Source organism: Serratia sp. YC16, from assembly GCF_009707615.1.
GTDB lineage: Bacteria > Pseudomonadota > Gammaproteobacteria > Enterobacterales > Enterobacteriaceae > Serratia > Serratia surfactantfaciens.
This window is the reverse complement of the sequence record NZ_WLYN01000005.1, coordinates 113,861-282,215: the sequence shown is the minus strand read 5'-3', so window position 1 is coordinate 282,215 and position 168,355 is coordinate 113,861. Positions and strand designations below refer to the sequence as shown.

At 60.7% G+C, this 168,355-nt stretch carries 147 protein-coding genes, 2 tRNA genes and 1 other RNA gene (1 of these 150 only partly in view); 97 read left to right on the top strand and 53 right to left on the bottom strand.

Annotated features, from left to right (window positions below; genetic code table 11):
- Positions 1-352 precede the first annotated feature (352 nt).
- Together GKN89_RS17200 and mdtD are read left to right on the top strand one after the other, a co-directional pair.
- Positions 353-1,042, top strand: a complete 690-nt coding sequence (locus GKN89_RS17200) for a FadR/GntR family transcriptional regulator (protein WP_019455463.1) — start codon at positions 353-355, stop codon at positions 1,040-1,042.
- Between the two features lie 67 nt (positions 1,043-1,109).
- Positions 1,110-2,525 (top strand): multidrug transporter subunit MdtD, encoded by a 1,416-nt coding sequence (gene mdtD, locus GKN89_RS17195; protein ID WP_154747416.1) that lies wholly within the window; start codon positions 1,110-1,112, stop codon positions 2,523-2,525.
- On the opposite strand, the gene rbsR is transcribed toward mdtD, so the two are convergent.
- The 7 genes from rbsR to kup all read right to left on the bottom strand — a co-directional run bounded on the left by rbsR (position 2,522) and on the right by kup (position 10,377).
- A complete protein-coding gene (gene rbsR / locus GKN89_RS17190) occupies positions 2,522-3,523 on the bottom strand; it encodes a ribose operon transcriptional repressor RbsR (protein WP_063918286.1) in 1,002 nt (333 codons plus the stop codon). The genes mdtD and rbsR overlap by 4 nt on opposite strands.
- A 4-nt stretch (positions 3,524-3,527) precedes the next feature.
- Entirely contained in the window at positions 3,528-4,454 is a 927-nt protein-coding gene (gene rbsK / locus GKN89_RS17185) for a ribokinase (protein ID WP_063918285.1), read from the bottom strand.
- A 61-nt stretch (positions 4,455-4,515) separates the two neighbouring features.
- Complete coding sequence (rbsB, locus tag GKN89_RS17180; protein ID WP_025160300.1) at positions 4,516-5,403, bottom strand: ribose ABC transporter substrate-binding protein RbsB; 888 nt, start codon at positions 5,401-5,403, stop codon at positions 4,516-4,518.
- A gap of 24 nt (positions 5,404-5,427) precedes the next feature.
- Positions 5,428-6,396 carry a ribose ABC transporter permease gene (rbsC, locus tag GKN89_RS17175; RefSeq protein ID WP_019455467.1) on the bottom strand — a complete coding sequence of 323 codons (969 nt, stop codon included), beginning with the start codon at positions 6,394-6,396 and terminating at the stop codon, positions 5,428-5,430.
- A gap of 6 nt (positions 6,397-6,402) precedes the next feature.
- Positions 6,403-7,908, bottom strand: coding sequence for a ribose ABC transporter ATP-binding protein RbsA (rbsA, locus tag GKN89_RS17170; protein WP_154747415.1), 1,506 nt, complete (start codon positions 7,906-7,908; stop codon positions 6,403-6,405).
- A gap of 7 nt (positions 7,909-7,915) precedes the next feature.
- Positions 7,916-8,335: a D-ribose pyranase gene (gene rbsD, locus GKN89_RS17165; RefSeq protein WP_019455469.1), complete on the bottom strand. Its 420-nt coding sequence runs from the start codon at positions 8,333-8,335 to the stop codon at positions 7,916-7,918.
- A gap of 173 nt (positions 8,336-8,508) precedes the next feature.
- Complete coding sequence (gene kup / locus GKN89_RS17160; protein ID WP_015379467.1) at positions 8,509-10,377, bottom strand: low affinity potassium transporter Kup; 1,869 nt, start codon at positions 10,375-10,377, stop codon at positions 8,509-8,511.
- Between the two features lie 284 nt (positions 10,378-10,661).
- Between kup and ravA the strand changes: the two genes are divergently transcribed.
- Together ravA and viaA are read left to right on the top strand one after the other, a co-directional pair.
- Entirely contained in the window at positions 10,662-12,170 is a 1,509-nt protein-coding gene (ravA, locus tag GKN89_RS17155) for an ATPase RavA (RefSeq protein ID WP_139285596.1), read from the top strand.
- Positions 12,171-12,172: 2 nt separating this feature from the next.
- A complete protein-coding gene (gene viaA, locus GKN89_RS17150; RefSeq protein WP_019455471.1) occupies positions 12,173-13,636 on the top strand; it encodes an ATPase RavA stimulator ViaA in 1,464 nt (487 codons plus the stop codon).
- A gap of 6 nt (positions 13,637-13,642) precedes the next feature.
- On the opposite strand, the gene asnA is transcribed toward viaA, so the two are convergent.
- Positions 13,643-14,635 (bottom strand): aspartate--ammonia ligase, encoded by a 993-nt coding sequence (asnA, locus tag GKN89_RS17145; protein WP_154747414.1) that lies wholly within the window; start codon positions 14,633-14,635, stop codon positions 13,643-13,645.
- Between the two features lie 155 nt (positions 14,636-14,790).
- On the opposite strand from asnA, the gene asnC reads away from it, so the two are divergent.
- From asnC to GKN89_RS17030, 23 genes are all read left to right on the top strand, one after another.
- Positions 14,791-15,252 carry a transcriptional regulator AsnC gene (asnC, locus tag GKN89_RS17140; RefSeq protein WP_004933786.1) on the top strand — a complete coding sequence of 154 codons (462 nt, stop codon included), beginning with the start codon at positions 14,791-14,793 and terminating at the stop codon, positions 15,250-15,252.
- Positions 15,253-15,352: 100 nt separating this feature from the next.
- On the top strand, positions 15,353-15,793 hold the full coding sequence (mioC, locus tag GKN89_RS17135; protein ID WP_019455473.1) for an FMN-binding protein MioC: 441 nt from the start codon (positions 15,353-15,355) through the stop codon (positions 15,791-15,793).
- 380 nt (positions 15,794-16,173) lie between these two features.
- A complete protein-coding gene (mnmG, locus tag GKN89_RS17130; RefSeq protein WP_019455474.1) occupies positions 16,174-18,063 on the top strand; it encodes a tRNA uridine-5-carboxymethylaminomethyl(34) synthesis enzyme MnmG in 1,890 nt (629 codons plus the stop codon).
- Between the two features lie 138 nt (positions 18,064-18,201).
- Positions 18,202-18,822 (top strand): 16S rRNA (guanine(527)-N(7))-methyltransferase RsmG, encoded by a 621-nt coding sequence (gene rsmG, locus GKN89_RS17125; RefSeq protein ID WP_019455475.1) that lies wholly within the window; start codon positions 18,202-18,204, stop codon positions 18,820-18,822.
- Positions 18,823-19,461: 639 nt separating this feature from the next.
- On the top strand, positions 19,462-19,845 hold the full coding sequence (gene atpI, locus GKN89_RS17120; RefSeq protein ID WP_004933796.1) for a F0F1 ATP synthase subunit I: 384 nt from the start codon (positions 19,462-19,464) through the stop codon (positions 19,843-19,845).
- A 22-nt stretch (positions 19,846-19,867) separates the two neighbouring features.
- Positions 19,868-20,647, top strand: a complete 780-nt coding sequence (gene atpB / locus GKN89_RS17115; RefSeq protein WP_025160299.1) for a F0F1 ATP synthase subunit A — start codon at positions 19,868-19,870, stop codon at positions 20,645-20,647.
- A 49-nt stretch (positions 20,648-20,696) separates the two neighbouring features.
- Positions 20,697-20,936, top strand: a complete 240-nt coding sequence (atpE, locus tag GKN89_RS17110; protein ID WP_004093904.1) for a F0F1 ATP synthase subunit C — start codon at positions 20,697-20,699, stop codon at positions 20,934-20,936.
- A 57-nt stretch (positions 20,937-20,993) separates the two neighbouring features.
- Positions 20,994-21,464 (top strand): F0F1 ATP synthase subunit B, encoded by a 471-nt coding sequence (gene atpF, locus GKN89_RS17105; RefSeq protein WP_004933804.1) that lies wholly within the window; start codon positions 20,994-20,996, stop codon positions 21,462-21,464.
- A 14-nt stretch (positions 21,465-21,478) separates the two neighbouring features.
- The gene (gene atpH / locus GKN89_RS17100) at positions 21,479-22,012 is read left to right on the top strand and encodes a F0F1 ATP synthase subunit delta (protein WP_025160298.1); all 534 of its coding nucleotides are present in this window, start codon (positions 21,479-21,481) and stop codon (positions 22,010-22,012) included.
- Between the two features lie 12 nt (positions 22,013-22,024).
- Complete coding sequence (gene atpA / locus GKN89_RS17095) at positions 22,025-23,566, top strand: F0F1 ATP synthase subunit alpha (protein ID WP_004933808.1); 1,542 nt, start codon at positions 22,025-22,027, stop codon at positions 23,564-23,566.
- Positions 23,567-23,625: 59 nt separating this feature from the next.
- Positions 23,626-24,489, top strand: a complete 864-nt coding sequence (gene atpG, locus GKN89_RS17090) for a F0F1 ATP synthase subunit gamma (RefSeq protein WP_004933811.1) — start codon at positions 23,626-23,628, stop codon at positions 24,487-24,489.
- 32 nt (positions 24,490-24,521) lie between these two features.
- The gene (gene atpD, locus GKN89_RS17085; RefSeq protein ID WP_004933813.1) at positions 24,522-25,904 is read left to right on the top strand and encodes a F0F1 ATP synthase subunit beta; all 1,383 of its coding nucleotides are present in this window, start codon (positions 24,522-24,524) and stop codon (positions 25,902-25,904) included.
- A 20-nt stretch (positions 25,905-25,924) separates the two neighbouring features.
- Positions 25,925-26,344, top strand: a complete 420-nt coding sequence (locus GKN89_RS17080) for a F0F1 ATP synthase subunit epsilon (RefSeq protein WP_004933814.1) — start codon at positions 25,925-25,927, stop codon at positions 26,342-26,344.
- A gap of 290 nt (positions 26,345-26,634) precedes the next feature.
- Positions 26,635-28,008, top strand: a complete 1,374-nt coding sequence (glmU, locus tag GKN89_RS17075) for a bifunctional UDP-N-acetylglucosamine diphosphorylase/glucosamine-1-phosphate N-acetyltransferase GlmU (RefSeq protein ID WP_154747413.1) — start codon at positions 26,635-26,637, stop codon at positions 28,006-28,008.
- Positions 28,009-28,158: 150 nt separating this feature from the next.
- Positions 28,159-29,988, top strand: a complete 1,830-nt coding sequence (gene glmS, locus GKN89_RS17070; protein WP_025160296.1) for a glutamine--fructose-6-phosphate transaminase (isomerizing) — start codon at positions 28,159-28,161, stop codon at positions 29,986-29,988.
- A 336-nt stretch (positions 29,989-30,324) separates the two neighbouring features.
- Positions 30,325-31,365, top strand: a complete 1,041-nt coding sequence (gene pstS / locus GKN89_RS17065; protein WP_063918282.1) for a phosphate ABC transporter substrate-binding protein PstS — start codon at positions 30,325-30,327, stop codon at positions 31,363-31,365.
- 90 nt (positions 31,366-31,455) lie between these two features.
- A complete protein-coding gene (gene pstC / locus GKN89_RS17060; RefSeq protein ID WP_004933822.1) occupies positions 31,456-32,412 on the top strand; it encodes a phosphate ABC transporter permease PstC in 957 nt (318 codons plus the stop codon).
- 1 nt (position 32,413) lies between these two features.
- On the top strand, positions 32,414-33,304 hold the full coding sequence (gene pstA / locus GKN89_RS17055; protein WP_019455481.1) for a phosphate ABC transporter permease PstA: 891 nt from the start codon (positions 32,414-32,416) through the stop codon (positions 33,302-33,304).
- A gap of 54 nt (positions 33,305-33,358) precedes the next feature.
- The gene (gene pstB, locus GKN89_RS17050; protein WP_016929614.1) at positions 33,359-34,129 is read left to right on the top strand and encodes a phosphate ABC transporter ATP-binding protein PstB; all 771 of its coding nucleotides are present in this window, start codon (positions 33,359-33,361) and stop codon (positions 34,127-34,129) included.
- Between the two features lie 11 nt (positions 34,130-34,140).
- Entirely contained in the window at positions 34,141-34,875 is a 735-nt protein-coding gene (phoU, locus tag GKN89_RS17045; protein WP_004933833.1) for a phosphate signaling complex protein PhoU, read from the top strand.
- Positions 34,876-35,043: 168 nt separating this feature from the next.
- A complete protein-coding gene (locus GKN89_RS17040; RefSeq protein ID WP_019455482.1) occupies positions 35,044-35,883 on the top strand; it encodes an ABC transporter substrate-binding protein in 840 nt (279 codons plus the stop codon).
- An 81-nt stretch (positions 35,884-35,964) separates the two neighbouring features.
- A complete protein-coding gene (locus GKN89_RS17035; RefSeq protein WP_019455483.1) occupies positions 35,965-36,678 on the top strand; it encodes an amino acid ABC transporter permease in 714 nt (237 codons plus the stop codon).
- A gap of 1 nt (position 36,679) precedes the next feature.
- Complete coding sequence (locus GKN89_RS17030; protein WP_019455484.1) at positions 36,680-37,420, top strand: amino acid ABC transporter permease; 741 nt, start codon at positions 36,680-36,682, stop codon at positions 37,418-37,420.
- Here GKN89_RS17030 and yieH read toward each other — a convergent pair.
- The gene (yieH, locus tag GKN89_RS17025; RefSeq protein WP_019455485.1) at positions 37,417-38,085 is read right to left on the bottom strand and encodes a 6-phosphogluconate phosphatase; all 669 of its coding nucleotides are present in this window, start codon (positions 38,083-38,085) and stop codon (positions 37,417-37,419) included. The genes GKN89_RS17030 and yieH overlap by 4 nt on opposite strands.
- A gap of 46 nt (positions 38,086-38,131) precedes the next feature.
- Entirely contained in the window at positions 38,132-38,536 is a 405-nt protein-coding gene (locus GKN89_RS17020; RefSeq protein WP_019455486.1) for an NUDIX domain-containing protein, read from the bottom strand.
- Between the two features lie 232 nt (positions 38,537-38,768).
- On the opposite strand from GKN89_RS17020, the gene GKN89_RS17015 reads away from it, so the two are divergent.
- Positions 38,769-40,106 (top strand): NCS2 family permease, encoded by a 1,338-nt coding sequence (locus tag GKN89_RS17015; protein ID WP_004933851.1) that lies wholly within the window; start codon positions 38,769-38,771, stop codon positions 40,104-40,106.
- 35 nt (positions 40,107-40,141) lie between these two features.
- Here the strand turns inward: GKN89_RS17015 and GKN89_RS17010 are convergent, their stop codons facing one another.
- The 9 genes from GKN89_RS17010 to rpmH form a co-directional block, all read right to left on the bottom strand.
- Complete coding sequence (locus tag GKN89_RS17010) at positions 40,142-41,194, bottom strand: hypothetical protein (RefSeq protein ID WP_154747412.1); 1,053 nt, start codon at positions 41,192-41,194, stop codon at positions 40,142-40,144.
- Between the two features lie 77 nt (positions 41,195-41,271).
- Positions 41,272-41,838, bottom strand: coding sequence for an NADPH-dependent FMN reductase (locus GKN89_RS17005; RefSeq protein WP_019455489.1), 567 nt, complete (start codon positions 41,836-41,838; stop codon positions 41,272-41,274).
- Positions 41,839-42,000: 162 nt separating this feature from the next.
- Positions 42,001-42,726, bottom strand: a complete 726-nt coding sequence (locus GKN89_RS17000) for a 4'-phosphopantetheinyl transferase superfamily protein (RefSeq protein WP_019455490.1) — start codon at positions 42,724-42,726, stop codon at positions 42,001-42,003.
- Between the two features lie 133 nt (positions 42,727-42,859).
- Positions 42,860-43,660 (bottom strand): MBL fold metallo-hydrolase, encoded by an 801-nt coding sequence (locus GKN89_RS16995; RefSeq protein ID WP_063918280.1) that lies wholly within the window; start codon positions 43,658-43,660, stop codon positions 42,860-42,862.
- A 146-nt stretch (positions 43,661-43,806) separates the two neighbouring features.
- Positions 43,807-45,171, bottom strand: coding sequence for a tRNA uridine-5-carboxymethylaminomethyl(34) synthesis GTPase MnmE (gene mnmE, locus GKN89_RS16990; protein WP_019455492.1), 1,365 nt, complete (start codon positions 45,169-45,171; stop codon positions 43,807-43,809).
- 96 nt (positions 45,172-45,267) lie between these two features.
- Entirely contained in the window at positions 45,268-46,905 is a 1,638-nt protein-coding gene (gene yidC, locus GKN89_RS16985) for a membrane protein insertase YidC (RefSeq protein WP_019455493.1), read from the bottom strand.
- Between the two features lie 2 nt (positions 46,906-46,907).
- Positions 46,908-47,165 carry a membrane protein insertion efficiency factor YidD gene (gene yidD, locus GKN89_RS16980; protein ID WP_004933881.1) on the bottom strand — a complete coding sequence of 86 codons (258 nt, stop codon included), beginning with the start codon at positions 47,163-47,165 and terminating at the stop codon, positions 46,908-46,910.
- Positions 47,129-47,488 (bottom strand): ribonuclease P protein component, encoded by a 360-nt coding sequence (gene rnpA, locus GKN89_RS16975; RefSeq protein ID WP_004933883.1) that lies wholly within the window; start codon positions 47,486-47,488, stop codon positions 47,129-47,131. Before rnpA ends, yidD begins: the two co-directional genes overlap by 37 nt.
- 17 nt (positions 47,489-47,505) lie before the next feature.
- A complete protein-coding gene (rpmH, locus tag GKN89_RS16970; RefSeq protein WP_000831330.1) occupies positions 47,506-47,646 on the bottom strand; it encodes a 50S ribosomal protein L34 in 141 nt (46 codons plus the stop codon).
- Positions 47,647-48,328: 682 nt separating this feature from the next.
- On the opposite strand from rpmH, the gene dnaA reads away from it, so the two are divergent.
- The 5 genes from dnaA to yidA all read left to right on the top strand — a co-directional run bounded on the left by dnaA (position 48,329) and on the right by yidA (position 55,333).
- Entirely contained in the window at positions 48,329-49,723 is a 1,395-nt protein-coding gene (dnaA, locus tag GKN89_RS16960) for a chromosomal replication initiator protein DnaA (RefSeq protein ID WP_004933889.1), read from the top strand.
- A 4-nt stretch (positions 49,724-49,727) separates the two neighbouring features.
- Complete coding sequence (gene dnaN, locus GKN89_RS16955) at positions 49,728-50,828, top strand: DNA polymerase III subunit beta (RefSeq protein ID WP_154747410.1); 1,101 nt, start codon at positions 49,728-49,730, stop codon at positions 50,826-50,828.
- A gap of 45 nt (positions 50,829-50,873) precedes the next feature.
- The gene (gene recF, locus GKN89_RS16950; protein ID WP_004933895.1) at positions 50,874-51,959 is read left to right on the top strand and encodes a DNA replication/repair protein RecF; all 1,086 of its coding nucleotides are present in this window, start codon (positions 50,874-50,876) and stop codon (positions 51,957-51,959) included.
- Between the two features lie 18 nt (positions 51,960-51,977).
- Entirely contained in the window at positions 51,978-54,392 is a 2,415-nt protein-coding gene (gene gyrB, locus GKN89_RS16945) for a DNA topoisomerase (ATP-hydrolyzing) subunit B (protein WP_049200580.1), read from the top strand.
- A gap of 125 nt (positions 54,393-54,517) precedes the next feature.
- Positions 54,518-55,333 (top strand): sugar-phosphatase, encoded by an 816-nt coding sequence (gene yidA / locus GKN89_RS16940; RefSeq protein ID WP_063918278.1) that lies wholly within the window; start codon positions 54,518-54,520, stop codon positions 55,331-55,333.
- A gap of 25 nt (positions 55,334-55,358) precedes the next feature.
- On the opposite strand, the gene GKN89_RS16935 is transcribed toward yidA, so the two are convergent.
- Both GKN89_RS16935 and GKN89_RS16930 read right to left on the bottom strand, forming a co-directional pair.
- Positions 55,359-56,300 (bottom strand): ornithine cyclodeaminase family protein, encoded by a 942-nt coding sequence (locus GKN89_RS16935; protein ID WP_154747409.1) that lies wholly within the window; start codon positions 56,298-56,300, stop codon positions 55,359-55,361.
- Positions 56,287-57,255, bottom strand: coding sequence for a threonine/serine dehydratase (locus tag GKN89_RS16930; RefSeq protein WP_063918276.1), 969 nt, complete (start codon positions 57,253-57,255; stop codon positions 56,287-56,289). The genes GKN89_RS16935 and GKN89_RS16930 overlap by 14 nt, the downstream gene beginning before the upstream one ends.
- A 478-nt stretch (positions 57,256-57,733) precedes the next feature.
- On the opposite strand from GKN89_RS16930, the gene GKN89_RS16925 reads away from it, so the two are divergent.
- Positions 57,734-59,014, top strand: a complete 1,281-nt coding sequence (locus tag GKN89_RS16925) for a DUF3748 domain-containing protein (RefSeq protein WP_019455502.1) — start codon at positions 57,734-57,736, stop codon at positions 59,012-59,014.
- Between the two features lie 30 nt (positions 59,015-59,044).
- Here the strand turns inward: GKN89_RS16925 and GKN89_RS16920 are convergent, their stop codons facing one another.
- On the bottom strand, positions 59,045-59,392 hold the full coding sequence (locus tag GKN89_RS16920; RefSeq protein ID WP_019455503.1) for a YceK/YidQ family lipoprotein: 348 nt from the start codon (positions 59,390-59,392) through the stop codon (positions 59,045-59,047).
- Positions 59,393-59,701: 309 nt separating this feature from the next.
- Here GKN89_RS16920 and ibpA point away from each other — a divergent pair, with 309 nt between their 5' ends.
- From ibpA to GKN89_RS16905, 3 genes are all read left to right on the top strand, one after another.
- Complete coding sequence (gene ibpA, locus GKN89_RS16915) at positions 59,702-60,115, top strand: small heat shock chaperone IbpA (RefSeq protein WP_004933919.1); 414 nt, start codon at positions 59,702-59,704, stop codon at positions 60,113-60,115.
- Positions 60,116-60,221: 106 nt separating this feature from the next.
- Entirely contained in the window at positions 60,222-60,650 is a 429-nt protein-coding gene (ibpB, locus tag GKN89_RS16910; RefSeq protein ID WP_019455504.1) for a small heat shock chaperone IbpB, read from the top strand.
- 167 nt (positions 60,651-60,817) lie between these two features.
- Entirely contained in the window at positions 60,818-62,476 is a 1,659-nt protein-coding gene (locus GKN89_RS16905; RefSeq protein ID WP_019455505.1) for a putative transporter, read from the top strand.
- Positions 62,477-62,486: 10 nt separating this feature from the next.
- Here GKN89_RS16905 and GKN89_RS16900 read toward each other — a convergent pair whose 3' ends face one another.
- The 4 genes from GKN89_RS16900 to GKN89_RS16885 all read right to left on the bottom strand — a co-directional run bounded on the left by GKN89_RS16900 (position 62,487) and on the right by GKN89_RS16885 (position 66,613).
- Positions 62,487-62,867, bottom strand: a complete 381-nt coding sequence (locus GKN89_RS16900; RefSeq protein ID WP_154747408.1) for a type II toxin-antitoxin system VapC family toxin — start codon at positions 62,865-62,867, stop codon at positions 62,487-62,489.
- Entirely contained in the window at positions 62,867-63,088 is a 222-nt protein-coding gene (locus GKN89_RS16895) for a ribbon-helix-helix domain-containing protein (RefSeq protein WP_004933932.1), read from the bottom strand. Before GKN89_RS16895 ends, GKN89_RS16900 begins: the two co-directional genes overlap by 1 nt.
- A 75-nt stretch (positions 63,089-63,163) precedes the next feature.
- Positions 63,164-64,414, bottom strand: coding sequence for a valine--pyruvate transaminase (locus GKN89_RS16890; protein ID WP_154747407.1), 1,251 nt, complete (start codon positions 64,412-64,414; stop codon positions 63,164-63,166).
- 135 nt (positions 64,415-64,549) lie between these two features.
- Positions 64,550-66,613, bottom strand: coding sequence for an alpha-amylase (locus GKN89_RS16885; protein WP_154747406.1), 2,064 nt, complete (start codon positions 66,611-66,613; stop codon positions 64,550-64,552).
- A 196-nt stretch (positions 66,614-66,809) separates the two neighbouring features.
- Here GKN89_RS16885 and GKN89_RS24315 point away from each other — a divergent pair, with 196 nt between their 5' ends.
- A complete protein-coding gene (locus GKN89_RS24315; protein WP_019455508.1) occupies positions 66,810-66,962 on the top strand; it encodes a hypothetical protein in 153 nt (50 codons plus the stop codon).
- A 1-nt stretch (position 66,963) separates the two neighbouring features.
- On the opposite strand, the gene ghrB is transcribed toward GKN89_RS24315, so the two are convergent.
- From ghrB to GKN89_RS16845, 8 genes are all read right to left on the bottom strand, one after another.
- Complete coding sequence (gene ghrB, locus GKN89_RS16880; protein WP_154747405.1) at positions 66,964-67,941, bottom strand: glyoxylate/hydroxypyruvate reductase GhrB; 978 nt, start codon at positions 67,939-67,941, stop codon at positions 66,964-66,966.
- 73 nt (positions 67,942-68,014) lie between these two features.
- A complete protein-coding gene (locus GKN89_RS16875) occupies positions 68,015-69,283 on the bottom strand; it encodes an MFS transporter (RefSeq protein ID WP_063918272.1) in 1,269 nt (422 codons plus the stop codon).
- Positions 69,284-69,414: 131 nt separating this feature from the next.
- Positions 69,415-70,380, bottom strand: coding sequence for a sugar kinase (locus GKN89_RS16870; RefSeq protein WP_154747426.1), 966 nt, complete (start codon positions 70,378-70,380; stop codon positions 69,415-69,417).
- 7 nt (positions 70,381-70,387) lie between these two features.
- A complete protein-coding gene (locus GKN89_RS16865; protein ID WP_154747404.1) occupies positions 70,388-71,140 on the bottom strand; it encodes a sugar phosphate isomerase/epimerase in 753 nt (250 codons plus the stop codon).
- 165 nt (positions 71,141-71,305) lie between these two features.
- Positions 71,306-72,340, bottom strand: coding sequence for a LacI family DNA-binding transcriptional regulator (locus tag GKN89_RS16860; RefSeq protein WP_019455513.1), 1,035 nt, complete (start codon positions 72,338-72,340; stop codon positions 71,306-71,308).
- A 124-nt stretch (positions 72,341-72,464) separates the two neighbouring features.
- Positions 72,465-73,127 (bottom strand): OmpA family lipoprotein, encoded by a 663-nt coding sequence (locus GKN89_RS16855; protein WP_016929583.1) that lies wholly within the window; start codon positions 73,125-73,127, stop codon positions 72,465-72,467.
- Between the two features lie 246 nt (positions 73,128-73,373).
- A complete protein-coding gene (locus GKN89_RS16850; protein ID WP_063918270.1) occupies positions 73,374-73,826 on the bottom strand; it encodes an N-acetyltransferase in 453 nt (150 codons plus the stop codon).
- Positions 73,823-74,389: a DNA-3-methyladenine glycosylase I gene (locus GKN89_RS16845; RefSeq protein WP_019455515.1), complete on the bottom strand. Its 567-nt coding sequence runs from the start codon at positions 74,387-74,389 to the stop codon at positions 73,823-73,825. The genes GKN89_RS16850 and GKN89_RS16845 overlap by 4 nt, the downstream gene beginning before the upstream one ends.
- A gap of 196 nt (positions 74,390-74,585) precedes the next feature.
- Between GKN89_RS16845 and GKN89_RS16840 the strand changes: the two genes are divergently transcribed.
- From GKN89_RS16840 to glyS, 3 genes are all read left to right on the top strand, one after another.
- Positions 74,586-76,574 carry an autotransporter domain-containing esterase gene (locus GKN89_RS16840; protein WP_025160292.1) on the top strand — a complete coding sequence of 663 codons (1,989 nt, stop codon included), beginning with the start codon at positions 74,586-74,588 and terminating at the stop codon, positions 76,572-76,574.
- A 766-nt stretch (positions 76,575-77,340) separates the two neighbouring features.
- Positions 77,341-78,258, top strand: a complete 918-nt coding sequence (gene glyQ / locus GKN89_RS16835; protein ID WP_004933966.1) for a glycine--tRNA ligase subunit alpha — start codon at positions 77,341-77,343, stop codon at positions 78,256-78,258.
- A 9-nt stretch (positions 78,259-78,267) separates the two neighbouring features.
- Positions 78,268-80,337: a glycine--tRNA ligase subunit beta gene (gene glyS / locus GKN89_RS16830; protein WP_019455517.1), complete on the top strand. Its 2,070-nt coding sequence runs from the start codon at positions 78,268-78,270 to the stop codon at positions 80,335-80,337.
- 41 nt (positions 80,338-80,378) lie between these two features.
- Here glyS and GKN89_RS16825 read toward each other — a convergent pair whose 3' ends face one another.
- Positions 80,379-81,440 (bottom strand): Fic family protein, encoded by a 1,062-nt coding sequence (locus tag GKN89_RS16825; RefSeq protein ID WP_235049956.1) that lies wholly within the window; start codon positions 81,438-81,440, stop codon positions 80,379-80,381.
- 151 nt (positions 81,441-81,591) lie between these two features.
- Here GKN89_RS16825 and GKN89_RS16820 point away from each other — a divergent pair, with 151 nt between their 5' ends.
- From GKN89_RS16820 to GKN89_RS16805, 4 genes are all read left to right on the top strand, one after another.
- Positions 81,592-82,311: a DUF3053 domain-containing protein gene (locus tag GKN89_RS16820; protein WP_019455519.1), complete on the top strand. Its 720-nt coding sequence runs from the start codon at positions 81,592-81,594 to the stop codon at positions 82,309-82,311.
- 544 nt (positions 82,312-82,855) lie between these two features.
- A complete protein-coding gene (locus GKN89_RS16815) occupies positions 82,856-84,769 on the top strand; it encodes a PTS mannitol transporter subunit IICBA (RefSeq protein WP_019455520.1) in 1,914 nt (637 codons plus the stop codon).
- 58 nt (positions 84,770-84,827) lie between these two features.
- Positions 84,828-85,973 (top strand): mannitol-1-phosphate 5-dehydrogenase, encoded by a 1,146-nt coding sequence (locus GKN89_RS16810; protein WP_154747402.1) that lies wholly within the window; start codon positions 84,828-84,830, stop codon positions 85,971-85,973.
- Between the two features lie 94 nt (positions 85,974-86,067).
- Complete coding sequence (locus GKN89_RS16805) at positions 86,068-86,619, top strand: MltR family transcriptional regulator (RefSeq protein WP_016929575.1); 552 nt, start codon at positions 86,068-86,070, stop codon at positions 86,617-86,619.
- On the opposite strand, the gene GKN89_RS16800 is transcribed toward GKN89_RS16805, so the two are convergent.
- Complete coding sequence (locus tag GKN89_RS16800; RefSeq protein WP_004933983.1) at positions 86,616-87,224, bottom strand: LysE family translocator; 609 nt, start codon at positions 87,222-87,224, stop codon at positions 86,616-86,618. The two genes, GKN89_RS16805 and GKN89_RS16800, sit on opposite strands and share 4 nt — an antisense overlap.
- A gap of 142 nt (positions 87,225-87,366) precedes the next feature.
- On the opposite strand from GKN89_RS16800, the gene GKN89_RS16795 reads away from it, so the two are divergent.
- Both GKN89_RS16795 and GKN89_RS16790 read left to right on the top strand, forming a co-directional pair.
- Positions 87,367-88,833: a PLP-dependent aminotransferase family protein gene (locus GKN89_RS16795; RefSeq protein ID WP_019455522.1), complete on the top strand. Its 1,467-nt coding sequence runs from the start codon at positions 87,367-87,369 to the stop codon at positions 88,831-88,833.
- A gap of 73 nt (positions 88,834-88,906) precedes the next feature.
- Entirely contained in the window at positions 88,907-89,269 is a 363-nt protein-coding gene (locus GKN89_RS16790) for a YibL family ribosome-associated protein (protein WP_063918266.1), read from the top strand.
- Positions 89,270-89,279: 10 nt separating this feature from the next.
- On the opposite strand, the gene GKN89_RS16785 is transcribed toward GKN89_RS16790, so the two are convergent.
- The 4 genes from GKN89_RS16785 to sodA all read right to left on the bottom strand — a co-directional run bounded on the left by GKN89_RS16785 (position 89,280) and on the right by sodA (position 93,607).
- The gene (locus GKN89_RS16785; RefSeq protein WP_019455524.1) at positions 89,280-90,059 is read right to left on the bottom strand and encodes a class I SAM-dependent methyltransferase; all 780 of its coding nucleotides are present in this window, start codon (positions 90,057-90,059) and stop codon (positions 89,280-89,282) included.
- A gap of 103 nt (positions 90,060-90,162) precedes the next feature.
- Positions 90,163-90,834, bottom strand: coding sequence for a 6-hydroxyaminopurine reductase (yiiM, locus tag GKN89_RS16780; protein ID WP_033631409.1), 672 nt, complete (start codon positions 90,832-90,834; stop codon positions 90,163-90,165).
- 98 nt (positions 90,835-90,932) lie between these two features.
- Positions 90,933-92,861 (bottom strand): methyl-accepting chemotaxis protein, encoded by a 1,929-nt coding sequence (locus GKN89_RS16775; RefSeq protein ID WP_154747401.1) that lies wholly within the window; start codon positions 92,859-92,861, stop codon positions 90,933-90,935.
- A 125-nt stretch (positions 92,862-92,986) separates the two neighbouring features.
- A complete protein-coding gene (gene sodA / locus GKN89_RS16770) occupies positions 92,987-93,607 on the bottom strand; it encodes a superoxide dismutase [Mn] (RefSeq protein ID WP_004934003.1) in 621 nt (206 codons plus the stop codon).
- A 427-nt stretch (positions 93,608-94,034) separates the two neighbouring features.
- Here sodA and fdnG point away from each other — a divergent pair, with 427 nt between their 5' ends.
- From fdnG to selB, 8 genes are all read left to right on the top strand, one after another.
- A complete protein-coding gene (gene fdnG, locus GKN89_RS16765) occupies positions 94,035-97,082 on the top strand; it encodes a formate dehydrogenase-N subunit alpha (RefSeq protein WP_154618190.1) in 3,048 nt (1,015 codons plus the stop codon).
- Between the two features lie 12 nt (positions 97,083-97,094).
- Positions 97,095-97,997: a formate dehydrogenase subunit beta gene (gene fdxH / locus GKN89_RS16760; RefSeq protein WP_004934014.1), complete on the top strand. Its 903-nt coding sequence runs from the start codon at positions 97,095-97,097 to the stop codon at positions 97,995-97,997.
- Positions 97,994-98,629, top strand: a complete 636-nt coding sequence (gene fdoI, locus GKN89_RS16755; protein WP_004934017.1) for a formate dehydrogenase cytochrome b556 subunit — start codon at positions 97,994-97,996, stop codon at positions 98,627-98,629. Before fdxH ends, fdoI begins: the two co-directional genes overlap by 4 nt.
- Entirely contained in the window at positions 98,629-99,558 is a 930-nt protein-coding gene (fdhE, locus tag GKN89_RS16750) for a formate dehydrogenase accessory protein FdhE (RefSeq protein ID WP_154747400.1), read from the top strand. The genes fdoI and fdhE overlap by 1 nt, the downstream gene beginning before the upstream one ends.
- Before the next feature lie 114 nt (positions 99,559-99,672).
- The gene (locus tag GKN89_RS16745) at positions 99,673-100,323 is read left to right on the top strand and encodes a DcrB-related protein (protein WP_019455529.1); all 651 of its coding nucleotides are present in this window, start codon (positions 99,673-99,675) and stop codon (positions 100,321-100,323) included.
- A gap of 40 nt (positions 100,324-100,363) precedes the next feature.
- A complete protein-coding gene (locus tag GKN89_RS16740; RefSeq protein WP_154747399.1) occupies positions 100,364-100,969 on the top strand; it encodes a glutathione S-transferase in 606 nt (201 codons plus the stop codon).
- A 70-nt stretch (positions 100,970-101,039) separates the two neighbouring features.
- Positions 101,040-102,434, top strand: a complete 1,395-nt coding sequence (gene selA / locus GKN89_RS16735; RefSeq protein WP_063918264.1) for an L-seryl-tRNA(Sec) selenium transferase — start codon at positions 101,040-101,042, stop codon at positions 102,432-102,434.
- Positions 102,431-104,287, top strand: coding sequence for a selenocysteine-specific translation elongation factor (selB, locus tag GKN89_RS16730; RefSeq protein ID WP_154747398.1), 1,857 nt, complete (start codon positions 102,431-102,433; stop codon positions 104,285-104,287). The genes selA and selB overlap by 4 nt, the downstream gene beginning before the upstream one ends.
- Here selB and GKN89_RS16725 read toward each other — a convergent pair.
- Positions 104,277-105,188 carry a LysR family transcriptional regulator gene (locus GKN89_RS16725; protein WP_154747397.1) on the bottom strand — a complete coding sequence of 304 codons (912 nt, stop codon included), beginning with the start codon at positions 105,186-105,188 and terminating at the stop codon, positions 104,277-104,279. The genes selB and GKN89_RS16725 overlap by 11 nt on opposite strands.
- 121 nt (positions 105,189-105,309) lie before the next feature.
- Between GKN89_RS16725 and GKN89_RS16720 the strand changes: the two genes are divergently transcribed.
- Positions 105,310-105,942: a LysE family translocator gene (locus GKN89_RS16720; protein WP_154747396.1), complete on the top strand. Its 633-nt coding sequence runs from the start codon at positions 105,310-105,312 to the stop codon at positions 105,940-105,942.
- Between the two features lie 52 nt (positions 105,943-105,994).
- On the opposite strand, the gene GKN89_RS16715 is transcribed toward GKN89_RS16720, so the two are convergent.
- Positions 105,995-107,242 (bottom strand): MFS transporter, encoded by a 1,248-nt coding sequence (locus GKN89_RS16715; protein ID WP_004934040.1) that lies wholly within the window; start codon positions 107,240-107,242, stop codon positions 105,995-105,997.
- A gap of 217 nt (positions 107,243-107,459) precedes the next feature.
- Here GKN89_RS16715 and GKN89_RS16710 point away from each other — a divergent pair, with 217 nt between their 5' ends.
- Entirely contained in the window at positions 107,460-108,452 is a 993-nt protein-coding gene (locus tag GKN89_RS16710) for an acyltransferase (RefSeq protein WP_154747395.1), read from the top strand.
- Here the strand turns inward: GKN89_RS16710 and GKN89_RS16705 are convergent.
- The 3 genes from GKN89_RS16705 to GKN89_RS16695 all read right to left on the bottom strand — a co-directional run bounded on the left by GKN89_RS16705 (position 108,447) and on the right by GKN89_RS16695 (position 111,413).
- Complete coding sequence (locus GKN89_RS16705; RefSeq protein WP_154747394.1) at positions 108,447-109,370, bottom strand: GlxA family transcriptional regulator; 924 nt, start codon at positions 109,368-109,370, stop codon at positions 108,447-108,449. The genes GKN89_RS16710 and GKN89_RS16705 overlap by 6 nt on opposite strands.
- Before the next feature lie 2 nt (positions 109,371-109,372).
- On the bottom strand, positions 109,373-109,924 hold the full coding sequence (locus GKN89_RS16700) for an isochorismatase family protein (RefSeq protein WP_004934049.1): 552 nt from the start codon (positions 109,922-109,924) through the stop codon (positions 109,373-109,375).
- A 100-nt stretch (positions 109,925-110,024) separates the two neighbouring features.
- The gene (locus GKN89_RS16695; protein WP_370520221.1) at positions 110,025-111,413 is read right to left on the bottom strand and encodes an amidohydrolase family protein; all 1,389 of its coding nucleotides are present in this window, start codon (positions 111,411-111,413) and stop codon (positions 110,025-110,027) included.
- A gap of 208 nt (positions 111,414-111,621) precedes the next feature.
- On the opposite strand from GKN89_RS16695, the gene GKN89_RS16690 reads away from it, so the two are divergent.
- Both GKN89_RS16690 and GKN89_RS16685 read left to right on the top strand, forming a co-directional pair.
- Complete coding sequence (locus GKN89_RS16690; RefSeq protein ID WP_019455540.1) at positions 111,622-112,242, top strand: nucleotidyltransferase domain-containing protein; 621 nt, start codon at positions 111,622-111,624, stop codon at positions 112,240-112,242.
- Entirely contained in the window at positions 112,193-112,633 is a 441-nt protein-coding gene (locus GKN89_RS16685) for a hypothetical protein (protein WP_019455541.1), read from the top strand. The genes GKN89_RS16690 and GKN89_RS16685 overlap by 50 nt, the downstream gene beginning before the upstream one ends.
- A gap of 6 nt (positions 112,634-112,639) precedes the next feature.
- Here the strand turns inward: GKN89_RS16685 and GKN89_RS16680 are convergent, their stop codons facing one another.
- Positions 112,640-113,494 (bottom strand): LysR family transcriptional regulator, encoded by an 855-nt coding sequence (locus GKN89_RS16680; RefSeq protein WP_025160289.1) that lies wholly within the window; start codon positions 113,492-113,494, stop codon positions 112,640-112,642.
- Between the two features lie 126 nt (positions 113,495-113,620).
- Between GKN89_RS16680 and GKN89_RS16675 the strand changes: the two genes are divergently transcribed.
- From GKN89_RS16675 to GKN89_RS16665, 3 genes are all read left to right on the top strand, one after another.
- Positions 113,621-114,820, top strand: a complete 1,200-nt coding sequence (locus GKN89_RS16675; protein WP_063918256.1) for a cyanate transporter — start codon at positions 113,621-113,623, stop codon at positions 114,818-114,820.
- A gap of 75 nt (positions 114,821-114,895) precedes the next feature.
- The gene (locus tag GKN89_RS16670) at positions 114,896-116,239 is read left to right on the top strand and encodes an esterase-like activity of phytase family protein (protein WP_154747393.1); all 1,344 of its coding nucleotides are present in this window, start codon (positions 114,896-114,898) and stop codon (positions 116,237-116,239) included.
- Positions 116,240-116,334: 95 nt separating this feature from the next.
- Positions 116,335-116,429 (top strand) — tRNA-Sec (locus tag GKN89_RS16665).
- A gap of 21 nt (positions 116,430-116,450) precedes the next feature.
- Here GKN89_RS16665 and GKN89_RS16660 read toward each other — a convergent pair.
- The gene (locus GKN89_RS16660; RefSeq protein WP_154747392.1) at positions 116,451-117,353 is read right to left on the bottom strand and encodes a LysR family transcriptional regulator; all 903 of its coding nucleotides are present in this window, start codon (positions 117,351-117,353) and stop codon (positions 116,451-116,453) included.
- A gap of 140 nt (positions 117,354-117,493) precedes the next feature.
- Here GKN89_RS16660 and GKN89_RS16655 point away from each other — a divergent pair, with 140 nt between their 5' ends.
- The 8 genes from GKN89_RS16655 to GKN89_RS16620 all read left to right on the top strand — a co-directional run bounded on the left by GKN89_RS16655 (position 117,494) and on the right by GKN89_RS16620 (position 125,189).
- The gene (locus GKN89_RS16655) at positions 117,494-119,029 is read left to right on the top strand and encodes an MFS transporter (protein WP_154747391.1); all 1,536 of its coding nucleotides are present in this window, start codon (positions 117,494-117,496) and stop codon (positions 119,027-119,029) included.
- Between the two features lie 41 nt (positions 119,030-119,070).
- Positions 119,071-120,111, top strand: a complete 1,041-nt coding sequence (locus GKN89_RS16650; RefSeq protein ID WP_154747390.1) for an HlyD family secretion protein — start codon at positions 119,071-119,073, stop codon at positions 120,109-120,111.
- A complete protein-coding gene (locus tag GKN89_RS16645) occupies positions 120,111-121,556 on the top strand; it encodes an efflux transporter outer membrane subunit (RefSeq protein WP_154747389.1) in 1,446 nt (481 codons plus the stop codon). Before GKN89_RS16650 ends, GKN89_RS16645 begins: the two co-directional genes overlap by 1 nt.
- Entirely contained in the window at positions 121,537-122,310 is a 774-nt protein-coding gene (locus GKN89_RS16640) for a siderophore-interacting protein (protein WP_019452602.1), read from the top strand. Before GKN89_RS16645 ends, GKN89_RS16640 begins: the two co-directional genes overlap by 20 nt.
- 21 nt (positions 122,311-122,331) lie before the next feature.
- Positions 122,332-122,775, top strand: coding sequence for a universal stress protein (locus GKN89_RS16635; protein WP_019452601.1), 444 nt, complete (start codon positions 122,332-122,334; stop codon positions 122,773-122,775).
- 71 nt (positions 122,776-122,846) lie between these two features.
- Complete coding sequence (locus GKN89_RS16630; protein ID WP_063918229.1) at positions 122,847-123,359, top strand: DUF962 domain-containing protein; 513 nt, start codon at positions 122,847-122,849, stop codon at positions 123,357-123,359.
- A 233-nt stretch (positions 123,360-123,592) separates the two neighbouring features.
- A complete protein-coding gene (locus tag GKN89_RS16625) occupies positions 123,593-124,759 on the top strand; it encodes an MFS transporter (RefSeq protein ID WP_063918228.1) in 1,167 nt (388 codons plus the stop codon).
- A gap of 193 nt (positions 124,760-124,952) precedes the next feature.
- Positions 124,953-125,189 carry a DUF4282 domain-containing protein gene (locus tag GKN89_RS16620; protein WP_019452598.1) on the top strand — a complete coding sequence of 79 codons (237 nt, stop codon included), beginning with the start codon at positions 124,953-124,955 and terminating at the stop codon, positions 125,187-125,189.
- 57 nt (positions 125,190-125,246) lie between these two features.
- On the opposite strand, the gene GKN89_RS16615 is transcribed toward GKN89_RS16620, so the two are convergent.
- On the bottom strand, positions 125,247-125,996 hold the full coding sequence (locus GKN89_RS16615) for an NAD(P)-dependent oxidoreductase (RefSeq protein ID WP_025160408.1): 750 nt from the start codon (positions 125,994-125,996) through the stop codon (positions 125,247-125,249).
- Between the two features lie 93 nt (positions 125,997-126,089).
- Positions 126,090-126,953, bottom strand: a complete 864-nt coding sequence (locus GKN89_RS16610) for a LysR family transcriptional regulator (protein WP_019452596.1) — start codon at positions 126,951-126,953, stop codon at positions 126,090-126,092.
- 114 nt (positions 126,954-127,067) lie between these two features.
- Between GKN89_RS16610 and GKN89_RS16605 the strand changes: the two genes are divergently transcribed.
- From GKN89_RS16605 to GKN89_RS16590, 4 genes are all read left to right on the top strand, one after another.
- Positions 127,068-127,826 carry an SDR family NAD(P)-dependent oxidoreductase gene (locus tag GKN89_RS16605; RefSeq protein WP_063918227.1) on the top strand — a complete coding sequence of 253 codons (759 nt, stop codon included), beginning with the start codon at positions 127,068-127,070 and terminating at the stop codon, positions 127,824-127,826.
- Positions 127,827-128,085: 259 nt separating this feature from the next.
- A complete protein-coding gene (gene bglF / locus GKN89_RS16600; RefSeq protein WP_154747388.1) occupies positions 128,086-129,954 on the top strand; it encodes a PTS beta-glucoside transporter subunit IIABC in 1,869 nt (622 codons plus the stop codon).
- Between the two features lie 14 nt (positions 129,955-129,968).
- Positions 129,969-131,372, top strand: a complete 1,404-nt coding sequence (locus GKN89_RS16595) for a glycoside hydrolase family 1 protein (protein WP_154747387.1) — start codon at positions 129,969-129,971, stop codon at positions 131,370-131,372.
- 147 nt (positions 131,373-131,519) lie between these two features.
- Positions 131,520-132,890, top strand: a complete 1,371-nt coding sequence (locus GKN89_RS16590; protein ID WP_370520222.1) for a carbohydrate porin — start codon at positions 131,520-131,522, stop codon at positions 132,888-132,890.
- Here GKN89_RS16590 and GKN89_RS16585 read toward each other — a convergent pair whose 3' ends face one another.
- Positions 132,891-133,490, bottom strand: a complete 600-nt coding sequence (locus tag GKN89_RS16585) for an HD domain-containing protein (RefSeq protein ID WP_154747386.1) — start codon at positions 133,488-133,490, stop codon at positions 132,891-132,893.
- Between the two features lie 97 nt (positions 133,491-133,587).
- On the opposite strand from GKN89_RS16585, the gene GKN89_RS16580 reads away from it, so the two are divergent.
- The 14 genes from GKN89_RS16580 to dppF all read left to right on the top strand — a co-directional run bounded on the left by GKN89_RS16580 (position 133,588) and on the right by dppF (position 149,019).
- The gene (locus GKN89_RS16580; RefSeq protein WP_019452590.1) at positions 133,588-134,052 is read left to right on the top strand and encodes a MarR family winged helix-turn-helix transcriptional regulator; all 465 of its coding nucleotides are present in this window, start codon (positions 133,588-133,590) and stop codon (positions 134,050-134,052) included.
- 160 nt (positions 134,053-134,212) lie between these two features.
- Positions 134,213-134,638, top strand: coding sequence for an organic hydroperoxide resistance protein (locus tag GKN89_RS16575; protein WP_004934114.1), 426 nt, complete (start codon positions 134,213-134,215; stop codon positions 134,636-134,638).
- Positions 134,639-134,863: 225 nt separating this feature from the next.
- Positions 134,864-136,558 (top strand): kdo(2)-lipid A phosphoethanolamine 7''-transferase, encoded by a 1,695-nt coding sequence (gene eptB, locus GKN89_RS16570; RefSeq protein ID WP_063918223.1) that lies wholly within the window; start codon positions 134,864-134,866, stop codon positions 136,556-136,558.
- 118 nt (positions 136,559-136,676) lie between these two features.
- Positions 136,677-137,267, top strand: a complete 591-nt coding sequence (gene uhpA, locus GKN89_RS16565) for a transcriptional regulator UhpA (RefSeq protein WP_019452588.1) — start codon at positions 136,677-136,679, stop codon at positions 137,265-137,267.
- Positions 137,264-138,808 (top strand): signal transduction histidine-protein kinase/phosphatase UhpB, encoded by a 1,545-nt coding sequence (gene uhpB, locus GKN89_RS16560; RefSeq protein WP_370520220.1) that lies wholly within the window; start codon positions 137,264-137,266, stop codon positions 138,806-138,808. The genes uhpA and uhpB overlap by 4 nt, the downstream gene beginning before the upstream one ends.
- 95 nt (positions 138,809-138,903) lie before the next feature.
- On the top strand, positions 138,904-140,235 hold the full coding sequence (locus GKN89_RS16555) for an MFS transporter (protein WP_019452586.1): 1,332 nt from the start codon (positions 138,904-138,906) through the stop codon (positions 140,233-140,235).
- 120 nt (positions 140,236-140,355) lie between these two features.
- Positions 140,356-140,432, top strand: a tRNA-Pro gene (locus tag GKN89_RS16550).
- A 36-nt stretch (positions 140,433-140,468) separates the two neighbouring features.
- Positions 140,469-140,597, top strand: a non-coding RNA gene (locus GKN89_RS16545) — RtT sRNA.
- Positions 140,598-141,032: 435 nt separating this feature from the next.
- Positions 141,033-142,724, top strand: a complete 1,692-nt coding sequence (locus GKN89_RS16540) for a glycosyl hydrolase family 18 protein (protein WP_154747385.1) — start codon at positions 141,033-141,035, stop codon at positions 142,722-142,724.
- A gap of 601 nt (positions 142,725-143,325) precedes the next feature.
- Positions 143,326-144,933, top strand: coding sequence for a dipeptide ABC transporter periplasmic-binding protein DppA (dppA, locus tag GKN89_RS16535; protein ID WP_154747384.1), 1,608 nt, complete (start codon positions 143,326-143,328; stop codon positions 144,931-144,933).
- 170 nt (positions 144,934-145,103) lie between these two features.
- Positions 145,104-146,123 (top strand): dipeptide ABC transporter permease DppB, encoded by a 1,020-nt coding sequence (dppB, locus tag GKN89_RS16530; RefSeq protein ID WP_154747383.1) that lies wholly within the window; start codon positions 145,104-145,106, stop codon positions 146,121-146,123.
- 11 nt (positions 146,124-146,134) lie between these two features.
- Positions 146,135-147,037 (top strand): dipeptide ABC transporter permease DppC, encoded by a 903-nt coding sequence (dppC, locus tag GKN89_RS16525; RefSeq protein WP_025160406.1) that lies wholly within the window; start codon positions 146,135-146,137, stop codon positions 147,035-147,037.
- 15 nt (positions 147,038-147,052) lie between these two features.
- A complete protein-coding gene (gene dppD, locus GKN89_RS16520; RefSeq protein WP_019452581.1) occupies positions 147,053-148,033 on the top strand; it encodes a dipeptide ABC transporter ATP-binding protein in 981 nt (326 codons plus the stop codon).
- Complete coding sequence (gene dppF, locus GKN89_RS16515; RefSeq protein ID WP_060424251.1) at positions 148,030-149,019, top strand: dipeptide ABC transporter ATP-binding subunit DppF; 990 nt, start codon at positions 148,030-148,032, stop codon at positions 149,017-149,019. Before dppD ends, dppF begins: the two co-directional genes overlap by 4 nt.
- Positions 149,020-149,314: 295 nt before the next feature.
- On the opposite strand, the gene bcsG is transcribed toward dppF, so the two are convergent.
- Genes bcsG through bcsE form a run of 3 tightly spaced genes read right to left on the bottom strand, consistent with a single transcriptional unit; the run spans position 149,315 to position 152,728 of the window.
- Positions 149,315-150,970, bottom strand: a complete 1,656-nt coding sequence (bcsG, locus tag GKN89_RS16510) for a cellulose biosynthesis protein BcsG (RefSeq protein WP_154747382.1) — start codon at positions 150,968-150,970, stop codon at positions 149,315-149,317.
- The gene (bcsF, locus tag GKN89_RS16505) at positions 150,967-151,173 is read right to left on the bottom strand and encodes a cellulose biosynthesis protein BcsF (RefSeq protein WP_025160405.1); all 207 of its coding nucleotides are present in this window, start codon (positions 151,171-151,173) and stop codon (positions 150,967-150,969) included. Before bcsF ends, bcsG begins: the two co-directional genes overlap by 4 nt.
- On the bottom strand, positions 151,160-152,728 hold the full coding sequence (gene bcsE, locus GKN89_RS16500; RefSeq protein ID WP_019452577.1) for a cellulose biosynthesis protein BcsE: 1,569 nt from the start codon (positions 152,726-152,728) through the stop codon (positions 151,160-151,162). The genes bcsF and bcsE overlap by 14 nt, the downstream gene beginning before the upstream one ends.
- Before the next feature lie 189 nt (positions 152,729-152,917).
- Here bcsE and bcsR point away from each other — a divergent pair, with 189 nt between their 5' ends.
- The 9 genes from bcsR to GKN89_RS16455 all read left to right on the top strand — a co-directional run.
- On the top strand, positions 152,918-153,109 hold the full coding sequence (gene bcsR, locus GKN89_RS16495; RefSeq protein WP_033649881.1) for a cellulose biosynthesis protein BcsR: 192 nt from the start codon (positions 152,918-152,920) through the stop codon (positions 153,107-153,109).
- A 3-nt stretch (positions 153,110-153,112) separates the two neighbouring features.
- On the top strand, positions 153,113-153,853 hold the full coding sequence (gene bcsQ / locus GKN89_RS16490) for a cellulose biosynthesis protein BcsQ (RefSeq protein WP_019452575.1): 741 nt from the start codon (positions 153,113-153,115) through the stop codon (positions 153,851-153,853).
- Positions 153,850-156,453, top strand: coding sequence for a UDP-forming cellulose synthase catalytic subunit (bcsA, locus tag GKN89_RS16485; RefSeq protein ID WP_154747381.1), 2,604 nt, complete (start codon positions 153,850-153,852; stop codon positions 156,451-156,453). Before bcsQ ends, bcsA begins: the two co-directional genes overlap by 4 nt.
- A 62-nt stretch (positions 156,454-156,515) precedes the next feature.
- Positions 156,516-158,819, top strand: a complete 2,304-nt coding sequence (gene bcsB / locus GKN89_RS16480) for a cellulose biosynthesis cyclic di-GMP-binding regulatory protein BcsB (protein WP_154747380.1) — start codon at positions 156,516-156,518, stop codon at positions 158,817-158,819.
- Between the two features lie 5 nt (positions 158,820-158,824).
- Entirely contained in the window at positions 158,825-159,937 is a 1,113-nt protein-coding gene (bcsZ, locus tag GKN89_RS16475) for a cellulose synthase complex periplasmic endoglucanase BcsZ (protein ID WP_074055723.1), read from the top strand.
- Positions 159,919-163,392, top strand: coding sequence for a cellulose synthase complex outer membrane protein BcsC (bcsC, locus tag GKN89_RS16470; protein ID WP_154747379.1), 3,474 nt, complete (start codon positions 159,919-159,921; stop codon positions 163,390-163,392). Before bcsZ ends, bcsC begins: the two co-directional genes overlap by 19 nt.
- A 229-nt stretch (positions 163,393-163,621) precedes the next feature.
- Entirely contained in the window at positions 163,622-165,628 is a 2,007-nt protein-coding gene (hmsP, locus tag GKN89_RS16465) for a biofilm formation regulator HmsP (protein ID WP_063918218.1), read from the top strand.
- 273 nt (positions 165,629-165,901) lie between these two features.
- A complete protein-coding gene (locus GKN89_RS16460) occupies positions 165,902-167,188 on the top strand; it encodes a dicarboxylate/amino acid:cation symporter (RefSeq protein ID WP_019452569.1) in 1,287 nt (428 codons plus the stop codon).
- Positions 167,189-167,448: 260 nt separating this feature from the next.
- A protein-coding gene (locus GKN89_RS16455) for a pitrilysin family protein (protein WP_154747378.1) crosses the window boundary here: on the top strand, positions 167,449-168,355 show its 5' portion. Its footprint extends 596 nt past the window's final position; the window shows 907 of its 1,503 coding nt (coding positions 1-907); it begins with the start codon at positions 167,449-167,451; its stop codon lies beyond the right edge, outside the window.

Here is a 168,355-nt window from a genome sequence, read left to right as displayed (position 1 = left end):
CCCACACAGATTGTCTGATAAATTGTTAAAGAGCAGTGAGTTAGGCGCTTTCGCTTACTAACTCGAGGTGGCGTATATTACGCTTTTCACCCGGAGAGTCAAGCGTTTATTTCGCTTTTCTCTCGCTGACCCGGCGGCTTGTCAGTCGTTGTTCCCGGTCAGTGGAGGCGCATTATAGGGAGTTCTCGGCGGGCCGCAACCCCTAATTGCAAAAAACTTTTCAAGCGCGGTTTTTTTCGGCAAAAGGGCGAAAAAGCGGCGAATTAATGTCACTTTTTTAGGCAAACAGCCGTAAAAGCTGGCGTTCACTGGAGTAAAATAGAATTAACGATGTCAGTAAGGACCCGCAGCCATGCCATTAAATGCGCAACAACAGGCCGCCCAACGCAATCTTTCTTATCTGCTTGCAGAGAAACTCGGCCAACAAATTCTGGCGGGCGATTATCAGGCCGGCAGCATCCTGCCTGGTGAAATGGAACTGGGCGAGCAATTCGGCGTCAGCCGCACTGCGGTGCGCGAAGCGGTAAAGATGTTAGCCGCCAAAGGCATGTTATTGCCGCGCCCGCGGATCGGCACCCGCGTAATGCCGCAAAGCCAATGGAACTTTCTCGATCAGGATTTACTGACCTGGTGGATGACGCGGGAAAACTTCGATCAGGTGATGCAACACTTTCTTATCTTGCGCACCTCGCTGGAGCCGCAGGCCTGCGCATTGGCGGCGAGCCACGCCAGCCCGCAGCAAACCAAGCTGCTGGCGGAACTGATGGCGGAAATGCGCGCGCTGCATACCCAGTTTGACCGCGAACGCTGGATCCTGGTCGATACCCAATTCCACCAGCTTATCTACGAGGCCAGCGGCAACCCGTTCCTGACCTCGTTCGCCAACCTGTTCAGTTCGGTGTACCAAAGCTACTTCCGCGCCATCACCGGCAATGAAGTGATCAAGCTGCGCCATCATCAGGCCATCGTCGATGCAATACTCGCCGGGGACAGCGCCGGCGCGCTTGTCGCCTGCCAGGTGCTGCTGAAAGAGAAAGACTAGACACGCTCCCCGCTTATATATAGAAGAAAGAGACGAGGGACAGACGACCATTTAACCAGGACCGACCATGACTCAATCCGCGCGCAGTATGGCAGGACTACCGTGGATCGCCGCAATGGCGTTCTTTATGCAGGCGCTGGACGCCACCATCCTCAACACGGCGCTGCCGGCGATCGCTCAAAGCCTGGGGCGTTCGCCGCTGGCGATGCAATCGGCCGTCATCAGCTACACGCTGACGGTGGCGATGCTGATCCCGGTCAGCGGCTGGCTGGCGGACCGCTTCGGCACTCGGCGCGTGTTCATCTTCGCCGTCACGTTATTCACCCTCGGCTCGCTGCTGTGCGCGCTGTCCCCCACGCTGAGCGCGCTGGTTGCCTCTCGCGTACTGCAGGGCATCGGCGGCGCGATGATGATGCCGGTCGCGCGGCTGGCGCTGCTGCGCGCCTACCCACGCAGCGAACTGCTGCCGGTGCTGAACTTCGTCACCATGCCTGGCCTGGTCGGGCCGATTCTGGGGCCACTGCTGGGCGGCTGGCTGGTGACCTACGCCACCTGGCATTGGATTTTCCTGATCAATATCCCGATCGGCCTGCTCGGCATCTTCTATGCGCGCAAATACATGCCGGACTTCACCACGCCCAAACGCCGCTTCGATTTTCTTGGTTTTATGCTGTTCGGCCTGAGTCTGGTGCTGATCTCCACCGGGCTGGAACTGTTTGGCGAGCGGGTGCTGGCGAGCTACGTTTCGCTGGGTATTCTGCTCAGCGGTTTCGTGATGCTGTTCGGCTACATCGCGCACGCCCGCCGTCATCCTCAGCCGCTGATCGGTCTCGACCTGTTCAAAACCCGCACCTTCTCGGTCGGCATCGCCGGCAACGTCGCTTCCAGGTTGGGTACCGGCTGCGTGCCGTTTTTAATGCCGCTCATGCTGCAGGTGGGCTTCGGCTACACGGCGATCGTCGCCGGCTGCATGATGGCGCCGACCGCCATCGGTTCGCTGATGGCGAAATCCACCGTCACTCAGGTGCTGCGCTGGTTCGGCTACCGTAAAACGCTGGTCGGCATCACCGTTATTATCGGGGTGCTGATCGCCCAGTTCGCCCTGCAAAGCCCGGGTATGCCGCTGTGGCTGATGATCCTGCCGCTGTTCGTGCTGGGCATGGCGATGTCCACCCAGTTCACCGCCATGAACACCATCAGCCTGGCGGATTTGAACGACGCCAACGCCAGCGCCGGCAACAGCGTCCTGGCGGTCACCCAACAGCTGTCCATCAGCTTCGGCGTGGCGATCAGCGCGGCGGTGCTGCGTTTTTACGAATCCCTGTCGTTAGGCACCATGATCGACCACTTCCATTACACCTTTATCACCATGGGGATCGTCACCGTGGCGTCGGCGCTGGTATTTATGTTGCTGAGACGGAAAGATGGCCGCAATTTGATCAGCGGCCAGGAAAGCAAGAAAGAAGCGAAGGCGACGAGTTAACGGCGCCCCACCGAGGCGCGTTCCACCAGCTCGGGCGTCAGCACCAGCACCTGGGGCGCACGCTCCGGGTTCTGCAGGCGGTTGATCAGCGCATCGATCGCCAGTTCGCCCAGCGAATCCTTCGGTTGATGAATGGTGCTCAGCGGCGGCGCCAGATAACGCGCCAGCTCAATGTCATCGTAGCCCATCACCGCCATATCTTGCGGCACCGACAGTCCAGCCTGATACAGCGCCTGATAAACGCCTACCGCCACCGCGTCGTTGCCGGCAAACACCGCATGGGGCGGCTCGTCCAGCGCCAGCAGCTGGCGCATGGCGTTTACCCCGCCATCAAACTCAAAGTCGCAATGCACTTCATACCCTGGCGGAACCGGCAATCCGGCGCGCCGCATCGCGTTGCGATAGCCTTCCAGCCGATGACGAGCGGTAGTTTTGTCCTGCGGACCGGCGATGCAGGCGATCTTGCGATAACCGCGGGCGATCAGATGATCGGTCGCCATCTCGCCGCCCAGCAGCGAGTTATCCTGAATAATGTCGTTGGCGCCCTCGAACGGCGCCCAGTCCATCATCACGATCGGCAATGACGGGTAGCGGCTCAGGGCGTCCTGCGATGGCCGATGGTTTTCCGTGCACATCAGCAGCAAACCGTCGACGCGCTTTTGCAGCAGCGTCTCCATGCTGCGGTTCATGCGCGCGGCGTCTTCTTCGGTATTGCACAGGATCAGGCTGTAGCCGCGCTCATAGCAGCTGCGCTCCACGCCGCGCACCACTTCGGCATAAAACGGGTTGTTGCTGGCGGTCACCAACATGCCGATGGTACGCGTCTGATTAAGCTTCAGGCTGCGCGCCAGCGCAGAAGGCGCATAGTTCAGCTGTTCCACGGCCGCCATGACCTTGTCGCGCACGCTGTCGCTGACAAAGCGATTGTTGTTGACCACATGCGAAACGGTAGAGGTTGAAACGCCCGCCAGGCGGGCGACATCTTTCATGGTGGCCAAAGGATCACCCCTGTTGCTGCAAGAAGGCGTCGATCTCTTCACGCCAGGGCACTGAAGGCTGCGCGCCTGGGCGGGTCACGGCGATCGCCGCCGCCGCATGGGCGAAACGCACCGCGTCGGCCATGATTCTACCTTCCAGCAGGGCAGTCACCAGCGCACCGTTAAAGGTATCGCCGGCGGCGATAGTGTCCACCGCCTGCACCTTGAAGCCGGGCACCAGTTTGCCGTTGCCGTTTTCGCTCAGCCACACGCCGCGGCTGCCGAGGGTGATGATCACCGTCGCGATGCCTTTATCGTGCAGCGCCTGCGCCGCGCGCGCCGCATCGGCGTCGTTGTCCACGGCGATGCCGGTCAGGCGCTGCGCTTCGGTTTCATTCGGGGTGATCATATCGATCATGCCCAGCAGTTCGTCCGGCAGCTCACGCGCCGGAGCCGGATTGAGGATCACCTGCGTTTGATGCTGCTTCGCCAGGCGGGCAGCGGCGATCACCGTCTCGAGCGGCGACTCCAGCTGCATCAGCAGAGCGTCGGCGTCGATCACTTTTTGTTGGTAGCGCGCCAGGTAATCCGGCGTCACCGCGGCGTTGGCGCCGGCATCGATGCCGATCACGTTCTCGCCCTCGGCGTTGACGAAGATCAGCGCCACGCCGGTAGTGCTGTCGGCGATGGCTTCAATCGGTTGGGTATCAATGCGATCGCTCGCCAGCTGCCGGCGGACACGTTCGCCGATATCGTCGGCGCCCACGCAGGCGATAAAGGCGATCTCCGCCCCGCTGCGCCCGGCCGCCACCGCCTGATTCGCGCCCTTGCCGCCAAACGCCACCTTATACTGTTTCCCGATCACCGTTTCGCCCGGATGGGGGAACTGTTCAATATTGAGGATATGGTCGGCATTGATGCTGCCCAGAACCACCAGCTTACCTGTTTCCATCGCATTGATTCCTGAATTGCGCGCCATCGTGAACGCCCCGTCCCGATGGCGCTGGTATGACTTACTGAGTGACCAGTTTCAAATCAACCGGAATGGTCGCCGGCACTTTTTCGCCTTTCAGCACTTTGTCGGCGGTTTCCACACCGATCACGCCGATCTGATCGGGGCGCTGCGCCACGGTCGCCGCCAGCTTGCCGCCTTCGACCGCTTTCACGCCGTCGGCGGTGCCGTCGAAGCCTACCACGATCACGTCGGTTTTACCGGCGGTTTGCAACGCGCGCAGCGCGCCCAGCGCCATCTCATCGTTCTGGGCGAACACCGCCTGCACATCCGGATGGGCGGTCAGCAGGTTCTGCATCACGTTCAGACCCTTGGTGCGGTCGAAATCGGCCGGCTGGCTGGCCAACAGTTTGAATTTATTCTGATCCAGCGACTGCTTGAAGCCTTCACCGCGTTCACGCGCGGCGGAGGTGCCGGCAATGCCTTCCAGCTGAATTACCTTGGCATCGGCGCCCACTTTCTTGGCGATGAAATCACCGGCCATTTTGCCGCCCACGCGGTTGTCCGAAGCGATATGGCTCACCACGTCCCCCTTGCTCGCCACGCGGTCCAGCGTGATGACCGGGATTTTCGCCTGGTTGGCCATCTTGATGGCGTTGCCCACCGCATCGGAGTCGGTCGGGTTGATCAGCAGCAGTTTAGGCGCCCGCACCATCAGATCCTGCACGTTGGCCAGTTCTTTCGCCGGGTTGTTCTGGGAGTCCAGCACCACCAGGTTGTAGCCCAGCTTGTTGGCCTCTTGCTGCGCGCCATCCTTCATCGAGACGAAGAACGGGTTGTTGAGGGTGGACACCACCAGCGCGATGGTGTCTTTGGCCATGGCATTGGCGCTCAGGGTGGCGCTCAGCGCGATGGCGGAGGCTAAGGTTGCCAGTTTTTTCATTTTCATCATCGTGATTCCTGTAGGGGGAGGTTACTTGTTGCTTTTGTTATCTACCAGAACCGCCAGCAGTATCACCACTGCCTTCACGATCATTTGGTAGTAGGAAGAAACACCCAGTAAATTCAGACCGTTGTTCAGGAAGCCAAGGATCAGCGCCCCGATCAGCGTGCCGACGATGCGGCCCTTGCCGCCGGCCAGGCTGGTGCCGCCCAGCACTACGGCGGCGATGGCGTCCAGCTCATAGCCGGTGCCGGCGGTCGGCTGCGCCGACGACAGGCGCGCCACTTCAATCACCCCAGCCAGCGCCGCTAACAGGCCGCATAGCGAGTAGACAATGATCTTCACTTTATCGACGCTGATGCCGGACAGGCGAGTCGCCGCCTCGTTGCCGCCCAGAGCATAAATATAACGGCCCAGGCGCGTATGGTGCAGCATATACCAGGCGGCGATGAACACGATCGCCATGATCCAGATCGGCGTAGGCACGCCCAGCGGACGGCCAATGCCGAACCAGCCGAAGGTGTCGGCCACGTCGGTGAAACCGGTGTTGACCGGGCTGCCGTTGGTGTACACCATGGTGACGCCGCGCAGCAGCAACATCATCACCAGCGTGGCGATAAAGGCCTGCACTTTGCCTTTGGCGACGATCACCCCGGTGCAGGCACCAACCGCAGCGCCCAGCGCCAATGCCGCCGCCACCGCCACCAGCGCGTTGACCTCAAAGCCGACAATCGACGCTGCCACCGCGCCGGTCAGCGCCAGCAGCGATCCCACCGACAGATCGATGCCGGACGTGAGGATCACCAGCGTCATCCCCACCGCCATGATGGCGTTTACCGAAGTCTGCTGCAGAATATTGAACAGGTTGTTCAGGGTGAAAAAATTCGGGCTCATGGAAGAGACCACGGCGATCAGCACCAGCAGAGCAATCAACGACTTCTGCTCTAACAGCCACTCTTTACTGAACCAGCGCTTAGCTGCGATAGTCTGGGAACTCATATCTGATTACTCCTGCTTTACGCCGTATTGCTTGCCGACGGCTGCCGCCATCAACGCTTCCTGGGTGGCCTGTTCAATCGGAAACTCGCCGCTGAGATGCCCTTCGTGCATCACCAGAATGCGATCGCTCATGCCCATCACCTCCGGCATTTCCGAAGACACCAGAATGATGCTCAGCCCTTCCTGCTTGAACTGGTTGATTAACTGATAAATCTCTTTTTTCGCCCCAACGTCGACGCCGCGCGTCGGCTCATCGAGGATCAGCACCTTCGGCCGGGTCATCAGGCCGCGGGCGATCGCCACTTTTTGCTGGTTGCCACCGGAAAGCAGACCTATAGGCTGCTCCATCGACGGCGTTTTGATATTGAACAGCCGGATGAAATCCCCCACCGCCTGCCGCTCGTCGGCCTGTTTCAGGCTGCCGTCGGCGCGGCTAAAGTAGCGCAGCGCGGTCAGCGACATGTTTTCCTTCACCGACATGCCCAGCACCAGGCCATCGCGCTTGCGGTCTTCCGAGATATAGACGATACCGTTCGCCAACCCGTCCTGCGGCGAATGGGTGACCACGTCGCGGCCGTCCAGGCTGACGGTGCCGGCCTTGCGCGGCGCGGCGCCGTACAGGATCTTCATCAATTCGGTGCGCCCGGCGCCCATCAGCCCGGCCACGCCGAGGATCTCGCCGCGGTACAGCGTAAAGCTGACGTCTTCAACGCCGGGGCCGGAAAGGTGGCTGACTTCCAGCCGCTTTTCCCCACGCGGCAAATCAAGACGCGGATATTGTTCTTCCAGCTTGCGGCCGACCATCATCTCTATCAGCGAATCTTCCTGCAGCTCGCTCACCGGCCGCTCGGCGATAAACTGCCCGTCGCGGAACACGGTCACGTCGTCGCAGATTTCAAAAATCTCTTTCAGGCGGTGCGAGATATACACGATGCCGCGCCCTTCGGCCTTCAGCTCGTTGATCACCTTGAACAGCGAGGCGGTTTCGGTATCGGTCAGCGCATCGGTTGGTTCGTCCATGATGATCACTTTCGATTCGAAGCTCAGCACCTTGGCGATCTCCACCATCTGCTGATCGCCGATCGACAGCTCACCCACCAGCCGGTGGCTGCTGTAGCGCAGGTTGAGGCGCGCCAGCAAGCGATCGGCCTCGGCGTACATACGCTTCCAGTCAATGCGGCCGAAACGGTTGACGAATTCACGGCCGAGGAAGATGTTTTCCGCAATCGTCAGCTGCGGGATCAGGTTCAGCTCCTGGTGGATAATGCCGATGCCCGCTTCCTGCGAATCCTTAGGCCCGTTGAACTCCACCTCTTTACCGAGAAAATACTGACTGCCGGCGTCTTTCTGGTAGATGCCGGTCAGCACTTTCATCATGGTGGACTTCCCGGCGCCGTTTTCCCCCACCAGCGCCATCACCTTGCCGGGATAGACGCTGAGGGCGGCGCCGGAAAGCGCCTTCACGCCGGGAAAGGCTTTATCAATCCCTTTCAGTTGCAGTAAAGGTTGCATAAACGCCTCAGAAAGTTACGCCGGCGCACAGGATCACGTTCGCGTAAGGCGAACACTCCCCGCTGCGGATCACCGCCCGGCTGTGCTCGGTTTGCGCTTTAAACGCCTGATGGCTGATATAACGCACGTTGATGGTATTGCCCTGGCGTTGGCCCAACGCGCTCAGTTCAGCCAACAAGGTTTCATGGAGCTGCGGATTCTGTTTCACGATCTCTTCCGCCAGAATGGCGCTTTCTACCTGCATCTCTTGCGTGACCGCCGCGAACACCTGCATAAAGGTCGGCACCCCCTGCGTCAGCGCCAGATCGATGCGCTGCGTCGCCGCCGGTATCGGCAGGCCCGCATCGCACAGGGTGAGCTGATCGGTATGCCCCAGGCGGGCAATCACGGCAGACACGTCAGAATTCAGTAATACGCCTTTTTTCATCTTCTCACTCCGCTAGCGAAACGTTTCGCTCTTTGATGGGGAGTTTAAAAAAACGACAGGGGAAGGCAACCGGGACAATGCAGAAGTGTGATCGCTATCGAAACGTTTCGTTCACGCGCGGAGAAAGCGCAAACAAAAGGGGCTCAGCCATGCTGAGCCCCTGATCAGGTGGGTTAGATCTCGACCTGCGTGCCGAGCTCGATCACCCGGTTCGGCGGGATCTCAAACTGATCCGGCGCGCGCAGCGCATTGCGGCTCAGGGCGACGAACAGCTTGCCGCGCAGGTAGAGGTACCACGGCCGCTTGGTGAGGATCAACGACTCATGGGACATGAAGAACGAGGTCTCCGACATGCGGCACGGCAACCCTTCCAGCCCGCAGCGGTGGAACACTTCCTCGACGTTCGGCGTTTCGCGCCAGCCGTAGCTGGCCACCACCCGCCAGAAGGTCGGCGACAGCTGTTCGATGGTCACCCGGCGCACATTGTGCACGTAAGGCGCATCCTCGGTGCGCAGCGTCAGCAGCACCACGCGCTCATGCAGCACCTTGTTGTGTTTCAGGTTATGCAGCAGCGCAAAAGGAATGACGTTGGTGGCGCGCGACAGGAACACCGCGGTGCCCGGCACCCGCACCGGCGGCGACTTCTCCAGCGAAGCGATCATCGCCTCCAGCGAGTTGCCGTGTTCATGCAGGCGGCGCAGCAGCCGGAAGCGCTCGCTCTTCCAGGTGGTCATAATGATGAACATCACCAGCGCCAACGTCAGCGGCAACCAGCCGCCGGAGAACAGCTTCAGGGCGTTGGCGGAGAACATCGGCACGTCGATGATCAGCAAGATGGTCACGATGCCGATCGCCAGGAAGCGATTCCAGTGCCAGTTGTTGATCGCCACCGAGGTGACCAGAATGCTGGTCAGCACCATGGTGCCGGTGACCGCGATGCCGTATGCCGCCGCCAGGTTGCTGGAGTGCTCAAAGCCGATGATCACCAGCACCACCGAGATGTACAGCGTCCAGTTGATCACCGGAATGTAGATCTGGCCGGATTCCATTTCCGAGGTGTGAATGATGCGCATCGGCGACAGATAACCCAGGCGCACCGCCTGGCGAGTCAGCGAGAAGACGCCGGAAATCACCGCCTGCGAAGCGATCACCGTCGCCAAGGTCGCCAGAATCAGCAGCGGGATCAGCGCCCAGTCAGGCGCCAACAGGAAGAACGGGTTTTTGATCGCCTCTGGATTTTTCAGCAGCAGCGCGCCCTGGCCGAAATAGTTGAGTACCAGCGAAGGCAGCACCACGGTGAACCAGGCCAGGCGGATCGGGAACTTGCCGAAGTGCCCCATGTCGGCATACAGCGCCTCAACGCCGGTGATCGACAGCACCACCGCACCTAACGCAAAGAACGATACCTTCTTATATTCCATAAAGAAGTTGAGCGCCCATTTGGGGTTCAGCGCCTGCAGCACTTCCGGGTTCGATATGATGCTGCGCGCGCCCAGCACCGCCAACACGATGAACCACAGTAGCATCACCGGGGCGAACAGCTTGCCGACGCTGCCGGTGCCGTGCTTTTGAATGACGAACAGCAGCGTCAACACCAGAATGGAGAGCGGCACAATATAGGCGTCGAGCGCAGGGGCGGCGATTTCCAACCCTTCTATCGCCGACATCACCGATATCGCCGGGGTGATCACCACCTCACCATAGAAGAAGCTGCCGCCGATCAGGCCCAGTATCACCAGCACCGCCGTGGTGCGCGCCGAGGTATTGCGCCCGGCCAGCGACATCAGCGTCAGAATGCCGCCCTCGCCGGCGTTGTCCGCGCGCATCACATAGGTGAGATATTTGAGGGAAACGATCACGATCAGCATCCAGAAAATCAGCGACAGGAAGCCGAAAACCACGTCTGGACGCACGTCGAAGCCGTAATGGCCGGAGAAACACTCTCTCAGCGTATAAAGAGGACTGGTGCCGATATCGCCGTAAACCACGCCGATGGCCGCCAGGGTTACCGCCGATAAGGACTGTTTATGCTCTGCGCTCATAATTCGTTTCTTTATCAGAACATCCGTTAGCGATGCATCCGCATCAGGCAAAATACGGGCTCAAAGATCCGTCACGCCCACCAGAAAGCCGCACAGTATGCACCATTTATACCGCTTGCCTACCCTTATATCAGAGCCGAAAAATAAACAAAATGTGAACCGAATATCCGATTGAACTGAGAAAATTTTTACTAATCAACAAGCTATACCACTAAAAATAATGGTGGTTTATCATCGAATTATCGATCAAGATTGGCTAATCTCTCGGACAATACGACGATTATATGACGCCATCATCCCTTCTGGCAGAACGAATTTCCCGCCTCAGCAGCGCGCTGGAGAGCGGTCTCTATGAGCGGCAAGAAGCGATCCGCCTGTGCCTGCTGGCGGCGCTGAGCGGCGAAAGCGTATTCCTGCTCGGCCCGCCCGGCATCGCCAAAAGCCTGATCGCGCGCCGGCTGAAGTTTGCCTTCCGCAACGCCCGCTCCTTTGAATACCTGATGACGCGCTTTTCCACGCCGGAAGAGGTCTTCGGCCCGCTCTCTATTCAGGCGCTGAAAGACGAAGGGCGCTACCAGCGCCTGACCGCCGGCTATCTGCCGGAAGCGGAGATCGTGTTTCTGGACGAAATCTGGAAGGCCGGCCCGGCGATCCTCAACACCCTGCTGACGGCGATCAACGAACGGCGCTTTCGCAACGGTAACAGCGAAGAGCCGATCCCGCTGCGCCTGCTGGTCACCGCCTCCAACGAACTGCCCGAAGCGGACAACAGCCTCGAAGCCCTGTATGACCGCATGTTGATCCGCCTGTGGCTGGACAAGGTGCAGGATAAGCAGAATTTCCGCTCGCTGCTGGTCAACCGCCAGAGCGAAAGCCAAAACCCGGTGCCGGCGGCGCTGAGCGTCAGCGACGAAGAGTTTCTGCAGTGGCAACCGCAGATCGATAAGGTGGCGCTGCCGGAAGCCTGCTTCGAGTTGATTTTCCAGCTGCGCCAGCGGCTGGACGCGCTGGAACAGGCGCCGTACGTCTCTGACCGGCGCTGGAAAAAAGCCCTGCGCCTGCTGCAGGCCTGCGCCTTCTTCAGCGGGCGCGACGCCATCGCCCCGCTCGACCTGATGCTGCTGAAAGACTGCCTGTGGCACGATCTCACCTCGCTGAAGCTGCTGCAACAGCAGATCGACCAGTTGCTGACCGAATCGGCCTATCAGCAGCAGTCGATGCTGATCCAGCTGCAACAGATCCATACCCGCTGGCTGCAGGATCAGCAACAACAAAGCGACCGGCAGGCCATCAGCCTGGTGAAAAAAGGCGGCATGTTCAGCCGCAAACCGCAATACGCGCCGGCCACGCCGTTCGCCGGCGGCACCCTCACCCTGCTGTTGCAAAAGCCGCTGCAGCTGCATGACATTCAGGTCAACCATCTGAGCATCGAAAGCAGCGCGCTGGACAACTGGCTGCAAAAAGGCGGCGACGTGCGCGCCAAGCTAAATGGCATCGGCTTCGCGCAGCCGATCGATTTGGAAGTGGACGACCAACTGCACTTGACGGTGCTGGACGTCAGCCGCCAGCCGTCGTTGCTGGCGCTGCCGGGCAAACAGGCCACCGCCACGCCACAGGCGCTGTTGGATGAAATGGATGCGTTGGCCCAGCGCCTGGCGGAGCAGCGCCGCGCCTTCAGCCAACATCAGCCCTGTCTGTTCACGCCCGCCGCCGGTCTGGCCAAGATCGAAGCCAGCCTGCTGCAGGTGGCAGAGCAGGTTAAACAGCAACAGCAGCAAATGCGCGGCCAGTAACCATGCTCAGTCTGGAGACGCTCGATCTGCTGCTGGCGATCACCGAAGGCGAGATGATCGAGGAGATGATCGTCGGCATGCTGGCGGCGCCGCAGCTGTCGGTGTTCCTTAAAAAGTTTCCGGCCATTCGCCGGGCGCTGGATCGCGATCTGCCGCGCTGGAAGCTGCAGCTCAAGGAGCGTCTGCAGGAGGCCATGGTGCCGCCGGCGCTGGCGCAGGAATTCTATCGCTACCAGCAGTGCCAGTTGGAGAATAACACCCAGTTCTATCACAACCTCAACGACACCATGGAGCTGCTGCGCCAGCTGGTCTCACCGTTTTATGAACAGGCGCGCGCGCTGGTGGACGCCGCCGATCTGCCCAATCATCCGCTGGACGACAGCTTCCAAACCCTGTTCCTGCAGCGCTGGCGCATCAGCCTGACGCTGCAGGCCACCATGTTGCACCACCAGCTGCTGGAACAAGAACGCGAGCAGCTGATGGCGGAACTGCAGGAGCGCCTGGCGCTGAGCGGCGCGTTGGAGCCGCTGCTGTCGGAAAACGACACCGCCGCCGGCAGGCTGTGGGACATGAGCAAAGGCCAGCTGCAGCGCGGCGACTATCAGCGGCTGGTGGAATACGGCAACTTCTTGCAGCAGCAGCCGGAGCTGAAAAAACTGGCGCAGCAACTGGGCCGCAGCTATCAGGCCAAAGCGGTACAACAACAGGACGCGCAGCCGGAACCGTTCAGGGTCATGGTGCAGGTGCCGGCCACGTTGCCGGAAGAAGTGAGCGGCATTCATCAGAGCGACGACATCCTGCGTCTGCTGCCGCCGGAGCTGGCGACGCTGGGGATTGAAGAACTGGAATTCGAGTTTTATCGCCGCCTGCTGGAAAAGCGGCTGCTGAGCTACCGCCTGCAGGGCGACGTCTGGCAGGAACAGATTCTGATCCGTCAGGTCACCCACCAGCAGCAGGATCAACAGCCACGCGGGCCGTTTATCGTCTGCGTGGACACCTCAGGATCGATGGGCGGCTTCAACGAACAGTGTGCCAAGGCGTTCTGCCTGGCGCTGTTGCGCATTGCGCTGGCGGACAACCGCCGCTGCTACATCATGCTGTTCGCCAATCAGATCGTACATTACGAACTCACCGCCGCCAGCGGCATCGAACAGGCGGTGCGCTTTCTCGGCCAGCAGTTTCGCGGCGGCACCGATCTGGCGGCCTGTCTGAACGCCACCGTCACCAAAATGGCCGAGAGCGGCTGGTTCGACGCCGATGCGGTGATCATTTCCGATTTTATCGCCCAGCGGTTGCCGGAGGAGGTAATAAAGAAGGTAAAACAGCAACAGCAGAGCCATCAGCAGCGTTTCCACGCGGTGGCGATGTCCGCCTACGGCAAACCCGGCATCATGCGCATCTTCGATCATATCTGGCGCTTCGATACCGGGTTGAAAAGCCGTTTGATGCGCCGCTGGCGGCGCTAGGCGGGATTAGAGCAGGCCTTCGACCGCCTCGCGCACTTCCGGCGACCACACGCCGCACTGCACCTGGCCGATATGCGACAATTGCAGCAGCAACATCACCAGACGCGACTGGCCGATGCCGCCGCCGATGGTCTGCGGCATATCGCCGCGCAGCAACGACTGATGCCATTCCAGCTTCATGCGCTCTTCATCGCCGGTCAATGCCAGCTGATGTTTCAGCGCGGCGGCGTCGACGCGGATGCCCATAGAAGACAGCTCGAAAGCGTCCTGCAGCACCGGGTTCCACACCACGATATCGCCGTTCAGGCCCGCCAGGCCATCCGCCGTAGGGGTGGTCCAGTCATCATAATCCGGCGCCCGCACATCGTGCGATTTGCCGTGCGACAGCTTGCCGCCGATGCCGATCAGAAACACCGCGCCCAGCTCTTTGGCGATCGCCCGTTCGCGCCCTTTGGCGTCCAGATCCGGATAGCGCTGCAGCAGGGTTTCGCTGTGCACGAACTGGATCTGATCCGGCAGGAACGGAGTCAGGCCATGTTCGCGGCTGACTTCCGCCTCCGTCGCCTTGATGGCAGCGTAAATGCTGCGCACGGTGCTTTTCAGATAATCCAGGCCGCGCTCGCCATCGCCCATCACCCGCTCCCAGTCCCACTGATCGACGTACACCGAGTGGATTGGCGTCAGGCGATCTTCATCCGGGCGCAGCGCCTTCATATGGGTGTACAGGCCTTCGCCGGCGCCAAAGTCGTAGCTGCCCAGAGTTTTGCGTTTCCATTTCGCCAGCGAATGCACCACTTCGAAAGTGGCGTCCGGCAGGGTTTTGACTTTGACCTGCACCGCTTTCTCGCTGCCGGAGAGGTTATCCTGCGTGCCGTCGCCCAGACGGCTGAGGATCGGAGCCTGCACTTCGATCAGACCGAGCTGCTGCTCCAGCTGGCGGGAGAAGAAGGATTTGACCTGGCTGATTTGTTGTTGTTTTTGGATAAACTGTTTTTTCATTGCCGTATCTCTTGTAAACCTGTCTCTGTTGCCATCGATTAAGCAACAAAATGATGCGTCAATTCAATATCCGATAATCAATATTGCCTTTTCACTTTTAATCGTTCATTTTTACCCGGACAGAATTCAACAATCGTTAATTAATGGGGGATTAAATGGCGGAAATTTATCAGATCGATAATCTCGATCGCGGCATCCTCAACGCCCTGATGGACAACGCGCGTACGCCGTACGCCGAGCTGGCGAAAAACTTTGCCGTCAGCCCAGGCACCATTCATGTGCGGGTGGAGAAGATGAAGCAGGCCGGGATCATCACCGGCGCGCGCATCGACGTCAGCCCCAAACAGCTGGGCTACGACGTGTGCTGCTTTATCGGCATCATATTGAAGAGCGCCAAGGACTATCCTTCGGCGCTGAAGAAACTGGAAAGCCTGGAGGAAGTGGTGGAAGCCTATTACACCACCGGCCACTATAGCGTCTTCATTAAAGTGATGTGCCGATCGATCGATGCGCTGCAACAGGTACTTATCAACAAGATCCAGACCATCGACGAGATCCAGTCGACAGAAACGCTGATCTCGCTGCAGAACCCCATCATGCGCACCATCGTGCCGTAACCCGCCAAATTGCATACCCACATTATCCACAGGTAGATCCCAGCCGATTCACAGCGTACAATGCAGCCACTTTGAGTGAGAAGGTTGGGATCGTTGGTTCATGGCAGACATTACTCTGATCAGTGGCAGTACGCTTGGCAGCGCCGAATACGTGGCTGAACATTTGGCTGAAAAGCTGGAAGACGCGGGTTTCTCTACCGAGATGCTGCACGGCCCTGAACTGGATGAACTGCCGTTGAGCGGCCGCTGGCTGGTGGTTTCCTCCACCCACGGCGCCGGCGAATTGCCGGATAACCTTCAGCCTCTGCTGGAACAGATCGCCGAACAGCAACCGGATCTCTCCGAGGTGCAGTTCGGCGCCGTCGGTTTGGGCAGTTCGGAATACGACACCTTCTGCGGCGCGATCAAACTGATCGACGATCTGTTGATCGCCAGAGGCGCGAAAAGGATCGGCGATCGTCTCGAGATCGACGTGACCGAGCATGAAATTCCCGAGGATCCGGCAGAGGAATGGGTAAAAAACTGGATTAATTTACTCTAATTCGGCGAAAGATCGCGCGAACGATTGTGGATAACTATGCTTAAAAGCAGGGTAAAAGCCGTAGTTATCCAAATAACAACCGTAGGTCGCTTTTTGTCCTGTGCATAACAAGCCTTTTAGATCCCAGCTTATCTGCGTCGGGATCACCGATCATTCACAGCAAACGATCCTCCTTAATCTGCTGATCTTCATCGTGAATAGTCACTTATCCACAGAGGATCGCGATCCTAATAAGAGATCCAATAAAGAGATCTTTAAATAAAAAAGATCTTCTTTTAATTACCGACGATCCTGACCACTTGGTCGATCGTCTAAACTTGAGTAGAATCCCCAACCCCAGGGCAAATACGATCGTTCGCAATACGGCGAGGTGCAGTTCCATGTTTTATCCAGATCAATTTGACGTCATCATCATCGGTGGTGGTCATGCAGGTACCGAGGCCGCGATGGCTGCGGCACGCATGGGACGTCAGACTTTATTATTGACACACAATATCGATACGTTGGGGCAGATGTCCTGCAACCCGGCGATTGGCGGTATTGGTAAAGGGCATCTGGTTAAGGAAATTGATGCACTCGGCGGCCTGATGGCGACGGCGATCGACCATGCCGGCATTCAGTTTAGGATACTAAACGCCAGCAAAGGTCCTGCGGTTCGCGCCACACGCGCTCAGGCTGACCGCGTACTGTATCGCCAGGCGATCCGCACCGCGCTGGAGAATCAGCCCAACCTGATGATCTTCCAACAGCCGGTTGAGGATCTGATCGTCGAAAACGATCGCGTCGTGGGCGCTGTAACCCAAATGGGGCTGAAATTCCGCGCCAAGGCGGTGGTATTGACCGTAGGCACCTTCCTGGACGGCAAGATCCATATCGGCCTGGAAAATTACAGCGGCGGCCGCGCCGGGGATCCTCCGTCGATCTCGCTGTCGCAGCGTTTGCGTGAACTGCCGCTGCGCGTCAACCGTTTGAAAACCGGTACCCCACCGCGCATCGACGCCCGCACTATCGATTTCAGCGTACTGGCACCACAACACGGCGATACGCCGGTGCCGGTATTCTCGTTCCTGGGCAATGCCAGCCAGCACCCGGAACAAATGGCGTGCTACATCACCCACACCAATGAAAAAACGCATGACGTGATCCGCAATAACCTCGATCGCAGCCCGATGTATGCCGGGATCATCGAAGGGATCGGTCCACGTTACTGCCCGTCGATCGAAGACAAGGTCATGCGTTTTGCCGATCGCAACGCGCACCAGATCTTCCTCGAGCCAGAAGGCCTGACCAGCAACGAGATTTACCCTAACGGGATTTCCACCAGCCTGCCGTTCGACGTACAGATGCAGATCGTCCGTTCAATGGAAGGGATGCAGAACGCGCGTATTATTCGCCCTGGTTATGCTATCGAGTACGATTTCTTCGATCCACGCGATCTGAAACCGACGCTGGAAAGCAAATTTATTCAAGGCCTGTTCTTCGCCGGCCAGATCAACGGCACTACCGGCTATGAAGAAGCCGCCGCACAGGGCCTGTTGGCCGGCCTGAACGCCGGCCGCTTCGCCGACGAACAAGAGGGCTGGGCACCGCGTCGCGATCAGGCCTACCTGGGCGTGCTGGTGGACGATCTCAGCACCCTCGGCACCAAAGAGCCGTATCGCATGTTTACCTCGCGCGCCGAGTATCGTCTGATGCTACGTGAAGACAACGCCGATCTCCGTCTGACGGAAAAAGGCCGTGAACTCGGTCTGGTGGACGACGTACGCTGGGCGCGTTACAGCGAGAAGCTGGAGCGAATCGAACGTGAACGTCAACGCCTGCGCGACATCTGGATGCATCCGCACGCCGAGAACGTAGAACAGGTCAATGCATTGCTGAAAGCGCCGCTGTCGCGTGAAGCGAACGGCGAAGAGTTGCTGCGCCGTCCTGAGATGGATTACGCGCAATTGACCGGCATCGACGCCTTCGCGCCGCCGCTGGAGGATGTGCAGGCTGCCGAACAGGTCGAGATCCAGGTCAAATACGAAGGCTATATCGCTCGCCAGCAGGAAGAGATCGAAAAACAGCAGCGCAACGAGAACACCGTGCTGCCGCTGGATCTTGATTACCGTCAGGTGTCGGGGCTGTCGAACGAGGTGATCGCCAAGTTGAACGATCACAAACCGAACTCCATCGGGCAGGCTTCGCGCATTTCCGGCATTACGCCGGCGGCGATCTCAATTCTGCTGATCTGGCTGAAAAAGCAGGGACTGCTGCGCCGCAGCGCATAAATCCCGCATCCAGGCGGCCGTTTGCTCATCCCGTAGCCAAACGGCCGCTGACATCACATGTGCCCTGAATTATCATAGTCGCCTCATTGCGCCAGCTGACCATCCGCTGGTCGTTCAGCGCCTGCCAGAGGATCCGTTGTGCAAAAAAAATTAGACTCGCTGCTCGCGGCAGCAGGCATTGAGCTGCCCGATCAGCAGAAACAGCAGCTGCTGGGTTATGTCGGCATGCTGGATAAGTGGAACAAGGCTTATAACCTGACGTCGGTGCGCGATCCGCAGCAAATGCTGGTGCGCCACATCCTCGACAGTATCGTGGTCAACCCGCATCTGCAGGGATCGCGTTTTATCGATGTTGGCACCGGCCCCGGTTTGCCGGGCATCCCACTGGCGATCGTTCGTCCGGATGCGCATTTCACGCTGCTCGACAGCCTGGGCAAGCGCGTGCGATTCCTGCGCCAGGTGCAGCATGAGCTGGGCCTGAACAATATCGAGCCGGTGCAGAGCCGCGTTGAGGAGTTTCCGGCCGAGCCGCCGTTCGACGGCGTGATCAGCCGGGCGTTCGCTTCGCTGCAGGATATGCTGTCCTGGTGTCACCATTTGCCGGCGAAAGGGCAGGGGCGTTTTTACGCGCTGAAAGGCGTGCGCCCGGATGAAGAGTTGGCGCAGCTGCCGGCAGGCATCAGCCTGGAGTCCATCGTGCGGCTGCAGGTGCCAGAACTGGAAGGCGAACGCCATCTGGTGGTTCTTAAGGCAAACTGAGTTTGTTTTTGATCAAACAAGCGTGAATTAACGGTAGTACGGTGTGTAAAGGTAAGCAGGCTAATTAGTTGGTCGCTTTTTTTAGTTAATTTACTTTCTATTAACACAAAAAACGCGGCTAATTAGCGACAATAGAGTAATTGCATTTGGAAATAGTCACGTTAGCAATCATGTGCGAAAGATTTGCCTTTGCTGCTAATGTTAATTGGCTGTTGGAATATTGCCCCGCTGCTTGTCAATAAAAGGTTTTCATCGGGTATACGGATTGTTTTTGAACAGTTAATTGATAATGTTTTGATTTATATAATCTTTTGATCGCTCAAATTGCTAAAGACTGTTTGATTGACCATCGGCTATAAATCAGGAAGGGACATTACTGTGATCGGCTTCGCGTTTCTAAACGCAACGCTGGAATAATCAGACAATTAAATGCGCCCTATTATTCCGACCGTTTTCTTGTGAAAATAGGCTGGAATAGGGAAATTTAAATAATTGTTCACCTTTTCGCTACTTATCGATTGAATTCGTTGGTATGCCCCGTATAATTTGCTCGTTTTTTGCTGCTTGACTCAGGACAGCAAAAACAGTTGTATACGTCACTCAGCATACCCCCCCTGGGGTACGGAGAGAACAAACGTCATGTCTGTGTCCCTATACAGCGGGAAAGTCGCACGCAAACTGCTGTTTTTGCAGTTAATGACTTTTGTTCTGATCAGCGTTGCTTTCTGGCTGAAAAGCCCGGAATGGAGCGCTTCGGCGCTGGCGGGCGGTCTTGCCGCCTGGTTGCCGAGTGCAATGTTTATGCTGTTTGCCTTGCGCCATCAGGCGCAAACGCCGGCGCCCGGTAGGGTTGCCTGGTCGTTCGCCATCGGCGAGGGGCTAAAGGTCGTGATCACCATCGTTTTGCTGATCGTGGCGCTGGGGGTGTTCAAGGCGGAGTTTATACCGCTTGGCCTGACCTATTTAGCGGTGTTAGTGGTGCAGATAGTGGCACCGGCCGTGATTAACAGTTACCGAACTTAACTAAATAAGGGTAAGAGGCATCATGTCTGCAGGAGAAGTCTTGACTCCACAGGAGTATATCGGTCACCACCTGACGCAGCTTCAGGTCGGGACTGGGTTTTGGTCGATTAACCTCGACTCGATGTTTTTCTCCGTCGTCCTCGGGGCGCTCTTCCTGGTGATCTTCCGCAAAGTGGCCAAAAACGCCACCAGCGGCGTGCCGGGTAAACTGCAAACCGCCGTGGAGCTGGTGGTCGGTTTCGTCGACAGCAGCGTGCGCGACATGTACCACGGCAAGAGCAAGGTGATTGCGCCGCTGGCACTGACCGTGTTCGTCTGGGTGTTCCTGATGAACCTGATGGACCTGATTCCGGTAGACTTCCTGCCTTATCTCGGCACTCACGTTCTCGGTCTGCCTGCGCTGCGCGTAGTGCCTACCGCCGACGTGAACGTCACGCTGTCTATGGCGCTGGGCGTGTTTATCCTGATTCTGTTCTATAGCATCAAAATGAAAGGCGTTGGCGGGTTCGTTAAAGAGTTGACCATGCAGCCGTTCAACCACCCTGTATTCATTCCTATCAACCTGATTCTTGAAGGTGTCAGCCTGCTGTCCAAACCTGTTTCACTGGGTCTGCGACTGTTCGGCAACATGTATGCGGGTGAGTTGATCTTCATCCTGATTGCCGGCCTGTTGCCGTGGTGGTCACAGTGGGTCCTGAGCTTGCCTTGGGCTATCTTCCACATCCTGATCATTACGCTTCAAGCCTTTATTTTCATGGTTCTGACGATCGTCTATCTGTCGATGGCGTCTGAAGAGCACTGATTTTCTTAAAACACTTGCACTTTTAAACTGAAACAAACTGGAGACTGTCATGGAAAACCTGAGTATGGATCTGCTGTACATGGCTGCCGCTGTGATGATGGGTTTAGCGGCAATCGGTGCTGCGATCGGTATCGGCATCCTGGGTGGTAAATTCTTGGAAGGCGCTGCTCGTCAGCCTGACCTGATTCCTCTGCTGCGTACACAGTTCTTTATCGTTATGGGTCTGGTCGACGCCATCCCGATGATCGCTGTAGGTCTGGGTCTGTACGTGATGTTCGCCGTCGCGTAAGTAGAGCAATCCTCTACGACGTAACCAAACTATTAACTTTTAAAGAGGCATTGTGCTGTGAATCTTAACGCAACAATCCTCGGCCAGGCCATCGCGTTCGTTCTGTTTGTCTGGTTCTGCATGAAGTACGTATGGCCGCCGATCATGGCTGCCATCGAGAAACGTCAGAAAGAAATCGCTGACGGCCTCGCTTCTGCAGAGCGTGCCAAAAAAGATCTGGACTTAGCGCAAGCCAATGCGACCGACCAGCTGAAAACTGCTAAAGCAGAAGCTCAGGTGATCATCGAGCAAGCGAACAAACGCAAAGCTCAGATCATGGATGAAGCGAAAGCCGAAGCCGAGCAGGAACGTAACAAAATCGTGGCGCAGGCTCAGGCTGAGATCGAAGCCGAACGTAAGCGCGCTCGTGAAGAGTTGCGTAAGCAAGTCGCGATGCTGGCAATTGCCGGCGCCGAGAAGATCATCGAACGTTCCGTGGATGAAGCTGCTAACAGCGACATCGTTGATAAACTGGTCGCTGAACTGTAAGGAGGGAGGGGCTGATGTCTGAATTTGTAACTGTAGCTCGCCCCTACGCCAAAGCAGCTTTTGACTTTGCCGTTGAGCACCAAAGCGTAGAGCGCTGGCAGGACATGCTGGCGTTTGCGGCTGAAGTCACTCGCAATGAACAGATTTCTGAACTGCTGTCTGGCGCGGTTGCGCCAGAAACGCTGTCCAAGACGTTCATCGCGGTTTGTGGCGATCGGCTCGACGAACATGGCCAGAACTTTATCCGTGTAATGGCCGAAAATGGACGTTTACTGGTTCTTCCTGCCGTGCTGCAGCAGTTCATCGAACTGCGCGCCTCGCTGGAATCCACCGTCGAAGTCGAAGTGCTCTCTGCGAGCGCGCTGAGCGACGAACAGCAGGCGAAAATCGCCGCTGCGATGGAAAAACGTCTGTCACGCAAAGTTAAGCTGAATTGCAAAATTGACAAGTCTGTACTGGCCGGCATCGTTGTTCGCGCCGGCGATATGGTGATTGATGGCAGCGTTCGCGGTCGTCTTGAACGCCTGACAGACGTCTTGCAGTCTTAAGGGGACTGGAGCATGCAACTGAATTCCACCGAAATCAGCGAACTGATCAAGCAGCGCATTGCTCAGTTCAATGTAGTGAGCGAAGCTCACAATGAAGGTACTATCGTTTCCGTCAGCGACGGGATCATCCGCGTACACGGCCTGGCCGAAGTTATGCAGGGCGAAATGATCGCGCTGCCTGGCAACCGTTACGCAATCGCATTGAACCTGGAGCGCGACTCCGTCGGTGCCGTGGTCATGGGTCCGTACGCGGATCTGGCCGAAGGCATGAAGGTGAAATGCACCGGCCGTATCCTGGAAGTTCCAGTCGGTCGTGGTCTGCTGGGCCGCGTAGTTAACACCCTGGGCGCACCAATCGACGGCAAAGGCCCGATTGAGAACGACGGTTTCTCTCCGGTAGAAGCTATCGCGCCAGGCGTTATCGAGCGTCAGTCCGTTGATCAGCCGGTTCAGACTGGCTACAAATCCGTTGACGCCATGATTCCAATCGGCCGTGGCCAGCGTGAGCTGGTGATCGGTGACCGTCAGACCGGTAAAACCGCGCTGGCGATCGATGCGATCATCAACCAACGCGACTCCGGCATCAAATGCGTTTACGTGGCTATCGGCCAGAAAGCGTCCACCATTGCTAACGTGGTGCGCAAACTGGAAGAGCACGGCGCACTGGCCAACACCATCGTGGTAGTGGCGACCGCTTCCGAGTCTGCTGCACTGCAATACCTGGCGCCATACGCCGGTTGCGCAATGGGCGAATACTTCCGTGACCGCGGTGAAGATGCGCTGATCGTGTACGATGACCTGTCCAAACAGGCCGTTGCTTACCGCCAGATTTCCCTGCTGCTTCGTCGTCCGCCAGGTCGTGAAGCTTACCCAGGCGACGTATTCTACCTGCACTCCCGTTTGCTGGAGCGTGCAGCGCGCGTTAACGCCGAATACGTTGAAGCCTTCACCAAAGGTGAAGTTAAAGGCCAAACCGGTTCACTGACCGCTCTGCCGATCATTGAAACCCAGGCGGGTGACGTTTCCGCGTTCGTTCCGACCAACGTAATCTCGATTACCGATGGTCAGATCTTCCTGGAATCCAACCTGTTCAACTCCGGTATTCGTCCGGCAGTTAACCCGGGTATCTCCGTATCCCGTGTTGGTGGCGCCGCGCAGACCAAGATCATGAAGAAACTGTCCGGCGGTATCCGTACCGCGCTGGCGCAGTATCGTGAACTGGCTGCGTTCTCCCAGTTCGCATCCGATCTGGACGACGCGACCCGCAAACAGCTGAGCCACGGTCAGAAAGTGACCGAGCTGCTGAAACAGAAACAGTATGCGCCGATGTCGGTCGCACAACAGTCTCTGGTGCTGTTTGCCGCAGAACGCGGTTACCTGAACGACGTCGAAGTCGCCAAAGTGGTGAGCTTCGAAGCCGCGCTGGTAGCCTATGCGGACCGCGAGCACGCCGAGCTGCTGAACCACATCAACCAAACTGGCAACTTCAATGATGAGATCGAGGGCAAGTTGAAAGACATCCTCGAGACCTTCAAGAAAACCCAGTCCTGGTAACGCCGAACGGTCCTGCTGTTGAAAGACAGCAGGCCGTCTGGCACTGAGGAGAAGCAGAGATGGCCGGCGCAAAAGAGATACGTAGTAAGATCGCTAGCGTGCAAAACACGCAAAAGATCACTAAAGCGATGGAAATGGTCGCCGCCTCCAAAATGCGTAAATCGCAGGATCGCATGGCGGCCAGCCGTCCTTATGCAGAGACCATGCGCAAAGTGATTGGTCACCTTGCGTTAGGGAATCTGGAGTACAAGCACCCGTACCTGGATGAGCGTGACGTTAAGCGCGTCGGGTATCTGGTGGTGTCTACTGACCGTGGTCTCTGCGGCGGCTTGAACATCAACCTGTTCAAAAAGCTGCTGGCGGAGATGAAAGCCTGGTCCGAAAAAGGCGTCGAAACCGATTTGGCGCTGATTGGCTCTAAAGCGGCCTCTTTCTTTGGTTCCGTGGGCGGCAACGTAGTTGCCCAGGTGACCGGCATGGGGGACAAACCTTCCCTGTCGGATCTGATCGGGCCGGTGAAAGTGATGCTGCAGGCCTACGACGAAGGTCGTTTGGACAAGCTGTACATTGTCAGCAACAAATTTGTTAATACGATGTCCCAAGAGCCGCAGGTGCTTCAGCTGCTGCCGTTACCGCCAGCCGATGACGAAGAGCTGAAGAAAACGCCTTGGGATTACCTGTATGAACCCGATCCAAAAGTGCTGCTTGATACCTTGCTGCGCCGCTATGTGGAGTCGCAGGTTTATCAGGGCGTCGTGGAAAACCTGGCCAGCGAGCAGGCCGCACGAATGGTCGCGATGAAAGCCGCAACCGATAACGGCGGTAGCCTGATCAAAGAGCTGCAGTTGGTATACAACAAGGCGCGTCAGGCCAGCATCACTCAGGAACTCACCGAGATCGTTTCGGGAGCCTCCGCGGTTTAAGCTAGGTTTACGAATTACGTAGAGGATTCAAGATGGCTACTGGAAAGATTATCCAGGTAATCGGCGCCGTGGTGGACGTCGAGTTCCCTCAGGATGCCGTACCAAAAGTGTACGATGCCCTTGAGGTAGAAAACGGCACCGAAAAACTGGTGTTGGAAGTTCAGCAACAGCTGGGCGGTGGAGTGGTTCGCTGTATCGCAATGGGGACCTCCGACGGTCTGCGTCGCGGTCTGAAAGTGAACAACCTGGACCACCCGATTGAAGTGCCGGTGGGTAAAGCGACCCTGGGCCGTATCATGAACGTATTGGGTCAACCGATCGACATGAAAGGCGACATCGGCGAAGAAGAGCGTTGGGCGATTCACCGCGCGGCACCAAGCTACGAAGAGCTGTCCAGCTCCCAAGAATTGCTGGAAACCGGTATCAAGGTAATGGACCTGATTTGTCCATTCGCCAAGGGCGGTAAAGTCGGTCTGTTCGGCGGTGCGGGCGTAGGTAAAACCGTAAACATGATGGAGCTGATCCGTAACATCGCGATCGAGCACTCCGGTTATTCCGTGTTTGCGGGCGTGGGCGAGCGTACTCGTGAGGGTAACGACTTCTACCACGAAATGACCGACTCCAACGTTCTGGACAAAGTATCCCTGGTTTACGGCCAGATGAACGAGCCACCAGGTAACCGTCTGCGCGTTGCGCTGACCGGTCTGACCATGGCGGAGAAATTCCGTGACGAAGGCCGCGACGTTCTGCTGTTCGTTGACAACATCTACCGTTACACCCTGGCTGGTACCGAAGTGTCCGCACTTCTGGGCCGTATGCCATCCGCGGTAGGTTATCAGCCAACGCTGGCGGAAGAGATGGGCGTTCTGCAAGAACGTATCACTTCGACCAAGACCGGTTCGATCACTTCCGTACAGGCCGTTTACGTTCCTGCGGATGACTTGACTGACCCGTCTCCAGCCACCACCTTTGCGCACTTGGACGCAACCGTGGTACTGAGCCGTAACATCGCTTCTCTGGGTATCTACCCGGCCGTTGACCCGCTGGATTCCACCAGCCGTCAGCTGGATCCGCTGGTAGTTGGCCAGGAGCACTACGACGTAGCGCGTGGCGTGCAGTCCATTCTGCAACGCTACCAGGAACTGAAAGATATCATCGCGATCCTGGGTATGGACGAGCTGTCTGAAGAAGACAAACTGGTCGTATCCCGTGCGCGTAAGATCCAACGCTTCCTGTCTCAGCCGTTCTTCGTGGCAGAAGTCTTCACCGGTTCTCCGGGCAAGTTCGTATCGCTGAAAGACACCATCCGTGGTTTCAAAGGCATTATGGACGGCGACTATGACCACCTGCCGGAGCAGGCGTTCTACATGGTTGGCACCATTGAAGAAGCAGTGGAAAAAGCCAAGAAACTGTAACGCCTTGAGAGGAGGGTGATATGGCTATGACTTACCATCTGGATGTAGTCAGCGCGGAAAAACAGATGTTTTCCGGCCTGGTGCAGAAGATCCAGGTGACAGGCAGCGAAGGTGAACTGGGGATCTTCCCTGGCCATGCGCCGCTGCTGACTGCCATCAAGCCTGGCATGGTGCGTATTGTTAAGCAGCACGGTGAAGAAGAGTTCATCTACCTGTCCGGCGGCATCCTCGAGGTGCAGCCGAGCGTGGTTACCGTGCTGGCGGACACTGCTATCCGTGGTACTGACCTCGACGAAGCGAGAGCGTTGGAAGCTAAGCGTAAAGCTGAAGAACACATTCGCAGCTCTCATGGCGATGTCGACTATGCTCAGGCATCCGCTGAACTGGCGAAAGCGATCGCAAAACTGCGCGTTATCGAGCTCACCAGAAAAGCGATGTAATGTTTGGGTGCATAGCACCCAACTTTAAGAAAGCGGCCTATAGGGTCGCTTTTTTTTTACTTTAAAATAAGCATTTCAGCCCGGCGTGCAGAGTGGTGTATAACCCCTGATATCGGGAAAGAAACGTCGCCGATCGCCGACAATTTTTTCGCCCCGGCGCCGAATTGGCCGCGATAGCGGCAGGCCAAGGCCCACGCGGTCTGCGCCGGGTTCGTGCAGAGAAATATGTAGTAATATCGTCGCTAAACGGTTTTACTTTCGTCTATCAAAATGGAGTTATCAGGTTGCTTATGTCGAACAGCGCAATGAGCGTGGTTATCCTCGCCGCGGGCAAGGGTACGCGCATGTATTCCGATCTTCCCAAAGTGTTGCACCCGTTGGCCGGCAAGCCGATGGTGCAGCACGTCATTGACGCCGCGATGAAGCTGGGTGCGCAACAGGTTCACCTGGTATACGGCCACGGCGGCGATCTGTTGAAAAGCACGTTGACTGACGGCGCGCTGAACTGGGTACTGCAGGCCGAGCAACTGGGTACCGGTCATGCAATGCAGCAGGCCGCGCCACATTTTGCCGACGATGAAGACGTGCTGATGCTGTACGGCGACGTGCCGTTGATCTCCGTCGATACGCTGCAACGCCTGTTGGCGGCCAAGCCGCAGGGCGGCATCGGCCTGCTGACGGTCAAGCTGGATGACCCGAGCGGCTATGGCCGCATCGTTCGCGAGAACGGCGACGTGGTGGGCATCGTCGAGCACAAAGACGCCAGCGCAGCGCAGCGTCAAATCAACGAGATCAATACCGGCATCCTGGTGGCGAATGGTCGAGATCTGAAGCGTTGGCTGGGAATGTTGAATAACGACAACGCCCAGGGCGAGTTTTACATTACCGATATCATTGCGTTGGCCCATGCCGACGGCAAGAAAATCGAAGCCGTGCACCCGTCGCGTCTGAGCGAAGTGGAAGGCGTGAACAACCGCCTGCAGCTGGCGAGCCTGGAGCGTGTATTCCAGTCGGAACAGTCTGAAAAACTGCTGTTGGCCGGTGTGATGCTGTTGGATCCGGCGCGTTTCGATCTGCGCGGGGAACTTGTTCACGGTCGCGACATCACTATTGATGCGAACGTAATTATCGAAGGCCGCGTCAAGCTGGGCGACCGGGTGAAAATCGGCGCCGGCTGCGTGCTGAAAAACTGCGTGATCGGTGATGACTGCGAGATCAGCCCTTACAGCGTGCTGGAAGATAGCGTGTTGGCAGCCGAGTGCACCGTGGGGCCGTTCGCCCGCCTGCGCCCTGGCGCGGAGCTGGCGGCAGGTGCTCACGTCGGCAACTTCGTGGAAATGAAGAAGGCGCGACTGGGCAAAGGCTCCAAGGCCGGTCACCTCAGCTACCTGGGCGATGCCGAAATTGGCGATGACGTGAATATTGGCGCCGGCACCATCACCTGCAACTACGATGGCGCCAACAAGCACAAGACGCTGATCGGCGACGGCGTGTTCGTCGGTTCCGATACTCAGCTGGTGGCGCCGGTGTCGGTCGGCAAAGGCTCCACCATCGCCGCCGGCACCACGGTGACGCGCGATATCGCCGAGAACGAACTGGTGCTGAGCCGCGTCAAGCAGGTGCATATTCAGGGCTGGCAACGTCCGGTGAAGAAGAAGTCATAGTGTGTTTTGCGTTGGGCTCCGTTCACGAGCCCAATACAAAACATAATAACCCCACCATCTACAGGCTCGGGGCTGCACGGTAAAAACCGGCAAAAATCAGGTCAAGGCATCGAAAGCGCCCATGAAGGGCGTTCATTAGGAATACAACTGATGTGTGGAATTGTAGGCGCAGTAGCGCAACGTGATATCGCAGAAATCCTGTTGGAAGGTTTACGTCGTCTCGAGTACCGCGGTTATGACTCCGCCGGTCTGGCGGTGGTCGACGCGCAGGGCAACGTCAGTCGCCTGCGTCGCGTAGGCAAGGTGCAAAAACTGGCCGAAGCGGCGGAGCAGACCGATCTGCACGGCGGTACCGGCATCGCTCACACCCGTTGGGCAACGCACGGTGAACCGACCGAAGCGAACGCGCACCCGCATGTTTCCGACTACATTACCGTGGTGCATAACGGCATCATCGAAAACCACGAACCGCTGCGCGAACTGCTGATCGAACGCGGCTACCGCTTCAGTTCTGAAACCGATACCGAAGTGATCGCCCATCTGGTGCACTGGGAACAGCTGCAGGGTGGTACGCTGCTGGAAGTGGTTCAGCGCGTGATCCCGCAGCTGCGCGGTGCCTACGGCACCGTGGTGATGGACAGCCGCGATCCGAGCGTGCTGGTCGCTGCGCGCTCCGGCAGCCCGCTGGTTATCGGCCGCGGCGTCGGGGAAAACTTCATCGCTTCCGATCAGCTGGCGCTGCTGCCGGTGACTCGTCGCTTCATCTTCCTGGAAGAGGGCGACGTGGTGGAAGTGACTCGCCGCACCGTCAACATCTTCGACAAGCAGGGCAACGCCATCGAGCGCCCTGAGATCGAATCCCAGGTGCAGTATGACGCCGGCGACAAAGGCGCTTACCGCCACTACATGCAAAAAGAGATCTACGAACAGCCGCTGGCGCTGAAAAACACCCTGGAAGGGCGTTTCAGCCATGGCCAAATCAACCTGAGCGAGCTGGGCCCACACGCCGACGAGTTGCTGGCCAAGGTGCAGCACGTGCAGATCATCGCCTGCGGGACGTCTTACCACTCCGGCATGGTGGCGCGTTACTGGTTCGAAGCGCTGGCCGGCGTGCCGTGCGACGTCGAGATCGCGTCCGAATTCCGTTACCGCAAATCGGCGGTGCGTCCGGGCAGCCTGATCATCACCCTGTCGCAGTCCGGCGAAACCGCCGACACCCTGGCGGCGCTGCGTCTGTCCAAAGAGCTGGGCTATCTCGGTTCGCTGGCCGTTTGTAACGTTGCCGGCTCTTCGCTGGTGCGCGAATCCGATCTGGCGCTGATGACCAAAGCCGGTACGGAAATTGGCGTCGCCTCGACCAAAGCCTTCACCACTCAGCTTACCGTGCTGTTGATGCTGGTGGCGCGCCTGGGCCGCCTGAAAGGCATGGCGGAAAGCGTGGAGCAAGAGATCGTGCACGGCCTGCAGGCGCTGCCGGCGCGCATCGAGCAAATGCTGTCGATGGATAAACAGATCGAAGCGCTGGCGGAAGGTTTCTCCGACAAGCACCATGCGCTGTTCCTCGGCCGCGGCGATCAGTATCCGATCGCCATGGAAGGGGCGCTGAAGCTGAAAGAGATCTCCTATATTCATGCTGAAGCTTATGCGGCGGGCGAGTTGAAACACGGCCCACTGGCGCTGATCGATGCCGATATGCCGGTGATCGTCGTGGCGCCGAACAACGAACTGCTGGAAAAGTTGAAGTCCAACATTGAAGAAGTGCGCGCGCGCGGCGGTCAGCTGTACGTGTTCGCCGATCAGGACGCCGGTTTCGTCAGCAGCGAAGGCATGACCATCATTCCTCTGCCGCACGTCGAGGAAATCGTGGCGCCTATCTTCTACACCGTGCCGTTGCAGCTGCTGTCTTACCACGTGGCGCTGATCAAAGGCACCGACGTTGACCAGCCGCGCAACCTGGCGAAGTCTGTCACCGTAGAGTAATTTGCCGCAGGTAAACTGCAAAAGCCGGCCTTCGCGCCGGCTTTTTTCATGAGCGACGTAAAAGATGACGGCGAGGTTGATTCGGCGATAAAGGTTGTCATATTCAAGCGGATAGGTCGCGCCAAAACGGTTTTTTTATTGTTTGGCAATTGCGCTGTTTTTAATCTAACGAATTGATTTATAAGTAAACAAACACCATTCAGACAGGCTGTAATATAACTGTCATATTGCGTACATTTTTCTGTCACCAAACTGTCCTATTTTCCCTCCTGCAGCAATACTTACTCTGATTAAAACGACTCGAAGTCGATTTTAAATATCCCATTAGGAGGGATTATGAAACTGATGCGTACCACCGTCGCCAGTATTGTGGCAGCGACCTTCTCCCTGACCGCCGTGTCCGCGTTCGCTGCTGCCAGCCTGACCGGTGCAGGTGCGACATTCCCCGCTCCGGTTTACGCCAAGTGGGCAGATTCTTATCAGAAAGAAACCGGCAATAAAGTTAACTATCAGGGCATCGGCTCCTCTGGCGGCGTGAAGCAAATCGTGGCCAACACCGTTGACTTTGGCGCCTCCGACGCCCCGCTGTCTGACGACAAGCTGGCGGCCGATGGCCTGTTCCAGTTCCCGACCGTGATCGGCGGCGTGGTGCTGGCCGTGAATATCCCGGGCATCAAATCCGGCGAACTGACTCTGGACGGTAAAACCCTGGGTGATATCTACCTGGGCAACGTCAAAAAATGGAACGATCCGGCTATCACCAAGCTGAACCCTGGCGTGAAACTGCCTGACCAGAACATCGCCGTGGTGCGCCGCGCCGACGGTTCCGGCACCTCGTTCGTGTTCACCAGCTACCTGTCCAAGGCCAACGCGCAGTGGAAAGAGAAGATTGGTGCCGGTTCTACCGTTAACTGGCCGACCGGTCTGGGCGGCAAAGGCAACGACGGCATCGCCGCCTTCGTTCAGCGTCTGCCTGGCTCTATCGGCTATGTAGAATACGCGTACGCCAAGCAGAACAACCTGGCTTACACCAAGCTGATTTCCGCCGACGGCAAACCGGTCAGCCCGACCGAAGAGAGCTTCAGCAACGCCGCCAAAGGCGCGGATTGGAGCAAAACCTTCGCTCAGGATCTGACCGATCAGAAAGGCGACAACGTGTGGCCAATCACCTCCACCACCTTCATTCTGGTGCACAAAGAGCAGAAAAACCCTGCTCAGGGTGCCGAAGTGCTGAAGTTCTTCGACTGGGCCTACAAAACCGGCGGCAAACAGGCTAACGAGCTGGATTACGCCACCCTGCCGAAAGAAGTGGTTGAGCAGGTGCGTGCAGCCTGGAAAACCAACGTAAAAGACAGTTCAGGTAAAGCGCTGTACTAACAACGCAGGGGCGCGGGTTCGCCGCGCCCCACAAGTTCTTCAGGCTCCAATCCCGGTTGGGGCTGCCAGGGTTCAAACAGAGAGTAATCTATGGCTGAGTACAAGCCGACCATCAAAGCACCGGGCAAAAACGGTGACATCATTTTCAGCGCGCTGGTGAGACTGGCTGCGCTGATTACCCTATTGTTGCTGGGCGGCATCATCGTTTCGCTGATCTTCGCCTCCTGGCCAAGCATGCAGAAATTCGGCTTCGCTTTCCTGTGGACCAAAGAGTGGGACGCGCCGGCGGAGCAGTTCGGCGCGCTGGTGCCGATCTACGGCACCGTGGTCACCTCGCTTATCGCGCTGATCATCGCCGTGCCAGTCAGTTTCGGCATCGCGCTGTTCCTGACCGAACTGGCGCCGAACTGGTTGAAGCGGCCGCTGGGCATCGCCATTGAGCTGTTAGCGGCCATTCCGAGCATCGTCTACGGCATGTGGGGCCTGTTCGTGTTCGCCCCGCTGTTCGCCGAATATTTCCAGACGCCGGTGGGCGAAGTGCTGTCGGGCATTCCGATCGTCGGCGAGCTGTTCTCCGGCCCGGCCTTCGGCATCGGCATCCTGGCCGCCGGGGTGATCCTGGCTATCATGATCATTCCTTACATCGCCGCGGTGATGCGCGACGTGTTCGAACAGACCCCGGTGATGATGAAAGAGTCGGCCTACGGCATCGGCTGCACCACCTGGGAAGTCATCTGGCGCATCGTGCTGCCGTTCACCAAAAACGGCGTTATCGGCGGCGTGATGCTGGGCCTGGGCCGCGCGCTGGGGGAAACCATGGCGGTGACTTTTATCATCGGCAACACCTACCAGCTCGACAGCGCTTCGCTGTATATGCCGGGCAACAGCATCACCTCGGCGCTGGCCAACGAATTCGCCGAAGCCGAGTCCGGCGTGCACACCGCCGCGTTGATGGAGCTGGGCCTGATTCTGTTTGTTATCACCTTTATCGTGCTGGCGCTGTCGAAACTGATGATCATGCGTCTGGCCAAGAATGAGGGGCGTTAACATGGCGACGATGGATATGCAAAACGCAGTCGTGCTGGCGGAAAGCCGCCGCAAAATGCAGGCCTGGCGCCGGCAGAAAAACCGCCTCGCGCTGTTCTTGTCGATGGCGACCATGGCGTTCGGGTTGTTCTGGCTGATCTGGATCCTGATTGCCACCGTCACCAAAGGCTTCGACGGCATGTCGCTGGCGCTGTTCACCGAGATGACCCCGCCACCGAACACCGCGGGCGGCGGCCTGGCCAACGCCATCGCCGGCAGCGGCCTGCTGATCCTGTGGGCGACCATCTTCGGTACGCCGCTCGGCATCATGGCCGGCATCTATCTGGCGGAATACGGCCGCAAATCCTGGCTGGCGGAAGTGATCCGCTTTATCAACGACATTCTGCTGTCCGCACCGTCGATCGTGGTGGGCCTGTTCGTTTACACCATCGTGGTGGCGAAGATGGAACACTTCTCCGGCTGGGCCGGCATCGTGGCGCTGGCGCTGCTGCAGGTGCCGATCGTCATTCGCACCACCGAGAACATGCTGAAGCTGGTACCGGATACGCTGCGCGAGGCCGCCTACGCTCTGGGCACGCCGAAATGGCGCATGATTTCCGCCATCACGCTGAAGGCGTCGGTGTCCGGCATCATCACCGGCGTGCTGCTGGCGATTGCGCGCATCGCGGGGGAAACGGCGCCGCTGCTGTTCACCTCGCTGTCGAACCAGTTCTGGAGCACCGACCTGATGCAGCCGATCGCCAACCTGCCGGTGACCATCTTCAAATTCGCCATGAGCCCGTTCGCCGAATGGCAACAGCTGGCCTGGGCCGGGGTACTGTTGATCACCCTGTGCGTACTGTTACTGAATATCCTGGCGCGCGTGATTTTCGCCAAGAAAAAGCATTCATAAAATTTTGAGCGCCGCTTTGGCGGCGCTGATGAAAAGAGAGAAGTCTTGATGAGTATGGTTACTGACGCTTCCAGCAGCAAAATTCAGGTACGCGATCTGAACTTCTACTATGGCAAATTCCATGCGCTGAAGAACATCACGCTGGATATTGCCAAGAACAAGGTCACCGCGTTTATCGGCCCGTCCGGCTGCGGCAAATCCACCCTGCTGCGTACCTTCAACAAGATGTACCAGCTGTACCCGGAACAGCGTGCGGAAGGCGGCATCCTGCTGGATGGCCAGAACATCCTGACCGACAACTCGGATATCGCGCTGCTGCGCGCCAAGGTCGGCATGGTGTTCCAGAAGCCGACGCCGTTCCCGATGTCGATTTACGACAACATCGCCTTCGGCGTTCGCCTGTTTGAAAAGCTGTCGCGCGCCGATATGGACGAGCGCGTACAGTGGGCGCTGACCAAAGCGGCGCTGTGGAACGAAACCAAAGACAAGCTGCACCAGAGCGGCTACAGCCTCTCCGGCGGCCAGCAGCAGCGTCTGTGCATCGCCCGCGGCATCGCCATTCGTCCGGAAGTGTTGTTGCTGGATGAGCCTTGCTCGGCGCTGGATCCGATCTCCACCGGCAAGATTGAAGAGCTGATCAGCGAGCTGAAGGCCGACTACACCGTGGTGATCGTGACGCACAACATGCAGCAGGCGGCGCGTTGCTCCGACTCTACCGCATTTATGTACCTGGGCGAGCTGATCGAGTTCAGTGATACTGATAACCTGTTCACTGCGCCGCAGAAAAAGCAGACTGAAGACTACATCACTGGCCGTTATGGTTGATAGGAAGCATCATGGATAACCTGAATTTAAACAAACATATTTCCGGCCAGTTCAACGCAGAGCTTGAGCATATCCGCACCCAGGTGCTGACCATGGGCGGGCTGGTGGAGCAGCAGCTGACCGACGCCATCACCGCGATGCACAATCAGGATGGCGAGCTGGCCAAGCGCGTGATCGAAGGCGACGCCAAGGTCAACATGATGGAAGTGGCGATCGACGAAGCCTGCGTGCGCATCATCGCCAAACGCCAGCCGACCGCCAGCGATCTGCGCCTGGTCATGGCGATCATCAAAACCATTTCCGAGCTGGAACGCATCGGCGACGTGGCGGACAAAATCTGCCGCACTGCGCTGGAGAAGTTCTCGCACCAGCACCAGCCGCTGCTGGTGAGCCTGGAGTCGCTGGGGCGCCACACCGTGCAGATGCTGCACGACGTGCTGGACGCCTTTGCGCGCATGGATCTGGACGAGGCGATCCGTATTTACCGCGAAGATAAAAAGGTCGACCAGGAATACGAAGGCATCGTGCGTCAGCTGATGACCTACATGATGGAAGACTCGCGCACCATTCCGAGCGTGCTGACCGCGTTGTTCTGCGCCCGTTCTATCGAGCGCATCGGCGACCGCTGCCAGAACATCTGCGAATTTATCTTCTATTTCGTCAAAGGGCAGGATTTCCGTCATCTGGGCGGCGACGCCTTGGAAAAGCTGCTGTCTCCAGGCGGTAAAGACGAAAAGGACGACTAACCCTTTCCGGGTAATATCCTTCGAAGGCGCGGTTTCCCGCGCCTTTATTCCATCTTCAGTGCGTAAAGATAAAAAGGTTATAAATATAGCTTTTTATATTATTTCCTGACCTATGTGGCGCTTGCTAGCTTATCCGCCAGCAGGACATCAACCACTTAGGAGCTCTCTATGAAACATCGCGCTTTGGCCTTAACGTTGTTAGCCAGTCTGACCGGCCTCGCCGCCGGCGCCGCGCACGCGGACAAACTTGACGATATCAAGCAAGCCGGCGTGGTGCGCATCGCGGTGTTCGACAGCAACCCGCCGTTCGGCTACATCGATCCGCAGAGCAAGAAGCTGGTGGGTTACGATGTGGATGTCGCCGACGCGATCGGCAAAGCGCTGGGCGTGAAAGTGGAGCTGCGCGCCACCAACCCGGCTAACCGCATTCCGCTGCTGGTGTCGAAGAAGGTTGACCTGATCGCCGCCAACTTCACCATTACCGACGAGCGCGCCAAGGAAGTGAACTTCAGCGTGCCGTATTTCGCCACCGGCCAGAAATTCATCGCTCGCAAAGGCGTGCTGAAAACGCCGGAAGACATCAAGAAGCTGCGCATCGGCGCGGACAAGGGCACGGTGCAGGAAATCACCCTGCGCGAGCGTTTCCCGACGGCGAAAGTGATCTCCTACGATGACACCCCGCTGGCGTTCGTGGCGCTGCGCAATGGCAACGTACAGGCGATCACTCAGGACGACGCCAAGCTGGTTGGCCTGCTCGGCAATCTGCCGGCGGCACAGAAGGCCGAGTTTGAGATTTCGCCGTTCAGCCTGACCAAAGAGTATCAGGGTGTCGGCATTCCCAAAGGCGAAGATCGCCTGACCGCCGCGGTGAACGAGACGTTGATCAAGCTGGAAAAAGACGGTGAAGCGGTTAAGATTTACGATCGCTGGTTCGGGCCGGAAACCCAATCCGCCCAGCCGCGCGGCGATTTCAAAATCGCGCCTTTGGATCAGCAACCGAAAGCCTGATGTAACCGCGCGCGGTGAGATCGGTACGGAGGGGCGCAGCTTGCTGCGCCCCTGATGCATTCTGCAAGACAAGGATTGAACATGAACCTGGACTGGCTGCTGGCGCCGCAATACCTGAGCTGGCTGTGGCACGGTTTTCTGCTGACGCTGTGGCTTTCCGCCTGCGCGGGCCTGGCGGCCACGTTGCTGGGCTTTGTGCTGGCGGCGATGCGCGACAGCAGTCTGCGGCCGTTGCGCTGGCTGGCGATGGGCTACAGCTCGCTGTTTCGCAATACGCCGCTGCTGGTGCAGCTGTTCTTCTGGTACTTCGCCGCCGGGCAGATCCTGCCTTCCGCCGCCATGCAGTGGCTGAACAGCACCCATCAGGTCGGCCCGCTTGAGTGGCCGTCGTTCGAGTTTCTCGCCGGTTTCTTCGGCCTGACGCTCTATTCCACCGCCTTTATCGCCGAAGAGATCCGTTCCGGCATTCGCGGCGTCGCCGGCGGGCAGAAATATGCCGCTCAGGCGCTGGGGCTGACCGGTTGGCAGGCGATGCGCTACGTGGTGCTGCCGCAGGCGCTGAAAATCGCGCTGCCGCCGCTGCTGGGCCAATACATGAACGTAATCAAAAACTCGTCGCTGACCATGGCGATCGGCGTTGCCGAACTCTCTTACGCTTCGCGTCAGGTCGAAACCGAAACGTTGCGCACCTTCCAGGCGTTTGGCGTGGCGACGGTGCTGTATATCGCCATTATCGCGCTGCTGGAAGGCTGGGGCATGTGGCGCCAACAGCGTAAACCGCTGGGAGGACATTGAGATGGATTTCAGCGTGATTCACGATAACCTGGGCTATCTGCTGTGGGGCACCTGGCCGGACGGGCCGCTGGGTGGCGCAGCGCTGACGTTGGCGATCAGTCTGATGGCCGGCGTAGCCTCGGCGGTGCTCGGTACCTTACTCGGCGTGGCGCTGGCGATGTCGCGCGGCGTGGCCGCCGGGCTGCTGGCGGCGCTGCTGGGCTTTTTCCGCGCTATTCCGGTCATCATGCTGATCTTCTGGACCTATTTCCTGCTGCCGATGGTGTTTGGCGTCGAGATCCCGGAAATCACCACCGTGGTGTGCGCGCTTGCGCTGATCGCCTCAGCCTATTTGGCCCACGCGGTGAAAGCCGGCATCGCCGCCATCGGCCCCGGCCAGTGGCAGGCCGGGCTCTCTCTGGGGCTGACCCGCTGGCAGACGCTGCGCATGATCGTGCTGCCGCAGGCGCTGCGCATGATGGTGCCGTCGTTCATCAACCAGTGGATCTCCCTGATCAAAGACACCTCGCTGGCTTATATCGTCGGCGTTGGCGAACTGACCTTCCTGGCGACTCAGGTCAACAACCGCAGCATGGTCTACCCGATGGAAGTGTTCCTGTTCGTGGCGCTGGTCTATTTTGTGTTCTGCCTGGCGCTCGACCTGCTGGCCAACGCGGTCAACCGCCGCTTCGGCGCACAAACTCGCGCGCTGAAGCGGTCCTGGCGCTGGTGGCGCAACAAACCGCCGTTGCCGGCCAGTTAATCGGCCGTCAGCCGCCAGCCGCGTTCACGCCACAGCGCGGGCAGCTGAGCCAAATCGTCGAACGTCGTCACCAGCGGGTGGTCGATCGGCGGGTTATGCGGATCGGCGCAGAAGTAAAATACCGGAATGCCGGCGGCGATCCCGGCCTGCGCGCCGGCGGGCGAGTCGTCTACCAGGAGACAGCGCGTCACCGGCACCTGCATCTGTTCGGCGGCGTGAAACACGATCGCCGGATCCGGCTTCCAGCGCTGAATGTCATAGCCGCTGAACAACCGGTCATCAAAATAGGGCAGCATGCCGGTCAGGCCGAGCGAGTGCTGCATCTTGCTGACCGGCCCATTGGAGACGGTGCAGATTGGCACCGTCACCTGCGCCAGCAACTCGCGGGCGCCGGCGATCTGCTGCAGCTCGCTGTCGAACAGCCGCGCCACTTCCTGCCGATACAGCGGTTCCAGCGTCTCTTTTGCCAGATCGGTGCCCTGCTCGGCGTTGACCCGATCGATGATCTCGTACAGTTTCACCCCTTTGTATTTCTTGAACACCTCTTCCAGCGACAGATGAATGCCGTAGTGGGCGAACATGTGCACATAGGCTTTGCTGCACAGCACTTCGCTGTCCACCAGCGTGCCGTCGCAGTCGAACAAAATGCAGTCAATCTGATTCATGCGGGACAGGTTCCTTCGGGTTAGCGCCGCTGGCGGTGCTCAGCGATCACTTGATCAGGTTACGCGCCTTGAGATCGTGCAAAATCAGCGCGGCGACATGTGAGCAATGCGGCAGATCGCGGCTGTCGCACCATCTCAGTTCGGCGATTTCGGCGGCCGGCTGCAGCTGCCCGGTAAAGCCGGCCTGGTAGCAGCGAATGCGCACCTGGGTGCCGTCCTGCTTGCCGTCTGCCGGGCCGGAGAACTCGCCGTAAAACGCGATGGAGTTCGGCTGCAGCGCGACGGTCAGCTCTTCGTCGATTTCGCGGCACAGCGCCTGTTCGTCGGTTTCACCCGCTTCGCGCTTTCCACCAGGCATATAAAACAGCGTCTTATTGTGTGAGCGCACCAGCGCCACTTTGTCATCTTTCAGCGCGATCAACGCGAGCTTATCGATAAAGGTCGAAGACATGCGGGTTCCTGTTTCTTAACGGATGAGGAAAGAGGGGCGATAGGCCATTTTATCGGCCGTGCCGACAAACGGCAACGCAATGGGCGGTCAGGGGATGAATGTCTGTAAATACAAGCCGTTGACACGTTTAGCCGTAAAGACGGCGAAAAAAACCGGTGTTCGGCGTCAAAAGCCCCACTTTTTGTTATAGGATAGCCGGCGACTGTCCATTCCCATTTTCGGAATTCTGATAATGACCAAACCAGTATCTGGCCTTGACGCTGAGCAAGGCTTGCTTGGGCGCGTGTTTAAACTCAAGCAACATGGCACGACGGCGCGTACGGAAACGATTGCCGGTATCACCACCTTCCTCACCATGGTGTATATCGTGTTCGTTAACCCGCAAATTTTGGGCGCGGCGGGCATGGATACCCAGGCGGTATTTGTCACCACCTGTTTGATCGCCGCCTTCGGCAGCATCTTCATGGGGCTGCTGGCGAACCTGCCGGTGGCGCTGGCGCCGGCGATGGGCCTGAACGCCTTCTTCGCCTTCGTGGTGGTCGGGGCGATGGGCATCTCCTGGCAGGTGGGCATGGGCGCCATCTTCTGGGGAGCTGTCGGCCTGCTGCTGCTGACCATTTTCCGCATTCGCTATTGGATGATCGCCAATATTCCGGTCAGCCTGCGGGTCGGCATCACCAGCGGCATCGGCCTGTTCATCGGCATGATGGGGCTGAAAAACGCCGGCATCGTAGTGGCCAACCCGGACACCCTGGTGACCATCGGTAGCCTGACCTCGCACAACGTGCTGCTGGGGGCGCTCGGCTTCTTCATCATCGCCGTGCTTTCTTCGCGTAACTTCCACGCGGCAGTGCTGGTGTCGATCGTGGTCACTACCCTGATCGGTTGGATGCTGGGCGACGTGAAATACGGCGGCCTGTTCTCGCTGCCGCCGAGCATTACCTCGGTGGTGGGCCAGGTCGACGTGGCCGGCGCGCTGAACATCGGGCTGGCCGGGGTCATCTTCTCGTTTATGCTGGTGAACCTGTTCGACTCCTCCGGTACGCTGATCGGCGTCACCGATAAAGCCGGCCTGACCGATAACCAGGGCAAGTTCCCGCGCATGAAGCAGGCCCTGTACGTAGACAGCATCAGCTCAGTGGCTGGTTCGCTGGCGGGCACTTCTTCCGTGACCGCTTACATCGAAAGCTCGTCCGGCGTCGCCGTCGGCGGCCGCACCGGTTTGACGGCGGTGGTCACCGGCCTGCTGTTCCTGCTGGTGATCTTCCTGTCGCCGCTGGCGGGCATGGTGCCGGCTTACGCCGCCGCCGGCGCGCTGATCTACGTCGGCGTGCTGATGACCTCCAGCCTGGCGCGGGTGAAGTGGGACGATCTGACCGAAGCGGTTCCGGCGTTTGTTACTGCGGTGATGATGCCGTTCAGCTTCTCGATTACCGAGGGCATCGCGCTCGGCTTTATCTCCTACTGCGTGATGAAGCTGGGTACCGGCCGCTGGCGTGAAATCAGTCCGTGCGTGGTGGTCGTGGCGCTGCTGTTCGTGCTGAAGATCGTCTTCGTCGACGGCCATTGATCGCTAAAGGGCCGACTGTGGTCGGCCCTGAATCCCTAGACGCCCGGCGTCGCATCCGGCGCCTGATCCAACACCCACTGCAATGGCCGCCTGAAGCGCGCCTGCCAGCTGCCGGCGGCATCCTCTCCCTGGGCGAAGTGCAGCGTCTGCACCTGATTCTCCTCCCCGAACAGATTGGCGAAATGTAGCGCCAGCGCCTGTTCGCTGAAGTTTTGCCGATCGTAATACGCCATCACGATTTTCTTTTGCGCCGCCAGCGACTGCTGGGCGGGTTTGATTTCGCCGTGGGGGGCGATCAGCAGCGCACCGGCGTAAAACTGCGGGTATTTCGCGAGCAGGTTAGCGGCGTGCAGCGCGCCCTGGCCGCGGGCGCTGAGGTAAATCCGTTGGGGATTCAGCTTTAGCTGCGGGGCCAGCTGTTGCACCGTGCGCTGCAGGGCGGTTTGGGTGCTCTCGTCGCTGTAATTTGACCAGCGGAAGCTGTTTTCCGACAGCATCTGCGTGCCGTTGATCTCGATGTAGGCCACGCCCATTTCGCCGAACAGCAGCCGCTCCTCGGGGCTGATGGCGGCGGCTTTGCCGTAGGTATGCAGGAAGATCACCGTTGGCCAACCTGCGGGCGGCGCTTCGCCGTCCGGCACCGCGTAGCTGGCTTTGCCTTCATACTGGCGTGCGTGCTGCAGATAGCGCGCTTTGGTGGCGGCCAAAATGGATTGGTAAGTGGCGGAGTGTTGGATGCTGTTGAAGGCGTCGTCCTCCAGCAGGTTGTAGTAGTACCACAGGCCGCGGTCGGCGCTCAGCTGCAGGTAACGCTCCGCCAGCTCGGTTTGCCCTTTCTCCGCCGACGACACCGCCAGTTGGTAGGGCGCCCAGACGTTGCGGCCGTCTTCGCGCATCAGCGTCAGGTACAGCGACATGGCGCCGAGCTTTTTATCTTCCTGGTTTTGCGCGGATCGCGACAGTTGGGCGTTGAGCGCGCTGTGCGCAGGCAGCGCCAGCGGCTCTTCACCGGCGGGATAACGCATGTCTGCGGCGAAAGCGGGACTGGTGATGGCAACAAAAAATAACGCTAAAATGAAAAAATACATGATGCTATGGCTTTAATTTCTAATGAATTGACGGACTTCATGTCCTGTTGCGGCGCCCGGCAGGCGCCGCGAGACCTTCACTCCACGCGGCGAATAAAATCGCTGAATGCGGACAGCTGGCCAGTCAGGAAATCCAGCGTTCCCTGATCGCTCAGTTCACCAGCCTGTTCATCCACCTTGCTCTGGATCACACCGCCCATAAACTCAGGCTTGTTCATTACCATCGCATCGAGGAACACCAGGATCTGGCGCAGGTGATATTGGCAGCGCGCGCCGCCGATCGGCCCCATCGAACTGGTTTGAATGGCGACCGGCTTACCGGCCAGCGGCTGATTCGGCAAGCGCGACAGCCAGTCGATGGCGTTTTTCAACCCGCCGGGCACGGAATAGTTGTATTCGGGGGTAACGATGATCACGCCGTCGGCCTGGCGGATCTGCTCGGCGATCGCCTCGACCGCGGCAGGGAAACCTTCACCCTGCTGCAGGTCGGCATCGTACAGAGGGATATCGCGGATGGAAGGCAGCGCTTCAATGGTGACGCCCTGCGGAGCCAGGCCTGGCAAGGCGCGGGCCACCATGGCGTTGTAGGAGCCTTTGCGCAGGCTGCCGAGCAGAGTGACGATTTTTAAGGCTTGGTCTGACATGGTGATTCTCCCTTTCGAATGAGCAGATTCAGCGAACAACATGGGCGAATAGTAGGCTAAAGCTCGGGTCGAGAATAGGCGATTGCTCAACATTTAGCTGTTTTTACAATTTAATGCAGAAACTCGTGCGGCAAAGACAAGTGCTGTCCGCTTTGCACCGCCTTAACCGGGCGTCGTCAGGCCCGTCAATTTGACGAAACGCGAGGACGCCGCCGGACTGCGCGGCGAGATCTCCCCGTCTTTGCGCAAACCGTGGCGCTCTTCGTAGCGCCAGCACAGCAGGCGATCCAGGCTGGGGCTGCCGGCGCACGCCCAGCTCAGGTATTCGTCGGCGTCGCTCATCACCTGAACGTCCGGCGTGGCGCTGGAACGCAGGTGGCCGGAGAAGGGGTGCAGACGCAGCGTCGATTGGCCGCTGTTGCCGAGGCCGGAAATTTTCAGCACGCTTTGCCGGATGCTCCACAGCTGAGTCTCCGCTTCCAGCCGATCGTCCTGTGCGCCGATCCAGGCGTTTTCCGCCGGCGTCTGGTGCGCGTGTTGCAACGCGCTTTGCCGGGTGCCGCGCGCGCGCATCACTTCGATATCCAGGCCGACTTTGCCTTCGTCGCTCAGCAGCACGCCCACGGTGTTGCTGGCGTAAGCGAGGCTGAAATCGGGCAGTTGATGATCGGCGAAGCAGGGGCGGCCGGTCGGGGTAGTGGCGATGGGGGGCAGCGTCGGCAGGCCGTACAGATAGAACATCATTTCGGCGAGCAAAATGCGCCCTTGCAGGTAGCGCGTGCGGCGTTTAACGGAAAAGGTGCGAGTGGCGGCAATCACTTCGTCGGAGAGTCTCTGGGTATCCAGGACGGCGGAGGCCGGGGTCCATCGGGCAAAATGACACGCCATTGTTCACTCCATTACAGAGGGTCGCTAAGAACGCAGGGGTGTTAGATTAAGACTAAGTTGAGGATTTATCATCAAAAAACACTATGCGTTTTATCCGATTTGTTGCCAATTTCAGTGATGAGCGGCGCAGGCGTTATTCCAGGATCCAGCTATCGCCGGTGGCCGGCGCGATCCCTTCCGGCAGCCATAGCCGACCCCACGCGCCGGTACAGTGGCAGCCCATGATCTTTTCCGGCTGATGCTGCTTTAAAAAACGGCGGACGCGCCAGAGGGTACGCGGAGAAGCGCAACGCAGATGAAAACCGCCAATCAAGGCGTGGATCCGATCGATCCCGGTGATTTTCTGGCAGTGGCGCACAATATTCACGATCCCGCGATGCCCGCAGCCGGTCACGATCACCAGACCGCGATCCGATTTGTAAATCAGCACTCCTTCGTCGATAACGTAATCCACCGCCGCGTTTTCCCCGGTAATCACCCCGTAGGCGCGCGGTGCGGGCACGGCGATTTCACCTGACCACATAAAGCGATCGCCGATCGCCAGCGGCGTGCGGCTGTAGTGCATGTTATGGCGCGAGTAGTCGATATCCAAAGAGAGCTTTTTGATTTTGTGGGTGTGGCCCAGCACCTTCAGCGCCGCATAGCGCTCATCGCCGACCTGCGGGTGGCAGATGATGCGGCTGTTGTCCGGCAGCCAGGCGACGCCGCCGCAGTGGTCATAGTGGCCGTGGGAGAGCACCGTCGCGGTGATGCGCGAGAGATCGACGCCCATCAGCGCCGCATTGCGCAGGAAGCTGTCGTCGGGGCCGGTGTCGAACAGTATGGAGGTCGTCTCGTCCTCAATCAGCAGGCTTAACCCGGCCTTGGCCTGCAATAGCGGGTTGGCGCCGGCGGCGCGGCGGTTTTCCAGCAATACCTTGAGGGTTAACGCCATGTTGACTCGTTCCTGAGAAAGACACCTGACCGTCCAGTATATCGCGGGCAGTTGCGGCGGCGCTGTGAGCCAGCGCGCAGAGCGAGAGCGGGAAAGAAAAACGGCCGGAACAGGGTGCCCCGGCCGTGAAGGCGTCTGGCAGCGCGTTATTTGCCGATACAGAAGCTGGAGAAGATACGGCCCAGCAGATCGTCGGAGGTGAATTCGCCGGTGATTTCGCTCAAGGCCAGCTGCGCCTGGCGCAGTTCCTCGGCCAGCAGCTCGCCCGCGTAAGCGCTCACTAACTGTTCTTTGCCCTGCACCAGATGCTGCGCCGCCAGTTCCAGCGCCTGCAGGTGGCGACGGCGCGCCAGGAAGCCGCCTTCCATGTTGCTGGTGAAGCCCATGCTCTGTTTAAGATGATCGCGCAGCACATCGACGCCTTCGCCGGTGCGGGCCGACAGGCGAATAAGCGAGTGGTTGTTCACTTCCGTCATACCCAGCGTTTCGCCGGTGATGTCGGCCTTGTTACGCACCACGGTGATCGGCAGCGTGTTCGGCAGGCGCGCCATAAACTCCGGCCAGATTTCGGCCGGCTCGGTGGCGGCGGTGGTGGTGCCGTCAACCATAAACAGCACTCTGTCGGCCTGTTCGATCTCGTTCCATGCACGTTCGATGCCGATGCGCTCCACTTCGTCGCTGGCGTCGCGCAGGCCGGCGGTGTCGATGATGTGCAGCGGCATGCCGTCGATATGGATGTGTTCGCGCAGAACGTCGCGGGTGGTGCCGGCGATATCGGTGACGATCGCCGCTTCGCGCCCGGCCAACGCATTGAGCAGGCTGGATTTACCGGCGTTAGGACGCCCGGCGATCACCACCTTCATCCCTTCGCGCAGCAGGCTGCCCTGGCGCGCTTCACCGCGCACGTTGTCCAGATCCGCCATCACGTCATTGAGCTGCGCCTCGATTTTACCGTCGGACAGGAAGTCGATTTCCTCGTCCGGGAAGTCGATCGCCGCCTCCACGTAGATTCGCAGGTGAGTGAGCGCTTCCACGAGCTGGTGGATGCGGGTGGAGAACGCGCCCTGCAGCGAGTTCATCGCCGAACGCGCCGCCTGTTCGGAGCTGGCGTCGATCAGATCGGCGATCGCTTCGGCCTGCGCCAAATCGAGTTTGTCGTTGAGAAACGCGCGTTCGGAGAACTCGCCGGGCCGTGCGATGCGTACGTCGGGCAGCGCCAGCACGCGCTTGAGCAGCAGATCGAGGATCACCGGCCCACCGTGGCCCTGCAGCTCCAGCACGTCTTCGCCGGTAAAGGAGTTCGGCCCGGGGAACCACAGCGCGATGCCCTGATCGAGAGTGTCACCAGTGGCGTCGCGGAACGGCAGATAGTCAGCGTAGCGCGGCTTCGGCAGCTTGCCGAGCAACGCCTGGGCGACGTCTTTGGCCTTGCTTCCGGAAATGCGCAGAATGCCGACGCCGCCGCGTCCCGGCGGGGTGGCTTGGGCTACGATGGTATCGGTGGTGCTCATAACGGTTCTCTCTGACGATTAAGATGCAAAAAGGCGGTCTAATGACCGCCTTTGGTGTGACTGCAAGGGTCGGCGCGCCGAACCCCTACAATACGCTTAGCTTTTTTTCTTGTCGCGGCTGTGCAGACCGCGTTTTTCCAGACCACGGTAAATCAGCTGCTGCTGCAGGATGGTCACCAGGTTGCTGACGATGTAGTACAGCACCAGACCGGACGGGAACCACAGGAAGAACACTGTGAAGATCACCGGCATGAAGGTCATGATTTTCTGCTGCATCGGGTCAGTCACGGTGGTCGGCGACATCTTCTGAATGAAGAACATCGTCACGCCCATCAGGATTGGCAGGATGTAGTACGGGTCTTGCGCCGACAGGTCATGGATCCACAGGGCGAACGGCGCGTGGCGCAGCTCGACCGAACCCATCAGCATGTAGTACAGCGCCAGGAAGATCGGCATCTGAATGATCAGCGGCAGACAGCCGCCGAGCGGGTTCACTTTCTCCGCCTTGTACAGCGCCATCATCTCTTGGCTCATACGCTGTTTGTCATCGCCGATACGCTCGCGCATCGCCTGCAGTTTCGGCTGCAGCATGCGCATTTTCGCCATCGAGGTGTACTGCGCCTTGGTCAGCGGGTACATGATGCCGCGCACGATGAAGGTGATGATGATGATGGAGAAGCCCCAGTTGCCGATAAAGCCGTGGATGAACTTCAGCAGTTTGAACAGCGGCTGGGAGATGAACCACAGCCAACCGTAATCCACGGTCAGGTCCAGGTGCGGCGCCAACTGGGCCATCTGGTCCTGCAGCTCCGGACCGACCCACAGGGTGGCGTTCAGCTGTTGCTGAGCGCCCGGCTGCACCACAACCGGCGTAGACTTGAAGCCGATGGTGGACAGGTTGTCACCCGGTTTGGCGGTGTAGAAGGTGTTGTCACCCTTGGTCGCCGGCACCCACGCGGTGGCAAAGTACTGTTGCAGCATCGCGACCCAACCGTCTTTGGTGGTGACGCTCAGGTTTTCGTCTTTGTCGAACGCGTATTTCTGGTACTTGTCTTCGCTGGACGAGTACGCCGCGCCGCGGAAGGTGTGCAGCGCGAAGTTGCTGCTGCCGGTGTCGCGGTGCTTAGGCAATTCGGTGGTCTGCTTCAGCTGGCCGAACAGGGTCAGCTCCAGCGGCGTCGCGCCTTTGTTGTCGATGCTGTAATCCACGCCGACCGCATAGTGATCGCGTTTGAGCACGAAGGTCTTGGTGTAGACCGCGCCGTCTTTATCGGTGTAGGTCAGCGGAATGCGCAGCTCGTCCTGGCCTTCCGGCAGGGTGTAGCTGTCTTGTGCCGCCTGATACAGCGGGCGTTCGCCGTTGGCCGGGTTGTCCGGGCCGTTTTTACCGGTCAGGCCGCTTTGCGCCTGATAGACGAACGACGGGGTGGTTTCCAGCAGTTGGAACGGAGTCGATGAACCCAGAGTATCCGGGTAGGCCAACAGTTTAGCCTGCTCGATATCGCCACCACGGGTGTTGATGGTCAGCGACAGCACGTCGGTGTTCACGGTAATCAGCTTACCCTGACCACTGGCTGGCACGGCCTGGCTGGCGGCATCACCGGCTACTGCGTTCGAAGTCTGTTGCGTGGTCTGTGCGGCCGGCTGCGGAGCGTTGTCCGTTTGCCATGCCTGCCAGATCATGAAAGACACGAACAGCAGAGCGATGAGGAGAAGATTGCGTTGCGAATCCATCGTTAGTGTTCTCTGTTATCGTCGGTTTTTGGCGGCACCGGATCATCGCCACCTGGGTTCAAAGGGTGGCATTTTAATACGCGTTTCAATGCTAACCAACTGCCTTTTATCATGCCAAACCTGCTTAATGCCTCAATTGCGTAATGAGAGCATGTCGGCTGGAAGCGACAACGAGGCCCTAGCAGCGGACTGATGACGAGCTGATAGGCTCGCACCAGCCCGATCAGGATGCGGGAGCCTGGCGACAGTGGCGACGCCATAATTTATCCAAAGCTTCCGTCAGCGCGCGGTTATCCAAATCCGCTATCCCCTTTTTGGCCACCACGACAAAATCCATCGCCGGTAATTCGTGCTGGCGCAGGCGGAAGCTTTCGCGGGTTAGGCGTTTGATCCGATTACGCTCGTGCGCGCGTTTGACGTGTTTTTTGGCGACGGTAAGACCGATGCGGGGATGCCCCAGCTGGTTCAGGCGGCCGAGGATGGTGATTTGCGGCGTGCCAGCCCGTTGTGGCTGCTGGAAGACGAAAGTGAAATGAGTGGGAGTTAACAAACGTAACTCCCTGGGAAAAGCGAGCTTAACCACTCAGCGGGTTAGCTTTATTACTTAGAAACAGTCAGACGAGCACGGCCTTTCGCACGACGGCGGGCCAGAACTTGACGACCATTTTTGGTGGCCATACGAGCACGGAAACCGTGGCTACGGTTGCGCTTCAATACGGACGGTTGGAAAGTGCGTTTCATAGCGATTTCTACCTAAACTTAAAATAATTACTGATCAGTAAACGCGTTTGGCTACTCGGCGTGAAGATGACCGACGCCTCAATCGCAATACATAAAGAAGCGGGATTGTAATAATTGTACAGTCCTGAGTCAATTCGCATCGCGCCAGCCTACCTGGTTGTCTGCCAATAACGGAACAAAATCCGGTCTTGGCCCGTGGTCACCGCAGAATCCTGTCTGGCTAATGACGCACCATAAGGAACCAGGTATCACACGTAGGGCGAAGATTATACGGACTCGGGGTGAAATCGCAAGGATCCCCGTGAGATCCTTTGCGCGCGATCCCAGGATCCGGCGTGGATAACAGGGTATAACCGGTTGACAATGTAAAAAACGCGGCGCAGCGGCCGGGATCTGCACGGTCGTGCGGCCGCAGCGGTGAAAAGATCGCCGCCGGCCGCGGCCTGTGGATAAAATGGATCTAATCTGTGAGGAAGGGGAGGATCTCTTGCGCGGATTGCGCTATGATCCGTCATTCCGATCGCGATCCCTCATGCCGGGATCGTGAGGGACACAAACCGTGAAAGGCGGTTCGCATCCCCCACAGGCAAACAGCCGATGCCGGGTATGTGTCAAAAATCATGAGTTATAAAAAAGTTGCCCGTTTCTTTTCTTTATTGATCTTGTTCGAGTGGAGTCCGCCGTGTCACTTTCGCTTTGGCAGCAGTGTCTTGCCCGATTGCAGGATGAGTTACCTGCCACAGAATTTAGTATGTGGATTCGCCCATTGCAGGCGGAACTGAGTGACAACACCCTGGCGCTGTACGCGCCTAACCGTTTTGTGCTGGATTGGGTTCGCGATAAGTACTTAAACAACATCAATGGTCTGCTGAATGATTTCTGCGGCACGGACGCGCCTTTGCTGCGTTTTGAAGTCGGCAGCAAGCCGATCACGCAGGTGATAAGCCAGACCGTGACCGCCAGCGTCAGTAGCGCTCCTGCGGCTCCGGCGGCGCGCACGGCCGCGCCTTCGCGCCCGAGCTGGGACAACGCGGCGGCGCAGCCCGAGCTCTCTTACCGCTCCAACGTCAACCCTAAACACACCTTCGACAACTTCGTCGAGGGTAAGTCCAACCAGCTGGCGCGCGCGGCGGCTCGCCAGGTGGCGGACAATCCGGGCGGCGCCTACAACCCTTTGTTCCTGTATGGCGGCACCGGCCTGGGTAAAACTCACCTGCTGCACGCGGTCGGCAACGGCATCATGGCGCGCAAGGCCAACGCCAAAGTGGTCTACATGCACTCGGAACGCTTCGTGCAGGACATGGTCAAAGCGTTGCAGAACAATGCCATCGAAGAGTTTAAGCGCTACTACCGTTCGGTCGACGCGCTGCTGATCGATGACATCCAATTCTTCGCCAACAAGGAGCGTTCGCAGGAAGAATTCTTCCATACCTTTAACGCCCTGTTGGAAGGCAATCAGCAGATCATCCTGACCTCGGATCGCTACCCTAAAGAGATCAACGGAGTGGAAGATCGTCTGAAGTCCCGCTTCGGCTGGGGGCTGACGGTGGCGATCGAGCCGCCGGAGCTGGAAACCCGCGTGGCGATCCTGATGAAAAAGGCCGACGAAAACGACATTCGCCTGCCGGGCGAAGTGGCGTTCTTCATCGCCAAGCGCCTGCGTTCCAACGTGCGTGAGCTCGAAGGGGCGCTGAACCGCGTGATCGCCAACGCCAACTTTACCGGCCGGGCCATCACCATCGATTTCGTGCGCGAAGCGCTGCGCGATCTGCTGGCGTTGCAGGAAAAGCTGGTCACCATCGACAATATTCAAAAGACGGTGGCGGAGTATTACAAGATTAAAGTCGCGGATTTGCTGTCCAAGCGGCGTTCGCGATCCGTTGCCCGCCCGCGCCAGATGGCGATGGCGCTGGCGAAGGAACTCACCAACCACAGCCTGCCGGAAATCGGCGATGCGTTTGGTGGCCGCGACCATACCACGGTGTTGCACGCCTGCCGGAAGATCGAGCAGCTGCGTGAGGAAAGTCACGACATCAAAGAAGATTTCTCCAATTTAATCAGAACATTATCTTCATAGCGCTATGAAATTTATCGTTGAACGTGAGCATCTGCTAAAACCGCTGCAACAGGTGAGCAGCCCGCTGGGCGGCCGCCCGACCTTGCCGATCCTGGGCAACCTGCTGCTGCAGGTGACGGAAGGCTCCCTGCTGCTGACCGGTACCGATCTGGAGATGGAGATGGTGGCGCGCGTCGCCCTGTCCCAGCCGCATGAGCCGGGCGCGACCACCGTGCCCGCGCGCAAATTCTTTGATATCTGCCGTGGCCTGCCGGAAGGGGCGGAGATCGCCGTCACGCTGGAAAGCGAGCGCATGCTGGTGCGATCCGGCCGCAGCCGTTTCTCGCTCTCCACGCTGCCGGCGGCGGACTTCCCGAACCTGGACGACTGGCAGAGCGAGGTGGAATTCACCTTGCCGCAGGCGACGCTGAAGCGCCTGATCGAAGCCACCCAGTTCTCGATGGCCCATCAGGACGTGCGTTACTACCTGAACGGTATGCTGTTTGAAACCGAAGGCGAAGAGCTGCGCACGGTCGCGACCGACGGCCACCGCCTGGCGGTGTGCTCGATGTCGATCGGCCAACAGCTGCCGTCGCATTCGGTGATCGTGCCGCGTAAAGGGGTGATGGAGCTGGTGCGTCTGCTGGACGGCGGCGATTCGCTGCTGCAGCTGCAGATCGGCAGCAACAACATCCGCGCCCACGTCGGCGATTTCATCTTCACCTCCAAGCTGGTTGACGGCCGTTTCCCGGACTATCGCCGCGTCTTGCCGAAGAACCCGGATAAAACGCTGGAAGCCGGCTGCGATCTGCTCAAGCAGGCGTTCGCCCGCGCGGCCATTCTCTCGAACGAGAAATTCCGCGGCGTGCGGCTGTACGTCAGCCAGAACCAGCTGAAGATCACCGCCAACAACCCGGAGCAGGAAGAGGCGGAAGAGATCCTCGACGTCAGCTACGACGGCGCGGAGATGGAGATCGGTTTCAACGTCAGCTACGTGCTGGACGTGTTGAACGCGCTCAAGTGTGAAGACGTGCGCCTGCTGTTGACCGACTCGGTCTCCAGCGTGCAGATCGAAGACGGCGCCAGCCAGGCGGCGGCCTACGTTGTCATGCCAATGCGGTTGTAGTCTCGTTACCTTGAATTACAGCACCGTCATCGGTAAAGAGATTGCATGGCTCTGACGCGTTTATTGATTAAAGACTTCCGCAATATCGAGGCGGCGGATTTGGCGCTGGCGCCGGGATTCAACTTCCTGGTCGGCGCCAACGGCAGCGGCAAGACCAGCGTGCTGGAAGCGGTGTATACGCTCGGCCATGGCCGCGCCTTTCGCAGCCTGCAGGCCGGGCGGGTGATCCGCCACGACCAACCGGAGTTCGTGCTGCACGGCCGCATCGAAGGCGCGGAGCGCGAGCTGTCGGTAGGATTGAGCAAGAGCCGTCAGGGTGACAGCAAAGTACGCATCGATGGCAGCGACGGCCACAAGGTGGCCGAGCTGGCGCAGCTGCTGCCCATGCAGCTGATCACCCCCGAAGGTTTTACCCTGCTGAACGGCGGGCCGAAATTCCGGCGCGCCTTCCTGGACTGGGGCTGTTTTCATAACGAACCCGGTTTTTTCACCGCCTGGAGCAACCTGAAACGGTTACTGAAGCAGCGCAATGCCGCGCTGCGCCAGGTGAGTCGCTATGCGCAGATCCGCGCCTGGGATCAGGAACTGATCCCGCTCGCGGAGCGCATCAGCGAATGGCGGGCGGAATACAGCGACGCGATCGCCGCGGATATCACCGCGACCTGCGCGCAGTTTCTGCCTGAATTTGCCCTGAGCTTCTCCTTCCAGCGCGGCTGGGACAAAGAGAGCGACTATGGCGAGCTGCTGGAGCGCCAGTTCGAGCGCGACAGGGCGTTGACCTATACCGCGGTGGGGCCGCATAAAGCGGACTTTCGTATTCGTGCCGACGGCACGCCGGTAGAGGATTTGTTATCGCGCGGTCAGCTTAAGCTGCTGATGTGCGCGTTGCGCTTGGCGCAGGGTGAGTTTCTCACCCGGCAGAGCGGGCGGCGTTGCCTGTATCTGATTGATGATTTTGCCTCCGAGCTGGACACCGGCCGTCGCCGGTTGCTGGCCGATCGCCTGAAAGCCACCCAGGCCCAGGTTTTTGTCAGCGCGGTCAGCGCTGAACAAGTGACCGACATGGCCGGTGAAAAGGGCAAGATGTTCCGCGTGGAACAGGGTAAAATAGAGGTTCAACCACAGGACTAAAATGAGCGAGAAACGTTGATGTCGAATTCTTATGACTCCTCAAGTATCAAGGTATTAAAAGGGCTGGATGCGGTGCGCAAGCGCCCGGGCATGTATATCGGCGACACCGATGACGGCACCGGTCTGCACCACATGGTATTCGAGGTTGTGGACAACGCTATCGACGAAGCGCTCGCGGGCCACTGTAGTGACATTCAGGTCACCATCCATGCCGACAACTCGGTATCGGTGCAGGATGACGGCCGCGGCATTCCGACCGGCATTCACCCGGAAGAAGGGGTTTCAGCCGCAGAGGTCATCATGACCGTGCTGCACGCCGGCGGTAAATTCGACGACAACTCCTATAAAGTTTCCGGCGGCCTGCACGGCGTTGGCGTCTCGGTGGTTAACGCCCTGTCGGAGAAATTGGAGCTGGTGATCCGCCGCGAAGGCAAGGTGCACGAACAAACCTACAGTCACGGTGAGCCGCAGGCGCCGCTGAACGTGGTGGGCGAAACCGAACAGACCGGCACCATGGTGCGTTTCTGGCCGAGCCACCAGACTTTCACCAACGTGACCGAGTTCGAGTACGACATTCTGGCCAAGCGTCTGCGCGAGCTGTCCTTCCTCAACTCCGGCGTGTCCATCCGCCTGAAGGACAAGCGCACCGACCGTGAAGACCACTTCCATTACGAAGGCGGCATCAAGGCGTTTGTCGAGTACCTGAACAAGAACAAAACCCCGATCCACCCGAACGTGTTCTACTTCTCCACCGTGAAAGACGACATCGGCGTGGAAGTGGCGCTGCAGTGGAACGACGGTTTCCAGGAAAATATCTACTGCTTCACCAACAACATTCCGCAGCGCGACGGCGGCACGCACCTGGTCGGTTTCCGTACCGCGATGACCCGCACGCTGAACAGCTACATGGAGAAGGAAGGCTACAGCAAGAAGGCCAAGGTCAGCGCCACCGGCGATGACGCGCGTGAAGGCCTGATCGCCGTAGTGTCGGTGAAGGTGCCGGATCCTAAGTTCTCCTCTCAGACCAAGGACAAGCTGGTCTCTTCCGAGGTGAAAACCGCGGTTGAAACGCTGATGAACGAGAAGCTGGTGGATTACCTGATGGAGAATCCAGGCGACGCGAAAATCGTGGTCGGCAAAATCATCGACGCGGCGCGCGCGCGCGAAGCGGCGCGTAAGGCGCGTGAGATGACCCGCCGCAAAGGCGCGCTGGATCTGGCCGGCCTGCCGGGCAAGCTGGCGGACTGCCAGGAACGCGATCCGGCGCTGTCCGAACTGTACCTGGTGGAAGGGGACTCCGCGGGCGGCTCTGCCAAGCAGGGGCGTAACCGCAAGAACCAGGCTATCTTGCCGCTGAAGGGGAAAATCCTCAACGTCGAGAAAGCGCGTTTCGACAAAATGCTTTCTTCGCAGGAAGTGGCGACGCTGATCACCGCGCTGGGTTGCGGCATCGGCCGCGACGAGTACAGCCCGGACAAGCTGCGTTACCACAGCATCATCATCATGACCGATGCCGACGTCGACGGTTCGCACATCCGTACGCTGCTGTTGACCTTCTTCTACCGCCAGATGCCGGAAATCATCGAGCGCGGCCACGTGTTCATCGCGCAGCCGCCGCTGTACAAGGTGAAGAAAGGCAAGCAAGAGCAGTACATCAAAGATGACGAGGCGATGGATCAGTACCAGATCGCCATCGCGATGGACGGCGCTACGCTACACACCAACGCCAGCGCGCCGGCGCTCGGCGGCGAGCAGCTGGAGAAACTGGTGGCTGAGCACTATAGCGTGCAGAAGCTGATCGGCCGCATGGAGCGCCGCTACCCGCGCGCGCTGCTGAACAGCCTGATCTACCAGCCGACGCTGAACGAAGGCGATCTCAGCGATGAAGCCAAGGTGAAAGCCTGGATCGCTTCGCTGGTGCAGGCGCTGAACGACAAAGAACAGCATGGCAGCAGCTATGACTTCGTGATCTTCGAGAACCGTGAACGCCAGATGTTCGAACCGGCACTGCGCATCCGTACCCACGGCGTGGATACCGATTATAAGCTGGACTTCGACTTCATCCACGGCGGCGAATACCGCAAGATCTGCCAGCTGGGCGAGAAGCTGCGCGGGCTGATCGAAGAGGGTGCGTTTATCGAGCGTGGCGAACGCCGTCAGCCGGTAGACAGCTTCGAGCAGGCGCTGGAGTGGCTGGTGAAAGAGTCGCGCCGCGGTCTGTCGGTGCAGCGTTATAAAGGTCTGGGCGAGATGAACCCGGAACAGCTGTGGGAAACCACCATGGATCCGGAAAGCCGCCGCATGCTGCGCGTGACCGTCAAGGACGCCATCGCCGCCGATCAGCTGTTCACCACGCTGATGGGCGATGCGGTTGAACCGCGTCGCGCCTTTATCGAAGAAAACGCCCTGAAAGCGGCGAACATCGATATCTGATGCGTTAATGGCTGTGAAAATCCGCGCCGGGTGACCCGCGCGGATTTTTTTTACGCCTTTTTTGGCGCTGACAGCCGAGGCTGAAACGCGTTAGCATGGAAAAAAACCACTGGGAGAAGCGTTGAATGGCTATTGAACTGATTGCGATCGACATGGATGGCACGTTGCTGGATCCGCAGCACCAAATCACGCCGGCGGTAAAGCAGGCTATCGCGGCGGCGCGGCGCAAAGGGGTGCATGTGGTGCTGGCCACCGGGCGGCCTTATGTCGGCGTGCAGGACTATCTGCGCCAGTTGGACATTCAGGGCCCCGGCGATTTTTGCATCACCTACAACGGCGCGCTGGTGCTGCGTGCGGCCGACGGCGCCTGCATCCTGCAGGAAACCCTGGGCTTCGAGGATTATCTGCACTTCGAGCAGATGGCGCGCGAGTTCGGCGTTCACTACCAGGCGTTTGATTTCGATACCCTCTATACCCCGAACAAGGACATCGGCAAGTACACCATCCACGAGGCGGCAATGACCGGCATCCCGCTGAAATACCGCAGCGTGGAAGAGATGGATCGCCAGATGCGTTTCCCGAAAGTGATGATGATCGACGAGCCGGAGCTGCTGGACAGCGCCATTGCGCGCATCCCGGCGGAAACGCGCGAGCGCTACACCATTCTCAAAAGCGCGCCTTACTTCCTCGAGATCCTGCATAAGAACGTCGATAAGGGCGCCGGGGTGAGAATGCTGGCCGAGCACCTCGGCGTGGCGCGGGAAAATATCATGACGCTGGGGGATCAGGCCAACGATACGGCGATGATCGAATATGCCGGCGTCGGCGTGGCGATGGGCAACGCCATTCCCGAGCTGAAAGCGGTGGCGCAGTTTGTCACCAGCGCCAATACCGAAGACGGCGTGGCGCGCGCCATCGAGAAATTTGTGCTCAACGCCTGAGAAAACGGGGCGCTGCGGCGCCCCTTTATATTGCCGCCAGCACCCCTTTGGCGATCTGCAGATCCTGAATCGCCAGCCCGGTAAGATCGGCGATGGTGATGTGCTGCGGCTCGCTTCGCACCTGCTCCCCCTGCGCCAATGCGGTGCCAATTTCGACGATCGTCGTTGAAGTCAGCTTGTTCTGCCGATAAGCCGTCGCGATCTCGCCATATTCCGCACACTGCGTCAGCGCATCGACCAGCAGCGTGTCCGCCTTGGCCACCAGATCGGCCGCCAGCTCTTGCTTGCCGGGCGCGTCGGCGCCCACGGCGGTAATGTGCGTGCCGGGCCGGATATCTGCCGCCTGCAAGATCGGTTCGCGGCTGGGCGTGGTGGTCACGATCAGCTGGCAGTGCGCCGCCAGCTCCGCCGCATCCTGCGTGACCCACACCCGAAATCCCTCGGCTTCGGCATCGCGCCGATACGCCGCCAGCGCCTGTTCGTTGCGGCCCCATACCCATACCTCGCGGCAATCGGTCACCGGTTTCAGACACTGCAGCTGCAGCCGTGCTTGCAGCCCGGTACCGACCATGCCTATCGCCTGAATATGCGGCGGCGCGCATAGCTCGGCGGCGATGCGGCCGGCCAGAGCGGTGCGCAGCGCGGTCAACCACCCCTCATCCTGCAGCAGCGCGCGGGGCTCGCCGGTCTGGGCGGAGAACGCCATCATCAACCCCTGATTGCTGGCCAGACCGTGCTCGGCGTTGCGATAGAAACCGGCGGACACTTTGACCACGAACAGCTCGTCGCCTTCCAGCCAGGCGGATTTGATGCAGCAGTCGCCGGCGGCCCGATCGAACTTGAAATGCTGCACTGGCGGCTGTTGCACCCGTCGCTGCGAGTAGGCGATAAACCCCTGCTTCAGCAGCGGCGTAATGGCCTCGGCGTCGAACGCGGCGAGGATTTGCTGCCGGTTAAGGATGCGCATCGGCGATGGCCTTGAGGTATTTCTCCAGCACGATGTTTTTACCGCACAGCACCACCGCCACCTTTTTCCCCTGGTATTCTGGCGCCAGTTTGATCGCCGCCGCCAGTGCCACGCCGGCCGCACCTTCGATAATCCACCGATCGCTGGCGGCAATCAGACGCATCGCATGCTTGATCTCTGCCTCGCTGACCAGCACTTTACGGTCGATCAGCTGCTGGCACAGTGGAAAGGTCACGGCGCCCGGCTCGACGCCGCCTGCGGTGCCGTCGGACAAGGTTTCTTGCTCTGCCACCGGGAAGATATGGCCCGCTTCCAGCGCGCTGTACATGCTGGTGGCGTTTTCCGGCCAGCAGGCGATAAGCTGCGTGTTCGGCGACAATTGCCGCAAAACGGTGCCGATGCCGGCGATATAGCCACCGCCGCCCACCGCCACGAATACCGCGTCCAGATCGGCGAGTTGTTCAACCAGCTCCATGCCACAGGTGCCCTGGCCGGCAATGACCTGCTCGTCGTTATACGGCGAGATATAGGTTTTCCCCTGCTGGCGTGCGGCTTGTTCCCCCGCCAGTTCGGCGTTCAGCGCATCGCCCGGCACCAGTTCCACGGTGCCGCCCAGCGCGCGGATGGTGTCGAGCTTGATGCTCGCCGCCGTCTCCGGCGCATAAACCGTGACGCCAACGCCCATCAGCTGCCCCGCTAGGGCGACCGCCTGGCCGTGGTTGCCGGTTGAGGCGGCGATCACGCCGCGCCGGCGTTGTTCGCTATCCAGTAGCCGCAGCTTGTTGCTGGCGCCGCGAAATTTAAAGGAACCGGTGTGCTGCAGATGATCGCACTTCAGATACAGCTCGCAGCCCAACTGCTGTGAAAGCAGCACGCTGCGCTCCAACGGCGTGACCCGCACCTGAGGGCGCAGTTGCTGATGGGCAGAAACAATGGCATCGAAGAGGGGGTTCATACCGGCTCCAGAATTTTATTGGACTTAAAAATCCAGTTTGTACTTTTTTGTATTGGTTGTAAACCCCGTCGCCCGGGCGTCTGGCTAACCGGCCAGGCAGGGGAAACGGCATCGCGTTTGCGGTGAAAATAATCATTAATTTATCGCTTAGTGGCATGACCTTTTATTTATTTGCGTTAAGTAAGGCGCCGCCACTGCCTTATTTTTATGAGGGAAATGAGAATGAAAAAATAGCGCTCGTCTCATTCACTTATACCGCATTGGCGCCGTTGAGTTTCTCCGCCAGGCATATGGCCGGCTAATCGGGCGCTTATTTCCTGCCGGTGCCGCCGATAGCCTTCAATGATAAGACAGGGGAAAAGTCTGGCGTAATTCCGCACCGAAAAAGCCCTTTGGGCTACCCTTGTTGGCTATGTGAAACGCCGCCGTCGATCCGGTAAGATGGCGGCTCAGTGCCAGCATGCGCAGGAGAGCCGTCATGAGCCATCGGGAAAAACAACTGACTTTCGACCCACGCGGGCATCAGTTAACCAATATCAACGTCTGGACGCCGGACAGCCAATGGCTCGCTTATGACGTGCGCCCGCGCGGCGCCTCTTTCACCGGCCTGAGCATCGAGCGGGTCAACGTCGCCAGCGGCGCGGTGGAAGTGGTGTATCGCGCCCAGCACGGCGCGCACGTCGGCGTGGTCACGGTCAGCCCCGATGCGCCGGCGCGCTATGTATTCATCCATGGCCCGGAGCATCCGGACAGCGCCTGGCAGTATGATTTTCACCACCGTCGCGGGGTGATCGTCAGCGAACCGGATCGCGAGTTGGCCATCACCCTCGACGCGCTGGATATCACAGCGCCCTATACGCCCGGCGCGCTGCGCGGCGGCAGCCATGTGCACGTTTTCAGCCCGGACGGCAGCCGCCTCAGCTTTACCTACAACGACCATGTGATGCATGAACGCGATCCGGCGCGCGATCTGCGCAACGTCGGCGTGGCCGTGCCGCTGCACGGGGTTAATCCGCCGAAACAGCACCCGCGCGAATATGACGGCAGCCACTATTGCGTGCTGGTCAGCGAGACCGTACCGCAGCCGCAGCCGGGCAGCGATCAGATCAATCGCGCCTACGAAGAAGGCTGGATTGGCCGCGAAGGTTACCGCAAGGCCGACGGCAGCCGGCAGCGTTGGGCGCTGGCGTTCATCGGCGATACGCTGTCCGCCGCCGGCGAGAAGCTGCCGGAGGTGTTTATCGTCGATCTGCCGGAAAACGACGCCGACTACGCCGCTGCGGGCGCTCTGCCGCTGCAGGGGACGGAAAGCGAGCTGCCCGCGCCGCCGCTGGGCGTCAGGCAACGGCGGGTGACCTTTACCGGGGAACGCCGTTTTCCGGGCGTAGCCGGCGCGCCGCGCCACTGGCTGCGCAGCTCGCCGGATGGCAGCCAGATCGCGTTTTTGATGAAGGATGACGGCGGCGTGGTGCAGCTGTGGACGGTGTCGCCGAATGGCGGCGAGCCGCGCCAGGTGAGCCGCAGCGAGCATGACATTCAGTCGGCGTTCAGCTGGCACCCGCAGGGCGGGACGATTGCGCTGGTGTGCGATAACAGCGTGATGCTGTGCGAGGTCGCCAGCGGCCGCCTGCAGCGTTTGACGCAGCGCAGCGCGCAGCCGCCGTCGGGCGATGCCGTGGTATTTTCGCCGGATGGCAAGAAAGTGGCGTTTATGCGTGAGATAGCGGGGTTCAACCAGATCTTCGTGGTTGAGGCGTAAGGCGGGCCTGACGGCCCGCAGCGTGCGTGATTAATGCGTGGCGGCGCTGTCGTTACCCTCGCCGGGATTGCCGGTCGCCGCCAGATTCTGCTGCTCGCTGCGCAGGATACGCGCTTTCGGCGAGTCTGCGGTGGCGTCATCGCCGGAACGCAGATAGTCGTAAGGTAACAGTACGGTATCCATCACCGCGGAGAACGGCAGATCCAGCGCCACCAGCGGCATCATCGCCCAACTGGTGTTGTCGTCCTTCAGCATGTCCACGCTGGCGCGGGTGCCGGGATAGTAACCCTGATTCGGGCCAGTATGGCTCATCACGCTGGAGCAACCGCTGGTCGCCAACAGCATGCAGCCCGTCGCTATCGCTTTCATCGTCGTCATTAATCCATCCTGCAGGGTTGCTGTGCCCCTTAATTAAGCCGATTTATAACATCCTGTTGCTGCTTGAAAAGAAGCAAAATCCCGCTCTGTGGCGGCTCTCTCACTTTAGTGTAAGTGGTAAAAAAACTTTCACCTAACCGGAATGAGCTTTTTTTGATCCTCGCCTGTTGAATTGATGAAATCAACCCCCATTTTATCATCAGAGCCGAATTGAGAATTCGCCGTAAGGGGATTCTGGCTTAATTAGCCTGTCCAGAATGGAAGGCGTATTTATTTCAACCTCGCTGAAGTGCCTTAGGAGGCTGTTTTATGCGTAATTTTGATCTTTCCCCGCTATACCGTTCCGCCATTGGTTTCGATCGCCTGTTCAACGCGTTGGAGGCTGGCCAGAGCCAGGGCAACGGCGGTTATCCGCCTTATAATGTCGAGCTGGTGGACGAAAATCATTATCGCATCGCTATCGCGGTAGCCGGGTTTGCCGAGCAGGAGCTGGAGATCACCACGCAAGATAATCTGCTGATCGTGCGCGGGGCGCACAATAATGAACCGGCAGAGAAAACCTATTTATACCAGGGCATCGCCGAACGTAATTTCGAGCGTAAATTCCAGCTGGCCGAACATATTCAAATTAAAGGCGCCAAATTGGAGAACGGCCTGCTGTATATCGACATGCAACGCATCGTGCCGGAAACATTAAAACCGCGCCGCATCGAAATTAAATAATTCCCGTTTCGCCGGCAGTTACGCTGCCGGTAAATATGCAGTCATGACACGCCCGCCGTCAGGGGGCTGAATAAACACATCTCGCTTAATGAAAGGAGTTGTTCCTATGCGTAATTACGATTTATCCCCGCTTCTGCGTCAATGGATTGGTTTTGATAAATTGGCCAGCTCAATGGGGGGCCAGGAGCCTCAGGGGTTCCCGCCGTATAACATCGAGAAAAGCGATGACAATCACTACCGCATTTCTCTGGCGCTGGCCGGTTTTCGGCAGAGCGAACTGAATATCGAAGTGGAAGGGCCGCGCTTGACCGTCAGCGGTAAACCCACACCGCCGGAAAAACAGGTCGAATACCTGCATCAGGGCCTGGTGTGCAAAGAGTTCCAGTTGACCTTCACTCTGGCGGAGCATCTGCAGGTGTCCGAGGCCAAATTTGAAAATGGCCTGTTGCACATCGATCTGGTGCGTCAGGTGCCGGAAGCCTTGCAGCCGCAGCGCATCACCATCGGCGCGACGCCGGAGCTGGAAGCCAAATAACCGACTGAAAAACGGTCATCATCATGCGGGGGAGATCCAGACGGATCTCCCCCGCTGCGTTATGTGGCGCACGCCACAGACCCCCCGTCAGCCCGATGTCATAATCCTTGTTAATTGTGTGTCTTTGGCCGCAAACCCATTGTTCAACTTTGGCAAGGATGTGACCTATGAGCGATATCGCCCTGACCGTCAGCATGTTGGCGCTGGCGGCCGTCATTGGGCTGTGGATGGGGAACTGGAAGCTGTACGGCGTCGGGTTGGGCATCGGCGGCGTGCTGTTCGGCGGCATTCTGGTCGGGCACTTCGCCCAGAGTGGGCAAATCAGCCTGAACGGCGACATGCTGCACTTTATCCAGGAGTTTGGCCTGATCCTGTTCGTCTATACCATCGGCATTCAGGTCGGCCCCGGTTTCTTCTCTTCGCTGCGCGTCTCCGGTTTGCGGCTTAACGCCTTCGCGGTGCTGCTGGTGCTGACCGGCGGCGTAGTGGCGGCGGCGGTACATAAGCTGTTCGACGTGCCGCTGCCGATCATCCTCGGCGTGTTCTCCGGCGCGGTCACCAACACCCCGGCGTTGGGCGCCGGCCAACAGATTCTGACCGATCTCGGCTCCGATCCGGCGTTGGTGGACGGCATGGGCATGGGCTACGCCATGGCCTATCCGTTCGGCATTTGCGGCATTCTGCTGGTGATGTGGCTGATCCGACTGTTTTTCCGCATCAATATCGAGCGCGAGGCGCAGGCGTTTGAAAGCAGCCTGGGCAATCAGCGCGAGCTGCTGCACGCCATGAACGTGGCGGTACGCAATCCCAATCTGCAGGGCATGGCGATCAAGCAGGTGCCGCTGCTCAACGGTGAAGCGATCGTCTGTTCACGCCTCAAGCGCGGGGAGCTGCTGATGGTGCCGGCACCGCACGAGCGGCTGGAGCTTGGCGACTACCTGCATTTGGTGGGCAAGCGCGAAGACCTGGAGAATGCCCGGTTGGTGATCGGCGAAGAGGTAGACGCGTCGCTCTCGACGCGCGGCACCGCGCTGCAGGTGGTGAGGGCGGTGGTGACCAACGAGCAGGTGCTGGGTAAAAAAATCCGCGATCTGAACCTGAAGCAAAAGTATGACGTGGTGATTTCACGCCTCAACCGCGCCGGCGTCGAGCTGGTGGCCGGCAGCAACGTGACGCTGCAGTTTGGCGACATCCTCAACCTGGTCGGTCGGCCGGAGGCCATCGACGCGGTGACGGCAATCGTCGGCAACGCCCAACAAAAACTGCAGCAGGTGCAGATGCTGCCGGTGTTTATCGGTATCGGCCTCGGGGTGCTGCTCGGTTCCATTCCGCTGTTCGTGCCCGGCTTCCCGGCGGCATTGCGGCTGGGGCTGGCCGGCGGGCCGCTGGTGGCGGCGCTGATCCTCGGGCGCATCGGCAGTATCGGCAAGCTGTACTGGTTTATGCCGCCGAGCGCCAACCTGGCGCTGCGCGAACTGGGCATCGTGCTGTTTCTGGCGGTAGTCGGGTTGAAGTCGGGCGGCAACTTCATCGAGACGTTGCTGCACGGCGAGGGGCTGACGTGGGTGGGATACGGCGCGTTGATCACCGCCATTCCGCTGCTGAGCGTCGGTATTCTGGCGCGCACGGTGGGCAAGATGAACTACCTGACGCTGTCCGGCATGTTGGCGGGGTCGATGACCGATCCGCCGGCGCTGGCCTTCGCCAACGGCCTGCACCCGACCAGCGGCGCCGCCGCGCTGTCTTACGCCACCGTTTATCCGCTGGCGATGTTCCTGCGCATCATGTCGCCGCAGCTGCTGGCGGTGCTGTTCTGGACGCTGTAACGCTGCTCGACTACAGCCGATAAGGCATTAACACGCCGTTGTCAGTGCCAAAATCTTTGGGGTTGCGGGAGATGAGCGTCCGGAACCCCACCTGCGCGGTGGCCCAGATAATGGCGTCCGGCAGCTTCACAAGCTGTGAGTGGCGCAGTTCTACGGCGCGTTCGGCAACTTCATCGGTAATAGGCAGCAGCAGAAATTGCCCTAAAAACTGGCGCGTTTTCAGCTCCAGCGCCGCCCCCTGCTTTTTGGCACCCACCATCACTTCCATCCAGGTGATGGCGCTAATAGCCGGGTTAATGTGGTATTCGGTCAGAACGTCTTTGGCTTGAGGAATGCCGTTGAGATAATCGATCAGAATATTGGTGTCAAATAACGCCCGTTGAGCCACCATTATTCCCACTCCTCGCGCTGACGATTTTCGTAGTCCACGCCATCTCCCATCGCCCCGGACCAGAGCCCGAAAGCATTGCTGGGATCTTCCACGTGGTTCTCCGTCAGATAGCGGGAGACGGCCTGACGGATGATTTCGGCCCGGGGAACGTGGCGGATATTTTTCAGATTGTCGAGCTGCCGCAGGTCTTCTTCAGGTAAATCGATCACGATGCGAGTCATAGCTGGCTCTCCTAAAAAAAGATATACGATATATGCATCGTATATCTTTATCGGTCGATTTTCAACCAGCTGGCGTTAGCCTTCCTGATGCGCGCGTTCGATCTCTTCCGCCAGAATAGCCACGCCGCGCTCGATTTTCTCCGGGTCGGGCACGTAGTTCATGCGCATGCACTGGTGGGTATGTGGCCAGTCGTGCTCCAGCCCCGGGAAGAAGTAGTGGCCCGGCACCATCAGCACGCCGCGCTTTTTCAGGCGCTGATACAGCACCTCGGTAGTGATCGGCAGATCCTTGAACCACAGCCAGAGGAAGATAGCCCCTTCCGGTTTGTGGATCAGGCAGCGTTCCGGCGACAGGTAGCGGCGGATAATCTCGATGGTGTGTTCGACACGCTGTTTGTAGAACGGGCGAATCACCTCGTTCGACAGGCGCAGCAGATCGCCGCGCTCGATCATTTCCGTCGCCATCGCCGGCCCCATGCTGCCCGGCGACAGGCTGATGATGCCGTTCATGTTGGTCAGCGCGGTGATCACCTTCTCGTCGGCGATCACGATGCCGCAGCGCGAGCCCGGCAGGCCGAGCTTGGACAGGCTCATGCACAGGATGGTGTTCGGGTTCCACAGCGGCGTGGCGTCGCTGAAGATGATGCCGGGGAAAGGCACGCCGTAGGCGTTGTCGATCACCAGCGGGATATCGCGCTGCTGCGCCAACCGATCGAGCTTTATCAGCTCTTCGTCGGTGATCACGTTGCCGGTTGGGTTGGTCGGCCGCGAAACACAGATCATGCCGATGTCATCGCCGATATTCAGGTGCTCGAAATCAACGTGATATTTGAACTGGCCTTCCGGCAGCAGCTCGATGTTCGGTTTAGCGGAGACGAACAGCCCTTCGTCCAGCCCGGCGTCGGCATAGCCGATATATTCCGGCGCCAGCGGGAACAGCACGCGGCGGCGTGAACCGTCGGCGTAGCGGCCGGCGAACAGGTTGAACAAGTAGAAAAACGCGCTCTGACTGCCGTTAGTCAGTGCAATATTCTGTGGCGAGATCTCCCAGCCGAGCTCGTCGCGCAGCAGATTGGCCAGCGCTTTCAGCAGCGCGTCCTTGCCTTGCGGGCCGTCGTAGTTGCACAGCGCTTCGGTCAGTTTGCCCTGATCGAGCATCTCCTGGCACAGCTGTTTGAAGTAGGCTTCCATCTCTGGGATCTGCGCGGGGTTGCCGCCGCCGAGCATGATGGCACCGGGGGTGCGCAGGCCTTCGTTCAGATCGTCCATCAAACGGGTGATGCCCGCATAACGGGTAAATTTGTCGCCGAAAAGTGAGAAAGTCATAGGTGCAGCAGTACTGTTTTTTAGCAGGTAATCACCCACCATACCGCCAGATAAATCCCGCTGCAATGCGGCCGAAAAATAGACCACTGGGCATAAGTTTTACTCAATGGTCTATTGGTAGCATATTACGCTGAATTATTGTGACCGTTCGCCGGCCCACACTATCATCACCTTATCGTCGCCGAGCCGGCGGCTGAAGGCATAGTAAGCGGCGTGCGGCTGCGGGATTTGCACGCCGCCGCCGATCGCCGGGTGGCGGGCGCGAAACTGCCCCAGCCGCTGCCAGTGGGCCAGCAACGGAGCTTTCTCCCCCTGCAGTTCGCGCCAGTTCATGTCGGAGCGGGTACCCTGCAGCGGATCGGAACCGGTCGGGCCGAGCGGGCGGCCGCTTTCGTCGCCGTAGTAAATCTGCACCGCGCCCGGCGCCAGCAGCAGCAGGTTCGCCGCCCGCTGTTGCCGCGACAGCGAGCCTTTGGCATCGTCGGCGAAGAACAGTCGGGTGTCGTGCGACGAGAGGTAGCTCAGCACGTTGAAATCCTGCAGCCGCTCGGCCATCTGCCGGTAGGTGGCGTCGATGTCGGCAAAGCAGCCCAACGCCTGTGACGCCTGGTCCTGGAAGTCGAAGTTGATCATCGCGTCGAAACCGTTCTGGTAATAGTCGCTTTTCATCACCCCGTGCCCCCAGGCTTCGCCGGTCATCCAGAACGGTGCGTCATCCAGCGCCTGCTGCGGGTGTTCCGCTTTCCACGCCGCCAGCGCCGCCGTGGCGCGTTGCTTCAACAGCGCCAGCGTCGGTTTCTCCACGTGTTTGGCGGTATCGACGCGGAAACCGTCGATGCCGTAATCGCGCACCCACTGGCTGAGCCAGACGGTCAGGTAATCGCGGGTAGTGGCACCGGGGATATCGTGTGCGGCGGTGTCGGGCTTATGGCGGTAGAACAGCGGCAGGCCGCTGGCGCCGGGCGCTTCGGTTTTGATGTCCGGCAAGAAGGCCAGCGACATCGTCAGATCATCGTAGCCCGGCGCGTCATAGTCGCCGATATCGGTGCGGATCCAGTTTTTTCCCCACCATTGGCGCCAGCCCGCCTTGTCGCTGAAGTTGATGTAGTCGTTGAAGCTGTGCCAGTTTTGCCCCGGCCCAGGACGCCAGTCGCCCCAGTTTTTCCCCAGGATGCTTTCCACCTCCGTGCCCTGCAGATACAGCGAGCCGAAGTGAAACGTCTGCATATCCGCCAGCGTGGCGTAGCCGACGTGGTTCACTACCACGTCGAACAGAATTCGAATGCCGCGCTGATGCGCCTGCTCGACCAGCGTGCGCAGCTCCTGTTCGGTGCCCATGTTGGCGTCGAGGCGGGTCCAGTCCAGCGCGTAATAGCCGTGATAGGCGTAATGCGGGAAGTCGCCCTTGGCGCCGCCGCCGACCCAGCCGTGGATCTGCTCCAGCGGTGAGCTGATCCACAAGGCGTTGACGCCGAGTTGCTGCAGATAATCCAGCTTTTGCGTCAGGCCAGCCAGATCGCCGCCGTGAAAGGTGCCGATCTCCTGCAGGCCGTCGCTGCGGCGCCCGTAGCTGTGGTCATTGGTCGGATTGCCGTTCTCAAAGCGATCGGTCAGCACGAAATAAACCGTGGCGTTATGCCAGCTGAACGCCGCCGGTTTAGTGGTGGCGGCGGATTCCAGCAGCAACAAGCCGCCGCTGACGGCGGCGGGCTGCAGCGTGATTTTACCCTGGCTCACCTGCGCCGTTTGGCCGGAATAGAAATCGCGCAGCGTTTCGCCTTCGGCGAAGGTCGAGGCGACGTCGACCGTGACCGGCTTGCCGTCCCAGCGCGGGCAGCTGCGGACGGCAACGGCGGCGCTTTCCGGCGCGCTGCGCAGGCTGAGCCGCAGCGTGGGGGTACCGCTGCGGGTGTCGATGTGCGCCTGATAGTCGCCGGCGCGGAACTGCCGCCAGCTGACCGGCGGGTTGACACCGCAGGGCTGCAGCGACAGCGTCTGGTTAAGCTTCACCGCCTCGGCCGGCTGCCAGCATTGGTTGTCCTGATACAGCTGCAGCGGCCGCTGGCCTTTAGGCAGCGGGGCCTGGCTGATGAACAGCCCGGCGGCGGTTTCGTCGAAGGCCGGAAAGCCGGGCAGCGTCCAGGCGGCTAGCGCTGCTGGCGACAACAGCATCAACAAGGGCAGGGGTAACAGTTTCATGGCTCTCCTTACGCGCGGCAGGAAGCGTTTTTGTCGCAGGGTAGCGCCCAGTGTGGCAAACGGTGAAAAAACGGCCTCCTCCCTGCGGTTTTTTTTCGGGGAGGAGAGGGAGGGCGGAGCGTTTTCGGATTGATTCGGCTTGGCTTTGCGCGTGCGCTGCGGCAGATTAAACGATGAACATCAAAGGAGGTTAGCGATGACGGACAAAAACTGGCGAGAAGAGATCGTTCAGGCAATTCAGGATGCCGAATTGCAGCACTTCGCCGAAGAACATCAGCTGCAGGCGCTGTTCGCGCCGCAGCAGGAAGAGCAACACGGCCGGTTATCCGCAGACCACCGGCCGCGCTAAGTTATTTCTGCAACAGCTGCGGATTGACGCAGTTTTCTTTCACCGTGCCGGTCAATGCGGCGATCAAGTTATCCACCGCGCAGGCGGCCATGCCGTAGCGCGTTTCATGGGTGGCGGAGCCGATGTGCGGCAACGCCACCACGTTCGGCATGCTGAGCAGCGGCGAGTTGGCCGGCAGCGGCTCTTTCTCGAACACGTCCAACCCGGCGGCGTGGATCACGCCGTTTTGCAGAGCTTCGATCAGCGCCTGCTCATCCACCACCGGCCCGCGGCCGGCGTTGATCAGAATGCCGCTTTTCTTCATCTTCGCCAGCTGATCGCGGCCGATCATGTGGAAGGTTTGCTCGGTCAGCGGCAGCGTGATGCAAACGAAATCCGACTCGGCCAGCAGGGTATCCAGATCGCAGCGGCGCGCGTTGAAGCGCTGTTCCGCCTCTTCGTGCGTGCGGCGGGCGTTGTACAGCACCGCCATGCCGAAGCCGAAGTGCGCGCGCTGCGCCAGCGCCAGGCCGATGCGGCCCATGCCGAGGATGCCGATGGTTTTGTGGTGCACGTCGACGCCGAACCAGTCTGGCCCGATGCTGCCGCGCCATTCGCCGGCCTTCACCCGTTCGGCCACTTCCACCACCCGGCGCGCGGTCGCCAGCACCAGGCTCATGATGGTGTCGGCGACGGTTTCGGTCAGCACCGTCGGGGTGTGCATCAGCAGCACGTTATGCGCGTTGAGCGCCTCGACGTCGAAGTTGTCGTAGCCGACGGAAACGGTCGAGGCCGCGCGCAGTTTGGGCGCCTGCTGCAGGAAGGCTTCGTCAATTTTACCGCCGGAACCGATGATCCCTTCGGCCTGCTGCAGCGCCTGGCGCAGTTCGTCGCGGTTCTCCGGTTGCAAGCCGTTGAAGGCGTGCACGGTGAAGTGCTGTTCCAGGCGTTCACGCAGGTCGGCAGGCAGGCTTTTGTACAATACGATAGAAGGCTTCATCACGAACTCCAGCTGGGCCAAAGGGGGCCTGGCGCCCCCCCGGTTGGGTTAACAGATAAAAAGTATAACCGGATCAAGCCAATTGCGGCTGGATCTCGTTGCGGGCGGGTTTGACGATCAGCGTCAGCACCACCGCCACCACCAGTGCGATGGCCATAAACATGTAAGAGGCCGCCGGGCTGCCGGTGGCGCCATTCAGATAGCCGACGAACCAGGAACCGAAGAACGAACCCAGTGCGCCCATGCTGTTGATCAGCGCCATGGCGCCGCCGGCGACGTTTTTCGGCAGCATTTCCGGAATGATGGCGAAGAACGGCCCGTAAGGGGCGTACATCGCGGCGCCGGCGACCACCAGCAGGCCGTAGGAGATCCAGAAGTGGTTGGTGCCGACGGCGTAAGAACCGAAGAACGCCAGCGCGCCGATCAGCAGCAGCGGCCAGACGAACAGCTTGCGGTTTTGCATTTTGTCCGACGCCCAGGAGACCACGATCATGGCGATGGTCGCCGCCAGGTAAGGTACCGCCGACAGCCAGCCGGCTTCCACCATGCCCATCTGCATGCCGCTGCGCAGGATGGAAGGCAGCCACAGCACGAAGCCATACACGCCGATGCTCCAGGCGAAGTACTGCACGCACAGCAGGATCACGTTGCGCGAGCGGAAGGCTTCGCCGTAGTTGCGCACGGCCTTGATGCCCTTCTGCTCTTCGTCCAGCTGCTGTTGCAGCGCCCGTTTCTCATCGGCGCTCAGCCAGCCGGCCTGCGCCGGTTTGTCTTTCGCCAACACCCACCAGCAGAACGCCCAGATGACCGCCGGAATGCCCTCGATGATGAACATTTCGCGCCAGCCGAAGGCGTGGATCAGGTAGCCGGACACCACCGACATCCACAGCACCGTCACCGGGTTGCCGAGGATCAGGAAGGTATTGGCGCGTGACCGCTCCGATTTGGTGAACCAGTTGCTGATGTAGATCAGCATCGCCGGCATCACCGCCGCCTCCACCACGCCGAGGATAAAGCGAATGGCGGCCAGCATCGGGATATTGCTGACCACGCCGGTCAGCGAGGCGCAGCCGCCCCACAGGATCAGGCACCAGAAGATCAGTTTTTTGACGCTGCGGCGTTCGGCGTAGATGGCGCCGGGAATTTGGAAGAAGAAATAACCGAGGAAAAACAGCGCGCCCAGCAGCGAGGCCATGCCTTTAGTGATGCCGAGATCTTCATTGATGCCGGCGGCGGAGGCGAAGCTGAAGTTGGCGCGATCGAGATAGGCCAGGCTGTAGGTGATAAACACGATGGGCATGATGTACCACCAGCGTTTGGCCGCGACAGTCGCTTTGTTCATGTTCAGTATCCTTCAGTGGTGTTGCATCCCCTTCGCCGGCATGCCAGAAGAAGGGGCAGATGCTCTCCCGACGCGTCCCGGTTGTAGGGCCAGAGGCTGACGTCATGCGGAGAAGTCGTATTTTTTTATTATTATTCGGCCAGCGCCGCGCGGGTCGGCAAGCCTTCGCTGTCGCCGATGGCCTGGATCGCCAGCGAGCCGATTTTGTTGCCGCGCTGCACCGCCTGTTTCAGCGTTTTGCCTTCCAGCAGGGCGCTGAGGGTGCCGACGGCAAAGCCGTCACCTGCGCCCACGGTATCCACCACGTTGTCGACCTTGACCGCAGCTACTGCTGCTTTATCGCCGGCGGCGGTTTTAAACCAGGCGCCGTCCGGGCCGGTTTTGATGATCACCGCCTGCACGCCGCGCTCCAGATAGAAATCGGCGATGCCTTCCGGCGTCGATTGGCCGGTGAGGATCTGCCCCTCTTTCAGCCCCGGCAGCACCCAATCGGCGGCGAACGCCAGCTGGTTGAGCTGCTCGATCATCACCTCGCGGCTGGGCCACAGCACCGGGCGCAGGTTGGGGTCGAACGAAATGGTTTTGCCCAGGGCGCGCATCTCGTGCGCCGCATGGTGGCACAGCGCCAGCGATTGGCTGGACAGCGCCGCCGCTACGCCGCTCAGGTGCAGGTGGCGCGCTGAAGCGAAATACTCACGGTTGAAATCGGCGACCGACAGGTGGCTGGCCGCCGAGCCTTTGCGGAAATACTCCACGCTGGGATCGGTACCATCGGTGGTTTTGGACTTCACCTGAAAACCGGTCGGATACTGGCCGTCAACCGTGACCTGCCGGTAGTTGATGCCCTCTTTTTTCAGCTGCTGCAGGGTGAAGCGGCCGAACGAGTCGTTGCCGACGCGGCTGACCCAGCCGACGTTCATGCCCAGGCGCGCCAGGCCGATCGCCACGTTCAGTTCGGCGCCGGCGATGCGTTTGGTGAAGGTTTCCACCTCCGCCAGATCGCCGGTCTGTGCCGCCACGAACATCGCCATGGCTTCGCCCAGCGTGACCACATCCAGGGGCGCCTGCTGCGCCGTCGTTGCCGTTAACGTTGTCATCATGGGGTTACTCCGCACGCAAAATATTGACGTAATGGCGGGTGACGGCTTCCAGATCATCGCCCTGCAACGGGAATTCGATGCCGCGCGGCGCGTCGTGCGGCAGGTGGGCCAAGAGATCGCGCCAGCTGCCGTCGGTATCGTCCAGCGCTACGGCGCGCCAGCCGCGCGGGCCTTGGGTGGCGGCTTTGACGTGCACGTAACCGACGTGACGGGCCAGGCGATCGGCGGCGGCGAAGGCGTCTTGCCCCACCCACAGCCAGTTGGCCATATCGAAGGTCATGCTGACCGGCAGGTGGCTATCTTCCGCCGCATGGAAAAAGGCGTTCAGCATCGACAAAATGCCGCAGTCCGGCGTCTGGTCGTTTTCTACCACCAGTTTGACCGGGTGTTGTTCCAGCGCCACTTTCAGCTCGGTAAAGTCGAAGCCGGGGCGGAAATGGCCAAGGGACAGCTTCAGCTGGCGTGCGTTCAGCGCCTGTGCCTCCGCCAGCAGCGCCGGCAGGTTGGGGTTCAGCGTATGTTGCGGGGTGAACAGCGCCTCAGGGGCGGAATAGACGGAGAACAGTTGCTGGCGCTCGATCTCCTGCGCCAGCGCCGGCAGACTGTCCAGCTCGCCGGCGGCGAACAGTTCGCGGCGGATCTCGACGCCGTCGGCGCCGGCACCGGCGATGAGGGGCAACAGCGCGCGCTGGCCGCCGTGTTGTTTGACGGTATCGGTGCCGTAGGCGCCGGTGACCACGATGATTTCTGTTTTCATTTTGACTCCTGAGGCGGCATTGTCGCCGCCGCTGCTGTTACCGATACGTTAAATGGAACCGGTTCCAGCGGAAAGCGACAGAGTGTAAAAATATGATCGCAATCACGAAGCTGAGCAAAAAACAGCCGATGCGGAGGGGCGGTCAACGGCCCATGGGAAAGTCAGTCAGCGGGTGGTGGAGCCGCGGACGATCAGCTCGCCGGAGAACATTTGATCGCCACTGGGGGCGGCCAGGCCCTGAATGCGTTGCACCAGCCGCTCCAGCGCCGCGTGCCCCATTTGGTAGGTGGGCTGCTTCAGCGTGGTGATGCCGACGCCCGCCAGCTCCGCCCACTCCAGTTCATCAAAGCCCAGCAGGCCGATGTCGTTGCCCCACTGGATGCCCAGCCGGCGCATGGCGCGCGCCACCTGCAGCGTCAGGGCGCCATTGGCGGAGATCACCGCCTTGCGCATGCCGCGATGGCGGCCGCTGAAATCGCTCAACACTTGCTCCAGCTTCTGCCGATCGTTGAGCGGCGTTTCGGCCTGCTCCGCCAACAGCGCGGGGTGCTGCGCCATGGTATGCCTGAAGGCGTGCAGGCGTTCCAGACGGGTGTTGACCGTGCCGAGCGGCTCGCTGAGGAACAGGATCGCTTCGAAACCTTGTTGCAGCAGATGTTCGGTGGCGACGGTGGCGGCTTCGCGGTTGTTCAGGCCCACCACGTCGCAGGCGAAGTCGGGGATCTTGCGGTCGATCAGCACCATCGGCAGCATCGACTGTTGCAGCGTGGATAAGGCTTCCTCGCGCATGCCGACCGCGTTGACCACGATGCCTTCCACCCGATAACTGCTGAGCAGCTGCAGATAGTGCTGCTCCTGATTGACTTCGTTGTTGGTGTTACACACCAGCAGGGTAAAACCGTGCTGGCGACAGGCGGCTTCAATACCGCGCATCACGTCCACCGAATAGGGGTTGGTGATATCGGCGAGGATCAGGCCGATCAGGCGGGTCTGGCCGCCTTTCAGGCTGCGCGCCATCTGGCTTGGCCGGTAGTCGAGCTGCTGAATGGCCTGTTCGATGCGCTGTTTGAGATCGTCGGAAAGCAGGTGCTGTTCACCATTCAGATAGCGCGACACGCTGGTCTTGCCGGTTTTGGCGATGCTTGCCACATCGCTGATGGTGGCGCGTCCTGAGGCGCGCGTTGCCTTGCCTGTGCTCACAGCCGATCTCTCCCGCGGTTAATTGCCAAGGAGACTACCATACCCGATGTGCGAGCGGGAATGTTGAAGGATAAGGAGAAAGTCGGGAGGAAGCGGCGGGGCGTCGGTTGCGCCCCGCACGGGATTACTGCAGCGGGCTGAGGGTGATCTCGACGCGACGGTTCTGCGCCTTGCCTTCCGCGGTGCTGTTGGAGGCGATCGGGTTGTCCGGGCCGGCGCCGGTGGTGCGAATACGGTTCGCCGCCACGCCCTGAGTGATCAGCGCGCTGGCTACGCCGTCGGCGCGCTGTTGCGACAGGTTCATGTTGAGCGAGCGAGAACCGGTGCTGTCGGTGTAGCCGACCACGTTGACCGCGGTTTTCGGATACTCTTTCAGCACCATGGCGACGCCGGTCAGGGTGTTGGCGCCCGCCGGTTTCAGCGTGGCGCTGCTGCTGTCGAAGGTCACGTTGTTCGGCATGTTCAGCACGATGTTGTCGCCCTGGCGGGTGACGCTGACGCCGGTGCCTTTCATCTTGTCGCGCAGTTTGGCTTCTTGCACATCCATGTAATAACCCGCGCCGCCGCCGAGCGCCGCACCGGCCGCCGCGCCGATCAGCGCGCCTTTGCCGCGATCTTTCTTGGAGGAGGACAGCACGCCGACGCCGGCGCCCAGTGCGGCCCCGAGGCCTGCACCGATACCGGATTTACCGACTTCGGATTCGCCGGTGTAAGGGTTGGTGGTACAGGCCGACAGGGTGAGCGCTACGCTCACTGCGCCGGCAATAATGGCAATGCGTTTTTTCATGTTCTTGTCCTTAATGGCATCAAAATCTGTACGCGCCGGCCCAAAACGGGGGCGCAAAAAATGGGCGCCGCGGGAAGCCCGCGCCACCGCGCTACTATGACGCGCTGGTTCGCCGGCAGTTCCGGAGAAAAGCGTGACAAATGATGAGCGCGGGGGAGTGCTGGGGGGTGTTATGCGACAAAATGCCGGGCGGCGCCATGCAGCGGATTCCTAATTGCGCGCCGCCGGGGTGTGAATGCGCCTTTTTTAACCGCAACCGGTTGAATTTTCGATTGCCGGCCAGTTCATGATCAGCGTATAGGCCAGGGTTTCGTCGTTGAACAGGCGCTGCGTCACCTGAAAACCGTGCTTGTGGTAGAACGCGCAGGCGCGCAGGTTCTGCTGATAAACCTCCAGGCTGAGCCGGCGGTAGCGCTGCTGCACATGCGCCATCAGCGCCTGGGCGACGCCGCGGCCGTGGAACGCCCGATCGACGAACAGCGCGCCGATGAACTGCTCGTCCAGCACGCTGATAAAGCCGACGATCTCGTCGTCATGCCAGCAGGCCCAGCTTTGCGCGCGCGGCAGGTAGTTTTCTCGTACCAGCGCGGCGCTCTCGCGCCAGTATTTTTCCGCCACGAACGGATGGGCGGCGATGGTGCTGGGCAGCCACAGCGCCATCAGCCGGTCGATATCCTCCAGGCCGCTGGGGCGGATCACCGTGGCTTTGGGTAGCACATGCACCCCGTCAGGTGATCGTTCACCAGCCCGCTGGCCTGCATGAAGGCGTAACAGATGGTGGAGCCGATAAACTTGAAGCCGCGCTTTTTCAGCGCCTTGGACATGGCGTCGGACTGCTCGGTTTTAGCCGGGACCTGGCTTAGCGCTTGCCAGCGGTTGAGCTGCGGCTGGCCGCCGACGAAATCCCAAATGAAGGTGACGAAATTCTCCCCGGCCTCCTCCATCGCCAGATAGGCCCTGGCGTTGGTGATAATGGCTTCTATCTTGCCGCGATGGCGGATGATGCCGCTGTCCTGCAGCAATCGTTCCACGTCCTGCTCGCTCATGGCGGCGACCCGCTGCGGATCGAACTGGTGGAAAGCGCGGCGGTAGTTCTCGCGCTTTTTCAGCACGGTGATCCAGGAAAGGCCGGCCTGTTGCCCCTCCAGACAGAGCATTTCAAACAGCTCGCGCGCGTCGGTGGTGGGCGCGCCCCATTCCTTGTCGTGATACTCGAGATACAACGGATCGGCCGTCACCCAACCGCAACGTTCGTCTGCCATCCTGAATGTCCTTATGCTGTATTTATGAACAGTAATCATCGCTCGAAGCGGCGAACTTGGCAAGCCTCTGATTGTTTTGTCATCAGCCCGCTTGACGTGACGGAAAAGCCGACAATAGTTACTACATGGCCGGTGGAAAACCGGTCAACGATAAAAACGATATTGCCTTCATTTGCAGGCTCTCAGGAGTCGATTCATGCCTCTAAAAATAACGTGCATGCCCCGCCCGGCGGCGCTTGCAGTGGCGCTACTTTGCAGTGTGACCCTTCCGGCTCAGGCGTATGACCAACTCTACGTCTTTGGCGACAGCCTGAGCGATACCGGCAACAACGGCCGGTTCACCTATGACGGCAGCCAGCATCTGCTGTACGACGAGGCGTTGGCGCAGCGCATCGGCGCGGCGCTGGTGGCTTCGGACAACGGCGGTGAAAACTATGCCGCCGGCGGTGCCGTGGCGGTGCCGGGCCTGAATCCGGTCGATAATACCCAGGATCAGGTGCAGCGCTATCTGAACCGGGTTAACGGCCAGGCCGATGGCGACGGTTTGTACATTCATTGGATCGGCGGTAACGATCTGGCGGCGGCGGCGTTGAACGCCGCGACCGCACCCGGTGTGGCCTATAACAGCGCGGCCGCCGCCGCCGCGCAGGTGCATTCGCTGCTGAACGCCGGCGCCGGCACGGTGATCGTGCCGACGGTGCCGAACATCGGCTCCACGCCGCAGCTGATGGAGTTGATCATTCAACAGGCGCTGTCTCCGGTGCAGGGGGCGGCGATCCAGGCGGCCTACGCCACGCTCAATTCGCTGGCGACGCCGGACAACGCGTCACGCACGCAGGCGATCCACGCGGCGTTGGCCGCTGCGGCGAAGCAGGGCAGCGCCATTCCTCAGGTGCAGCAGGCGATCGCCACCCAGCTCATCGCGGCGTATGACAGCCTGAGCGCGCAGGCCGGTCAGCTGACCGATTTCTATAATCAAAGTGAAGACCGTTTGCTGGCGCAGGGCGGCGGCAATATCGTGCGGGTGGACGTCAACAAACTGTTTGCCGAAGCGATTGCCAATCCGGCGCAGTTCGGCTTCGCCAACACCGCCGGCATGGCTTGTCCGCCGGGCGTTTCCTCGGCGGTCTGCCGTTCCGACATGCCCGGCTTCGATGCCAGCCAATCCTATCTGTTCTCCGACCACTTCCACCCGAGCCCGCAGGCGCACCTGCTGATTGCGGATTATATCCAGGCGGTGTTGGATGGCCCGGCGCAGGTGGTGGCGCTGAATCAGGCGACGGCGGCGATGGCGCGCGACAGCCGCGCCACGCTCGACAGCCGCTTCCAGCAGCTGCGTCACGGCGAAAACCCGCAGGGCTCGCTGGGCGTGTTCGGCGGTTACGCCGGCCAGCACTACGACTATGCCGATAACCGGGCGGCGGGGGACGGCAACGCCACCACCCACAACCTGACCGTCGGCGTGGACTATCAGCTGACCGACGGCTGGTTGATCGGTGCGTTGATCGCCGGTTCCAACGACGATCAGCATCCTTCCAGCCGTTATGATTACAAGGCGCGTGGGCTGCTGCTGTCGGCCTTCAGTTCGCTGGCGATATTCGAGCACGGTTGGGTCAACGCCGATCTGCACTATGCGGCGATGGATTATGACGATATTCGCCGCAGCATGCGGCTGGGGCCGCTGACGCGTACCGAAACCGGTTCGACTTCCGGCAAGCAGTGGGGCGCGCGCGTGACTGCCGGCTATGACTTCCCGATCGCTTCTTACCTGACCACCGGGCCGGTGGCGCAGTTCGCCTGGGATTACAGCCGCGTTTCCGGCTACAGCGAAGACGGCGATGACAGCACCGCCATGCGCTTCAACGATCAAACCTACCACTCGCAGATTGGTGCGCTGGGCTGGCGGCTGGATACGCAATTCGGCGTATTTAACCCTTATGCGGAAGTGAGCTATCAGCATCAGTTCGGCGACGACGTCTACCGCGCCGGCGGTGGCCTGAAATCGACGCAAACCTCGTTTACCCGCGACAGTGCGGGCCAGGACAAAAACTGGGTGGATGTCACGCTGGGGGCCAACATGCCGCTGACGGACAGGGTATCGGCCTTCGCCACCGTCTCGCAAACCGGCGGGCTGAGCAGCGGCGAGCAGTTTATGTATAACGTCGGCGTCAGCGCGCGTTTTTGAATGGATTGCCTGCAGAGCGCGTTTGCCAAAGGCGCGCTAAATGGCAATGCGTAAGCGATACGTTCGTATAAGGGAAGCTAATTAAGAGGAAGCGGACGGGAATTAATTATGCGGGCCGTCATGACGCTGACGGAAATACAAAAAAAAACTGATCCTATGAAAGGATCAGGTAGCCACTTGGCCAACACCAGGGAAAATTTTAATTATTATTGTATAACCAAAGATTAACTGTCAATGGGTTTCTGTGGCTCATTGTTGGCGTATTACATATCCGCTTGTTTCTCCTCGAGTCGCTGCAGCGGCCCGTCGCGTGATATCGCCTTATTTTTCGCGATATAAGAAATAATTTGGCGCTTAGTCACATTATCTGCCGGTGAGGCGAGTTTTTTAGTTGATAAAATTAACAAAAATAACATTGGTGTAACTTTACCCTGTGGCAAATATAAGCATGTGTGCATTTCAATCTGCGTAAATAGGGTTGATGAGAACAGGTGCTGTGGGCGAATAAGTGACGATTTAAGCAACGATTAGTCTCGTTTTTTGTTAAGTTATTCTAATGTTTTTGGCGGGCCGTATTTTCGCCACGTTCGTCGCCGGTGAAATAAGCCGGCTAACCGGCGTCCTGTCCTGCGCGCGCCGCGCGCGAAAATCCAGCGCTTCTCGCCCCGATTCGCACTTGTTGCCGGATTCTGGCTGTATATCTTACGGTCAACGGGTATACTGGCTCATTCCATCTAAATCCACTTGTATCGCGTGCGAATTCAACATGCAAAAGTTTGATACCAAGACCTTCCAGGGCCTGATCCTGACACTGCAGGATTATTGGGCGCGCCAGGGCTGCACCATCGTTCAACCATTGGACATGGAAGTCGGCGCGGGAACCTCACACCCGATGACGTGCCTGCGTGCACTGGGGCCGGAGCCGATGGCCGCCGCCTACGTGCAGCCATCCCGCCGTCCGACCGACGGCCGCTACGGCGAAAACCCGAACCGTCTGCAGCACTACTACCAGTTCCAGGTGGTGATTAAGCCATCGCCGGACAACATTCAGGAACTCTACCTGGGCTCGTTGAAAGAGCTGGGTCTGGATCCGACCATCCACGACATCCGCTTCGTGGAAGACAACTGGGAAAACCCGACGCTCGGCGCCTGGGGCCTGGGTTGGGAAGTGTGGCTGAACGGCATGGAAGTGACGCAGTTCACCTACTTCCAGCAGGTCGGCGGCCTGGAGTGCAAGCCGGTAACCGGCGAGATCACCTACGGTCTGGAGCGTCTGGCAATGTACATCCAGGGCGTGGACAGCGTGTATGATCTGGTGTGGAGCAACGGCCCGCTGGGCGTCACCACCTACGGCGACGTGTTCCACCAGAACGAAGTGGAGCAGTCCACCTACAACTTCGAATACGCCGACGTCGACTTCCTGTTCTCCTGCTTCGAGCAGTACGAGAAAGAGGCCCAGTCGCTGCTGGCGCTGGAAAAACCGCTGCCGCTGCCGGCCTACGAACGCATCCTGAAGGCGGGTCATACCTTCAACCTGCTGGACGCGCGCAAGGCGATTTCGGTGACCGAGCGTCAACGCTACATTCTGCGCATCCGCACGCTGACCAAAGCCGTTGCCGAAGCCTACTACGCTTCCCGCGAAGCGCTGGGCTTCCCGATGTGCAACAAGAAGAACGAGAACTAAGAGGCAGCCATGACTCAACAGACTTTCCTGGTGGAAATCGGCACGGAAGAGCTGCCGCCGAAGGCTCTTCGTTCCCTGGCGGAATCTTTCGCCGCCAACTTCACTGCCGAGCTGGATAACGCCGGCCTGGAACACGGTGAAGTGAGCTGGTTCGCCGCACCGCGCCGCCTGGCGCTGAAAGTGGCCAACCTGAGCGCGGCGCAGGCCGATCGCGAAATTGAAAAACGCGGCCCGGCGATCGCTCAAGCGTTCGACGCCGAAGGCAAACCGAGCAAAGCGGCCGAAGGCTGGGCGCGCGGCTGCGGCATCACCGTCGATCAGGCTGAACGCCTGGTGACCGACAAGGGCGAGTGGTTGATGTACCGCGCCCACGTCAAAGGCCAGTCGGCGCAGCAACTGCTGGCCGGCATGGTCAGCACCGCGCTCGGCAAGCTGCCGATCCCGAAACTGATGCGCTGGGGCGATTCTGACGTGCAGTTCGTGCGTCCGGTGCACACCGTCACGATGCTGCTGGGCGCCGATCTGATCCCGGGCACCGTGCTGGGCATCGACTCTGCGCGTACCGTGCGCGGCCACCGCTTCATGGGCGAAGCCGAGTTTACCCTCGACAACGCCGACCAATACCCGCAGATCTTGCTGGAGCGTGGCAAAGTGGTCGCCGACTATGAAGCGCGTAAAGCGCTCATCAAGCGCGACGCCGAGCTGGCGGCGCAGAAGATTGGCGGCAAGGCCGATCTGAGCGACAGCCTGCTGGAAGAAGTGGCCTCGCTGGTGGAATGGCCGGTGGTGCTGACCGCCAAATTCGAAGAGAAATTCCTGGCGGTGCCGGCGGAAGCGCTGGTGTACACCATGAAGGGCGATCAGAAGTATTTCCCGGTGTACGACGCCGCGGGCAAACTGCTGCCGAACTTTATCTTCGTGGCCAACATCGAGTCGAAAGACCCGCAGCAGATCATCTCCGGTAACGAGAAGGTGGTGCGTCCGCGTCTGGCCGACGCCGAGTTCTTCTTCAACACCGACCGCAAGAAACGTCTGGAAGACAATCTGCCGCGCCTGGAAACCGTGCTGTTCCAACAGCAGTTGGGCACCCTGCGCGACAAGACCGATCGCATTCAGGCGCTGGCGGGCTGGGTTGCCGGCCAGATCGGCGCCGACGTCAACCACGCCACCCGTGCGGGCCTGCTGTCGAAGTGCGACCTGATGACCAACATGGTGTTCGAATTCACCGACACCCAGGGCGTGATGGGCATGCACTACGCGCGCCACGACGGTGAGGCGGAAGACGTCGCCGTTGCGCTGAACGAGCAGTATCAGCCGCGCTACGCCGGTGATGCGCTGCCGCAGTCGCTGGTGGCTTGTTCACTGGCGATCGCCGACAAGATGGACACCCTGGCCGGCATCTTCGGCATCGGGCAGCATCCGAAAGGCGATAAAGACCCGTTCGCGCTGCGCCGCGCCGCGCTGGGCGTGCTGCGCATCATCGTCGAGAAAAACCTGCCGCTGGATCTGCAGACTCTGACCGAAGAGGCCGTGCGCCTGTACGGCAGCAAGCTGACCAACGCCAAAGTGGTCGATGAGGTGGTGGAATTCATGCTGGGCCGCTTCCGCGCCTGGTATCAGGAAGAAGGCCACGCGGTCGATACCATTCAGGCGGTGCTGGCGCGCCGTCCGACCAAGCCGGCCGACTTCGACGCACGCGTCAAGGCGGTATCCCACTTCCGCACGCTGGACGAAGCGGCGGCGTTGGCTGCGGCCAACAAACGCGTCTCCAACATCCTGGCCAAATCTACCGAAACGCTGAACGACAGCGTGCGCGCCTCGGTGCTGAAGGACGCGGCAGAGATCCAGTTGGCGACCCACCTGGTGGTGCTGCGCGACAAGCTGCAGCCGTACTTCGCGGCGGGCAACTACCAGGAAGCGCTGGTGGAACTGGCTGCGCTGCGTGAGCCGGTGGATGCGTTCTTCGACAACGTGATGGTAATGGCGGACGATGCGGAAGTGCGCGTGAATCGTCTGACGCTGCTGAGCAAACTGCGTGAACTGTTCCTGCAGGTGGCGGATATCTCCGTACTGCAGTAAAACGGCTCTGTGCTGTGAAAAGGCGCCTGCGGGCGCCTTTTTTATGGCTGGCGTAACTGTTTGATACCGGCTGCGGTCAAGCGATAGCGTTGTAAACGGCTCTTGGGCTTATCCGGTAACGTCATTTCAATCCAACCGGCATTCAAGGCCGGTTGGAGATAGCGTTCGCGGAAAGATTTTCGATCCTGCAACTGTAGAACATTCTGGAGTGCTTCTCGCGACATCTCACCTTGCAGCGCCGCCAGCAAGTCATCGACTTGGGGGGTGACTTGGGGGGTGACTTGGGGGGTAATACTCAGCTCAAGCGCTTTTAGAATCATTTCCAGCATGAATTCAACGAAGGGTGAACAATCGGTTTTTTGGTTGCTGGCATTCAGCGCTTGGTAATATCCGGACTGGTTATCATGCACCAGGCTCTCAACCGGCACGTTGGCGAACAAAGGATCCCAGCGTGACAAAATCAGCGTTTGCCACAACCGTCCCATGCGGCCGTTTCCATCGGCAAACGGGTGGATGAATTCGAATTCATAGTGAAATACACAGCTGCCGATCAGCGGTGGCAGATCGGTTTGTTGCAGCCAGATGAGCAGTTGGCGGATCAGCAACGGTACGCGTTCCGCCGGGGGAGCCATATGGATCACGACGTTGCCGTTCATCACGCCGACGCCGCTCTGACGATAGCGGCCGGCATCAGGTAGCAAGCTGTTCATCAGCATCCCATGTGCGGCAAGCAGATCGCGTTCATTTTCGGGATGCCAATGATTCAGGTTGGTATAGCAATGGATGGCATTCATCGCTTCCTGAACGTCTCGCGGAGGGGCGATGACGCGTTTACCTGCGATGATAGCGGTGATCTGCTCTTCGCTCAGGGTATTGCCTTCGATCGCCAACGAACCTTGAATGGTACGGATCCGATTGATGCGCCTTAGCCGCAACGCATGCTCTTGTTCCGCTTGCATTGTCAAACGGGCCAACGCTGCCCCTACGTCTGTCGCCAGATGCAGAATGGAGGGGGTGATGGTCAACGGCGGTTGATAAGAGGACATGAGCAAGTTGGCCCGGCGATAAACGTTGGAAAAGTGTACCATGCGTACGTGGTACACGCAGTACGCCGTTTTTAACCAGACAATGTTCACCGCAAGCGGAATCGCGTATCGGAACGCCGCCAGTTGATCTATTCTTATAGGCGCACGGAGTGCGGAAAAAGGGGCGGAGTCCAATGAAAAAGCAGGTTTATAACAGGAGTTATGTCACATGGCGGTAGGGATCCAGAGCAGAGTTTTCGCGCGTTGGTTGGCACCGGTATTGGCATTGTTGGTGGTCATGCAATTGACCGCCTGCGGCGATAAAGAGCCGGAACAGCGCAAAGCATTCATTGATTACTTACAGAATACCGTGATGCGCAGCGGGGCGAACATCCCCACGCTGAGCGAAGACCAGAAACAGAAGTTCGGCAACTATGCCGGCGATTACGCGATTTTGGTCGGTTTTTCCCAGCAGTTGTCCAAATCGGTCGGCGCCAGCCTGACGCCGGCGCTGGACCAGATTAACCAGATCCGCACCGCGCAGGACTACCTGAACAAACGCGACGCGCTGCAGCAGTCGGTCGGAGCATTGAACCTGCTGGGCCAGCAGATCCAGTCCGCCAAATCGCAGGCGGATACCGCCCGTGCGGCGCTGAAGCAGCCCGACGATCTGAAGGCGGTGTACAACCAGGCCTATGACAAGATCGTCACCGCGCCGGCCAACGCCCTGATGCCGGCGATCCCGACCACCGCCAGCTTCGTGCAGGATCTGGTGCAGGTTGGCGATTTCCTGCAGAGCCAGGGCAATCAGGTCAGCTTTAACAACAACGGCGTGCAGTTCCGCACCGCGCAACAGGTGGCGCAATACAACACCATGATGTCGAATCTGGTGGCTAAACAGCAGAACCTGGTGAACGCGCAGAAAACCATTCAAAGCGTGACGCAATAACGCCCCCGCGCACGAGAGACAGGCCGGCATTGCCGGCCTGTTTTATTTCCCCCCTCAGAGTTTCCAATAACTTGCTGGCTTATTGCGCAGGCTTCTGTACTACACTTCAATTAATCCATTCATTAGGCAATGTAGTTTTCTTTCACTCATCACTTCGCTAGTTCCCGGCGGGATGAGTGCTCACAGGGAAGATCAAACAGCGCGTTGTTATCGGGCGCGGCGGTCAAAAATAAATTGTGATGTTTGTCACAATTTAAAAACAAAACACCAAGTTAAAAATGTGATGCGCATCACTTTATTGCGGGTTTTAAGGCGATTTCTTTCTCACTGTGCTTTTTTTACACGCCATAATTGTGATCGGCATCACTATAAGTGGTGGTTTGTTGGGGTGTTGTATGTGATTTGTATCACAAAAAATTCGTGAAGTTCGCGTGACAAAAACAGCGTGATAGAGTCCGTTTCGCATACAGCGGCAACACGGCTGGATCGTCACAACAATAATCACGCGCTCTATTGTCAGCGCGTAACAATAGGGGTGTGTTTTATGTTTTCACCAGACATCAAGGTTAAAGTGCAAAACTTTGGCCGCTTCCTGAGCAACATGGTGATGCCCAACATCGGCGCCTTTATCGCCTGGGGGATTATCACCGCACTGTTCATTCCAACCGGCTGGCTGCCGAATGAAACCTTAGCCAAGCTGGTCGGCCCGATGATCACCTACCTGCTGCCGTTGCTGATCGGCTACACCGGCGGGCGACTGGTAGGCGGCGATCGCGGCGGCGTAGTCGGCGCCATCACCACCATGGGCGTCATCGTCGGCGCCGACATGCCGATGTTCCTCGGCGCGATGATCGCCGGCCCGCTGGGCGGCTGGGCTATCAAGCACTTCGACCGCTGGGTGGACGGCAAGATCAAAAGCGGCTTTGAAATGCTGGTGAACAACTTTTCCGCCGGCATCATCGGCATGCTGCTGGCGATCCTGGCCTTCCTGGGCATCGGGCCGCTGGTGGAGGTGCTCTCCAAACTGCTGGCGGCGGGCGTACACGTGATGGTGACGAACAACCTGCTGCCGTTGGCGTCCATCTTCGTTGAACCGGCGAAAATCCTGTTCCTGAACAACGCCATCAACCACGGCATCTTCTCGCCGCTGGGCATTCAGCAGGCCACGGAAGCCGGCAAGTCGGTGTTCTTCCTGATTGAAGCCAACCCAGGCCCGGGCATGGGCGTGCTGATGGCCTACATGTTCTTCGGCCGCGGCAGCGCCAAGCAATCCGCCGGCGGTGCAGCGATCATTCACTTCCTGGGCGGCATCCACGAAATCTACTTCCCGTACGTGCTGATGAACCCACGTCTGCTGCTGGCGGTGATCCTGGGCGGCATGACCGGCGTCTTTACCCTGACGATGCTGAACGGTGGCCTGGTGTCTCCGGCTTCCCCTGGGTCGATTCTGGCGGTGCTGGCGATGACCCCGAAAGGCGCCTATTTCGCCAACATTGCAGCGGTGTTCGCAGCCTTTGCCGTCTCCTTCGTGGTGTCCGCTTTCCTGCTGAAAACCTCCAAGGTGAAAGAGGATGACGATCTGGAAGCCGCGACCCGTCGCGTGCAAGAGATGAAATCGCAGTCCAAGGGCGGCGCGGCCGCGCCGTCGGCGGTCGATGGCGATCTGAGCACCGTGCGCAAAATCATCGTCGCCTGCGATGCGGGCATGGGCTCCAGCGCCATGGGCGCCGGGGTGCTGCGCAAGAAAGTGGCCGACGCCGGGCTGAAGAACATCTCGGTGACCAACAGCGCCATCAACAGTCTGCCGGACGATGTGGACCTGGTGATCACCCACCGCGATCTGACAGAACGCGCGATGCGCCATGCGCCGCAGGCCCAGCACATTTCACTGACCAACTTCCTCGACAGCAAGCTGTATGGCGATCTGGTCGAGCGTTTGCTGGCGGTGAATACCGCTGCCGCAGCGGCCCCGCAGAGCGGCGCGCACGCGGCTGCAGAGGCCGGCGAACAGGGGCTGTTCAAGCTAAGCGAGAGCAACGTGTTCCTCAACCTGCAGGCCAGCGACAAAGAGCAGGCGATCCGTTTCGCCGGCGAGCAGCTGGTGAAGGGCGGCTACGTTGAGCCGGAATACGTGCCGGCGATGCTGGAGCGCGAAAAGCTCACGTCCACCTACCTGGGCGAGTCGATCGCCGTGCCGCACGGCACCATCGAGGCTAAAGACCGGGTGCTGCGTACCGGCGTGGTGTTCTGCCAATACCCGCAGGGCGTGCGCTTCGGCGATGAAGAGGACGAAGTGGCGCGCCTGGTGATCGGCATTGCCGCGCGCAACAACGAACATATCCAGGTGATCACCAGCCTGACCAACGCGCTGGATGACGAGAGCGTGATCGAGCGGCTGGCGAATACCACCAGCGTCCAGGAAGTGCTGGACCTGCTCGGCGGCAAAAAAGCCGGATAACAGAATCATTTTAAAGGGTGCAGCTTGCTGCACCCTTCGACATTAAGAAGGTAGAGTTATGAAAGCATTACATTTTGGCGCAGGGAACATCGGCCGCGGTTTTATCGGCAAGCTGCTGGCGGACGCGGGCGTTGAGCTGACCTTCGCCGACGTCAATCAAACGGTGCTGGATCTGCTGAACAGCCGTAAAAGCTACCAGGTGCACGTGGTGGGCGAGCAAGAGCACGTAGAGAGCGTCAACAACGTCAGCGCCGTCAACAGCGGCAGCGAAGCCGCGGTAGCGCTGATCGCCGAGGCGGATCTGGTGACCACCGCCGTGGGCCCGCAAATTCTCGCCAAAATCGCCGGCACGATCGCCAAAGGGTTGGTGTTGCGCCATCAGCAGGGCAATGCGCAGCCGCTGAACATCATCGCCTGTGAGAACATGGTGCGCGGCACCAGCCAGCTGAAGCAGCACGTGTTTGCCGCGCTGCCGCAGGACGAGCAAGCATGGGTTGAGCAGCACGTCGGCTTCGTCGATTCGGCGGTCGACCGCATCGTGCCGCCGGCGGACAGCAGCGATCCGCTGGAAGTCACAGTGGAAACCTTCAGCGAATGGATCGTCGACCAGACGCAGTTTAAAGGCCAGCCTCCGGCGATCGCTGGCATGGAGCTGACCGATAACCTGATGGCTTTCGTCGAGCGTAAGCTGTTCACCCTCAACACCGGTCACGCCATCACCGCCTATCTCGGCCAGCTGGCTGGGTTGCAAACCATTCGCGACGCCATTCTTGACCCGGCGATCCGCCGCGTGGTGAAAGGGGCGATGGAAGAGAGCGGCGCGGTGCTGATCAAGCGCTATGGCTTTGACGCCGATAAGCACGCCGCCTACATCAATAAAATCCTCGGCCGCTTTGAAAACCCGTATCTGCATGACGACGTCGAGCGCGTAGGGCGCCAGCCGCTGCGCAAACTGAGCGCTGGCGATCGCCTGATCAAGCCGTTGCTGGGCACGCTGGAATATGGCCTGCCGCACGCCAACCTGATCCAGGGCATCGCCGCCGCCATGAGTTACCGCAGCGAACAGGATCCGCAGGCGCTGGAATTGGCGGAACTGCTGAGCACCCTGGGGCCGAAAGCCGCGCTGGCGCAAATTTCCGGCTTGCCGGCGGAAAGCGAGGTTGTAGAACAGGCCGTTGCTGTGTATAACGCCATGCACAAGTAGATCCGTGATGATGAACACCCGAGCGCAGCTTGCTGCGCTCCTGCAACCCGAGTTCGGCATCGACGGCCCTCCCCACGCCTTTCGAAAAGCGACGATGGAAGAAGCACAGGCATTTGAAAACCAGGTTCTGGAAAAGCTGAACGCGGGCAAAACGGTGCGCAGCTTCCTGATCGCGGCGGTAGAGCTGCTGGCGGAAGCGCTCAACGTGCTGGTGGTGCAGGTATTTCGCAAGGACGACTACGCGGTGAAATATGCCGTCGAACCGCTATTGTCCGGCAGCGGCCCGTTGGGGGAGCTGTCGGTGCGCCTGAAGCTGATGTACGGGCTGGGGGTGATTTCCCGCCACGAATATGAAGACGCCGAGCTGCTGATGGCGATGCGGGAAGAGCTGAACCATGACGGTTCGGAATACCGCTTCGTTGACGACGAAATCCTCGGACCGTTCGGCGAGCTGCACTGCGTGGCTGCGCTGCCGCCGGTGCCGACCTTCCTGCAGCCGGGTGAGGCGGATGAAGCGCTGATCGCCATGCAGCGCCAGCGCTATCAGCAGATGGTGCGCTCCACCATGGTGCTGTCCATTACCGATCTGATCGCCGGTATCGGCGCCAAACAACCCTCCCGGCTTTCTCCTCTCGGCCGCGGCTAAGCAAAGGCCGCGCGCCACTCGTCGAACAGCAACCACAGCGCGGTGGCGGCCATCAGGCCTGACATCGCGCCGTTGAACACCCGCAGTTTCCAGGTGACCCGCAGCGCGTTGCGCAACCGATCGCCCAGCACCGCCCACAGCAGCACGCAAGGCAAGTTCAGCAGCGCGAAACCGGCGATGACCGACAGCGTATGGACAAAGGTGGCGCCTTCGCGCGGGGTGAACAGGATCGCCACGTTGATCACCATCAGCCAGGCCTTGGGATTGACCGCCTGAAACAGCGCGCCGTTGAGCAGGCTCATCGGCTGCGCCTGCTCTTTGGCGTCCGGCGAGGCGGCCTGGAACAGTTTCCACGACAGCCACAGCAGGTAGGCGCAGCCGATCACCGCCAGCGGGAAGCGGATGACGCCGGCCCAGCTCAACGCCAGCGCCAGCAGCGGGATAATGATCGCCAGCTGCACCGCGCAGCCGACGCAGATGCCGAACAGCATCGGCAGGGTGCGGCGCAGGCCGAAGTTGACGCCCGACGAGGCCAGCAGCAGGTTGTTGGGGCCGGGGGTGATCGACATGACGGTGACGTAGCTGACAAAGGCGGAGTCCAGCATGGCAGGTTCCTTGAAAATGACGGTGATAACGAGAGGATCAGCATAATCGCTGCGATGGGATGGTGACAGAATCACAAATCGTATATTGTCATGGTTACAGTTGTACGAAATGTAAACTGTACCCATTGCCTGGAGAGAAACTGTGACCCTGCTCGATGAGACCCCGGATACCCGTTACCTGCAGCTGGCGGATACGCTGGCTGAGGCCATTCGCCGCGGCACGCTGCTGCCCGGTGACCGCTTGCCCTCGGTGCGGCGCTGTGCGCAAACCCATCGCGTCAGCATCAATACCGTGGTGTCGGCTTACCGCACGCTGGAGGATCGCGGGCTGATTGAAGCACGGCCACAGTCGGGGTTTTATGTGCGCAGCACGCTGCCGGCGCTGAAGATGGCCTCGGCGCCCAGTGGCCGTATCGAACCGCCGGCGGACGACGTGCTGGCGCTGATCGATACGGTGTTCGCCGCCCAGCAAAACCCGGCCTTCACCAACATTGCGCTGGCCTGCCCGCAGACCAGCGATTTCTATCCCGGCGGCAAGCTGGGGCGCATGCTGTCCTCTCAGCTGCGCCGCCAGCCGGATCTGATCGGGCAGTACCCGTTGCCGCCCGGCAGCCTGCGGCTGCGCCAGCAGATCGCCCGCCGCTCGATGACGCTGGGTATGCTGCTGGAGCCGGGCGACGTGGTGCTGACCCACGGCTGCATGGAAGCGCTGCAGCTGGCGCTGCGCGTCACCACCCAACCGGGCGACTGCGTCGGGCTGGAGTCGCCGACCTACTTTTATCTGCTGCCGCTGCTGGCCAGCCTGGGGCTGAAAGCGCTGGAAATCCCCACCGACCCACAGCTGGGGCTGTCGCTGGATGCGCTGGAACTGCTATTGAACGAGAAGCGGCTGAATGCGGTGATCGCCATGCCGACGGTGCAAAACCCGCTGGGTTGCACCATGCCGCTGGCGGCGAAAAAGCGGCTAGCGCGGCTGATGAACGATCATCAGGTGCCGTTGATTGAAGACGGGCTGTATGCCGAGATCCAGTTCGGTGGCGCGCTGTCACCGGCGGTGAAGGCGTTCGATCGCGACGGCTGGGTGCTGTTTTGCTCCAGCTTCACCAAAACGCTGGCGCCGGATTTTCGCGTCGGCTGGATCTGCGGCGGCCGTTTCCATGAGGCGTTGCGCAAGCTGAAGGCGGTGTCATCGATGTCCGAGTCGCAGCTACTGTCGGAAACGCTGGCGACCTTCCTGGAGAGCGGCGGCTACGATCACCATTTGCGCAACCTGCGTAAGCGCTACGCCGCTCAGGTGGACGAGGCGCGGGCGCTGATCGCCCGGCATTTCCCGCGCGGCACGCTGGCCACGCAGCCGGCGGGCGGCTTCGTGTTTTGGGTCGAGTTCCCTCCTAACGTGGACAGCGTGGCGCTGTTCCATCAACTGCTGGAGGAGCAGATCTGTTTGACGCCGGGCACCCTGTATTCCCCCAGCGGGCGCTACCGCAACGCGCTACGGCTCTCCTGCTGCTACCCGTTCAACGCGCGTTACACCCAGGCGCTGGCCCGGCTGGGCGCCAAAGCCTGCGAGATGAGCGGCCTGCTGCCCGGTATTGCGCAGGACGGGTAACGGCGCGCGCCTTTTGCTACAATGCCGGTATTGTTGATTAGCGTGCCCTTTTGGGCACAATGGGCCAGAGACCATGAAAGAGAAAGAAAAGGCAGAGATCAAGCGCCTGAGCGACCTGCTGGACGCCTTGAACCACAAAGACGCCACCGTGATCCAACAGGGCAATCCTGAGTTGATCGCGCAGCACACCAAAGAAAAAGAGAAGCTGGCGGCGGAGATCGAGCGCCTGAAAAACGTGCGCGGCGAGAAGCTGAGCGCCGAAGCGCAGAAGTTGAGCAAGCTGCCGTTCAGCCGTGAAATCACCAAGAAAGAGCAGGCCGATATGGGCGCGCTGAAGAAAAGCGCGCGTGGGCTGATCGTGGTGCACCCGATGACCGCACTGGGCCGTGAGATGGGCCTGAAAGCGGTCACCGGTTACGCCAAGAAAGCGTTCTGAACCCCGGGCGTCAGACCTTGGTGGTGAAATACGCCTTGGTCTGATAGGGCACGGTTATCGTGTCCTGGCCCTGCAGCTCCTCTTCTTCCGCCACCAGTTGGCGCAATTGATCGATAACCTGCTCCTGTTGCGGCTGCGGCAGCGCGGCGATAAAGCTGGTTGAACGCACGCGGTTGTAGATCACGTCCTCCACTGCGCCCCGGTGGCCCAGCATAAACACCTGCTCCTGCAGAGGTTCAAAGCCTTTGAACGGGAAGAACTTGCGCCATTCACCGGTATAGAAACGCGGCGCATCGCCTTCGTGGCGATCGACGATCTGATTCAGTTTACGCACCCAACCGACGCGCGCATCGCGCATGTTCCACACCAGACCGAGTTTGCCGCCGGGCTTGAGAATGCGCTGGATTTCCGCCAGCGCCTGCGGCGTGGCGAACCAGTGGAAGGATTGGGCGCACACCACGGCATCGACCGACTCGTCCGGCAGCGGGATCGCCTCGGCGGTGCCCGCCAGCGTTTTCACCTGCGGCAGTGCCGCCGACAATTTTTCCAGCATTTGCGGCACCGGTTCGACGGCGATCACCTGCGCGCCGGTTTCCAGCAGGCGCGGGGTGAACTTGCCGGTGCCGGCACCGAGATCGATAACCGTCATGCCGGCGTGCAAACCGATGACGTCACGCAGCCAGACGGCGATTTCCGGCGGGTAATCCGGCCGGCCTTTCACATAGCGATCGGCATTGGCCTGATAGCCTTCGGCGGCGGCGTGATGAATCGAATGGGTCGGGGTGGTCATATACCTGGCTCCTGGCTGAAAAAACGTGCGGCTACAGTATAGGCGGAAGAAAATGTTTAGCGCGGCATCCGGCGCACGTTTTTCATCTTTTCCGCCCGCGTGTTCAACGGCCGAGCAGGCGGCGATTGAAGTCCTCGAGGCGCCCTTCGGCGAGCCGCGTGAGCATGGTCTTGCTCCAGCTGGCGGAGAGGCCGGCCACCGCCAACAGGCGGCGGTACTGTTCCGCGTCGAAAGGCATATGCCAGGCGATGGCGATAGCTTCGGCGACCGTCACGTCGCTGCTGCGCGCCGCCAGCTCCAGCGGACGGTCGCCGCTGACCGCGCCCGGCGACACCACCCGATACAGCCAGCCGCAGCGGCCGCTTTGCTGCATCAGCACCGAAATATCCTCGATCGCGAAGTGATAGTTGAGTTTGAAGCACGGCGAGCGCGGCTGAGTGACCTGGATCAGCGCCTCACCCCAGCGGAAGATGTCGCCCATAAAGACGTTGTGCTCGGTCAGCCCTTCGGTGGAGAGATTCTCGCCGAAGGCCGGGGCGCAAAACTGCTCCGCCTGCGCCGGAAACTGCTCGCGCCAATGGAGGTAATGCTCGCGCGGGTAGTGGCACAGCGCGCGGTCCGGCCCGCCGTGATAGCTTTTCTCCGCCTGTTCGTCACCCTCCAGGCCGAGCGGCGTGAGCCGGATGGCGCCATCCACCTGGCGCTTGGCGATGGCGCTGGGGCGCCCGCCCTCATAGGGTTGAATGCTGCCGATGTAAACGTCTGGGTGATGCATGTGTGCCTCCGTGTCTCGCGTCGAGGGCTCAGCATAGCCTGAGTTGCGCCGGGGGGACATAACAACCCGCCCGAAATAATCAGGCGGGCGGCGGGGCGTCAGAAGGTGGTCCAGTTCTCTTCCGCTGCGGCGTTGGCGGCCGCGGGTTTGACGGTCGGCGCTTTCGGCGCGGCGGCTTTGGCGGCGACGGGCTCGGTCTGTTCCGCCAAGCGGAACACCGAAACGCTCTGCAGCAGCATCTCCGCCTGCTCTTCCAGCGAATCGGCGGCGGCGGCGGACTCTTCTACCAACGCGGCGTTCTGCTGGGTGGTGTGGTCCATTTCTACGATCGCCTGGCCAATCTGGGCGATGCCGCGCGTCTGTTCATCGGAGGCGGCGGCGATCTCGGCCATGATGTCGCGCACGTGGGTAACCGAGCGGACGATCTGCTCCATGGTGTTGCCGGTGCTTTCTACCAGTTCGGTGCCGGTTTTCACCCGGCTGACCGATTCGGCGATCAACCCTTCGATCTCTTTGGCTGCCTGGGCGCTGCGGCTCGCCAGGCTGCGCACTTCGCTGGCGACCACCGAGAAGCCGCGGCCCTGTTCGCCGGCGCGTGCCGCTTCGACAGCGGCGTTGAGCGCCAGGATGTTGGTCTGGAAGGCAATGCCGTTGATCAGGGTGGTAATTTCGGCGATACGTTGCGAACTGCTGGAGATATCACGCATGGTGCTGACCACGTTTTCCACCAGCTTGCCGCCCTGCTGCGCGGTCTGCGAAGCGTCGGTGGCCAGCTGATTGGCGTGATGGGCGTTGTCGGCGTTCTGTTTCACCGTGGCGGTCAGCTGTTCCATGCTGGCGGCGGTTTCCTCGACCGCTGCCGCCTGCTGTTCGGTACGGGAAGAGAGATCGGTGTTGCCGGCGGCGATTTCCGCCGAGGCGGTGGAAACCTGGCTGACGCCCATCTGGATCTTTTCAATCATGGTGCGCAGATTTTGGCTCATCGCCGCCACCGCGTTCAGCAGCTGCCCCAGCTCATCGCGGCGGGTGCTGGTCTGCGCCTGACGCAGGTCGCCGCTGGCGATGCGTTCCGCCATCGCCAGCGTGCTGTGCAGCGGACGGGTGATCTGCAGCGTGATGCGCCAGGCGATAAGGACCCCGGCGATGATGGCGATCAGGGTGGTGATGCCCATCTGCAGCTGCGCCAGATTGATGTTGTTGCGCGTTTGCACCAGCTCGTCCTGCATAAAGGCGTTCACCAGCGTGCCGATCGCCTGCGCGCGTTCGCCGAGCTGCCGGCTGATCTGCTGCTCGTGCTCATAGGCCGGCAGGTAGGCCGCAATGCGGTTTTTGTAATCGTCCAAAGCGGCCAGCAGCGGCTGCAGCTGCGGGCGCTGCGCGTCGCTGACCCGGCGGCTCAGGGCGTTGGCCGCGTCACGCGCGTCGTCAATGGCCGCCATCAGCGGCGCCTCGGTTTCCTTGTTCAGGCTCAGCAGCAGGCCGCGCGCGCCGTAGCGCACCTGGGTCAGCTTTTGGTTCAGCTGGATAAAGGCCAACTGCAGATCGCCGTTAGTCAGCTGACGTTCCACCTGGCTCAGGCTGGCCTGCACTTCCGACATGTTCCAGCTCTGGCGCACCGCATCTTTGGCCGCCACAGCCTGCTCAAAGACTTTTTGCTGCTGCTGGTATTCCCCGATCAGCGTCACCAGACGCTGCAGATCCTTGCGGCTTTGGGCGTCCCAGTCCAGCGCCTGCCCCTGGTCTATCAGTTTGACGGCGTTGTCGATATTGGCGCGATTGTTCTGAATATATTCCGGCTGGTAGGTCTGGCCATACATGGCGCGGTTGTATTTGGCCTGATTGATCTCCTCGTTCAGCCGGTTGCTGAAGTCGATGCGATCGGCGCGGGATTCGATGATGTGCAGGTATTGCGCTCCGGTGCCGGCGATGACGACCGCCAACAGCAGCAACAGCGCGAAGCCGAGACCGAGCTTTTTACCTACGGTGAGATGAGTGAACTTTCCTGCCAATGCTTGCAATGCCGCCATAGCGTTTTTCCTTCTCCGGGCGAACGTCAATTGAACAAACCATCGGCAAGAAGTGGTCAAACTTTAGCGGATTTCAGGCAAAAAAATACCCGCCGGCGGCGGGCATCTTCATCAGCGGGGGCGAATTACTTCTTCGCAGCGAAGCGTGCGGCCGCTTCGTCCCAGTTAACCACGTTCCAGAACGCCTTGATGTAGTCAGGGCGTTTGTTCTGATATTTCAGGTAGTAAGCGTGTTCCCACACGTCCAGACCGATGATTGGGAAACCGGAAGCGCCGGCGACGGCTTCGCCCATCAGCGGGCTGTCCTGGTTGGCGGTAGACACCACGGCCAGTTTGCCGTCTTTCAGCACCAGCCAGGCCCAACCGGAACCGAAGCGGGTGGCTGCGGCTTTCTCGAACTCTTCCTGGAATTTCTCAACGCTGCCGAAATCGCGCTCGATGGCCGCTTTCAGATCGCCGCCCAGCGTGGTGCCGGTTTTCAGGTTTTTCCAGAAGAAGCTGTGGTTGGCGTGGCCGCCGGCGTTGTTGCGCATGAAGGTGCGTTTGTCGGCAGGCACTTTATCCAGATCCTGGATCAGCTCTTCAACGCTGTATTTGGCCAGCTCAGGGTAGGCTTCCAGCACGGTGTTGGCGTTGTTGACATAGGTCTGGTGGTGTTTGGTGTGATGGATTTCCATCGTCTGCTTGTCGAAATGCGGTTCCAGTGCGTCGTAAGCGTACGGCAGGGATGGCAGTGAATAACTCATAATCATCATCTCCAGTGGTGTATGGGCGGCGCAAAGGGCGAGCACCGCGTAAGCAGTCGGATCATTATAGTTAATTAAATGATATTGAAAATGATTATCAATGCCCTGTGAAGTGTGTGGTTAATGAACAAATCGCTGCGTTAACAGACTGATAGAAAAGAGGCCTTGAGCGCCACCTGATGCCCTCGCGCCGACATGTTGGTTACTCTCTATACTGTAGAGAGCGCCGGGCCTGTACAGACGCCGAAATGTATCGAAATGTGCCAATGCGTTCACTGAATGAGCACGAGTGTGTAACAACCACAAGCACGCTGTGGTAATATCGCCGCGTCGCGTATCAGCATAACAACAGTGACATTAGCGCTCTGCCGTTTTGGCGAAGAGCGCCATTTGAACAATGTGACAATCGAGTGTAAAGGAGACCCCCATGCAGGTCAGCAGAAGGCAGTTCTTTAAGATCTGCGCTGGCGGTATGGCAGGAACGACGGTGGCCGCGCTGGGCTTTGCCCCTGAAGTGGCGTTGGCGGAAACCCGGCAGTACAAACTGCTGCGCGCCCGCGAGACCCGTAATACCTGTACGTATTGTTCCGTCGGCTGTGGGCTGTTGATGTACAGCCTTGGTGATGGCGCCAAAAACGCCAAAGAAAGCATTTTCCATATCGAAGGGGATCCGGATCATCCGGTAAACCGCGGCGCGCTTTGCCCGAAAGGTGCCGGCCTGGTTGACTTCATCCACAGCGAAAGCCGCCTCAAGTACCCGGAATATCGGGCGCCAGGGTCGGACAAATGGCAGCGCATCAGCTGGGACGACGCCTTTACCCGCATCGCCAAGCTGGTGAAAGAAGACCGTGACGCCAACTTCATCAAAACCAACGATCAGGGCGTTACCGTCAACCGTTGGCTGACCACCGGCATGCTGTGCGCCTCGGCCGCCAGCAACGAAACCGGTTTTCTGTCGCAAAAATTTAGTCGCGCTCTCGGCATGCTTGCCGTAGACAACCAGGCGCGTGTCTGACACGGACCAACGGTAGCAAGTCTTGCTCCAACATTTGGTCGCGGTGCGATGACCAACCACTGGGTTGATATCAAGAACGCGAATTTGATTATCGTCATGGGCGGTAATGCGGCGGAAGCGCATCCGGTGGGGTTCCGCTGGGCGATGGAAGCCAAAATACACAACAATGCCAAGCTGATCGTAATCGATCCGCGCTTTACCCGAACCGCATCGGTGGCGGACTTCTACACGCCGATCCGCTCCGGGACCGACATCGCTTTCCTGTCGGGCGTGTTGCTGTATCTGATGACCAACAACAAATTTAACCGCGAGTACGTCGAGGCCTATACCAACGCCAGCCTGCTGGTGCGGGAAGACTTTGCCTTCGAAGACGGCTTGTTCAGCGGCTATGACGCGGAAAACCGCAAGTACGACAAAACCACCTGGAACTATCAGTTCGACGAGAACGGCTTCGCCAAGCGCGACGTTACGCTGCAGGATCCGCGCTGCGTGTGGAACATGCTGAAGCAGCACGTGAGCCGCTACACCCCTGACGTGGTGACCAACATCTGCGGCACGCCGAAGGACGATTTCCTCAAGGTGTGCGAATACATCGCCGAAACCTGCGTGGCGGATAAAACCGCGTCGTTCTTGTATGCCCTGGGCTGGACTCAGCACTCGGTCGGCGCGCAGAACATCCGCACCATGGCGATGATCCAGCTGCTGCTCGGCAACATGGGCATGGCGGGCGGCGGCGTCAACGCGCTGCGCGGCCACTCCAACATCCAGGGTCTGACCGATCTCGGCCTGCTGTCGCAGAGCCTGCCGGGCTACATGACGCTGCCGTCGGAGAAACAGACCGATCTCGAGACCTACCTGAAGGCCAACACGCCGAAGGCGCTGCTGCCGGGCCAGGTGAACTACTGGGGCAACTACCCGAAATTCTTCGTCAGCATGATGAAGACCTTCTACGGCGACAAGGCGCAGAAGGACAACAGCTGGGGCTTTGACTGGTTGCCGAAGTGGGACAAAGGCTACGACGTGCTGCAGTACTTCGAGATGATGGCGCAGGGCAAGGTCAACGGCTACTTCTGCCAGGGCTTTAACCCGGTGGCGTCGTTCCCGAACAAAAACAAGGTGGTGGCTTCACTGTCCAAGCTGAAGTTCCTGGTGACCATCGATCCGTTGAACACCGAGACCTCCAACTTCTGGCAGAACCACGGCGAGTTCAACGAAGTGGATCCGTCGCAGATCCAGACCGAAGTGTTCCGCCTGCCGTCCACCTGCTTCGCCGAAGAGAACGGCTCGATAGTCAACTCCGGCCGCTGGCTGCAGTGGCACTGGAAAGGCGCGGACGCCCCGGGCGAAGCGCTGAACGACGGCGAGATCCTGGCGGGCATCTTCAGCCGCCTGCGCGAGATGTATGCGCGCGACGGCGGTGCGGTGCCGGAGCAGGTGCTGAACATGCGCTGGGACTACCTGACGCCGGACAACCCGGCGCCGGAAGAGGTGGCGCAGGAGAACAACGGCAAGGCGCTGGCGGATCTGCTGGATGCCGACGGCAAAGTGCTGGTGAAAAAAGGCGAGCTGCTCAGCTCGTTCGCGCAGCTGCGCGACGACGGCACCACCGCCAGCGGCTGCTGGATCTTCGCCGGCAGCTGGACGCCGGCCGGCAACCAGATGGCGCGGCGCGACAACGCCGATCCGTCCGGCCTCGGCAATACGCTGGGCTGGGCCTGGGCATGGCCGCTCAACCGTCGCATCCTGTACAACCGCGCCTCGGCGGACCCACAGGGGAAACCTTGGGATCCGAAACGCCAGCTGCTGGAGTGGGACGGCGCCAAGTGGGTCGGGGCCGATATCCCGGACTACAGCACCGCTGCACCGGGCAGCGACGTCGGGCCGTTCATCATGCAGCCGGAAGGCATGGGCCGCCTGTTCGCCACCGACAAGATGGCGGAAGGGCCGTTCCCTGAGCACTACGAGCCGTTCGAAACGCCGCTCGGCACCAACCCGCTGCACCCGAACGTGGTGTCCAACCCGGCGGCGCGCGTGTTCAAGGACGATCTGGCGGCGATGGGCAAATCCGACAAGTTCCCGTACGTCGGCACCACCTATCGTCTGACCGAGCACTTCCACTACTGGACCAAGCACGCGCGGCTGAATGCCATCGCGCAGCCGGAGCAGTTCGTGGAGATCGGCGAGAAGCTGGCGGAGAAGAAAGGCATCAAGCAGGGCGATACCGTGAAAGTCAGCTCCAACCGTGGCTATATCAAGGCCAAGGCGGTGGTGACCAAGCGCATTCGCACGCTGCAGGTGCACGGCCAGGAAGTCGACACCATCGGCATCCCGATCCACTGGGGTTACGAAGGGGTGGCGAAGAAAGGCTTTATCGCCAACACGCTGACGCCGTTCGTCGGCGACGCCAATACGCAAACGCCGGAGTTCAAGGCGTTCCTGGTCAACGTGGAAAAGGTGTAACGGAGACGAATTATGGCCATGCAATCTCAAGACATCATTCGTAAATCCGCCACCAATGGCTTCACGCCGGCGCCGCGCGCCCGTGACCACCAGGAAGAAGTGGCCAAACTGATCGATGTCACCACCTGTATCGGCTGCAAGGCCTGTCAGGTGGCCTGTTCCGAATGGAACGACATCCGCGACGAAGTGGGGCACAACGTCGGGGTGTACGATAACCCCGCCGATCTGACCGCCAAGTCGTGGACGGTGATGCGCTTCTCCGAGGTGGAGGAAAACGGCAAGCTGGAATGGCTGATCCGCAAGGACGGCTGCATGCACTGCGCCGATCCGGGCTGCCTGAAGGCCTGCCCGTCGGAAGGCGCGATCATTCAGTACGCCAACGGCATCGTCGACTTCCAGTCCGAGCACTGCATCGGCTGCGGCTACTGCATCGCCGGCTGCCCGTTTGACGTACCGCGCATGAACAAGGACGACAACCGGGTGTACAAGTGCACCCTGTGCGTTGACCGCGTGGACGTTGGCCAGGAACCGGCCTGCGTGAAAACCTGCCCGACCGGCGCGATTCACTTCGGCACCAAGGAAGCGATGAAGCAGGTGGCGGCGGATCGCGTCAGCGAGCTGAACACCCGCGGCTACCAGAACGCCGGTCTGTACGATCCGGCGGGGGTGGGCGGCACGCACGTGATGTATGTGCTGCACCACGCCGACAAACCGCAGCTGTACCACGGTTTGCCGGACAACCCGAGCATCAGCCCGGCGGTGACCTTCTGGAAGGGCGTGTGGAAACCCCTGGCGGCCATCGGCTTTGCCGCCACCTTCGCGGCGAGCGTGTTCCACTATGTCGGCGTCGGGCCTAACCGCGTCGAAGATGAGGACGAGCACGACGAGTCGCATGACGAGGAGACGCGCAAATGAGAAAGGAAAAGCCCATTCAGCGTTACAGCGCACCGGAGCGCATCAACCACTGGATCGTGGCGTTCTGCTTCGTGTTCGCCGCCATCAGCGGGCTGGGGTTCTTCTTCCCCTCCTTCAACTGGTTGATGAACATCTTCGGGACGCCGCAGCTGGCGCGCATTCTGCACCCGTTTGTCGGGGTGATCATGTTTGCCGCGTTCCTGCTGATGTTCCTGCGCTACTGGAAGCATAACCTGATCAACCGGGAAGATATCGTCTGGGCCAAGAACATCCACAAAATCGCCATGAACGAGGAAGTGGGTGATACCGGGCGCTATAATTTCGGCCAGAAGTGCGTGTTCTGGGCGGCGATTATCAGCCTGGTGCTGCTGCTGGCCAGCGGCGTGGTGATCTGGCGGCCGTATTTTGCGCCGTCGTTCTCCATCCCGCTGATCCGCATCGCGCTGCTGGTGCATTCGCTGGCCGCGGTCGGCCTTATCATCGTGATTATGGTGCACATTTACGCCGCATTGTGGGTAAAAGGCACCATTACCGCGATGGTGGAAGGCTGGGTGCCGGCGGCCTGGGCCAAGAAACATCATCCGCGCTGGTACCGTGAGGTCCGCGAGAAACGACAGGAAGACAAACCCTGATGAGTATCCGCATCGTTCCTAAAGAGCAGTTAGGGGCACAGCGTGAGAAGTCCACAACGGCGGAGAACATCCCGCCGTTACTTTTCGCCAACCTGAAAAGCCTCTACAGCCGCCGCGCCGAACGCCTGCGTCAGCTGGCGGTCGACAACCCGCTGGGCGACTACCTGAACTTCGCTGCCGAACTGGCGCAGGCGCAGCAGCATGCGCTGCACGACAATCCGCTGGAGCTCGATCTGAGCGAAGCGTTGGCGCAGGGTGCCGCCAGCGGCAAACCGCCGCTCGATCTGAGCGCGTTTCCGCGCAGCGAGCACTGGCGCAAGCTGCTGACGTCGCTGATCGCCGAGCTGCGCCCACAGGCGCCGGAGCACATTCTGGCGGTGCTGGACAACCTGGAGAAGGCCTCGGCGCACGAGCTGGAGCTGATGGCCGACGCCTTGCTCAACCGCGAGTTCGGCAAGGTGGGCAGCGAGAAGGCGCCGTTCCTTTGGGCCGCGCTGTCGCTCTATTGGGCGCAGATGGCCAGCCTGATCCCCGGCAAGGCGCGCGCCGAATACGGCGAGCAGCGCCAGTTCTGCCCGGTGTGCGGCAGCATCCCGGTCTCCAGCATGGTGCACATCGGCACCGTCAACGGCCTGCGCTACCTGCACTGCAACCTGTGCGAAAGCGAATGGCACGTGGTGCGGGTGAAGTGCAGCAACTGCGAGCAGACCCGCGATCTCAACTATTGGTCGCTGGACAGCGAGCAGGCGGCGGTGAAGGCGGAAAGCTGCGGCGACTGCGGCACTTACCTGAAGATCCTCTATCAGGAAAAAGACCCGCAGGTCGAAGCGGTGGCCGACGATCTGGCTTCACTGGTGCTGGACGCCCGTATGGAAGAAGAAGGCTTCGGCCGCAGCAGCATCAATCCGTTCCTGTTCCCGGCGGAGTAACCGCCCGGCCCCGTTCGCGCGGGGCCGAATGAGCAATTTCAGAACGGGCTTCTGGCATTCGCCCGGGCGAGTTGCTACGTTTAGGCCATGACGCGCCAAGCGAAAGGAACCACGATGTTAAACACCCTGGCAAAACTGACTGCGGTCGCCGTACTGGCGTTCGGACTGGCGGCCTGCGACAACAAGGACGACACCAAACCGGCGGTGCCGCCACCCGATACCAAGCCGACCGTGACGCAGCCCGCGCCACCGCCGCCGCCTGCGCCGGTAGAGACGCCACCTGCGCCGCCGGGGCTGAACGTGTCGCTGCAGAAGGGCAAAATCACCTTCGAACTGCCGCCGGGCTTCAGCGATCAGACGCTGAACAGCGGCATCATCAACGACAGCACCTCCACCATCCAGCGTTTCCTCGACGGCAAGTCGCGCCAGAGTGCGGTCTCGTCCGAAGTGATCCCGCCGGATGACATGAAGCTCAACACCAGCGACAAAATGCTGAAAGAGCTGGCGCAGAGCGCCATCACGGTGTTGGCCGAGCGTTATCAGAACATCCAGACCACCAAAGAAGAGAACTTCACCGTCGGCAAACAGAAGTTTCGTCGGGTAGATACCGAGCAGACCGTCAACGGGCAAAAAGTGGTTTCCACGCTGGTGTTGACGGTGTTCAACAAGCGGGTGGTAACGCTGCAAATGCTGTCGCCGGCCAAAACGCCGGAGGTGCATCAGGCGCTGGTGCAGCGGATTATCGATACTCTGACGGTGAAGTAAGGGCGCCGCGCCGCGGCCAGGACGAAGCGGAGGAGAACGGATGAAACTTATCGGCAGTTACACCAGCCCCTTTGTGCGCAAGATTTCCGTGCTGCTGCTGGAGAAGGGGATCGCGTTCGAATTCGTCAACGATCCGCCGTATGAGCCCGGCAGCCGGGTGAAGGAATGGAACCCGCTCGCCAAGGTGCCGGTGCTGATCGCCGATGACGGCGAGGTGTTTTATGACTCGCCGATCGTGGCCGAATACCTTGAGCTGCTGGCGGTGGAACCGGCGTTTTTGCCGGTCGAGCGCGCCGCTGCGCTGCGCGTTCGTCAGGTGGCGGCGTTGGCGGACGGCGTGACCGAAGCGGCGGCGACGCTGTTTCGCGAAAGCCGGCGCGCGCCGGAAAAACAGGACGAAAGCTGGATGCTGCGCCAGCGCGACAAGCTGACGCACGGCCTGGACGCGCTGGAAACGCTGGCGCGGGAAAAAGCGTGGCTCAATACTGAGCGGCTGACGCTGGCGGATATCGCCGTCGGCTGCGCGCTGGGCTACCTCAATTTCCGCCGCATCCTGCCCAACTGGTGCGTCGAGCGCCCGGCGCTGGTCAAGCTGGCTGAACGCCTGTTCGCCCGCGAAAGCTTCGCCCGCACTGCGCCGCCCTGAGCTTTCTTTTCTCCCCCGCTGCGGCGGGGTTTTGCTATGCCGATACGTCTAAACTGAAAACCGAGCGACCATGAGCACTGAATCCCACCTTCTTTACAGCCAACTGCCCGCCATCGACCGCCTGCTGCGTGAACCCGCGATTGAACCGCTGGTGGCGCAGCATGGCCAGACGCTGATCGGCGAACTGCTGCGCCGGCTGCAGACCCAGGCGCGCGACGCGATCAAACAACAGCAACGCTTACCGGCCTGGTGCGACGACTGGCCGCAGGCGCTGCGGGCCGAGCTGGCCCGGCAGCAACGCCCGGCTTTGTTGCCGGTGTTCAACCTCAGCGGCACCGTGCTGCACACCAACCTCGGGCGCGCCCTGCTGGCGCAGCCGGTGAAGGATGCGGTGAGTGCGGTGATGGGGGAGGCGGTGACGCTGGAGTACGATCTGGACGGCGCCGGGCGCGGCCATCGCGATCGGGCGGTTGCGAGTCTGCTGTGCCAGCTGACCGGCGCGGAAGACGCCTGCATCGTCAATAACAACGCGGCGGCGGTGCTGCTGATGCTGGCGGCGGTCGCCCCCGGCAAAGAGGTGGTGGTGTCGCGCGGCGAGCTGGTGGAGATCGGCGGCGCGTTCCGCATTCCTGACGTGATGCGCCAGGCAGGTTGCCAATTGGTGGAGGTCGGCACCACCAACCGTACCCATCTGAAAGATTACCAGCACGCCATCAACGAGCAGACCGGCCTGTTGATGAAGGTGCACACCAGCAACTACAGCATTCAGGGCTTTACCGCAGCGGTCGACGAGGTCGAGCTGGCGCAGCTCGGGGCCGAACGGGGCGTGCCGACCGCCACCGATCTGGGCAGCGGCTCGCTGATCGATATGGCGCAGTACGGTCTGCCTGCCGAACCGATGCCGCAGCGGCTGTTGGCCGCCGGCGTCGATCTGGTGACGTTCTCCGGCGATAAGCTGCTGGGCGGCCCGCAGGCCGGGATCATCGTCGGCAAAAAGGCGCTGATCGCTCGCCTGCAGCAGCATCCGCTCAAGCGCGCGCTGCGCGTCGGCAAGCTGACGCTGGCGGCTCTGGAGGCCACGCTGCGGCTCTATCTGCAGCCGGAAAAACTGGCTGAGCAGCTGCCGACGCTGCGGCTGCTGACCCGCCCGCAGCAGGAGATGCAACAGGCGGCCGAGCGGTTGCTGGCGGCGCTGACGCCGCAGTTCACCACTGATTTCGACCTGCGCGCCGAACCGTGCTGGTCGCAGATCGGCAGCGGTTCGCTGCCGGTGGATCGGCTGCCCAGCTATGCCCTGACCTTCACGCCGCGCGACGGCCGCGGCGCCACGCTGGAAGCGCTGGCCGAACGCTGGCGCCGCCTGCCGCAGCCGGTGATCGGCCGCCTCGGCGACGGCAGGCTGTGGCTGGATCTGCGCTGCCTGGAACAGGAAGGGGCGCTGATCGCAGCGCTGAGCGCATCATGATCATCGCCACTGCCGGCCATGTCGATCATGGCAAAACCACCTTGCTGCAGGCGATCTCCGGGATCAACGCGGATCGCCTGCCGGAAGAAAAGCGCCGTGGCATGACCATCGATCTGGGCTACGCCTATTGGCCGCAGCCGGACGGCCGGGTGCTGGGGTTTATCGACGTGCCCGGCCACGAGAAATTCCTCGCCAATATGCTGGCGGGCGTCGGTGGCATCGACCATGCGTTGCTGGTGGTGGCCTGCGACGATGGCGTGATGGCGCAGACCCGCGAGCATCTGGCGATCCTGCGCCTGAGCGGGCACCCGGCGTTGACGGTGGCGCTGACCAAGGCCGACCGGGTGGACGCGGCGCGTGTCGATGAAGTGCGTAGCCAGGTGCGCGACGAGCTGGCGCGCCAAGGGTGGCCCGATGCGCCGCTGTTCGTGACCGCGGCGGCGGCGGGCGAGGGCATCGAGGCGCTGCGCACGCATTTGCTGGCGTTGTCGCCCGCTGAACATGCGCTGACGCGCCGTTTTCGCCTGGCGGTAGACCGTGCGTTCAGCGTCAAAGGGGCGGGGCTGGTGGTGACCGGCACCGCGCTCGGCGGCCGGGTGAAGGTGGGGGATACGCTGTGGCTGACCGGTGCTGACGCGCCGGTGCGGGTGCGTGGCCTGCATGCCCAGAATCAGACCGTGGAGCAGGCGCAGGCCGGGCAGCGCATTGCGCTTAACATCAGCGGCGATGTCGACAAAGAGCGGATCGCGCGCGGCGATTGGCTGCTGGCGCAGCGTCCGCCCGAAGCGGCGGAACGCATTCTGGTGGCGTTGGAGACGGATCGGCCGATCCGCCATTGGCAGCCGCTGCATCTGCACCATGCCGCCAGCCACATCACCGGGCGCATTTCGTTGCTGAACGACGAGCTGGCGGAACTGATCCTCGATCGCCCGCTGTGGTTGGCGCAGAACGATCGGCTGGTGCTGCGCGATATCGGCGCGCGGCAAACGCTGGGCGCGGCCCGGGTGCTCAGGCTGAATGCGCCCAAGCGCGGCAAACGTCAGCCGGACTATCTGGCACGGCTGCAGGCCTTGGCGCAGGCGCAAGACGATGCGCAGGCGCTGGCGCTTGAGTTGCCGCACGGCGCGCTGTCGCTGGCGGCGTTCGCCTGGGCGCGGCAATTGACGGACGATGGTCTGAACGATCTGCTGGCGAACGGCGATCTGCTGATCGTCGGTGACCGGGCGCTGGCGCAAGATCAGGTGCAACAGGCGGAAAGCCGCCTGCTGCAGGTGCTGACGGAATATCACCAACAGCACGCCGATCAGCTGGGCTTAGGGCGCGCCCGCCTGCGGCGCATGGCGCTGCCGCAGCAGCCTGAAGCGCTGGTGTTTATGATGATCGATCGGCTGCTGAAGGCCGGTGCGCTGCGCAATACGCGCGGCTGGCTGCACCTGCCGGAGCACGGCCTGGCGTTCAGCGCCGAAGAGGCGCCGCTGTGGGCGCGTATCGAACCGCTGTTCGGCGACGAATCCTGGTGGGTGCGCGATCTGGCGCTCGAATTGGGCGAGGAGGAGAGCCGGGTGCGAACGCTGCTGCGCAAGGCGGCCCAACTGGGCCATGTGACGGCGGTGGTGGTGGATCGCTATTACCTCAGCCGACGCATCGAGCAGTTTGCGGCGCTGATCCGCGCGCTGGATGCGGAGCGGGGTGGCGCCAACGCCGCCGACTTCCGCGATCGGCTTGGCGTCGGGCGCAAGCTGGCGATCCAGGTGCTGGAGTTCTTCGATCGCAGCGGCTTTACCCGCCGCAAGGGCAACGAGCATCTGCTGCGCGACGGCGGGCTGTTCGGTAGCGAGTCCCCTACCCGATAAATCTGACGGCGGCCCGGCTCACGTCGGGCGTCTGGGCGGCGAGAAACGCCTGTAAGCGTTCGATCAGCGGCCGCTTCGCCGACTCCGCCGGCCAAACCAGATAATAACCGTCGCCGGTGCGCACGGCGGTGTCACAAGGCAGCGCCAATAACCCCTCCTCAATGGTCCGCAGGCTCAGCGCCAGATCGCCGATCGAGATGCCGTGCCCGGCGATGGCCGCCGCATTGCCCTGTTCCAGCGAGTCGAATACCTGGCCGCGCGCGAGATCGATCGGGGCTGCTATGCCGCTTTTCTGCAGCCAGCGCCGCCAGTCGCGCCGATCGGGCGACGGATGGATCAGCGGGCAGGTGGCGAGGTTGCGCTGCCCGTCGGCGAGCAGCGCAGGGGCGCAAATCGGGATCAGCCATTCGTCGAACAGCTTTACGGCGGCGGTGTTGGCGCCGAAATAGCCGTTGCCGAGCAGGATGGCGCAGTCGTAGGGTTCGCTGAAAAAATCCACGCTGTCGATGTCCATCCAGACGCTGGCTGCCTGCACCTCGAACGCCTGCGCCGTTTGCCGGAACCGGCTCAGGCAGTCCAGTAGCCAGCGCATGGTCAGGGTGGAAGGCGCCTTCAGCCGCAGAAGATCGCGGTGGCTCTTGAACAGCTCGCAGGCTTGTTCGATGCGCCCAAACCCTTGCTGCAGCTCGGCGGCGAAGATTTTTCCCTGTGGCGTGACCTCGATGCGCGGGCCATTGCGCTGGAACAGGCGACAGCCGAAGTGTTGCTCCAGCGTTTTGATGTGCTTGCTGACGGCGCTGGGGGTGAGGTGCAGCTCGGTGGCGGCCTGCGTGAACGAGCCGGTGCGGGCAGCGCTTTCGAAGGCGCGCAGGGCATAAAGCGGCGGAAGGGAACTGGCCATCGCGGCGTCTCTCAAGATGAGTATGGCTCACAGTAAACGACAGGATTACTCCTTTTTCAAGGCGGGGGCGGCGGGATGATAATGGCGCGAAGCCAACCGCCTGAATGTGAGTGAAATAAAGATGAACCTGTCGTTGCTGGCGGCGTATTTCGCCGCCATTTTCCTGCTGATCGCCACCCCGGGGCCGGTGGTGATGATGGTGGCCAACACCGCGGCGCGCTTTGGCGCCCGGCGCGCGCTGCTGACCGCGCTCGGCAGCAACTGGGCCTCCTTGCTGCTGATCGGCATCGCGGCGCTGATCATCACCGGGCTGTTCGCCGTGGATATGCGCATGCTGCAGTGGATAAGCCTGTTGGGCTGTCTGTTCATCGCCCGCATGGCGATTGTCTCACTCTATGAGGATTTATCTTCATTTAGCGAGGCACCGAGCGCGCCGCGCCCAGCGGGGCCGCACAAGCGCTCGGCGATCGTGAACGGCTTTCTGGTGGGCATCGCCAACCCGAAAGATATCATCTTCTTCGTCGCCTTTTTTCCGCAGTTCATCGCCGTCACCCCCTCGGTCGGCGCCAGCCTGACGCTGCTGACCACGCTGTGGGTGCTGGCGGACTTCACCATCTTGCTGGCCTATATCATTCTGCTGTCGGGCTCGGTGCTGCAGCGCGCGCGCCGGACGATTTCCATTCTGTCGGCAGTGCTGCTGTTGGTGGTGGCGGTGGTGGGAACGGGGTATGCGCTGTGGGGGCTGCTCGGCTGAAGCCGCATAAAAAACGCCGGTCGGAAAACCGGACCGGCGTTTATCGTCATGTTTAAGCCGCGCCGTTCGGCTGCGGCGTGGGGTCGCCGTTGCGGCGTTTGCCGAGGAACAGCGCCACCAGCGTCAGCCAGCACAGGCCGCTGATGAGGTTGAACAGGTTGAACAGCCCGCTGCCGCCCCAGACGTAGGCGACCTTGGCCAGCTCGATGCCGACGGTGAACACCATCATGCTCAGCATGCCCATGGTGGCGGACACCGTGCCTTTGCTGACGTTGCTGGAGAACAGCGTCAGGCGGTACAGCCCGGCGTTGGCGAGGCCAATGCCGAAGGCGTACAGGCTCAGGCCGGCGGTCATCCACAGGTAGGCGTGGCTGGAGAACTGGGTCGCCAGCGCGGCGATCAGCAGCCCCAGCAGCATCGGGCCCGCGCCCAGCTTGATCAGGCGCTCCACGCTGTTCTTGCCGGTCAGGCGCGCCAGCGTCAGGTTGCCGAGGATCAGCGCGCCGAACACCGGGATCTGCAGCAGGCCGTAGTCCAACGTCGACAGCGACTCGCCGCTGATCAGGATCACCGGCGATTGGGCGATCCAGGCCAGCAGCGGCAGGCTGGCGAAACCGATCGCCAGGGCGCCGCACAGGAAGCGGCGATTGCCCAACACCTGGCGGTAGTCGCGCCATAGGTTGGCGGCGGAAAACGCCTCGCCCTGCAGCGTGGCGGTTTCCGGCATGGCTTTCCACAGGCCATAGAAGGCGATGGCCGCCAGCGCCGCAAACAGCACGAACATGCTCTGCCACGGCGCGACGTGGATCAGCGCCGCGCCGGCCAGTGGCCCCAGCAGCGGGGCGATCAGCGCCACGTTAGCCATCAGGGCGGTGATTTTGATGCACACCGCCTCCTCGAACGACTCCTGGATCGTGGCGTAGCCGACCGCGCCGATAAAGCACAGGCCGATGCCCTGCAGGAAACGCATGGCGATAAACTGCTCGATGGTGGTGACCAGCAGGATCGCCAGGCAGGAGACGATAAAGAACGCCACCCCGGCCAGCATCACCGGGCGACGGCCGCGGCGATCCGACAGCGGCCCGAGCAGCCACTGCAGGAAGATGCCGCCGGCCAGATAGGCGGTCATCGAGGTGGGCACCCACTCTTCGCCGGCGTTGAAATCTGCCACGACGGCCAGCATGCCCGGCTGAATCATATCGTTGCCGATATAGGTGGCGAACTCGAACAGCACCAGACAAAGAGGGAATAAAAGCGCCTGCCGGCCCAAACGTGCCGCAGGTGGTAATGTTGTTTTCATATTATTGTACTGATAGTAAAAGAGAAAAAGGAACTGCCAGGGCGGGAAGCGCAAACTGAGCGAGTTATGGCGGCTATTTTGCCGCCAATTGTTCACCTTCGCAATCATAAGGTGCGGTTTAAGTGCATTCTGATATTTCGCTTTTGGGTTGTCGCCGAACGCTGCGCCCGATAACCTCTTATTAACATATCAATATGACACAAGATCGAGCGAGCGTTTGAGCGAGAAAATCGGCTGGATAGACAACCTGCGGGCGATAGCGTGCATGATGGTGGTGATGATCCACGCCACCACTTATTACGTCACCAACGGCGCGGCGATAGGGCTGCATAACTGGGATATCGCCAACGTGCTGAATTCGCTGTCGCGTGTGTCGGTGCCGCTGTTCTTTATGATTTCCGGCTACCTGTTCTTCGGCGAAAAGAGCGCCGGCCGGCGACATTTCACCCGCATCATCTGCTGCATTCTGTTCTACAGCGCCATCGCGCTGATCTATATCGCGGCTTTCACCAAGATCGGTTTCTGGCCGTCGCTGCGCGGCATTCTGCAAAAGCCGGTGTTCTATCATCTGTGGTTTTTCTACGCCATCGCGGTGATTTACCTGCTGTCGCCGCTGATCGGCGTCAAGCCGGTGTCGCGCCGTTACCTGGCCGCCGTGCTGGTGGTGTTGGCGGTGATCGCCAACCCGAATACCGACAAGCTGACCTTCGGCAACGTGCACCTGCTGCCGGTTAACCTGTATATCTACGGCGATACCTTCTACTACCTGCTGTATGCGCTGGCCGGGCGGGCGATGGGCATGATGGAGGCGCGCGGGCGCGCCGTGGGCTGGCTGGCGGCGCTGGGATTTGCGCTGTGCGTGGCGCTGATCGCGCGCGGCACCAAGCACCAGCTGTTCATCAACGGCAATTTCGCCGATACCTACTATATCTACAGCGGCCCGCTGGTGTTTATGGCGGCGGTAGCGCTGCTGGTATGGGTGAAACATTGCCTGCCGCAGCCGATCGGTTGGTTGGGCGTGTTTTCCCGCCATTCGCTGGCGATCTACGGTTTTCACGCCCTTATCGTCAACATGATGCGCAATCGGCACCTCGATTTCACCGGCCACCCGCTGCTGGATATCTTCTGGGTGTTCGGCGTGGCGCTGGGGCTCAGCCTGTTGCTGTCTGTCGGCCTGCAGCGGCTGGATACCCGCCGACTGGTGTCATAGCGGCGAGTGCTGGCGCTGCTGGGCGCGGCGCAGCTGCCGCCCGGAAGAAAAACCGGCCGCCAGCGCGGCCTTTTCCAACCCATACCCTTGCTGCAGGCGCTGTTGCGCCACCGCCAACCGCAGCTGTTCATGATATTCCCGCACGCTGATGCCGACGTGGCTGCGAAACAGCCGCGCCAGGTGGCGACTGCTGACGTGCGCCTTTTCCGCTACCTGCGGCACCGACCAGTCGGCCTCCGGCTCGGCGGCCATCACGTCCTGCGCGCGGTGTACCGCCGGGTGCAGGTGGTTGCGGTAGCGCAGCCAGGGCGACAGCTGCGGATCGTCGCCGGCGCGGCGGAAATAGACCACCATGTCGCGTGCGACGTCGCGCGCCCGGCCGGAGCCGCAGTGACGGTGAACCAGATGCAGTGCCAAATCGATGCCGGTGGTGATGCCCGCGCTGGTATAGACGCCGCGGTCTTCGACGAAGATGCGGTTCTCTTTCACCTGCGCCGCCGGCGCCTGCAGGCGGATGCGTTCGATGACGTCGTGGTGGGTGGTGCACTGATAGCCGTCGAGCAGCCCGGCCTGCGCCGCCAGCAGCGCGCCGGAGCAGATGCACACCAGAGTGATGCGCTGCCGCTGCAGATCGGGCCGCAGCGTCGCCAGCCAGCGGCGGGCCTGCTCGGCCTCTTCACCGGCGAAATAGCGCTGCGAATCGCCGACGCCCGGCAACACCAGAATAGCGCCGTCTTCCAGGCGTTCGGGCAACGGCTGCAGGCCGCTCAGCGTCATGCCGATGGAGCAGACGACCTGCGGCGCCGGGCTGAGGTAACGCAGGCTGAACGACCCGGCGAGGCGCAGGGTTTCCGCCGGGCCGCTGACGTCGAGCGACAGCACGTTGGGCAACAGCAGAAAATAGACGGCCTGCGGCATGGTTACTCCTGTGCGAGTTGCGCCAGCGCCTCATCCACGCTGGCGATGCGGGCGAAACGATCGACCAGTACGGTTTCAGTATGCCGCTTCAGCTGCGCGGGGGTAAAGACTTCACCGTCGGGATGGCGCATCGGGAAGGTCAGCGTCGCCTCGGTGACGAAGGTCACCCGATAACCGAGATCGGACGCCACCCGGGTGGTGGTTTCACAGCACTGTTCGGTGCGGATGCCGGAGATGATCAGGTGGTTGATATCCCGCTCGCGCAGCCAGGCGTCGAGGCCGGATTCGGTCAGCGCATTGTGCACATGCTTATGCACGGTGATATCCGCCTGGTGGGTGAGGAACGGCAGGCGTTGCACGTGGCCCGAAGCCAGCGAGAAAGGCCCCTGCGGCGAGACGTGCAGCACGTCGACCAGCGCCGCGCCGCGTTGCTGACAGCCCGCGATCAGACGGGTCAGCGCCTGTTGAAACGCCGGCAGATCGTCCTCCTGCCAGAATGGACGGTGCTGGAATGATTGCTGGACATCGATGATCAATAACGCGCTCTGTGACATTTTCGGCCCTCCGCCAGTGTGTGTAGCGACCATCTTGCGCCGCGCCTTACTCTGGCAGAAGGCCAAAAACGGCCATCATGATGACAACAGCGGACCGACCTTAGGCTTTGCTCACCTGGCCGGCCACCAGACGCCCCTGATGGAAGGTGGCGCTGCGTGCCGGCAGGCGGGCGACCGCCTCGGCGGAGCAGCTGGCGTTGACCAATACGAACTCGGCGGCGTCGCCGGCTTTCGGCCAGACGCGCTGGCCCTTATCGTCCAGCGGCAGCACGCCGCCGGTAGAGATGGCCATGGCGCGCGACAGGTGATACTCGTCGGAGCCGCGGTACAGCTGGGCGTACAGGTTGGCCTTTTCCAGAATGTCGCCGGTGCCAAACGGCGACCAGTGGTCGATTACGCTGTCGGTGCCGGTCATCACGAACACCCCTTTCTCGCTGAGTTGCGGCAGCGGCATCATCAGGCCGCCGATCGGTACCGTGGAGGCGATGGTGATCTGCTGCGCCGCCAGCCGGGTGGCGGTTTCCGCCAGTTCGCCCGGCGTCAGCGTGGTCAGGGCGAAAGCGTGGCTGATGGTGACCTTGCCGCGCAGCGCCGGGTTTTGCTCCACGGTGGCGATCATGTAGTTGATGGCGGCGACCCCGGCCGGGCTGGTTTCATGCAGGTGGATATCCACGCCTTTGCCGGTATCGAGGGCGATCTGGAACATGGCGTCCAGCGATTTCTCCATCGCGCCGTCGACGTTGGTCGGATCGAGCCCGCCGACGTACTGCACGCCCATCTGCATCGCTTCGCGCACCAGCGCATCGACCCTGGAGTGCAGCAGGCCATGCTGCGGGAAAGCGACGATTTCACAGCTGAAGTCCGCCCGGTGGTTTTCCAGCGCGCGCTGCAGGTGCTCCAGGCTTTTCAGGCCGCTGACCGGATCGATATTGCAGTGGCTGCGCGCCACGGTGCTGCCTTTGGACTGCAGCAGGGCGATCAGATTTTCCGCCCGCTGCTGCGAGGTGGGCAGCAGTTTCGGGATCAGCGTCTGCTCCAGCGCGATCATGTCCATGATGGTTTTGCCCTGGCGCGGGCGCGGCGCCTGCCACGGGCCGCTGTAGAAGGTTTTGTCCAGGTGGATGTGCATATCGCGAAACGCCGGCAGCAGCAGCTGGCCCTGCGCCTTATAGCGGGGCACGCCGGCGGGCAGCGCGGCGTTGGCGGCATGAATGGCGGCGATCTTGCCGTCTTTGATCTCAAGCGTATACAGCGCGGTGCGGGTGCCGATCACCGTGTCGCCGTCGTATTCAAAGCCGTCTTCCATCCGCACCTCGCTCAGGCAGTAGTGACGTTCGGTCAGGGTCATCGGTGCCGGTGCGCACTGCTCGCCGCCAAGAGACGCGGCCTGTGCCACACCGCCGGTCAGGCCGATCACCGCGCAGGCGGTGGTGAGTTTGCCAGTTTGGCTGAGGAAGGCTCTGCGGCCCGGTTGTTGAGGGTTTTCCACGTTCGGTTCCTTAATCCAGAGGTGAGGTGGGTGAAAACATCCCCCAATTTAGGAGAGGAAGCGGTCGGTTGGCAGCGACATTTGCCACTGGTGACTATTCGATTTGGTAATGACTGGCGCCCATCGGTTGAATGGCTTTCCTGGCTTGCTCTTTCGTAGCTTTAATAGCTACATTTGTAGTCATTAAAGCTACATTGAGGTTAGCGTGATGCACGATCCGATGCTCGAACTGCTGTTCAGCGAATACCGTAGAAAAGTGCTAAGCCTGCTGTTTATTGAGCCCGGGCGAGCGTTTCACGTGCGGGAAATTGCGCGGCGTACCGCAACTCAGGCCGGTACTTTACATAAAGAGTTGAGCAGGCTGGCTGAGGGGGGCATTTTGCTCAGGCAGCGGCAGGGCAATCAAATTTGCTATCAGGCCAACGTTGATTGCCTGATTTTCCCAGAGCTGGCGGCTATTTTCCGCAAGGCTTGCGGGCCAGTGGAGCGCTTAAGGCAGACATTGGCAGAGTTTGGTGCAGCTATTGAACGGGCCTTTATTTTTGGATCCGTCGCCAGTGGCAAAGCGACGGCGGCCAGCGATATCGATGTGTTGATCGTTGGCAAACTGTCTTTTTCGCAGGTGATTCAGGCTATTTATCCGCTGCAGGAAACGCTGGGACGGGAAATTAACCCCAAACTTTACTCGCCGGAAGAGTGGCGGGCGGCTTTGGCCGAGAACTCCGCGTTTATACAGGACATTATGCAGAAACCCCAACTCTGGATTGCGGGAGACAAGGATGACGCTGGACAATCTGGTCGGGCTGGGACTGGAGGTGATAACGCCTGACTCGGGGGCGATTAAAAAATTGCTGGCCGCCGCCGCGCGCAACCGCCGTGATGCGGGTATCACTCAGCTCAGCAATGAGAGCCGTTTCGACACGGCATATAAGGCGGTCATGCAAATGGCTAATGCCGCTTTGCAAGCCAAGGGGTACCGCACGCTGACCAGCAAACCCGGTCATCACCAGACCATGATCCAAACGTTGCCGCTCACCGTAGGGTTGCCGCGCGAGGCAATGATCTGCCTGGATGCATTGCGAAAACAGCGCAATGTGGCGGATTACTCCGGCGATTTGGTGACGGATGCGGCGGTACAGGCTTGCCTTGAGCAGACCGACGCGCTGTGGGTACGGATTATCGACTGGCTACAGCGCGAATATCCGCAGATAGTGGCGTAACCGATCTCACTTCAACCCGCAAAACACCGTCAGTCGCTGGGCCAGTGCCAGCGTGGCGGCGGGGGCGCCGTCGCGGTAGTAGAGCGCCAGTTCGAAGCTGTCTATCGGCGGCAATCCTTCGGCCGCGCCCAGCACCCGGTGCGTGGGCAGACGGCAGCCGGCCGGCAGCAGGGTGACGCCCAGCCCGGCGGCGGAAGCGGCGGTCAGCGCCGCCAGACTGGCGCTGCTGTAGCCGATACGCCAGCGTTTGCCGAGGTTGTCCAGCGCCTGGCACAGCTCGTCGCGGTACAGGCCGTTGAGTGGAAATACCGCCAGTGGCACCGGCGATTGCTCGATAGCCGGAAAGGCCAGGCTGTCCAGCCACAGCAGCGGTTCCGGCCGCGCGGCGCGCGGCGGTTGCTGGCGGCGCTGCTTCACCAGGATCAGATCCAGCTCTTCACGTGCGTAGGCGCTGTGCAGATCGGCGCTCAGGCCGCTGGCGACGTCCAGCCGCAGGTGCGGGTGCTCGCGGCTGAATTCCGCCAGCAGCTCGGTGGTGGGCACGGCGAAATCTTCCGGCATGCCGATCCGTAGCACGCCGTCGCGCCAGATGCCGGTCAGCGCGTCGTGGGCTTCTTCATTCAGCGCGATGATGCGGCGCGCGTAGCTCAACAACTTGACGCCTTCTTCAGTCAGCAGCACCTGATGCGAGGAGCGTTCAAACAACGGTTTGCCCAACATCTCTTCCAGCCGACGCACCTGTTGGCTGACGGTGGACTGCGACAAGAACACTCGCTCTGCGGCGCGGGTGAAGCTGTTGCTGTCGCACACGGCGACGAAGCTGAGCAGCAGCTGCGGATTGAACATCGGGTAGCGATTCATTTTCCCACTGTTGGCTATTTTATTATTTAATTTCCCAATACTAGCGGCGTTGCCTACAGTAACGCAACGCTGCGGCGATCGCGCTGTGACGCCGCACTCTTCATTTCGCAGTACCAGGAATATACCTTGTTAAATCATTCTGTTAATTCACCTTCTCCACGTCGCTGGTTCAACCCCCTGTTGCTGGCGCTGGTGTTGATCGGCCTGAACATGCGGCCGCTGTTGACCTCGATCGGCCCGTTGCTGCCGACGCTGCGCCAGGCCACCGGGCTGAGCTTTGGCGGCGCGGCGCTGTTGACCACGCTGCCGGTGCTGATGATGGGGCTGATGGCGCTGGCGGGCGGCGCCATCAATCGGCTGTTCAGCGAACGCAGCGCCGTGACGTTGAGCCTGCTGGCGATCGGGCTGGGCGCGCTTTGGCGCGAACTGGCCCCCGGCAGCGTGCAACTGTTAATGAGCGCGGTGCTGGGCGGGCTCGGCATCGGGGTGATCCAGGCGGTGATGCCCGGCATCATCAAGCATCACTTCCTCAAAAGCATGGCGCTGGTGGCCGGGCTGTGGTCGGCGGCGCTGATGGGTGGCGGCGGTCTGGGGGCGGCGATCACCCCATGGCTGATGAGTACGGGGCGCGACTGGCACAGTGCGCTGGCCTGGTGGGCGTTGCCGGCCCTGGTGGCGCTGCTGGCCTGGTGGCCGGTCAGCCGCGGGCTGTCTCGCCTGGGCGCGGCGGGAGAACACCGCGGCCCAAGCCTGCTGCGCAACCGGCGCGCCTGGCTGCTCGGTGCCTATTTCGGCCTGATCAACGGCGGCTATACCAGCCTGATCGCCTGGCTGCCGCCGTATTACATGCAGCTCGGCTGGCAGCCGCAGGCCAGCGGTTCGCTGCTGGCGCTGATGACCTTCGGCCAGGTGATGGGCGCGCTGCTGCTGCCGGCGCTGGCGCGCAATCATGACCGGCGGCCGCTGCTGTTGCTGGCCTTGATGATGCAACTGATCGGCTTTATCGGTCTGATTTACCTGCCGCAGACGCTGCCGTGGCTGTGGGTGTTGGTTTCCGGGCTGGGGCTGGGCGGCGCGTTCCCGCTGTGCCTGGTGCTGGCGCTTGATCACCTGCACCAGCCGGCGGCGGCCGGGCGGCTGGTGGCCTTTATGCAGGGCGTCGGTTTTCTGCTGGCGGGCGTGACGCCCTACCTCTCCGGCCTGCTGCGCGACTACAGCGGCGGCTTCGTGCTGGACTGGCAGATCCACGCGCTGCTGGTGGTGGTGCTGATCGCCATCACCTGGCGCTTCCACCCGCACAGCTACCGGCGGGCGTTCGCCGAATAATATTTCTGTCATTGCCGCTCCCTATAGTGACGTTGCTTTTACTTCTGGGCGATAACAACGAAAAGGGACAATGACATGCACAACACCAAAACCCGGCTGGCGCTGCTGGTCGGCTGCATGGCGCTGAGCGCCAACCTGTGGGCCGAGGCGCAGCCGGTGCAGGCGACGCTGGCCGGGCATGCGCTGCTGCCGGTAAAATCCGCCGTTTCCACACCGAAGGATGCACCGAGCGATCTGCAACAGAGCGGCAAATACACCAGCGGCAAACGCGTCACCGAGCTGGGCAGCGTGGCGGGCAAATCCGCCGATCGCCTGACCGGCCTCGGCCTGCCGATCAACGGTCAGCCGCTGCAGGGCCACTCCGGCATCAAGCACATGACCGACGGCACCTACTGGGTGCTGACCGACAACGGCTTCGGCAGCAAAGCCAACTCCCCGGATGCCATGCTGTACCTCAACCACTACAAGATCGATTTCAAAGACGGCACGGTTGCGCCGCTGAAGACGGTGTTCCTGCACGATCCGGATAAAAAGGTGCCGTTCCATATCATCAATGAGAGCACCGAGAAGCGCTATCTGACCGGCAGCGATTTCGACCCGGAAAGCTTCCAGTTTGCCGACGATGCCTTGTGGATCGGCGAAGAGTTCGGGCCTTACCTGATCAAGGCCGACCTGAACGGTAAAGTGCTGGCGGTGTTCGACACTCAGGTGGACGGCAAGGTGGTGAAATCGCCGGACAACCCGACGCTGACCCTGCCGGGCGCGCCGGACGGCAAGCAAAACTTCCAGGTGGCGCGCTCCAAGGGCTTTGAAGGCATGGCCGCCTCGCCGGACGGCAGCAAGCTGTACCCGCTGCTGGAAGGGGCGCTGTGGGACGGCGAGCAGTTCGAGAACGTCGGCGGCAAACGCTACCTGCGGGTGCTGGAGTTTGACGTCAAACGGCAGGCCTGGACCGGCCGCAGCTGGCAGTATGTGCTGGAAGACAACCAGAACGCTATCGGCGACTTCAACATGATCGACGCCACCCACGGGTTGGTGATCGAGCGCGACAACGGCGAAGGCACGCCGGACAAAGCCTGCGCCGCCGGTGCGCCGACCGACAACTGCTTCAGCCAGGTGGCCAAGTTCAAGCGGGTATATAAAATCGCCTTCTCGGACGCCAACGTCGGCAAACCGGTCGAAAAACTGGGCTATATCGACCTGATGAACATTCAGGATCCGAACAAGCTGGCGCGCAAGCCGCTGAACGACGGCGTGCTGACCTTCCCGTTCTTCACCATCGAGAACGTGGACGTGGTGGACGCCAACCACATCATCGTCGGCAACGACAACAACTTCCCGTTCTCCTCCAGCCGCCAGCCCAATATGGCGGATGACAACGAGTTCATCCTGCTGGACGTGAAGGATTTCCTGAAGTAGCCCCCCGGCCGCCGAATCGCCGGCGGCCGCCATTTCCCGCTTAGCGCAGCGAACGAACTGCGCTATAATCAGCGCCTTGCTTCCCTCTTCTCCAAGGAAGATCCTCGTCCCCGGTGGGGCGGCCGGACTTCAAATCCGGTTGGGGCCGCCAGCGGTCCTGGGCAGGTTCGACTCCTGTGATCTTCCGCCACCTAATCGCCAATAACCCCCTTCACTCCCTCTGCAAAAAGAACTGCTTGATGGTCTGCCGCAGCCAGCGGTGCGCCGGATCGCGATCGAGGCGCGGATGCCAGGCCTGCACGATAAACACCGACTCCAGCTCGAGCGGCAGCTCGATCTCCGCCAACGGCAGATGGATGTTGCTCACCCCCTGCAGCACGTGGCGCGGCAGCGGCAGGATGAAGTCCGATTTCATGGTCAGCATCATCGCCGAATGGAAGCCCGGCAGGGTCAGAGCGACGTTGCGCTGCAGGCCGAGATCGCGCAGCGCGTCGTCGATCGGCCCCTGCGTGCGCCCGCGACGGGAGACGCTGATATGCGGGTAATGGGTCAGGGTTTCAGGCGTTACCCGGCCGATGATCGGGTGCCCCGGCCGCACCAGCCCCTGAAAGGTGCTGGTGAACAGGCTCTGCGTCTTGATTTCCGGGTGCCAGTCGCGTGAAGAACCGATCACCAGATCCACCTTGCCGCTGCGCAGCGCGTCATCCTCGCCGTCGCTTTCGGCGATGAATTTCAGGCCGCTCAGCGGCGCCATGTCCCGCAGCGTCTCCAGCAAGCCGCCTGCCAGCGCGCCGATAAAGATGTCGTTGGCGCGAATGGTGAAGGTTCTGGTCAACCTGCCGGGCTCGAATGATTCATTCGGCGCGATCAGCGCGGCGGCCTGTTCGATGATCTCGCCGAGCTGGCGTTTCAACTCCAGCGCGCGCGGCGTTGGCACCAGATGCTTGCCAGCCCTGACCATGATCGGATCGTCGAACTGCCGGCGGATGCGCCCCAGAATGCGGCTCATCGCCGGCGCGCTCAGGTTCATCTTTTCGGCGGCGCCGCTCACGCTCCCTTCTTCCAGCAGCAGATTCAGCGCATAGATCAGATTGAAATCAATTTTTTGCGGCATGGCCTCTCCGGTCGTGGCGTGCGTGATGGATTGCGTTTTGTGCAACTAGTTAATTACATGATTTCATTTTAAACAATCGAAATAAGTCCGGATACTGCCCACGACAACAAAGATTGAGGCTGAAACAGCAGGAGTGGGGAATGGTTGAGGTGTCTGTTACGCCGCACCACAAAAATCGATGGCTCGCCAGCGCCGGTGAAATCAACGGCCGCACTTGGCTGGGGCTGTTCGGCGTGTTTTTGGCGGTGATGGCCAGCGGCGTGGGGGAAAACGCCAGCAAGTTCGCGCTGGCGGACATACAGGGCGGCATGCTGATGAGCTTCGATGCCGGCAGCTGGCTGACTACCTGTTACGTCACCGGTTTTGTGATCGGTTCCGGGTTCACGCCCTGTTTTTGGCCGACTTTTTCGCTGCGCCGGGTGGCGTTGACGATGTGCGGCATTTATCTGGCCGGCGGGCTGCTGACGCCCTGGTTGGGAGAACAGTATGGCGCGCTGTTGGCGGTGCGCAGCCTGCAGGGCTTCGCCGGCGGCGCGTTGCCGCCGATGCTGATGACGGTGGTGCTGCGTTTTATGCCGCCGCTGATCAAGGTGCTGGGGCTGGGCGCCTACGGCTGGGTCTCGGCCTGGAGTGCCACGCTGGGCGCTACCGCCGCCGCCTTCGCCTTTCACTGGGGCTGGAGCGGGTATTTCTACTGGAACCTGCCGCTGATGGCGATCGCCGCCTTGTGCATCGGCTACGGTCTGCCACAGGATCCGCTGCGGCTGGAGCGTCTGCGGCAGTTCAACTGGCGCGGCCTGCTGCTCGGCGGCATGGCGCTCGGCATGCTGACGGTGGGCATTTCACAGGGGGAGCGCCTCGACTGGCTGAATTCGCCGCTGATCTACGTTTTATTATTGGGCGGCGGCGGATTATTGGCGTTATTTCTGATTAACGAATGGTACCACCCGCTGCCCTTTTTTAATTTACAGCTATTAAGCAAAAGGAATTTGTCTTTCTCCTTAATTACGCTGGGTGGCGTGCTGTTAATTATGGTGTCGCTGGTTAATATCACGTCGGGATATTTAGCCGCGATTCAAGGTTATCGTCAGGAACAAACCTCAGACTTAATGCTGTGGGTTGCGTTGCCGCAATTAATTACGCTGCCGATCGTCGCCATAATTTGCAATACGCCGCGAGTGGATTGCCGCTGGGTGCTGGCGATCAGCCTGCTGTTGATGGCCACCGCCTGCGTGCTGGCGGCTCAGCTGACGCCGGAATGGAATGGCGACACGTTCCGCGTCATCGCGCTGTTGCAGGCGGTCGCTCAACCGATGGCGATCATCCCGTTGCTGATGCAGGCGACCGGTGGGCTGTTGCCGACCGACGGGCCGTTTGCGGCGGCCTGGTTCAACGCGGTGAAAGGCTTCGTGGCCACCGCAGCCGGCGGCGCCATCGCGTTGCTCAGCCGCCAGCGCGGGGATTATCACGCCGGCACGATCGCCGACGGTTTCGGCTCGGCCTACAGTAGCGCATCGGGCGGTGCGGAACAGCTGGCGCAGCTCGCCGCCCGGCAGAGCCACGTGCTGGCCAGCGCCGATCTTTATCTGTTGGTTGCCGGCCTGGCGTTATTACTGACCGCGCTGATTTTATTTATGCCGACCCGTATTTATCCGCCGCGATCGGTCGCCGCCTGACATTTCATCATCAGAAATACCTATTATATGGAGTCACTTTTATGGCTAATAAGAAAGTCGCCATTGCCGTATTGGCGGTCGCCGCCATTACGCTGGGATTATTAATCAATAAATTCTTTATTAAAGATACACAGCAACACACCAACGATGCCTATATTCGCGCCGATATTTCGCGTATTTCTCCGCAGATCGCCGGTGAAATTGCACAGGTGTTGGTCAAGGACAACCAGTGGGTCAAGCAGGGGGAGTTGCTGGCGGTGATCGACCCGCGTGAGTTCAACGTTGCCCTGGCGCAGGCGACGGCGCAGGAGCAATCGGCCCGCGCCCGGCAGGACGACGCCAGGGCTAACCTCACCCGGCAGAGTGCGCTGATCGCCGCCGCGCAGGCGGAGCGGCAGGCGGCGCAGGCGGAGCTGGCGTTTGCGCGCCAGGAGCAGAACCGCTACCAGCGAATGGCCAGCAGCGGCGCGGGTTCGCAGCAGGCGGCGCAGCAGGCGACGACGCGGGTGCACACGCTTTCCGCCAATGTGGCGCAGTCGGAGGCGACGCTCAAAGCGGCGAAAAATATGGAGCAGGTGCTGCAGGCCAAGCTGGCGGACAGCGATGCCGAATTGATGTTGGCGCAGGCGAAGAAAGCGATGGCCGAACTGAACCTGTCTTATACCCGCATCACCGCGCCGATCGGCGGCGTGGTCGGCAAGAAAAGCCTGCGGGTCGGGGAGTTCGTCAAACCGGGCGATGCGCTGCTGGCCATCGTGCCGCAGGACAAGCTGTACATCATCGCCAACTACCAGGAAACCCAGTTGGAAAACATTGCACACGGGCAGTCGGTAGACATCCATATCGATACCTTTCCCGGCCAAACGCTGAAAGGGCAGGTGGACAGCATCGCGCCGGCTTCTGGCGTCAGTTTCTCGGCCGTGGCGCCGGAAAACGCCACCGGTAATTTCACCAAGATCGTCCAGCGCATCCCGGTGAAGATTGTGTTTGATATCAACAAGGAGCACGCCGCTTTGCTGAGCGCGCTGCGCGTCGGCATGTCTGCGGACGTCAGCATCAATACGCTGGACGGGGGGCTGTAATGAACAGAGCCGTGATACCGCTCTTGCTGATTGCGCTGAGCGGCTGCCGGGCGGTGGGGCCGGATTATGCTCAGCCACAGAACACATTGCCCGAGAGCTGGGGTCAGCAGGCCGGCGGCGGGGCATTGCCGGTGGCCTGGTGGTCGATATTCAACGATGCGCTGCTGTCGCAGCTGGCGCAGCGCGTGGCGGCCGGTAACCTGGATCTGCAGCTCGCCACGGCGCGCCTGCAGCAGAGCCGCGCCCTGCTGGGGGTGACGGAGGCGGCGCTGATGCCGGATCTGAGCCTGGATGGCGCCTATCAGCGCCAGCGCGCCACCTCAGTGGGCAGCATGGATCCGTCCGGCAACGGCGGAGAGGCGGATTACAACCTCTGGCGCGGCGGCTTCAGCGCCGCCTGGGAGCTGGACATGTGGGGCAAGCTGCGCCGCGCGTCGGAAAGCGCGCGCGCCGGCTTCGCCGCTTCGCAGGAGAATCGGCGCGCACTGCTGACGTCGGTGACGGCGGAGGTGGCGAGCAACTATCTGCGCCTGCGCGCCACGCAGCAGCAGCTGGCGGTGGCGCAGGAAAACCGCGCCACCGCGCTGCGCACGCTGCAGCTGACGCAAAGCCGTTATCAAAGCGGCGCGGGCAACGAACTGGATATCGATCAGGCGCAGGTGCAGTTGGCGCAGGTGGATGCCCTGCTGCCGACGTTGGCCGATCGGCAGGAACGCTTGATCAACGCCATCAGTCTGCTGTTGGGCGAGCGGCCGGGCGCGCTGAAGGCGATGCTGTCGCCGCCGGGGCCGCTGCCGACGCTGGCGCGCGCGGTGCCGATGGGGGTGGCGTCGGATCTGGCGCTGCGCAGGCCGGATATTCGCGAAGCGGCGGAGCGTTTGCATCAGGCCACCGCCGAGATCGGCGTCGCCACCGCCGACTACTACCCGCGCATCACGCTGACCGGCAACGCGGGCTACCAGGCATTGGCCTTGTCGGATATGGGCAGTTGGTCCACGCATACCTTCGCCATCGGCCCCGTTTTGTATCTGCCGTTGTTCGACGGGGGAAAAATCACCCAGCGGGTACGCCTGAGCGAATATCGCCAGCAGGAAATGGCCATCGCCTACCAGCAAACGGTGCTGCGTGCCTGGCATGAGATCGACGACGCGCTTTCCGGCTATCGCGCCCAGCAGCGCCGCCAGACGCACCTGGCCGAAGCGCTGGCCGCCAACCGACACGCGTTTGCGCTGGCGCGCGACAGCTATCTGAACGGCGCCAGCGATTTTATCCACGTTCTGAGCACGCAGCGCGCGCTGCTGGATCTGCAGTCCGCGCAAATTGTTTCAGAGGAGGAGACGGCGATCGCCGTGGTGAATATCTATCGAGCGCTGGGCGGCGGCTGGGAACACACCTATCCGTCTGCGGCGCCACAGGAGAAGGCTGATGCACAACACGCTGAATAAGATGGTCGACGAGATGCTGGAAAGAGATACCCGCCGCAAGCGGGAGGCGCGGGTGAGCGCGGTGCGGCAAGTTAGCGCGCGGATCAGGCGCATCACGTTGAGCGGCGACGATGTGGACAAGTTTATCGCCGATCCGCGCGCGCAGGAGCCGGCCAGCTGGGTCAAGGTGTTCTTTCCGTGGCGCGACACGCTGGCCGGGCGAGCTTACACCCTGAGCGGCATCGATAAACTCGCCCGCACCTTCGATATCGACATGGTGCTGCACGGCGAAGGCCCGGCGTCGAACTGGGCGCGCGACGCGATGCCGGGCGACAAGCTGGGGTTCGCCGGCCCTTGCTCCGGCGGCTTCCGGCTGCTGCCGCAAACCCGCTGGCTTTTGTTGCTGGGCGATGAGACCGCGTTGCCCGCCATGCGCACCATCCTCGCCTCGCTCTCCGATCCGTTGCCGGTGCTGTGGTTCGCCGAAGTGGGCGATGCGCAGGAGATCCAGGACGTCGATTGCTCCTTTTTGCAGGTGAACAGCTGGCAAATACGCACCCGGCATTTTGACAGCGTGATGAACAGCCCGCTGGTGCAGGCCGTCAGCCACTGCGAACTGCCGGCCGGGGAAGGGCAGGTGTGGCTGGCCTGCGAACACCAGGTCGCTGCGTATCTGAAGGCGCGTTTTATCAACGAAATGGGCATCTCCCGCGCCGCCTTGTTTGCCAAAGGTTATTGGAAAAAGGGCGAAGCCAATTTCAAGGGCGCGATTTAACTCGGTCGAATGAGGATGGTTATGATTGAGAGAGTGTTATTGGCGGTGGACTGCTTTGAACACAGCGGCAACGCCCTGGAGTTTATGGCGCGTCTGCAAGGCAGCATCGGCGGCGTGATCGTGCTGACGGTGGTGGACAATGCCTTCACGCTTAGCCGCAGCGGCCTGCGTTTCGACAGCGACGAGCGCGAAGAATATCCCGCCGCCCAGCGCGAAGAGGCGCTGGCGGAAAAGCAGGTCGGGCAGGTGACTCGGGCGTTGAAACAGATGGGCTTCAACGCCCAGGGCCTGCTGGCTGCCGGGGCGCCCATCGAGGTGATCCCGGAGCAGATGGCGCTGTTCAACTGCGATCTGTTGATCATCTCGCACCGCCACCTGTCTTCGTTGGAGCGCTGGCTGAACGCCTCGGTCACGCGCGGCCTGCTGGATGAGATTGGTCAACCGGTATTGGTGATCCCGCGCTAAGCTATGGGGAAGGGCAGCCGCATGCGGCGGCGCGCGTTCGGCGACGAAGGCCACACATACCGGAGGTCAACATGCGAAGTCTGGAAGATCAACTTGCCGCTTATGCCGCCTATCATCGCGATGCGCGCAATATCGCCACACATTTTATCGGCATCCCGCTGATCGTCGTCAGCCTGTTGGCGCTGCTCTCTCGGCCGGCATGGGGGGCGGGATGGCTGCCGTTCTCGCCGGCCTGCGCGCTGGTTATCGTCTCGGCGCTCTATTACCTGCGGCTGAATCTGCGTCTTGGCGTCATGATGTTGGCGTTGCTGGTGCTGTGCCTCGGGTTCGGCGCCTGGGTGGCGTCGCTGTCGACGGCGGCGTGGCTGAGCGTCAGCCTCGGCGGTTTCGTGATCGGCTGGCTGTTTCAGTTCGTCGGGCATTTCTGGGAGGGGCGAAAACCGGCGTTTATGGACGACGTGGCGGGCCTTATCATCGGCCCGCTGTTCGTGCTGGCGGAAGCCTGCTTCCTGGCCGGCGGGCTGCCTGAGCTGGCGCGGAATATCGAAATGCGTGCGGGCAAGGTGCGCCGCGGGAGGGCCTGAGGTGGCGTTGATTCCACGCTCATGACAGACGTCTTCCGGCCCGATACTCGGGCCGCCATGCCTTATCCCCGTCCGGGTGACGGATGCCGATAGCCTTCCCTTCCCGCCGCACTTTTAACAAAATCGCAAAAGTCTTTTAGCCTTCCGCCGGCTTATCTTTGCTGTGACCAATGTCATACTTTCGGCATCTTAACTGTTCCCGCGCTTCGGCAGCGGTAAACCGGAGTTGTTGCATGAAAGTGAATTATCCCTTGTTAGCCCTGGCGGTGGGGGCGTTCGGTATCGGCACCACCGAGTTTTCCCCCATGGGGTTGCTGCCAACCATCGCCAAAGGGGTGGACGTTTCCATTCCGATGGCCGGCATGTTGATCAGCGCCTACGCCGTTGGCGTGATGGTCGGCGCACCGTTGATGACGCTGCTGCTGTCGCACCGGGCGCGCAGAAGCGCGCTGATCTTCCTGATGGCGATCTTTACCCTCGGCAACGTGCTGTCGGCCCTCGCGCCGGATTACACCACCCTGATGCTGTCGCGCATCATCACCAGCCTGAACCACGGCGCTTTCTTTGGCCTCGGGTCGGTGGTGGCCGCCAGCGTGGTGCCGAAGGAGAAACAGGCCAGCGCCGTGGCGACCATGTTTATGGGCCTGACCATCGCCAATATCGGCGGGGTGCCGGCCGCGACCTGGCTGGGTGAAACCATCGGCTGGCGCATGTCGTTCCTGGCTACCGCAGGGTTAGGCGTGGTCGCCATGCTGGGGCTGTGGTTCTCGTTGCCGCAAGGCAGCGCCGGGGCGCGGCCCGATGTGAAACGCGAACTGTCGGTGCTGGTGCGGCCGCAGGTATTGACCGCGCTGCTGACCACCGTGCTGGGCGCGGGCGCGATGTTCACGCTCTATACCTATATCTCGCCGGTATTGCAGCATATCACTGAGGCGACGCCGTTGTTCGTGACGGTGATGCTGGTATTGATCGGCGTTGGTTTCTCCATCGGCAATTACCTCGGCGGCAAATTTGCTGACCGCTCCGAAAGCGCGACGCTGAAAGGCTTCCTGCTGTTGCTGGCGGCCATCATGCTGCTGATCCCGTTGCTGGCGCGCAGTGAAATCGGCGCGGCGGTCAGCATGGTGATTTGGGGGGCGGCGACCTTCGCCGTGGTGCCGCCGCTGCAGATGCGCGTGATGCGCGTCGCCAGCGAAGCACCTGGCCTGTCGTCTTCGGTCAATATCGGCGCTTTCAACCTGGGCAATGCGCTCGGTGCCGCCGCCGGCGGCGCGGTGGTCTCCGCCGGGCTGGGATACAGCTTCGTGCCGGTGATGGGGGCGATTATCGCCGGGCTGGCGCTGCTGTTGGTGCTGTTTACCAGCCGCCGAGCCGAAAAGGTGGCCTACGCCAACGGCTAAAAACGACAGCGTGCGGCGGGTTTTACCCGTCGCACGCCGTTAGCCGCATAAAACATAAACGCTTATCCACTCCCGCCCCCATTTATCTGTTCGGCATCTAGTCTTAGCCGCTATCATTACCCATGTATATGTATGGTGGCCGCTAGCACGGCACCTCTGGGATAATGAAAGACCTGCCTAAGGAAAGATCCACATGAGAAATATCTTCTTCTTCGATGCGATGCTGACGCCAAAAATCATCACCGCCGTTTACTGGCTGGCGCTGTTGGGCGTGTTGATCAGCGGTATTGGCATGATGTTTTACGGCGAATTCTTCCGCGGACTGTTCGGCATCATCGTCGGCGGCGTGTTCGTGCGCGTGGCGTTCGAGATGATTATCATTGCGTTTAAAAATAACGAATATCTGCGCAAAATCGCCGAAAAACCGTAATTTCCCGCCAGGCGCCGGGTTCTGCCCGGCGTTGTTCTCTCCCCCCCTTGCCGCCTGCTACTCGAAACCGAGCAGGCTGAACGCATCGTCCTGCGGGTAGTAACCGAGCAAACGGCTGGTCTCTTCCAGCGATAAACGTTTGTAACGGTTATTGGAAACCCCGTGCACCACCGCATATTGCACCTCTGCGACACGAATGCAGCGCTCCAGCAGATCGGCGGCGTCGCGATGGCTGAGAAACGCGCTCATGTCGCGGGCGCTGAGGCGATCGCCCGGGCTCAGGGCCGTGAAGTTGGCGATGCGCACCGACAGGGCGGAAAGCCCCTCCTGGTGGGCGAAATAGGCGGCGATGCCTTCGCCGAACGCCTTGCTGGCACCGTACAGGTTTTTCGGTTTCGGCGCGTCATCCGGGCGGATTTGGTAATCGAGCGGATAACCTTCCACCGCCTGTGCGCTGCTGGCGAACACCACCCGGCGGCAGCCGGCATCTTTCGCCGCGCGGAAGATATTGAAGGTGCCGAGAATGTTGTTGTCCATCAACGAACTGCAAAAATCGGCGTCGGGAGCCGGATCGGCGGCCAGGTGCAACACGGTGTCGATGTTGGCGCAGGCTGCGCGGCAGGCGTCGAGATCGGCGATGTTGAAGCTGATGATCTCATCGCCGGGCAGCCGATCGCTCAGCAGGCTGATGTCGCGTTCCGCCAGGCGCAGCGCGTAGCGATCGCCCATGGCCTGACGAAACGCCGTGGCGACCCGGCCGCCGGCGCCGGTAATCAAAATCCGTCCTACATCAGTACGCAACACCATGATGATGGTCATCCCTACTCTCGATTAAGCGTTGACCAGTAATAATCCCCTGCGTGACTTTTGTCCAGTATTTATATTAGTTGTTCTGATGGTTTATGCCGGCAATGGGCACGTTTTACCGAGCGTCTCGACCAGGAAAGTCATCACTGCGCGCACGGCGGCGGTACGCGCCAAATCGGGATACGTCACCAGCCAAAGCTCGCGCGTTGGCGCGGCGCTCGCCGTGGGCAACGGCACCAGATCCGGATCGTTATCGGCGACAAACGTCGGCAAAACGGCGGCACCCAACCCTGAACGTGCCGCTTGTTGCAGTGAAAACAGATCGCTGGCCTGAAAGACCACCGGCCGCCCCTGTAACAGCTGCTGCAACCATTGTTGATGCGGCTGCTGTCGGTAGTGAGGGTCATAGGCGAGAAAGCGGCGCGCCGCGTCGGGCAGTGCGGCATGCTCCGGCGCGGCGTACAGCGCGTAGCGCATCATGCCGATACGCTGTGCCAGCAGCTCCGGCTGCTGTGGGCGCACCATGCGCACGGCGATGTCCGCTTCGCCGCGATCCAGCTCCGCGAGCGCGGATTCACCCGCCAGCGTCACGACGATTTGTGGGAAAGCCTGATTAAATTCGGCAATGCGCGGCGCGAGAATATGCGCGGCGATCGACGGCGGCGCGCTGATGCGCACGCTGGCCTGTGGCGTTGCGCCGGCGCTGCGCGCATGGCGGATAATGGCCTGGCTCTGCGCGTCGATCCCGGCCGCCAGTCCGGCGATGGCCAGCCCGTCCTGGGTCAGCGGGGTGCTGCGCGGGTGACGTACGATCAAACGCAGGCCGAGCGCCTGTTCCAGCGCCGCTACGCGTCGCCCGACGGTGGCGTGATCGCAGCCCAATTCCCGCGCCGCCGCCGACAGCGAACCGGTGCGCGCCAATGCCACGAAGTGTTTTAAATCCTGCCAGTCAAACATCGGTGAATTCCTGCACATTAACGATGCGGTTTTCAGGAATATTCACACGGATAGCGTCGTGATTCAATGTGCGAACACATCCTTTTAAATTGAATTATTCAATTAGGGTTTCTTATGAATTTGCAATTGCAACAACGCACGGCATTGGTCACGGGAGCCAGCGAAGGGATCGGTGCCGGCATGGTCAGGGTGCTGGCCGCTCAAGGGGTCACGGTAGTGGCCACCGCACGACGCGGCGATCGGCTGCAGGCCTTGGCGGATGAGGTGGAACGGCAAGGCGCTGTGCGCCCGTGGGTCGCCGTTGCAGACGTTACCGACCCCGAAGCGTTAACCCAACTGGCGGCGCAGGCGCTGCGTCAGCTGGGGACCGTCGATATTCTGATCAACGCGGTCGGCGCATTTCACCCCACGGCGCTGGACGAAAGCGATCGCGGTTGGGAAGAGGCTTTCGCTTTGAACTTCACGCCGGCCCGGCGGTTGACTCAGGCGCTGTTGCCGGCCATGCAGGCGCAGGGCTGGGGGCGGGTTATCAACATCAGCGGCTCGATGGAGCCGCGCAGCCTGAGCGCCGCCAGCGCCGCCAAGGGCGCGCTGCATCTGTGGGCCAAGGGGCTGGCCGGCGACGTGGCTGCGCAGGGGATTACCGTCAATACGTTACAGCCGGGGCGCATCAACAGCGAACAGATCCGCGAGCGCTTATACGCATCCGATGAAGCGCGCCAGGCGTTCATTGCGCAACATATCCCGATAGGCTACTTCGGCGAGCCGGAAGATATGGCCTATCTGGCGGCGTTTCTTTGTTCCCCGCTCGCGCGATATATCACCGGCGCAGTGATCCCGGTAGATGGCGGCATGCATTATTTCGCGCATTGAGGCCGTTTTGCCCCTGCGATCACAGTTCGAGAATTTGCCGCCGCAAAGCCTTGCCCCGGCAAAATCCGCGGTGGTAACGTCATAACTCAACCGATTTAGGGTTGTTACTGCTGCGGCAGGCAAAACCTAAACCTCGCGTTTTTGTCCCTCGATGGGGCAGAGGCCGCGAGGTTTAGGTTTTTTTTTGCGCCGCATTTCGGCCCTGCGCCAGGCCAGCGCAGGGCGGGCTCGGCAGAACGTGAAGTCTAAGGATAACCGTATGAAATATGACACATTAGCCAGTGAGATTTTGGCCGGCGTCGGTGGCCGCGACAATGTGAAAAGTCTGGTGCACTGCGCCACTCGCCTGCGTTTCAAGCTGCGTGACGACAGCCATGCCAATGCCGAGGCGCTGAAGAAAAACCCCGGCGTTATCATGGTGGTGGAGAGCGGCGGCCAGTTCCAGGTGGTGGTGGGTAACCACGTCGCGGAGGTGTTCGATGCGGTCAACCGGGTCGGTGGGCTGGCTGAAGGCGCGCCGAATGGCGACGAGGCGGACGGCAAGAAGGATAACCTGCTCAGCCGCTTTATCGATCTGGTGTCCGGCATTTTCACCCCGTTGCTCGGGGTGATGGCCGCTTCGGGGATCCTGAAAGGGTTCCTGGCGCTGAGCCTGGCCTGCGGTTGGCTGCTGGAAAGCGGCGGCACCTTCAAAATGCTGTTCGCCGCCAGCGACGCGCTGTTCTACTTCTTCCCGATCATGCTCGGCTATACCGCCGGGAAAAAATTCGGCGGCAACCCGTTCGTCACCATGGCGATCGGCGGCGCGCTGACGCACCCGCTGATGATGGCGGCCTTCGAGGCGGCGCAGCAGCCGGGCGCGGTGCGCGAATACTTCTTCGGCATTCCGTTGACCTTCATCAACTACAGCTCGTCGGTGATTCCGATCATCTTTGCGGCCTGGGTGTCCTGCCGCCTGGAGCCGCTGTTCAACCGGGTGATCCACAGCGCGCTGCGCAATTTCATCACGCCGCTGCTGTGTCTGGCGATCACCGTGCCGCTGACCTTCCTGTTGATCGGCCCGGCGGCGACCTGGCTCAGCCATCTGCTGGCCAACGGTTATCAGAGCATTTACGCCTTCAACCCGATCATTGCCGGCGCCTTTATGGGGGCGATGTGGCAGGTGTGCGTGATCTTCGGCCTGCATTGGGGGCTGGTGCCGTTGATGATCAACAACCTGAGCGTGCTGGGGCGCGACACCATGGTGCCGCTGCTGCTGCCGGCGGTGATGGGGCAGGTCGGCGCCACGCTGGGCGTGATGCTGCGCACCCGTGACGCCAAGCTGCGGGCGCTGTCCGCGTCGGCGATCGGCGCCGGCATTTTCGGCATCACCGAGCCGGCGGTGTACGGCGTCACCTTGCCGAACAAGCGCCCGTTCATCTTCGGTTGCATCGGCGGCGCGCTGGGCGGCGCGGTGATCGGCTACTTCCATACTTCGGTTTACTCGTTTGGTCTGGTGAGCGTGTTCACCTTCGCGCAGATCATCCCCGGCGGCGGCATCGACGCCACGGTGTGGGGCGCGATCGGCGGCACCCTGCTGTCGTTCGTGTTCGCCGCGCTGGCCAGCTATCTGTTCGGCGTCGCGCCGGCGGAAGAGGCCGTCGCGCAGCCTGAAGCCGCTTCACCGCTCAACCGCAAACAGGCGATCCTCAGCCCGATCGCCGGCGATATCGTGCCGCTGGAGCAGGTGAACGACGCCACCTTCGCCAGCGGTCTGCTGGGGAAAGGCGTGGCGATTGCGCCGCAGCAGGGGCGCGTAGTGGCACCGGTGAGCGGCAGCGTGGCGTCGCTGTTCAAAACCAAACACGCCATCGGTATCGAATCGGACGACGGCGCGGAGATTCTCATCCACGTCGGCATCGATACCGTGAAGCTCGACGGGGCGCATTTCACTGCCCACGTGCGGGAAGGCGAACGGATCGCCCCGGGCGATCTGCTGATCGAGTTCGACCAGGCGGCGATCCATGCCGCCGGCTATGACACCACCACGCCGATCATCATCAGCAACAGCGATGACTACGTGGACGTGTTGACCAGCGGCCTGTCTCCGGTGCAGGAACAGGCGCCGCTGCTGACTTTATTACGTTAATTGAGGAGCAAGCGATGAACGGCAAGTTTCCGCAACATTTTCTGTGGGGCGGCGCGGTAGCGGCGAACCAGGTAGAAGGCGCATATCAGGCTGACGGCAAGGGGCTGTCGACCTCCGATCTGCAGCCGCAGGGCATTTTCGGCGCCATTACGCCGCGCATGCCGGGCGACAGCGGCATCAAGGACGTGGCGATCGATTTCTATCATCGCTATCCGGAAGACATCGCGCTGTTCGCCGAAATGGGTTTCAAGTGCCTGCGCACCTCGATCGCCTGGACGCGCATTTTCCCGCAGGGCGATGAAGAGACCCCTAACGAGGCCGGGCTGGCGTTTTACGATCGGCTGTTCGACGAGATGGCGAAGTATGGCATCCAGCCGCTGATCACGCTGTCGCACTATGAGATGCCTTACGGCCTGGTGAAGAATTACGGCGGTTGGGGCGATCGCCGGACCATCGCTTTCTTCGAGCGCTATGCGCGCACCGTATTCGAACGCTATAAGCACAAGGTCAAACACTGGCTGACTTTCAACGAGATCAACATGTCGCTGCACGCGCCCTTCACCGGCGTCGGCCTGCCGCCGGAGAGCGACCGGAGCGCCATCTATCAGGCGATCCACCATCAGCTGGTGGCCAGCGCCAAAGCGGTGAAGGCCTGTCACGAGATCGTGCCGGAGGGCAAAATCGGCAACATGCTGTTGGGCGGCATCCTGTATCCGCTGAGCTGCAGGCCGGAAGATCTGCTGGAAACCCAGCGCCAAAACCGCGACTGGCTGTTCTTCGGCGACGTGCAGGCGCGCGGCTATTACCCGGCCTATATGCAGCGATTCTTCCGCGAAAACGGCATCCAGGTGGAGATCACCAACGAAGACCGGCAAACGCTGCGTGAAACCATCGATTTCATCTCGTTCAGCTACTACATGAGCGGCTGCGTAACCGCCGATCCGGAGCAGTACGAAACGGCGCGCGGCAACATTCTCGACATGGTGCCGAATCCGCACCTGGCCAGCTCGGAGTGGGGGTGGCAAATCGATCCGATCGGGCTGCGCTACCTGCTCAACGTGTTGTACGACCGCTATCAGAAGCCGTTGTTTATCGTTGAGAACGGGCTGGGCGCCAAAGACCGCGTCGAGGCCGACGGCAGCATCAACGACGATTACCGCATCAACTACCTGAATGATCATCTGGTGCAGGTGGCCGAGGCGATCGATGACGGCGTCGAGGTGATGGGCTATACCAGCTGGGGGCCGATCGATCTGGTCAGCGCCTCGAAGGCCGAAATGTCGAAGCGTTACGGCTTCATTCACGTCGACAGAGACGATGTCGGCAACGGTAGCCTCGAGCGTCGCCGCAAGAAGAGTTTCTACTGGTATCGCGATGTGATCCACAGCAACGGCGCCAGCCTGAAAGACCGACGCTAGCCCTTCAGCCCGGCGGCAAACGCCGGGCATTAACCTTTATTCGCTGCTGTTCATGATGGGAAATTCTCTCCCAGGGAATGCTGTTGCCCGCAGTCAGCCGTTATGCGGAGAAATATAATAATGATGAAAAGCTTATTACCTCGTTCTATGACTCTGGCGGCGCTGGCGCTGTGGTGCAGCCAGGTGCAGGCGGAAACGCTGCAGACCGGCAAGGACGTCGAAGCCCCCACCGCCAAATGGGAAGGGGTGGCGCTCGGTTTTGAACCGCCGCAGCCTGGGCTATTGGGGGATATGCTGGGGATCAGGCCGATCCTGGAGGATCACGGTTTCCACTATAATCTCGGTTACCTCAGCCAGCTGTCGTATAACGCCGGCGGCGGTTACAACCACGATAAGCAGGCGTCGTACATCGACCAATTTTCGCTGACCTTCAGCCAGGATCTGCAGGCGCTGACCGGCATTCCGGACGCGGCGATCGAAGGCAATATCGTCAACCGCAACCATGACAACAGCCTGACCCGCGATCGGCTGCAGGATCCGCGCGTCGGCCTGACCGATCTGTCGCAGGAGAGCTTTGGCGGGCAGTCGATTACCCGCCTGGGCTGGTTGACCTTCAGCCGTTCCTTCCTCGACAGCCGGCTGCAGTGGCGCATTGGCATGATGAACAAGGTGCAGGATTTCGATCAGATCATCCCCTGCGACTTCCAAACGCTGACGCTGTGCGGCGGCAAGTCCGCCAACTCCTTGACCTGGTACAACTGGAACGTGCATTACTGGGGCACCACGCTGCAGTACAAGCTGACTGACGGCCTGACGCTCAAGGGCGGCGTGATGGAACAGAACCCGAGCGCCCCCAGCCGCAGCCACGCCTGGAGTTGGTCCACCAAGGGCAGCAAAGGCTTTCTGTTGCCGATGGAGCTGGAGCTGAAAACCCACGCCGTCAACCAGCTGCCGGGGGTGTATAACCTGGGCGTGCTGTTCACCAACGCGCGCCAGAGCGATCTCTATGAAGGGGTATCCGGCGGGCCGGGCGCCAGCGATCCGCAGGGCTATCGCAGCCACGATCGCACCTGGTTCCTGTACACCGGTTTCAACCAGCAGGTGACGCGCCATGCGGATGACGCCAACCGCGGTCTGAGCGTGTTTTACAGCCTGGGGCTGGGGGATCAGCGCAGCAACTACCTGCACTGGTCCACCTCGACCGGCATCCGTTACCGCGGGCTGTTCGATGCGCGGCCGGACGACTGGCTGGGGCTGGGTGTCTCGGTAGTGAAGCTGAGCGATCGCTATAAAGACAATCAGCGCTATCTCAACCAACTCAACGGCGTCAGTGATTATCACGATCCGAACTACCGGCCGGTACCGGGCCATTCGGTGACGGCGGAGCTCTATTATCGGGTGAACGTCACGCCGTGGCTGCAGCTGCAGCCGGGCCTGCAGTATTGGCATCACCCGGCGGGCGTCAGCGAGACGCAGGACGCCTGGGTGACGGCGTTGAAAACGGTAGTGACCTTCTGATCAGGCCGCGTCGTTCTCGCGGTAGCGCCGGCGGGCATGATCGAACCAGCTGGCCGGCACGTTGTGCGGCGGCTGCTGCAGTCTGAGCAGCCCCTGTTCGACGATATGGCTGGCCTGGCGCCACAGCGTCGGGTCGCCTTCGGTCAGTACCTCCAGCAGGCGCTGCTTCTCGATAAGGTAGGTCTGGGCGAAGTGGCTGTCGTAGTCCAGCAGCGAGCGGGTGTTGTCGATCAGATCCGCCAGCTTGATGGTTTTGGCCTGTGGCGATGCGCTTGCGCTGTGGCGCCGATCGCGGTTTTTGCGCTCGAAGCGGTTGCCGTCCTCGGCGTGGCTGACGTTGGTCAACATCCGCACCAGCTCCGCTACCTGCGGCCCAAAGTGGCTTTCGATATCGCCGAGGGTGGTGGGCGTGTCTTCCACCGTGTCATGCAGCCAGGCGGCCGCCAGCATCTCTTCGGTATGCGGCACGCTACGCACCAGTTCCATGACCGCCTGCGGGTGGACGATGTACGGATCGTCGGTGTATTTGCGGCGCTGATCGATGGCCGCATGCGCCTTGGTGGCGTAGCGGCGCGCGCGTTCTGCAAGCGTGTTCGTCATTTCCTTTCCCTCCGGGCTTCCTCTGCATGAAAAAAATGTAGCACACCTCACAAAAAATAGCTTGCGATTACATCGTGCGCTATCTATATTCACACACATGAAAAGCACCGATACCGAACAATTCAAGGCGAAGAACCTGCTGCAGCTCGATCAGCAGCTCTGTTTCGCGCTGTACTCCGCCAACCTGGCGCTGCACAAAGTTTACCGCAAGCTGTTGAATCAGCTCGAACTCACCTACCCGCAATACCTGGTGATGATGGTGCTGTGGGAACGCGATCGGGTGACGGTATCGGATATCGGCGAGCGGCTGTTCCTCGATTCCGCCACGCTGACGCCGCTGCTGAAACGGCTGGAAACCGCCGGTTTGCTGGTGCGCTATCGTGCCACCACCGACGAACGGCAGGTGATCATCGCGCTCACCGAAGCCGGCCGCGCGCTGCGCGAGCGGGCGCAATCGGTGCCCGAGGCGGTGATGTGCGCCACCGACTGCAGCCTGGACGAGATCGTTTCGCTTAAACAGCAGCTGGAAAAGCTGCGCGGCAGCCTGATCGATCAGATTTGACCCGTCGCCGCCGAACGCAAGAACGGCGCGGGTGGTCTACACTGGTTAATAAGTGTCAAAAATAAGTAGTGCGCGATTTAATCGCAAAAGATAAATATGTGACCGGTTTTCCCTCGTGGAAGCCGTAGTCATCTCGCCAACCAGCAAGAAGGAATGAACGATGTCTATTGAGAAAGTGGTTTACCGCGCTCACGCCACCGCAACCGGCGGCCGCGACGGCCGTGCGACCTCCTCCGACGGCGTGTTGGACGTGAAACTGGGCGTGCCGAAAGAGATGGGCGGTGCCGGCGGCGAAGTCACCAACCCCGAGCAGCTGTTTGCCGCCGGTTATTCCGCCTGCTTCCTCGGCGCGCTGAAGTTCGTCGCGGCGAAAGAAAAGGTTAAAATTCCGGCCGAAGCGAAGATCGACGGCACCGTCGGCATCGGTGAAATCCCGAACGGCTTCGGCATCGAAGTGCAGTTGGATATTTCGCTGCCGGGCATCGAACGCAGCGTGGCGGAAGATCTGGTGAAAAAGGCGCACGTGGTGTGCCCGTATTCCAACGCTACTCGCGGCAATATCGACGTCACTCTGAACGTTAAGTAAGATTTTCGCCGACACCTTGGAAAAAATGGAGGGTTTATCCCTCCATTTTCATGTCCGTCCCGCCTGAAAACAGTTCACGTAAATGGCAAAAAATGTCCGTTTTGTGAGAATTCTCTTGATTGTTGCCTGCCAAATCACGCTTATTGCCGGTTGGCTGAACCTGCAGCCGCATTGACTGTCTGAAAAACTCAGAACTGCTATCGCCCTCCGGAGCCACCGCACTACATGAACAAAATAAAATCGCTATCGCAGCAGAATTTATCGTTATTGTTAGCGATCTATATCGGCATCTTTTTAAACCTGTCCGTTTTTTATCGCCGTTTTGACTCGCTCGCGCACGGCATTCAGGGGATTAAGCTTATTTCGGCGGTGACGGAAGTGATCGCCATCGTTTTGTTCACTTTCTTTATCATGCGGTTGGTGTCGCTCGGCGGCCGTTTGTTTTATCGCATCGTCGCCTCGCTGCTGGTGCTGATTTCGGTTGCCGCCAGCTACTACATGACGTTTTTCAATGTGGTGATCGGCTACGGCATCGTGGTGTCGGTGATGACCACCGATATCGATCTGTCGAAAGAGGTGGTCGGCCTGCACTTCGTGCTGTGGATGATGGCGCTCAGCGCCTTGCCGCTGCTGCTGATCTGGAAAAACAGCCTGCGCCACACCCTGATAGAGCAGCTGAAAACCCCCGGCCACCGCATCAAGCCGCTGCTGGTCTTGCTGGCGGTGGTGGCATTGGTATGGCTGCCGCTGCGCATGCTGGACGATGAACAAAGCGTGCAGGAGAAGCTCGCCAACGTCGATCTGCCGAGCTACGGCGGGGTGGTAGCGCATTCGTACCTGCCGTCCAACTGGCTGTCGGCGCTGGGGCTGTTTGCCTATACCCGCTATGACGAAAGCCAGGATCAGAGCACGCTGTTCGATCCGGGCAAACACTTCACCTATGTACCGCCGGCCGACATCGACGATACCTATGTGGTGTTCATCATCGGCGAAACCACCCGCTGGGATCACATGGGCATGCTGGGCTACGAGCGCGATACCACGCCGCGGCTGTCGAAAGAGAAGAATCTGGTGGCGTTCCGCGGTGAGTCGTGCGACACCGCCACCAAGCTGTCGCTGCGCTGCATGTTCGTGCGTGAAGGCGGCGCCGAGGACAACCCGCAGCGCACGCTGAAAGAGCAGAACGTGTTTGCGGTACTGAAAGAGCTGGGCTTCTCTTCCGAACTGTTCGCCATGCAGAGCGAGGTGTGGTTTTACAACAACACCGAGGTGAACAACTATTCGTTCCGTGAGATGATCGCGTCCGAGAAGCGCAACGACGGCAAGGCGGTCGACGATATGCTGCTGGTGGATGAAATGAAGGAATCGCTGGCGCGTTATCCGAAGGGCAAACACCTGGTGATCCTGCATACCAAAGGCTCGCACTACCTGTACTCGCAGCGTTATCCGCGCAGCTATGCGCGCTATCAGCCGGAGTGTATGGGGGTGGATGACTCCTGCACCAAGGCGCAGCTGATCAACGCCTTCGATAACACCGTGTTGTATACCGACAGCTTTATCAGCAACGTGATCGATCAGGTGCGCGACAAGAAGGCCATCGTGTTCTACGCCGCCGATCACGGCGAATCGATCGGCGAGAATACACACCTGCACGGCACGCCGCGCGAAATGGCACCGCCGGAGCAGTTCCGCGTGCCGATGATAGTGTGGGCGTCGGACAAGTACCTCGAGAATCCGCAGCACCTCAGCGCCTTTGAGCAGCTGCAGGCGCAGCAGCGCATCGGCAGAACGCACCGCCACGTCGAGCTGTTCGACACCATTCTCGGCTGTCTCGGCTACACCTCGCCGAACGGCGGCATCGTGGATAAAAACAACTGGTGCCATGTGCCGCAGCCGAAAGCGGCGCCTGCCCGCCTGTAATCCCCCTGCCGGGCGCCATGTGCGCCCGGCTATTTCACCTAATACATTCTCTTCATCAATTATTCCGGTGTGTGCATACGGTATACTTGCGCACTTTCCCTGCTAACCGGAGATTTCCATGACCCTGCGCGTGGCGTTTATCGACGATCATGACATTGTGCGTTCGGGCTTTGTGCAGCTGCTGTCGCTGGAGGCCGATATTCAGGTGGTGGGCGAATTCAGCAGCGCGGCGCAGGCGCGCGCCGGCCTGCCGGGGCTGGAGGCGGAAATCTGCATCTGCGACATTTCGATGCCGGACGGCAGCGGCTTGGATCTGCTGGCGGACATTCCTTCCGGCATTCGCGTGGTGATGCTGTCGATGCACGATAATCCGGCGCTGGTGGAAATGGCGCTGGAGCGTGGCGCCAGCGGCTTTCTCTCCAAGCGTTGCAAGCCGGAAGATCTGATCACCGCAGTGCGCACCGTCGCCGGCGGCGGCGTCTACCTGATGCCGGAAATCGCCCAGCAGCTGGCGCGGGTGAAGGTGGATCCGCTCACCCGCCGCGAGCGCGAGATCGCGCTGCTGTTGGCGCAGGGGCAGGAGGTGCGCGAGATTGCCGCCGCGCTGGGGCTGTCGCCGAAGACGGTGCATGTGCATCGCGCCAACCTGTTCGCCAAGCTGGGCATCAATAACAACGTCGAGCTGGCCAGACGGATGTTGAATCTGTGACGCAGCGCCTGATCACCCAGCTGGCGCTGTTTTTCATCTATGCCGCCAGCGCGTTTTGCCTGTGGGGCATCGGCACCGCGCTGATCGATCCGCCCTGGCAGGCGCTGTTGCTGTTCCCGTTCGGCCTGCGCATGGGCATTCTGCTGCAGAGCCCGTACCGTTTCTGGCCGGGGATCCTGCTGGCTGACCTGCTGCTGATGGCGCTGCTGGCGGATCAGTTCGGCTATGGCCCGGCGCTGTGGGCATCGGTGGCGGTGCTGGTACTGACGGTGCTGCTCAGCCTGCTGGCCTCGCCGTGGTTGCTGCGCCATCAGCAGAGCGACAGTGAATGGCGCTGGCCGCTGTTGCAGGGCGCGGTGGTGGCCGCTGCCGCTTTATTGCAGGCGCTGGTGTGGCAACTGGTGAGCGGCGAGGGCGCCCGCGCGCTGCTGCTCGGCCTGACCGGCGGTTTCACCATCGCGCCGACCTGCCTGCTGCTGTGGCACTATCTGGCGCGCCAAATCTGGGTGCCGCTGGAGCCGGGGCTGATCCACAAACCGGTGGAGTTGCGCCTGGGTCACCTGGCCAGCTATCTGCTGCTGTTTGCGTTCAGCATCTGGCTGCAGCAGCAGGTTAACGCCGCCGAGCTGCGCCGTTTCGCGCCTTTCTGCCTGGCGATCCCAATCGTGTTCATGTCTTACCGCTACGGCTGGCAGGGGGCGCTGTTGGCGACGCTGCTCAACGGCGTGGCGCTGATGGTCAACGAGCCGCCGCAGCCGGAGTCGCACCGCGATCTGCTGTTGTCGTTGCTGGCCCAAAGCCTGACCGGGTTGCTGCTGGGGGCCGGCATTCAGCGCCAGCGCGAGCTGAATCAGCAACTGAGGCTGAGGCTGGAAGAGAATCGGCAGCTGGCGCGGGCGCTGGTGACGGCGGAGGAACAAACCCGGCGTGAGGTGGCGCGCGAGCTGCACGATGAAGTGGGGCAGACCATCACCGTTATCCGCACTCAGGCCAGCATCGTCAAGCGCCTGGCGCCGGAGCCGGCGGTGATCGGCTGCGCCGACGCCATCGATGCGTTGGCGCTGCGGGTCTACGACGGGGTGCACGATGTGCTGACCCAGCTGTGGCCGGCGGCGCTGAACAACCTGCCGCTGTCGGCGGCGGTGGCGGCGATGCTGCGGGAGTCGCTGCCGCAGGACGCGTCGCTGGTGAGTAGCATGCAGTGGCAGGTACCGGACGAACTGCTGGATGAAACGCTGAAAATCACGCTGTATCGGGTGTGCCAGGAAGGCGTGACCAATGTGTGCCGCCACGCCGGCGCCAGCCGCCTGGAGCTGGACGCGCGCCTGCAACCGCGCAAAGGCGCCGCGCCGCAGATCGTCCTAACCATCCGTGACAACGGCGTGGGTTTTGCTGCGGATAATCATCAGCCGGGATACGGCCTGCGCGGTATGCAGGAGCGTATCAGCGCCCTCGGCGGCAGCCTGCGGCTCACCTCTGAGCGGGGCGCCTGTTTGAGTGTGATCTTGCCCACAGTTTCGCCGGCGCAGGCGCAAAACTAGGAAAAACTCCTAGCCGCGTCGGGAATCCGGCGTAAGCTCCGCGCGCGCGCGAGGAGCATCATAGCGGCACTTTATTCAATCCTCTGAGGTTCCACATGTGGTCTTTCCTTAAAAGCCGCCCGGACGCGCCGCAGGTCACCGATCAACGGCAGATCGACGCCAGCTACAAATACTGGCGCATCCAGCTGATGTGCACCATGTACATCGGCTACGCCGCGTTTTACTTCACGCGCAAAAGCTTCAACTTCATCATGCCGGCGATGCTGAGCGATCTGGGCCTGACGATGTCTGACGTCGGCATTCTCGGCACGCTGTTCTACATCACCTACGGCTGCTCGAAATTCATTTCCGGCATGATCAGCGATCGTTCCAACCCGCGTTACTTTATGGGCCTGGGCCTGATCATGACCGGGGTGCTGAATATCTTCTTCGGCCTCAGCTCGTCGTTGATGATGCTGGGCACGCTGTGGATCCTCAACGCCTTCTTCCAGGGCTGGGGCTGGCCGCCGTGCTCCAAAATCCTCACCAGCTGGTATTCGCGCTCCGAGCGCGGCAGCTGGTGGGCGATCTGGAACACGTCGCACAACGTCGGCGGCGCGCTGATCCCGCTGCTGGTGGGCTTTATCTCGCTGCACTTCAGCTGGCGTTACGGCATGATCATTCCCGGCATCATCGGCGTGGTGCTGGGCCTGCTGATGTGCTGGCGCCTGCGCGACAAGCCGACCAGCATGGGGCTGCCGAGCGTCGGCAAATGGCGCAACGACGCCATGGAGCTGGTGCAGGAGTCGGAAGGTCAGGGGCTGAGCAATCGCGAGATCATCAAGCGCTACGTGCTGACCAACAAGTACATCTGGCTGCTGGCGGTCTCTTACGTACTGGTGTACATCGTGCGTACCGCGATCAACGACTGGGGCAACCTCTATCTGACGCAGGAAAAAGGTTATTCGCTGATGACCGCCAACTCGGCTATCTCGCTGTTTGAAGTGGGCGGCTTTATCGGTTCGCTGGTGGCCGGTTGGGGTTCCGACAAGCTGTTCCGCGGCAACCGCGGCCCGATGAACCTGATCTTCGCTATCGGTATCTTCCTGTCGGTAGCCGCGCTGTGGCTGATGCCGGGCGTCACCTACCTGCTGCAGGCCTGCTGCTTCTTCGCCATCGGCTTCTTCATCTTCGGCCCGCAGATGCTGATCGGCATGGCGGCGGCGGAGTGCTCGCACAAGGATGCGGCGGGCGCGGCGACCGGTTTCGTCGGCCTGTTCGCCTACCTGGGCGCGGCGCTGTCTGGCTATCCGATTGCGCGGGTGATGGAAATCTGGCATTGGAACGGCTTCTTCGTGGTGATTTCCATCGCCGCCTGCCTGTCGGCGCTGTTCCTGCTGCCGTTCCTGCGTGCGCAGACGCCGGCGCTGAAAACCGCCAAAGCCTGAGCATCCTGCGCTGCGCAACCCCCGGCGCAGCGCATTATGGCGCTTTTATCACCACTTGAAATACGGGGGCAAAAAAGTGATTGACGCCTATAACCGCCAGCAGTAAGATGCGCCCCGCATCGGCGAGTAGCGCAGCTTGGTAGCGCAACTGGTTTGGGACCAGTGGGTCGGAGGTTCGAATCCTCTCTCGCCGACCACCCTTCGAAAAACCTGCTTTTTAAAGCAGGTTTTTTTTCGCCTGCAGTTTATGCGGATGAGTACCTCCGCAGGAGGTTCGCGCCTCGCGAAGCGAGACAACGTTGCTTCAGCAACGGCCCGCAGGGCGCGCATCAAGGATGCGCGTAATCCTCTCTCGCCGACCACCCTTCGAAAAACCTGCTTTTTTAAGCAGGTTTTTTTTCGCCTGTCGTTTATGAGTGTCCTCCCTTCGTGGGCACTTACGGCTTCATTTTGGCAATGAACAGCATGGCGAGTTAATTCACCACCCCTGTGAAATATATTTATCCTTTGCAATTAATTAATTCACGATCCTTATTCCAATTAGGTTCTTTTTTCTATATTAAGATAAATTCACACTTGCTGAATAAAACCCAGTTGATAGCGCTCTTGTTTTCACGCCTTTTTTATTTATAGTCTGAATATACGCGGTGGGAATGATTATTTCGCCACGTGGAAAGACGCTGTTGCTATTTATTGATTTTAATTTTCGTGGATTATTGCGGAATTTTTTCGCTTCGGCAATGCATCGCGACGATTAACTCTTTTATGTTTATCCTCTCGGAATAAAGGAATCAGTTATGCGCAAATTTAATAAACCGCTGTTGGCGCTGTTGATCGGCAGCACGCTGTGTTCCGCGGCGCAGGCCGCCGCGCCGGGCAAGCCGACCATCGCCTGGGGTAACACCAAGTTCGCCATCGTCGAAGTCGATCAGGCGGCCACCGCTTATAATAATCTGGTGAAGGTAAAAAATGCCGCCGACGTTTCGGTCTCCTGGAATTTATGGAATGGCGACGCGGGCACGACGGCCAAGATTTTATTAAATGGCAAAGAGGCGTGGAGCGGCCCTTCAACCGGTTCTTCCGGTACGGCGAATTTTAAAGTCAATAAAGGCGGCCGTTATCAAATGCAGGTGGCATTGTGCAATGCCGACGGCTGCACCGCCAGCGACGCCACCGAAATTGTGGTGGCCGACACCGACGGCAGTCATTTGGCGCCGTTGAAAGAGCCGCTGCTGGAAAAGAACAAACCTTATAAACAAAACTCCGGCAAAGTGGTCGGTTCTTATTTCGTCGAGTGGGGCGTTTACGGGCGCAATTTCACCGTCGACAAGATCCCGGCGCAGAACCTGACCCACCTGCTGTACGGCTTTATCCCGATCTGCGGCGGCAACGGCATCAACGACAGCCTGAAAGAGATCGAAGGCAGCTTCCAGGCGCTGCAGCGCTCCTGCCAGGGGCGTGAGGACTTCAAAGTCTCTATCCACGATCCGTTCGCCGCGCTGCAAAAAGCGCAGAAGGGCGTGACCGCCTGGGATGACCCCTACAAGGGCAACTTCGGCCAACTGATGGCGCTGAAGCAGGCGCATCCCGATCTGAAAATCCTGCCGTCGATCGGCGGCTGGACGCTGTCTGACCCGTTCTTCTTCATGGGCGACAAGGTGAAGCGCGATCGTTTCGTCGGCTCGGTGAAAGAGTTCCTGCAGACCTGGAAGTTCTTCGACGGCGTGGATATCGACTGGGAATTCCCCGGCGGCAAAGGCGCCAACCCGAACCTGGGCAGCCCGCAGGACGGGGAAACCTATGTGTTGCTGATGAAAGAGCTGCGGGCGATGCTGGATCAGCTGTCGGCGGAAACCGGCCGCAAGTATGAGCTGACCTCCGCTATCAGCGCCGGCAAGGACAAGATCGACAAGGTGGCGTACAACGTCGCGCAGAACTCGATGGATCACATTTTCCTGATGAGCTACGACTTCTACGGCGCCTTCGATCTGAAGAACCTGGGGCATCAGACCGCGCTGAATGCGCCGGCCTGGAAGCCGGACACCGCTTACACCACGGTGAACGGCGTCAATGCGCTGCTGGCGCAGGGCGTCACGCCGGGCAAGATCGTGGTCGGCACCGCCATGTATGGCCGCGGCTGGACCGGGGTGAACGGCTACCAGAACAATATCCCGTTCACCGGCACCGCCACCGGGCCGGTCAAAGGCACCTGGGAGAACGGCATCGTGGATTATCGCCAAATCGCCAGCCAGTTCATGAGCGGCGAGTGGCAGTACACCTACGACGCTACGGCGGAAGCGCCATACGTGTTCAAACCTTCCACCGGCGATCTGATCACCTTCGACGATGCCCGCTCGGTGCAGGCCAAAGGTAAGTACGTGCTGGATAAGCAGTTGGGCGGCCTGTTCTCCTGGGAGATCGACGCGGATAACGGCGATATTCTCAACAGCATGAACGCCAGCCTGGGCAACAGCGCCGGCGTTCAATAATCGGTTGCAGTGCGTTGCCGGGGGATATCCTTTCGCCCCCGGCTTTTTCGCCGCCGAAAGTTTTTTTACGCCGCACAGATTGTGGCTTTGCCCCGAGCAAAACGCGGTCATCGGACTCACCCTTTTGGGTAATCCTTCAGCATTTCCTTCTGTCTTTAACGGCGATCACAAAAATAACCGTTCAGATATTCATCATTCAGCAACAAAGTTTTGGCGTTTTTTAACGGAGTTAAAAACCAGTAAGTTTGTGGGGGTCAGACCAATGCGCTAAAAATGACCGCTTAGCATAAATTTTCATGCTGGAACTGTTAACAAAAGGTTTTTTTTATGTTTGTTTGCTGTTTCTCACAGTCTGCGTAAATCCCCACTGGTTATATTGACGACACCCCAAACAGTTGGCAACTTGATAGCCTCAGGGATAAGAGCGAGAGTTGTTTGAGTGAATTCCACGCGCTCAGACGTCCCCGCCGCGATGCGTTCCATCCGGCATTCTCTCCTCTCATACCTTCTGCCTTCGGGCACCGACCGCACAGGCCACGCAATAAAAAATACAGGTCTGGCGGCAATTACACACATCACATCACACAATGGAGCACTAACGATGACACGTTCCTTGGGTAAATCGGGGGTTCTGAAATTCGGCATTGGGCTGATCGCGCTGACCGTGGCGGCCAGCGTACAGGCCAAGACGTTGGTTTACTGTTCTGAAGGTTCCCCGGAAGGGTTCAACCCGCAGCTGTTCACCTCCGGCACCACCTACGACGCCAGCTCGGTACCGATCTACAACCGTCTGGTCGAATTCAAAATCGGCACCACCGAACTGCAGCCAGGTCTGGCGGAGAAGTGGGACGTCAGCGAAGACGGCAAAACCTACACCTTCCACCTGCGCAAAGGCGTGAAATGGCAGAGCAGCAAAGATTTCAAGCCGACGCGCGATTTCAACGCCGACGACGTGGTGTTCTCCTTTGAGCGCCAGTTGGATGCCAACAACGCCTATCACAAGGTGTCCGGCGGCAGTTACGAATACTTCGAAGGCATGGACATGCCTAAGCTGATCGCCAAGATCGAAAAAGTCGACGACAACACCGTGCGCTTCGTGCTGAATCGCCCGGAGGCACCGTTCCTGGCTGACCTGGGCATGGACTTCGCGTCCATCCTGTCTGCCGAATACGCTGACGTGATGATGAAAGCCGGCACGCCGGAGAAAGTCGACCTGAATCCGATCGGCACCGGCCCATTCCAGCTGCTGCAATACCAGAAAGACTCCAAGATCCTGTACAAGGCGTTCGACGGTTTCTGGGGCACCAAGCCGAAGATCGATCGCCTGGTGTTCTCCATCACGCCTGACGCCTCCGTGCGTTACGCCAAACTGCAGAAAAACGAATGCCAGGTGATGCCGTATCCGAACCCGGCCGATATCGCCCGCATGAAGCAGGACAAGTCCATCAACCTGATGGAACAGCCGGGCCTGAACGTGGGCTACCTGTCGTTCAACGTCGAGAAAAAGCCGCTGGATAACCTGAAGGTACGTCAGGCGTTGACCATGGCGGTCAACAAGCAGGCGATCATCGATGCGGTCTATCAGGGCGCGGGCCAGGCGGCCAAGAACCTGATCCCGCCGACCATGTGGGGCTATAACGACGCGGTGCAGGATTACGCTTACGATCCGGCCAAGGCGAAAGAGCTGCTGAAAGAAGCGGGCATGGCCGACGGTTTCAGCATCGATCTGTGGGCGATGTCGGTACAGCGTCCTTACAACCCGAACGCGCGCCGCATGGCGGAAATGATCCAGGCCGACTGGGCCAAGATCGGCGTGAAAGCCAAAATCGTGACCTATGAGTGGGGTGAATACCTCAAGCGCGCCAAAGCGGGCGAGCACCAGACGGTGATGATGGGCTGGACCGGCGACAACGGGGATCCGGACAACTTCTTCGCCACGCTGTTCAGCTGCGCGGCGGCGAAAGACGGCTCCAACTACTCCCGCTGGTGCTACAAGCCGTTTGAAGATCTGATTCAACCGGCGCGCGCCGAATCCAACCACGACAAGCGTATCGAACTGTACAAACAGGCGCAGGTGGTGATGCACGATCAGGCTCCGGCGCTGATTGTCGCACACTCCACCGTGTATGAGCCTGTGCGTAAGGAAGTGAAAGGCTACGTCGTGGATCCGCTCGGTAAGCATCACTTCGAGAATGTCTCTGTAGACTGATTTCGACCGCTTTACCGGAGACGCACGAATGGACTTGCAGGGGCGCAACAGGTTTGCGCCTCTGCTGACCAGTCTCCGGCGTATGGCCGTCGAATCGTTCAAAGGCATGTGAGCGTTAATAAGCCTGGCGGACGATGAGCTGCCGGGCATTGATACAGAGAGTTCGGGATATGTTGCAGTTCATACTCCGACGTTTGGGGTTAGTTATCCCAACGTTTATCGGCATTACGTTGCTGACTTTTGCATTCGTCCATATGATCCCCGGCGACCCGGTGACCATCATGGCCGGGGAACGCGGTATCTCCGCCGAGCGCCACGCGCAGCTGATGGCGGAAATGGGGCTGGACAAGCCGCTTTATCAACAATATTTCTCCTACGTGTCCAACGTGCTGCACGGCGATTTGGGCACCTCACTCAAAAGCCGCATCTCCGTCTGGAGCGAGTTCGTTCCGCGCTTCCAGGCTACGCTGGAGCTGGGTTTCTGCGCGATGCTGTTCGCGGTGCTGGTGGGCATCCCGGTCGGGGTGCTGGCGGCGGTCAAACGCGGCTCGGTCTTCGATCACACCGCGGTGGGCATCTCGCTGACCGGCTATTCGATGCCAATTTTCTGGTGGGGCATGATGCTGATCATGCTGGTGTCGGTGCAGCTTAACCTGACGCCGGTATCGGGGCGCATCAGCGACACGGTATTCCTCGACGACAGCCATCCGCTGACCGGCTTCATGCTGATAGACACCCTGATCTGGGGCGAGCCGGGCGACTTTATCGATGCCGTGATGCATATGATCCTGCCGGCCATTGTGCTGGGCACTATCCCGCTGGCGGTGATCGTGCGCATGACCCGCTCCTCGATGCTGGAAGTGCTGGGCGAAGACTATATCCGCACCGCGCGCGCCACGGGCGTGAGCCGCATGCGGGTGATCGTCGTTCACGCGCTGCGCAACGCGCTGCTGCCGGTGGTGACGGTGATCGGGCTGCAGGTCGGCACCATGCTGGCCGGCGCCATTCTGACTGAAACCATCTTCTCCTGGCCGGGGCTCGGCCGCTGGCTGATCGACGCGCTGCAGCGCCGCGATTACCCGGTGGTGCAGGGCGGGGTGTTGCTGGTCGCCTGTATGATCATTCTGGTTAACCTGCTGGTAGACGTGCTCTACGGCGTGGTCAACCCGCGTATTCGCCACAAGAAATAAGGGGCGCTCTCATGTCTCAAGTTACTGAGTCTGCAGTTAAAGGTGCGCCGAAGCCGATGACCCCGTTCCAGGAGTTCTGGCACTATTTCAAGCGCAATAAAGGGGCCGTGGTCGGCCTGGTGTATATCGTTCTGATGCTGGTGATCGCGCTCGGTGCCGGGGTGCTGGCGCCGCATGCGCCGGCGGACCAGTTCCGCGACGCGCTGCTCAAGCCGCCGGTGTGGCAAGAGGGCGGCAGCTGGCAATACATTCTCGGCACTGACGACGTCGGCCGCGACGTGCTGTCGCGCCTGATGTACGGCGCGCGCCTGTCGCTGCTGGTCGGCTGTCTGGTGGTGGTGCTGTCGCTGATCATGGGCGTGGTGCTCGGCCTGCTGGCCGGTTACTTCGGCGGCGCGGTGGACGCGGTGATCATGCGCGTCGTCGACATCATGCTGGCCCTGCCGAGCCTGCTGCTGGCGCTGGTGCTGGTGGCGGTCTTCGGGCCGTCGATCGTCAACGCCTCGCTGGCGCTCACCTTCGTCGCCCTGCCGCACTATGTGCGTCTGACGCGCGCGGCGGTGCTGGCGGAAGTGAACCGCGATTACGTCACCGCCTCGCGGGTGGCGGGCGCCGGCGCGCTGCGCCAGATGTTCGTCAATATTCTGCCTAACTGCCTGGCGCCTTTGATCGTTCAGGCTTCTCTCGGTTTCTCGAACGCCATTCTGGACATGGCCGCTCTCGGCTTCCTGGGCATGGGTGCGCAACCGCCGACGCCGGAGTGGGGCACCATGCTCTCCGACGTGCTGCAGTTCGCGCAAAGCGCCTGGTGGGTCGTGACCTTCCCCGGTCTGGCGATCCTGCTGACGGTTCTGGCATTTAACCTGATGGGGGACGGCTTGCGTGATGCTCTCGACCCCAAACTCAAGCAGTAACAGAGGACGAGAGAGATGGCGTTATTGAATGTAGACAAGCTTTCGGTGCACTTCGGTGACGAAGGCACCCCGTTCCGCGCAGTGGACCGCATCAGTTACAGCGTGGATCAAGGCCAGGTGGTCGGCATCGTCGGTGAATCCGGCTCCGGCAAATCCGTCAGCTCGCTGGCGATCATGGGCCTGATCGATTTTCCCGGCAAGGTGATGGCCGACAAGCTGGAGTTCAACGGCCAGGATTTGCGCAAGATCTCCGAAAAAGAGCGCCGCCAGCTGGTAGGCTCCGAAGTGGCGATGATCTTCCAGGATCCGATGACCAGCCTGAACCCGTGCTACACCGTCGGCTATCAAATCATGGAAGCGCTGAAGGTGCATCAGGGCGGCAACCGCCGCACCCGTCGCCAGCGCGCCATCGACCTGCTGACGCAGGTGGGTATCCCCGATCCGGCCTCGCGGCTGGACGTGTACCCGCACCAACTTTCCGGCGGTATGAGCCAGCGCGTGATGATCGCCATGGCCATCGCCTGTCGGCCGAAGCTGCTGATCGCCGATGAGCCGACGACCGCGCTCGACGTGACCATCCAGGCGCAGATCATCGAACTGCTGCTGGATCTGCAACAACGCGAGAATATGGCGCTGGTGCTGATCACCCACGATCTGGCGCTGGTGGCGGAAGCAGCGCATCACATCATCGTGATGTACGCCGGCCAGGTGGTGGAATCCGGCAAGGCGGCGGAGATTTTCCGTGCTCCGCGTCACCCTTATACCCAGGCGCTGCTGCGCGCGCTGCCGGAGTTCGCCGCCGACAAGGCGCGGCTGGCTTCGCTGCCGGGCGTGGTGCCGGGCAAATACGATCGCCCGACCGGCTGCCTGCTCAACCCGCGCTGTCCCTACGCCAACGAGCGCTGCCGTAACGAGGAGCCGGAACTGCGCAGCATTCCCGGCCGTCAGGTTAAATGTCACACACCGCTGGATGATGCGGGGAGGCCGACCGTATGAGCCAGAATCAACCTTTACTGCAGGCGATCGACCTGAAGAAGCATTACCCGGTGAAAAAGGGCCTGTTCGCGCCGGAGCGGCTGGTCAAGGCGCTGGATGGCGTCTCCTTCACCCTGGAGCGCGGCAAAACGCTGGCGGTGGTCGGCGAGTCGGGCTGCGGCAAATCGACGCTCGGCCGCCTGCTGACGATGATCGAAGTGCCGACCGGCGGCGAGCTGTATTACCAGGGGCAGGATCTGCTGAAGCCGGACGTTTCCGCCGAGAAGCTGCGCCGCCAGAAGATCCAAATCGTGTTCCAGAATCCTTACGGATCGCTCAACCCGCGCAAGAAGGTCGGGCAGATCCTCGAGGAGCCGCTGTTGATCAACACGCCCCTCAGCGCCGCCGAGCGGCGGGAAAAAGCGCTAGAGATGATGGCGAAGGTCGGCCTGAAAACCGAGCATTACGACCGTTACCCGCACATGTTTTCCGGCGGCCAGCGTCAGCGTATCGCCATCGCCCGCGGGCTGATGCTGAACCCGGACGTGGTGATCGCCGATGAGCCGGTGTCGGCGCTGGACGTGTCGGTGCGCGCTCAGGTGCTGAACCTGATGATGGATCTGCAGCAGGAGCTGGGGCTGTCCTATGTGTTCATTTCGCACGATCTGTCGGTGGTGGAACACATCGCCGACGAGGTGATGGTGATGTACCTCGGCCGCTGCGTGGAAAAGGGCAGTAAAGAGGCGATCTTCAACAACCCGCGCCATCCGTACACCCAGGCGTTGCTGTCGGCGACGCCGCGGTTGAACCCGGATATGCGCCGCGAGCGCATCAAGCTGACCGGCGAACTGCCCAGCCCGATGAACCCGCCGCCGGGCTGTGCGTTCAACGCCCGCTGCCGCCGCGCCTTTGGCACTTGCGTGCAGCTGCAGCCTCAGCTCAAACAGTACGGTGAGCAGATGGTAGCCTGTTTTGCGGTCGATCAGGACGAACATCCGGGAACGTAAGGCGCCTGAGGTCACTGCGTAAACCCACGCCGGCATAACGCCGGCGTTTTTATTATTTAATCAACGGGTTAATCATTAAACTATCTTCATCACCCGCGATTTAACGACTTTCTTGCTGTAAGTCGGGCGATCGTTATTTTTTTAAGAATCTTCGTATGGCAATAATTATCGGATAATAGAATTTAACGGTTTGTTGTTAATAACATTTTGTCGGTCGATCGGTTTAACTATTTTTATTATAAAAAGCAAATAAAAAAGCACGCCGCCGGCGTGCTTTGAGTTGCTGAGGCCGCGCTTATTGCGGATAGGGCACCCAGTCGCCGCCGTTCAGGCGAATGTAGGGCTTGCCCTGATACTGCACCACGATAGCGTTGTCGTTTTCGGAGATGACCGGGGTCTGCGGCAGCCCCTGCGTCAGCGCCTGCCAGTCGACGCTGGATTCGCTGAAGACTTTGCCGTCCACCAGGCGCGACACCAGTTCAGACAGCGCCAGATAGCTGCTCGGCGTTTTGATCTGCAGCGGGCTGCCCTGATGCGGCGCCTTCATGCCAACCAGTTTGATGCCGACCGGCGTATGGGTAATGTTCGGGCTGGGAATGTCGCGCAGGCCGGACATCTGCATCTTGTCGCCCACCAACGCCGCGCCGTGTTCAGGCACGATCACCACCACCACTTTGCGGCCGGATTTCTCCAGCTGGTCGAGGAAGGTGTTCAGCTGATCGAACAGCTTCTGCGCGCGCGGCTGGTAGTCGGCGCTCTTGTTGGAGCCGACAAAGCGGTTGCCGTCGTGCAGCGGAATGATGTTGAAGAAGGTGGCGGTGCGGCCGTCGCCGCCTTTTTGCTGCTGATCCAGCCAGCGGCTCAGCAATTCGAGATCGTTATAAATCGGCTCGCCGTCGAACGATGTCAGCTCGTTGCCGATGCCGGCCTGCGACATCAGCGGCGCCTGCATGTCGCCCTGTTCGCGCAGCTCTTTCAGGAAGTTGCCGAATACCCCGGAGTGATCGAGCATCAGCTGTTCCTTGAAGCCGAGCTTCGCCAGATTGTCGAACAGGTAACACTGCTGGTTCACCGGCTGATACAGATCGTGATGCGAAAGCTGGCCGCAGCTGGCGCGCAGCAAGCGGATGGCTGCCGGGCCGCTGTAGGCGGTGGCCGAGTTGAAACTGTCGAACATGATGTCCATTTTCGACCACAGCGGATGATTCTGCAGATTGACCGCCTCCATATCGGCCCAGGCCAACGAACAGATGTTGATCACCAGCAGATCGAACGGCTGGGCGTCGGCGGGCAAGGTGGCCGGGAACGCGGTGGCGCGGCCTTTTTCCCGCTCGTAGAACTGATTGAGGTAGGCCGTCAGGTTGGCGCTGGTCGGCGGCAGGCTGTCTGCCGGCGCGGCGTCCCCGGCCGCCGGCGCAGAGGTGGCCGGTGCATTGGCTCCGCCGCTTGAGGCCGTGGAGGTGGCGGGCAGCAGTGAGACCGCCGGCCCGGCGATGTTGACGATATTGAGCCACACCAGCGCCGCTACGGTGAACACCGTGACGCGCACCCACTGGGCAACGAACAGGTAGGCGATAAGCAGCACGAAGGCGGCGCCGACCATCTGCCAGTTGATGAAGCGGTTGACCAGCTCCAGCAGATACTGGGCGCTGAAGCCGGTCAGCTGCGAGCCCTGGCTGAGAATGCTGTTGATGCCCGGCAGCCAGGTGTCGTGATAGAACAGCGCGATGCCGATCGGGATGGCAAGGTAATGGCGCCAGCGGTGCAGGCGTTGCGAGGGGATCGGCATCAGCAGAAACGCCATGAACACCAGGTTTGGCAGCGCATGGAAGTTCAGATAGCCGAACCACAGCAGGGCGAATTTGGCCAGAAAGTAGAGGTTCCAGCCGCCCAGCCCGCGCCAGTAGCGCCACAGTGCGTTATCGGATTGCGTATTCGAGTTTGAATTCATGGCTGCTTCTTATCACGTTTAATCTGAGATGAGGCGCCTGTGCGCACCCACAAACCGGCGGATTTCAAATAGCGCGGCGATAACAACAGGTTTTGCCAGTATTGGCGCAAATGTGGAAAACGCCGATGAAAGGCGTAGCCCAGCGGAATGAAGATCAGCGCGCACAGCAGGATCAGTTGCACGATGTCGTTAAGGTTCAGCATGCTTTTCCTCCTGCGGGCCGAGCGGCAGCGTGAAGGCGACCGGCTGGCGCCGTTCTGTGGGCTCTGCGCTGGCCGCCACGTTCGGACGCGGCGCGGCACCGGCGGCGCCGGTGGCCGAGATCTGCCAGCGCCCCTGGGCCATGCGTTTGATTTCCGAAATGATATCGACATCCTGGTGCCACACCACCCGATTACTGAAGGCCTCATCCACCGGCAGGCGGAAGATGAATTTCAGCGCGGTATCCAGATCGTTGATGCGGCAGGTGGAGAGGAACAGCACCAGTCGCCCCTGCACCACGGTCATCACGTCGCCGAAACGCCGCAGGTGGCACAGGGTCATCGCCTGTTCGGCGCGCAGGCCGGTGGCCGGGCGCAGCGCCACCATCACGCCCTTGCCGTCTTCGGGCAGCAGCGTGTTGCCCATCAGCGAGAGCACCGCCTGGCTGAACGCTTCCGGCCGCATGTAGCCTTTCAGCTGCAGCGGGCGCAAACCGGCCAGCAGCGCATCGATGTCGGCGGGCACATGGCGTGAGAAACGCTGCCCCTGGATGCCCTCAAGCATGGTCAGAAAACGCGACAGCGGCGCGACGTGCGGCACGATCAGGTTGGCGCCGCAGGCCAGCAGCAGCCGTTCGTCGCTGTAACGCAGGCTGGCGCTCATTTCGCGCACCGCGATTTTCATCCCGTTGCCGCGGCTGCGGCGCAGGGTGTGGATCTGGTGCGCCAGGTGATCGATTTGGTCGCTTTGGTACAGGGCGAAAATCAAGGTCGCCGAGAGTCTCAGCATGCCGTGCTGCGCCAGCTCGTCGTTGCTTTCCAGCAGTTGCCAGTTGGCGGACAGCGGCGGCGCGCCTTCCAGAATGCTGCGTTCGGCCAGATACAGGCCTTCGTCGCTGCGCAGGGTGGTGGGGGAGGGCTGGCTATTTTCATCCTCGCCCTGCCAGCCGCCCTCCGCGGCGTACAGCGTCAGCAGCTGATTGGCGTTGATGCCGTTTTCGGTGCTCCACCAGTTCACCAGGTATTGCGCGCTGTCCTGCTGCCATTGCAGGCTGGACAGGCCGTTCAGAATGCGGTGCTGCGCGCTGAGCTGGCCCTTGAGCTTATTGATGCCGCCGCCGTGGCTGAGGATCAGCAACGTGCATTCCTGACGCCGCAGCCAGGCGGCGAGCGCGCGCGTCCACTCGCGCAGTTCTTCGGTGGTGAAGGTTTGCCACAGGCTGGCATGGGCCAGCAGGATCAGTAAGCGATTTTGCGGCCGCAGGGCGCGCATCAAATCGTCGCTCAACTGCGTCAGCGCGGCTTTTTTCTCCGGCAATTGATACAGCGGCAGCTTCTGCAGGGCAGGCGACGCCAGCTCGGCCAATAGGCGATCGGGTTTGTCGCCGCTGCAGATCAGGGCGACTTTGTGGGTGGCCGGTTGGGCGGCGATGGCCTGACGACACAGCAACGCGGCGTCGCTTTGCCGATCGATATTCACCCAATAAAGGCCGGGGGCCTGCATCACCGACAGCTCTTCCCAAATCTGCCGAATGCCTAGAGAAAAAGAGTGCGCCATAGGATGTGTTCTACTTTCGTTGAAAGCCGACTAAAGGCGTTTATATTTAAAGATAGCCATTTTTACTCTGGCAATAACAAATCTCCGACGCTCTGCAACAATATTTGTTGAGAATCATCTTATTGCCTCTCTCTTTTTGTATCGTTGCTATAGTTAATTAACATAGCCTATTTTCGCAAAGGCGGAAGAATGAATAACGCACCCACCCATTTTCGTGCAGCGGCGCCTGGGGAGAGCCAGGATGACCTGCAGGCGCTCAGCCAGGCTTTTTCATTGCCGAAATTAAGCTATGTCGATATTTCACGGCAGGAGCGGTTAACGCAAATGATGACGCGTTGGCCTCTGTTGGCCGAATTGGCGCAGACCACGGGGAGCCACTGATCTATGCCGGTGATCGCGCTGCAAGGGTTGCGGGGTGGAATGGGGACGACGTCGGTCACGGCGGCGCTCGCCTGGGCGTTGCAGCAGTTGGGCGAATCGGTGCTGGCGATCGATTTCACGCCGGATAATCTGCTGCGTCTGCATTTCAACACGCCGTTCGAGCTGACGCGCGGCTGGGCCCGCGCAGAACATGACGGCGGCGGCTGGCGGGAAGGCGCGCTGCGTTATTGCGAAAACCTCGACTTTTTACCGTTTGGCCGCCTGAATGCGGCGGAACGGCTGGAAGTGCAACGTCAATGTCAGCAGCAGCCCGAGCGCTGGCGCGACAATGTGCGCCAACTGATCGCCGGCGAGCCGCAGCGCTGGATCCTGCTGGATGTTCCGGTCGGGGACGGCGCTCTGGCGCAACAGGCGCTGCAGCTTGCCGACAGCGTGTTCGTGCTGTTGAATCCCGACGCCAACTGCCAGGTTCGGCTCCATCAGCAGACGCTGCCGAACGATTGTCGTTTCCTGGTCAATCACTACTCCTCCGCCAGCCAGCTGCAGCAGGATCTGCATCAGCTGTGGCTGCAAACCCTGGGCGGTCTGCTGCCTGTGGTGATCCATCGCGATGAAGCGTTGGCGGAAGCGATGGCGGTCAAGCAGCCGTTGGGCGAGTACCGCCCCGAGAGCCTGGCGGCGGATGAAGTGCTGACGCTGGCCAACTGGTGTCTGATCAATCTTAAACCGGGCGTTGCGCCATGAGTCGGGTGCTGAGCCTGCTGCTGGTGCCGTCGGTGCGTCAGGCGGTGCAGGCGCGCTATCGCGGCTATCGCCGCAGCGGCGCGTCGGCGCTGACCGCCTTTTTCGCCACGCTGCTGGTGGCGTTGGGGTGGCTGCTGCTGCGCTTCGAGTCGCCGGCCTGGCAACGCGTGCGCGCCGGCCGCGCTTATTGGTTCCCGCACCTGTCCGCCGAACGTCCGCGTCCGGCGGATGCGCTGCGCTATCTGCTGCAAGGGCTGTGGCTGCTGCTGTTTCGCAGCGGCCGCGCGCCGGTGCAGCGCGACTATTTCGCCGGCTGGCGCCGCCTGCAGCAGCGCTATGCCGACTGGCTGCAGAGCCTGCCGCAACGGCTGGAAAACGCCGGCGTGGAGCAGCGTTCGGTGGCGCGCCTTGGCCGCATGAGCCGCGGCATGCGGCGCGCGCTGTTTATCCTGATCGGGGTGTTGGCGGCGATCCTCGCCATGCTGTGCATTTCGCAGCCGTTCGATCTGCCGGCGCAGTTCGTGTTCGTTCTGCTGCTGTGGGGAATCGCCATGGTGGTGCGCCGGGTGCCGGGGCGCTTGCCGGGGCTGATGCTGATCGTCCTGTCGCTGACCGTGTCCTGCCGCTACCTGTGGTGGCGCTATACCGCCACGCTGAACTGGGACGATCCGCTCAGCCTGACATGCGGCCTGCTGCTGCTGGTGGCGGAGACCTATGCCTGGGTGGTGCTGGTGCTGGGCTATTTCCAGACCGTTTGGCCGCTTAACCGCCAGCCGGTGCCGTTGCCCGAAGACAGCGCGACCTGGCCGACCATCGATCTGATGGTGCCGACCTACAACGAAGACCTCGGGGTGGTGAAGCCCACCATCTATGCGGCGTTGGGTATCGACTGGCCGAAGGAAAAGGTGAACATCTATATCCTCGACGACGGTAATCGCCCCGAATTCCGGGCGTTCGCTGCCGAAGTCGGCGTGAAGTACATCGCCAGGCCGACCCACGAACACGCCAAGGCCGGCAACATCAACAATGCGCTGAAGCAGGCCACCGGCGAATTCGTGGCGATTTTCGACTGTGACCACGTGCCGACGCGCTCCTTCCTGCAGCTGACCATGGGCTGGTTCTTCAAAGACAAAAAGCTGGCGATGCTGCAGACCCCGCACCACTTCTTCTCGCCGGATCCGTTCGAGCGCAACCTCGGCCGCTTCCGCCAGACGCCTAACGAAGGCACTTTGTTCTACGGGCTGGTGCAGGACGGCAACGACATGTGGGACGCTACTTTCTTCTGCGGTTCTTGCGCCATCCTGCGCCGCAGCGCGCTGGACGAGATCGGCGGCATTGCGGTGGAAACCGTCACCGAAGACGCTCATACCTCGCTGCGTCTGCACCGGCGTGGGCACACCTCGGCCTACATCCGCATTCCGCAGGCCGCCGGGCTGGCGACCGAAAGCCTGTCGGCGCATATCGGCCAGCGCATTCGCTGGGCGCGCGGCATGGTGCAGATCTTCCGGCTCGACAACCCGCTGCTGGGCAAGGGGCTGAAACTGGCCCAGCGCCTGTGCTATGCCAACGCCATGCTGCATTTCCTGTCGGGCATTCCGCGCCTGATCTTCCTCACCGCGCCGCTGGCGTTTTTGCTGCTGCATGCCTACATCATTTTTGCGCCGGCGCTGGCGATCGCGCTGTATGTGCTGCCGCACATGATCCACGCCAGCCTGACCAACTCGCGCATTCAGGGGAAATACCGCCATTCGTTCTGGAGCGAGATCTATGAAACGGTGCTGGCCTGGTATATCGCGCGGCCGACGACGATAGCGTTGTTCAATCCGCACAAGGGCAAATTCAACGTCACCGCCAAAGGCGGCCTGGTGGAAGAGGAACACGTCGACTGGGTGATCACCCGGCCTTACATGTTCCTGGTCGTGCTGAATCTGGCCGGGCTGGCGTTCGGCGCCTGGCGGTTGGCCTATGGCCCGACGGACGAGGTGATGACGGTGATCATCAGCCTGGTGTGGGTGCTGTACAACATGACGATTCTCGGCGGCGCGGTGGCGGTGGCGGTGGAGGCCAAACAGGTGCGCCAGGCGCACCGCGTGGAGATCGCCATGCCGGCGGCGATCGCGCGCGCCGACGGTCATCTGTATCCCTGCACGCTGCGCGATTACTCCGATGGCGGCGTGGGCATCGAGATGCGGGTGGAGAATGCGTTGAAAGACGGCGACAAGGTTTCGCTGTTGCTCAAACGTGGCCAGCAGGAATACAGCTTCCCCTGCGTGGTGACGCGCGCCTTCGGCAACAAGGTGGGGGTGCGCCTGGTCGAGCTCTGTACCCGTGAACATATCGATTTCATTCAGTGCACCTTCGCCCGCGCCGATACTTGGGCGCTGTGGCAGGACGGGTTCCCTGAAGACCGGCCGATCGAAAGCCTGCGCGACGTGCTGGCGCTGGGTTTCCGAGGGTATGTGCGCATGGCGGACTACGCGCCGCCGCTGGTGCGCGGTCTGCTGGTCGGGGTCACTTCGCTGACCGCCTGGGTAGTGTCGTTTATTCCGCGCGGCGTCGGCAGGGATCCGACTTTGGGTCAACAAGAAACAGTGGGTTAGCTGCGAGTTCAACCGCCCGCTCACTCGCCCGGTGAACAGGCTCCAACATTGATGATGATACGATGACGAGAAAAATAACCTGGTTAACTGCTCTGGCCTTAGGCATCAGTACCCTGTCGCAGGCCGAAACCGCCACCGCGCCGACCGTGGCGACCCAGCCGCCGATTGCGGCGCCGGCCGATACCGCGAACGCGCCGCCGCTCGCCGTGCCGCAGGATCCGAATGCGCCGGTGCGCGACGTGTCGCTGCCGTTTGCGCAGATAGCGCCGCCGCCGGGCACCTTTATTCTGCGCGGCACCCGCCCGGATGGGCAGATTGAATTCGGCGTGCGCAGCGATGAAGTGGTTTCGCAGGCGATGCTCGATATGGAGTTTACGCCGTCGCCGGCGCTGATCCCGGTGGAGTCGCACGTCAAGGTCTACCTCAACGACGAGTTGATGGGCGTAACCACTATCGCCAAAGAGCAGCTGGGCAAGCCCAATCGCATTCAAATGGCGATCGATCCGCGCTATATCACCGATTTTAACCGCGTCCGGCTGGTGTTTGTCGGCCATTATCAGAACATTTGCGAAAACCCGGCCAGCACCTCGCTGTGGCTCGACGTCAGCAAATCCAGCGCGCTGAAGCTGCGTTTCCAGACGCTGCCGGTGAAAAACGAACTGTCGCATTTCCCTGAGCCGTTCTTCGACAGCCGCGATAATCGGCCGCTGACGCTGCCGATGGTGTTTGCCGGCCAGCCGGATCTCGCCCAGCAGCGCGCGGCGGGCATCCTGGCCTCCTGGTTCGGCAGCAAGGCGCAGTGGCGCGGGCAGTCTTTCCCGACGCTGTATAATGCGCTGCCGACGCAGCACGCGGTGGTGTTCGCCACCAACCAGCAGCGCCCGGATTTCCTGCGCGATTACCCGGCGGTCAACGGCCCGACGGTGGAGATGATCAGCCACCCGGACAATCCGTACGTCAAACTGCTGCTGATTCAGGGGCGCGACGACAACGATTTGATCAACGCAGTGAAAGGCATCGCGCAGGGCAACATCCTGTTCCGCGGCCAGAACGTAACGGTGGACAAGGTGGAGCAGCTGGCGCCGCGCCAGCCTTACGACGCGCCGAACTGGGTGCGCACCGATCGGCCGATGACCTTCGCCGAACTGCAGCAATACGCCGAACAGCTGCAGACCAGCGGCATCGAACCCGGCCCGATTTCGTTGACCATGAACCTGCCGCCGGACCTGTTCCTGATCCGCAGCACCGGCATCGACATGCACCTGAAGTACCGTTACACCGCGCCGCGCATTCAGGACGGTTCACGGCTAAGCGTCAGCCTGAACAACCAGTTCGTGCAGGCTTACTCGCTGGTGCCGGAACACGAGCAGGGGGCGCAGCTGCTGCGCCTGCCGTTGACGCAGGGGCTGCTCGATTCCGACAAGAACGTCAGCATCCCGGCGCTGCGTCTGGGGGCCACCAACCAGCTGCGCTTTGACTTCGACTACACCACGCTGCTGGCCAGCGGCGCCGAAGGGCGCTGCGAAACGTATTCCTTCACGCAAAACCACGCGGTGATCGACGGTGCTTCCACCATCGATTTCTCCGGCTACCGCCACTTTATGGCGATGCCGGATCTGCGCGCCTTCGCCAACGCCGGCTTCCCGTTCAGCCGCCTGGCGGATCTGTCGCAAACGCTGGTGTTGGTGAACCAGAAACCTCAGCCGGCGCAGGTCAGCGCGCTGCTGAATGCGCTGGGGGTGATCGGTGCGCAAACCGGCTATCCGGCGCTGGCCTTCACGCTCAGCGACGACTGGTCGCAGGCCAAAGATCGCGACGACGATATCCTGATGGTCGGTACCATCCCGCCGGAGCTGCGTGACGATAAGAAAATCAGCCTGTTGGTGGACGCCACCCAAAGCTGGGTGAAACAGCCGACGCGCCAACCGCCGCTGCCCAGCGCAGAAGTGCTGGCGGAAGATACCAAACCGGACAGTAAAACGACCGTCAGCTCAGAGGGGGCGATGTCGGCGATTATCGGCGTGCAGTCGCCGTTCAACGACCAGCGCAGCATCGTGGCGCTGTTGGCGGACAGCCCGCGCGGCTATGAGTTGCTGAATGACGCCTTGCTGGACAGCGGCAAGCGCGCCGCGGTGTTCGGTTCGGTGGCGGTGATCCGCGAATCGGGGGTCAACAGCCTGCGCGTCGGCGATGTTTACTATGTTGGCCACCTGCCGTGGTGGGAGCGGCTGTGGTATGCCCTCTCCACCCATCCGGTCCTGCTGGCGGCGATCGCGGTGGTGCTGGTGGTGATCCTGGGGCTGATGCTGTGGCGCGGCCTGAAGGCCTTCAGCCGGCGTCGCCTGGCGCCTGAAGATCGGGATTGACGGCGGTGAACGCGATGCTGCAACGCCTGTCGCTCGGCATGCTGCTGCTGTGCGCCTTCAGCGCGGCGGCGGCCTGCGAGTGGCCGGGCTGGCAACAGTACAAGCAGTTCTACATCAGTCCGCAGGGGCGGGTGATCGACCCGAGCAGCCCGAACAAAATCACCACCTCGGAGGGGCAGAGTTACGGCCTGTTCTTCGCCCTGGTGGCCAACGACCGGCCGACCTTCGACCGGCTGTTGACCTGGACGGAGAACAACCTGGCGGCGGGCGATCTCAGCGCGCATTTGCCTGCCTGGCTGTGGGGCGAAGGCGACGACAAGCAGTGGAAGGTGCTGGACGCCAACTCGGCATCGGACGCCGATCTGTGGATAGCATACAACCTGCTCGAAGCCGGCCGCCTGTGGAAAAGCCGGCGTTATCAAACCCTGGGAACGCTGCTGCTGCAACGCATCGGCCGCGAGGAAGTGGCCGACATTCCCGGCCTGGGGTTGATGCTGCTGCCGGGCAAGGTCGGGTTCGTGGCGGAAGATCGTTGGCGCTTGAACCCCAGCTATCTGCCGCCGCAGCTGTTGGCGCGCTTTGCGGCGCTGAACGGCCCGTGGCGCGCGATGCGCGAGATCAATCAGCGGCTGTGGCTGGACACCGCGCCGCACGGTTTCTCACCGGACTGGGTGGTGTGGCGGGTCGGCACCGGCTGGCAGCCGGACACCGTCAAGCCGAACGTCGGCAGTTACGACGCCATTCGGGTCTACCTGTGGGCCGGCATGCTGGCGGACGACGATGAGCACAAGGCGGCGCTGCTTGAACGCTTCCAGCCGATGGCGCAGCTCACCGCCAAACAGGGCGTGCCGCCGGAGAAAACCGATACCGCCAGCGGCAAAACGACCGGCGACGGCCCGGTCGGTTTCTCCGCTTCCATGCTGCCGATGCTGGCGACGCAGGCTGAAGCGCTGGCGGTGCAGCGGCAGCGCATCAGCGATCATCCGCCGGGTGACGACGCCTATTTCAGCGCCTCGCTGACGCTGTTCGGTCAGGGATGGGATCAACAACGTTATCGCTTTAATCGTCAGGGTGAATTGCAACCCTCGTGGGACGGCCAATGCACAACTTCAAAATAAACTGGCTGAATTTGATTCCGCTGAGTCTGGCGATGCTGCCGCAGGCGCGCGCCGCGGAGGCCGTGGCCCCGGAGCAGTGGCTGTTGGAGCAGGTACGCATCGGCGAGGCCGGCAACAAGGACGACCTGGTGCGCCAGTCGCTGTACCGGCTCGAGCTGATGGATCCGAACAACCCGGACGTGATCGCCGCGCGCATGCGTTTGGCGCTGCGGCAGGGCAACATGGCGCTGGCGCAGCAGCAGCTGGATAAGCTGAAAACCCTCGCGCCGCAGTCCAGCGCCTATCGCCAGGCGCAAATGAACATGCTGCTGACCCAGCCGGAAACCCGGCAAAAGCTGCAGCAGGCGCGCCTGATGGCGACCGCCGGCCGGTTGCCGGAGGCCAAGGCGCAGTACGATGCGCTGTTCCACGGCGAGCCGCCGACGCTCGACCTGGCGGTGGAATACTGGCGGCTGGTGGCGCGCTTGCCGGGGCAGGAAGCGAAGGCGCTGAAGCAGCTGCAGGCGCTGGACCAGCAATATTCAGGCAACGTGGCGCTGCGCATGTCGCTGGCGCGCATGCTGTTCAGTCAGAATCAGGACGCGCAGGCTTATGAACTGCTGCAGAAGATCGCCGCCGATCCGGCCGGGCGCGGCGATGCTGCCGATCTGTGGTTGGACAAGGTCAAAGCGATGCCGGTCAGCGCGCAAAGCGTGGCGGCGCTCAACCGTTTCCTCGGCGTGTTCGACACCGGCGATCAGGCGACCAGCGCCCGCGAAGAGCTGGCCAGACAGCAGAAATTGTTGGCCGATCCGGCCTATCAGGCGCGGGTGCGCGGCCTGGCGCAGGTGGATAAAGGCGGCAGCCGGGCGGCTATTCCGGAATTGCAAAAGGCGCTGGCGGCGACGCCGAACGACGCCGAGGTGCTGGGCGCGCTCGGCCAGGCCTATTCGCGCGCCGGCAATCGCCCGCAGGCGCTGAAGCTGTTTCGTCAGGCGCTGGCCGCCGACAAGAACGGCTACGACAGCGGCAAGTGGCAAAGCCTGATCAAGAGCACCGGCTACTGGCTGGCGATCGATGAGGGCGACAAGGCGCTGAAGGCCGGCAATCTCTCGCTGGCCCGCCAGAAATATCAGCAGGCGCGTCAGCTCGACGACAGCGACGGCGACGCGTTCATCGGCCTGGGCGATGTGGCGGTGGCGAGTAAAGATGACGCCGCGGCGGAAGGGTTTTATCGGCAGGCGCTGCGGCGCGATCCCGGTAACGGCAGCGCGCTGCGCGGCCTGGTGAATATCTATCAACGGCAGTCGCCGGAAAAAGCGCTGGCCTACCTTAATGGGCTGCCAGGCAGCCAGCAGGCCAAACTGCGCAGCACCCTCGACGGACTGCGGCTCGATATGCTGAAACAGCAGGCGGAGGCATTGGCGGCGCAACAGCAGTGGCGGCAGGCGGCGGAAATCTATCGCCGTGCCCAGCCGATGGATCCCGACGACGTCTGGCTGACCTACCGCTACGCCCAGGCGCTGCGCCAGGCCGGGCAGCCGCAGCAGGCGGATGCCTTATTCCGACAGTTGGCGCAGCGTCAACGCACCAATCCGCAGTTGGTCTACGCCTATGCGCTCTACCTTTCCGGCAGCGATCGCGACGATCAGGCGCTGGCGCAGCTCAATACGCTGCCTGCAGCGCAGTGGAATGACAACATGCGCGAGCTGGCGCAGCGGCTGAAAATGCAGGCGGTGATCGATCATGCCGAACGGCTGCGGGCGGCCGGTGACGAACCGGCGGCGGAAGCCTATCTGCGCCGGCAGCCGGCGGACACGCGCATCGATTTGCTGCTGGCCGACTGGGCGCTGGCGCGCGGGGAGTATGCGGCGGCGCTGGACGACTATCAGCGGGTGAAACGGCGTGAACCGAATAACCCGGATGCGCAGCTGGGCGAGATTGAAGCCTATGTGGCGCAGGGGGATCTGGAAGCGGCGCGGCAACGGCTGAAAACCGAACCGCAGCCACAAGACGCTTCGCTCAACAGCCAGCGGCGAGTCGCCAACGCCTGGGGGGCGGTCGGCGATCCGCAGCAGGCCGAAGCTATCTTCGACCGACTGAAAACGGCGGCGGCTTCGGAGCCCGTCGGGCAGACCAAGGCGCTGGTTTACCGTGACGCCGCCCGGCTGGAGCGGGCTCAGCAACAGCCTGAGCGGGCGCAGCAGGATTACCGCCAGGCGATGGTGGCCAGCGGCATCACGCCGACGCTGCCGCAGGACAATGACAGTTACACCTATTTGACGCGCAATAATCCGAGCGACGACTGGCTGAAACGCGGCATCCGCTCCGACGCGGCGGATCTGTATCGACAGCAAGACGTGAACGTCACGCTCGATCACGATTACTGGCGCTCGAGCGGCACCGGCGGCATTTCCGATTTCAACGCGCATGACACCATGCTGCAGATGGACATGCCGCTGTATGACGGGCGCGCCTTCTTGCGCACCGACACCGTGCAGCTGGATGCCGGCCGCTTCTCGACCGACGGCAGCGGCAAATACTACGAGACCTTCGGCACCTGCCACACGCAAGGGTGCCGCGGCGATGAACACCAGAAAACCACCGGTACCAGCGTGGCGGCCGGCTGGAAAAACGATCGCTGGGCCGCCGACATCGGCACGACGCCGATGGGTTTTGAGGTGGTCGACTGGACCGGCGGCCTGGCCTACAGCGGCGATTGGAACCACATCGGCTGGACGCTGGCGGCTTCGCGGCGGCCGATCTCCAGCTCGCTGCTGGCGTTCGGCGGCGCCAAAGACCCGAATACCGGCGTCACCTGGGGCGGCGTGCGCGCCACCGGCGTCAGCCTGAGCGCCAGCTACGATCGCGGCGAGGCGAACGGCGTCTGGGCCGATCTCAGCGCGCACCAGATTACCGGCAAGAACGTGGCGGACAACCAGCGGCAGCGGTTGATGGCCGGCTATTACTACAAGCTGATCAACGAAGACAATCGCCGTCTGAGCGTCGGGCTCAATACCATGCTGTGGCACTATCAGAAGGATTTGAGCGGCTATTCGCTGGGACAGGGCGGCTATTACAGCCCGCAGCAATATCTGTCGCTGTCACTGCCGGTCAACTACCGCCAGCGCACCGAGAACTGGTCGTGGGAGCTGGGTGGTTCGGTGTCGTTGTCCCATTCAAAAACCGACAGCCAGCGCCGCTATCCGCTGCAGGGCCTGATCCCGGACTCGCTGCCCGACAAGTTCGCCGTCGAGGACGGCAGTTCCTCGAGCGGCGTCGGCTATACCCTGCGGGCGATCGTCGAACGCCGCCTCAGTTCGCACTGGACGCTCGGCGCCGGCATCGATATCCAGCAGGCGAAAGACTATACGCCGAGCCACGCATTAATTTATCTGCGCTATTCGCTGGCCGGCTGGCAGGGGGATCTCGATTTGCCGCCGCAGCCGCTGACGCCATACGCCGACTTCAAGTAGCCGGGAGGGGGAAGATTCGGAGTGTCGGACACCGGGGAGTTTTGTTACCCTGTGTCCGGGTTGCGTTTGTCCGCTTTAGGAAAAGACTGAAACCCGCGATTTTCTTGGTTCTGCCTGCGGCATAGCCAGATAAAAACAGCCGATGATCGAGTATACTCAGCCCGGTTCGAGGGGGCGGGTAAGAGTCAGCCCCCTTTTTTGTTTCAGCCCGATTTTACGGAGAGCAGGTTTGCGGGTCAGGCGTTCGTTAACGATTAAGCAGATGGCGACGGTGTCCGGCGTGGCGCTGGTCACGATCTGCATTTTTATCGTGATCCAGTTATTCCACTTTGTGCAGCAGCGCAGGGATGACTACGCCCAGCAACTGGAGAATATCGCCCACTCCGTGCGCCAGCCACTGGCGGAAGCGGTGCTGCGCATGGACGTGCCGGAAGCCAAAAAGGTGCTGAACACGCTGTTGCCGGTCGGCATTCTGAGCCGGGCGGATATTGTCTTGCCGAATGAGTTTCAGGCGCTGCATGCCAATTTTCCGCCGGAGCGGCCGGTGCCGACGCTGATCGCCCGGCTGTTTGAATTGCCTATCCAAATTTCCGTGCCGCTTTATTCGCTGGAGCGGGTGCCGGCCAACCAGCAGCCGCTGGCTTATCTGGTGCTGCAGGCCGATTCGTTCCGCATGTATCAGTTTATCCTCAGCATTTTGTCGACCATGCTGTCGACGTACCTGCTGCTGGCGCTGATCCTGTCGGTGGCCATCACCTGGTGCATGAACCGGTTGATGGTGCATCCGCTGCGCGCGATGGCCAAAGAGCTGGAAAACATCTCGCAGGACGAAGCGCCTTATCACCAGCTGATGCTGCCGGCGCTGCATCAGGACGACGAGCTCGGCCTGCTGGTGCGCAACTACAACCGCAATCAACAGACGCTGGCCAAGGCGCATGCCGACATGAGCCGCCTCAGCACCCGTCACCCGGTGACCGAACTGCCGAATGCGGTGCTCTTGAACGCGCTGCTGGAACAGCATATCGCCTCCAGCCTGCGCCCTGAACGTTTTAATCTGCTGGTGATCGGCATCGAGACGTTGCACGAGGCCTCCGGCGTGATGAGCCCGGCGATGCGTGAAGCCCTGCTGTTGGCGCTGGCGAAGAAACTGCGCGGCTGCATCGACGAAAACGGCGTGCTGGCGCAGCTGAGCAATACCGAATTCGCCATCCTGGCCAAGGGCATCGAGCGGCCGTTCCACGCCATGCAGCTGGCGCGGCGCATCATGGCGGAGATCAACGCGCCGTTGACGCTGGAAGGCCTGGCGCTGCGGCCTAACGCCAGCATCGGCATCGCGCACTACCTAAATCAGGAGGAGAGCGCGGAACAGCTGCTGCGCAGCGCTACCTCGGCGATGATGTCCGCGCACCGCGAAGGAAAAAATCAGATCCTGTTCTTCGAACCCAGCCTGACGGAGCGCACGCAGAAGCGGCTGACGCAGGAGAGCGAGATCCTGCACGGCATTGAACAGCGGCATTTCACGCTGTTCCTGCAGCCGCAGATCGACATGCAATCCAATGAGGTGATCGGCGCCGAAGCGCTGTTGCGTTGGCAGCAGTACGACGGCAGCTATACCCTGCCGGCCGACGTCATCCCGCTCGCGGAAGAGCTGGGCGTGATCGTGCCCCTCGGCAACTGGGTGCTGGAAGAGTCTTGCCGTATCCTGGCGGACTGGCAGCAGCGCGGCATTGCGCTGCCGCTGGCGGTCAACGTTTCCGGCATTCAGATGCAGGACGAGGCGTTCGTCCCGCATCTGAAAAGTCTGCTGGCGCAGTATCGGATCGATCCGCGCAAGCTGCTGCTGGAGATCACCGAGACGGTACGCATCGACGATCTCGACCGCGCGCTGGCGCTGCTGCGCGAGCTGCACGATCTGGGGCTGTCGATCGCGCTGGACGACTTCGGCATGGGCTACTCCAGCCTGGAGTACCTGAACCGGTTGAAATCCCTGCCGATCGATTTGATTAAAATCGACCGCAGCTTCATTCAGGGGCTGCCGGCCGACGATGCGATGGTGCGCATCGTCAGTTCGATCTCCGAAGTGCTGGCGCTGCCGGTGATGGCCGAAGGCGTGGAAAACGCCGAGCAGCGCGACTGGCTGCTGAGGCACGGCATTCGCAGCGGGCAAGGGTTCCTGTTCGCCCGGCCGCTGCCGCGCGAAGCCTTCGAAGCCGAGTTTTGCCGCGCGGCGCCTTGAGCGCCGCGTTACCTTTCCGGTACTTTTCCCTGTCCGAAAACCGCCATTCTCTCCCTACCTCTTTTGCGTTAGTGCAAACATAGGCTTACGCAATTTTCAGCTTTGCACCCGGACTGACGCGTTTCAGCTCTTAAATTCACATCAACCCCGAGGCTGGGGTGCAACAAATTATTTCCATGTTGTTAAGTGGGTGTTATTTTCCGCGCAAGCAATGAACAGGCTGGATTTTTAGACTGCTGCCTGGTGCGTGTCTTCCCCCCATAGGATGTTCATATGAAAACAACGATTTTTAAGAGCCTCTATTTTCAGGTGCTGACGGCGATCACGCTGGGTATCCTGCTTGGCCACTTCTACCCTGACCTCGGCGCCCAAATGAAACCCCTGGGCGATGGCTTCGTCAAACTGATCAAGATGATTATCGCCCCGGTGATCTTCTGCACCGTGGTGACCGGTATCGCCGGTATGGAAAGCATGAAGGCGGTGGGGCGCACCGGCGCCATCGCGCTGCTGTATTTTGAAATCGTCAGCACCATTGCGCTGATTATCGGCCTGGTGATAGTCAACCTGGTGCAACCGGGCGCCGGCATGAACGTCGATCCCGGCACGCTGGACGCCAAAGCGGTGGCGGTCTATGCCGAGCAGGCGCAGCAGCAGGGCATCATTCCGTTCCTGCTGGATATCATCCCCGGCAGCGTGATCGGCGCGTTCGCCAGCGGCAACATTCTGCAGGTGCTGCTGTTCGCGGTGCTGTTCGGCTTCGCTCTGCATCGTCTGGGCGAGAAAGGGCAGCTGATCTTCAACGTGATTGACAGCTTCTCGCGGGTGATTTTCGGCATCATCAACATGATCATGCGCCTGGCGCCGCTGGGGGCCTTCGGCGCCATGGCGTTTACCATTGGTAAATATGGCGTCGGCACGCTGGTGCAACTCGGCCAGCTGATCGTGTGCTTCTATATCACCTGTATCCTGTTCGTGGTGGTGGTGTTGGGCAGCATCGCCCGCGCCAACGGCTTCAGCATCTTCAAATTCGTCAACTACATCAAAGAAGAGCTGCTGATCGTGCTGGGGACATCGTCGTCCGAGTCGGCGCTGCCGCGCATGCTGGATAAAATGGAGAAGCTGGGCTGCAAGAAATCGGTGGTGGGCCTGGTGATCCCGACCGGGTACTCCTTCAACCTGGACGGCACCTCGATCTACCTGACCATGGCCGCGGTGTTTATCGCGCAGGCGACCAACACCCATATGGACATCATGCATCAGGTTACCTTGCTGGTGGTGCTGCTGCTTTCTTCCAAAGGGGCAGCGGGCGTGACCGGCAGCGGCTTTATCGTGTTGGCCGCCACCATCTCCGCCGTCGGCCACCTGCCGTTGGCCGGCCTGGCGCTGATCCTCGGCATCGACCGCTTTATGTCGGAGGCCCGCGCGTTGACCAACCTGGTGGGCAATGGCGTGGCGACCGTGGTGGTGGCGAAATGGTGTAATCAGCTGGATGAGCAACAGCTGAAAGACACGCTGAACAACAAAAACGCCGGCGCGGACAAAACGCTGCCTTCCGCCTGATATCGGCGGTAAATCACCGGCCGCAGCCGCGGCCGGTGAGGTTCTATCCCTGCCTCGTAACGATTTCTTGCATTAAAAACCCCGCTATCCATTATTTTTCACCCTAATGAGTGACATCCGCAAAGGCGCGCGGTCTAACACGATGGTACACTTTCTGCTTTCCGCCCCACTGTGAAACTCAGGGCGTATTTTTATGATTCCATTGAATGGAATACACGCATTTGCATAAGAAATTGGATAGTCATTAAGTAGGGGTTCACATGCAGGGCACCAGAATTCATCTTATAGTTGGTGGGCTGCTATTGGCTGCAGCCAGTAGCAGCGTGCAGGCTGAAGCACTACAACCCGATCCTGCCTGGCAGCAGGGGGCGTTGGCCAACGGGTTTTCATGGCAGATTCTCGATACGCCGCAGCGGCCGAGCGACCGCGTCGAACTACGGCTGATCGTCAATACCGGCTCTTTGGTGGAGTCTTCTCAACAGACCGGCTTCGCCCACTTGCTGCCGCGGCTGGCGTTGGCACGTAGCGAAAGCTTCACCGCGCCGCAGCTGCGCGCCTTGTGGCAACAGAGCGTGGATAACGAGCGGCCGCTGCCGCCGGCTATCATCTCGTATGACTTCACCATGTATAACCTCAGCCTGCCGAACAACCGGCCCGACCTGCTGAAGGAAGCGCTGGCCTGGCTGGCGGACACCACCGGCAAACTGGCGATCGACGAGCATACGGTGCATGCGGTGATGAACTCCAGCATCAATCCGGTCGGCACGTTCCCGCCCAATACCAAAGACGCCTGGTGGCGTTACCGCCTGAAAGGCTCGACGCTGCTGGCGCACGATCCGGCGCAGCCGGCGAAACGGCCGGTCAATCTCGAACAGCTGAAGAAATTCTATCAGCAGTGGTATACCCCGGACGCCATGACGCTGTTCGTGGTCGGCAAAGTCGACAGCCGCAGCCTGGGCGAGCAGATCAACAAGGCGTTCTCGCCGCTGCAAGGCAAGCGTGAAACCCCGGCCCCGATGCCGACCCTGACGCCGCTGCCGCAGCAGCCGGTGAGCCTGATCAGCGAGCAGGTGAAACAGGATACGCTGTCGATCATGTGGGATTCGCCGTGGCACCCAATTCGCGATTCGCAGAGCCTGCTCCGCTATTGGCGTGGCGATCTCGCCC

Coding starts and splice junctions, on each gene's coding strand:
- GKN89_RS16595 (WP_154747387.1), top strand. CDS start 129,969: ATGAACGGCAAGTTTCCGCAACATTTTCTGTGGGGCGGCGCGGTAGCG.
- glmS (WP_025160296.1), top strand. CDS start 28,159: ATGTGTGGAATTGTAGGCGCAGTAGCGCAACGTGATATCGCAGAAATC.
- bcsB (WP_154747380.1), top strand. CDS start 156,516: ATGACGAGAAAAATAACCTGGTTAACTGCTCTGGCCTTAGGCATCAGT.
- atpB (WP_025160299.1), top strand. CDS start 19,868: ATGTCTGCAGGAGAAGTCTTGACTCCACAGGAGTATATCGGTCACCAC.
- GKN89_RS16655 (WP_154747391.1), top strand. CDS start 117,494: ATGGTTGAGGTGTCTGTTACGCCGCACCACAAAAATCGATGGCTCGCC.
- GKN89_RS16705 (WP_154747394.1), bottom strand. CDS start 109,370: ATGCCGCAGGCCGTCTATTTTCTGCTGTTGCCCAACGTGCTGTCGCTC.
- GKN89_RS16725 (WP_154747397.1), bottom strand. CDS start 105,188: ATGGCCAGTTCCCTTCCGCCGCTTTATGCCCTGCGCGCCTTCGAAAGC.
- GKN89_RS16660 (WP_154747392.1), bottom strand. CDS start 117,353: ATGCCGCAAAAAATTGATTTCAATCTGATCTATGCGCTGAATCTGCTG.
- GKN89_RS16785 (WP_019455524.1), bottom strand. CDS start 90,059: ATGACCACCCCGACCCATTCGATTCATCACGCCGCCGCCGAAGGCTAT.
- yidD (WP_004933881.1), bottom strand. CDS start 47,165: ATGGCGTCGCCACTGTCGCCAGGCTCCCGCATCCTGATCGGGCTGGTG.
- GKN89_RS16745 (WP_019455529.1), top strand. CDS start 99,673: ATGTTAAACACCCTGGCAAAACTGACTGCGGTCGCCGTACTGGCGTTC.
- GKN89_RS16870 (WP_154747426.1), bottom strand. CDS start 70,380: ATGACAACGTTAACGGCAACGACGGCGCAGCAGGCGCCCCTGGATGTG.
- yidC (WP_019455493.1), bottom strand. CDS start 46,905: ATGGATTCGCAACGCAATCTTCTCCTCATCGCTCTGCTGTTCGTGTCT.
- GKN89_RS16895 (WP_004933932.1), bottom strand. CDS start 63,088: ATGACTCGCATCGTGATCGATTTACCTGAAGAAGACCTGCGGCAGCTC.
- ghrB (WP_154747405.1), bottom strand. CDS start 67,941: ATGAAGCCTTCTATCGTATTGTACAAAAGCCTGCCTGCCGACCTGCGT.
- GKN89_RS16855 (WP_016929583.1), bottom strand. CDS start 73,127: ATGAAAAAACGCATTGCCATTATTGCCGGCGCAGTGAGCGTAGCGCTC.
- GKN89_RS16555 (WP_019452586.1), top strand. CDS start 138,904: ATGTGGTCTTTCCTTAAAAGCCGCCCGGACGCGCCGCAGGTCACCGAT.
- GKN89_RS17040 (WP_019455482.1), top strand. CDS start 35,044: ATGAAACATCGCGCTTTGGCCTTAACGTTGTTAGCCAGTCTGACCGGC.
- GKN89_RS16585 (WP_154747386.1), bottom strand. CDS start 133,490: ATGACGAACACGCTTGCAGAACGCGCGCGCCGCTACGCCACCAAGGCG.
- rbsC (WP_019455467.1), bottom strand. CDS start 6,396: ATGAGTTCCCAGACTATCGCAGCTAAGCGCTGGTTCAGTAAAGAGTGG.
- GKN89_RS16885 (WP_154747406.1), bottom strand. CDS start 66,613: ATGAAACTGTTACCCCTGCCCTTGTTGATGCTGTTGTCGCCAGCAGCG.
- kup (WP_015379467.1), bottom strand. CDS start 10,377: ATGAGCGCAGAGCATAAACAGTCCTTATCGGCGGTAACCCTGGCGGCC.
- asnC (WP_004933786.1), top strand. CDS start 14,791: ATGGCGGAAATTTATCAGATCGATAATCTCGATCGCGGCATCCTCAAC.
- GKN89_RS17000 (WP_019455490.1), bottom strand. CDS start 42,726: ATGGCGTGTCATTTTGCCCGATGGACCCCGGCCTCCGCCGTCCTGGAT.
- GKN89_RS16775 (WP_154747401.1), bottom strand. CDS start 92,861: ATGGCGGCATTGCAAGCATTGGCAGGAAAGTTCACTCATCTCACCGTA.
- GKN89_RS16690 (WP_019455540.1), top strand. CDS start 111,622: ATGCACGATCCGATGCTCGAACTGCTGTTCAGCGAATACCGTAGAAAA.
- GKN89_RS16610 (WP_019452596.1), bottom strand. CDS start 126,953: ATGTTTGACTGGCAGGATTTAAAACACTTCGTGGCATTGGCGCGCACC.
- selA (WP_063918264.1), top strand. CDS start 101,040: ATGAGCACTGAATCCCACCTTCTTTACAGCCAACTGCCCGCCATCGAC.
- mioC (WP_019455473.1), top strand. CDS start 15,353: ATGGCAGACATTACTCTGATCAGTGGCAGTACGCTTGGCAGCGCCGAA.
- GKN89_RS16890 (WP_154747407.1), bottom strand. CDS start 64,414: ATGACTTTCTCACTTTTCGGCGACAAATTTACCCGTTATGCGGGCATC.
- bcsA (WP_154747381.1), top strand. CDS start 153,850: ATGAGTCGGGTGCTGAGCCTGCTGCTGGTGCCGTCGGTGCGTCAGGCG.
- GKN89_RS16605 (WP_063918227.1), top strand. CDS start 127,068: ATGAATTTGCAATTGCAACAACGCACGGCATTGGTCACGGGAGCCAGC.
- GKN89_RS16815 (WP_019455520.1), top strand. CDS start 82,856: ATGTTTTCACCAGACATCAAGGTTAAAGTGCAAAACTTTGGCCGCTTC.
- GKN89_RS16460 (WP_019452569.1), top strand. CDS start 165,902: ATGAAAACAACGATTTTTAAGAGCCTCTATTTTCAGGTGCTGACGGCG.
- bcsF (WP_025160405.1), bottom strand. CDS start 151,173: ATGCTGAACCTTAACGACATCGTGCAACTGATCCTGCTGTGCGCGCTG.
- GKN89_RS16805 (WP_016929575.1), top strand. CDS start 86,068: ATGGAAGAAGCACAGGCATTTGAAAACCAGGTTCTGGAAAAGCTGAAC.
- GKN89_RS17015 (WP_004933851.1), top strand. CDS start 38,769: ATGACCAAACCAGTATCTGGCCTTGACGCTGAGCAAGGCTTGCTTGGG.
- GKN89_RS17010 (WP_154747412.1), bottom strand. CDS start 41,194: ATGTATTTTTTCATTTTAGCGTTATTTTTTGTTGCCATCACCAGTCCC.
- gyrB (WP_049200580.1), top strand. CDS start 51,978: ATGTCGAATTCTTATGACTCCTCAAGTATCAAGGTATTAAAAGGGCTG.
- recF (WP_004933895.1), top strand. CDS start 50,874: ATGGCTCTGACGCGTTTATTGATTAAAGACTTCCGCAATATCGAGGCG.
- GKN89_RS17200 (WP_019455463.1), top strand. CDS start 353: ATGCCATTAAATGCGCAACAACAGGCCGCCCAACGCAATCTTTCTTAT.
- dnaN (WP_154747410.1), top strand. CDS start 49,728: ATGAAATTTATCGTTGAACGTGAGCATCTGCTAAAACCGCTGCAACAG.
- uhpA (WP_019452588.1), top strand. CDS start 136,677: ATGACCCTGCGCGTGGCGTTTATCGACGATCATGACATTGTGCGTTCG.
- GKN89_RS16930 (WP_063918276.1), bottom strand. CDS start 57,255: ATGAACCCCCTCTTCGATGCCATTGTTTCTGCCCATCAGCAACTGCGC.
- GKN89_RS16590 (WP_370520222.1), top strand. CDS start 131,520: ATGACTCTGGCGGCGCTGGCGCTGTGGTGCAGCCAGGTGCAGGCGGAA.
- pstB (WP_016929614.1), top strand. CDS start 33,359: ATGGTTACTGACGCTTCCAGCAGCAAAATTCAGGTACGCGATCTGAAC.
- ibpA (WP_004933919.1), top strand. CDS start 59,702: ATGCGTAATTTTGATCTTTCCCCGCTATACCGTTCCGCCATTGGTTTC.
- mnmG (WP_019455474.1), top strand. CDS start 16,174: ATGTTTTATCCAGATCAATTTGACGTCATCATCATCGGTGGTGGTCAT.
- GKN89_RS16840 (WP_025160292.1), top strand. CDS start 74,586: ATGCCTCTAAAAATAACGTGCATGCCCCGCCCGGCGGCGCTTGCAGTG.
- atpG (WP_004933811.1), top strand. CDS start 23,626: ATGGCCGGCGCAAAAGAGATACGTAGTAAGATCGCTAGCGTGCAAAAC.
- bcsE (WP_019452577.1), bottom strand. CDS start 152,728: ATGGCGCACTCTTTTTCTCTAGGCATTCGGCAGATTTGGGAAGAGCTG.
- GKN89_RS16875 (WP_063918272.1), bottom strand. CDS start 69,283: ATGAACAAAGCGACTGTCGCGGCCAAACGCTGGTGGTACATCATGCCC.
- GKN89_RS16920 (WP_019455503.1), bottom strand. CDS start 59,392: ATGACGACGATGAAAGCGATAGCGACGGGCTGCATGCTGTTGGCGACC.
- GKN89_RS16540 (WP_154747385.1), top strand. CDS start 141,033: ATGCGCAAATTTAATAAACCGCTGTTGGCGCTGTTGATCGGCAGCACG.
- GKN89_RS16580 (WP_019452590.1), top strand. CDS start 133,588: ATGAAAAGCACCGATACCGAACAATTCAAGGCGAAGAACCTGCTGCAG.
- GKN89_RS16700 (WP_004934049.1), bottom strand. CDS start 109,924: ATGTCACAGAGCGCGTTATTGATCATCGATGTCCAGCAATCATTCCAG.
- glyS (WP_019455517.1), top strand. CDS start 78,268: ATGACTCAACAGACTTTCCTGGTGGAAATCGGCACGGAAGAGCTGCCG.
- dppC (WP_025160406.1), top strand. CDS start 146,135: ATGTCTCAAGTTACTGAGTCTGCAGTTAAAGGTGCGCCGAAGCCGATG.
- GKN89_RS17080 (WP_004933814.1), top strand. CDS start 25,925: ATGGCTATGACTTACCATCTGGATGTAGTCAGCGCGGAAAAACAGATG.
- GKN89_RS17020 (WP_019455486.1), bottom strand. CDS start 38,536: ATGTCTTCGACCTTTATCGATAAGCTCGCGTTGATCGCGCTGAAAGAT.
- pstS (WP_063918282.1), top strand. CDS start 30,325: ATGAAACTGATGCGTACCACCGTCGCCAGTATTGTGGCAGCGACCTTC.
- fdoI (WP_004934017.1), top strand. CDS start 97,994: ATGAGAAAGGAAAAGCCCATTCAGCGTTACAGCGCACCGGAGCGCATC.
- GKN89_RS16740 (WP_154747399.1), top strand. CDS start 100,364: ATGAAACTTATCGGCAGTTACACCAGCCCCTTTGTGCGCAAGATTTCC.
- mnmE (WP_019455492.1), bottom strand. CDS start 45,171: ATGAGCACCACCGATACCATCGTAGCCCAAGCCACCCCGCCGGGACGC.
- GKN89_RS16615 (WP_025160408.1), bottom strand. CDS start 125,996: ATGGTGTTGCGTACTGATGTAGGACGGATTTTGATTACCGGCGCCGGC.
- fdhE (WP_154747400.1), top strand. CDS start 98,629: ATGAGTATCCGCATCGTTCCTAAAGAGCAGTTAGGGGCACAGCGTGAG.
- dppA (WP_154747384.1), top strand. CDS start 143,326: ATGACACGTTCCTTGGGTAAATCGGGGGTTCTGAAATTCGGCATTGGG.
- GKN89_RS16800 (WP_004933983.1), bottom strand. CDS start 87,224: ATGCTGGACTCCGCCTTTGTCAGCTACGTCACCGTCATGTCGATCACC.
- viaA (WP_019455471.1), top strand. CDS start 12,173: ATGCTCAGTCTGGAGACGCTCGATCTGCTGCTGGCGATCACCGAAGGC.
- yiiM (WP_033631409.1), bottom strand. CDS start 90,834: ATGCATCACCCAGACGTTTACATCGGCAGCATTCAACCCTATGAGGGC.
- atpH (WP_025160298.1), top strand. CDS start 21,479: ATGTCTGAATTTGTAACTGTAGCTCGCCCCTACGCCAAAGCAGCTTTT.
- GKN89_RS16995 (WP_063918280.1), bottom strand. CDS start 43,660: ATGGCGTTAACCCTCAAGGTATTGCTGGAAAACCGCCGCGCCGCCGGC.
- rbsD (WP_019455469.1), bottom strand. CDS start 8,335: ATGAAAAAAGGCGTATTACTGAATTCTGACGTGTCTGCCGTGATTGCC.
- GKN89_RS16865 (WP_154747404.1), bottom strand. CDS start 71,140: ATGAAAACAGAAATCATCGTGGTCACCGGCGCCTACGGCACCGATACC.
- dppD (WP_019452581.1), top strand. CDS start 147,053: ATGGCGTTATTGAATGTAGACAAGCTTTCGGTGCACTTCGGTGACGAA.
- GKN89_RS16645 (WP_154747389.1), top strand. CDS start 120,111: ATGAACAGAGCCGTGATACCGCTCTTGCTGATTGCGCTGAGCGGCTGC.
- GKN89_RS16650 (WP_154747390.1), top strand. CDS start 119,071: ATGGCTAATAAGAAAGTCGCCATTGCCGTATTGGCGGTCGCCGCCATT.
- phoU (WP_004933833.1), top strand. CDS start 34,141: ATGGATAACCTGAATTTAAACAAACATATTTCCGGCCAGTTCAACGCA.
- rbsA (WP_154747415.1), bottom strand. CDS start 7,908: ATGCAACCTTTACTGCAACTGAAAGGGATTGATAAAGCCTTTCCCGGC.
- bcsC (WP_154747379.1), top strand. CDS start 159,919: ATGCACAACTTCAAAATAAACTGGCTGAATTTGATTCCGCTGAGTCTG.
- pstC (WP_004933822.1), top strand. CDS start 31,456: ATGGCTGAGTACAAGCCGACCATCAAAGCACCGGGCAAAAACGGTGAC.
- fdxH (WP_004934014.1), top strand. CDS start 97,095: ATGGCCATGCAATCTCAAGACATCATTCGTAAATCCGCCACCAATGGC.
- GKN89_RS16925 (WP_019455502.1), top strand. CDS start 57,734: ATGAGCCATCGGGAAAAACAACTGACTTTCGACCCACGCGGGCATCAG.
- pstA (WP_019455481.1), top strand. CDS start 32,414: ATGGCGACGATGGATATGCAAAACGCAGTCGTGCTGGCGGAAAGCCGC.
- ravA (WP_139285596.1), top strand. CDS start 10,662: ATGACGCCATCATCCCTTCTGGCAGAACGAATTTCCCGCCTCAGCAGC.
- GKN89_RS16810 (WP_154747402.1), top strand. CDS start 84,828: ATGAAAGCATTACATTTTGGCGCAGGGAACATCGGCCGCGGTTTTATC.
- yieH (WP_019455485.1), bottom strand. CDS start 38,085: ATGAATCAGATTGACTGCATTTTGTTCGACTGCGACGGCACGCTGGTG.
- yidA (WP_063918278.1), top strand. CDS start 54,518: ATGGCTATTGAACTGATTGCGATCGACATGGATGGCACGTTGCTGGAT.
- glyQ (WP_004933966.1), top strand. CDS start 77,341: ATGCAAAAGTTTGATACCAAGACCTTCCAGGGCCTGATCCTGACACTG.
- eptB (WP_063918223.1), top strand. CDS start 134,864: ATGAACAAAATAAAATCGCTATCGCAGCAGAATTTATCGTTATTGTTA.
- GKN89_RS16935 (WP_154747409.1), bottom strand. CDS start 56,300: ATGCGCATCCTTAACCGGCAGCAAATCCTCGCCGCGTTCGACGCCGAG.
- GKN89_RS17005 (WP_019455489.1), bottom strand. CDS start 41,838: ATGTCAGACCAAGCCTTAAAAATCGTCACTCTGCTCGGCAGCCTGCGC.
- GKN89_RS16575 (WP_004934114.1), top strand. CDS start 134,213: ATGTCTATTGAGAAAGTGGTTTACCGCGCTCACGCCACCGCAACCGGC.
- bglF (WP_154747388.1), top strand. CDS start 128,086: ATGAAATATGACACATTAGCCAGTGAGATTTTGGCCGGCGTCGGTGGC.
- bcsQ (WP_019452575.1), top strand. CDS start 153,113: ATGCCGGTGATCGCGCTGCAAGGGTTGCGGGGTGGAATGGGGACGACG.
- bcsG (WP_154747382.1), bottom strand. CDS start 150,970: ATGAATTCAAACTCGAATACGCAATCCGATAACGCACTGTGGCGCTAC.
- atpD (WP_004933813.1), top strand. CDS start 24,522: ATGGCTACTGGAAAGATTATCCAGGTAATCGGCGCCGTGGTGGACGTC.
- atpI (WP_004933796.1), top strand. CDS start 19,462: ATGTCTGTGTCCCTATACAGCGGGAAAGTCGCACGCAAACTGCTGTTT.
- GKN89_RS16715 (WP_004934040.1), bottom strand. CDS start 107,242: ATGAAAACAACATTACCACCTGCGGCACGTTTGGGCCGGCAGGCGCTT.
- sodA (WP_004934003.1), bottom strand. CDS start 93,607: ATGAGTTATTCACTGCCATCCCTGCCGTACGCTTACGACGCACTGGAA.
- dppF (WP_060424251.1), top strand. CDS start 148,030: ATGAGCCAGAATCAACCTTTACTGCAGGCGATCGACCTGAAGAAGCAT.
- ibpB (WP_019455504.1), top strand. CDS start 60,222: ATGCGTAATTACGATTTATCCCCGCTTCTGCGTCAATGGATTGGTTTT.
- GKN89_RS17035 (WP_019455483.1), top strand. CDS start 35,965: ATGAACCTGGACTGGCTGCTGGCGCCGCAATACCTGAGCTGGCTGTGG.
- GKN89_RS16625 (WP_063918228.1), top strand. CDS start 123,593: ATGAAAGTGAATTATCCCTTGTTAGCCCTGGCGGTGGGGGCGTTCGGT.
- asnA (WP_154747414.1), bottom strand. CDS start 14,635: ATGAAAAAACAGTTTATCCAAAAACAACAACAAATCAGCCAGGTCAAA.
- glmU (WP_154747413.1), top strand. CDS start 26,635: ATGTCGAACAGCGCAATGAGCGTGGTTATCCTCGCCGCGGGCAAGGGT.
- GKN89_RS17030 (WP_019455484.1), top strand. CDS start 36,680: ATGGATTTCAGCGTGATTCACGATAACCTGGGCTATCTGCTGTGGGGC.
- GKN89_RS16680 (WP_025160289.1), bottom strand. CDS start 113,494: ATGAATCGCTACCCGATGTTCAATCCGCAGCTGCTGCTCAGCTTCGTC.
- GKN89_RS16685 (WP_019455541.1), top strand. CDS start 112,193: ATGACGCTGGACAATCTGGTCGGGCTGGGACTGGAGGTGATAACGCCT.
- selB (WP_154747398.1), top strand. CDS start 102,431: ATGATCATCGCCACTGCCGGCCATGTCGATCATGGCAAAACCACCTTG.
- GKN89_RS16845 (WP_019455515.1), bottom strand. CDS start 74,389: ATGGCAGACGAACGTTGCGGTTGGGTGACGGCCGATCCGTTGTATCTC.
- GKN89_RS16820 (WP_019455519.1), top strand. CDS start 81,592: ATGGCGGTAGGGATCCAGAGCAGAGTTTTCGCGCGTTGGTTGGCACCG.
- GKN89_RS16670 (WP_154747393.1), top strand. CDS start 114,896: ATGCACAACACCAAAACCCGGCTGGCGCTGCTGGTCGGCTGCATGGCG.
- dppB (WP_154747383.1), top strand. CDS start 145,104: ATGTTGCAGTTCATACTCCGACGTTTGGGGTTAGTTATCCCAACGTTT.
- GKN89_RS16720 (WP_154747396.1), top strand. CDS start 105,310: ATGAACCTGTCGTTGCTGGCGGCGTATTTCGCCGCCATTTTCCTGCTG.
- atpE (WP_004093904.1), top strand. CDS start 20,697: ATGGAAAACCTGAGTATGGATCTGCTGTACATGGCTGCCGCTGTGATG.
- rbsK (WP_063918285.1), bottom strand. CDS start 4,454: ATGGAAACAGGTAAGCTGGTGGTTCTGGGCAGCATCAATGCCGACCAT.
- GKN89_RS16905 (WP_019455505.1), top strand. CDS start 60,818: ATGAGCGATATCGCCCTGACCGTCAGCATGTTGGCGCTGGCGGCCGTC.
- GKN89_RS24315 (WP_019455508.1), top strand. CDS start 66,810: ATGACGGACAAAAACTGGCGAGAAGAGATCGTTCAGGCAATTCAGGAT.
- atpA (WP_004933808.1), top strand. CDS start 22,025: ATGCAACTGAATTCCACCGAAATCAGCGAACTGATCAAGCAGCGCATT.
- bcsR (WP_033649881.1), top strand. CDS start 152,918: ATGAATAACGCACCCACCCATTTTCGTGCAGCGGCGCCTGGGGAGAGC.
- GKN89_RS16900 (WP_154747408.1), bottom strand. CDS start 62,867: ATGGTGGCTCAACGGGCGTTATTTGACACCAATATTCTGATCGATTAT.
- GKN89_RS16620 (WP_019452598.1), top strand. CDS start 124,953: ATGAGAAATATCTTCTTCTTCGATGCGATGCTGACGCCAAAAATCATC.
- rpmH (WP_000831330.1), bottom strand. CDS start 47,646: ATGAAACGCACTTTCCAACCGTCCGTATTGAAGCGCAACCGTAGCCAC.
- mdtD (WP_154747416.1), top strand. CDS start 1,110: ATGACTCAATCCGCGCGCAGTATGGCAGGACTACCGTGGATCGCCGCA.
- GKN89_RS16630 (WP_063918229.1), top strand. CDS start 122,847: ATGCGAAGTCTGGAAGATCAACTTGCCGCTTATGCCGCCTATCATCGC.
- GKN89_RS16790 (WP_063918266.1), top strand. CDS start 88,907: ATGAAAGAGAAAGAAAAGGCAGAGATCAAGCGCCTGAGCGACCTGCTG.
- GKN89_RS16640 (WP_019452602.1), top strand. CDS start 121,537: ATGCACAACACGCTGAATAAGATGGTCGACGAGATGCTGGAAAGAGAT.
- rbsB (WP_025160300.1), bottom strand. CDS start 5,403: ATGAAAATGAAAAAACTGGCAACCTTAGCCTCCGCCATCGCGCTGAGC.
- GKN89_RS16635 (WP_019452601.1), top strand. CDS start 122,332: ATGATTGAGAGAGTGTTATTGGCGGTGGACTGCTTTGAACACAGCGGC.